We start from the raw sequence: 225681 nt of genomic DNA, 5'->3' as shown, positions 1-225681 counted from the left end.
TTCGTCCGCACCCGCTCCAGCTTCGGCAACAAGAGCGACCTCGACCGCATGAAGATCCAGCAGCAGTTCCTGAGCTCGATGATCCGGCAGATGAAGTCGGACGACACGCTGACGTCGCCGAGCAAGCTCTACGACCTCGCCGAGGCCGCGACGAACGCCCTCACCGTCGACACCGGGATAGGGAGCATCTCGAAGCTCAAGTCCCTGGCCATGGAACTGACCGAGATCGACCCCAAGAACATCACGTTCCTGACCATGCCGGTCATCGACAACCCGAACGAGCCCACCCCGGTCACGGTCGTCCCCGACCCGGCCGAGGCGCCGCGGCTCTTCGCGATGATGAAGTCCGACACCTCGCTCACCGAGGTGAAGAAGAAGGAGCAGGACGCCAAGAACGCCCAGGCGCAGGCCGAGGCGGCGCTCCTGAAGGGCGCGCGGTCCACCGCCCGCGAGGTCCGTGTCGACGTCTTCAACGGCAGCGGCATCACGGGCGCGGCGCAGAAGACCATCGACTGGCTCCAGAACGAGCACGGCGTGACGCGGTCCAGCAACAAGAGCAACGCCCCCGAGGCGACGGCGAAGACCACGCTCACCTACGCACCGAACCAGGCCGACCAGGCCCGCAAGCTCGCGGACCTGATGGGCCTGCCCGCCTCGGCTCTCAAGCCGGGCACGCAGAACGCCGGGGAGCGCGAGCCCATGACGCTCGTCCTCGGCGCGGACTTCAAGGGCGCGGGGGTGCCCCTCACCGGTCCGGCGAAGGCGCCGGAGGGTGCGCAGACGGCAGACAAGCAGGTGTGCGCCAAGTGACCCGGCATCGCCGGGCCTTGGGCCGCACCTGAGTGACGAGGAGACCAGGGGTGGGACAGAACGGCGTGGGTAGGGAGGGGACGCGGCAACGCGTCACACAACCCCGCGACTTGGGCTGGGACGAGAGTCTCTACGAGGACGGGGCCGGCGACACCGGTCCGGGCGGACGCCCGGGCCGCGCCGTGCCCCGCTCGCGCCGCGCCCGCGGCGGCTCCGTCGACGACGGGAACGCCGTCGCCGACGGCGAGGGCGCCGGTCACGGCTCCGGTCAGGGGGCCGACGGAGACGGCCGCGGCGGGAGCGAGGCCGGAGGCCGCGCGGGTCACCGCCGGGGCGGTCCGCGGCGGCGGGCGAAGAAGGGCAAGCGCAAGGTGCTGCGCTGGGTGGCCGCGACGCTGTCGCTGCTGATACTCGGCACGGCCGGCGCCGGATACCTCTACTACAAGCAGCTCAACGACAACCTCCGCGGCGGCAGCCGCGCGGGCGGCGACAGCGGCGTGAAGAAGGCCCAGCCGAACGCGCTGGGCGACACCCCGCTCAACATCCTCCTCATCGGCTCCGACAGCCGCGAGGACGAAAAGAACGTCGCCCTCGGCGGCGGCAAGAACGAGCGGGACCGCAAGCCGCTCGCCGACGTGCAGATGCTGCTGCACGTCTCGGCGGACCGGAAGAACGCCTCGATCATCTCGATCCCGCGTGACACCGTCGTCCCGATCCCCAAGTGCACCGAGGGCGGCCAGACCTACCCGGCGACGAACACCAGGCCCATCAACGAGACGCTGAGCCGCGGCGGCCCGGGCTGCACGCTGACCACCTGGGAGACGCTCACGGGGGTCTACATCGACCACTGGATGATGATCGACTTCGCGGGCGTGGTGTCGATGGCCGACGAGATCGGCGGCGTCCCGGTCTGTGTCACCACCGGGGTGCACGACAAGTCGACCCGCACCCAGAAGGGCGGCTCCGGCCTGAAGCTGCCCCGGGGCACCACCGAGGTCAAGGGCGAGCAGGCCCTCCAGTGGCTGCGCACCCGGCACGCGTTCGGCAGCGACCAGAACCGCGCCAAGGCGCAGCACATGTACATGAACGGCATGATGAAGAAGCTCCAGGAGCAGAACGCCTGGACCGACACCGGCCGGCTCATGGGCCTGGCGGAGGTGGCCACCAAGGCGCTGATCGTCTCCGACGAGATCAAGTCGGTGAAGCGGCTCTTCGACCTGTCGATGCAGCTCAAGAACGTCAGGCTGGACCGGCTCACGACGGCCACCGTGCCGACGCAGCCCTACCCCGGGAACCCGAAGGCGTGGCTCCAGCTGAACCCGTCCTCGGCCGACAAGATGTGGTCGATGCTCCGCGACGACGTCGCCTTCGACAAGAACGGCGACCCGGCCGACGCCAAGCCGAAGCCGAGCGCCTCCGCGAAGCCGTCGGCGACCGCCGAGGCGCCCGGCTCCTTCCCGGTCACGGTCGTCAACGGCACCGCCGGCGACGGCCAGGCACCCGCCGAGGGCCGGGCCGGCTCGCTCGCCGAGAAGCTGCAGGGCAAGGGCTTCACCCGGGCCGACGCCTCCCGGGACGCCCAGCCGCGCAAGGACAGCGTGGTCTTCTATCCGAAGGACGCGGGCGACCAGGGCAAGGCGAACGCCCTGTCCGTGGCCACCTCGCTCGGCCTGCCGGCCACGGCGGTCCGCCCCGACGCCAAGGTGTCGGAGATCACCCTCGTGATCGGCTCCGACTGGCGCGAGGGCGGCACGTACAAGAGGCCGACGGTCGAGGCGGGCGACCTGCCCGAGGGCGCGTCCAGCAAGACCGACTGCATGGACGTCTACTCGGTCTACCGCTGGGACGGCAAGAGCTGACCCGCTGATCGACCGACCTGGACACGACGGTGGCCGGGCCCCCGGCGAGGGGGCCCGGCCACCGTCGTACGAAGAACGAGCGCTTCCGGCCGCTACGCCGTGACCGCCTCGCGCCTGCTCGCGATGACCTTCCTGGCCAGCGAACGCGGACTGGTGAGGAAGCCGAAGCCCCACGACATGTGCATGGTCGCCAGGGCCACCGGGATCTGCAGCCGGGCCTTCAGGGACAGGCCCTTGCCCGCCGGGACGGAGCCCGCGGTGATGGCGGCCACATAGCCGGCCGGGACCAGGAAACCGAGCGGGGTGAGCAGCGCGCCCACCACGGCACCCGCGGCGATCGCGCAGAGCGCGACCGGCGGGGCCAGATAGCGCAGGTTGATGGAACCCTCGTGGTAGCGGGCCACCACGTGCCGCCAGCGGCCGTAGTCCTTGTACTGCTTCGCCAGCGCGCGCACCGAGGGCCGCGGGCGGTACCGGACGCGCAGCTCGGGCGAGAACCAGATCAGGCCGCCGGCCTCGCGGATGCGGAAGTTCAGCTCCCAGTCCTGGGCGCGGATGAACTCCTCGTTGTAGCCGCCCTGCTGTTCCAGGGCCTCCCGGCGGAACACGCCCAGGTACACGGTCTCGGCGGGGCCGGCCGCGCCGCCCGTGTGGAAGGAGGCGTTGCCCACACCGATCCGGGAGGTCATCGCGGCCGCGACCGCGTCCTCCCAGGCGTTCTCGCCCTCGGCGTGCATGATGCCGCCGACGTTCTGTGCGCCCGTCTCCTCCAGGAGGCGGACGGCGGTCGCGATGTAGTTCGGCGACAGCATGCCGTGACCGTCGACGCGGACCACGATCGGATGGCGGGACGCCTTGATCGCCGCGTTGAGGGCGGCCGGGGTACGGCCCGTGGGGTTGGGCACGGTGTGGACCCGGGGGTCCTCACGGACGAGCTCGGCGGCGATCTCGTCGGTGCGGTCCGTGGACGGGCCGAGCGCGATCACCACCTCCATCTCGCCGTCGTACTCCTGCTCGAGGATGTGGCGGACCGAGTTGCGCAGATGCCGCTCCTCGTCGAGGACCGGCATGATCACGGAGACAGGGGGGTGCATGAAACTTCCTCGGGGGCCTGGGGGTCGCCCCCCAGAAGAATCAGGCTCGGGGGTCCGGGGGTCGTCCCCCGGGGGATGGCAGTATCGGCCGACACGTTACCGCGAACGGGGGACACGGTCGCGCGCCTCGGGTCGCGATGCGGGGTGGCGCTGATCGTATGGGCCTACGGTGCTCACGGTCCCCCCTGTCCCACCGCGGAGGTGTCCCCCGGTGCCCACACCGCCCCGCACGCCCCGTCCGCCTCGGCCCTCGGCCCGCCCCGCACCGGTCCGCCGGCGGCGCCGCCCCAGACGGCCCCGGTGGGGAATGCGGATGGCGACCACGCTCTCGGTGGTGGTGCTCGCCGCCGGAGGCATCGGGCACGCGGTGGTCACGAGCCTCGACACCGGCATCACCCGGGTCGACCCCTTCAAGGACATGAAGAACCGCCCCCAGGCCGGCCACGGGATGAACGTGCTGGTCGTCGGCACCGACGGCCGCGACCGGATCACCGAGGAGGAGCGCCGGAAGTACCGGCTCGGCGGGGCCCCCTGCCACTGCACGGACACGGTGATGCTCGTCCACATCTCCGAGGACCGGGAGCGGGCCAGTGTGGTGTCGCTGCCGCGCGACTCGTACGCCGAGATGCCCGCGCACACCGACCTCACCACCGGCCGGCACCACAACGCGCACCCGGTGAAGCTGAACGCCGCCTACGCGGAGGGCGGCCCGGGGCTCACCGTACGGACCGTCGAGTCGATGACCGGCGTGAAGATCGACCACTACCTGGAGGTCGACTTCACCAGCTTCATGAAGACGGTCGACGCCGTCGGCGGGGTGCGGATCTGCACCACCAAGCCGCTGAAGGACTCCTACACCGGGCTCGACCTGCCGGCCGGACCGCACGAGCTCGACGGCGGGCAGGCACTGCAGTACGTGCGGGCCCGCCATGTGGACGGGGCGGCCGACATCGGGCGCATGCAGCGCCAGCAGCGGTTCCTCGCCGCGCTCGTCGACCGGCTCACCAGCAGTGGGGTGCTGCTCAACCCGGTGCGGTTCCGCCAGGTCGCGGCGACCACGCTGAGCTCGGTGCGGGCCGACGAGGGCTTCGGTACGGACCAGATGCTGGCCCTGGCGAAGGCGATGCGGGGCTTCACGCCGGCGTCGTCGGAGTTCGTGTCGGTGCCCCTCGGCGACATGAGCTTCCCCGTGAAGGGGATCGGCTCGACCGTGAAGTGGGACGCGGCGAAGGCGCAGAAGCTGTTCCAGTCGCTGCGCGAGGACCGGCCCCTCGCCCCCGCCCGGCCGCCCGCCCCCGCGGGGCCCCGGCCCGCCGACGTGGACGTCGCGCCGAGGACGATCCGGGTCCAGGTCTACAACGGCACCCGCACGGTCGGGCTCGGTGGCCGGGTCGACGCGGCGCTGCGGGGCACCGGCTTCGACACGACCCGCGCCCCGAGGACCGCGGCGGGGGCGAACCGGGGACGCGCCCGCACCCTCATCGAGTACGACCCGGGCTGGGACCGCTCGGCGAAGTCCCTGGCCACCGCCCTGCCGGGCGCGGAGCTGCGCCCGGTGAAGGGCCAGGGCGGCACCCTGCGGGTGACGGTGGGCGCGGACTACAAGGGCGTGGCGCCGGTACGGGCGCGGGAGACGCAGACGGGAGAGTTCGACGCGGTCACCGGCGACCAGGTGACCTGCCCGTAATTCCGCGGCCCGGTTCTCCTCCGGGGCGCGCCGGGTGGTCGGGCCGGGCCCGGGGCCGGGGCCGGTCAGTCCGGGTAGCCCTCGGCCGCCCGCTGCTCGCGGAGGTCCATGATCGCGCGGCGGCGGGCCAGGCGGTGGGTGCGACGGATCTGGGCCTCCTGGTAGCGGCGCCTGTCCCGCTCGGTCTCCGGGATGACCGGCGGGACCGGGCGGGGCTTGCCGTCGGCGTCGACGGCCGCGAAGACGAGGTAGGCGGAGCCGACCTGGGTGGCGGGCGTGGACTCGTTCCAGCGCTCGGCCATGACCCGGACGCCGACCTCCATGGAGGACCGGCCGGTCCAGTTGACCTGGGCCTTCACATGCAGCAGGTCGCCGACCCTGACCGGCTCCAGGAAGGCCATCTCGTCCATGGAGGCGGTGACGGCGGGGCCGCCCGAGTGCCGGCCCGCGACCGCGCCCGCCGCGTCGTCCACCAGCTTCATGATCACGCCGCCGTGCACCGTACCGAGGAGGTTGGTGTCATGGCTGGTCATGATGTGACTGAGGGTGGTGCGGGACGCCGAGGTGGGCTTGCCCGGGATGTCGGCCTGATCTGTCATGCCCTCTACCTTATGCCCGGCCCCTGGACCGGTCGCGACGCCGTCCGCTTTGCATCAGCTTGGCAACAGCGCCGCCCCGATTCCCCACCCGCCCTGTCGGGCCGGCCGGGCCGAACGGCACACTGGTCCGCATGAATGAGTGGCCCGACGCCCAGCCCGAGGGGCCTCGCCGGATGCGCCAGGTGCGGCGTCCGCAGGTCCCCCCGCAGCAGCAGCCGTACCCGCCGGCGCAGCAGCCGCAGTACGACCAGGGCTACAACCCGAACTTCACGCAGGCCCAGGCTTCCGGTTACGACTCCGGCTACAGCAGCGGCCAGGTCTACGGCAGCCCGCAGGCCCCGGGCGTGGGCCAGGGCGGCCGGGGCGGCGGCCACGGGACCGTACCGCCGCAGTACGCGCCCCGTCCCGGGGGCGCGCCGGGCGCGGCCGCGCCCGACTGGCGCCGCCGGATCAAGGTCGGCTCGGCCGTCCTGGTCGTCGCGGCGCTGGCCTGGGGCATCGGCACGTACGCCTGGGCGAGCTCGCAGATGCGGAACGAGGTCGATCTCGCCAAGGTGATCGAGCGGCCCGCGGAGGGCGACTGCACCACGTATCTGATCGTCGGCTCCGACAGCCGTGAGGGCATGTCGGCCGAGGAGAAGAAGAAGCTGCACACCGGCTCCGCCGAGGGCAAGCGGACCGACTCGATGATGCTCCTCGCGGCCTGCTCCAGCGGGAACACGATGATCTCGCTGCCCCGCGACTCCTGGGTGACGATCCCGTCCTTCGTGGGCTCGGAGTCCGGCAAGCAGTTCGGCACGCGCGGCGGCTCCAAGCTGAACGCGGCGTACGCGATGGACGGCCCCGAGCTGCTCGTCCGCACGGTCGAGTACAACACCGGGCTGCGCATCGACCACTACGCGGAGATCGGCTTCGCCGGCTTCGCGAACATCGTCGACGCCCTCGGCGGGGTCGAGATGAACATCGAGAAGGGCTTCAAGGACAAGAAGTCCGGCGCCGACTTCCAGGCCGGACAGCAGACCCTGAACGGCGAGCAGGCCCTGGCCTTCGTCCGGACCCGCTACGCCTTCGCCGAGTCGGACCTGGCGCGGACGAAGAACCAGCAGAAGTTCCTGTCCGCCCTGGCCAACCAGGCCGCCACGCCGGGCACGATCCTCAACCCGTTCACGCTGTACCCGACGCTGGGCGCGGGCCTGGACACGCTGATCGTGGACAAGGACATGTCGCTGTACGACCTGGCCAAGATGTTCTTCGCGATGAAGGGCATCAGCGGCGGCGACGGCAAGTCCATGAACATCCCGATCAGCGGCAGCGCGCCGCAGGGCTCCCTGAAGTGGGACATGCCGAAGGTGAAGCAGCTCGTCAAGGAGATCCAGAACGACGAGCCGGTCACGGTGACGTCGAACCGCTGAGCGCCCTACGGGGTGGCGCGGGGCCCGTCGGCCTGCGACCCGGCGGTGGCGACCACCCCGTCGACCACCTCGTAGAGGACCCGGCCGTCCGGGCCCCTGCCCGCCTCGCGCAGGGCGGGGTCCCCGGCCGGGAGCCCGCCGCGTGAGGGCCGCTGGAGCACCCACGTCACGTCGTAGCGGCGCAGTATGGCCAGGCGCTCCTCGCGCGGGGTGCCGGCGGCGAAGTAGCGCTCGGTGTCTGCGTCGCGCCGGTCCTCGTCCGGCAGGAAGAAGTCCGGGTAGCCGGTCGCGACGGTGTACGCGCCGTACGCGGGCAGGGTGACGGCCGCCCGGCGGTCGCCGGTCAGGACGACGTCCCCGTACGCGGTGTACCGGGTCGTCCACGACGGCGGCTCCCAGACCTTCCAGGCGTCCTCGGCCACGGCCGCGGGCAGGGCGTCCGCGCGTATGACGAACGTCAGGGCGTCGCGCTGCGCCCACAGGCCCACCGCGAGGGCGGCGGCCAGCACCACGCCGAACGCCGCGCGGAGGCGGCGGGCGGTGCCGTCCAGGACGCACAGGGCCGCGGCGATCTGCGCCGGCATGGCCACCGCGGGCTCGGTGCGGCCCAGGGACCACTTGTCGAGGACCGCGCCGGCGGCGACCGTCACCAGACCGAGCAGGAACCAGACGACCAGCGGGTCACGGCGGTCCCGGCGCAGCCGCAGCGCCAGGGCGAGCACACCGAGCGGGAGGAGGCCGAACCGGACCAGGGTGTGCCGGTAGAGCGGCTGGTGTATCTCCTCCAGGCCGCCCGCGCCCAGCAGCGCGAAGAAGGAGTAGTACGGCCAGACGGCGAGCACCGCGAGTCCCACGGCGAGGGCGGCGGCGAGCCGCAGGAGCAGGGCCCGGGCGGGCCGGACGCGGGCCGCGACGAGCACGCCGAGCGCGCCGAAGGTGAAGACGACTCCGGTGAACTGGTGGCTGAGCGTCAGGACCGCCCACAGCGCGCCGAGGCCGGTGTAGGCGGCGAGGCCCGTGCCGGGGCGGCGCAGGGCGTGGGTGAGCAGGGCGAGGAAGAGGAAGCCGAGGCCGGTGGCGAAGGTGCTCGGGTACGAGGCGTTCGCCGAGAGCGAGGTGAGGCCGAGGAAGCCGCTCCATATGAACGGCTTGACGCCCCACAGCAGCAGCAGACACAGCACGGCGAGCGGCGGCGCGGCCGGATGCCGGCTGAGGGTGCGGACGAACTGCCGTACGCCGAAGGCCAGCAGGAGCAGTCCGACGACGGCGGCGCAGCGCAGCACGTCGAAGGTATCGAGGCCGGTCACCTTGGCGAACAGGGCCAGGCAGACCGTCCACGGCGAGTAGTACGGGCTGTCGGTGGGCGAGTCGACCATCGGGTTGCCCGGGTGGAGCAGGTCGTGCCGCAGCCGCTCGACGGTGGCGGCGTGCACGCCCATGTCGCCGATCCACGGCAGCCGCACGACCATCAGGACCGCCCCGGCGGCGAGCAGCAGGGTCGCGCCCCGCAGCGCGGTGAGCAGTCGGCCCGGGTCGAGCGGTCGGAAGCGGGGCGTGGCGGACTCGCCGGTCATCGGTGGTGGCCTCACTGGGGTCGGGCGGACGCGGGCACGACCGCCCGGAAACCCCAGGACCTGCGGCCCGTCACACACGGTACCGCCGACGGGAACGTGGTTTCGACGCACTCCTGTCCGGTTCCCGCGCCAAAGCGTTCGGGGAGTGTCCGATTCTGCCTCCTCGCGACCGGAGAACCGGACAGTATGGCGGCGGGCCCCGGGAGGCTCCCGGGACCGGGAGACAGGACACGGAAAAACGGGGAGGTTTCACGTATGGCGTGGGACGAGTGGGAACAGCTCAAGGCCGAGGCGGCACAGGGCCGTTCCGATGAGGGTTCCTTATCGATGCGGCTGAACCAGCTGCCGGCCGACCCGGGAGGCGGCTCTCCGGCCGGCGGGGCTTCCGAGGACCTGAAGACGGACAAACGGGCCTGGGTGAAGGCCGGCGAGGGCGTCTCCGGCCTGAAGGGCGACGTCGCCAAGGCGTTGTCGACGCTCGACGCCGGACAGGCGGGGCTGGGCGACACCGGCGGCTGCCAGAGCGCGGCGGCGCAGAAGGAGCTGTACGACTCCTGGAAGAAGTACGTCGGTGAGGTGAGCGGCCGCTGCGAGGCGCTGGGCGGACTGCTCCAGAGGTCGGGGCACGACCTGTCGAAGCCCGACCAGACCCTCCTCGGAGAGCTGGGCGGCCTCACGGCGAAGTACGCGGACACCGCGGCCGTCGGCGGCCAGGCGCAGGGGCGGTGACGCGGCCGTGGACCTGCAGACCTTGAAGGCCTTCAAGCCGTCGGAGTACGAGGAGGCCGCGGACGGCTACCGGGCCGTCGGCGACACGGCCGGTGCGGCCAAGGACACGATCGACAACCAGGTCTCCGCGGGCATCCGCGCCCGGTTGAAGGGGGAGGCGGCCGAGGCCGCCCTCACCGAACTCAAGGAACTGTCGAAGAACTTCCATTACGCGCAGACCGAATGCGGCCTGGCGAGCACCGCGCTGAACGGCTTCGCCTTCGACATGGCGGTGGCGAAGAAGAAGCTGGAGACGGCGATCGAGGACGCGCGGGCCGCCGGATGCACGGTGAACCCGGACGGCTCGGTCAGCTTTCCGGCCGGTGCGAAGCCGGGCGCGGAGAAGGCCGCCGACGGCGGGACGGTGACCGGGAGCGCCGGTGGCGGCAGCCCGACGGCGGACGCCCTGGAACGCCAGGCGGTCAACATCCACCCGAACCCGCACTACGGCAAGGCGCTCGCCTACGCGGACCGGATCGCCGAGGCTCTGAAGGAGGCGACGGACGCGGACGCCCGGTGGGCGCCGAAGCTGCGGGCGCTGAAGGCCGACGACGACCTGAAGGTCTCGGACGGGGACTGGGCCGACGCCCAGTCGGACATGGGCGGGGTCCGCGAGGCGGGCAACGGCTACCTCGCCTCCCTGCCGCAGCCGCCCAAGGACGGCAGCCCGAAGGACAACGCCTCGTGGTGGAAGGGGCTCACCGCGGAGCAGCAGGCGGCGTGGCTGTCCCTGCGGCCCGACGCCGTGGGAGCGCTCGACGGCCTGCCGTCGCCGGTCCGCGACGAGGCCAATCGCGTCGTCCTCGCGGAGCGGCACGGCCAGTACCAGACGGAGCTGAACTCCATCCCGAAGCCGCCGGCCAACGAGTGGACGTGGATCACGGCGGGGAGGTACCCGGTCAAGGTGCACACGGACGAATGGATGGAGTGGCACCGGCAGTACGGGGACCGCTACGAGCAGCTCAACAAGTCCCTGAACGGCATGAACGCCATCCAGGCGCGCTTCGACAGGACGGGTGAGCGGGGACTGCCCGAGGCCTATCTGCTCGGCTTCAACCCGGACGGCAACGGCCGGGCGATCGTCGCCAACGGCAACCCCGACACGGCCGACCACCAGGCGGTCTACGTGCCGGGCACGACCTCGAACATCGGCAGCATCGGTGGGGACATCGGGCGCATGGAGAACGTCTGGCGGGTGGCGGACGCCCAGAACAACGGCTCGGTCTCCACCATCACCTGGCTCGGTTACGACGCCCCTCAGGACATCGTGAAGGACGCCCCTTTCAGCCACTACGCCAATGACGGCGCCCCTGCCTACAACCGCTTCATGGACGGTCTCGACGCGTCGCGTGCGGTCGACTCGGACCCCCACCGGACGGCGATCGGCCACTCGTACGGCACGACCCTCATCGGCTCCGCGGCCCGGCAGGGCGATCTGAACGCGGACGACGTGATCCTGGCCGGCAGCCCGGGCGTGCAGGTGCCCAAGGCCGAGCAGCTGGACGTGCCCAAGGGGCACGTCTGGAACCAGGAGGCCAAGGGGGACCCCGTCCCGGACATCGGCCGGTTCGGACACGGCGGGACCGACTGGGACGGCCCGTGGACGATCCCCAGTGACCAGCGCTTCGGTGCCAACCAGCTGGCCACGGACACCGAAGGCCATAGTGACTACTGGAAGGAAGGCACCGAGAGCCTCCGGAACCAGGGCCTCGTGGTCGCCGGCAAGGGCGACAACGCAGACCTGAAGCCGCCGCCGAACCCCACTCCTGGAGTGCGCTAGATGAAGATCAACCCGGGTGCGTCCGCGCTCCTGGCGTCCCTCGTCCTCTCGACCCTCACCGGATGCAGCATGACTGACACCAACGAGTCCGACAGCCTCCCGTCCGCGGGCACCAGCACCACGAGTCAAGCGGCCGACCAGGCGGAGAAGGTCTCCAGCGACCTCTTCGACCTGATCGGTCTGAAGGGGACGACGACCAAGACGAGGGCCGGCGTCTCGGAGTGCTCGGGCAAGGACCCGGAGAAGTACTTCACGGTCTTCCACCCGTGGACCTTCACCCCGGCCTCTCCCGAGCAGCTCGACGGCGTCATGGAGCGGCTCAAGGAGGAGATGCCGAAGCACGGCTGGAAGATCGTCGGCTACGGCCCCGACAACAGCAAGAACCGGAACCTCACGATCACCGCCGACAACGACGCGAAGAAGTACGGCGTCAAGATCGCCCACTTCGCGAAGGACGCCCGGCCGAACCTCAACGTGTTCCTCACGTCCGGCTGCTACCAGGTGCCGGACGGCGAGAAGGTCGAGCGTTTCTGAACGACCCCCGCTCGCACCACGGCCCCCGGCTTCGCGCCGGGGGCCGTGGGAGGTGCGTCAACCGCCCTACGGGAGGTTGCGGGCCATGACGATGCGCTGGACCTGGTTGGTGCCTTCGTAGATCTGGGTGATCTTGGCGTCGCGCATCATGCGCTCGACGGGGTAGTCGCGGGTGTAGCCGTAGCCGCCGAGGAGCTGGACGGCGTCGGTGGTGACCTCCATGGCGACGTCGGAGGCGAAGCACTTGGCGGCGGCGCCGAAGAAGGTCAGGTCGCCGTCGACGCGCTCGGACTTGGCGGCGGCGGCGTAGGTGAGCTGGCGGGCGGCCTCGAGCTTCATGGCCATGTCGGCGAGCATGAACTGCACGCCCTGGAAGTCGGCGATCGGCTTGCCGAACTGCTTGCGCTCCTTCACGTAGCCCTTGGCGTAGTCGAGGGCGCCCTGGGCGATGCCGAGGGCCTGGGCGGCGATGGTGATGCGGGTGTGGTCGAGGGTCTTCATCGCGGTGGCGAAGCCGGTGCCCTCCGCGCCGATCATGCGGTCGGCGGGGATGCGGACGTTGTCGAGGTAGACCTCGCGGGTCGGGGAGCCCTTGATGCCGAGCTTCTTCTCCGGCGCGCCGAAGGACACGCCCTCGTCGCCCTTCTCCACGACGAAGGCGCTGATGCCCTTGGACCGCTTCTCGGGGTCGGTGACGGCCATCACCGTGTAGTACTCCGACACGCCGGCGTTGGTGATCCACCGCTTGACGCCGTTGAGGATCCAGTGGTCGCCGTCGCGGACCGCGCGGGTCTTCATCCCGGCCGCGTCGGAGCCCGCGTCGGGCTCGGACAGGCAGTAGGAGAACATCGCGTCGCCCTTGGCCAGCGGGCCGAGGTACTTCTTCTTCAGCTCCTCCGAGCCGGACAGGATCACCGGCAGCGAGCCCAGCTTGTTCACCGCCGGGATCAGCGAGGACGAACCGCAGGCGCGGGCGACCTCCTCGATCACGATGACCGTGGCCAGCGCGTCCGCGCCCGCACCGCCGTAGGTCTCCGGGACGTGCACGGCGTGCAGATCGGCCGCGACCAGCGCGTCCAGCGCCTCCTGGGGGAACCGGCCCTCCTCGTCCACCGCGGCGGCGAACGGCGCGATCTTCGCCTCCGCCAGCGCGCGGACCGTCTCCCGGAGCATCTCGTGCTCCTCCGACGGGCGATACAGATCGAAATCGGTGGATCCGGCCACGCTCATTCACTCCCAGGCTTGCTAACTACCGTTAAGTAACCCAAATGGTAGGGCGTGACAGGGTCCCGATCCAGGCCCCGACTATGCTCGGGCAGGCATTCCGCCCGACCCTCAACGGAGCCACTGGAGTCCGCATGGCCCTCAAGATCACCGTGATCGGCACCGGCTACCTCGGCGCCACCCACGCCGCGGCCATGGCAGAGCTCGGCTTCGAGGTCCTCGGCCTCGACGTCGTACCCGAGAAGATCGAGATGCTGGCGGCCGGCCGGGTCCCCATGTACGAGCCGGGCCTGGAGGAGCTGCTCGCGCGGCACGTCGCCGGCATCGAGGGCTCCAGCGGGCGGCTGCGGTTCACGACCTCCTGGGAGGAGGTCGGCGCGTTCGGCGACGTCCACTTCGTCTGCGTGAACACTCCGCAGAAGCACGGTGAGTACGCCTGTGACATGAGCTACGTCGACGCCGCCTTCGCCTCGCTGGCCGGTGTGGTGCGCGAGGGCGCGCTCGTCGTGGGCAAGTCCACCGTGCCGGTCGGCTCGGCCGACCGGCTCGCCGCGGTGCTGCCGGAGGGCGTGGAGCTGGCCTGGAACCCGGAGTTCCTGCGCGAGGGCTTCGCCGTGCGGGACACCCTGCACCCGGACCGGATCGTGGTCGGCGTGCCCGCCGGCGCGGGCGGCGAGCGGGCCGAGAAGACGCTGCGCGAGGTGTACGCGGTGCCGATGGGCGAGGGCTCGCCCTTCGTCGTCACCGACTACCCGACGGCCGAGCTGGTGAAGACCTCCGCCAACTCCTTCCTCGCCACCAAGATCTCCTTCATCAACGCGATGGCGGAGGTCTGCGAGGCGGCCGGCGGCGACGTCGCCAAGCTGGCCGAGGCGATCGGGCACGACGAGCGGATCGGGAACAAGTTCCTGCGGGCCGGCATCGGCTTCGGCGGCGGCTGCCTGCCGAAGGACATCCGGGCCTTCATGGCCCGGGCGGGCGAGCTGGGCGCCGACCAGGCGCTCACCTTCCTGCGCGAGATCGACTCCATCAACATGCGGCGCCGGGCGTCCATGGTGGAGATGGCCCGCGAGGCGCTGGGCGGCGGCTTCCTCGGCAAGCGGGTGGCCGTGCTCGGCGCCACCTTCAAGCCGGACTCGGACGACGTCCGCGACTCGCCCGCGCTGAACGTGGCCGGTCAGATCCACCTGCAGGGCGGCCAGGTCACCGTCTACGACCCCAAGGGCATGGACAACGCGCGCCGCCTCTTCCCGACGCTCGGTTACGCGGACTCGGCGCTGGACGCGGTGCGGGGGGCGGACGTGGTGCTGCACCTGACCGAGTGGCGCGAGTTCCGCGAGGCGCTGGATCCGGCGGAGCTGGCGGGGGCGGCGGCGTCGCCGGTGATCCTGGACGGACGCAACGCGCTCGACCCGGTGCGGTGGCGCGAGGCCGGCTGGACCTACCGCGCCATGGGCCGCCCCCGCGCCTGACCCCGGCGGCGGAGCCGCACCAGGACTTGTCGGCCCGGCGGGGCGGGCGTAGGTGCTAGGTCGGTCGTGGGCGGGAGGCTCGGGCTCGGAATTCCGCTTCGCGGAGGACGCGTGTCGCGTTGCCGTGGGCCAGAGCCACCAGGTGGTCCGAGGGCCAGTCGCGGTGGAGGAGTTCGGTGAAGAGGGGGACGTAGCCGGCGGGTGGGGACTCGGGGTGGGAGAGGCCGAGGGATCCCGGGCCCGCGAGGGCGCGGACGCGGTCCAGGCGGTCGGCCGTGGCGGCCTCGTCCGTCGTGACCGGCACCATGCAGACGCCGCCCTTCTCGCCGAGCAGCCGCAGCACGTCGTCCGGCATGCCGTCCGCATCCGCGCTGGTGAGCAGGACCGGGGCCCGGCTCACCGCGAGGGTCTCGCGGACGGTGTCGGCGTCGGCGCCCGCGAGGTCCACGAGGAGGCCCAGGCGGTTCATCTCCCGTACCGCGTCGCGGGCGAAACGGTCGAAGCGGGTGAGGCTGACCGCGCGCACCCCCAGCGCCTGGTACGCCCGGAGGGTGGCCGGTGTACCGCCCACCGCCGACCAGCTCACCGGCCCGAGCAGCACGGCGACCCGCCCGCAGTTGCGGGCGTGCGCCATCTCGGAGCTGGTGTGCGCGAGGCGCAGTTCCTCCGGGCAGGCCGCCACGAGGGACCGGACCGCGTCGATCCGGCGCAGGGTGTCGAGCACGACGTCGTCGGTGTCCACGCGCAGCGACCAGAACTGCGCTCCCGCTTCCGGCGCCCGTACCGGCGGAAGGTCCTCCGGGTCCGGGTCGGGGTCGATCGCGTGGAGCGGCTCCGTGTGCCCCTCGACGACCGGCTCCGCGGCGAGCAGGGCCCGCGCACGGCTCGGCACGTCATCGGCCGACGAAGGTCCGAGGGGATCGAGGTCGCCCGCGGACGCGGCGTCGTCGGGGGTGAAGGCCGTGGTCGTGGGATCGTCCAGCAGATCGGCCATGGGTGACTCACTCCGTACTCCTGAGGCAGTACGGTCCACCGTGCCACCGGCCGGGAGCGGGGTCGCGGTGGGCTGAGCCGTTCGGAGGACGGGCCGAGGACGGCCGCAAGGGCCCCGCCGAGGCGAGGCCCTTGCCGGCGGACCGTCAGTTCCCTTGTTCCGCTGACGAGTCGAGAGAGCCGATCGTCGCCACGGACGGGCCCCACAGCGCCTGCTGCTCGCGCGCCACCGCCTCCGCGTCCCGCAGCACCCGCACCGCGTTGGACCAGGTCAGCCTGGCCAGGTCGGCGCGGGACCAGCCGCGGGTGAGGAGCTCCGCGATCAGGTTCGGGTAGCCGGCGACGTCGTCCAGGCCGGCCGGGGTGAACGCGGTGCCGTCGTAGTCGCCGCCGATGCCGATGTGGTCGATGCCGGCGACCTCGCGCATGTGGTCGAGGTGGTCGGCGACCGTGGCCGCCGTCGCGATCGGGCGCGGGTGCTCCGCCTCGAAGGCGCGGTGCAGCCGCATGGCCTCGGGCGTCGTGTCGAGGTGGTCGAAGCCGTGCGAGCGGAGGTTGTCGTCCGCCCGCGCGGTCCACTCGACGGCGGCGGGGAGGATGAACTTCGGCACGAAGGTCGCCATCGCGACGCCGCCGTTGGCCGGCAGCCGCTCCAGGACGTCGTCCGGGATGTTGCGCGGGTGGTCGCAGACCGCGCGGGCCGAGGAGTGCGAGAAGATCACCGGCGCGACCGTGGCGTCCAGCGCGTCCCGCATCGTCGAGGCGGCGACGTGCGACAGGTCGACGAGCATGCCGCAGCGGTTCATCTCCCGGACGACCTCGCGGCCGAAGGCCGTCAGACCGCCGGCCCGGGGCGCGTCGGTCGCCGAGTCCGCCCAGTCGTTGTTGTCGTTGTGGGTGAGCGTCATGTAGCGCACGCCCAGGGTGTGCAGCGCGCGCAGGGTGGCGAGGGAGTTGTTGATCGAGTGGCCGCCCTCGGCTCCCTTGAGGGAGGCGATCCGGCCCTCCCGGCGGGCCTGCTCCATGTCGTCGGCGGTCAGCGCGGGCGCGAGGTCGGCCGCGTACCGCACGAGGAGCTGGTCGACGGCGTCGATCTGCTCCAGGGTGGCGCTGACGGCGTTGTCGCCGGTGAGCCGGCAGGGGACGTACACCGACCAGAACTGGGCGCCGACGCCGCCGGCGCGCAGCCGGGCGAGGTCGGTGTGGAGCGCGCCGCGCTGGTCGCCGGCGATGTCGAGCCGGTCGAGGTCGTAGCCGCAGTGCTCCCGCAGCGCCCAGGGCAGGTCGTTGTGGCCGTCGACCACGGGGGCCGAGGCCAGGAGCTCCCTGGCCTCGGCGAGGCGGTCGGCCGCCGGGCGCGGCGAGCGCGGAGAGTCCGCCGGACCGGGAGAGCCCGCCGAGCCCGCCGGACCCGAAGCTTCCGCCCCGGCCCCGCCCGAGCTCACCGCGTTCCCGCCCGAGCTCACCGCGCGAACCCGAAGGAGGACGAGCCCTCGACCTTCTGCCGCAGCCGCTTGCCCTTCTCGGTCGCCTGGTCGTTCAGCTCCTGCTGGAAGTCCCGCATCCGGCCGCGCAGTTCGGGGTCGTGCGCGGCGAGGATGCGGGCGGCGAGCAGACCCGCGTTGCGGGCGCCGGCGACGGAGACGGTGGCGACCGGCACACCCGCCGGCATCTGCACGATGGAGAGCAGCGAGTCCATGCCGTCGAGGTACTTCAGCGGCACGGGGACGCCGATGACGGGCAGCGGGGTCACGGAGGCGAGCATGCCCGGCAGATGGGCGGCGCCGCCCGCGCCCGCGATGATCGCCTTCAGGCCGCGGCCGTCGGCCCGCTCGCCGTACTCGATCATCTCGCGCGGCATGCGGTGCGCGGAGAGGACGTTGACCTCGTACCCGATCTCGAACTCGTCCAGGGCCTGCGCCGCGGCCTCCATCACGGACCAGTCCGAGTCGGATCCCATCGCGATGCCAATGAGCGGGTTACTCAACGATCGTCCCTCGCAGGTAGTCGGCGGCGTGACGGGCGCGCTCCAGCACGTCGTCGAGGTCGTCGCCGTAGGTGTTGACGTGGCCGACCTTGCGTCCGGGCTTCACGTCCTTGCCGTACATGTGGATCTTGAGCTGCGGGTCCCTGGCCATGCAGTGCAGATACGCCGTGTACATGTCCGGGTAGTCGCCACCGAGAACATTGCACATGACGGTCCACTTCGCGCGCGGGCGCGGGTCGCCCAGCGGAAGGTCGAGCACGGCCCGGACGTGGTTGGCGAACTGCGAGGTGACCGCGCCGTCCTGGGTCCAGTGGCCGGAGTTGTGCGGGCGCATGGCGAGCTCGTTGACGAGGATGCGGCCGTCGCGGGTCTGGAAGAGCTCGACCGCCAGGTGACCGACGACGTCCAGCTCCTTGGCGATGCGCAGCGCCAGCTCCTGCGCCTGGCCGGCGAGCTCGTCGTCGAGGTCGGGGGCGGGCGCGATCACGGTGTCGCAGACGCCGTCGACCTGGCGGGACTCGACCACCGGGTAGGCCACGGCCTGGCCGTGCGGGGAGCGGACGATGTTCGCGGCGAGCTCCCGCGCGAAGTCGACCTTCTCCTCGGCGAGGACCGGCACGCCCGCGCGGAACGGGTCGTGCGCGTCCGCCTCGGAGCGGACGAACCAGACGCCCTTGCCGTCGTAGCCGCCGCGGACGGTCTTGAGGATGATCGGGAAGCCGCCCACCTCGGCGGCGAAGGCCGCCGCGTCGGCCGGGTCGGCCACGATGCGGTGGCGCGGGCTGGGGGCGCCGATCTCGTCGAGCCTCGCCCGCATCACCCCCTTGTCCTGGGCGTGCGCGAGGGCCGCGCGGCCGGGCCGGACGACGATGCCGTCCGCCTCCAGGGCCGCCAGGTGCTCCGCGGGCACGTGCTCGTGATCGAAGGTGATCACGTCGCAGCCGCGCGCGAAGTCACGCAGCGTGTCCAGGTCGCGATAGTCGCCGATGACGACATCGCTGACCACCTGGGCCGCCGAGTCCTGCGGGGTATCACTGAGCAGCTTGAACTTGATGCCGAGGGGGATGCCCGCCTCGTGGGTCATACGGGCGAGCTGACCGCCACCGACCATGCCGACTACCGGGAACGTCACCCTCTTAGGGTATCCGCACAAGTTCCGAACCCTCGTCCGGCTGTGCGTTGTGACAGTGGGAGTGGGCTCGCACACGGATCGCACACGGAACGGGAGCATCTCGGGCGGTCGACGGGAGCGCTGGTTAGCATGGCTGGGTTGACGCCATCCGGGCGTCGGCCGAACACATCCGGAACGGACGGGGCAGAGCCATCACGATGAGTGAACCCGGCGCGTTGCGCATGCGAGTGGACCGGCTCGTCCGCGAGGTCGCCAAGTTCGGCGTGGTCGGCGGACTGGGCGTCCTGGTGAACCTGGCCGTCTTCAACCTGGTCCGCCAGGTCACCGAGCTCCCCGTGGTGCGGGCGAGTCTCATCGCCACGGTCGTGGCGATCCTCTTCAATTACGTGGGGTTCCGTTACTTCACGTACCGCGACCGCGACAAGTCCGGTCGCACCAAGGAAATGGCGCTGTTCCTGCTGTTCAGCGTCATCGGCATGGTCATCGAGAACGGTGTGCTCTACACGGCGACGTACGGCTTCGGCTGGGACGGTCCGCTGCAGAGCAACTTCTTCAAGTTCTTCGGCATCGGCGTCGCGACCCTGTTCCGGTTCTGGTCGTACCGCACCTGGGTCTTCAAGGCGCTCCCGGCGAAGGAGGCGGTCCAGACTGCCGAATCGTTCCTGGAGCAGGCACCCCGCCAGGCCACCCGCAAGCAGCCCGACCGGGTCTGAGCAGGGCTCCGGGGTTCCTTTTCCCCCGATCAGCGGACGGGGCGCTGCGCGTCCCGTTCGGTACGGCTCCTGACCTCGCGGCTCAGGAAGAGCGCGAAGACCGGCGGCTGCTGCTGGAGCAGCTCCAGACGGCCGCCGTCGGCCTCCGCGAGGTCCCGGGCGACGGCGAGGCCGATGCCGGTGGAGCTGCGGCCGCTGACCGCCCGCTCGAAGATCCGCGCGCCGAGGTCGGCGGGCACGCCCGGGCCCTCGTCGGTCACCTCGATCACGGACTGGTTGCCGGTCACACGGGTGCGCAGCGCCACCGTGCCGCCGCCGTGCATGAGCGAGTTCTCGATCAGGGCGGCCAGGACCTGGGCGACCGCGCCCGGGGTGCCGACGGCCCGCATGCCCTGCTTGCCGGAGTGGACGATGGCCCGGCCCGCGCTGCGGTAGGCCGGCCGCCACTCCTCGATCTGCTGCTTGATCACCTCGTCCAGGTCGAAGGCGACGGCGGAGCCGGTGCGCGGGTCGCGGGCGTTGGTCAGCAGCCGCTGGACCACGTCGGTGAGCCGCTCGACCTGGGTGAGCGCGATCGTCGCCTCCTCCCTGACCGTGCCGAGGTCGTCGGCGACGGCGACCTCCTCCAGGCGCATGGAGAGCGCGGTCAGGGGCGTACGGAGCTGGTGGGAGGCGTCGGCGGCGAGCCGGCGCTCGGCGGTGAGCATCCGGGCGATCCGCTCGGCGGAGGCGTCGAGCACGTCCGCGACCCGGTCCAGCTCCGGCACCCCGTACCTCCTGTGCCGGGGGCGCGGGTCGCCGGAGCCGAGCCGCTCGGCGGTCTCGGCGAGGTCGGTGAGCGGGGAGGCGAGCTTGTTCGCCTGCCGCACGGCGAGGAGGACGGCGGCCACGACGGCGAGCAGGGCCACGGCGCCGATGATCAGGAGGGTGCGGCCGACCTCGGCGGTGACGACCGAGCGGGACTCCTCGACGATCACCGTCTCGCCGCGCTCGCCCTCGGCCGTGCCCCGGATGACGTCGCCGGTGGGGCGGGTGCCGATCTCGATGGGACGGCGGCCGGGGATATGGATCTCGGCGTACCGCTTGGCGCCGCTCTGGTCGGCCAGGATGTCCGGGTTGACCGGCTCGCCGCCGATCAGCCGGCTGTCCACGATGGAGACGATCCGCAGCGCCTCGGACTCGACGCTCTCCTGCGCGCTGCTGGAGATGGTGCGGGTCTCGACGATCACGAGCGAGACCCCGAAGACGGCGATGACGACGAGCACCACGGCGAGCGTGGAGTTGATCAGACGGCGGCGCATGGTGGGAGGGGCTCAGCTCTTCTCGAAGCGGAAGCCCACGCCCCGGACGGTGGCGATGTAGCGGGGGTTCGCCGCGTCGTCGCCCAGCTTCTTGCGCAGCCAGGAGATGTGCATGTCCAGGGTCTTGGTGGAGGACCACCAGGTGGTGTCCCAGACCTCCCGCATCAGCTGGTCGCGGGTGACGACCCGGCCCGCGTCGCGGACCAGCACCCGGAGCAGGTCGAACTCCTTGGCCGTGAGCTGGAGCTCCTCCTCGCCCATCCAGGCGCGGTGCGACTCGACGTCGATCCGCACGCCGTGGGTGGTGGGAGGGACGGCGGGCTCGGTGGCACCGCGCCGCAGGAGGGCCCGGACCCGGGCGAGGAGCTCGGCGAGACGGAAGGGCTTGGTGACGTAGTCGTCGGCGCCGGCGTCCAGGCCCACGACGGTGTCGACCTCGTCGGCACGGGCGGTGAGCACCAGGATCGGCACGGTGTGGCCGTCGGCGCGCAGCCGCCGGGCGACCTCCAGGCCGTCCATGCCGGGCAGTCCCAGGTCGAGCACGACCAGGTCGATCCCGCCCTGCAGTCCGGCGTCGAGGGCGGTGGGGCCGTCCTCCCGCACCTCGACCTCGTATCCCTCCCGCCGCAGGGCGCGGGCCAGCGGTTCCGAGATGGAGGCGTCGTCCTCGGCGAGCAGTACACGGGTCATGAGGCGATGGTAGTCCGCACGGCGGCGGCGCCGGGGCGTGATCCACAGGGCGGTCCCCGGGCGGGGCCACCGCGGTCGCGCGGCGGTCGCGCGGCGGCCGACGGGCGGCTGCCGAACGGTCCGCCGACGGTCGCCGGTCGCGCCCCCGACGGCCGCCGGATGATCACAGCTTGATCACCGGGCGCCCGCAGGACCTCCGGATGATGGCGCGTAACCTGCTCATGACCTTGGAATGAAGGCAGTTGGTTGCAGCGACACCTGTGATCCATCTCTCAAGTCCTTCCATATCCGGCACTGTCGTGCCGTATGGTGTCGAGAGTTCTGTTGCGGTAATCGGGGACCTTTGGCCGAGTTCGACGCGCCAAGGGTCTCTTTTCTGCACGAGACCGCCCTCGGCAGTCTTGAGGGCGGTGAATGACCTGTGGGCCGGGTCCTGCGGCGCGAGGCGCGTCAGGGCGTGGATCCCGGAAGGGTGCGACCGCACCCCGCCGGTGCCGGCCTCCCCCACCGGGCGCACTCCGCTCACGAAGCGCGCGTCCCGACAGAGCAAGGATCGACATGGCGTCCAGCCTGACGACGGCTTCGTCCGGAACCCCTGGTTCCGAGAAGACGTTCTTCGGCCACCCCCGCGGCCTGGCCACCCTCTTCATGACCGAGATGTGGGAGCGCTTCTCCTGGTACGGGATGCGCGCCATCCTGGTCCTCTACCTGGTCGCCGCCGTTCTCGACGGCCCCCTCGAGGAGCGCAAGGCGCTGGCCGCCTCCATCTACGGCGTGTACAACGCGGTCGTCTACATGGCCGCGATGCCGGGCGGTTGGGTCGCCGACCGCCTGTGGGGTGCGCGCAAGGCCGTTCTCGTCGGTGGCATCGTCATCGCCCTGGGCCACTTCACCCTGGCCATCCCCTCGGACACGGCGTTCTTCGCGGGCCTCGCGCTCATCGCCGCCGGTACGGGTCTGCTGAAGCCGAACATCTCGGCCATGGTCGGCGGCCTCTACGAGGGGCAGCCGAGCGCCCGCCGGGACGCCGGCTTCACGCTCTTCTACATGTCGATCAACATCGGCGGCATGGTCGCGCCGCTGGTCGTCGGCTACCTGGGCGAGAACGTCAACTGGCACCTCGGCTTCGCGGTCGCCGGCGTCGGCATGACCCTGGCCGTCCTCCAGTACGTCCTGGGCTCCCGCCACCTCGGTGACGTCGGCAAGGAGCCGGGCACCCCGGCGACGCCCGCGGAGAAGCGGAACGCGCTGCGCAAGGTCCTGCTGTGGAGCGGCCTGGCCGTGGCCGCGCTCGCCGCCGACATCGTGCTCGGCACGTACGACATCGAGCACATCGTGAACGTGCTCGCGATCCTCGGCATCGTCGTGCCGGTCGTCTACTTCGTCGCGATGTACCGCAACCCTTCGCTGACCGCCGACGACAAGCCCAAGATCAAGGCGTTCGCGTGGTTCTTCGCCACCGCCGTCCTGTTCTGGATGATCTACGACCAGTCCGGCTCGCTGCTCACGCTCTTCGCGGACGGCAAGACCGACCGCATGATCGGCGGCTGGGAGTTCCCGGCCTCCTGGTACCAGTCGGTGAACCCGATGATGGTCATCGTGCTGGCGCCGGTCTTCGCGGCCCTGTGGGTCAAGCTGGCCAAGCGCAACCGCGAGCCCAGCACCCCCATGAAGTTCGCCCTCGCGATGCTGCTCATCGGCGGCTCGTTCGCCATCATGGGTCTCGCCGGTGCCGCCGCGGCCAACAGCGAGACCGGCAAGGTCACCGTCTTCTGGCTGCTGAGCGTCTACCTCGTCCAGACCATCGGTGAGATGTGCCTGTCCCCGGTCGGCCTGTCCCTGTCGACGAAGCTGGCCCCGAAGCAGTTCGTCGGCCAGATCATGGGCCTGTGGTTCCTCGCCACCGCGACGGGCAACGCCCTGAACGGCTGGACCACCAAGCTCAACGAGCCGCTCGGCGACGCGCTGTACTACTCGCTGTGGGCCGTCGTGGCGGTCGCCGCGGGCCTGACCTTCATGATGGCCGGAAAGAAGATCCGCGCGCTCATGGGCGACGTGCGCTGAGGTCCTGCCGGACCGTCGCCGTCGACGACACCCTGTGAAGGGCCTGGCCCGGCATCCCGAAAAGGGGTGCCGGGCCAGGCCCTTCGGCATGCCCGCGCCTCAGCGCGTACCGCGACGCAGTCGGGCCCACGGGGTGAAGGTGAACACGGCGCCGCCGAGCAGGATCACCGTGCCGGCCACCAGAGCGAGGGCGCGCAGGGCGCCGTCGTCCCCGGCACCGGTGTCGGCGAGTCCGCCGCCGGAGCCGCCGCTCCCGCCGTTCCCGCCGTTCCCGCCGCCGGAGGTGGTCGTGGAGCCGCCCCCTCCGGACGCGCCGCCCTCCTGCTTGCTGGTGTCCAGGGTCAGCGAGGCCTGCACGGAACCCTTGACCTCGCAGGGGATCACGATGGGCGAACCGCCGAGCGACACGGTGATGGTCAGCTTCCCGGGGCTGAGCGTGGACTTGCCCGTGGCACCCGGCTTGTACGTGCCCTTCATGTCGGGCAGGTCGACGGGCTTGCCCGCCTCCAGCGGGGCCGGGTTGCCGGGCCCCGTGACCTTCACGCTGCCGGAGTCGGCACCGCCGAGCCTCACGTCCATGGAGGGCTTCAGGGCCCCGGCGGGGAGCGCGGCCGGGCTGTTCATGACGCCCTTGGCGGTCTTGACGGTGAGGTCGTAGGCACCGCCGTTCTTCTTGGCGTCGATGGTCACCTTGGAGTTGATGGAGGCCGGCCCGGGCGCCTGACAGGCGAAGGTCACGGACACCTGGGTCCCGGGGAAGTCGGTCTTCCCGCCGCCTCCGCCGGACGTGGAGCCGCCGGAGGACGTGGAGCCGCCGGAGGACGTGGTGCCACCTGACGTACTCGTACCGCCGGAGGTCGTCGTACCGCCCGACGTGCTCGTACCGCCGCCGGTGGTGCCACCCCCGCCGTCCGTGACCTTGATCGTGGCGGCGACCGGGACCGTCTCCTTCGGGGAGCACTTCGTGTCCGTCGACATCGGCTTGGACACGTTGATCGTGTACTTGTCCGGCGTCAGCGTGATCTCGCCCGCCTTCTCCAGCTTCAGCTTGCCCTTCATGTCCGGCAGGACCATCGGGCTGTTCTTCGGGATCGGCGGGTTCTGCCTCGGGCCCTCCATCGCCAGCGTCCCGCTCGCCGCGCCGCCGAGCCTGATGACACCGGTGGGCTTCACCGTGTCCTTCTCCAGGTCGAGGACGTCGGGGTTCTTGGACGCGGCCTCGACCGTCTTCCAGACCACCTCGACCTCGTCGCCGACCTTGGCCTGCGCGGGCGCGGTGATCAGCACCTTGGTGGTGCCCTGCACCGGCGGCATGCCGGAGATGGCGGGCGGGATGCACTCGGTCTTGTACGCGACCTCTGCGGCCAGGGCGGGACTCGCGGACAGCAGGATCCCCGCGCCGCCGAGCATCAGCGCGATCCCGGCCGCGCTCATCCTCCGTTGCGTGCTCACGACATTCCCTTCGTCGTCGGGCTGTTCTCTGACGGTGCGGAGTCGGATGTGAACCACGGCAGGACCGCGGCCCGTTCGTCGGGGGCGCGGTCGGACGCGCGCACGGGCGCGGCGGGCGCGGCAGGCACGGCGGGCGTGGCGGCCCGGCGCACACGCGGGCGGCGGCGGCGCGTGGTGGCGGCCGCGGGCCTGACCCGGTCGACGACCGCCATGCCGATACGGAACAGGCCGGCCGGGACGACGACCGCGAGCAGCACCCAGAAGAGCGTCACGCCCCACGGCCTGCCGACCCCCCAGGGCTGCTCCACCAGGACCTTCCCGCCGTACCGCACGGACACCTGGTGGTCGCCGTGGGCGCCCGCCGCCAGTTCGACCGGGAGTCTCACCAGGGCCTTGCGACCCGGCTCGATCGTGCCGCGCCACTGCCGTTCCTCGTACCGCGGCGCGAACACCCCGTGGCTGGTGCCGACCTCGAAGACGGGGTCCTTCACCGGGGTCTGGCCGAGGTTGCCGACGGTGACGACGACCTCGCGGCGGGCGGGCGCCCCGAACCAGACCAGGACGCCGCTGGAGCCTTCGAGCCGGGCCGAGGCGAGCACGGCGAGCCGGCCGCCGCCCGAGGTCTCGGGCAGCGGGGCGGTCGGATGCCCGGCGACGGTGAACGCGACGTCGACGGCGTCCTGTTGGCCGGTGACCCCGGCGACGTGGACCACGCAGGGGCAGGGCTTCGGCGGTTCGGCGACCGGCAGTTTCTGGCTGAACGCGCCCTTGGCGTCGACGGTGGCGGCGCGGCCGTCGGTGTTGGCGCAGGAGTTGGTGCCGCCGATGACGCCCTTGCCGGGGGCCGCCTGGCCGCAGACCAGCAGCATGAGCAGCGCGCCGGGCTTCCAGCCCGAGCCGCTGACGGTGATCTCGCCGCCCTTGCCGCCCTCGCTCCGCGAGAGCGCCACGGTGGGGCCCGCCTCGGCCGCGGCCGGGGCGGCGGGCAGCAGCACGAGGAGCGGTACGGCGAGGAGCAGTACGGCGAGCAGGGCGCCCGCCGCCGTACGCAGGTGCGTCATCGCTTCCTCCGGATCGCGTACGTGACCGCGCCCGCCGCCGCGAGGAGGGCGGCCGCCGCGGCGCCGACGCCCGCCGGCGAGGCGAAGGAGGCATCGGCCCGGGCGGTCGAGGGGGCGGCGCCGGAGGCGGCGGCCGTGAGGTGGACGGTGACCGCGTCGAGGGCGGGCGGGTCGGGCCAGGGTTCGGTGCGGGCGGCGCGCTCGCCGGGGCGCAGCACGAGGGGCAGGGCGCGTTCGGGGCGGTCGAGGACGGTGCCGAGGACTCCCTCGGCGCGCACGGCCAGGCGGGGGGCGAGGAGGGTGTTGCCCCGGTTGACGAGGGTGTAGCGCAGGGTGCCGGAGCGGTCGACGCGGACGTCCTCGACGGTGAGCGCGGCCAGCCGCGGCCCGCTGACCCGCAGGTGGAGCGCCACCGCCGTCCCGCGTCCGGCGGCGTCGGCCCGTACGGAGCCGCGGTGGTCGCCCGGCGGGGTGTCGGCACCGACGGTGACGGCGAAGGGGACGTCCGCGCGGGTCCTGGCGGGCACGGTCACCGTCCGGGCGGCGAAGGCGACGGGCGCGCCGCCCCGGGCGCTGAGCCGTACGGTGAGCGGCTTCGCGCCGGGGTTGGTGACGGACAGGGTGTCCTGGAGGACGCTGCCCGCGGCGCCCTCCAGATAGACGTACGGGCGTCCGGCGGCGGCCGGGAAGGACGTCGGGACGGACGGAGGCGTGGGCGCGTGCGCTCGGGCGGCGGCGGGGGTGCGTGCCGAGGCCGTGAGGGCGTGTCCCGCGGCCTCGGGGGCGTGCGCCGGGGGCGTGGCAGCAGCCGTGCCCGCTGCTCCCGCCACGACGGCCATGACGGCCGTGAGGGCGGCCAGGGCCGTGCGGGGCGCCGAGACCGTCCCCGGGAGCCCGGGGCGGGCGGCGGCCGCGGGCCCGGACCGTGCCCCCCGCATCAGCGTGCCGTGGGCCGGGCCGTGCGACGGGTGAGCCACAGCACCCCGGCCGCGCCGGTCAGCAGCACGGTGCCGCCGAGGGTGGCGAGCGCGGTGGCCGAGTCGAGCGGGCCGGTCCTGGGCAGTTCGCCGCCGCCCGACCCCGTATCGCCCGAGGAGTCGTCGGATCCACCGCCGGAGTCACCGGAGGCCGCGGTCACGTCCAGCTCGAGCGAGGGCCTGGGGTTGTTGGTGGGCTTGCAGACGGCCGCGTCCATGCCGAGCGCGTGGACGGTGAGCGTGCCGGCCGTGAAGGTCACCTTGCCGCTCTTCTCCGGGGTGTACGTGCCGGTCAGCTGCCCGATCTTGATGGGCGTGTTCGCCGGGATGAGCGCCGCGTTCGGCACGCCCTTGACCTGCACCTTGCCGCTCGCCGCGCCGCCGAGGACGAGGTCGGCGCGCGGGGTCATGACCCCTTTGGGCAGGTCGACGGGGCTGTCGGAGACGCCCTTCTCGAAGGACATCGTGATCGTGTACGAGTCGCCGTTCCTGACGGCCTTGATGTCGACGGGCGAGACGGCGCTCTTGGGGCCGATCTTGGTCTCGCAGGCGTAGTTCACGTCGATGACGGCGGCCTGGGCGACCGGGGCGGCGAACAGCAGGACGGCCGAGCCCGTCACCGCCACCGCCACTGCCGCCCTCAGCGCGTGAGCTGTTCTCCTCCGGTACGGCACCTCGAGCACCCCTCACCGCAAAGTTACTGACGGTCTTTCAGATTGGCCGTCAAGGTACGCCGGGGGCGCGATGGAGGGAAGAGAGAAGGTTGTGAAAGTCCTAGGCGGGTGCGGCGAGTTCGGCCCAGACCGTCTTTCCGGGAGCGCCCGGCGTGCGGTCGATGCCCCAGTCGCGGCAGAGCCGCTGCACGATGAACATGCCGTGCCCGCCCGGCCGGCCGGCCCGGTGCGGGGTGCGCGGGGCGGGCTGGCCGGCGCCGCGGTCGGCGACCTCCAGGCGCAGGCCCCCGTCGAGGCGCAGCACGCGCAGGCTCTCCGGGCCCTCGGCGTGCAGACAGGCGTTGGTCACGAGTTCGGAGACGACCAGGAGGACGTCCTCGGCGGCGGCCCTGCGGTCGGCGGTGGCGGCGGGCAGCCAGCCCCAGTCGTAGAGCGCCTGCCGGGTGAAGTCGCGGGCGAGCGGGACGGTGCCGCTGGTCGCTCCGAGGGCGAGGGTGCGGACGTCGGCATCGCCGGAGGCAGTCTCCATCAGCGCTTCTTCACCTCACCGGTTCAACCGATTGACGGGTAACGGACGACAGGGGCGGACGAGAGGGGGCGGGCCACGGGGCGGGCGGGGACGCGGGTCACTCGACTCACTCGGCTCGGCTCACTCGGCCCGGCCGGCGAGCGCGGAGTCGAGGGAGTCGTGGACGGTGAAGACGGCGTCCGCGCCGGTGATCTCGAAGACTCTCGCCACCGGGGGCCGCATCGCCGCCAGATGGACGCCGCCGCCCGCGGCCTCGGCTCGCAGCCGGGCGCCGAGCAGCACGTTGAGTCCGGTCGAGTCGCAGAACTCGAGCTGTGAGCAGTCGAGTACGAGGCGTGCGCGACCCTCGTCCAGCGCGCGGTCGAGTGGCGCACGCAACAGTTCGGCGGTGTGGTGATCGAGCTCACCCACCGGGGTGAGCACCTCGCTCGCCCCCACGGTACGGACGTCGACCCGGAACCGCTCGGGTGCGCTGCCGATGTGCTGGCGGTACATGCCTCGAACCATACAAGTGCGCACCCGTCCGCCGCACACAAGGTCCATCCCATACTGCACAAAGCAGACAATTGCCACTTGCAACCATCGGGGAAGAACCGGTAGGGCTAGAAGGACACATTCCACATGCCGGCTTTGGAGGCGCCGCAAACCGCAGCGAGACATTCACGATGGAGGAGACCATGTCACCCCGGCTCGACGTACCGGATCTCGTGGAACTGCCGACGATCCCACCCGTCGACGAGATCGCGCCGCACGACGCGCGCGCCCTCTCGAAGACCCTCTTCGCCCGCCTCGGCGACCTCGAGGAGGGCACCCACGAGTACGCGTACGTCCGCAACACCCTGATCGAACTCAACCTCGCCCTGGTCAAGTTCGCCGCCTCCCGCTTCCGCACCCGCAGCGAGCCCATGGAGGACATCGTCCAGGTCGGCACCATCGGCCTCATCAAGGCGATCGACCGCTTCGAACTGGCCCGCGGCGTCGAGTTCCCCACCTTCGCGATGCCGACCATCATCGGCGAGATCAAGCGCTTCTTCCGCGACACCTCGTGGTCGGTGCACGTCCCGCGCAGGCTCCAGGAACTCCGCCTCGACCTCGCCAAGGCCGGTGACGAGCTCGCCCAGAAGCTCGACCGCGCCCCCACCGTCGAGGAGCTCGCCCGCGAACTGGGCATCCGCACCGACGAGGTCGTCGAGGGCATGGCCGCCGCCAACGCGTACACCGCCAGCTCGCTCGACGCACCGCCCGAGGAGTCCGAGGCCGACGGCGTCACCCTCGCCGACCGGCTCGGTTACGAGGACCACGGCCTGGAGGGCATCGAGTACATCGAGTCCCTCAAGCCGATGATCGCCTCGCTGCCGGCGCGCGAGCGCCGCATCCTGTCGCTGCGCTTCACCGCGGGGCTCACCCAGTCGGAGATCGGCGAAGAGCTCGGCATCTCGCAGATGCACGTGTCCCGTCTGCTGTCACGGACGCTGGCGCGGCTGCGCAGGGGCCTCACGGTCGAGGAGTGAAGTCCCGGCGCGGGCGGGTGGAGTTCGCGCCCGTAGCCCCCGAGCCGACCGCCCCGCGCGCCGCCGACCCGAACCTCTCGGCGGCGGAACGGGCGGGGGTGGCGGCGGCCGGTGCGCTGGTGGCGGAGCTCGTCGCGTAGGGGCGGCGCCTACCAGCCGATCCGTGCCTCGCCGAGCGGCTCGTACCCGGCGGGGGCGAGGAACTCGCGGACCTGTCCGGCGGGGCAGCGCTTGTCGACGTGCAGGAAGACGGTGTGGGTGCCGGCGGCCCGATCCAGCTCGACGTCGTCGCTGTGGAACGTCACCTGCACCCCGTCGTACTGCGGGTGCGCCCACGGGACCGGCCACGTCCCCCTCCAGCAGAGGGACGCCCGCTCGTCGCCGACCGCGCGCAGGAACGGCAGCTCCGCCTCCCGGGGCGCCTCCTCCTGGCACACCCACACCGGGAACCGCACCGCCCCCGCCGGCTCCGCCCACGGGTCGTACGTCTCCCCCTCGGCGTCCTCGAACCACGCCCCCGGGACGACCTCCGCCACCCGCCGCACCCGCTCCGGCGTCCCGATCAGCGCCTCGACCATGATGGGCTCCTCGACCTCCGCCAGCAGCCCGCACAACTCCCTGGCCCGCGCGTAGGCGGCGTCGCCGTCGGTCGTACGGAAGACGGGATAGGCCCGTGAATGCCCCATGCGCGCCACCCTCGCACGCCCCTCGCCGGCCCTCCGGCTCTTTTCGCCCACCGGTCGCTTCTCTCCCCGGTCTCTCCTGCCTCCGAGGCAGAATCGACGGCATGAGTCACCGACGCGCGCGGGCGGCCGGCCCCCTCGGCTTCCGGTAGCCCGCCAGGAGAGTCCTGGCGGTCGCCACCGACGGAGCCTTCATGTCGCGCACCGCCCATCACGTCCCCCCGTCCCACGCCCACACCCGCGCCACGGACGACGAGCGCCGTCCCGGCGCCCCTTGGCATGCCCTGCTGCTCCACGACCTGCGCTACGACGCGGCCTGCCTCGACGCCGCCCTCCGCGAGGGCCGCAGGCCCGTACCGCGAGCGGTGCGGCGGCGGGTCGAGGTGTACGCCTTCCCCCGGCACAACCGCGACCGCTCCCTCCCCGCGTGGGCGACGCGGGAGGAGCGCCGTGCCCGCCGTCGCCTGCGCGGCCGGGTCGGCGTCCTCCTCCGCCTGCTCCACTCCCCCACCGGCCCTCTCCGCCCCTACGCGGCCGGCACGGTGGACATCCCGCCCGCCCGCCACCGGCGCGGGGCGTTGTGGCTCGCTTAGGGAGCGGCTCAGACCACGCGCATGCCCTTGCGCCAGACCTCGGCGACCAGCGGGACGCCCGGGCGGTAGGCCAGGTGGACGTGGGAGGGGGCGTCGAGGAGGGTGAGGTCGGCGTGGGAGCCGGGGGTGAGGCGTCCGATGTCGGTGCGGCGGAGGGCGGCCGCGCCGCCGGCGGTGGCCGACCAGAGGGCCTCGTCGGGGGTCATCCGCATGTCGCGCACGGCGAGGGCGATGCAGAAGGGGACGGAGGAGGTGAAGGAGGAGCCGGGGTTGCAGTCGGTGGAGAGGGCGACCGTCACGCCGGCGTCCAGGAGCCTGCGCGCGTCCGGCCACTGGGCGCGCGTGGAGAACTCCGCGCCGGGGAGCAGCGTCGCGACCGTGTTCCCGGAGGCCAGCGCGTCGACGTCGGCGTCCGTCAGGTGGGTGCAGTGGTCCGCGCTGGCCGCGTCCAGTTCGACCGCGAGCTGGACGCCGGGGCCGTACGAGAGCTGGTTGGCGTGGACGCGCGGGTGGAGGCCCCTGGCCTTGCCGGCGGTGAGGATCGCGCGGGCCTGGTCGCCGTCGAAGGCGCCCTTCTCGCAGAAGACGTCGACCCAGCGGGCGTACGGGGCGCAGGCGTCCAGCATCTCGCCGGTGACCAGGGCGACGTACGCGGCCGGGTCGTCGGCGTAGTCCGGGGAGACGATGTGCGCGCCGAGGTAGGTGACCTCGTCGGTGTGCTCGGCGGCGATGCGCAGCGCGCGGGCCTCGTCCTCGACGGTCAGGCCGTAGCCGGACTTGGTCTCGAAGGTGGTGGTGCCCTGGCGCAGGGCCTCGCGCAGATAGCGGACGACGTTCGCCGACAGTTCGGCGTCGGTCGCGGCGCGGGTCGCCGCGACCGTCGTGCGGATGCCGCCCGCCGCGTAGGCCTGGCCGGACATGCGGGCGTTGAACTCGGCGGTGCGGTCGCCCGCGAAGACGAGGTGCGAGTGGGAGTCGACGAAGCCGGGGATCACCGCGCGGCCCGCCGCGTCGACCCGGTTGTCAGTGGCGGGTGCTTTGCTGGTCTCACCGACCCAGACGACCCGGTCGCCCTCGATGACGACGGCCGCGTCCTGGATCAGGCCCAGGGGGGTTCCATCACCGAGGGAGGGATCGTTGGTGACGAGGCTGGCGATGTTGACGATGGCCGTGGCGGGCTTCGCCACCGCGCTGTTCGCGCTCGTGGGGGCGGAGGTCGCCGCCGGGTTGTTCGTCGCCGCGGGGCTGGTGTCCATGGTGAGGGGTGTCTCCTTCAGCCGCGCAGGGCGGCGATCGAGTCCGCGAGGGTCCGGGCCACGTCGGGTACGGACCGGTGGACCCCGTCCCGTACGACATGGCGACCGCCCACGATCGTGTGCCGCACGTCCGCGGCCGACGCTGCGAATACCGCCGTCTCGGCTGCCAGACGCGGCACCGGTCCCGCTGTCCTGACCGAGTCCAGGGCGAGGGTGGTGAAGTCGGCGAGGGCGCCGGGCTCCAGGACTCCCGCGTCGGTCCAGCCGAGGGCCGCCTGACCGTCGGCCGTCGCCGCCCGCAGCAGGGCCGCGGCCGTCCAGTGGCCGCGGGTGCGGGTGCGCAGGCGCTCGTTCAGCTCCATGGCCCGCGCCTCCTCCAGGAGGTCGATGACGGCGTGGCTGTCGGTGCCGAGCGACAGCGGGGAGCCGGCCCGCTGGAGGGCGACGGCCGGGCCGATGCCGTCGGCGAGGTCGCGCTCGGTGGTGGGGCACATGCAGGTGCCGGTGGCGGTGGAGCCGATCAGCGCGATGTCCGCGTCCGTCATGTGCGTGTTGTGGACGCCCGTGGTGCGCGCGCCCAGCACGCCGTGGTCGGCGAGCAGTTGCGTCGGGGTGCGGCCGTGGGCCGCGAGGCAGGCGTCGTTCTCGGCCGTCTGCTCGGAGAGGTGGACGTGCAGGGGGGCCTGCCGGTCCTGCGCCCACCGGGCCACGGTGGACAGCTGGTCGGCGGGCACGGCCCGCACGGAGTGGATCGCGGCCCCGATCCGCAAGCCCTCGCGCTCCTTCAGGGCGCTCGCCCGCTCGGCCCAGGCGTCGGCCGTGCCGTCGGTGAAGCGGAGCTGGTGGGGTTCGGGGGCGGCGCCGAAGCCGGAGGAGAGATAGGCGGTGTCGAGCAGGGTGATCCGGATGCCGGCCTCGCCTGCAGCGGCGATCAGGGCCTCTCCCATGGCGTTGGGGTCGGCGTACGGGGTGCCGCCGGGCGCGTGGTGGAGGTAGTGGAACTCTCCGACGGAGGTGATGCCGGCCAGCGCCATCTCGGCGTACACGGCGCGCGCGAGGGCGAAGTAGCTGTCGGGGGTGAGGCGCTGGGCGACGCCGTACATGACCTCGCGCCAGGTCCAGAAGGTGCCGGAGCCGACCTGGACCGTGCCGCGCAGGGCCCGGTGGAAGGCGTGCGAGTGGGCGTTGGCGAGGCCGGGGATCGTGAGGCCGCGCAGGACCTCCGCGCCGGGCTGCGGGGCCTCCACGCCCGTCCGTACGGCCGTGATCCGGCCCTCGGACGAGACGTCCAGGGCGACGCCCGGCTCGGCGTGCGTGCCGAGCCAGGCGTGCTCCAGCCAGTAGGTGGTCTGCGGCGTCAGCGGCACGCCAGGCCCTCCAGTACGTCGGCGAGTGCGCGGACCCCGGCGAGGCAGTCGTCCTCGGCGGCGAACTCGGCCGGGGAGTGCGAGACGCCGGTGGGGTTGCGGACGAACAGCATGGCGGTCGGGATCGACGCGGACAAAATACCCGCGTCGTGTCCCGCGCCGGTACCGAGGACGGGGATCTTGTCGCCGGTGGTCTCGCCGAGGATCCGGCTCATCTCGTCCCGCAGCGCGTGCCCGAACTCGACCACGGGTGTGAAGGACTCCCGTACGACGGCGAGGTCGACGCCCTGCCGCAGGGCGTGGTCGCGGGCCGCCGCCTCGATGCCGGCGACGACCGTGTCCAGGGACTCCTGGTCGGCGGCGCGCGCGTCGAGCCAGCCGCGGACGAGCGACGGGATGGCGTTGACGCCGTTCGGCTCGACGGCGACCTTGCCGAAGGTGGCGACGGCGCCCGCGAGTTCGGCCTCGCGGCGGGCGGCGAGGACGGTCTCGGCGTACGGCAGCATCGGGTCGCGCCGGTCGACGAGCCGCGTGGTGCCGGCGTGGTTGGCCTCGCCGTGGAAGTCGTACCGCCAGCGGCCGTGCGGCCAGATGGCGGAGGCGATGCCGACGGCGTCCCCGGACAGGTCCAGGGCGCGGCCCTGCTCGACGTGGAGTTCGACGAAGGCGCCGATGCGGGCCAGCCGCTCCGGGTCCGGGCCGATGGCCTCGGGGTCGTATCCGGCGGCCTCCATGGCCCGCGGGAGGGAGATCCCGTCGGCGTCGCGGAGTTCGTACGCCTTCTCCTTGGTCAGCTGACCGGAGGCGAGGCGGGAGCCGACGCAGGCGAGGCCGAAGCGGGCGCCCTCCTCGTCGCCGAAGTTGACGATGGCGAGGGGCCGCTTGAACGAGACGCCGCGGGCGCGGAGTTCGTCGAGGGCGGCGAAGGCGGAGACGACGCCGAGGGGGCCGTCGAAGGCGCCGCCGTCGGGCACGGAGTCCAGGTGGGAGCCGGTGACGACGGCGTCGCCGGCGGTCGGGTCGCCGAGCCAGGCCCACTGGTTGCCGTTGCGGTCGGTCTCGACGTCGAGGCGGCGGGCTTCGGCCTGCATCCGGAACCAGAGCCGGCAGTCGCCGTCGGCGGCGGTCCAGGCGTAGCGGCGGTAGCCGCCGGAGGCGTCGCTGCGGCCGATGGGCCGCAGCGACGTCCACATGGCGTGGAAGCTCTGGCTCACGCGGAGCCTTCCGTGGAGCCGGACTCGGCACCGGACTCGGCGCCCTCGCGCATCGGGACGCGGACGCCGCGCTCGTCGGCGACCCGCTCCGCGATGTCGTAGCCCGCGTCGACGTGGCGGATGACGCCCATGCCGGGGTCGTTGGTGAGCACGCGGCGGATCTTCTCGCCGGCCAGCGCGGTGCCGTCGGCGACCGAGACCTGCCCGGCGTGGATGGAGCGGCCCATGCCGACGCCGCCGCCGTGGTGGATCGACACCCAGGAGGCGCCGGAGGCCACGTTGACCATGGCGTTGAGCAGCGGCCAGTCGGCGATGGCGTCGGAGCCGTCGAGCATGGCCTCGGTCTCGCGGTACGGGGAGGCGACGGAGCCGCAGTCGAGGTGGTCGCGGCCGATCGCGAGGGGGGCGGCGAGGGTGCCGTCGGCGACCATGTCGTTGAACATGGCGCCGGCCTTGTCGCGCTCGCCCTGGCCGAGCCAGCAGATGCGGGCCGGCAGGCCCTGGAAGTGGACGCGCTCGCCGGCCATCTTGATCCAGCGGTGGAGGGACTCGTTCTCCGGGAAGAGGTCGAGGATCGCCTTGTCGGTCTTGTGGATGTCCGAGGCCTCGCCGGAGAGGGCGGCCCAGCGGAAGGGGCCCTTGCCCTCGCAGAACAGCGGGCGGATGTAGGCCGGGACGAAGCCGGGGAAGGCGAAGGCGCGGTCGTAGCCGGCCAGCTGGGCCTCGCCGCGGATGGAGTTGCCGTAGTCGAAGACCTCGGCGCCGGCGTCCATGAAGCCGACCATGGCCTCGACGTGCCTGGCCATGGACTCGCGGGCGCGGGTGGTGAATCCGGCCGGGTCCTTGGCGGCGGCGTCGGCCATGTCCTCGAAGGCCACGCCGACCGGGAGGTACGACAGCGGGTCGTGGGCGGAGGTCTGGTCGGTGACGATGTCGATCGGGGCGCCCTCGGCGAGCATCCGCGGGAGCAGCTCGGCGGCGTTGCCGAGGAGGCCGATGGACAGCGGGCGGCGGGCGTCGCGGGCTTCGGTGGCCAGCTGGAGGGCGTGGGCGAGGTTGTCGGCCTTGACGTCCAGGTAGCGGTGCTCGATGCGGCGCTCGATGGCGCGCGGGTCGCAGTCGACGCAGATCGCGACGCCGTCGTTCATGGTGACGGCGAGCGGCTGGGCGCCGCCCATGCCGCCGAGGCCGGCGGTGAGGGTGATGGTGCCGGCCAGGGTGCCGCCGAACTTCTTGGCGGCGACGGCGGCGAAGGTCTCGTAGGTGCCCTGGAGGATGCCCTGGGTGCCGATGTAGATCCAGGAGCCGGCCGTCATCTGGCCGTACATGGTGAGGCCGAGCTGCTCCAGGCGGCGGAACTCCTCCCAGTTGGCCCAGTCTCCGACCAGGTTGGAGTTGGCGATGAGGACGCGCGGGGCCCACTCGTGGGTCTGCATGACGCCGACCGGGCGGCCGGACTGGACCAGCATGGTCTCGTCCTGCTTGAGGGTCTTGAGGGTGCGGACCATGGCGTCGAAGGAGCGCCAGTCACGGGCGGCCTTGCCGGTGCCGCCGTAGACGACGAGCTTGTCGGGGTGCTCGGCGACCTCGGGGTCGAGGTTGTTCTGGAGCATCCGGAGGGCGGCCTCCTGCTGCCATCCCAGGGCGCTCAGTTCCGTACCGCGCGGGGCCCGTACGGGGCGGGGTCCTGACATGGCGATGCCTCCTGGATCCTTCGGCTATTCATTCAGATATTCACATCCTGGCCTTCTGAATAGTCTTAGTCAACAGCTGCGGCACCCTCCCACCCGGTGGTGGGATGGCCCCATGGATGGACCCATGGCTTCCTCCCGTCGCGACCAGGCCGTCCGCGCCGCGGTCCGGCATGGACTCCTCTCCCCGGACGAACCCGTCGTCGCGCTCCTCGACACCGACGGCATCCGCGCCTCCGCCGCCGCTCTGACCAGCGCCTTCGCCTCCGTCACCGACGCCCCCGTGCTGCACGCCTTCGCCGTCAAGGCCGCGCCGCTCGTCCCCGTCCTGCGCCTGCTGTACGAGGCGGGGCTCGGCGTCGAGGTCGCGAGCCCCGGCGAGCTGGCGCTGGCCCGCGCGGCCGGGGTGCCCCCGACCCGTACGGTCCTCGACTCGCCCGCCAAGACGCCCGCCGAGCTGCGCCAGGCGCTCGCGCTCGGCATCGCGGTCAACGCCGACAACCTCCAGGAGCTGGCCCGCCTCGACGCCCTCGTCGCCTCCGCGCCCACCGCCTCGCCCCTGGGACTCCGGGTGAACCCGCAGGTCGGAGCCGGTTCCATCGGCGCGCTCTCGACGGCGACCGCCACCTCCAAGTTCGGCGTGGCGCTGCGCGACGAGGGGGCGCGGGAGGCCGTCGTCCAGGCGTACCTGGAGCGCCCCTGGCTCACCCGGCTGCACACCCACACCGGCTCCCAGGGCGTCCCGCTCGCCCTGATGGCCGAGGGCGTGGGCGCCGCCTACGCGCTCGCCGAGGAGATCAACACCAAGGCCGGCCGGCAGCAGATCGACACCCTCGACATCGGCGGCGGTCTGCCGGTGAACTTCGCCTCCGACGAGGAGACCCCGACCTACGCGGAGTACGCGGCGCTGCTCGCCTCGACCGTCCCCGGCCTGTTCGACGGGCGGTACGCGCTGGTCACCGAGTTCGGCCGCTCGCTGCTCGCCAAGCACGGCACGGTGCTGGCCCGCGTGGAGTACACCAAGACCTCCGGCGGCCGGGCGATCGCCGTCACCCACGCGGGCGTCCAGCTCGCCACCCGGACGGTCTACGCGCCCGAGTCCTGGCCGCTGCGCATCCTCGCGTACGACGCCGAGGGCAGGCCCCGTGGGCGAGCGGAGGCGGCCGGTGGCCCCGAGCAGGACGCGGCCCTGGAGGTCGTCGTGGACGTGGTGCAGGACGTGGCGGGGCCCGCCTGCTTCGCCGGGGACCTGCTCGCCGTCGGCCGCTCCCTGCCGCTGCTGCGGCCCGGCGACCTGGTCGCGGTGCCGGACACCGGCGCGTACTACTTCGCCCACCACTACGCGTACAACAGCCTGCCCCGGCCGGCCGTCCACGGCTTCACCCCGACGGAGGACGGCGGCATCGCGTTCGCGACCGTGCGCAGGGCCCAGACCCTCGACGAGATCGTGGCGGAAGCGGGCGGCGACCGGCCGGACGTGCTGCTGCGCGCCGCGCCGCCCGGTGGTCCCATGGGGGCATGACAGCACGCACCTCCGTCGTGGTCGAGCGCCGGATCGCCGCCTCCCCCGGCCGGGTCTGGGAGTCGATCACCGACCTGCGGGACATGCCGCGGGTGCTCTCGGGCGTCGAGAAGGTCGAGGTGCTCACCGAGGGCGGCTTCGCGGTGGGCACCCGCTGGCGGGAGACCCGGCGGATGCTGGGCCGGACGGCCACGGAGGAGATGACCGTGACCGTGTGCGAGCCGACCGAGCGCTATGTGACCGTGGCCGACTCCCACGGCATGCACTACGTCTCCGAGATCGCCCTCGTGCCGCAGGGACCGGCGGTCTCCGCCGAGGAGACCGTGCTGCGCATGACCTTCACCGCCCGCCCCGCCCACGACCGCGCCCCGGGCCCGCTCATGCGGCTGTTCAGCCGTCTCGGCGGGCGGGCGGTGGCGCGGGCGCTCGCCAAGGACCTGGACGAGATCGCCAGGGCGGTCGAGAGCCGGGGTTGAACCCCGGGGCCGGATCGAGAACCCGCTTCTGACAAATTCCGTTGGAAAATGCCAGAACCCCCTCCGGCGGTCACGACGTTCAGTAGCGTCACCGTTACTGCCGTTCGTCCGCACGCCGCATCGGGAGGGGATCTCGCGTGCCCGGAATCGACGAGTGCCTGCTGGAGGCGATGAGCCTGCCCGGGGCGCGCGGGGCCTGGCTGGTCGACTGGACCAGCGGTCTGGCCCTCGGGGCAGCGGGCGAGTCCCCGGTCGGCGACCACGAGACCACCGCCGCCGAGAGCGCCGAACTCGCCCGCGCGGCGGCCGAGTTCGAGTCGGCCGACGACCCCGGCTCACCGGGCACCACCCCCGGCGCCGCCCCGGCCCTCGCGGCTCCCCCCGGCGCCGCCCCTGCCTCCCCCGTCCCGGTCTCCCCCGGCGCCCCGCCCGTCGAGGACCTGATCGTCACCACCCGCACCGGCTACCACGTGATCCGCTTCGTCGAGACCGCCTTCGACAGCAGCGTCTTCCTCCACCTCTGGCTCGACCGCACCACCGGCAACCTCGCCCTCGCCCGGATCCGGCTCGGCGACCTCGCGCAGAGGCTGGTCCTCGGATGACCGCCGGCGTGTCCCCGATGCTCACCCGCCTCGCCGCCGAGAAGGCCACCGGCGCCCTGCTGCGCGACCACGGCACCCTCTACCTCGTCGACGGCCGCGTCGTGCACGCCGAGAGCCCGAGCTCTCCCGGCGTCGACGTGCTGCTCACCGCCGCCGGACGGCTGCCCCGCGAGGGCTGGGACGAGGCGGTGGACCGGGCCGGGGCGCTCGGCGCCGTCGGCCGGTTCCTCGTCGACAGCGGCCGGCTGCACGACGGCGAACTGGAGATCTGTCACCTCGGCGCCGTCTTCGACGCCGCCTTCTTCGCCCTCGCGCCCACCACCGGCCCGACCCGCTTCCGCTACGGGGTGGGGCACTGGTTCGGCTCGGTGCGGCCGGTCGACACCGAGGCCGTCGAGCGCGAGACCCTGCGCCGCCGCGAGCTCCTGGACAGCGTCTGGCCCTACCCGGCCGTCGACACCGCGCCCGTGGTGCCCCGGCCCGCCGCGCCCGGGCAGCCGGTGGGCGCCCGGCACCGGGCGCTGCTCGCGGCGGCCGACGGGGTGCGCACCCCGGCCGAGCTCGCCCGGCTCCTGGGCAGGCCCGCCTTCCACACGCTGCTCGACGTACGGCGGCTCGCCTCGGCCGGTCTGGTCGAGACCCCGCACGAGGCACCACCGCCCGCGCCCGCCGTACCCGCCTGGGTCGGCGAGGTCGCCACCCCCGACCCCGACATCGCCCTGCTCCGCCGGCTCCGTGACGCCCTGGAGGCAGCTCTGTGATGAGGCGTGCCCTGCGCCTGCGCGCCGAGAGGAGACAACTGATGACCGCAGAAGCCGAGGTCCTCGTCGAGCTGAGACGGCTGCGGGCCCGGCTGCCGCAGCTCACCGGGGCCCTCGCGGCCAGCGCCGACGGCCTGGTGCTCGCGCAGGACGCCGTGGACGGCGAGGCGGAGAGCGTGGCCGCGCTGACCGCCGCCGCGCTCGGCGTCGGGCAGCGCCTCGCCGACACCACCGGACAGGGCGGCTTCCGGGAGCTCCTGGTCCGTGGTGAGCACGGCTATGTGGCGACGTACGCGGCGGGCGGCTCGGCCGTACTGACGCTGCTCGCCGAACCCCGGATCAACGTCGGCCGGCTCCATCTGGAGGCCCGCCGGTCCAGCGCCCGGATAGGCGAGCTGGTGGACGGCGCGCTGGACCGCAGAGACCTGAACTGACCGATCGCCCACCCTGACCGAGACGAAGGAATACCCATGGCGAACACCGAGACCTCCCTCAAGGAAGCGACCCAGATCGAAGGCGCGATCGGGGCCGCCCTCGTCGACTGGACGAGCGGCATGGCCCTCGGCACCATCGGCGGCGGCAACGAGCTCGACCTCAACGTGGCGGCGGCGGCCAACACGGACGTGGTCCGCGCCAAGGTCCGCGCCATGGAGGCACTCGGCCTCCAGGACGAGATCGAGGACATCCTGATCACCCTCGGCACCCAGTACCACCTGATCCGCCTGCTCAGGACCCGTGGCGGGACCGGTCTCTTCCTCTACCTGGCCCTGGACAAGAACCGGGCCAACCTGGCGATGGCCCGCCACCAGCTGAAGAAGATCGAGGGGGACCTGGAGATCTGAGGGCCCCCGGGGCTCACTCGACGAACAGGCCGCGCGCCGCCGCCTTCACGTCGAACTCCTCCAGGCGCGCCTGCGCGTCCGGCAGCTCGTCCGCCATCGCCTCGAGCAGCACCCGCCCGAGCAGCATCGGCGCGCAGGCGGTGTCGAAGGCGAGCCCGGTGCCGACGGCGGCCGGGATGAGCAGGTCGCTGTGCGCGGCGACCGGCGCGAAGGCCGATTCGGCGACCGTCACCACGGTGAGGCCGGCGGCGCGGGCGTACGCCAGGGCGTCGACGACCTCGCGCGGGTGCCGGGGCAGCGCGAAGCAGAGCAGCGCCGTGGCCCCGGCCCGTACGGCCGCGTCGATGCGGTCGTCGAGCATCGAGCCGCCCTCGTCGAGCAGCCGCACGTCCGGGTGGACCTTGCCCGCGAAGTAGGCGAAGCCGCGCGCCTGTGAGGAGGCGGCCCGCAGACCCAGGACGGGCAGCGGCCGGGAGGCGGCGAGCAGCCGGCCGGCGCGCTCGACGGGCGCGGGGTCGGCGAGCAGCTCGGCGAGGTGCCGGAGGTTCTCGATCTCGCCCAGGACGGCCTGCTGGTACTCGTTGTGCTCGGCGAGCTCCTCGGCGACCGCCGGCACGCTCTCGCGCAGGTGCTTGCGGAGCGCCGGGTAGCCGTCGAAGCCGAGGGCGACGGCGAAGCGGGTGACGGAGGGCTGGCTCACTCCGGCCAGGTCGGCCAGCTCCACGCTGGACAGGAACGGCACGTCGGCGGCGCGCCGCACCATGCAGTGCGCGATGCGCCGCTGGGTCGGTGTCAGCCGGTGCCCCTCGAAGAGCGTCTGCAGCCGTCCGGCCGGGCTGTCGCTCATGCCGTCCCCCTTCCACTTATTCATTCACCTGAACTCTGCATGAGAATATGCAGCCAGGCAAGGGAAGAGGATCCGGGGAGAGGCCCGGGAAGGGGATCGAGGGAAGAGGATTGCGCGGGGACCGCCGCACCCCCGTGACCGGGGGGCGGGACGACGGCGGTCCCCGCGAGGGACACGGGCCCGGGTCAGGGCCGGTCCGCGTCCGTGGCGTCGGCGGAGTTCCGGGAGCCGCTCCGGAGATCCGTGGCGCCGATGAGGAACACTCTGCCGGACCGTTGTTAAGCGGGTGCTGCGGGTACGTGTCGCGCTCGTACCGATTGCGCGAACGCACCCACCCGCGTCCGACGGCCCGTCACCTCACCGGCGCCCCAAGGACGTCAGTGCTGCTTCGTACCGCCGTTGGCGGCCAGGAAGGCCAGCAGGTCCTGGCGGCTGACGACATCGGTCGGCTTGCCCTCGACCAGCACGATCGCCGCGTCCGCCTCGCCGAGGACGGACATCAGGTCGGCGACCGGCTCGCCCGAACCGACCTGCGGCAGCGGCGCGGACATGTGGTCCTCCAGCGGGTCCTCCAGGGACGCCTTCTGCGTGAACAGGGCGCTCAGGAGCTCGCGCTCGACGACCGAGCCGACGACCTCGGCGGCCATGACGTCGGGGTGGCCGGCGCCCGGCTTCACGATCGGCATCTGGGAGACGCCGTACTCGCGCAGCACCTCGATGGCCTGGCCCACGGTCTCGTCCGGGTGCATGTGGACGAGCGAGGGCATGCCGCCCGACTTGCGGCGGAGGACGTCGGCGACGGTCGCGGAGGAGGTGTCCTCCAGGAAGCCGTAGTCGGCCATCCACTCGTCGTTGAAGATCTTGGAGAGGTAACCGCGGCCGGAGTCCGGCAGCAGCACGACCACGACGTCGTCGGGGCCGAGCTCCTTGGCGACCTCGAGCGCGGCGACGACCGCCATGCCGCAGGAGCCGCCCACGAGCAGGCCCTCCTCCTTGGCGAGGCGGCGGGTCATCTGGAAGGAGTCCTTGTCGGAGACCGCGACGATCCGGTCGGCGACGTTCCGGTCGTAGGCGGTGGGCCAGAAGTCCTCACCGACGCCCTCGACCAGGTACGGGCGGCCGGAGCCGCCGGAGTAGACGGAGCCCTCCGGGTCGGCGCCGATGACCTGGACCTTGCCGCCGGACGCCTCCTTCAGGTAGTTGCCGGTGCCGGAGATGGTGCCGCCGGTGCCGACGCCCGCGACGAAGTGGGTGATCTTCCCGTCCGTCTGGTCCCACAGCTCGGGACCGGTGGTCTCGTAGTGCGAACGGGGGTTGTTCGGGTTCGAGTACTGGTCCGGCTTCCAGGCGCCCGGCGTCTCGCGCACGAGGCGGTCCGAGACGTTGTAGTACGAGTCCGGGTGCTCGGGGTCGACGGCCGTGGGGCAGACCACGACCTCGGCGCCGTACGCCCGCAGCACGTTGATCTTGTCCGTGGACACCTTGTCCGGGCAGACGAAGATGCACTTGTAGCCCTTCTGCTGGGCCACGATCGCCAGGCCGACGCCGGTGTTGCCGGACGTGGGCTCGACGATGGTGCCGCCGGGCTTGAGCTCGCCGCTCGCCTCGGCGGACTCGATCATGCGCAGGGCGATGCGGTCCTTGACCGAGCCGCCCGGGTTGAAGTACTCGACCTTGGCCAGGACGGTCGCCTGAATGCCCGCAGTGACGTTGTTGAGCTTCACCAGCGGGGTGTTGCCGACGAGGCTGATCATCGAGTCGTGGAATTGCACCGTAATCTCCGGGGTCTCCGTAATGGTGCAGCCAGCGTATTCCGTGGAATGCGTACGCGGTGCCGGTTACGGGGCAGTGAGTAACCACAAGGCGGCGAAAAGGCGCGCGAGGACGCTCGAAGGAGGTGCGTGACACCGATGTCCAGTGCGAGGGTGGCACGGCGGATCGCGGCGGGCGCGGCGTACGGCGGCGGGAGCATCGGTCTGCTGGGCGTGGCGGCCGTGGGGGTGCTCCTGGCCGAGGTGCAGCTGGCCAAGAGGACCGTCGGGGGCGGGGTGGCGCCGCTGCCACCGGGGGCGGACGGCCGCTACGGCGGCTCGTACGGCGGGGAGGAGCCGCTGCGGCTGGCCCTTCTGGGTGATTCCACGGCGGCCGGCCAGGGCGTACGGCGGGTGGGCCAGACTCCGGGCGCGCTGCTGGCCTCGGGGCTCGCCGCGGTGGCCGAGCGGCCCGTCGACCTGCGGAACGTGGCCCTGCCGGGGGCGCGCTCGGACGATCTGGATCGGCAGGTGTCGCTGCTGCTCGCCGCACCGGCCGGGGCGCCGGACGTGTGCGTGATCATGATCGGGGCGAACGACGTCACCCATCGGACGCCGCCGACCCAGTCGGTGCGCTGTCTGGCGGCGGCGGTGCGTCGGCTGCGCACCGCGGGCGCGGAGGTGGTGGTCGGCACCTGCCCGGATCTCGGCACCATCGAGCCGGTCTACCAGCCGCTGCGCTGGCTGGCCCGGCGGGCCTCGCGGCAGCTCGCGGCGGCGCAGACGATCGTGGTCGTCGAGCAGGGCGGCCGGACGGTGTCGCTGGGCGATCTGCTCGGGCCGGAGTTCGCTGCCAACCCGCGCGAGATGTTCGGGGTGGACAACTTCCACCCGTCGGCGGAGGGGTACGCGACGGCGGCGATGGCGGTGCTCCCGACGGTCTGCGCGGCGCTCGGGGTGTGGCCGGAGGCGGACCGGATCGACGCGGCCCGGCACGAGGACATGCTGCCGGTGGCGAAGGCGGCGGCCGAGGCGGCGAAGCAGGCGGGCACGGAGGTCACCGGCGCCCGTGCGCCGTGGGCGCTGCTCAAGCACCGCAGGCGCCGGCGGCTGCCGCTGCCGGGCACCCTGCAGGGAGGGGGCGACGACACGGACGCCCCCGACCCGCGGACGGCCGCCGACCCGGCCTGAGCGGGGCCCGCCAGCGGGGCCTTGAGCAGGGCGCGTACGGGGTCCACGAGCGGGGCCTTGAGCCGGGCGCGTACGGGGTCCACGAGCGGGGCCTTGAGCAGGGCGCGTACGGGGTCCGCGAGCGGGGCCTTGAGCAGGGCGCGTACGGGTCCGGCGAATCGACTGAGCGAGCGCTTAGAAAAGAGGTCCGCATCACATGCCGCGCCCGGTGACCCCGTGCGGTACGTGCAGGTAACTTCCCTTTGAGTCCGTCCACCCAGCACCCTCCTGGAGCCGTGATGCCCGAAGCCGTCATCGTCTCGACCGCCCGTTCTCCGATCGGCCGGGCCTTCAAGGGCTCCCTGAAGGACCTGCGTCCCGACGACCTGACCGCCACGATCATCCAGGCCGCCCTCGCCAAGGTTCCCGAGCTCGACCCGCGCGACATCGACGACCTGATGCTCGGCTGCGGTCTGCCCGGCGGCGAGCAGGGCAACAACCTGGGCCGGATCGTGGCCGTGCAGATGGGGATGGACCACCTCCCCGGCTGCACCGTCACCCGCTACTGCTCCTCGTCGCTGCAGACCTCCCGCATGGCGCTGCACGCCATCAAGGCGGGCGAGGGCGACGTCTTCGTCTCGGCCGGTGTCGAGATGGTCTCCCGCTTCGTGAAGGGCAACTCCGACTCGCTGCCGGACACGCACAACCCGCTCTTCGCCGACGCCGAGGCCCGCACCGCGGCCGTCGCCGAGTCCGAGGGCTCCACCTGGCACGACCCGCGCGAGGACGGCCTGATCCCCGACGCGTACATCGCCATGGGCCAGACCGCCGAGAACCTGGCCCGCTGGAAGGGCATCAGCCGCCAGGAGATGGACGAGTTCGGCGTGCGCTCGCAGAACCTCGCCGAAGAGGCCATCAAGAACGGCTTCTGGGAGCGCGAGATCACCCCGGTGACGCTGCCCGACGGCACGGTCGTCTCCAAGGACGACGGCCCGCGCGCCGGCGTCACCCTGGAGGGCGTCTCCGGCCTGAAGCCGGTCTTCCGCCCCGACGGCCTGGTCACCGCCGCCAACTGCTGCCCGCTCAACGACGGCGCCGCCGCGCTGGTGATCATGTCCGACACCAAGGCGCGCGAGCTGGGCCTGACCCCGCTGGCCCGGATCATCTCCACCGGCGTCTCCGGCCTCTCCCCCGAGATCATGGGCCTCGGCCCGGTCGAGGCGTCGAAGCAGGCCCTGAAGCGGGCCGGTCTGACCACGGGCGACATCGACCTGGTCGAGATCAACGAGGCCTTCGCCGCGCAGGTCATCCCGTCCTACCAGGACCTGGGCTTCGACCTGGACAAGGTCAACGTCAACGGCGGCGCCATCGCCGTCGGCCACCCCTTCGGCATGACGGGTGCCCGCATCACCGGCACGCTCATCAACAGCCTCCAGTTCCACGACAAGCAGTTCGGCCTGGAGACCATGTGCGTCGGCGGCGGCCAGGGCATGGCCATGGTCATCGAGCGCCTCTCCTAACCGTCCCGCGTCCAAGCCGTGACCGAATCTCCCCCAGGATGTGACATACATCCCGGGGGAGAGTCGTTTTCCCAGGTCACGGCCGTTTCGGGACCAAACACCAGGCATAAATACCTGTCCATTTCGTGACGTAATGCACTGACAGGCGACGCCACCCCACGACAAGCTGATGTAGGAAGTCGGGGGATCGACTCGGAATCGGGAGTACGTCAGTGAGCGCACTGTCTCTTGCCCTGCTGGTGACCACGGCCGCTGCCACGGCCGTGGGCGCCGCCGCCCTGCACGCCGCCCACGGTCTCCGTCAGCAGGTCACCGCGCTGCGTGGCGAGCTCGCCGCGGCGCACGGCGTGACGGTCCCGCACGCCCGCCAGACGCCCGTCGACGAGATACGGGCCGCGGTGGCCGACGCCCTGGCCGAGGAGCGCGAGCGCGAGCTCGCCGAGGCGCGCGCCTTCTGGGCCGCGCAGGAGGCCCGGGACGCCGCCGACGCCCCGTCGCTGCTCGGCGGCCTGGCCGGGCCGACCGAGGAGGGCCCGTTCTTCGTGCCGCGCCAGGCCGATTTCGTGGGCCTGGAGGCGATGGCCCTGGAGGCCATGGAGGCGGAGGCCGCCGCGCTCGACGGCCGGGAGACCTTCGACGGGCGCGAGACCTTCGACGGCCGTGACCCGCTGGACGCCTTCGACACCTTCGAGCCCCTGGAGGAGTTCCCCGAGCTCACCGGGCCGACCGAGTACCCCGAGGACTCCCCCGAGCTGGCCGCGGCCCGCCGCCGCCACCCCTCGCACCCGGACTTCGTGCCGGTCCAGACCCCGGTGGTCACCGACCACGAGCGCACGGTGGCCCGCCTGGAGGAGCTCGCCGACACCCGCACGGCGCTGACCGACGTCCGCCCCGGCCCGCTGGGCACCCTGGACGTGTACGTCTTCGCCGACGGCACCACGCTCTGCATGACCCCCGGCCACCGGGAGACCGCCGAGCGCCTCGCCGAGGCCGTGCGGGCCGGCCGGGCCCCGGTGCTGCTGGGCGGCTCGGGCGTCTCCGGCGCCTACGCCCTGACCTTCTCGTGTGGCGAGGCGGCCGAGGACAACGTGTACATCCTCGCGGACCGCGTGATCGCCAGCCTGTAGCCGCCGGGGCCACGGCCCCGGGGCACGGCCCGAGCCCGGCAGGATCCGAAGGGCACGGCCTAGAGCCCCGAGCGATAGGGCACGGCCTAGAGCCCCGAGCGGGCCTCCGCCTCCCGTACCAGCCTCACGGCCTCGCCCACGTCCCCCTCGGGGGAACCGGCCGGGGCCGTACGCAAAGTTTCGGCCAGATCCGTGGCGGCGACCACCAGTTGGTCGGCGACCGCGAAGACACCCGCGTCCGGCATGATCACCGGCTCCCGGCCGGGGAACTCCAGGCGCTGCGCCCGCAGCGCCAACTCCCGTGCCAGCGCGAGCCCTTCGGTGGCGGCACCGCGCTGGAGACGGCTCTGCGGGGCGGCCCGCAGCCGGTCGGCGAACCGCTCTGCGGCGGCGGTCAGTTCACTCGTATCGCGCACCGTGCGACCCTACGCGCCGTCCGGGGCCCATTGCCAACGGGCGAACGCTCGGGCACGGTGACGTGAAGGAGCACACGGCACAACGCGTCCGGAGGCGCCGATGTCCCACGCATTCTCCGAAGAGACCCACCGCAACCTGCTCGCCCGCATCCCCCATTGCACCGGTCGTGAGATCGCCGACTGGCTGAGGGCCGTCGAGGACGGCCCCTCCCTGATCCGCTTCGAGGAGAAGGTCAGCTGGCTGCGGGGTGAGCACGGCCTCGCCTACGGCCACGCCAAGGCGATCATCCACGAGTACGACCTCCGTCGGGCGGCCCGCCGCATGCTCTGACGGCGGGCGGCCCGCCCCGGCCCGGCCCCGCGCCGGGCTCAGCCCTTCACGTGACGGCCGAGGAAGTCGCGGACCAGCTCCGCGATCTCCTCGCCGTGCGTCTCCAGGGCGAAGTGACCGGCGTCGAGGAGATGGATCTCGGCGTCCGGCAGGTCCCGGGCGAAGGCCTCGGCACCGGCCGGGCCGAAGATCTCGTCGCCGCGGCCCCAGGCGGCGAGCAGCGGCGGCCGGTGGGTGCGGAAGTACTCCTGGAAGGCCGGGTAGCCGTCCAGGTTGAACTGGTAGTCCCAGAAGAGCTGGAGCTGGATCTCCTTGTTGCCGGGCCGGTCGAGGCCCGCCTGGTCGAGGGTCCAGGTCTCCGGGCCGATCCGGTCGAGCCGGTCGGCCGGGACGCCGTGGGTGTACTGCCAGCGGGTGGCCTCGGCGGTCAGCAGCTCGCGCACGGCGGGCTCGTGCGCCTGCCGGTCCTTCGCGTGGGCGAAGAGCACGTCCCAGAAGGGCGTGAAGCCCTCCAGGTAGGCGTTGCCGCTCTGGGTGACGATCGCGGTGATCCGCTCGGGGTGGCGGGAGGCGATGCGCAGGCCGATGGGCGCTCCGTAGTCCTGGATGTAGAGGGCGAAGCGGTCGAGCCCGAGCCGGTCGAGGAGCGTCAGGGTGATCTCGGTGAGCCGCTCGAAGCCGTAGTCGAAGGCGTCCACGGCGGGCGCGGCGGAGGCGCCGAAGCCGATGTGGTCGGGCGCGATCAGGTGGTACGCGTCGGAGAGCTCGGCCATCAGTCCGCGGTACATGTGCGAGCTGGCCGGGAAGCCGTGGAGCAGCACCAGGGTGGGCCGTGACGGGTCGCCGGCCTCCCGGTAGAAGACCTCCAGGCCGTCGATGGTCATGGTGCGGGCGCGCAGGGCGAAGCCGGACATGGGTACCCCCTCGAAGAGCGGAGAGAACGATCGTTCTCCCGATGCCCTGTAGAGTAGGAGAACGATGGTTCTCTACGCAACGGGCTTTCCGGGGAGTGAGCGGTGATGGACGCGGAGACCGCGGAGCTGAAGCTCCTGGAGACGGCCGAGGCCCTGTTCGACGAGAAGGGCGTCCAGGCCGTCGGCATGGACGCCATCCGCGGCGCGTCCGGCGTCTCCCTCAAGCGCCTCTACCAGCTCTTCCCGTCCAAGGACCATCTGGTCTGGGCGGTGCTCAAGCGGCGCGACGCGGCCGTGCGCGAGGCCATCGCCGCCCATGGCACCACCCACGCCACCAGCCCCTACCAGCGGGCGCTCGCGGTCTTCGACTACCTCGGCGACTGGTTCGCGGCCCCCGACTTCCGGGGCTGCGCCTTCATCAACACCTTCGGGGAGATGGGCGGCATCTCGCCGGACATCGCCGAGATCGCCCGCGGACACAAGCAGGCCCTGCGGGACTACTTCGCCGAGCAGACGGACGCCCTGAACGCCCCGCCCGCCCTCGCCGACCAGCTGGCCCTGCTCGCCAACGGCGCCATGGCCGTCGCCGGCATCCACGGCACCTCCGAGCCCGCCGCCCACGCCAAGGACGCGGCCCGGGTGCTGCTCGACGCGCACGTCGACTGAGACGGCCCCGGGAAACGCGGAAGGGCCCGCCCGGCGGATGCCGGACGGGCCCTTCCCCTGTCACGCGGTGCGTCAGTCGTCGCCCTGAAGGATCGAGAGCAGACGCAGGAACTCCAGGTAGATCCACACCAGGGTCATGGTGAGGCCGAAGGCCGCCAGCCAGGACTCCTCGCGCGGAGCGCCGTAGGTGATGCCGTCCTCGACCTGCTTGAAGTCCAGGGCCAGGAAGCAGGCGCCGAGGATGATGCCGATGACACCGAACAGGATGCCGAGGCCGCCGCTGCGGAAGCCGAGGCCGTCACCGCCGCCGAAGACGGCGAACAGCAGGTTGACCGCCATCAGCAGCACGAAGCCCATCGCGGCCGCCATCACGAAGCCGTAGAAACGGCGGGTGACGCGGATCCAGCGCATCTTGTAGGCGATCAGCACACCGGCGAAGACCGCCATCGTGCCGAGCACGGCCTGCGGGACCACGCCGTCGGCGATGTACGTCGAGACGGCCGCGGAGATCACGCCGAGGAAGACGCCCTCGAAGGCCGCGTAGGCCAGGATCAGCGCCGGAGACGGCTTGCGCTTGAACGACTGGACGAGCGACAGGACCAGGGCGACCAGGGCGGCGCCGATGGCGATGCCGTACGACTTGTTGATGTTCGCCGGGTCGACCGGCAGCAGCAGCCAGGCGAGGACCGCGGTCACCACGACCGTGCCGAGCGTGATCGCCGTACGGCTGACCACGTCGTCGATCGTCATGACGTTGGTGCGGGCCTGCTGCGGCGCGCCGAGCGCCGTGTCCTGCTGCGCGTACGGGTTGGTCGCGTACGGGTTCGTCGTGCCCTCGGCGGTGCCGGTGGCGTACGGGTTGGTTCCGACGGCGGGGCCCCCGGCCTGCGGCTGCTGCGCGTTGAAGCCGGCGTAGCCGTTGTCGCGGCTGAACCCCCGTCGCGAGAAGACCGGGTTGCTGCTCCTCATCTCACTCCTCCATGGCCGCACTGCGCGGCCTTGCGTCAAGAGTAATGCGAAGGCAAAAGAAACTCCCTCGTGCTGGGGGAGGATCTTTATACGATCGTGCCCGAGAAGGGCGAGGACAGGCATGAGGAGTGTGCCCGGAACCGGATTCGAACCGGTACGGCCCGAAGGCCAGCGAGGTTTAAGCTCGCCGTGTCTGCATTCCACCATCCGGGCGTCACGCGAAGCTCCGCGTTGGCAACAGGAGCCTATCGGGGCGCGTCGCCCGTTCAGCGGAACGGCAGCCCGATGTTGTCTTATTTTATTGACACCTGAGGGTGTGTCAGTGCAGGTGGGACCCCTTGTGGCGAAGTGTGACGGGGATCGCGGCAGCAAAGACCGGGGTGCCGGATTGACGAAAACTCGCCGCCGGATCCCACCCGACTTCGTCACCTCTGTGCCCCCTCCGCCGGGGCTCCCGGCCGGGCCGGTCACGGCCCCTCCCCCGCGCCCCTTCTCGGGGTCGCCGTCATACCTCAGGATGACGGGACGCCCCGGCGGTCCGACTCCAGTCGCCCCCGGGAACGGGCACGTGGACGGACGCCGGGCGCCATAACGCTCGACACGATGGAGTGGTTCCCGAACATCCGCAGTGACAGGAGTCGCCGTCGTGACCACCAGCTTCACCGTGCCCCGCACCACCGCGGTGGCCGCCCGCGCCACCGACCTCTCGAAGGTCTACGGACAGGGCGAGACCCAGGTGGTCGCTCTGGACCGGGTCAGCGTGGACTTCCGGCAGGGCGAGTTCACCGCGATCATGGGCCCCTCCGGCTCCGGCAAGTCGACCCTCATGCACTGCGTCGCCGGCCTGGACTCCTTCAGCTCCGGCTCGGTCCGGATCGGTGAGACCGAGCTCGGCAGCCTGAAGGACAAGCAGCTGACCCAGCTGCGCCGGGACAAGATCGGCTTCATCTTCCAGGCGTTCAACCTGCTGCCGACGCTGACCGCCCTGGAGAACATCACGCTTCCGATGGACATCGCGGGCCGCAAGCCCGACAAGGAGTGGGTGCAGCAGGTCATCGACATGATCGGCCTGTCCGGCCGGCTCAGCCACCGCCCCGCGCAGCTCTCCGGCGGCCAGCAGCAGCGCGTGGCCGTGGCCCGCGCGCTCGCCTCCAAGCCCGAGATCATCTTCGGTGACGAGCCGACCGGAAACCTCGACTCGCGCTCCGGCGCGGAGGTGCTGGGCTTCCTGCGCAACTCGGTGCGCGAGCTCGGCCAGACCGTGGTGATGGTGACCCACGACCCGGTCGCCGCCTCCTACGCGGACCGGGTCGTCTTCCTCGCGGACGGCCGGATCGTCGACGAGATGCTCCACCCCACGGCGGACGGCGTGCTCGACCGCATGAAGGCCTTCGACGCCAAGGGCCGCACGAGCTGACCCCGGGGCCCCGCCCCCGGCCCCGGGCCGACGCCGCCCTCACCAGGCGCGCCGTCCCGCGGGCCCCCGTGCCCCGATCCAGACCTCCTCCTCCAGGACTCACACCCATGTTCCGTACCGCCCTGCGCAATGTGCTCGCGCACAAGGCCAGGCTGCTGATGACCGTGCTCGCCGTCATGCTCGGCGTGGCCTTCGTCTCCGGCACCCTGGTCTTCACCGACACCCTCTCGAACGCCTTCCGCGCCCAGTCCTCCAAGAGCTACGACGACATCGCCGTCGCCGTCAGCGCCGCCCCGAACCAGCGGGACCCCAACGCGACGCCGGGGCTGTCGGAGAAGACCCGGCAGAAGATCGCCTCGCTCGACGGCGTCGCCGACGCCACCGGCCGCGTCAACGGCTTCGCGGGCGTGCCGGACAAGGACGGCAAGCTCATCGGCGTCGGCTGGTCCAACAAGGGCACCAACTTCGCCCCCGGCCGGGACGGCAAGGACACCGCGTACGACTTCACCTCCGGCACCGGCCCGGTGAAGGACGACCAGATCGCGCTCGACAAGGACACCGCCGACAAGGGCGGCTACAAGGTCGGCGACCGCGTCCGCGTCGCCACCAACGGCCCGGTCGAGACCTACACCCTCTCCGGTGTGTTCACCACCGAGGACGGCGCCGTGAGCGCCGGCGGCAGCCTGGTCCTGTTCGACACCGATGTCGCCCAGAAGCTGTTCCTGCGGCCCGGCTACTTCATGGACATCAGCGTGCGCGCCGAGCCGGGCGCGGACGCCGGGAAGATCCTCTCCGCCGTGCAACCGGTCGTCGGCGACACCGCCGACGCCCAGACCGGTCAGGCCCTCGCCGACCAGCAGGCCAAGGACATCGAGGCGGGCCTGAGCAACCTCAACCAGATGCTGCTCGGCTTCGCCGGCATCGCCCTCTTCGTCGGCGTCTTCCTGATCTCCAACACCTTCACGATGCTGGTCGCCCAGCGCACGAAGGAGCTGGCGCTGATGCGCGCCGTCGGCGCCTCGCGCAAGCAGATCACCCGCTCCGTGCTGGCGGAGGCCGGTCTCGTGGGCCTGGTCGCCTCGCTGGTCGGCTTCGGGCTCGGCATCGGTCTCGCGGCGGCCCTGCGGGCCGGCATGAACGCCTTCGGCCTGAAGATCCCGGCCGGTGACCTGGTCATCGGCACGACCCCGCTGCTCTCCGCGCTCGGCGTCGGCATCCTCGTCACCATGCTGGCCGCGTGGCTGCCCGGCCGCCGGGCCGCCAAGATCCCGCCGGTCGCCGCCATGAGCAGCGTCCACGCGGTGGCCACCACCAAGTCGCTGGTCGTGCGCAACACCATCGGCGCGCTCATCACCGCCGCCGGTCTGCTGGGCATCGTGCTCGGCGCCGGCAAGGGCGGTGACGACGGCCGGATGCTGATCGCCGGCGGCGCGTTCCTCGCCCTCATCGGGGTGATCGTGCTGATCCCGCTGCTGTCCCGCCCGGTGATCGCGCTGGCCAGGCCCTTCCTGAAGCCCTTCGGCGTGGCCGGCTCCCTGGCCGGGCAGAACGCGGTCCGCAACCCGCGCCGCACCGGGGCCACCGCCTCCGCGCTCGCCATCGGCCTCACCCTGGTCACCGGTCTCTCGGTGCTCGGCGCCACCGTCGGCTCGGCCGTCGACCGGATGACGACCGACCAGATCAAGGCCGACTACATGATCACCATGGCGAGCGGCGAGGGCCTCAACCAGGCCGCGCTGGACGCCGTGCGCAAGACGCCGGGCGCCACGGCGGTCTCGCCGCAGCAGGCCGGCTACCTCCAGGTGAAGGGCGACTTCAAGTCCGTGTCCGGCGTCACCCCCGGCGACGTCGAGAAGGTGCTCAACCTCCAGGTGATCGACGGGTCGCTCGGCTCGCTCGCCGAGGGCCGGGTCGCCGTCGCCGAGAAGACGGCGAAGAAGCAGGGCTGGAAGGTCGGCTCGACGCTGCCGGTCGAGTTCTCCGACAAGAAGAAGGGCGAGCTGAAGGTCGGCGCGGTCTACGAGGACAGCGAGTTCGTCTCGCCGCTGCTCCTGGACGCCAGGATCCTCAACGTCCACGACCCCAAGCCGTACATCCCGCAGATCTTCGTGAAGATGGACGCCGGCGCGTCGGCCGCGGCCGAGAAGGCCGTGACGAAGTCGCTCGGTGACAACCCGGCCGTCACGGTGATGGACCAGAAGGACATCCGCGACGAGTTCGGCGGCGTCATCAACATGATGCTGAACATCATGTACGGCCTGCTGGCGATGGCCCTGATCATCGCGGTGCTCGGGGTGGTCAACACCCTGGCGATGTCGGTCTTCGAGCGGCAGCAGGAGATCGGCATGCTGCGGGCGATCGGTCTGGACCGGCGCCGGGTGAAGCGGATGGTCCGTCTGGAGGCCGTGGTGATCTCGCTGTTCGGCGCGGTGGTCGGCATCGCCCTCGGCTCCTTCCTGGGCTGGGCGATCGGCGAGACGCTGCGGAGCAGCCTGCCGGGCTACGCGCTGGTCCTCCCGTGGGGCCGGATCGGGGTCTTCCTGCTCCTGGCCGGACTGGTCGGCGTCCTGGCCGCCATGTGGCCGGCCCGCAGCGCGGCGAAGCTGAACATGCTGGCCGCGATCAAGGCCGAGTAGCCCACCGGGACACACGAAGGGCCGGGCTCCGCACGGGAGTCCGGCCCTTCGGCGTGTTCCCAGGGGTGTCCCCTACGGATCAGCTGCCCGCGCAGTACGTCATCAGGTGCTCGTGGTTCTCCTTGTACTGCTGGAAGAGCGTCGGGTTGTCGATCTTCAGCAGCGTCTCGTCGTTGGCCCGCAGTGCCGGGTAGGTGTAGTTGTGGCTGCCGGTCCACACCAGCTTCCGGCCGGCCACGCCGTCGTAGGTGCCCTCCACGAGCAGGTACTTGGAGTGCAGGCCGGCCTTGGCGACGCCGGTGCCGCGGTCCTCGTAGCACTGGACGCGCTGGGTGAGCTTGCCGGAGATCACCGACTCGACGGCGGTGCCCAGGGAGCCGGGGTAGCCGTCGTGGGCGAGGATCACCGAGCAGCCGGCGTTCTTCAGGGCGACGAGCTTGCTCGCGACCTCGTCGCGGGTGAAGAGGTTGGCGGCCATGCGCACCTGCGTGCCGCCGGTGCAGCTGACGTTGTCGAGGATCAGCTTGACGGTGTCGGTGGAGGCGTCGGCGTCGTACGAGCTGCCGGCGGCCTCCTGACGCGGGAAGAAGTACGTCTTGTACGGGCCGGTCGTGCTGCTCGGGGTCTTGTAGTAGTGGCTCAGCCCGTCGGTGGACGTGCCGTGGTGCAGCAGGTCGGCGAAGTAGGACTGGTAGATGCCGTAGAGCCCGCTGTCGACGATGGTGACGGCGTTGTTGAACAGGTCGGTGCGCTGGAGGCCGGTCATGTTGGCCGAGGTCTGCACGACGACGTCGCTCGCGCCGCCGGTGTTCGAGAACAGCCAGAACTTGTTGTGGTTGATGGCGCCGTCGGCGTCGCCGGGCAGCTTCCGGGAGCCGATGCAGCCGCGTCCCGCGGGGCAGGCGAAGACCCAGGAGGCCTGGGTGCGGTCGGTGCCGAGGCGCGCGGCCAGGCGCTCGTACTCGCCTCCGGTCATGGTGGCGGAGGTGTGGTCGACGATCACCCGGACCTTCACGCCGCGGGTCTTGGCGGCGCCGAGCGCGTCGGTGACGGGGTCGTCGGTGAAGGTGTAGAGGCCGGCGGTGATGGTGGAGCCGGCCGGGGCCTGGCCGATGAGGTCGATGATGTGGTCACGGACCCGGTTCTGGGCGGCGGTGTCGCCCGCGGGGTCGTTGAAGGTGGCGGTGGTGGTCACGGCGGCGGCCGTGTCCGCGGCGCCGGCCGGGGTCGGGGACGCGGCCAGGAGACCGGCGGCGGTCAGGGCGAGCAGGAGTCGGGTGGGACGGCGCAAAGGTTCCCCCTCGGTCGACAAGAGCGACAGATACATGACAAACAGGACATGGAAACGGGGCGGGGTGCCGGCTCGTCACCGGCACCCCGCCCCGGGCAACGTATCAACGCGCCTCGGACTCGCTCCACACCCTCGACCGCAACGGCAGCCCCGACAGGCCCGATTCCGGTGTCTTCACCGCGAGGAACTGGTTCACGCCGATCCGGTTGCGCTCGAAGGACACCGCGGACGCCGCCATGTAGAGCCGCCAGATCCTCGCCCGGCCGGGCGAGGTCAGCCGGACCGCCCGGTCCCAGTCCCGCTCCAGGTTCGCCACCCAGCGGCGCAGCGTCAGCGCGTAGTGCTCGCGGATCGCCTCCACGTCCCGCACCTCGAAGCCCGCGTCCTCGAGGGTCGTCAGGGTCCGGCCCATCGGGGCGAGTTCGCCGTCGGGGAACACGTACGCGTCGATGAAGGGATCCACCTCGTAGGCCGCCTCGTCGGGCTCGGGGCGGCGCGAGATCTGGTGGTTGAGCAGCCGCCCGCCCGGCTTCAGGAGCCGGTGGAGGGTGTCGGCGTACTCCCGGTAGCGCACCTCGCCGACGTGCTCGGCCATGCCGATGGACGAGATCGCGTCGTACGGCCCGTCCGCCACGTCACGGTAGTCCTGCACCCGGATCTCGATCCGGTCGGTGAGGCCCTCCTCCGCGATCCGCTTGCGGGCGTAGGCGGCCTGCTCGCGCGAGAGGGTGATGCCGACGACCCGGGCCCCGTACTCCCGGGCGGCGTGGATGGCCATGGAGCCCCAGCCGCAGCCGACGTCGAGCAGCCGGTCGTCCTCCTTGAGGTTCAGCTTGCGGGCGATCAGGTCCAGCTTGTCCCGCTGGGCGTCCTCCAGCGTCCCGCCGTCCGTCCAGTACGCGCACGAGTAGACCATCGAGGGGCCGAGGACCAGCTCGTAGAACGCGTTGCCCACGTCGTAGTGGTGGCTGATCGCCTGCTTGTCGCGCCGCCTGCTGTGCCGGATGCCGCTGCGGCCGCGCATCTCCTCCACGGGCGGCTTCGGCGGCGGGAGCGGCCCGGCCAGCTTCAGCAGGGCCTTGGCCGCCGCGCGGACCTGGGGGTCGCGGACGGTCTCCAGCCTGCCGCGCGGCTCCTCGCTCCGCTCCCACAGGAACCCGGCGAGCCGGTCCAGGACCTCGTACAGATCCCCCTCGACGTCGATCTCACCGGCGACCCAGGCCCGGGCAAGGCCCAGTTCCCCCGGCTTCCACAGCACCCGGCGCAGGGCGCGGCGATCGCGGACGATCAGTACGGGGCCGTCGGCGGGGCCGGCTTCGCTGCCGTCCCAGGCACGCAGCCGCACCGGGAGTCTGACTCCCAGGACGTCCTCGGCCAGGGCGGTCAACCGCGACGCGGCGTCGGCCATGGTGCAACACCTCCGTGATCTCGTGCCCCAGAAATGCTCGTCACCAGGAGAACACCGTCCGTAGGCGAACCCATCCCATGCGTGCGTAAACACCGGGAAAAACACGCGAAGGGCCGTCCGCACCACGGATGGCGGACGGCCCTTTTACGGCCTTGCGTGTACTGCTGGTCCTGCGGGTCCTGCTGGGTACTGCCGGTACTTCCGGGTACGACGGGTGGTACGGGTGTTACGAGGCCTTGGCCTTCTCCTGCGCCGGGGCGGCCGGCTGCGGAGCGGGCTTGGCCGCCTCGTAGAACTCCTCGCGCGGCGACTCGATGGCACCGAGGGAGACGACCTCGCGCTTGAGGAACATCGCCAGGGTCCAGTCGGCGAAGACGCGGATCTTGCGGTTCCAGGTCGGCATCGCCATGCCGTGGTAGCCACGGTGCATGTACCAGGCGAGACGGCCCTTGAGCTTGATCTTCATCTTGCCCATGACGATCATCGCGACGCCCTTGTGGAGGCCGAGACCGGCGACCGCGCCCTTGTTGGAGTGCGCGTACTCCTTCTGCGGGAAGCCGCGCATGCCGGCCACGACGTTGTCGCCGAGGACCTTGGCCTGACGCAGGGCGTGCTGGGCGTTCGGCGGGCACCAGGCGCGCTCGGCCGGGACGCCGGCCTTGATCGCGGCCAGGTCCGGGACCTGGGCGTTGTCGCCCGCGGCCCACACGTAGTCGAGGCCGTTGACCTGGAGCTTCTCGTTGCAGTCCACGTGGCCGCGGGGGCCGAGCGGCAGACCGAAGCGGGAGAGCGCCGGGTTCGGCTTCACACCGGCGGTCCACACGATCGTGTTGGAGTCGACCTCGAGGCCGTTCTTCAGCACGACGTGGCCGTCCACGCAGGAGTCCATCGAGGTCTGGAGGTAGATCTCGATGCCGCGGCTCTCGAGGTGCTCCTTGCCGTACTGGCCGAGCTTCGGGCCGACCTCGGGAAGGATCTTGTCGGCGGCGTCGACCAGGATGAAGCGCATGTCCTCGCGCTTCACGTTCTGGTAGTACTTCGCCGCGTCACGGGCCATGTCCTCGACCTCGCCGATGGTCTCCGCGCCGGCGAAGCCGCCGCCCACGAAGACGAAGGTCAGTGCCTTGCGGCGGACCTCCTCGTCGGTCGTCGAGTCGGCCTTGTCGAGCTGCTCGAGGACGTGGTTGCGCAGGCCGATGGCCTCCTCGATGCCCTTCATGCCGATGCCCTGCTCGGCGAGGCCGGGGATCGGGAAGGTGCGGGAGACGGCACCCATCGCGATGACCAGGTAGTCGAACGGCAGCTCGTACGCCTCGCCGACGAGCGGCGCGATCGTGGCGACCTTGCGGTCCTGGTCGATGGTGGTGACCCGGCCGGTGAGCACCTCCGCTCCGCGCACGACGCGTCGCAGCGGGACGACGACGTGGCGCGGCGAGATGCTGCCGGCGGCGGCTTCGGGGAGGAAGGGCTGGTAGGTCATGTACGACCGCGGGTCGACGACCGTGACGGTCGCCTCCGCGTAGCGCATCTTCTTGAGGATGCGCCGAGCTGCGTACAGGCCTACGTACCCGCCGCCTACTACGAGGATCCTGGGACGCTCCGTGGTGCTCATGCCATCGAGTATCCACCCCTCCAAGGGGGGGTGCTCGTGCGCCCCTTCACAAGCTTCGGGGAGACCTCTGCTACACTCCGCCGCCCACGTGACCCATGTCATGGTCCAGCAAAGGAACCAGGGTGTATGGGCGAACGTTGTTCACCCCTTGTGAACTGGCCTGGAGAGCCTTCCTTAACGCTGAACCGAGGGACGCGTTCACACGATGGAAACATCGAGCGAAGAGGCCTCCTCGCCTGCGAAAGGGCCCTGAGGAGCCCGCTGGAGGGCCAAATGACCTTCCCGGGGCACCATCAGGGCCCATTTCCTTGTGAAGAACTTCACGAACGTTTTCCGACGGGGTGTCGCCGGGGGGTTCGGGAGGCCCTCATAGCCGTCCGCTATGCGACGGATAGGGCGATCCCATCGAGGATGTCGTGCTCGCTGACGACCACCTCGGCGGCCCCGGTCCGCTCCATGATCTCCTCAAGGACCAGCGCGCCGGCGATGATCACGTCGACCCGGCCGGGGTGCATCACCGGGATCGCGGCCCGCTCGTCGTGGGTGGAGGCGCGCAGGCGCGCCACCACCTCGTCGACCTGGGCGCGGGAGATCCGCGCGTGGTGGATCTCCTCGGAGTCGTAGGCGGGCAGTCCGAGCGCGATGGCGGCGACGGTGGTGACCGAGCCGGCCAGGCCGACCAGGGTGTCGGCCTCGCCGATCGGCACGGTCTCGGCGGCCAGGTCCAGGGCGGCCCGCACGTCGGCGCGGATCGCGGCGATCTCCTCGGCGGTCGGCGGGTCGTGCCGCACATGCCGCTCGGTCAGCCGCACGCAGCCGATGTCGACCGAACGCGCGGCCTCCACGTGCCGGTTGCCGACCACGAACTCGGTGGAGCCGCCGCCGATGTCGACGACCAGGCGCCGGTCGTCGCCGTGCAGCTCGCCGGTGGCGCCGGTGAAGGAGAACTCCGCCTCCTGGTCGCCGGTGATGACCTCGGGCTCGACGCCCAGGATCTCCACGACCCCGTTCACGAAGTCGGCCCGGTTCTCGGCGTCGCGGGAGGCGGAGGTGGCGACGAAGCGCACCTTCTCGGCGCCGAGCTCCTCGATGACCTCCGCGTAGGCGCGGCAGGCGGCGAAGGTCCGCTCCAGCGCCTCGGGCGCCAGCCGTCCGGTCCGGTCGACGCCCTGGCCGAGCCGGACGATCGTCATCCGGCGGTCCAGCTCGATCAGTTCGCCCGTCTCCGGGTGGACGTCGGCGACGAGCAGGCGGATGGAGTTCGTACCGCAGTCGATTCCGGCGACCCGGGTCATTCCGAGGACTTCCCTTCGGCGGTCTCGTCGGCGCACGGCGTGACGCAGGGGCCCTTCGCCCACCACTCCGGCAGCATGGCGATCGCCTCGTCGCCCAGCGGGTTCACGCCCGGGCCGGCCGCCAGCGAGTGGCCGACGAGCACGTGCAGGCACTTGACCCGGTCCGGCATGCCGCCGGCGCTCGGGAAGCCCTCCAGGACCTCGATGGCGTCCCGGCGGGCGATGTAGTCCTCGTGCGCGGCCCGGTAGGCGGCGGCGAGCTCCGGGTCGGTGCCGAGCCGGGCCTGCATCTCCTTCATGACCCCGTTGGCCTCCAGGGTGCCGATGGCGGAGGCGGCGCGGGGGCAGGTGAGGTAGTACGTGGTCGGGAACGGCGTGCCGTCGGGCAGCCGGGGCGCGGTCTCGACGACGTCCGGGTTGCCGCACGGGCAGCGGTGCGCGATGGCGCGCAGGCCGCGCGGCGGCCGGCCGAGCTGCTCCTGGAACGCGGCGACGTCCGCGTCGGTGGGCTCGGTGCGTTCGGTCTGCGGAGGGGGCGTTTCCATGTCTGCCTTGCTCGTCGGTCGGTGCGGGCGTCCGGCGGGTGCCGTCACGGTTTCTCGTCAGGGGCGGTCGGCGCGGTCCACGCCGTCCCACAGGTTGTCGTACCACGGACGGTCCGTCGCGCCCTGCTCGGTGCGGGGCCGGGGCTCCGCGTCGGGGTCGTTCACGGTGAAGCCGGTCTCGCCGGGCATCACGTAGTGCAGGTGCTCGCGGGCCAGCCGGCGCACATAGGCCGGGTCCTGGAGGCGGGCCTTCTCGTCCCGCAGCTCCTCGACCCGCTCCGCCGCCTCGGCGGCCTTGCGCTCCTGCTCGGCGATCTCGCCCTGCTGCGAGACGTACTGCCGCATCGGGTAGGCGAGCGCCACCACGAGGGAGCAGACCACCAGCGCCAGGAAGGCGGCGCGGCCGGTGAGCCGGGAGCGGCGGGCCTGGCGGCGGGTCTGGGAGCGGTAGACACGGGCGGCGGTCTGCTCGCCGAGCAGCCTGATCCGGGTCGCGGTCGAGAACCGGTCCCGGTCCTTCACGGCCATGTCCTGCGCCTCCCCGTGTCACGCGTCTCGCCTTGTTCACACGTACGTCCCCGCACACGGTACGGGACCGAGTGCGGGGACGTACGGATGCTGCCTCACGGGCCGGTGTCAGCCCCCGGGCCTCAGCCCTTGAAGCGCGGGAAGGCGCTGCGGCCGGCGTAGACCGCGGCGTCGTCGAGGATCTCCTCGATGCGCAGGAGCTGGTTGTACTTGGCGACGCGCTCGGAGCGGGCCGGGGCGCCGGTCTTGATCTGGCCGCAGTTGGTGGCGACGGCCAGGTCGGCGATGGTGACGTCCTCGGTCTCGCCGGAGCGGTGGGACATCATGCACTTGAAGCCGTTGCGCTGGGCGAGCTCGACGGCGTCCAGGGTCTCGGTCAGCGAGCCGATCTGGTTGACCTTGACCAGGAGGGCGTTCGCGGAGCCCTCCTCGATGCCGCGGGCGAGGCGCTCCGGGTTGGTGACGAACAGGTCGTCGCCGACGAGCTGCACCTTGGTGCCGAGCTTGTCGGTGATGGCCTTCCAGCCGGCCCAGTCGTCCTCGAACAGCGGGTCCTCGATGGAGACCAGCGGGTACGCGGCGACGAGCTCCTCGTAGTACTCGGTCATCTCGGCGGCCGAGCGGGACTTGCCCTCGAACTCGTACGAGCCGTCCTTGTAGAACTCGGAGGCGGCGACGTCGAGCGCGAGCGCGATGTCCTTGCCGGGCACGTAGCCGGCCTGCTTGATGGCCTCGAGGATGAGGTCGAGGGCCTCGCGGTTGGAGCCGAGGTTCGGGGCGAAGCCGCCCTCGTCGCCGAGGCCGGTGGACAGGCCCTTGGTCTTCAGGACGGACTTGAGGGTGTGGTAGACCTCGGTGCCCCAGCGCAGGGCCTCGGAGAAGGACTCCGCGCCGATCGGCGCGATCATGAACTCCTGGATGTCCACGTTGGAGTCGGCGTGCGAGCCGCCGTTCAGGATGTTCATCATCGGAACGGGCAGCAGGTGCGCGTTCGGGCCGCCGAGGTAGCGGAAGAGCGGCAGGTCGGACGCCTCGGAGGCGGCGTGCGCGACGGCGAGGGAGACGCCGAGGATGGCGTTGGCGCCGAGCGAGGACTTGTCCGGGGTGGCGTCCAGGTCGAACATCGCCTGGTCGATCAGGCGCTGCTCGGTGGCGTCGTAACCGACCAGCTCGGGGCCGATCTGCTCGATGACGGCGAGAACGGCCTTCTCCACGCCCTTGCCCTGGTAACGGTTGGGGTCACCGTCGCGGAGCTCGAGGGCCTCGAACGCACCGGTGGAGGCACCGGACGGAACGGCAGCACGGCCGGTGCTGCCGTCGTCGAGGCCGACCTCGACCTCGACCGTGGGGTTGCCTCGGGAGTCCAGGATTTCCCGGGCTACGACGACGTCGATGGACGGCACGAGCATCTCCTTCTGGGATGTGACGCTGGGTGTGACGCATGCGGCAAGGTCTCGTTCGCCTTGCGACAAGAGCCTAACCGCCCGGGGGCCTCCGACCGGCCGGGCGCCCGCCCCCTGGGACGAAAAAGGACCCAAGGGCATGCATCAAGGGACGAAAGACCCTTACCTACTCACCAGTAGGAGGCGGAACGGGGAAACCCCGGCCCGGAGCGCACGGGGGAAGGGCGCTCCGGGCCGGGGTGGTCACCGCGGGGAGGGGAGGCGTGCCGGGCTCACTTCAGGTGAAGCTGCTGGCCCGGGTAGATCAGGTCGGCGTCCTGGACGATGTCCTTGTTGAGCTCGAAGAGCTTCTCCCAGCCGCCCTTGACGCCGTGCGCCTGGGCGATCTTGCTCAGCGTGTCACCGGCGACGACCTTGTACTCGCCGTCACCCTTCTTGACCTTCTTGCCGGTCGGGGTGGTGACGGTCTGCTTCGACTCGCTCTTCTTGGCCGTGCCCTTGGGCGCGGTCTTCGGAGCGGTGCGCTGCTCGCTGCGGGTGGTCGGCTGCTCGGCCTTCCGCTCCGGCTGCGCCTGCTCGGCGGAGCCGCCGTTGTAGGCGGCGCCGGAGAGGCCCACGCCGCAGCTCGGCCACGCGCCCTTGCCCTGGCCCGCGAGGACCTTCTCGGCGATGGCGATCTGCTGGGACTTGGAGGCCTGGTCGGCGGTTGAGGCGTAGGCGGTGCCGCCGTACGCGGCCCAGGTGGAGGCCGAGAACTGCAGGCCGCCGTAGTAGCCGTTGCCGGTGTTGATGGACCAGTTGCCGCCGGACTCGCACTGGGCGACGGCGTCCCACTCGGAGGCGGTGGCGGCCGAGGCGGAGGTGGCACCCATCAGCGGGGCCGCGACGGCGACACCGGCGGCACCGGCGAGCGCGATGGCGCGGGTGGCCTTGGAGGAACGACGGTGTTTGCCCTTGCCGGAAAGCAGCATGGAATTCTCCCTCACCGACGCCTGCGAGGTGAGCTGTCGGGTTCGGGCTGTGAGCTGCCCGGCCGCGTGACCAGCACGCGGCTTCACCCCAAGCCGGCTGTCGGCAGCCCTTTTCGGGCGGCCGGGGCCGGCACTTACCTTGGGTCCCCCGCTCCTGCCTTCGGCGCTTGCGCGACGACTGTTCCCGTCGACCGGCGGCAGGATTCGGCGTTCCGGTCGGAGGGGCCCGCGGTGGCGAGCGGTCACGACCGTAGACACACACCCGGGGGAAGTTCAAAACCCATCAACCCGGAAAAATCGCCCCTACTTGCACTCCGTCAGACGGTGTTTGTGCAGGTGAGGGGCGACGCGAGCAAAGTTTGCGGACGTGACACGCCCGTTCGACAAGAGAGACCCATGTCTCACTCGCACAGAACGGACATTAGCCCCTGAACTACCCCCCGATCGGGGGCGATTCGGGCAGCAACTCCAGGCTCTGACCAGGGAGGATGAGATCCGGGTCGGACCCGACCGTCGCCTTGTTGGCGTCGTAGAGGGCGCTCCAGCCGCCAAGGAGGCCGTTCTCTCGCGCAATGCCCGACAGACTGTCACCCGGCTTGACGGTGTATTCATCCGCCTTGTCCGACTCGTCACGGGTCGCGCCGTCCTTCGCACCGTCAGCCGGGGCGGCGTGACGCCCGGATTCGGCGCCGGTGTCCGTCATGCCCGGTTCTTCTGGCGCGGCGTCACCCCGGTGCTTGCCGGTGCCGGGGGCGGTCGCGTCCGGCGTGCCGGGCGTACCGGGCGTAACGGAGGTGTCCGGCGTTACGGGCGTACCGGGCGTCACGGAGGTGCCGGGGGCCGGGGAGGAGCCGGGGGTCGCGGGCGCGGTCGGGGATCCGGTCGAGGGACCCGTCGAGGGCGCGGCGGGGGAGGTCGGGGCGGTGGGGGTGGTGGCCGTCGCCGAGGGGTCGACGGCCCCGGCGCCGGTCTCGGTCCCGGTGCCGGCGGTGCCGCCGGGCAGACCGTCGGTGCGGTTGGACTCCGGGACGGGCCCCGTGGGCTTCTTGGGCACGACGCCCGGGCCGGGGACGACGCCCGGCGCCTTGCCGTCGTTCGTCAGGCCGGCGATCGGGGCGCAGGTGGCCCACTGGGTGTCGCCGGCGGCGAGCGCCTTCTCGGCGATCGCGATCTGCTGCGCACGGCTCGCGAGGTCGGCGCTCGACGCGTAGGCCAGGCCGCCGTGCCGCTCCCAGCTCTCCTGGGTGAACTGCAGCCCGCCGTAGAGCCCGTTGCCGAAGTTGGCGCTCCAGGCCCCGCCCGACTCGCATTCGGCGACCCGGTCCCAGGTCGCCGCGTCGGCGGCGGAGGCGGAACCGGCGGCCAGCAATGGCAGAGCCATGGCCGATCCGGTCACACCCGCGGCGACGACAAGGGCGGGGGCCTGGCGGGGTCTGCGGTGACGTCCGTTCCCGGAGCGCATACGGAGTGCCTTTCGCGTGACTGCTGAGACTGCGGGTGAACGTAGCGGCATTCGAACGGAAGTCACAAGCCGATGCAGCGCGGATCACGCGAAGATCACAGTTCTGACGCGTCGTCAGTTACGGGGCGCTCGTGGCCTCCGGGGAGAATTCCACCGGAAGGGTACGAAGGCCCCGCATGATGAGGCCGCCGCGCCAGCGCAGTTCCTCCGGCGCGACGCCAAGTCGCAGGTCCGGCAGGCGGGTCAGCAGCGTCGCGAGCGCCGTCTGTCCCTCCAGGCGGGCCAGCGGCGCCCCCAGGCAGTAGTGGATGCCGTGCCCGTACCCGAGGTGCTGGTTGTCGCGCCGCGCGAGGTCGAGCGTGTCCGGCCCGTCGAACCGCGCCGGGTCCCGGTCCGCCGCCGCAAGCACCACGAGCACCGGGTCGCCGGCCGGGATCTCCTGCCCGCCGATGCGCAGCGGCTCGGTGGCGAACCGCCAGGTCGCCAGCTCCACCGGCCCGTCGTACCGCAGCAGCTCCTCCACCCCGGTCTCCAGCAGCCCGGTCTCGCCTGCCGCGAGCGAGGCCTGGAGGCGCTCGCGCTGTTCGGGATGGCGCAGCAGGGTGTGGACGCCGTTGCCGATGAGGTTGACGGTGGTCTCGAACCCGGCGAAGAGGAGGATGAAGGCCATCGCCGCGGCCTCGTTCTCGGTGAGGTGCTCACCGTGGTCGGAGGCCTTGATGAGCCCGGAGATGAGGTCGTCGCCCGGGTCGAGGCGCTTGCGGTGGATGAGCTCGGCGAGATAGCCCCGCATCTTCTTGACCGACCGTGCCACCCCGCCGCGCGGGCCCCCGCCGTGCCGGATCATCATCCCGGCCCAGTCCCGGAAGTCGTCCTGGTCCTCGCGCGGCACCCCGAGCAGGTCGCAGATCGCGTAGATCGGCAGGGGGAACGCGAACTCGTGGATGAGGTCCGCGCTCCCCCGCGCGGCGAAGCCGTCGATGAGCCGGTCCGTCAGCTCCTGCACCCGCGGCGCGAACTCCGCCACCCGCCGCGGCGTGAACGCCTTCGACACCAGCCGCCGCAGCCGGGTGTGGTCCGGCGGGTCGATGTTGAGCAGATGCGTCATCAGCTCGGCCTTGCGCTCCCCCGGGATCCCCGTCTTCCCCTTGGCGTGCGCCGGCTCGTCGTGATGCGCCGGATTCTTCGAAAGACGCTGGTCCGCCAGCGCCTGCCGCGCGTCCCCGTACCGCGTCACCAGCCAGGCCTCCACCCCGCTGGGCAGGGTGGCCCGGTGCACGGGCGCGTGCTCGCGCAGCCAGGCGTACGCGGGGTAGGGATCGGTGGCGAACTCCCAGGTGAAGAGCTCGGGGGCGGGGGACGTGCTCATGCACCGACCGTACAAGGACCGGCCGCCGCGCGGCTCGGCGGCCGGTGCTGTCAGTGGCGGCCGCTAGCGTCGGTTCCCGAGATCGCGAAACCCGGGGGAAGGGATCCTCATATGCCCATGGACGAGGTCGACACCAAGGCCGTCTCCAAGGTCGTCTCCGCCGACGGCACCGCCCTCGCCTACGAGCGGCGGGGCTCCGGCCCCGCCGTCCTGCTCGTCGGCGGCGCCTTCATGACCCGCGGCGACTCCGCCGGGCTCGCCGCGCTGCTCGCCGAGCGCTTCACCGTCATCACCTACGACCGCCGGGGCCGCGGCGACAGCGGTGACACCGCGCCCTACGACGTCCGGCGCGAGGTCGAGGACATCGACGCGCTCCTCCAGGGCCCGGCGGGCGGTTCGGCCATGGTCTTCGGGATGTCGTCCGGCGCCGTCCTCGCCCTGGAGGCCACCGCCCGCGGCAGCGCCGTGACGCGCCTCGCGCTGTACGAGCCGCCGTTCGTCACCGACGACTCCCGCCCGCCGCTGCCCGCCGACTACGTCGCCCGGCTGGACGAGCTCGTCGGCCGCGAGGCGTACGGGGACGCCGTCGCCCACTTCCTGACGGCCGCCGTCGGCCTGCCCGAGGAGGTCGTCGCCGGCATGCGGCAGGCCCCGTTCTGGGCCGGCATGGAGGCCGTCGCCCCCACCCTCCCCTACGACGGCCGCGTCATGGGCGACACCATGTCCGGCCGCCCCCTGCCCGTCGAGCGCTGGGCCTCCGTCACCGTGCCCGTCCTCGTCGGCAGCGGCGACGCCGGCGCGCCCCACATGCTGACCGGCGCCCGGGAGCTGGCCGCCTCGGCCGACACCTTCACCCTGCGGGTCTTCCCGGGCGAGGAGCACGCGATCGCCCCCGAGGTCCTCGCCCCGGCCCTGATCGACTTCTTCGGCGGTGCGGTGTCCTGACGAAGTACCGCTGTCCGGGCGTCACGTGACGCTCCGTGGCTTAGATTCACGGCGTGGATCCCCAGTTGCTCAGAAGCACCTTCGCGGTCGTCGAGAGACGGGCGGAGCACGCCGTCACGTTCTTCTACTCCCATCTCTTCTGGCACAACCCGGGTGTCCGCGAGCTCTTCCCCGAGGACATGGCGCCCCAGCGCGACCGGCTGTTCGCCGCGCTCACCCAGGTGGTGACCCGCCTGGAGGACCCGGCGCTCGCCGGCTACCTGGGGCAGCTGGGTCGGGACCACCGCAGGTTCCTGGCCACGCCCGCGCTCTACAGCGCGGTCGGGGCCAGCCTGCTCGCCGCGTTCGCGCACACGGCGGGGGCCGCCTGGACGATCGAGGCGGAGAAGGCGTGGACCGAGGCGTACGGGCTGGTCGCCGACCTGATGCAGGCGGGCGCCGAGGAGTCGGCGGCGGCCGGACAGCCCGCCTGGTGGGACGCCGACGTCGTACGGCACGAACGGTACGGCGACGACCTGACCCTGCTGACCCTGCGGCCCCGGCAGCCCTACCCGTACCTGCCCGGCCAGTACGCGAGCGTCAGCACGCTCCACCTCCCCCGGGTCTGGCGCACCTACTCGCTGGCCAACGCGCCCCGCCCCGACGGCACCCTCGACCTGCACGTCAGCCGGGTCGAGGGCGGGCTGATGAGCACCGCGCTGACCTCGGCGCTGCGCGTGGGCGAGACCCTGCGGCTCAGCTCCCCCGGCGGCGCGCTGACCGCCCGTACCCCGCCCGGCAAACCCCGCACCTACATCGCGGCCGGCACCGGCTGGGCACCGGTCCGCGCCCTCCTCGAAGAGGCGGCGGCGGACGAGCCGCGACTGGAGGGACGGCTCTTCGTCGTCGCCCGCGCCAAGGAGTATCTGTACGGGCGGGCCGACGCCGAGCGGCTGCGCGCCCTCATACCCGGGCTGCACGTCACCTACATCACCGCCGCGCCCTGCCGCCCCCGCGACCAGGCCACCGAGCGGCTGGTCCAGGCGCTGCGGGCCACCCTCAACTGGCCGGCCCACGACGTCTACCTCGCGGGCCCGCCCGCCTTCCTCACCGAGGTCGCCGAGGAACTGGAGGAGCTCGGCACCGACCCGACCCGCGTCTTCCACGACCGCCTCCCGGCCGTCGGCCGCTTCAGCCGGCGCCCCGCCAGCCGCGCCGAGTGGCTGATCGAGCCGCCCCCACTCCACTGGCACGACCCGGCGGCCCGCGCCCCGCGCGAGCCGTACGCCTGACGGCCGGAGGCCGGAGGCCGGGAGGCCGGGGGCCGGAGGCCAGGGGGCCCGGCAGGGGGAGACGGCCGGGGCGGGTGAGGCCCGGCGGCCGACGGCCCGGCAGGGGGAGACGGCCAGGGGCCGGTGAGGACCGGGGCCGTCAGTTCCGATCGGCCGGGGCCACGCCCTCCGCCGCGCGGATCGCGTCGCGGTAGAGCCGGCCCGCCGCCCGCAGTGCCGCCTCCGGGTCGACCCCGGCGGCCTCCGCCCGTACGGCGAGGGCGAGGAGCTCGTAACCGATGCCGTCCCCGGCGGGCGGCGGCACGTCGAGGCCGGCGGTCCGCACCCGGTTCGCGAGCTTGGCCGCGAGCGCGAGGCCCGGCTGGCCGAGCGGGACTCCGTCGGTCACCGACTCCCGCTGCTTCTCGACGGCCTTGGTCCGCCGCCAGTGCTCCTTGACCTCCTCCGGCGTCTCGGCGGTCGCGTCGCCGAAGACGTGCGGGTGCCGGTGGATCAGCTTCTCCACGATCGTCCCGGCCACGTCGTCGACCGAGAACGGCTCCTCGGCGTCCTCCTCCGCGATCCGCGCGTGGAAGACGACCTGGAGCAGGACGTCCCCCAGCTCCTCGCGCAGCGCCTCCCGGTCGCCGTCCTCGATGGCCTCGACGAGCTCGTACGCCTCCTCGATGCCGTACTTGGCGAGCCCCTCGTGGGTCTGCCGGGAGGACCAGGGGCACACGCGCCGGATCCGGTCCATGACCTGGACGAGATCGAGCAGACGGGCTCCGGGCAGGTCGTACGAGCCGGGCAGCAGCTCCAGGTCGGGCATGGCGACCCGGCCGGAACCGGCCATCCGCGCGAGCCCGTCGGTCAGCGCCGCATCGCCCTCGCCCGACGGCAGCACGACGACCGTCCGGCCGCCGGCGCACGCCTCGACGAGCTCCTCGGCGGAGGGCCGGAGCAGCTCCACGGCGACGCCCGCCTCCCGCAGATACGGCAGCTGCGGGTGGCCGGCGTCCGGGCACAGCACCCGGTCGGCGCCGTGCAGCGCCTGCCAGGCGGGCCAGGACAACAGCCCGGGCGCCACCCGGTGGCTGGCGGTGAGCAGGACGATGCGGCCGGTCTCGACGGGGGCTTCAGCGTTCACCCCTCGACCTTACGTCGGGCTCAGGCGACGACCTCGGGGGCCTTGCTGATCTGCCGTACCCACGGCGCCGTGTACGCGGCGAGCTGGATCTTGTCGTCGTCCCAGGTGCCGTAGCGCGGGTTCACATCGATCCGCAGCGCCTTGGAGGCCCGGCTGAACGCGTCCGTCAGCTTCTTCTGGCCCTCGGGGCTGTCGGTGACGCCCAGCTTCGCCGCGATCTTGTTCATGAGCACCGCCCGGCGGGCGACGTCGTCGATCTCGTCCGGCGCCACGCCCTGCTGCTGCAGCAGCACGGCCCTCATCTGCTCCTCGCCGCCGCTCTGGCGGGCGAAGTCGCCGCGGGTCCGCTGGATCTCACCGCGGCTCGCGGTGACCCCGTTGTCCTTCGCGACCTTCTCGACCACCCGGTCGAAGATCATGCCGTGCAGCTTCTGCCGGCTGAGGTCCCCGGTCTCCTTGAGCAGCTGCGCCCCCTGCGGCGAGGCCTTCTGGGCCGCCCGGACGTCCTTGACCTGGTCCTGGAGGCTGGAGACCTCGATCCGCTGCCCGCCGACGACGGCCGCCGCGCCCGGGTGGGCGTCACTGCCGCAGGCGGTGAGCAGCGGGGCCGCGGCGAGGAGCGCGGCGGCGGAGACGGAGAGCGCAGTGCGGCGGTGCAAAGGAGCCTCCCGGCGTGGGTCGTGCGTCAGTGGAACGACCGTGCGGTGATCGATGTTAGGCAGTCGCCGTGGCGCGGGCCACTACTTGGAAGCGACTGTCTCAGTTGATTCGGTCAACGACTCACGCGTTCGGGTGGTGTCGGCTCCCAGCATGATCGTCCTGGAGACGAGGAAGGTGACCGGGATCGCGGCCGCGGCGGCGATCAGCGGGGCGTAGCGGCGGTCGAAGGCGAGGAGGTCGACCAGGACGTAGACGCCGACCGTCGTGATCACGAAGTTCGCCGCGTTGGTGAGGGGGAAGAGGAGGAACTTCCTCCAGGTGGGGCGGGTGCGGTAGGTGAAGTACGAGGTGAGGAAGAAGGAGCCGACCATGGAGAGCGCGAAGGCGGCGACGTGCGCGGCGAGGTAGGGCAGCCAGTGGCCGAGGAGCAGGTAGAGCCCGTAGTACGTACCGGTGTTGACGGCGCCGACCAGGCCGAAGCGGATCACCTGCCAGGTCGTCGTCATCGACGCAGGAGCTCCTCTTCGCGGGTCGTTCCGGTGGTTCCGGTGGTGCCGGTGGTGCCGCGGGTGGCGGTGACGCGGGTGTTGGACGCCTTGACCAGGTAGTGCGGGCGCCGCTTCACCTCGTAGTAGATGCGGCCGACGTACTCGCCGACAAGGCCCAGCATCACCATCTGGACGCCGGCGAGCGCCGTGACCGTGACGAGCAGGGTGACATAGCCGGGCGTCTCCACGCCGTTCACCAGGGCGACACCGACGATCCAGGCGGCGTACGCGAAAGCGACCGCGACCAGGATCATTCCGAGATATACGGCGGCCCGCAACGGCTTGTTGTTGAAGGAGAGAAGGCCGTCGAGGCCGTAGTTGAGGAGCTTTCCGAAGGTCCATTTCGAACGGCCCTCCTCGCGCACCGCATTCTCGTACTCGAACGTCGTCGAGCGGAATCCGACCCAGGCGAACAGGCCCTTCGAGAAACGGTTGTACTCGGTCAGTTCGAGAATCGAGTCGACCGTGCGGCGGGAAAGCAGCCGGAAGTCGCCGACGCCGTCGACGAGCTCGACGTCCACGAGCCGGTTGATCGCCCAGTAGTAGGCGCGGGCGGTCAGGGTGCGGGTGACCCGGTCGCCGGTGCGGGTGCGGCGGGCGATGACCTGGTCGTATCCCTCGGCGTGCAGGGCCAGCATGCGGTGCACGAGCTCCGGCGGGTGCTGGAGGTCGGCGTCCATGATGACGACGGCGTCACCGGCCGCGTGCTGGAGGCCGGCCAGCATGGCGGCCTCCTTGCCGAAGTTGCGACTGAAGGAGACATAGCGCGCCCGGGGGTCGTCGGCGGCGATCCCCTCCAGGAGCGGCAGCGTACGGTCATGGCTTCCGTCGTCCACGTAGACGATCTCGAATTCTCCGTCGAAAGGGGAGAGTTCCTTCGTCACATGGTCGTGGAAGCGACCGATGATCTCTTCTTCGTTGAAGCACGGGACCACGATCGAGAGCAGCACGCACGACACCACAGCGGGTGCGGATGTCGCCGTCGGATTCCATCGGTGACGGCCAGACGACCATTGAATGAACGCCCCGGCGCATGGGCGGATTTCGGCATTGTCGCTGCCATATTCGTCCCATCATGAAGATCTGTACGAAGGCCGGCGCGGCCGCCCCCGGGGCGTGGCGGGCACCGGTGACGGCCGCGCTGCTCACCGCCCTCGCCGTGTGCGCGGGCGACGCCGTCGCCCGCGCCTTCCCGTTCGGCCCGCACCGGCGCAGCGTCAACGACCTGGGCAACCAGTTCCTGCCGTTCCACGCCCGGCTGTGGGACCTGCTGCACGGGCGGGCCGACGGCGGGCTGCTGCTGAACTGGCAGTCCGGCTGGGGCACCAGCTTCCTGCCCGACCTCGGCACGTATCTGACCAGCCCGTTCGCCCCGCTCGTCGCACTCTTCCCGCGCGCGGACCTGGCCCACGCCCTCTACGGGATCACCGTCCTCAAGATGGCGGCCGCGGCGGCCGCGATGGCCTTCCTGCTGCCGCGCCTGCGGCCGGGCGTGTGGTGGGGCGCGGGGCTGCTCGGCGCGGCGTACGGACTCTGCGGCTGGGCACTGCTGGAGGCCGTCTACAACCCGATGTGGATGGACGGTCTGATCGCCTTCCCGCTGCTGTGCCTGGTGGGCGTGTGGGTACGGGAGGGGCGGCGGCCGCTGCTCGGGCCGCTGGTCGTCGCCGTGTGCTGGCTCGCCAACTTCTACACCGCCTACATGGCGACGCTGGGCGCCGCGCTCGTCCTCCTGGTGACGCTGCCGCCCTGGCGGGTCCTGGTCAGGGGCGCGGTGACGGTGCTGCTCGGGATCGGGCTCGCCGCGCCCGTGCTGCTGCCGGTCTTCCTCGGGACGCGGCACGCCTACCCGGGCGTGGTGCGGGACTTCACGGCGGCGAGCGGGCCGGACCTCGCGGCGCGCCTGATGCCCGTCACGTACGGCTTCTCCACCCCGGCGCTGTTCGTCTTCACGGCGGTGCCGGTGCTGGCCGCCTCGCTGCTCTTCCGCCGCGAGCGGCGGGACCGACGGGACTGGCGGGACTGGCGGGACCTCCGCCGGGGGGAGTGGCGGTGGCCGGCCCTGGTGGCGGGTGTCGCGCTGTCCCTCCAGTGGGGGCCGACGCACCTGGTGTGGCACGTCTTCGCCACGCCCAACGGCAGCCCGTACCGCCAGACCTTCGTCCTCGCGGGCGTGCTCGTCCTCGCCGCGTGGGCGGCGGTCGCCGACGGCCTGCCGGACCGGCGGACGCTGCTGGGCGGGGCGGGCGTGGTCGGCCTCCTCGGCCTCGGGGCGCTGGGGAGCGGGCAGGCGACGGTGTGGGGCGGTGCGCTGTTCGCGGCGGGTCTCGCGGTCGTCCTCGTACGGCGGGGGCGGCTCGCCGTGCTGCTCCTGGCCGGGGTCCTGGTGGCGCAGGCCGCGGCGACGACGGCGTACGGCGACCGGGAACGGCTCCGCCGGCTCGACGACTATCCCGCGTGGAGCGCCGCCGACAGCCGCCTCGCCGAGGCCCTCGCCGGGGCCGACGGCTGGCCCGTCCACCGCACCGACTCCGGCCGTCCGCACACGACGGCCAACGAGCCGATGATGCTCGGCGGCCAGGGCGGCGCCTACTACAGCAGCCTCACGCCCGACGTCCTGACCCGCACCATGGCCGCGCTCGGCGCCGGCTGGACCTCCCGGGGCCGCAACCTCCAGAGCCTGGACAACCCGGTGACCGACGCCCTCTTCGCGGTGGGCGCGCGCCGGCGGGACGGCGACGTGGTCCCGACGGGCCCGGCGCTTCCGCTGGTGAGCGTCCGCCCGACCGGCCCCGCCCCCGTCTACGGCCCCTCTCCGTTCCGCAACCAGGAACTCCTCCTGGGCGCGCGCGTCTACGAGCCTCCGGCGGCGTCCGGCGCCTGCCGCGTCGGCACCGAGGTGTTCCTCTGGGCGCCCGACGTCACGGGCCCGGCCCGCCTCGGCCCCCGGGAGGTCCGCCTCCGCGGCGGACTCCCCAGGTGGCGGGCCGCGCTGGTGTCCCTGGGCGTCCAGCGGGTGTCGGGGCTGCGCCCCGAGCTACCGACGAAGGGCGGTGGGGGCGGTGAAAGCGTTGCGGGCGGCGTGCGTGACCAGGGCGGCGGGGGCAGCGTGCGTGGCGCGGGCGGCGTGAGCAGCGCCGCCGGCGCGGGCGTCTGGCTCGCCTGTCTGGACCACGCGCGCCTGCGCGCCGCCGTGGCGACGCTGCGGGCGAAGGCCCCGGCCCCGGACGCGATCCGTGTGACGTCCACGGGCGTGCGCGCCACCCTGCGCCCGGGCACCACCGGCACGCTCGTCCTCTCCTCCCCCCGCATCGCCGGCTGGACCTGCGACGGCCGTCCGGCCGCCTCGTACGGCGGCCTGGTGGCGGCCCCGGTGCGCCCGGGAACGCGCGAGGTGACCTGCGCCTTCCGCCCGCCCGGCCTCCGGGCCGGCCTGGGAGCGGGCGGAGCGGCCCTGGCGCTGCTCGCGGGGTGGACGGTCCTCGCGGCCCGACGCCGGAGCGGGGGCGGGACCGGGACCGGGACCGGGACCGGGACCGGGACCGGGACCGGGACCGGAAGTGCGGTCGGCGAGGAGGAGAAGCGTGTCCCCTACGCGACCCCCAGCGGAATGGCGTAGGTCACATGTCCTCCTGTCACACTCCCGCGATCCGCTCCGTCATAGCGGTGTAGCCACCACCGAGCACGACAGAGGAGCCCCTCATGGAAGCCCGCATCAACCTCTTCGGCAGCCCCACCGGCACCAAGGTCATCAAGCACTTCGGCGCCGCGGGCAAGGCCATCTCGGACACCGGCCTGCCGTTCGCCGTCCAGGAGCTCGTGAAGATCCGTGCGAGCCAGATCAACGGCTGCGGATTCTGCCTCGACATGCACACCAAGGACGCCGAGGCGGCCGGCGAGACCTCCCAGCGGCTGCACATGGTCGCGGCCTGGCGCGAGGCCAAGGTCTTCACGGAGGCCGAGCGCGCCGCCCTCGCGCTGGCCGAGCAGGGCACCCGTATCGCCGACGGGTCCGGAGTCCCGGACGAGGTCTGGCGGGAGGCCGCCAAGCACTACGACGAGGAGCAGCTCACCGGCCTCGTCGCGCTGATCGCCCTCATCAACGCGTACAACCGCGTGAACGTCCTCCTCCAGCAGCCCGCGGGCGACTACCGGGTCGGCATGTTCGGCTGACCGCCGCCCTAGTCTGTCCGGGTGGACGAAGAAGCGCGGGAGGACGCGCGGCGCTGGCTCGCCGAGGAGGGCGTCACGCGGGTCGGCGAGGACGAGTGGACCGACGGCGAGCACCCCGGACAGCGGATCACGACCGCGGACGTCGCGGTCCGCTGGGCCGACCAGGTGTTCGTCGACGAGCGGCTCGACCCGGCCGGTCAACTGCGGCTGGCCTTCGGGCTCCTGGACCTGCTGGACGTGTACTGGGTGACCGCCGAGATCGGCTTCCCCCTCGCGGACCCGGAGGTCGGGCTGTCGGCCGAGGCGCACTGGGACGGCTACCGGCAGCGGCTGGAGGCCCCGGAGGCGGGCGAGGCGCTGACGTACTCGCTGTGGGTCGACTGGTTCGAGGACGCGCGCACCTCGGCGAGTGCCTTCGCCGAGGTGCTCGGCCGTGACGTCGACCGGCTGCGGGCGGACGCGCCCGAGCCGCTGCTGCGCCGGGCCGGCCGGGTCCTGGAGGTCTCCGGTCCGGTGCCGTGGCCGGTGAAGGAACCGGCGCTCCGGGCCGCGGCCGGCGTCCCGGCGCTGCACCGCGAGGTCTTCCGCGGCCTGCTGAACGGCTACCACTCGGTCTACGGCGACCTGGAGCCGTCCGCCGCGCTCGCCCTCCTCGCGGCACTCGACCTGCCGCCGGACACCGAGCACCTCACCCCCTTGCGCAGGGTCCTGACGGCCGGCCACGCCAACCACTACCGCAGCCGCGACGCCTGGGCCGCCGCGACCTCGCATGGTTCGGATCGGCACGGCATCCCCTAGACAGCGAATTTCCGGCGTCACCTCGCCCTCGATCCCTGGTGCTAGGTACGCGTACGGCCGTGCTCCTCCGCCAGATGACGACGGAGGAGCACGTTCGCGTCCGCCTCCGCGCTTCCGTCGTAGCGCAGCCACGCCCTCCGCCGCCGGGCGGCCAGCTCGTCACACTCCGCACACTCCGGTACGGGCACGGGCGGCGGCGGAAGCTCCACGTCCAGAAACGCCACTGCCGCGGCCCGGGCCCGCTCATTGACCGCGCGGACGCCCGCGCTGAGCCGTTCGTCCTGCGTCGCGGGCCTGAGGTGGACCGGGTCGGCCTGCCATTCGCGCCCGCCGCCGAGCGGCCGCAGCATCGCGTACGGCCCGGCGCAGCCCCGGAACTCCCCTACCACACAAGCCACTTCGTCGTACACAAAATCGCCGCACTCCATGACAACCGCTCCCGGTGTTGGACTACCCTCCGTGATGGGGCATGTCGAGGATGTACCCGGGGCAGGTTGGGGTGGCCGGTTTTGAGGCTGTACTTCCCGGCCGCTGTTCCGGTACTTCCACACCTTCCGGAGAGGGGTGCGTGTTGCGATGCCGCCGAGACGGGTGATTACGGGGCGCAGCCAGGAGCCGCGGAAGCGCTTCGCGGAGGAGCTGAAGAAGCTCCGGCTGGAACGCAAGCTGAGTTATCGGGCGTTGGGGTCGGCGCTGGGCTGGGACGCGACGTTGTTCTCCAAGATGGAGAAGGGCGAGACGATCGGCGGCCCGGAGGTCGCCCAAGCGCTGGACACGTATTACGGCACGCCGGGGCTGTTACTGACGCTGTGGGAGCTGGCGGCGGGGGACACATCGCAGTTCCGAGCGAAGTACCGCGAGTACATGGCGTTGGAGGCCGAGGCTGCCAGCCTCTGGCAGTACGCGGCCTGCGTGCTGCCAGGACTACTCCAGACGAAGGCCTACGCGCGCACGCTGATGGAGACGGGTCTCCATGAAGGCGACGAACTGGACCGCCAGGTCGAGGCACGCATCGGTCGACAAGAGCTGCTGACAGGGCCCAACGCCCTTGGCTTCCGCACGATCCTGTCGGAGACGGTGCTGCGCACACCGCTACCGAATCGGGACCAGTGGCAGGAGCAGTTGGAGCACCTCCTCGCGGTCAGCGACCGGCGAAACGTCACCATTCACGTCGTGCCGCACTCCGCTGGGCTGTACGCGCTGCATAGCGCCCAGGTGACGTTCCTGAGGCTTGCGGACGCCCGCGTGGTGGCATGGGTCGAAACCAGTTGTTCGGGGAGTCTGGTCGAACAAACAGCCGACGTAGACCTCTTGCAGCTCCGCTACGATCGAGTTCGCGATCTGGCCCTTTCCCCGGCGGATTCACGGAAGTTCATCATGCGTACGTTGGAGGAAGCACAGTGCGAGCCGTCGATCTGAGCACCGTGACGTGGCGCAAGAGCTCGTACAGCAACGCGGAAGGCGGCGAGTGCTTGGAGATCGCCGACCACCTCCCCCTCGTCCCCGTCCGCGACTCCAAGAACCCCACCGGCCCCGCCCTCCTCTTCGCGCCCGACGCCTGGTCCGCGTTCGTCGACGGAGTCAGGGACGAGGCCTGACACCGTCATGCGGCGCGCACCGTCGTCAAGCAGCGCCACTGCCGCACAGGCCGGGTCTTGCCGCCCTGTACTCCCCTTCACAGACGTCGCAGATCTGGTACGGGTGCACTGGCGGGGCGGGCAACGGCGGTGACGATCGCCCTCGCGTTGCCGACGGGGAGGCTGAGGGGGTGGGGTTGGGTGGGTTGGTTTCTTAACCCGGGTTCTTTGGGGGTTGATCGCCCGACACACCGGATCGCCCCGCGCCACAGTCCGGCCGGGCGCCCATGTGGTGGCCGAATCACCGCTCCGTCGGCGCCACGGACCCCACGCAGCAGCGGACGAAGTCCCGCACGACCGGGTTGGCGTCGTCGGCCGGTGCCCAGGCGATCGCGACCCGGCTGGGGGCCACGCCGGTGACGGGGCGGTAGACGACGCCGGGACGGGCGTAGAAGCGGGCGGCGGAGGCAGGGGCCAGGGCGATTCCGTAGCCGTTGGCGATGGCGCTGAGCCAGTCGTCGGGATGTTCGGTGACGGCCCCGATCCGTACCGGCCGGCCGTCGCGCTCGTCGGCGGCCAGCCAGTGGTCCCGCCAGGCGCCGGTCTCGGCCGGGGCCGCGACGAACGGCTCGTCCCACAGCTCGTGGAAGGCGATCCGCTCGCGCCCGGCCAGCGGGTGCGCGGCGGCGAGGGCCACCCAGCGCGGTTCGGTGAACAGGACGTGGGTGCGCAGCTCGTCCTGGCCGGGGAAGGGGAGTCGTACGAAGGCGGCTTCGACGTCGCCGGTGGCGAGGCCGGCGGTCGGGTGGGCCCAGGAGGTCTGGCGCATGTCGACCCGCCAGCCGGGCCGGAGCCGGCCGAAGGCGGTGATGATGGCGGGCGTGGCCTCGTTGGCGGCGCTCGCGACGAATCCGACCCGCAGGACGCGCTCGGCGCGGTCCGCCGTACGCCGGGTGGCGCGCAGCAGCCGCTCCCAGTCGTCGAGGAGTTCCGCGGCGCCGTCGACGAGCGCCCGGCCCGCCTCAGTGGGGGTCATGCCCGCGCGGGAGCGGGTGAACAGCCGTACGCCGAGTTCCTTCTCCAGGCGCCGGATCTGCTTCGTCAGCGCCGGCTGGGAGACGAAGAGGCGTTCGGCGGCGCGGGTGAGACTGCCCTCGCGCGCGACGGCGACGGCGTAGCGCAGAAGCCGGGTGTCGACGTCCATGCCCCCAGGTTATGGAAGCGGGTATTGGACGCCGTGGAGCAGGGCCGACGAGCCTGGAGGCATGCCCCTCGCCGCCACCCTCCCGAGCCTCGCCGCCACCCTCTCCGTCCTCGTCACCCTGATCGCCGTCGTCGCGAACGCGGGGATCGCCCTCGCCGACGTCCTGCGGGCCGATTTCGTCCTCGCCAACTCCGCCGAGGTGCACGTGAAGCCGTCCTGGCTGCCCGCGCTCGCCGCCCTCAAGGGGGCGGGAGCGGTCGGTCTGCTGCTCGGACTGTTCGGGCTGCGGACGCTGGGGATCGCCGCCGCGACCGGTCTGGTGCTGTTCTACGTCGGAGCCGTGGCGGTCCACGTCCGGGCGCGGGTCTTCCGCAGCATCGGCTTCCCCGGGGCCTTCCTGCTCCTGGCCGTCGGCTCCCTCGTCGTCGCGGTCGCCCGGGCATGACGAAGGGGCCGGCCCGACGGGCCGGCCCCTCCTGCGCGCGCGGCGGCGGGGGTCCGCCTTACTTCGCCGCGGCCTCTTCGAGGCAGAGCACGAACTTGTCGGAGCCCAGCTGCTGGGCCAGCGCCGAGTACTTGTTCTGGTCGCACTTGTTGAGGTCGAAGGTGCCCTCGTGGACCTGGGCGACCTTGAACAGGTCGGCCTTGCCGGAGGAGCAGTCCTGGGTGTCGACCTTCGGGGCGTCGTCGGGACCGGTCACGGTGACGCACTCGCCGACCTTGGCGTGGACCGGGGCGTCACCGGTGAGGTGCGGCAGGCCGAGCTTCACCGCGACGGCGACGATCACCAGCACGACGAAGCCGCCGATCTTCTTCAGCAGGCCGCCCTTCTTCTTCTCCGGGGCGGGAGCCTGCTCGGGGGCGCCCGGGGTGGCGGCGAACGGGTCGGACGGCTGAGGCGTGGTCATGAAGGGATCCTTGGAAGGCGTGGACATGATCGAACGCGCACGTTACACAGCGCGAAACGACCAAATCGGACCTATACCTTCCGTTTCCGAATCAGATGCGGAGTCGTGACTCTGCCGCCCCGTCAGAAGCGCCCGTGAGGCCACCCCCGGCGCCGGACGGGCTCAGCCGTAGGGTCCGCCCATCTGCCGCTGCCGGTCGAGCGCCCGGCGCAGGTCGGCGGCCATCGGGTGGTACGGCCCGTGGAAGCGCTCCACGTCGTACAGCAAGGCGCCGAGGCCGGAGACGGCCGCGCCGTGGTCACCGATCGCGAGCTGCAGCAGACCGATCCGGTGCCGGATGTCGAAGGCCCGGGACCGCTGCGCGGGGTCCGTCTCCGTGCCGTGCTCGTGATACGGCAGGAGCGCGCGGTACTCGGCGAGGGCACCGGCCGGGTCGCCGAGCTGCTCCAGGCACAGGGCCGCGTCATAGCGGAACTGCAGGGTCTGCGGGTCGGCCGGGCCGGCCTCCGCCGCGCGGTCCTCGGCGAGGCGGCGCAACTCCGGGAGGGCGCGGCGGTACTGGCCGTCGTCCATGAGCGTCGTCGCGTACTGCTTGCGCAGGATCCGGACGACGGGCGAGTGCTCGCCGTGCTCGGCGGCGGCCGCGGGCAGGATGCCGCCGAGGATGTCCACGGCCTGGGTGATGGAACCCTCGCCGAGCAGGCGCTTCACCTCGTCCACGGCCGCCGCCACGTCCGGCTTCGCCGGAGCCGCCGTCACGGCCGGGGCGGGGGCCGGGGGCGCCGCGGCCTGCACCGCGTGGTCGGGCCAGGGCGCGTGCGGGCGGCGGAAGGGGCGCGTGGGATCGAGCGGGCCCGACGGCCCCGGCGCGCCGCGCGGCGGCAGGAGCGGCAGCAGGTGCTCGTACACCTCCTGCGCGCTCGCCGGCCGGGCCTGCGGGTCCTTCGCGAGGAGACGCAGGACGAGCGCTTCGAGGGCCTCGGGCACCTCGGGGCGCAGCCGGCGCACCGGGACGGGCGGCTCGTGCAGGTGGCGGTGCAGCACACCGAGGGCGGTCGAGCCGGCGAAGGGGACGTTGCCGCTGAGGAGTTCGTGGAGCAGCACGCCGAGCGCGTACAGGTCCGTGTACGGGCCGACGGCACCGCCCATGGCCTGTTCGGGCGCCATGTAGGCGGGGCTGCCGATGGGCGAGCCGGTGTGGGTGAGGCGGGTGGTGTCGGTGTCGAGGACGGAGGCGACGCCGAGGTCGAGCACGATCACCGTGCCGTCGGGGCGGACCATCACGTTCCGCGGCTTGAGGTCCCGGTGCACGATCGGCACCGCGTGCACGGCGGCGAGCACCGCGCACAGCTGGGCGGCGACGGAGGCCGCCCACGGCCAGGGGTAGGGGTCGTGCTCGGCGAGGTGGTCGGCGAGGTCCGCGCCCTCCACGTACTGCATGACCAGGTACAGGTCGTCGCCGTCGCTGCCCGCGTCGTGGACGGTGACGAGCCCGGGGTGGCCGACCTGTGCGGTGACCCGGCACTCGCGCACGAAGCGGCGGCGCAGCTCGTCGGCGGCCGTGGCCGGGCCGCTGATGGCGGCGGGGTTGAGCAGCTTGACCGCGACCCGCCGGTCGAGCCGGCCGTCGTACGCCGTCCAGACCTGGCCCATGCCGCCCTGGCCGATCATGGTGGACAGCTCGTAACGCCCGCCGACGACCCGGCCGTTCACTTCCCCTCGTCCTTACGGAGCAGGTGACTCAGCTCGTCGAGCTCCGCGCGCACCTGGTCGATGCGGGGACCGGTCACGGGAGGCGCCGGCGGCGGCACCACGGCCTGCGGCTGGGGGTGGTGCCGGGGCTGGGCCTGCGGCTGCAATGGAGGCTGGGGCTGGGGCGCGACGGCGGGGCGTGCCTGCGGGTAGCCGTACCCCTCCTGGTGCCGCGGGACCGTCGCCGCGTACGGGGTGTACGGGGACGGGACCTGGCCCGGCGCGGACGCGCCGGCCCGGCGGACACGGTCGTGGCGGATGTCCGCCGCGAGGAAATACGCGGTGAACACCACCGCGTTGAGCAGCACCATCCCCACGACCAGATCGCCCTGGAGGGAGGTGTCGTTCTCGTCCGCCGGCATGAGCACGAAGCCCGTGATGACGACCGCCACCGACACCGCGAGCAGGATCCAGTCCAGGACCCGGCGGGTCACCAGGGCGAGCCGCAGCACCGTCGCCCAGGTGAGCATCCCGACGCTGAGGAGCGGCAGCACCGCGAAGAGCACCCGCAGCACGATGACGGACGCCGGAACACCGCGCTGCGGTGGCGCGGGCTGCGGGTAGCCGTGGCCGTACATGGCTGCTCCTGGTCGCGTGGAGGGATGGTTCTGCTGTCGGGGACGAGCGTATACACCGGCTCCGACAGGCGCCCACGGGTTGTGCACAACCCGTGGTGGCGCGGCACCCCGGTCGGACGGTCAGGCACCCCGGCCGGACGGTCAGGGCGCGACCGAGCCGTCGGCCAGGCCGTCGTACATGCCCCGCACCAGCTGTTCGCCGAGCCGTCCCGCGAGCCGCAACGCCTCCTCGAACTCCGCGAGGGCCCGGAACCGGTCCCCGTAGCGCCGCTGTTCGCGGAGCGGCAGGCGCGGCAGCTGGAGGCGCCGGACGTCGAGCCGGGTGGCGGTGGACGCGTAGGAGCTGGCCTGGCGGTTGTTGGCGGTGGCGCGCAGGAAGCCGGCCAGGAACCAGGAGTCGAGGGCCGCCGGGTCGGGGCGCAGGAGGTGGACGTTCCGGCCGAGGGCGGCCCCGGCGGTGGCCTCGTCGACGACCCGGGCGACCGAGCCGCCGCCGAGGACCGGGACGACGACGTCGCCGGCGGCGAGCAGCACCGGTTCCTCGGCGGGTCCCGCGGCCGGGGCCTCGGGGAGCGTCCCGGAGGGCGCCTGGCCGGCGAGGACATCGGTGTCGGTGAGGACGCGGGGGGCGACGGCGGCGCCGGCCGGGGCCGTGCCCGTACCGCCGGCGCGGAGCGTCAGGGCGCCGGAGCGGGCGAGTTCGCCGACCGTCGTGGCGGGCCAGCGGAGGGCGTCGGTACCGGTGTCGGCGGCGGGCGGCGGGGTCAGCTCGCGGGTGCGGCGCAGGGTCTCGGTGAGCCGCTCGCGCACCCCGCCCAGCTGCGCCGCGCCCTCGGCGGCGGCGGGCGGCGGCAGATGACGGGCGGGGGCCAGGTCGACGTCGTCGTCGAGGAGTTCGACGACCGGGACGGCGCGGCTCTCGCCGGGGGTCTCGGTGAGGGTGCCGTCCCGGTCGAAGGACCGCCAGGCGTCCAGGACGGCGCTCTCGACGGCCGCCCAGTCGATCCGGTCGCGCCCGCCGGTCGGCGCGCCCGTCGCCGCGCCGCCGGCCGCGGTCTCGTGCGCGGTGTCGACGAGGAGCAGTTCGGCGGGGGGACGCTCGCCGTTGGTGGGCTTGCGCAGCACCCAGAGGTGGAGCGGGATGCCGTACGGCGGCGCGGCGCCGGCCGGGAGGCCGACGACGGCCCGCAGGGCGCCGCGGCGCAGCAGGTCGGCGCGGACGCGGCGGCCTGAGCGGCGGGAGGCGGCGGCGGGCGGCATGAGGAGGACGGCGGTGCCGCCGGGCCGCAGCCGGGCCAGGGCGTGCTGCACCCAGGCCAGTTCGGATTCCGTACGGGCCGGGAAGCCGTACTCCCAGCGGGCGTCGTAGGCCAGTTCGTCGTGGCCCCAGTTGCGCTCGTTGAACGGCGGGTGGCACAGCACGGCGTCGGCGGCGAGGGCCGGGAACGCGTCGGCGCGCAGGGTGTCGCCGGACAGGACGCGGACGTCGACGGCGGTGTCCGTGGCGAGTGCGAGGCGCAGGGCGGTCAGCGCGGCCAGGTCGGGGTCGGCGTCCTGGCCGTACAGGGCGGCGGGGGCGGCCGGGGCACCGGGGGTGCCGGGAGTGGCGGGGGTGCTGCCCGGGCTGGTCGCGCCGGTCGCGGTGAGCAGGGCGCCGGTGCCGCAGGCGGGGTCGAGGACGGTGGCCGCCGGGCCGGCGAGCGCCGCCATGAGGGCGGCGGGGCCGGGAGGGGTCAGCGTGTACTGGCGTGGGTTGGCGTCCAGATGACGGCCGAGCAGGAAGTCGAAGACCTCGCGGGAGGTCGTCTCGGCTGCCATGGCCGCCGCCCCGCGCAGGAGCGGTACGGAGGGGGCGAGCGCGCGGGCCGTGGGGGTGTGAACGCTCCGCTCGGCGCCGAAGCGCTCGGTCAGCGTCTCCTCCAGGGGCACCGGGAGGAGCTCGGCGAGCCGCTCGTCGGGCGCGGCGGCGAGCGCGGGCCAGGCCGCCGCCCGGTCCCGTACGAGCAGGAGGACGCAGCCCGCGTGGACGAGGGCGGTCACGGCTCCGGCGGGGTGGCCGGCGATCTGCTGCCAGACGCGCTCGCCGAGCGGGACCTCGGCCAGCTTGCCCTGGGCGCGCAGCCAGGCCTCGACGTCGGCGAGGGCGAAGGACGGGCTGGTCTCCGTGCCGCCGACGGGTTTGGGGAAGTCGGCGTGGCGGCGGCGCCAGTTGCTCACGGCGGCCCTGCCGACTCCCGCGAGGCGGGCGATGCCCGCGGCGGTCACCTCCGCTGCGCTCTCCGGCACGTGCCGCTCCTCTCGTCCCGCCTTACGTGTGGCGCCGATCTTACTGACGAACGCCCGCCACTACATTTCACAGTGTGAGCCGACCCGTTTCCTGTGAACCGTGTTGACTCGGTTCACACTCTCTGCTGTTATGGATTCCCCCGCACCACCCCATCCCCCTCGGAGAACCACCATGTCTGCCACCGTCCGCCCCCGCCGCGCCGCCCTCGCCGCCGCCCTGTTCGCCGCCGTCGCGCTCGGCGCGACCGCCTGCGGTCCCTCCTCCGGCCCCGCCTCCGGCGACGACGCGAAGCCCACCGGGCCGTTCGGCGACCTGACCGGGCCCCAGATCGTCGACAAGGCGGTGGACGGGACGAAGGCCGCCACGTCGCTCACCCTGGACCTCTCCCTCAAGACCGCCGACGGCCCTCTGAAGGCGTATGTGTCGACCGACCTCCAGGGGAAGTGCGCCGGGACCATGACCTTCGGCACGACGGGCACGGCCGAGCTGCTGCGGCCGGCCGACAAGGCCGTCTACCTCCGCTTCGACGAGGCGTTCCTGAAGGAGCAGGCCAAGGGCGAGCCGGAGGAGGTCCAGAAGGCACTGCTCAAGGAGCTCAAGGGCCGCTGGGTGAAGACCGACGCCAAGGACCCGGACGCCAAGGAGATGCTGGAGCTCTGTGACCTGAAGGCGCTGCTCGCCGACTTCGACCAGACCACCACCGGCACGGTCCGGGGAGTGGAGACCACGGTCGGCGGGCACAAGGCACTGACGCTCACGCAGAAGCTCGACGGCGAGACGACCACGTTCTCCGTGGCCACGGAGGGCAAGCCGCATCTGCTGAGGGTCGTGACGACCGGCGGAGAGGAGCCCGGCACCATCACGTTCTCCGACTACGACAAGCCGGTCGTGGCGCAGACGCCGCCGAAGAAGGACGTCGTGGACGAGAAGAGCCTCGGCTGACGGTCCGTGAGGACCCCGGCGAGACGCGAAAGGCGTGAAGGCCTCCGGAGGGGGGTGGCCTTCACGCCTTTCGTACGTGCGGGGGCAGCGGGGTCACAGACGGTGGCGGACCCAGACGTTCGGCTCGACGTACACCGCGTAACCCCTGGTCGCCTCGCAGTGGACGGGCACGAGGGCGCCCTCGACGTCGACCTGACCGTCGGCGTCGAAGGGCAGGCCCGTCCACCGGCGCCACTGCTCCACGGAGCCGCCGATCGTCATCGACGCCGGGGCGACCTTCTCCACGGTGCCGCCCGCCCGGACGTGGACGCGCAGCCAGGGGTCGTGCGGCAGACCGTCCGACTCACGGGTGCGGAAGGCGTATTCATGGATGGAGGACGCGGCCTCCAGGTGCTTGCCGTTGGGCCGCACCGGGGCGACGACATCGGAGAAGCCGAGCCGGCGGGCGTTGTCCCGCATCGCCGCCAGCATGCGGTGCGAGACGCCCTGGCCGAGCGCGCCCGTGTCCACGGTGACCTCGATCGCGCTGACGGTGTCGGGCGTGCGGCCGTGCCGCAGGTCGGAGAACGCCCAGAGCAGGACCTGGTCCCAGCCGGTGTCGGGCAGCTCGCCGCGCCCCTCCGCCCCGAGCTGGAAGGGCACGCTGAACGCCCGCGCGACGAACGGGCCGTCGACGCCTTCGGTGGCCACGAGGACGTACTCGGGGAAGTCGGTCACGATCTTCCCCATGTGCGACCAGCCGACCGGGTCGTACATCATGAACTCCGGCCAGAGGTGCTTCATGTCCCACATGGGCCCCTGGAGTTCCGGGCGCTCGGCGAGAGTCGTGATGTGCAGGTCCATGCGCCGGAGGCTAACCGCGCCCCCACGATCAAGAGAAACGATTTTCCGTCGCCGGGTCGCCAGGTCGCGGCACCTTAGGGCAGTCGCTGGTCCGGACAGCTTCCGAGCACCCGCTTCATGGCGTCCCGCTCGGCCCCGGTCACCCACACCCCGTACTTCTTCTTCACGGCGATCTGCCGAGCCACGTAGGTGCAGCGGTACGCCCGATTCGGCGGCAGCCAGGTCGCCGCGTCGCCGTCGGACTTGCGGCGGTTGGCCGTGGCGTCCACGGCGAGCAGGTTGAGCGGATCGTTGGCGAACCGCAGCCGGGTGCCGGCGTCCCACTTCTGCGCACCCTTCTGCCAGGCGTCGGACAGCGCGACGACATGGTCGATGTCCACCTTGCTGCGGCCGCGCACGAAGTCGACGGACCGCCCCGTGTACGGGTCGTCGGTCAGGGTGCCGGAGGCCACCTTGCAGTGGTCGCCGTCCTTGAAGCGGACGCCGGAGAGATCGCGCCGGAGTATGTCGTCACGGGTGCCGCAGCCGTTGCGGTCGACGTCCGTCCACGCCCCCCCGAACTTCTCGCGGTCGTAACCGGTCTTGGGTGCCCGCCCCTTCACGGTCAGGGTGTCCACGGCCGCGAGCGCGGTTCCTCTGTCGCCCTTGGCGGACGGGGCGTCGGCACCGGGCGAGCAGGCGGCGCCGGCGAGCAGGGCGAGGACGGCGAGGGCCGGGGCGGCGAGGGACTTCTGATGCGTCGGCACCCGACGATCCTAGGCCGGGGGCATCCCGATCCTTGATGCTGGATATCGGATACGGGATATCGGATCCAGTATCCGATCGCCCCCCGCCCCCGGGTCCCGGATCCCGGATCCCGGATCCCGGATCCCGGCTACCGGCTACCGGCTCCTGGCTCCTGGCTCCTGGCTACCGGATCCTGGATCCTGGATCCTGGATCCGATATCAGATCTTCCCGATCCCCAGCGTGTTCTCGGCCGGCAGCAGTCCGGATCCGATGGCCGCCAGCCACGGCCCGCCCAGCAGGTCCGCCAGCCGCTCGGTGGCCTCTGCCCCCAGCGCGGCCCAGGGCGCGGCGGCGAGTTCGTCCGTGCGGCGTTCGACCTCGGCGCGCAGGGCGCGTCCGGCGTCGGTGGCGGTGCCGTCGGAGCGGACCAGGCCGCGGGCGGCGAGCCGGTCGCGGGCGGCGCTCCACTGCTCCTCGCTCCAGCCGCGGCCGGCGAAGGTCTCCTCGGCGGCGGCGCCGACCGCGGCGAAGGAGACGAGGGACTCGACGGGGTCGAGTCCGGCCGCCATCAGGGCGACGAGGTGGCCGTCGCCGCGGTGCTCGCGCAGGAGCGTGGCGGCCTGCCAGAGGGCGAGGTGGGGGACGTCGGACCAGGGGAGTTCGGCGTGGGCGGCGGCCAGGGGGCGCCCGGCGGTGTCGGCCGCCTCGGCGGCGCGGCGGGCCAGGGCGGCGGCCTCGGCGAGGGCGGGGCTCGCGACGACGTCGGCGCCGAGGTGCGCCCGGTAGGTCCGGTCGACGGCGCGGAGCCGGGCGGCGAGGACGTCGGCGGGTGCGGCGACCTCCCAGGCGGCGGGGACGTACCGGGCGACCTTGTCCGGGCTGAAGGAGTAGAAGGCGGAGGCGACCCGCTCGGCGCCGACGGGACCGAGGGCGGAGGCGCGCCAGGCGAAGTAGGAAGGCCAGCGCTCCTCGACGTCGTAGCCGAGCGCGGAGGCCTCCTCGAAGGCCTCGGGGGCGTAGTAATGCAGGGCGTGCAGGGGTTCGAGCAGGTGCCACAACTGCCGCACCCGGCCGGATTCGACGGTGCCGGCACCGGAGCCGGTGGTGGTCTCCACGGTCATGACGTCCACGTCCTCCCTCGGATCCTCATCTTGTCACTGCCTAGATTCCTCCCCTCCCCCCAACTTGTCAATGACTAGATCGGCGGTACGCTGCTGCCATGACCAGTCGGCGCACCTACCACCACGGCGACCTGCGGCAGTCCGTCCTCAGCGCGGCCCTGGACGTCATCGCCGCGGAGGGCCCGGGCGCGCTCAGCCTGCGCGACCTCGCGCGCCGGGCGGGCGTCTCGCACGCCGCGCCCGCCCATCACTTCAAGGACCGCACCGGTCTGCTCACCGCGATCGCCGCGCAGGGCTACGACCTGCTCGCCGACGCCCTCGCCGAGGCCCCCGACCTGCGGGAACGCGGGGTGCGATACGTACGGTTCGCCACCGCCCATCCCGCGCACTTCCAGGTGATGTTCCAGCCCGACCTGTACCGGGCCGACGACCCGGAGCTGATCGCCGCCAGGGAGCGGGCCTCCGCCGAACTCCGCGCCGGCATCACGGCCCTGCCCGGCCAGACCGCCCCGGCCACCGGCACCGGCACCGGCACCGGCACCGACCCTCGTACCGCGGGCATCGCCGCCTGGTCCCTCGCCCACGGCTTCGCGACCCTGCTGCTCACGCACAACGTGGGCGGCGCGGTCGGCGACCGCGACGCCGGCGACTACTTCCGCTCGCTCGCCGACCTGATGTTCCGGGCGGGCCCCGCGTGACCGCCCCCGCCCCCGCCGCCCGCCGCGCCCCCCGACGGACGGCCGCCGCCCTCCTCACCGCCGCCCTGGTCGCCGCCTCGACCTCCTGCACCGGCCCGGCCCCTGCCCGTACCGGCCCCGCCCCCACCCGTACCGCCACCGCCCCCACCCGTACCGACGACGGGGCCTGGCGCGGCGCCTGGGCCGCGTCGCCCCAGCCGCCGTCCGCCGGCAACTGGTCCGAGCGGGGCTTCGCCGACCACACCCTGCGCCAGGTCGTCCGCCTCACCGCGGGCGGCACCGAGGTGCGGATCGAGCTGTCCAACCGTTACGGCACCACACCGCTGCGGATCGCCGGGGCGACGGTCGCCCGGCCCGCGGAGGGCGCCGCGGTGCGGCCCGGATCGGTCCGCACCCTCACCTTCGGGAAGCGGCCGTCGGCCACGATCCCGGTCGGCGGCACCCTGCTCAGCGACGGCCTGCCCCTGACCGTGCGGCCCTTCGAGTCGCTGACCGTGACGCTCCGCCCGGCCGGGCCGACCGGCCCGGCCACCGTCCACCGGATGGCCTCCGCCACCGGCTACCGGGCGGCGGGCGACCACCGCGGCGACGTGTCGGGCGGCGCGTTCACCGAGACCGGCACGTCCTGGTACTACCTGACCGGCGTGGAGGTCACCGGCGGCCCCGACGCGCACCGCCGCGACGGCGTGGTCGCCTTCGGCGACTCCCTCACCGACGGCCACGGCTCCACCCTCGACGCCGATCGCCGCTACCCCGACCGGCTCGCCGAACGTCTCGCCGCCCTCGGCCGCCCACGCCCCGTCCTCAACCACGGCATCAGCGGCAACAAGGTCGTCCGCCACGGCGGCGGGGCGGGCGAGAAGGCCCTGGACCGCTTCGCGCCGGACGCCCTCGACGAACGCGGCGTCGGCACCGTCCTCGTCCTCGAAGGCATCAACGACATCGGTGGCCGGCTCCGCCCCGACGTCACCGTCGACGAGCTGATCGCCGGCCATCGCGAACTCGTCCGCCAGGCCCATGCCCGCGGCCTGAAAGCGGTTGGCGCGACACTCGTCCCGTTCAAGGGGTCCGTCCACCACACCCCGGAGAACGAGGCCCAACGGGACGCCTTCAACACCTGGATGCGCACCTCGGGCACGTACGACGCCGTGATCGACCTCGACCGGGCCCTCGCGGACCCGGCCGACCCCGACCGACTGCTGCCCGCCTACGACTCCGGCGACCATCTCCATCCGAGCGACGCGGGCTACCGCGCGATGGCCGAGGCCGTCGACCCCGACGCCCTCTGAACCACCCCCGGCCCGCCCGGTGCGCCGGGCGGGCCGGCCGTCACCTCACGACCCCAGGATCTCCGCCAGGAACTCGCCCGTCCACGCCAGCAGTTCGCGCCCCACCACCGGCTTCCCGCCGATCTTGCCGGTCGTCGGGCGCGGCACCAGGATCTGGTGGACGGCCGGCTTGATGACCGTACGCGGGTGGAGCCGCTTCAGGCGCAGCTCCTGCGACTCGCGCAACTCCACCGGCGCGAAGCGGATGTTGGGACCCTGCAGGACGATCTCGCCGACGCCGCAGGCGCGCGCCAGCATCCGCAGGCCGGCCACCAGGAGCAGGTTCTCCACCGGCTCCGGCAGCTTGCCGTAGCGGTCGGTGAGCTCCTCCCGTACGGCCTTGATGTCCTCCTCGGTGTTGGCGGAGGCGATGGCCCGGTAGGCCTGGAGGCGCAGCCGCTCGCCCGGCGCGTAGTCGTGCGGGACGTGCGCGTCGACCGGGAGCTCGATCTTGACCTCCAGCGGCGGCTCCTCCTCCACGCCGCCCTCCAGGGAGGCCCGGTAGTCCGCGACGGCCTCGCCGACCATCCGCACGTACAGGTCGAAGCCGACGCCCGCGATGTGACCGGACTGCTCGCCGCCGAGCAGGTTGCCCGCGCCGCGGATCTCCAGGTCCTTCATCGCCACGTACATGCCCGCGCCCATCTCGGTGTGCTGGGCGATGGTCGCGAGCCGCTCGTGGGCGGTCTCCGTCAGCGGCTTCTCCGGCGGGTAGAGGAAGTAGGCGTAGCCGCGCTCGCGGCCCCGGCCGACGCGGCCGCGCAGCTGGTGGAGCTGCGACAGACCGAAGTTGTCGCCGCGTTCGACGATGAGCGTGTTGGCGTTGGAGATGTCGATGCCGGACTCGACGATCGTCGTCGACACCAGCACGTCGAACTTCTTCTCCCAGAAGTCGACGACGACCTGCTCCAGGGCCTGCTCGGACATCTGGCCGTGGGCGGTGGCGATCCGCGCCTCCGGCACGATCTCGCGCAGCCGGGCCGCGGCCCGGTCGATGGACTCGACCCGGTTGTGGATGTAGAAGACCTGGCCCTCGCGCAGCAGCTCCCTGCGGATCGCCGCGCCGATCTGCTTCTCCTCGTACGGGCCGACGAAGGTCAGCACCGGATGCCGCTCCTCCGGCGGGGTGGTGATCGTCGACATCTCGCGGATGCCGGTGACCGCCATCTCCAGGGTGCGCGGGATCGGCGTCGCGGACATCGTCAGGACGTCCACGTTGGCCCGCAGCTTCTTCAGCTGCTCCTTGTGCTCGACGCCGAAGCGCTGCTCCTCGTCGACGATGACCAGGCCCAGGTCCTTGAACTTGGTCTCGGAGGAGAACAGGCGGTGGGTGCCGATGACGACGTCCACCGAGCCGTCCTTGAGGCCCTCCATCGTCGCCTTCGCCTCGGTGTCCGTCTGGAAGCGGGACAGCGCGCGCACGTTCACCGGGAACTGGCCGTACCGCTCGGAGAAGGTGCCGAAGTGCTGCTGCACGAGCAGCGTGGTGGGGACGAGGACGGCGACCTGCTTGCCGTCCTGGACCGCCTTGAAGGCCGCCCGTACGGCGATCTCCGTCTTGCCGTATCCGACGTCGCCGCAGATCAGGCGGTCCATGGGGACCGTCTTCTCCATGTCCTCCTTCACCTCGGCGATGGTGGACAGCTGGTCGGGCGTCTCCGCGTACGGGAAGGCGTCCTCCAGCTCCCGCTGCCAGGGGGTGTCGGGGCCGAAGGCGTGGCCGGGCGCGGCCATCCGGGCGCTGTACAGCTTGATCAGGTCGGCGGCGATCTCCTTGACCGCCTTCTTCGCGCGGGCCTTCGTCTTCGTCCAGTCGGCGCCGCCGAGCCGGTGCAGGGTGGGGGCCTCGCCGCCCACGTACTTGGTGACCTGCTCCAGCTGGTCGGTCGGGATGTACAGGCGGTCGCCGGGCTGGCCGCGCTTGGCGGGGGCGTACTCGACGAGCAGGTACTCACGGGTGGCGCCCTGGACGGTGCGCTGGACCATCTCGATGTAGCGGCCGACGCCGTGCTGCTCGTGGACGATGTAGTCGCCGGCCTCCAGGGTCAGCGGGTCGATCGTCTTGCGCCGCTTGGCGGGCATCCGCTGCCCGTCCTTGCCGGCGGCCTTCTGCCCGGACAGGTCGGTCTCGGTGAGGACGGCGAGCTTGAGGGCGGGGTCGACGAAGCCGTAGTCGATGGAGCCGCAGGCGACGTGGACGACGGACGGGGAGATGTCGCTCAGGTCGGCGTCGAGCCGGGCGGCGATGCCCTCGCCGCCGAGGACCTCCACGGTGCGGGAGGCCGGGCCGTGGGCCTCCGTGACGTACACCGTGCGCCAGCCGTCGGCGAGCCAGCCCTTGGTGTCGGCGAGCGCGCGGGCGGTGTCGCCGCGGTACGTCTCCGGGGCGTGCATGCCGAGCTTGAGCGTGTCGCCGTCCGTGTCGAGGCCGGACTCGTCGGCGGCGAACGGCGACACCGACCACCACATCATGCCGAGCTCGCGCGCCCGGTCCCGTACGTCGGCGATCCCCCACAGGGAGGCGGCGCCGACGTCGATGGGGGCCTCGCCGCCGCCGGCGGTGGCCGCCCAGGAGGCCTGGAGGAACTCCTGCGAGGTCGCCACCAGGTCCGCGGCCCGGGTGCGGACCCGCTCGGGGTCGCAGACCACGGCCATGGAGCCCTCGGGGAGCACGTCGAGCAGCAGCTCCATGTCGTCGACGAGGACCGGAGCGAGGGACTCCATGCCCTCGACGGCGATGCCCTCGGCGATCTTGTCGAGGAGTTCGCCGAGCTCCGGGTGCCGCTCGGCGAGGGCCCGGGCGCGGGCCCGTACGTCGTCGGTGAGCAGCAGTTCGCGGCAGGGCGGGGCCCACAGGCCGTGCTCGGCGACTTCGAGGGAGCGCTGGTCGGCGACCTTGAAGTAGCGGATCTCCTCGACGTCGTCGCCCCAGAACTCGATCCGGAGCGGGTGCTCCTCGGTGGGCGGGAAGACGTCCAGGATGCCGCCGCGGACGGCGAACTCGCCGCGCTTCTCGACGAGCTCCACCCGGGAGTACGCGGCGGCCGCCAGGCCCGCGACGACCTCCTCCAGGTCCGCCGTCTGCCCGCTCCTCAGCGCGACCGGCTCCAGGTCGCCGAGGCCCTTGACCTGCGGCTGGAGCACGGAACGGATGGGTGCGACGACCACGGACACCGGGCCGGCGGCGGGGTCGTCGTCGCGCGGGTGGGCGAGGCGGCGCAGGACGGCGAGGCGGCGGCCGACGGTGTCGGAGCGGGGGGAGAGCCGCTCGTGCGGCAGGGTCTCCCAGGAGGGGTACTCGGCGACCGTGTCCGGGTCGAGGAGGGACCGCAGGGCCGCGGCCAGGTCCTCGGCCTCGCGGCCGGTGGCGGTGACCGCGAGCACCGGCCGGCCGGCCTCGCGGGCCAGCGCGGCCACGGCGAAGGGGCGGGCGGCGGGCGGGCCGACCAGGTCGACATGCGTGCGGTTGCCGTCGCGGGCGGCGGTCACCGCTTCGGCGAGGGCCGCGTCTTCGACGACGACGTCAAGCAGACCGTGCAGGCTCATGGGTCTTCCATCCCGACAGTGGGCAACGCGAACCGCCCGACACGTCTCACGGGCCGGGGTCTCCACCCTACGACGACCCGCCGACACCCGCCGCCGAACGCGACCGGGGCGCCCCGCACGAGCGGGGCGCCCCGGTCGGCAACCGGCCGGTGCCCTACTCCGTCGCGATGGCGTTCAGGACGTTCATCCGGCCCGCCCGGAAGGCCGGGATCAGGGCGGCGAACAGGCCCACGAAGGCCGACCCCACGAAGACCCCGATGATCGTCGGCCAGGGGATGTCCAGGACGCCCAGGCCCTCCAGGGCGAGGAGCCGCTGGGCGGCCGTGCCCCAGCCCATGCCCAGGGCGAGGCCGAGGAGGGCGCCGAAGAGGGCGATGACCACGGACTCCAGGCGGATCATGCGGCGCAGCTGGCGGCGCGAGAGGCCGATGGCGCGCATGAGGCCGATCTCGCGGGTCCGCTCGACGACCGACAGGGCCAGGGTGTTCACGACGCCGAGGACGGCGACGACGATCGCGAGGGCGAGCAGTCCGTACACGATGTTGAGCAGCTGCCCGACCTGGTCCTGCAGGGTCTTCTTGTAGTCGGCCTGGTCGGCGACCTGGTACTGCGGGTAGGGCTTCAGGGCGTCCTTGAGGGCCTGGTAGGCGGCCGTCTCCTGGCCGTCCTTCGCCGTACCGAAGACGATCATGCTGCGGGGCATCCGGTCGTCCGGCAGGTGGCGGGCGGCCGTCGTGATGTCGGTGTACATCACGCCCTTGTCGATGTTGTTGTCGTCGGAGGTGATGGCCGCGACCCGCAGCACGGCCCGCTGTCCGCCGTGGAAGGCGACGGTGAGCCGGTCGCCGACCTTGACGCCGTGCTCGGCGGCGTAGGCGCTGCCGACGGACATGGCGCCCGGGCCGTAGGCGTCCGCGAGCCTGCCCGCGGTGGTGTCGCGGCGCACGTCCTCGGCGTAGGTGGGGTCGGCGGCGACCAGGCCGGTCTTCTTCGCCTTGCCGCGCGGGTCGGTGACGGTGACCTCGACCCACTTGTACTCGGTGACGTGGGCCAGGCCGGGGGCCTTCTCGATGGCGGCCTGGGCCTGCGGCACGATCGGCTGGCCGTTGGTGGACTGGATGATGAAGTCGGCGCCGACGGACCGGTCGAGTTCCTCGGTGGCCGAGGCGACCATGGAGGATCCGACGACCGACAGGCAGGCGACGAGCGCGAGGCCGATCATCAGGGCGGCGCCGGTGGCTCCGGTACGGCGGGGGTTGCGCAGCGCGTTGCGTTCGGCCATGCGGCCGACGGGGCCGAAGACCCGCAGCACGACGGCGCCGAGGACGCGGACGACGCCGCCCGCGAGGAGCGGGCCGACGACGACGAAGCCGAGGAGGGACAGGACGACGCCGAGGCCGAGCCAGAGGGAGCCGGCGCCGGCCTCATCGGCCCGGGTGGCGGTCCACAGCGCGGCGGCGCCGGCGGCGGTGAGGAGCAGGCCGACGACGGCGCGCACGGTGCCGGCCCGGCCGTCGGCGGGCGTTCCGGCGTCGCGCAGGGCGGCCATCGGGGAGACCTTCGCGGCCCGGCGGGCGGGGACGAAGGCGGCGAGGACGGTGACGACGACACCGAGGACGAGGCCGACGACGGGGGTGGTCCAGCGGACGGTGAGGTCCTGGGTGGACAGCTCCATGCCCATCGACGTCATGATCTCCATCAGGCCGACGGCGAGGCCGACGCCCGCCGCGACGCCGGCGAGGGAGCCGACGACGCCGAGCAGCAGGGCCTCGACGAGCACGGACCGGTTGATCTGCCGGCGGCTCGATCCGATGGCCCGCAGGAGGCCGATCTCGCGGGTGCGCTGGGCGACCAGCATGGAGAAGGTGTTGACGATGAGGAAGATGCCGACGAGGAAGGCGATGCCGGCGAAGCCGAGCATGGCGTACTTCATGACGTCGAGGAAGCCGGCGACGTCCTCGCGTCCGGCGTCGGTGGCCTCGGCGGCGGTCTGCAGCTTGTAGCCGGAGCCGACCTTCGCGGCGATGTCCGCCTTCAGCGTCTCGTCGCTGACGCCGGGCGCCGCGTCGACGCTGACCTGGGTGAACAGCCCCTCCTTGCCGAGCAGTTCGCGCTGGGCGGTGGCGGTGTCGTACCAGACGACGGTGGCACCGGGGTTGGTCACCTTGAAGGCGGCGATGCCGGAGATGCGGGCGGTGAAGTCGCCGGTGACGGCGATGGTGCGCAGTTCGTCGCCGATCTTCAGGTGGTGCTTGTCGGCGGTGGCCTGGTCGACGAGGACGTCGGTGGGGCCGCGCGGCTCGTGGCCGGAGGCGATCTCGACCGAACGCAGCTCGTTGGGCGTCCAGTTCCCGGCGATGGTCGGGGCACCGGAGGTCGGGCCGATGTTCTCGTCGCGGGAGTCGACGACGGTGACGGACATCGACACGACGCCGCCCTGGACGGCGCGGACGCCCTCGACGCCCCTGACCTGGTCGACGACGGAGGCGGGCAGGGCCGCGGGGCGGCCGTTCTGCGGTATCTCGTCGTTCTCGGCGGCGTCCTTCGGACTGACGGTGACGGCCGACGCGGTGGTGGCGAAGAGCTTGTCGAAGGTGGTGTTCATGGTGTCGCTGAACACCAGGGTGCCGCAGACGAAGGCGACGGAGAGGAGGACGGCGACGGCGGAGAGTGCCATGCGGCCCTTGTGCGCGAGGAAGTTGCGCAGCGAGGTCTTGAGGACGGTCATGAGGTACGTCCCCGGGCGTCGAAGTCCTTCATGCGGTCGAGGACCTGGTCGGCGGTCGGCGCGTACATCTCGTCGACGATGCGGCCGTCGGCGAGGTAGAGGACGCGGTCGGCGTAGGAGGCGGCGACGGGGTCGTGGGTGACCATGACGATGGTCTGGCCGAGCTCGTCGACGGACTGCCGCAGGAAGCCGAGGACTTCGGCGCCGGCGCGCGAGTCGAGGTTTCCGGTCGGCTCGTCGCCGAAGATGATCTCGGGGCGGGCGGCGAGCGCGCGGGCCACGGCGACGCGCTGCTGCTGGCCGCCGGACAGCTGGGTGGGCCGGTGCTTCAGGCGCTCGCCGAGACCGACGGTGTCGACGACCCGGCGCAGCCATTCCTGGTCGGGCTTGCGGCCGGCGATGTCCATCGGCAGCGTGATGTTCTCCAGGGCGTTGAGCGTGGGCAGCAGGTTGAAGGCCTGGAAGATGAACCCGATGCGGTCGCGCCGGAGCCGGGTGAGCTTCTTGTCCTTCAGGCCGGTGATCTCGGTCTCGTCGAGGAAGATCTGGCCGCCGCTGACGGTGTCGAGCCCGGCGAGGCAGTGCATCAGCGTGGACTTGCCGGAGCCGGAGGGCCCCATGATGGCGGTGAACTGCCCGCGGGCGATGTCCACGTCGACGTGGTCGAGCGCGACGACCCGGGTCTCCCCGGAGCCGTACGCCTTGACGACCTGCCGCGCCCGCGCGGCGACGGCCGTCCTCCCGCCCGTTTCCCCGTGCCGGGGGATGGTCACAGCCGAAGTCACGGTATGTCTCCTATGCATGGATGGGCGCGGTCGATGTCCGTTGCGCGCGTTCGAGTCTGGCCGGGGGGCGGGGGCCGTGGCACTGGTGCCCGGCGCAGTCTTCGCCCTGGGGTTATCCGTAAGAACAAGCTAAGGACAGCGGGTGCCCCGGCTCGTCCTCCGCCGGTACGAACGGCCCCTGGGCTGAATGGGGGAGGCCCCCCTAGGGGTTCCTCCTCCCCCGGTCCGAGTGAGAGGCTGATCCGGGCGCACTTAGATGTACGAAGCATCCGATGGGGTCGGGGAGAGGGGCGGGGCCGGATGGCCGGGGCGACCACGAGGAGGGCGGCGGCGCCGAAGGCGGACGCCACGCGGCGCGGGCCGGTCGTCGCCGCACTGATGCTGGGGATGGCGCTCGCCGCGCTCGACGGCACGATCGTCGCCACGGCCGTCCCGCAGATCGTCGGCGACCTGGGCGGCCTGTCGGTCTTCTCCTGGCTGTTCTCCGGCTATCTGCTCGCGGTGACCGTGACCCTGCCGGTGTACGGGAAGCTCAGCGACACCTTCGGCCGCAAGCCCGTCCTGATCGCGGGCATCGTGCTCTTCCTCGTCGGCTCGCTGCTGTGCGCGTCCGCCTGGAACATGGGCTCGCTGATCGCCTTCCGGGTGGTCCAGGGCCTGGGCGGCGGCGCCCTCCAGGGCACGGTCCAGACGCTCGCCGCCGACCTCTACCCGCTGAAGGAACGTCCCCGCATCCAGGCCCGGCTCTCCTCCGTGTGGGCCACCTCCGCCGTGGCGGGCCCGGCGGCGGGCGGCCTGCTCGCCGGGTACGCGGACTGGCGCTGGATCTTCCTGGTCAACCTGCCGGTCGGGGCGGCGGCGCTCTGGCTGATCGCCCGCCACCTGGTGGAACCGGGCAGGCCCCGGGGGGAGGAGGCGGGAGCCGGGGCGGAGGCGCAGGCCGGGGCGAAGGTCGGGGCCAAAGCGGAGGCGCAGGCCGGGGCCAAGGCAGGAGCGCGGCCACGGGTCTCGGTCGACTGGGCCGGGGCCCTCGCCATCTTCGCGACCGGCACCCTCCTGCTGACGGCGCTCGTCCAGGGCGGCGTCGCCTGGCCCTGGCTGTCGGCGCCCTCGCTCGGGCTGTTCGGCGGGGCGGCGGCGCTCGCCGCCCTGACCGTCCTCATCGAACGCCGGGCCGCCGAACCGATCATCCCCGGCTGGGTCTGGCGCCGCCGGACCATCGCCGCCGTCAACCTCGCCCTGGGCGCGCTCGGCCTGCTCATGGTCGCGCCGACCGTCTTCCTGCCCACGTACGCGCAGGCCGTGCTCGGCCTCGGCCCGATCGCCGCCGGGTTCGTGCTCTCCGCGATGACCCTGAGCTGGCCGGTCACGGCCGCGCTCTCCAACCGCGTCTACACCCGCATCGGCTTCCGCCAGACCGCCCTCCTCGGCATGGGCCTCGCGCTCCTGGTCCTGCTCGCGTTCCCGCTGCTGCCCTTCCCCGGCGAGCCGTGGCAGCCCGCGCTGCTGATGCTGCTGCTCGGCGGGGCGCTCGGCTTCTTCCAGCTGCCGCTGATCGTCGGCGTCCAGTCGACCGTCCCGTACGAGGAGAGGGGCACGACCACCGCCTCGGTCCTCTTCGTCCGCCAGGTCGGCCAGAGCGTCGGGGCGGCGCTGTTCGGCGCCGTCGCCAACGGCGTCCTGGCCGCGCGGCTCGGCGACGGAAGCGGAGGGAACGGAGGAAACGGACGTGGCGGAAGCGGAGGTGGTACGGACCTGGACGGCCTGGTCCGCGCCCTGGAGACCCCCGGCGCGCTCACCGGCGAGGCCGCCGACCATCTGCGCCGGGCGGTCGACGCGGCCGTCGACTACGTCCACCTGGGCGCCGCGGCCGCCGCCGCCCTCGCCGTCCTCGTCCTGCTCACCCTCGCCCCGCGCCGCTTCCCGGTCCTGGAGGACGGCGAGCGCCGGGACGAGGACGCGGCCACGGACGCCGGCGCGGACGCCCCCTAGGAGTTGTCCCCGCCGGACTCCGGCTCCCGCTCCGGCTCCCGCTCCGGCTCCGGCTCCGGCTCCGGCTCCGACCCTTCCGGGTCCTTCCGTTCCCGGTCCTCGCGCTCGGGGCCGGCCACGCGGCCCGTCAGGGCGGCGAGGGAGGAGCGGATGTGCTCCATGTGGGAGTGGATCTCGTCGCGGGCCTCCTCGTGCTCGCGCAGCACCCGCTCGGTCTCGCGCTCGATCCGCTCCCGCTTCAGACGCGCCTCGGCGAGCAGTTCGGCCGCCTTCGCCTCGGCGTCCTCCTGACCGTGCCGGGCGGCCTCCTCGGTCCGGGCCAGGGCGCGCCGGACCTCCGCGAGCCGGGCCTCCGCCTCGGCGATCAGTTCGGCGTGCCGGGCGTCCAGCTCCGCGGCGGCCGACGCCGCCGCACGCTCCGCCTCGTCCCGTACGGTGCGCTGCTCCTCGCGCTGCCCGGCGAGCAGCTCCTCGGCGCGCCGGGCGGTCTCCTCCGCGTACTCCTGCGCCGCGGCCCTGGCCCCCTCCGCGTCCCGGCCGGCCACCGTGCGCAGTTCACCGGCGCGCTCCTCGGCCCGCTCCAGGGTCGCGCGGGCCGCCGCCTCGGCCGCCGTGCGCAGCCCGTCGGCATAGGCACGGGCCGCCTCCTCGGCCTCGCGGGCGGCCGCGTCGGCCGCCTCGGCCAGGGCCTGCGCCTCTGCCTCCGCGTCCCGTACGAGCCGCTCGTCCTCCTGCTCCGCGAGCTCCAGGATCTTCCGCGCCGCCTCGCCGAGGGACTCGTAGCGCTGCGGCTTCAGCCCCGCGACCACCTCGCGCAGCCGGGCCAGCTCCTCCTCCCGCTCCTCGACGAGGAGGGTGAGCAGCTCGGCCCGCTCCCGGGCTCCGTCGCGCTCCTCGGACAGCGCGGCGAGGTAGGTGTCGACCTGCTGCGGGCGGTACCCCCGGCCCCGTCCGACCGCGAAACTCATCCGTGACGCCCCTTCCCTACGAGCTCGCTCGCTGACTTGTACAGGATGCGTCATAAGAACGGACAAAAGACGCCCGACGTGAGCACACGCCGAGCGCCTTTGGTCACATTCCGTCTATGGGCGGTCTACAGCAGCCCGTCCCACATCTGCTCCAGCAGCACCGACCACCAGTTCTCCGGCGACGACAGCGCCGCCGGGTCCAGCATCGCCAACTGCGCCTGGAAGTCGACCGTCCAGCGACCCGCCTGCTCCGGGTTGAGCCCGAACCGCAGGCGCCACATCCGGCCGAGCAGCGCCAGGCAGCGCACGAACTCCGGCAGCCCGGTGTTTACGAACTGCGGCGGCACCGACTGCCCGCCCGGACCGGCCTCCACCGGTACGGCGACGATGTGCGCCGTCCCGTACTGGACACAGATCGCCCGGCCGAAGTCCGAACCGAGCACGAGGTACGAACCCGCGTCCGGCGCCGGCTGCACCTGGCGCTGCGCCGCCAGCTCGGCCAGCGTGGGCACCACCGGCATCGCCGGCTGCGCCCAGAAGAACGGCCCGAAGTCGGCCGGCAGACCCGCCCACACGAGCGTGACCGCCACCAGCTCCGGCACGCCCTGCCGGGACACCGCGCGCTGGTCGAAGCGCAGGATGCCAGGACCGAACGCCCCGGCCAGCTCCTGCGCCACCCCGTCCGGCGGCAGCGGCGGCGCCGGCTGCACCTGCGGCAGCGGCGCCCGCACCGGCGCGGGCCGCGCCGGACCGTCCGCGACCTGGTGCAACTCGCCCTGATGGGTCAGCAGTTGGCGCATGCCCTGCTGACGGCCCGCGTGATCCCGGCCGTACGGCGCGATGTTGGTGATCCGCGCCTGCGGCCAGGTCTCCCGGATCATCCGCGCGCAGTAACCGCCCGGCAGCTCACAGGACTCCAGCTCCGTGTGCAGCTCGAGCACCTGCTGCGGCGGCACGTTCATGGCGCGCAGCTCGTGCAGGATCTGCCACTCGGGGTGCGGCGTGCCCGGCGCGGAGCGGCGGATGATCTGCTGCTCCGAACCGTCGGGCGCGCGGTAGCGCAGCACGGCCTGGTAGCCCGGGCCCACCGTCGGCATCCCGGTCGGCTGCGGCTGCGGATACCCGTACGCGGGCCCGGGGCCGGGCGCGGGGGCCGGCGCGGACACGGGCGCGGGCGCGGGTCCCGGCGGCGGGGGCGGCCCGGGGGGACCGCCCGGGCCCGGGTGGGCCAGCATCGTCGCCGCGTGCGCCACACCGCCCGGCGGCGTACCCGCACCGGCACCCGGCACACCCGGAGGCGGAGGCGGAGGCGGCGGAGCCCCCGGACCGCTCTGACCCGGCAGACCGGCCTGGCCCGGGTGGGCCAGCATCGTCGCCGCGTGCGCCACACCGCCCGGCGGCGTACCCGCACCGGCACCCGGCACACCCGGCGGCGGAGGCGGAGGCGGCGGAGCCCCCGGACCGCTCTGACCCGGCAGACCGGGCATACCGGGCTGGCCGGCCTGGCTCGGGTGCGCCAGCATCGTCGCGGCCTGGTGCACGGCGGGCGGCGGCGTCGCGCCGGGAGGGGCCGGCGGCGCCGGCGGGCCGGGAGGCTGCGGGCCGTCGGGCCCGAGCTGCGACACCAGCTGCGTCCGCACATAGCCGCCGGGCGGCGGCGTCTGCGCCTTGCTGGTCGCCGCGTCGGCGATGTCGGCCGCCCCGGATGCGGACGGCACGGAAGGAGCAGGCGGCGTGGGAGGCGCGGGCGGGGTCGCCGGAGCGGCCGGCGGAGGGGTCATGGGAGCGGCGGGAGCGGACGGCGGCGCGGGCGGAACCTGCGGGCCGCCCTGCCCGAACGTGCCGTCCGTGTTCAGCCGGGGCGCGATCGCGGTCGGCGGCAGCGCGCTGCCGCCCTTCATCAGCGCCGTGGGCGCGTCCGGACCCACCGCCGGCGGCGGAGTGTCCTCGTCGTCCGCCCCCGACAGCGGCGGCGCGAACACCGTCGCCGGCAACGGCACGGCCCCATCGGCCCCGCCCGCGCTGGCGTTCGCGTCCGCCCAGGGGCTCCGCGCGGGCACACCGTCCGAAGCGGTCGGCTCATGACCGCCCTCGGCGACACCGGCCGCCGCCCAAGGCGCAGCCGACACCTCCGGCGCGGCCTCGGCGGCACCGTCTCCCACGGGGGCCGCCCCCGAAGACACCGCACCACCGACGGACGCGCCGGAAGCGTCCTCCGCCTCGGCGACCGGCGCCGGCGCGTCGGCGGAGGCACCGGCCCCGGCCCCGGCCCCGGCCCCGGCGGAACCGTCCACGGACGAACCACCGCCCGAAGCGGCCTCCCACGGCGCGGCCGACACCTCGGACACGGAGTCCCCGGCGGTACCGGCGGAACCCGTGCCGGCGGACGACCCGGCGGCGGCCGACGACCCGTCCGAAGACGCGTTCCCGGCGGACGGGCCGCCAAGCGACGGCGCGCCGGAAGCAAGGTCCGCAGCCACCGCCCCGGCACCGGGCGCCCCCGCCTGCGACGGCGCCGACGACTCAGCCTCCGACGGCACAGCCCCCGGCAGCGCACCCGCGGGAGCCGCACCCTCACCGCCCCCGCCCGGCATCGGCAGCGGCGGCGTGTGCGACGCCGACTCCGGCGACGCGTCCGCGGCCGCCTGGGACGCGTTCGAGGCGACCGGCGGAAGGCCGATCTTGTCCGCCGCCTCCTGGAGCCACTCCGGAGGGCTCAACAGGAACGACGTCTGGTTCAGATCCACCCGTGCCGCCTGCGCCGGAACCGGCGCCGCCGCCTCCGCGGCCGCCGCGCCGTACTCCTCCTCGTACCGGCGGATCACCTCACCCACCGGCAGCCCCGGCCACAGCGTCGCCTCACCACTGTCCCGCGCGATGACCAGACGCTGCCGGCCACCGTCCGGCGTCGGCGCCTCCTCACGGTCCTCCGCCCACACCACGAAACCGAGAGCGAACTCCCGCACCCGCACCTCACGCTGCAGATACGCCGGCACATCGCCGTTGATCCACTCCTCGGCACGCTCCTGCGCCTGCGCGAACGTCACCACAGCCAGCTCACTCCCCCACCGGGACCACGGGCACGGCACGCGCGAAGCCACCGTCCACCATCAGATTCGCCACCGTCTCCAGCTCCGGCGGACTGCCCGCCAACCGCTGCAAGAACGCGTCGAAATCCACACCACAGGGCAGCAGCAGCCGCTCCACCCGTTCGTTCACCGACCAGCCGGCCGCCGCCTCGCCGCCGTCCCGCGCGTCGTCGTACGCGCAGAACCACACCGAACCGACCGCCTCGCCCTTCACCTTCACCGCGAGCAGACCGCCCTGCACGAAGGCCACACCCAGGAAATCCTTCGTCAGATGGTCACGAAGGCACTTGTTGACATAGACCAGGTCATTGACCCCCGCCTCCTCCCGCACCGTGAAGAACGGCTGGTCCACCAGAAGACCCAGCTCCGCGTCCAGCGCCGTACCCACCGGCGCACAACCGCCCGCCGCCTTCAGAAACGACCGGTACGCACCCGGCAGCCGGTAACCCAGGTCCTCCTCCACACCCTGCACCTGCTGCTCCGACACCGAAGCCCCGCGCTTCGGCAGCCCGAAATGCACCGGCCGGGTCTCCTGCAGCGGCCGCGTACCCCGCTTCGACTGGTCCACCGACGTCGCCGTCGCCACCCCGCCGTGATGCCGCAACAACGCCTTCACCTCGACCGGGACCAGCTCCAGACGCCGCGAATGCGCCACGTGGTGCCACGTCCAGCCGTGCGGCGTCGCCACCGCCGGAATCGTGTCCCACAGCTCATGACCCGTCGCGGCCAGCGCCGCATTCGCCGACACGTAATCCGTCAGGCGCAGTTCGTCGACCCCGAAACCCTCCGGAGGATCGGCGATCTCCGCCGCCGCCCGCGCGTACGGAGAGAAATCCGGATAGCCGCGCTCGTCCACCCGCACCCCTCGGGGATGACGGGAGGCCCGGACCGGATCCGGGAAGTGCACGACCTGCCCGGCGTACGCCGCGTTCGGCGGCACGGTGTCCTGGCCGAGCCGACCTGTCGTCATGGCGGTTGCCCCCTGAGTGGCTTTCTACTGGCTGGTCCGCACAGCCTAAGCGGTGCCACAAGGCCCCGACCCTGCACGATGCACGCATCCCGCCCACGGTGACCAAGTGTCACGACGGCATGACAGCACCGCCATGGTTCCGACACACCGAACGCACGATTACGCGCCCCAGCTTCCCCATCCGGCACCGCGTTTGGCAGGCTGTTCACGCAACTCGGGGGATTGCAGGAGGGGAAGACAAGCACCATGCACGCAAGCACGACACCGGCACCACCACCCACACAGGGTGACCCACGCCTCAGCTGGGGCAGCGACACCGACACCCACCGCGCCCCCTTACTGCGACACCGCCGGGACGGAATCCTTCCCACCGTCGGCGCGGCCCTCTCCGTCCGCGGCGAGACGCTCACCTGCACCGCCGCCCGCGGCGACCTGCCGCCCGCCCTTCACCCGCTCGTCCAGGACTTCCTCGACACCCTCACGAGCGGCCAGCGCGAACGCTTCACCGGACGATGTCCCGAAGCGATCCTGCTCTCCCGGCACCTCACCGCCGCCGAGAACGCGCGCTCCAGGCGGGCCCAGCGCAAACCACTCACCCACAGCGAGGCCCGCCGCTCCCTCAAGCACGCCAAACTCACCGCCCGCCGCATCCGCGAGGACGGCGACCCGCTGCACGGCAGCTACGCCGCACCCTGCCGCTCCTGTACGGCGATGCTCGCGCACTTCGGAGTCCGCACCGTCGACCCGACCACCGCCCAGAACGGCTGAACCCCACGCCCATGCCCGACCTGAACAGCACCCGCTTCCCCGTCAACGTCGACGCCGCCCTCCGCGAGGCCGGCTGGCAACCCGGCCGATGGGACATCAAGCTCGCCGAACAATGGGCCGACACCCTCCGCGGCCACGTCACCCCCGCCGGACACCGCCACACCGTCTTCCCCGCCGTCGTCGAGGCCTGGGCCGAATTCGGCGGCCTGCGCGTCACCGCCCCCGGCCACGGCCGGCAGATCGCCCCCGCGACCGTACGCTTCGACCCCCTCGCCGGACTCCACCTCGCCCGCACCCTCGGCGACCTCGGCCGCGCCCTCGACACCGAGCTCGCCCCCCTCGGCGAGGAGACCGACGACGACGAACAGCGAGCCGTCCTCGCCATGGACATGGAAGGACGCGTCTACAGCGTCGACCACACCGGCGACTGGTACCTCGGCCGCGACATCGACACGGCCCTGTCCACCCTGATCACCGGCACCCAGCCCACCCGCCTCATCCAGGCCCCCCAGGGGCCTCACACCTGAGGCGTCAGGCCCCCGCCGCCACCGCCGTATCCCCCGCAGCCACCGGCAGCACCGCGCTCACCCGGAAACCACCCGCATCCGTCGGCCCCGACACGAACACACCCCCCAGCCGGGACACCCGCTCCCGCATCCCCACCAGACCATTCCCCCCACTCGGCAGATCCGCACCGGCCGCCCCCGCCGCCGACGGACCGTTCTCCACCTGCATCGCGACCTCCGCCTCCCGATGCGCCAGCCGCACCACGACCTCCGCACCCGCCGCATGCTTGTGGACGTTCGTCAACGCCTCCTGCACCACCCGGTACGCCGTCTGCTCCACCTCTGCCCCATACCGCCGGCGCTCCCCCATCACCACCAGCTCCACCACCACACCCGCCTGCCGCGACTGCTCCACCAGCGCCTCCAGCGAATCCAGACACGGACCGCCGTCCTCCGCGGCCGCCTCCGCCGCCGCGGCCGCCGCCCGGCCCACCGCCGCCAGCGGCAAGGACTCCGACCCGGCCGACGCCACCGGAGCCCCCTCCCGCAGCACCCCCAACATCTCCCGCAACTCCGTCAACGCCTGCCGACCCATATCCCCCACCAGCGCCGCGTTCCGCACCGCCTTCTGCGGATCCTTCAACGCCACCGCCTGCAACGCCGCCGCATGCACCACCATCAACGACACCCGGTGCGCCACCACGTCATGCATCTCCCGCGCGATCCGCGTCCGCTCCTCCTGACGCGCCCACTGCGCCCGCTCCTCCGCCCGGTCCGCCAGCAGCGACAACTCCAGCTCCAGACTGTCCGCGCGCTCCCGCAACGACTCCATCAGCCGACGCCGCGCACCTATGTACAGACCGAACAACACCGGCGGAGCATTCAGCCCCAACGTCATGAAGATCGACACCACCGGCACGTACCAGCCACTCGGATCGAAATCCGGCTGCCCCGCGTCCGCCTGCGCCACGTCCTGCCGCAACCGCACCACCGTCACGACGTACACGGCGACCGTCGACATCCCCGCCAACGCCGCCGTATAACGCCGGGGAACCTCCGACGCCGCCAGCGAATAGAGACCGACGATCCCCATCAGATAGCCCATCTCGGCCGGCGTCACCGCGATCGAGACGAGCACCACCGTGATCGGCCACCGCCGCCGCACCAGCAGCACCGCCCCGACCACAAGCCCGAACAGCACCCCCACCGGCACCGGCAACGACGCCCGCTGCGCGAACCCGACCCCCTCAAGCCCACACTCCAGCGCGGACACGACGCCCAGCGCCCCGTCCAGCACCACACTGCGCCGTCTCTCCCACCACCACCAGCTCTGACGGGCCCCCTGCGTGCCCGCCGCGTCCTGGTCTGCCCCCGTTGCGGTCATGCCTTCCACCCTACGGGCGAGGGCCACCGATTTTCCCGGCACGTCAACGCATCCACACACCAGTCCCTCGAACTGGTGAATCGACCGCACATTCGGCCCGGACGTCCGCATTCCGGACGAACCTCGCCCCATGACACCCGAAACGAACCGCTACGCGGACTTCGAAACCCTGCGCGAACAAGCCATCGCCTTACGCCGCGAAGGCCTCAGCCTCCGCCAGATCCGCGACCGCCTGCAGATCTACAACAACGACCTCCTCAACCGCCTGGTCAAAGGCGAACCCCCACCAGACTGGACCCGCCGCCCCAACGCCAAGGACGACCTCCGCGCGCGGGCGCGCGAGCTGCGCCTCCAGGGCATGACCTACGACCAGATCCAGCTCGAGCTCGGCTGCTCGAAGAGCTCGATCTCGCTGTGGGTGAGAGACCTGCCGAAGCCGGAGCGCAAGCGCACCCGCGAGGAGGCGTCGGCGATCGCCCGCAAGGGCTGGGAGGCGACGCTCCGAATCCGGGACGAGGAACGGCGCCGCGCCAAGGCCGCAGCCGCGCAGGAGGTGGGGGCGCTCTCCGAGCGCGAGCTCTTCCTCGTAGGGGTGGCCCTCTATTGGGCGGAGGGCACCAAGGACAAGTCGTACGCCCGCCGGGAACGCGTCACGTTCGTCAACAGCGACCCCGGCATGATCCGGACCTTCATCGCCTGGCTCGACCTGCTGGGCGTGGAGCGGGATCAGTACGCCTACCACGTCATGATCCACGAAACTGCCGACGCTTCCGCTGCCGAGCGGTACTGGGCGGACGTCACGGGTGCCGCACCCGAGCAGCTCGGCAAGCCAGTCATCAAACGCCACAACCCCAAGACCGTGCGCAAGAACGTCGGCGATGACTACCAGGGCTGCCTCGCCGTCCGCATTCGCAGAAGCGCCGACCTCTACCGTCGCATCGAGGGCGCCTGGTGCGGCATAGTAGGGGCTGCCTCCGCGAGGGTCCAGCAAAATCGGACATAGCGGGCACATTATCCCGGATCGTCTAAAGGTAGGACAAACGGTTTTGGTCCGTTGAATGAGGGTTCGAGTCCTTCTCCGGGAGCCCTAGGTTCGGGTCCCGACCTCCCAGGTCGGGACCCTTACTCGTTCCCCGCCCGGTACCCCCCGGTATCCTTCGGAAGTCCACCACCCGAAAGCCGAAGGGCATTCCCGTGAGCGCCAACCGCCCGGCCGCCGTCGTCGTCCTCGCAGCGGGTGAGGGCACCCGCATGAAGTCGAAGACTCCCAAGGTTCTGCACGAGATCGCCGGGCGGTCGCTCGTCGGGCATGTCGTGTCCGCCGCTCGGGAGCTGGAGCCCGAGGACCTGGTCGTGGTCGTGGGGCACGCGCGGGAGCAGGTGAAGGGGCATCTCGACGCGTTCTACGCGGGGACCCGGACGGCCGTGCAGGAGCAGCAGAACGGGACCGGGCACGCGGTGCGGACGGCGCTGGGTGAGCTGGGGCGGGTTCCCGAGGGGACCGTCGTGGTGGTGTGCGGGGACACGCCGCTGCTGTCGGGTGAGACGCTGCGGGCGCTGGCGGCGACGCATGCCGCCGATGGGAACGCGGTGACCGTGTTGACGGCCGAGGTGCCGGATTCGACCGGTTACGGGCGGATCGTGCGGGATGCCGTGAGCGGTGCGGTGACGGAGATCGTGGAGCACAAGGACGCCACGGACGAGCAGCGGGCGATCAAGGAGATCAACTCCGGGGTGTTCGCGTTCGACGGTGTGCTGCTGGCGGATGCGCTGGGGAAGGTGCGGACGGACAACAGTCAGGGTGAGGAGTACCTGACGGATGTGCTGTCGATCCTGCGGGAGGCCGGCCATCGGGTGGGTGCGTCGGTGGCGGTGGATCACCGGGAGATCCTGGGGATCAACAACCGGGTGCAGCTGGCGGAGGCTCGTGCGTTGCTGAACGCGCGGTTGCTGGAGCGGGCGATGCTGGCGGGTGTGACGGTGGTGGATCCGGCGTCGACGTTCGTGGATGTGTCGGTGACGTTCGAGCCGGATGCGACGGTGTTGCCGAACACGCTGCTGCTGGGTTCGACGCATGTCGCGGAGGATGCCGTGGTGGGTCCGAATTCGCGTCTGAAGGACACGCGGGTCGGCCGGGGTGCGCGGGTGGACAACACGGTGGCGGACGGGGCCGTGGTGGGCGAGGGCGCTTCGGTGGGGCCGTTTGCGTATCTGCGTCCGGGGACGGATCTGGGCGCGCGGTCCAAGGCGGGTACGTACGTGGAGATGAAGAACGCCGTGATCGGTGAGGGGACGAAGGTCCCTCATCTGTCGTATGTCGGTGATGCGACGATCGGCGAGTTCACGAACATCGGTGCGGCGAGTGTCTTCGTGAACTACGACGGTGAGGCGAAGCATCACACGACGATCGGTTCGCACTGTCGTACCGGTTCGGACAACATGTTTGTGGCACCCATCACGATCGGGGACGGCGCTTACACCGCTGCCGGGTCCGTCATCACGAAGGATGTGCCTCCGGGTTCGCTGGCTGTCGCCCGTGGCCAGCAGCGGAATATCGAGGGTTGGGTGGCTCGGAAGAGGCCGGGGAGCGCTGCGGCGCAGGCCGCTCAGGCTGCCAGTGAGAAGTCCGCCGGCGAAAGCTGACCGGAAACGAGTGCGCCGAACTCGGCGTACCGTGATACGTGCACACAAATTCGGCTGGCTCGCACGCGCGCACGGGAGCGCGGGATTCGCGGCCAGAGAACCCGTCGAGGAGACAGTGCTGTGACCGGGATCAAGACGACCGGCGAGAAGAAGCTGATGCTCTTCTCCGGCCGCGCCCACCCCGAGCTGGCCGAGGAGGTCGCACACCAGCTGGGTGTCGGCATCGTGCCGACCAAGGCTTTCGACTTCGCCAACGGTGAGATCTATGTCCGCTTCCAGGAGTCCGCTCGTGGTGCGGACTGCTTCTTGATCCAGAGCCACACGGCTCCGATCAATAAGTGGATCATGGAGCAGTTGATCATGCTGGATGCTCTGAAGCGGGCTTCGGCCCGGAGCATCACGGTGATCATTCCGTCGTACGGCTATGCCCGTCAGGACAAGAAGCACCGTGGCCGTGAGCCGATCTCGGCGCGTCTGGTGGCGGATCTGCTGAAGACGGCGGGTGCGGACCGGATTCTGACCGTGGACCTGCACACGGACCAGATCCAGGGCTTCTTCGACGGTCCGGTGGACCATCTGTCGGCGCTGCCGGTGCTCGCGGATTACGTGGGTGCGAAGGTGGACCGGACGAAGCTGACGATCGTGTCTCCGGACGCGGGTCGTGTGCGGGTGGCGGACCGGTGGTGTGACCGTCTGGACGCGCCGCTGGCGATCGTGCACAAGCGTCGTGACAAGGACGTCGCCAATCAGGTGACGGTGCACGAGGTCGTCGGTGACGTGAAGGGCCGTGTGTGTGTCCTGGTGGACGACATGGTCGACACGGCGGGCACGATCTGCGCGGCGGCGGACGCTCTGTTCGCGCATGGTGCGGAGGACGTCATCGTGACGGCGACGCACGGCATCCTGTCGGGTCCGGCGGCTGATCGTCTGAAGAACTCGAAGGTGAGCGAGTTCGTGTTCACGGACACGCTGCCGGATCCGAGCGCGCTGGAGCTGGACAAGATCAAGGTGCTGTCGATCGCGCCGACGATCGCGCGTGCGGTGCGTGAGGTGTTCGAGGACGGTTCGGTGACGAGCCTGTTCGAGGAGCACTGAGCTTCGCTGAGCTGACGGTAAGGGCCGCTCCTTCTGGGGGGCGGTCCTTACGTGTTCCCGGGCCTTACGCGTTTGTGGGTGTGGTCGCTTGCGGGGTGATCCATTTGGGCGGTTCGGGTGTGGCGGCTAGACTGTCGTGGTTGCTCGGCGAGGGAGGCCGGCCCGTGATGGGTCCGGCGGTCCGTTATCGACGCGCTCTTCGTAGCAGGCCATCGCCAGTCGTGGCCGGGTGACAGTCGCATCCGTCACCACCCATACGAGGAGTGCACATGTCCGAGGTCAAGCTCGCCGCTTCCGTCCGCACGGAGTTCGGCAAGGGCGCCGCCCGCAAGATCCGCCGTTCCGCCCAGGTTCCCGGTGTCCTTTACGGTCACGGTTCGGACCCGATCCACCTGACCCTCCCGGGCCACGAGCTGACGCTGGCGCTGCGTACGCCGAACGTCCTGCTGTCGCTGGACATCGAGGGCCGTGGCACCGAGCTGGCCATCCCGAAGGCCGCGCAGCGTGACCCGCTGAAGGGCTTCCTGGAGCACGTCGACCTGCTCCTGGTGAAGCGTGGCGAGAAGGTCACCGTCGAGATCGTCGTCGAGACCGAGGGTGACCTGGCCCCGGGCGCCTTCCTGGTCGAGAACGTGCTGAACACGCTCTCGGTCGAGGCCGAGGCCACCCACCTGCCCGAGTCCGTCACGGTCTCGATCGCGGGCCTGCAGGCCGGTGACTCGATCCTCGCCAAGGACGTCGCGCTGCCGAAGGGCGCCACCCTGGTGACGGACCCCGAGGCCGTCGTGATCCAGATCCTGGCCGCGCAGGCCGAGGAGCCGGCCGCCGAGGCCGAGGGCGAGGCCGCCGAGGGCGCCGAGGCCTGAGCCGTAGGCTCTGCCTGACGTGACGGGGTGACGGGCCGGGAACGGCCCGCCACCCCGTTCTTCTGTACTGAGGACGAGGAGACGAGACGCAGATGACGGACGACGCGAACGCCCCCTGGCTGATCGTCGGCCTCGGCAACCCGGGCCCGGACTACGCGGGCAACCGGCACAACGTGGGCTTCATGGTGGTGGATCTGCTGGCCGAGCGGATCGGTGGGAAGTTCAAGCGGGCGCAGAAGGCGCAGGCGCAGGTGGTCGAGGGGCGGATGGGTCCGCCGGGGCCGGCGAACCGGCGCGTGGTGCTCGCGAAGCCGATGTCGTACATGAATCTGTCGGGCGGTCCGGTGACGGCGCTGCGTGACTTCTACAAGGTGCCGACGGCGCATGTCGTGGCGATCCATGACGAGCTGGACATCGACTACGGGGTGCTGCGGCTGAAGATCGGTGGTGGCGACAACGGTCACAACGGTCTGAAGTCGATGACGAAGGCGATGGGTGCGGAGTATCACCGGCTGCGGTTCGGCATCGGTCGGCCGCCGGGCCGGATGCAGGTCGCGGACTTCGTCCTGAAGGACTTCTCGTCGGCCGAGCGCAAGGAGCTCGACTACTTCGTGGACCGGGCGGCGGACGCGGTGGAGTGCCTGGTGGCGGAGGGTCTGGAGCGGGCGCAGTCGGCGTACAACTCGTAGGGGGCTCCTCCGTTCGGATGGGATCGCGGGTACGACTGTACGATCGCGGGTCATGACGCATGCCCGTAACGCCGCCATGGCCCTCGTCGTCCTGCTTCTCGTGGTCGCGGGCGCCTGGTCGTCCTGGAACACGGCCCAGCATGTGCTGCTGTCCAAGGGGCGCGAGCACGGCACGTTGACGGTGACCGGCTGCAACGAGGAGACGTGCAGCGGCCGTTACACCTCGGAGGATCCGGCCTCGCCGCACCACACGCTGCGGATCGCGCATTCGGTGGCGGCGCAGAAGGGCGAGACGCTGCCGGTGGTGGTGAAGCCGGGCACGGACGAGGCGGTCCGTACGGGCTGGGGCGGCGGGTTGCACGCGTGGCTTCCGCTGGGCGGGGCGTTGCTGTTGGCGGCGCCGCTGATCGGTGGCGGGATGCGGATGGTGCGGACGGCGTGGTCGGTGGCGGGGGTGGGGGCGGCGGTGCTGCTGGGGGCGTTCTTCGCGCTGTGACGCTTTTCGGACACGGTGGCGCGATCCCAGAGAATCGTTATCGTCTCTTGGGTTAAGGGTGACTTAAAGCGACGGATAGGCTGCCCCCGCCACCTCCCACGGCATCCCTCTCATCTCTCAGATGGACAGCAGCCCTATGCGACGTACCCTCATTTCCGCCGCCACGGTGGTCAGCACCGTCACCGCGGCTTCCCTGCTGCTCGCCCCGGTCGCCTCCGCCACCGGAAAGCCCAAGGGCGACAACGGCACCGTGAAGATCCACGACTCCAAGACCGGCGAAGAGCTCAAGAAGAACGAGCCCAAGGTCTGCTCCTTCTACCTCGACGCTTTCGGCTTCGACGCCGAGCAGAAGGTCCAGTGGCACATCGAGGCCTGGGCCAACAACGAGCAGGAGAAGGGCACCACGGTCAAGGAGGGCACCATCGTCCTCGACGGTGACGGCCACGAGCGCACCGAGGACATGACGCTCCCGAACGGCCAGTACAAGCTGTTCTGGAACTTCGAGGGCGAGAACGGCCGCGCGAAGCACAAGGTCTTCAAGACCGACTGCCCGACGGACAAGCCGACGGACAAGCCGTCCGACAAGCCGTCGGACAAGCCGAGCGACAAGCCGTCCGACAAGCCGTCGGACAAGCCCGGCACCGAGACGCCCGGCACCTCCGAGTCGCCGTCCGCCTCCCCGTCCACGCCCGGTGCCACCAACGCCCCCGGCAGCAACGGCGGCAACGGCGGTGACTCGGACGGCAACCTCGCCGAGACCGGCTCCAGCGCCCCCGTCGGCATCCTCGCCGCCGTGGCCGTCGCCCTCGCGGGTGCCGGTGCGTTCCTGGTGAGCCGCCGTCGCAAGGCGCAGCAGCACTGACGTACCCCGTCATGACGGTGCCCCCGCGGGAGATCCCGCGGGGGCACCGCTCGTTTCAGGAGACCGTCAGCCGGTGTTGCGCAGGCCGGCCGCCACGCCGTTCACCGTGAGCAGCAGGGCGCGGGCGAGCAGCGGGTCGGGGTCCTCGCCGCGTTCGGCGGCGGAGCGCTGGCGGGCGAGCAGGGCGACCTGGAGGTAGGAGATGGGGTCCAGGTAGGCGTCGCGGATGGAGAAGGTCTGCTGGAGCACCGGGTTGGAGTCGAGCAGCTTCTCGCCGCCGGTGACCTTCAGGACCTCGGCCACGGTGAGCGCGTGCTCGGCCTCGATGGTGGCGAAGACGTGCTTGAGCTCGTCGGGGACGAGGGTGTCGACGTAGTGGCGGGCGATCCGCAGGTCCGTCTTGGCGAGCGTCATCTCGACGTTGGAGAGGAAGTTGCGGAAGAAGTGCCACTTCTCGTACATCTCGCCGAGGACGGCGTCGAGGCCGGCCTCGCGCAGGGCCTTGAGGCCGGAGCCGACGCCGTACCAGCCGGGGACGATCTGCCGGGACTGGGTCCAGCCGAACACCCAGGGGATGGCCCGCAGTCCGTCGAGGCCGGCGCCGGAGTCGGGCCGCCTGGACGGGCGGGAGCCGAGGTGGAGGTCGGCGAGCTGGTCGACGGGGGTGGCGGCGAAGAAGTACGCGGGCAGGTCGGGGTCCTCGACGAGCCTGCGGTACGCGGAGTGGGCGGCTTCGGAGACGGTGTCCATGGCCGCGTCCCAGCGGGCCAGGGCCTCGTCGGACTGGCGCGGCGCGGTGTGCAGGGCGGAGGCCTGCAGGGTGGCGGCGACGGTCAGTTCGAGGTTCTCCCGGGCGAGGGAGGGGATCAGGTACTTGTCGGAGATGACCTCGCCCTGTTCGGTCACCTTGATCTCGCCCTCCAGGGTTCCCCAGGGCTGGGCGAGGATGGCGTCGTGCGAGGGGCCGCCGCCGCGGCCGACGGTGCCGCCGCGGCCGTGGAAGAGGCGGAGGCGGACGCCGTAGCGGTGGGCGACGTCGCGCAGGCGCCGCTGGGCGCGGTGGATCTCCCACTGGCTGGTGGTGATGCCGCCGAACTTCGAGGAGTCGGAGTAGCCGAGCATGACCTCCTGGACGTCGCCGCGCAGGGAGACCAGGCGCCGGTAGGAGGGGTCGGCGAGCATGTCGTTGAGGATGACGTCGGCGGCGCGGAGCTCGTCGGTGGTCTCCAGGAGCGGGACGATGCCGATCTTGGCCCAGCCGGCGTGGAGGTCGATGAGGCCGGCCTCGCGGGCGAGGACGGTGGCGGCGAAGACGTCGTCGGCGCCCTGGCACATCGAGATGATGTACGACTCGATGACCTCGGGTCCGAAGCGCTCGAAGGCCTCCTTGACGGTGCCGAAGACGCCGAGGGTCTTCTGCCCGGCCGCGTCCAGGGGGGCGGGGGTGGGGGCCAGCGGGCGCCGGGAGCGGAGTTCCTTGGCGAGCAGCTTCTGCCGGTAGTCGCGCGGCATGTCGGCGTAGCGCCAGGACTCCTCGCCGAGCCGGTCGAAGAGCTGGCCGAGGGCGTGGTGGTGGGCGTCGGCGTGTTCGCGGACGTCCATGGTGGCGAGCTGGAGGCCGAACGCGGACAGGGTGCGGATGGTGCGGTCCATCCGGCCGTCGGCGAACAGGCCGCCGCGGTGTTCGCGCAGCGAGGTCTGGATGAGGGTGAGGTCGCGCAGCAGCTCGGCGGTGCCGAGGTAGTCGCGGCCTTCCTGGTGGGGGGTGCCCTTGGCGAGCCGCTCGCGGGTGTTGAGCAGCTTCTGGCGGACGCAGGTGACCTTGAGCCGGTAGGGCTCCTCGGCGTTGAGGCGCTTGTAGCGGGGGCTGATCTCGGGCAGGCGCTCCAGGTCGGTCTGGAGGGAGTCCAGGAGCTCCTGTGTGGCGCCGGCGTAGCGGATGGAGTTGGACAGCAGTCCGCGCAGGAAGTCGACGAGTTCGAGGGCGTCGGTGATGCCGTGCTCGTGCTGGAGGATCAGCACGTCCCAGGTGACCTGCGGGGTGACGTTGGGGTTGCCGTCGCGGTCGCCGCCGATCCAGGTGCCGAAGGTGAGCGGGCGGGTGCCGGCGGGCAGCTCGAAGCCGACGCGCTCCAGTTCGGCGGCGAGGTCCTCGAGGACGTCGCCGACGGCGTTCGCGTGCAGCTCGTCGAGGTAGTAGATGGCGTTGCGGGCCTCGTCGGCGGGTTCGGGCCGGACGACGCGCAGTTCGTCGGTCTGCCAGATGAGGTCGATGTTCTCGGCGAGCCGCAGGTCGGTGCGGCGCCGGTCGGCCACGCTGACGGGGGTTTCGAGGAGGGCGGCGATCCGGCGCAGCTTGTTGAGGACGGAACGCCGGGCGGCCTCGGTCGGGTGGGCGGTGAAGACCGGGCGGACGTTGAGGTTCTTGATCGTCGCGCGTACGTGGGCGGGGTCGCCGTCCTTGAGCATGTCGGCCGTACGGGCGAGCAGGCCGCCCTCGGCGGCGCGCTTCTCGCGCATCTCGCGGCCGCGGTGGACCTGCTCGGTGACGTTGGCGAGGTGGAAGTAGGTGGAGAACGCCCGGACGAGCTTGGCGGCGGTCTCCAGCTCGACGCCGCGGAGCAGTTCGGCGGCGGCGTCGCCGTCCTCGCGGGTGAGGCGGCGGACCTTCTCGACGAGTTCCAGGAGCTCGTGGCCCTCCTGGCGGACGAGCGTCTCGCCGAGGAGATCGCCCAGTCGGCGGATGTCGGAGCGCAGCTCGGCGCTGGCGGTGGAGGTCTGGTCGGCACTGCTCACAGGTGCGGCTCCTTGCAGTGTTTGAGCACGTCTGGAGGGGTACTGGAGGCTTGCGGACCGCGCTGTCCGACGCACCCAGGATAGGTGTCCGTGTCGGCGGCACGGAGCACGCCCCGGCTTTGGCGCTCTTGCCGCGCGCCGAGGCGCTGCCATACTTACGTCGCCGTAGGTTACGGAAGCGTAGCCAAAGCGTCCTTTCCCTACCCTCACCCCCCAGGGGACACGTATGACCACAAGCCCCGAGGTGACCTCGGAGTCCGCGCAGTCCGAGGCGCTCGACACCGCTCAGACCCTGCCCTCCGCCACGCTGGGCGGGGACAGCAAGCGTTCGATCGAGCAGATCACGCTGCTGCTGTTCATCACGGTGCCCTTCCTGGCCCTGGTCGCGGCGGTGCCGCTGGCCTGGGGGTGGGGGGTGAGCTGGCTCGATCTGGGTCTCCTGACGGCGATGTACTACATCGGCTGCCACGGGATCACGATCGGCTTCCACCGCTACTTCACGCACGGCTCCTTCAAGGCGAAGCGTCCGCTGCGGATCGCGCTGGCGATCATGGGCTCGCTGGCCGTCGAGGGGCCGCTGGTCCGCTGGGTGGCGGATCACCGCAAGCACCACAAGTTCTCCGACGCCGAGGGTGACCCGCACTCGCCGTGGCGGTTCGGGGAAACCGTCCCGGCCCTGATGAAGGGGCTGTGGTGGGCGCACATCGGCTGGATGTTCGACGAGGAGCAGACGCCGCAGCAGAAGTACGCGCCCGATCTGATCAAGGACCCGGCGATCCGGCGTGTCTCGCGCCAGTTCGTCCTGTGGACGCTGGTCTCGCTGCTCATCCCGCCGCTGGTCGGCGGTCTGGTGACGTGGTCGTGGCGGGGCGCGTTCACCGCGTTCTTCTGGGGCTCGCTGGTCCGGGTGGCGCTGCTGCACCACGTGACCTGGTCGATCAACTCGATCTGTCACGCGGTGGGCAAGCGCCCCTTCAAGTCCCGTGACCGCTCCGGCAACGTGTGGTGGCTGGCGGTGCTGTCGTGCGGCGAGTCGTGGCACAACCTGCACCACGCGGACCCGACCTCGGCCCGGCACGGGGTGCTGCGCGGCCAGGTCGACTCCAGCGCCCGGATCATCCGCTGGTTCGAGCGGCTGGGCTGGGCGTACGACGTGCGCTGGCCGGCCAGGGAGCGGATCGACGCCCGGCGCCAGAGCACGTCCGCCGACGCGGCATGATGGAAGACGTGGCGATCGACGGCAGTACCAGCGAGCAGAAGCCCCGGCGTGGCCGCCGGGTGAGGATGACCGGCGCCGAGCGCCGGGAGCAGCTCCTCGACATCGGTCGCACGCTCTTCGCGGAGAAGGGTTTCGAGGGCACGTCGGTGGAGGAGATCGCCGCGAAGGCGGGTGTCTCCAAGCCGGTGGTGTACGAGCACTTCGGCGGCAAGGAGGGCCTGTACGCGGTCGTGGTGGACCGGGAGATGCGGCAGCTGCTGGACATGGTCACCGGCGCCCTGACCGCCGGCCACCCGCGTGAGCTGCTCGAACAGGCGGCGTTCGCGCTGCTCGACTACATCGAGCGGTACACGGACGGTTTCCGGATCCTGGTGCGGGACTCGCCGGTCGCCCAGTCGACGGGCACCTTCGCCTCGCTGATCAGTGACATCGCCACGCAGGTGGAGGACATCCTGGGTCTCGAGTTCAAGGCCCGCGGTTTTGATCCCAAGCTCGCTCCCCTCTACGCGCAGGCGCTGGTGGGCAGCGTGGCGCTGACCGGGCAGTGGTGGCTGGACGTGCGCAAGCCGAAGAAGGCGGAGGTCGCGGCGCATCTGGTCAACCTGGCCTGGCACGGTCTGGACGGTCTGGAGCAGAAGCCGCGTCTGATAGGTCACCGCAAGAGCTGACCGCCGCGACGGGGGCGCCGCACCACGGGTGGGGCGCCCCCGTCCGTAACATCAGGCGGCCTTCCGTGCGACGGCGAAGATCCGCCGGAACGGGAACGGGGTGCCGTGCGGTCCCCGCGGGTAGGCCTCGCGCAGCCGGTCACGGTACTGGGCGAGGAAGGCCTCCGTGGCGGCCCGGTCGTCCCTGAGGGCGGTGAGCACGGGCCTCAGGGCGGTGCCCTTGACCCAGTCGAGGACGGGATCCTCCCCGGGGAGCATCTGGTGGTACGTGGTCTCCCACACGTCCGCCTCGCAGCCGAGGTCGGTGAGGCGTTGCAGATAGTCCGCGGCCTCCAGGATGTGGACGAACCGCCGGCCCAGGTCCCCCACCCGGTCGCGCCACTCCGGGGTCTCGCACAGCTCGCCGAGCAGGGCATGGCTCGGGGAGGTGAAGTTGCCGGGCACCTGGAAGGCGAGGGTGCCGCCGGGCCTCAGTCCGTCGATCCAGCAGGCGAAGGACTCGGGGTGGTTGGGCACCCACTGCAGGGCGGCGTTGGAGACGATCAGGTCATAGGGCTCGTCGGGCGTCCAGTGGGCCGCGTCGGCCGGCCGGAAGTCGAGCCAGCCGCCCCCCGCCGTGGTGCCCGCCCAGTCCTTCTCGGCTCGCTCCAGCATCTCGGGCGAGAGGTCGAATCCGGTGATGTGCGCGTCGGGCCAGCGGTCGGCGAGCAGCACGGTGACGTTGCCGGGGCCGCAGCCGAGGTCCGCGATGCGGGCGGGGCGGTCACGATGGGGCAGCTGCGGTATTCGGGTGAGCAGGTCGAGGAACGGTCGGGTGCGGTGTCCGGAGTGACGCAAATACTGCTGTGGGTCCCATGTTGGTGCCACAGCGTCCACGGAATGCATGTTCGAAGCCCCCTTGCTGGAACGAGTTGCCGAAGCGGAACGGAGTTCCGGCCCGGTCTCTTCCCCATAGTCAAGAAGACTATATCTGGACGTCAAGATTCTTGACATCGAGAATAATGACACCAAGAGACTTTATGTCAACAGACCCTCTACACTGATCGTCATGGAGGACGAGGTCGACCGACTGGTCGCTGCATGGCGCCGCGAGCGCCCCGACCTCGACGTGGAACCGCTCGAGGTGCTCAGCCGTGTCTCCCGGCTGGCCCGCCACCTCGACCGCGCCCGTCGGCTCGCCTTCTCCGAGCACCAGCTGGAGCCCTGGGAGTTCGACGTCCTGACGTCCCTGCGCCGGGCCGGCGCGCCCTACCAGCTCTCCCCCGGCCAGCTGCTCACCCAGACCCTGGTCACCTCGGGCACCATGACCAACCGCATCGACCGGCTCGCCAAGAAGGGCCTGGTCGAACGGCTCCCCGACCCCAGCGACCGGCGCGGCGTCCTCGTCCGCCTCACCCCCGAGGGCCGTGACCGCGCCGACCAGGCGCTCGCCGGACTGCTCGCCCAGGAGCGCGCCATCCTGGCCCGCCTCTCGCGCACCCAGCGCGGCGAACTGGCCGATCTGCTACGCCAGCTGACCGCCCCGTTCGACAACATCCCCGGCTAGCGCGTCCTCCGCCGGCCCGACGCCCGCCCGCCGCGCCAGCGCCACCGCCGCGAGCGTCGAGTGCACCCCGAGCTTCCCCAGCACGTTCTGCATGTGGGTCCGCACGGTGTGCGGCGACAGGAAGAGCCGCTCGGCCACCGCCTTCCTCCCCAGCCCGGCCACCATGCAGCGCAGCACCTCGCGCTCCCTCGGCGTCAGCGACTCCACGAGCCGCTCGCCCTCCGTACGGTGCCGGCGGGCCTCCGTCAGCTCCTTCAGCACCCCGGTCAGCAGGGCCGGCGGCAGATGCGTCTCGTCCCGCAGCACCCCGCGCACGACGGTGAGCAGCCGCTGCAGCGAGGAGTCCTTGGCGACCCATCCGCAGGCGCCGGCCTGCAGGGCGAGCGCCGCCCGCCGGGCCTCGTCCTTCTCGGCGAGCACCACCACCCGCACCCCGGGCCGCGCGTCCCGCACCTCCCCCACCCAGGCCACGCCGTCGGCGTCGCCCAGGTCGGCGTCCACGAGCATCACGTCGAACCGCCGGCCCTCCGCCGCGCCCCGGTCCAGACAGCGCAGGGCGGCGGGTCCGCTTCCCGCGGCGGCCACGTCGATGTCGGGCTCCGCCGCCAGGGCGGCGGCCAGCGATTCGGCGAAGACACGGTGGTCGTCCACCACCAGGACCCGGATACGGGCCACGGACACCCCCAAGTGTGCGAGGAACGGCCCGGCGCGGGCACGGCGCCGGGAGCGGGTCCGTCGTCGCACGGCCGCCGCCGTGCCTGACAGTTACCCCCGCCCCGGGCGCCGTACCCGGCGGGTCTCGGTACCCCTGATCAGCACCGGCCCCCACCGGTGCTGCGCACAGACTACGGGCGCACCGCATCCCCCGAGGGGAAAACAGCGATGTCCGTACCCGAACGGGCAAGGCCCCAGGGAGCGTCGGCGCTCGGGGGTCCGCGTCAGCCCACCCGCCGCGCCCCCGCGGACGGCACGGCCGTGAAGATCCGGGGCGCGTCGAGCCCGGCCTCGCCGAAGGCCTTGTCGACGGCGGCCGCCACCGCGTCGGCGGCGCCCTCCTCGACCAGGACGACGGCGGACCCGCCGAACCCGCCGCCCGTCATCCGGGCCCCGAGCGCCCCGGCGGCGGTCGCGGCCGCGACCGCGAGGTCGAGCTCCTCGCACGACACCCGGAGGTCGTCCCGCAGGGACGCGTGCCCCTCGGTCAGGACCGCGCCGACCCCGCGTACGTCCCCGGAGTCGAGCAGCCCGATCACCCGCTCCACCCGTCCGTTGTCGGACACGACGTGCCGGACGTACCGGCGAACCGTTTCGTCGCTCAAACGCCCGAGCAGATCGGGCAGTTGCGCGGCACTCACGTCGCGCAGCGCGCGTACGCCGAGCGCCCGCGCACCGGCCTCGCACCCGGCGCGCCGCTCCGCGTACGCGCCGTCCCCGAGCGCGTGCTTCACGCGGGTGTCGACGACGAGGAGCCGCAGCCCCACCGCCGCGAGGTCGAAGGGCACCTGCCGGTACGCGAGGTCGCGGGTGTCCAGGTACAGCGCGTGCCCCTCGGTGCCGCACGCGGAGGCCATCTGGTCCATCACCCCGCACGGCACCCCGACGAAGCCGTTCTCGGCCCGCTGCGCGAGCACCGCGATCTCGGGCCGGGAAAGACCGAGCCCGAACAGCTCGTCGAGGGCGACGGCGGTCACCACCTCCAGGGCGGCGGACGAGGAAAGCCCGGCCCCGGTCGGCACCGTGGAGACGAGGTGGACGTCGACGCCGCCGACGGCGTGCCCGCTCTCCCGCAGCGCCCACACGACACCGGCCGGATAGGCGGCCCAGCCCTCGACGGAGCCGGGGGCGAGCGTGTCGACGTCGACCCGGACCACGCCGCCCTCGACGTCGGCGGAGTGCAGCCGCAGCACGCCGTCGTCCCGGCGGGAGACCGCGGCGACGGCGGTGTGCGGCAGGGCGAGCGGCAGCACGAAGCCCTCGTTGAAATCGGTGTACTCGCCGATCAGGTTGACCCGTCCCGGCGCCGCCCAGACCCCTTCGGGAGCCGCCCCGTACAACGCGGCGAACCCGGCCGCGACCTCCGCGGCGACGCCCGCCCCGGCCTTGACGGCGGCACCCGCGCCGACGCCCGCCCCGACACCGCTCATCCCCGGCCCTGCTCCTTCTTCCTTGCGAACGCCCAGGCGTCCTCGACGATGGCCGCCAGATCCGGGCGGGACGGAGTCCAGCCGAGGCGCTCGCGCGCGGTCTCGGCGGAGGCGACGAGCACGGCCGGGTCTCCGGCGCGGCGCTCGGCCATGACCTCGGGCACGGGGTGGCCGGTGACCTTGCGGACGGTCTCGACGACCTCCCGCACGGAGAAGCCGTTGCCGTTGCCGAGGTTGCAGACGAGGTGCTCGCCGGGCGTCATCGCGTCGAGGGCCAGCAGGTGGGCCTCGGCGAGGTCGGCGACGTGGATGTAGTCGCGGACGCAGGTGCCGTCGGGCGTCGGGTAGTCGTCGCCGTAGACGTTGATGGCCTCGCGCTGCCCGAGCGCCACCTGGAGCACGAGCGGGATGAGGTGCGACTCGGGGTCGTGCCGCTCGCCGCACTCCCCGTAGGCGCCGGCGACGTTGAAGTAGCGCAGCGAGACGGCGGCGAGGCCGTGCGCGGCGCACTCGCCGCTGATCATGTGGTCGACGGCGAGCTTGGTGGCGCCGTACGGGTTGGTCGGCGCGGTCGGCGCGGCCTCGGTGATCGGCACGGTCTCGGGCTCGCCGTAGGTGGCGGCGGTGGACGAGAAGACGAGGCGGCGCACGCCCGCGTCCCGCATGGCGGCGATGAGCGCCATGGTGCCGCCGACGTTGTTGTCCCAGTACTTCTCGGGCTTCGCGACGGACTCGCCGACCTGGGAGAAGGCGGCGAAGTGCAGGACGCCGTCGTAGGAGGCGTCCAGGTGGCGGGCGGCGTCCTGGATGCGGCCCTCGATGAAGGCGGCCCCGGCGGGGACGCCCTCGCGGAAGCCGGTGGAGAGGTCGTCGAGGACGGTGACCTCGTGTCCCGCCTCCAGAAGGTGGGCGGCGACCGTGCTGCCCACGTAGCCGGCTCCACCGGTCACCAGGTACTTGCTCAACTGCTTGCCACCTCTCGGAGTCTGTCGGCCGCGGACTCGGGCGACACGTCGTTCATGAACGCGCCCATGCCGGATTCGGTGCCCGCGAGGTACTTCAGCTTGCCAGAGGCCCGCCGGACGGTGAAAAGCTCCAGGTGCAGCGCGAAGGCCTCGCGCTCGGGGTGGGCGGTCGGCGCCTGGTGCCAGGCGGCGATGTAGGGCGTCGGCGGCTCGCCGGGACCGAAGAGCCGGTCGAAGCGGCGCAGGAGCTCCAGGTAGATCCGGGGGAACTCGTCCCGCGCGGCCTCGTCGAGCCCGCGCAGGTCCGGGACGCGCCGGGTGGGGTAGAGGTGCACCTCGTACGGCCAGCGGGCGGCGTACGGGACGAAGGCGACCCAGTGCTCGCCCCGGAGCACGACCCGCTCGCCGGCCCGTTCCCGCTCCAGGACGTCGTCGAAGAGGTTGCGTCCGGTGCGGGCGCGGTGTTCGGCGGCGTTGCGCAGCATGGTGGCGGTGCGCGGGGTGACGAAGGGGAAGGCGTAGATCTGCCCGTGGGGGTGGGCGAGGGTGACACCGATCTCGGCGCCGCGGTTCTCGAAGCAGTAGACCTGGGCGACGCCGTCACGGGCGGAGAGCTCGGCGGTGCGGTCGGTCCAGGCGGCGAGGACGAGTGCGGCCCGCTCCTCGCTCAGGTCGGCGAAGGAGGCCTTGTGGTCGGAGGTGAAGCAGACGACCTCGCAGCGCCCGTTGGCGCCGGACAGCGACGGGAAGCGGTTCTCGAAGACGACGACCTCGTAGGCGTCGGCGGGGATCTCGCTCTGCCAGCCGTCCGTGGAGGGGCACAGGGGGCAGGTGTCGGCGGGCGGGTGGTAGATGCGGCCCTGCCGGTGGGAGGCGATGGCGACGTCCTCGCCCAGGAGCGGGTCGTGGCGGATCTCGGAGGCGGAGGCGACGGGGTCGAGCGGGCGGCGGTCGACGGTGTCACGGACGGGGGCGCCACCGGGGGCCCCGGCGGTGTCGCCGTGCGCGTCGAAGTAGATGAGCTCACGCCCGTCGGCGAGGCGGGTGACGGTCTTCTTCACGGCGGGTGGCCTCCATCAGCCTCCATCAAACAGAACCACCCATAAAAAAGCACAATCAAACATCACCGGTCAACACTCACCCTGGAACGACCACCGGTCGACATCACACGGAAGGATTACGAGCGCTGCACCGGCACCCGGTCGAGCAGCCCCGTCCGGGCCGCCAGCGCCGCCGCCTCCAGCCGGGAGCCCACCCCCAGCTTCATCAGGACCCGCTGCACATGCGTGCGCGCCGTGCTCGGCGCGATGGCCATGCCCGCCGCGATCAGCCGGGTGTCCTCGCCCTCCGCCACCCGGACCAGCACCTCCGCCTCGCGCGGGGTGAGCAACCGCAGCAGCCGCTGCCCCTCGTCGTCCGGCTGCACCGCCGGGTTGAGCAGCTCCGCGAAGGCGCCCTGGACGAGCTGCGGCGCCACCGCCGCCTCCCCCGCCCGCGCCTTCATCAGGGCCCGCTCGACGCCCTCGATCCGCTCGTCGTGCCGGACGTACCCCGAGGCCCCGGCGGCGAAGGCCGCGGCGATCCCGCGCGGCGAGGGCACCGGGCCGAGCACCACCACCGCCACCTGCGGCCGCTCCCTCTTGATCCGTACGACGGGGTCGAAGGTGCCCGGCTCGGCCGGCGTCGACGTCCCGAGGAGACAGACCTCCGGCGCGCGGGCGACCACCAGCTCCGCGGCGCCCGCCACCGGCGCCGCCGCGGCGAGCACCCGGTGCCCCCGCAGCTTCAGCGCCGAGGCCAGTGCCTCCGCGTGCAGTCGGTGATCGTCGACCACCACGAGCCGAACGCCCATCGGTCCTCCCCCGTCTCCGGGCCGGCCTGCCCCCGGCCACCCTGCCCGGCAAGCTACACACTCCCCCGCCCCGCTTTGCCCCAATCGCACGGGGGACCAATCGCACGTGGGGCCCCTCCGTGACGGAGGGGCCCCACAGGGAGGTGGTGCGACGGGCGGGTCAGCCGGCGGTCGAGAAGGCGACGACCAGGTACCTCTTGAACGTCGAGGAGGTCTCGGTCCTGCTCTTGCTCAGCAGCATCTCGGAGATGAACAGCCGTCCGTTGGCGTACCGGTACTCGGCACCGGACAGGCTGAAGCTGGTCTCCGCGTCCCGGTTCGGCTTGTCCGACGGGTTCTCCAGCAGCAGCGTCGACTTCATCGTGCCGCCGTCGATGGAGACGACCTGCCCGCCCTTGTCGTAGGGCGGCGCCTTGTAGGCGATGATGTTGCCGCCGTCCATGCGCAGCGGGACCAGGTTCCAGCCGTCGCCGGCGTCCGTCTTCTCGGGCACCGGGTTGCCGTTGGCCAGGTCGAAGGCGACGATCTCGTTGGTCTCGTCGCCGTACTCGCCGGTGGTCCCGTCGTGCTCCTCGGTCGGCAGGTACAGCCGGCCGTTGCCGACGAGGGCGCCCGTGCAGGCCTCGACCTTGGTGGTGCGGCAGCGGGCCGCGTAACGGGTCGAGTCCGCCGTGATCTTCGCCTTGAGCTTGCCGGTCTTCTCGTCGATCGAGAAGAAGTCCGAGACGGCGCTGCCGTCTCCGGCGGCGTCGGCGACATCGGCCGCGACGACCAGCGGCTTGGTGGAGACGACCGACGCGTAGTCGACGCCCGGGGGCATCTTGTACTGCGAGATCGGCGCACCGGTCATCGGGTTGAGGTTCTGGATGGTGATCGTCGGGTCGTCGTACGAGCCGCACTTGCGGACCGCGACGAGGCCGCCGTCGCCACCGCCGTAGCCCAGGTCCTCGCAGTCGCCCGCGTCGACCTGCGGCTTCCAGCGCGGGTTTCCGTTGGCCAGGTCGAAGGCGGCGCCGCCGTCCATGCCGCCGGCCGCCACGGTCTGCCCGTGCAGCGTGACCTCGCCGAAGGCGATCTTCTTGTCGCCGGCCGTGGCGCCGGTGAGGGAGGTCGACCACACCAGCTTGCCGGTGGTGAGGTCGAGCAGCCCGACCTCGGTGCACGGCTGGTAGTAGCGCGGCGGGACCCGCTTGGTCGCCTCGAAGAGGATCGGCACCTTGTGGTCGGCGGTCATGTGGCGCGAGGCGCCGCAGACCTGGCCGGTCAGCGGCAGGGTCCACAGGACCGTGCCCTTGTCCAGGTCGTAGCCGACGACGGAGTTGAGGCCGGCCTTCACGAAGGCCTTGTCGGTGACCCAGGAGCCGGAGACGTCGGTGACGTCCGGGACGACCGGCGTCGGCAACTGGAAGGCCATCCTGGACTTCGTGTTCGCCGGGACCTTCTCCTTGCCGCCCCCGCCGAGGCCGTTGGCCCCGCCGTCCTTGCCGCCGGTGGCGGCGCCGGAGCTGCCCTTGGCCTCGGTGCCCTCGTCACCGCCGCCGGAGTTCGCGTACCAGAGGCCGCCGCCGATGAGCAGCGCGACGGCCACGACCGCCGCGATGACGATCTGCAGCTGCGCCGACAGCTTCTTGCCGCCGCCGGGGGCCGGCGGAGGCGCCTGCTGGTACTGCGGCGCGTACGGCCCGGGCGGGGCCGGCGGCTGCGTCGGGTAGCCGTACGGCGGCTGCTGCATGGGCTGCATCGGCTGTGTGGGCTGCTGCGGGTAGCCGTACGGCTGGGCCGGCGGCTGCGCGGGCGGCTGGCCCGGCTGCGGGTAGCCGTACGGCTGCGCCGGCGGCTGCGGCGGGGGCGTCGGCGCGCCGAACCCTCCCGGCGTGGGGTCCTGCGGTGCGCCGAACCCGCCGGGGGGAGGCCCCGGGGGCTGGTTCGGCGGTGGCGGCGGCTGGGTCATGGCGTGGGTACCTCGGAGAAGTCGGGGAGCGGACGGGACGGGCGGGGCGTCACTTGCCGTACGCCATCATCGTCTTGGTCTCCATCTCCGCCTTGTCGTTGGAGGCGGAGACCCGGCCGGCCGCGATCACGAACGTGCCGTCGGAGTAGGCGTAGCCGGCACTGTAGAAGGAGCTCTCGAGCGAGGAGAGTGCCGCCTGGTGCTGGAGCAGCACCTTGGGCGCGCCGCCCGTCGGGGCGAGGGTCGCGACCTGGCCGCCCGCGTCGTAGCGCGGCTCGACGTACAGCAGCACCTCGGAGCCCTCCATGCGCAGCGGCGTCATCTGCTGCTCACCGGGCGCCTTGGAGCGCCACTTGGCCTTGCCCGTGTTGAGGTCGAAGGCGACGACCTCGTTGGGGGTGCCGTAGGAGGTCTCGGTCGCCATGTAGAAGGTGTTGGCGTCGGCGGCGACTCCGGTGCAGCCCTGGAGGTTCTTGCCGAAGATGACGAAGCTGCCGCCGCACTTCGGGGCGAACTTGTCGTTGCCGCCCTGGATCTGCGAGCGCTCCTTGCCGTCGGGCGTGAGCGAGAAGATCGCCCACTTCTTCTCCTCGCGCTGCGTGGCGGAGACGACCAGCGGGTCGACGGAGTAGACCTTGTCGACCTCCCAGCCGATCTGCAGCTTGAAGGACCACTTCGGCTTGCCGGTGTTGGGGTCGACCTCGCTGACCGCGTGCGACTCCTTGTTCACGTCGCCGGAGGGGCACTTGGAGGCGGCGATCAGCTTGCTGCCGCCGGCGTAGGCGTACGGCTTGCAGCCGGTGGTCGGGCCGGTGAACAGCTGCCTGCCGTCGGCGAGGGAGAAGCCGTAGGCGGAGCTGGAGCCGGACGCGGTGACCGTGTTGCCGCTGATGGTGAGGGTGTTGTCGGAGAAGGCGAAGAGGCCGGTCGGCTTGGGGATCGCCTTCGTCCAGCCCTTCTTGCCGGTCTTCAGGTCGACCTGCTGCATCTGGAGGCACTTGGCGCGGTCGCCGGCGCTGTCCTTGTAGCCGAAGACCATGACGCCGGTGGCGGACGGCTCCGGCGGGGCGGCGCACAGCTCGAAGGGCACGTCGATGTGCCACTTGGGGGAGCCGTCGGCGAGGCTGTAGCCGTCGATGCCCTTGTACATGGCCTTGACGACGGTGTCGCCGACGATCCACGGGCCGTAGACGTCGGCGCCGTTCTTGGGCAGGTCGACGCTGTTCTTGAGCAGCCAGTCGACCTTGGCCTCGCCGTCCTTGCGGCCGTCGTTCAGGCCGCCCTGCCCCTTGTCGCCGTCACCGCTGCCGTCTCCCTTGTCGACGGACTCGGTCGGCTTCGGCAGGGTGGACGAGGAGGTGGTCGGACTGGCGACCGGCTCCTTCTCGTCTCCGCTGCCGAACGCCAGCCAGGAGACACCGCCGATGACGAGCAGCGCGGCCGCGGCCGCGGCGACGATGAGGCCGGGCTTGCCCTGGAAGGGGTTCTTGCCGCCACCGGCGGGCGCGGCCTGCATCGGGGCGGTGGGGTAGCCGCCGTACGGGTTCGGCTGCTGGCCGTACGGGCCGGGCTGCTGCCCGTAGGGGCCCGGCTGCTGGTACGGGCCCGGCTGCTGCGGGGCCTGCTGCGGGTAGCCGTACGGGCCCGGCTGCTGCGGCGCCTGCTGCGGATAGCCGTACGGGCCGGGCTGGGCGGGCGGCGGCGTCTGCGGGGCGCCCTGTGGCGGTACGGGCGGCGCCGGCGGTGCCTGCGGAGGCACCGGCGGGACCGGCGGAACGTTCTGGCCCGGGTTCTGGTTCGGGTCCGGAGCGCCGAAGCCCCCCGGCACCGGCGGCTGGTTGCTGGGCGGCTGGGTCATCAGCGCTTCCCCCTTGATGTGAGCGGGTTTTCTTTCTACCACTCGGGGGATGGCGCAAAAGCGACCGGTCCGTCCCTTGTTCCCAAGGGAGGACCGGCCCGTGATGCCGTCGTTACTCGGCCTCTACGACTTCTCTACGCGTCCTCGGCCAGTTCGAGCCAGCGCATCTCCAACTCCTCGCGTTCACCTGCGAGTTCCCGGAGCTCCGCGTCCAGTTTGGCCACCTTCTCGAAGTCCGTGGCGTTTTCGGCGATCTGGGCGTGCAGCTTCGACTCCTTGTCGGAGATCTTGTCCAGCTGCCGCTCGACCTTCTGCAGTTCCTTCTTCGCCGCGCGCGCGTCGGCGGCGGACAGGCCCGGCTTGTCCTTGGCCGGGGCGGCGGCCGGCGCGGGCACGGCGGCCTCGATCATCTTCTGGCGCCGCTCCAGGTACTCGTCGATACCGCGCGGCAGCATCCGCAGCGTCCGGTCGCCGAGCAGCGCGAAGGTGCGGTCGGTGGTGCGCTCCAGGAAGAAGCGGTCGTGGGAGATGACGACCATCGAGCCGGGCCAGCCGTCGAGCAGGTCCTCCAGCTGGGTCAGGGTCTCGATGTCGAGGTCGTTGGTCGGCTCGTCGAGGAAGAGCACGTTCGGCTCGTCCATGAGCAGGCGCAGCAGCTGCAGCCGGCGCCGCTCGCCGCCGGACAGGTCACCGACCGGCGTCCACTGCTTCTCCTTGCCGAAGCCGAACTGCTCGCACAGCTGACCGGCGGTCATCTCCCGGCCCTTGCCGAGGTCGACCCGGTCGCGGATCTGCTGCACGGCCTCCAGGACGCGCAGTTCGGCGGGGAGCTCGGTGACGTCCTGGGAGAGGTAGGCGAGCCGCACGGTCTTGCCGACGGTGATCCGGCCCGCGGCCGGCTGCGCCTCGCCGTCGGTGCGGGCGGCGTCGGCGAGGGCCCGCAGCAGCGAGGTCTTGCCGGCGCCGTTGACGCCGACCAGGCCGACGCGGTCGCCGGGGCCGAGCTGCCAGGTGAGGTGCTGGAGCAGCGTCTTCGGACCGGCGGTGACGGTGACGTCCTCCAGGTCGAACACCGTCTTGCCGAGCCGGGCGTTGGCGAACTTCATCAGCTCGCTGGCGTCGCGGGGCGCGGGCACGTCCGCGATGAGCGCGTTGGCGGCCTCGATGCGGAAGCGGGGCTTGGAGGTACGGGCGGGGGCGCCGCGGCGCAGCCAGGCGAGCTCCTTGCGCACCAGGTTCTGCCGCTTGACCTCCTCGGTGGCGGCGATGCGCTCGCGCTCGGCGCGGGCGAAGACGTAGTCGGAGTAGCCGCCCTCGTACTCGTAGACGTCACCGCGCTGCACGTCCCACATGCGGGTGCAGACCTGGTCGAGGAACCAGCGGTCGTGGGTGACGCAGACGAGCGCGGAGCGCCGGTTCTGCAGGTGCCGGGCGAGCCAGGCGATGCCCTCGACGTCGAGGTGGTTGGTGGGCTCGTCGAGGACGATCAGGTCCTGCTCCTCGATGAGCAGCTTGGCGAGCGCGATGCGCCGCCGCTCGCCGCCGGACAGCGGCCCGATGACCGTGTCGAGGCCCTTGTCGAAGCCGGGCAGGTCGAGCCCGCCGAAGAGCCCGGTGAGCACGTCCCGGATCTTGGCGCTGCCCGCCCACTCGTGGTCGGCCATGACGCCGATGACCTCGTGCCGGATGGTCGCCTCGGGGTCGAGCGAGTCGTGCTGCGTGAGCACCCCGAGCCGCAGCCCGCCACTGTGCGTGACCCGCCCGGTGTCGGCCTCCTCCAGCTTGGCCAGCATCCGGATGAGGGTGGTCTTGCCGTCACCGTTGCGGCCGACCACACCGATCCGGTCCCCCTCGGAGACGCCGAGGGACACCCCGTCGAGCAGCGCACGGGTGCCGTACACCTTGCTGACGGACTCGACATTGACCAGATTGACGGCCATTTCACTCCTGTGACGGGGCATGCGATCGACGTCCAAGGGTACGTCGACGGCCCCGACCGGCGTTTCATCACTCTTTGTGATGAGCCCCCTCCACGAGCAGCCACCCCGCCACCGTCATCGCCACCGCGACCGGGGCCGTCACCCGGACGGCGATCAGGGTGGCGGTGTGGCCCTCCAGGAGGCCGCCGAAGCCGGTCATCGACAGGCCGAGGACGCCCAGCAGGGCCAGGGTGATGCCCAGGGCGGCCGGTGCGCCCGGGCCGTCGGACGGGCGGGTGGCCACCGGGGCCTCGAAGCGGCGGAAGGCGGCGACGAGCAGGGCGGTGAGGACGGCCGCGGCGGCGAGCCGCGGCGGGAGCTGGGCCCACCACGCGGCCGTCGCCGGCTCGGGCAGCCGGACGCCGAGGGCGAGCAGCGCCCCGTACACGCCGAGCATCGCCGTCAGGTGCCAGAGGAACGCGGTCATGGCGATCCCGTTGGCGGCGACGACCCCGCGCCAGACCCGGGCGCGGGCGGTGAGGCGGGCGCCGGGGCCCTTGAGGAGTTCGACCGCGCCGACCAGCCACAGGCCGTGGCAGAGCAGGGCGAGCGTCGGCGGGGCCATGTTGGAGACCTTCTCGCCCGGCATGCCGACCATGGACAGGGGATACGGTCCGAGGGCGACCAGCAGGCCCGCGCCCGCGAGGCCCGCCGCGGCGAGGACGGCCGGGCGGCGGATCATGCCGTCGGCGCGCAGGAAGCCGAGCTGGTGGACGGCCAGCCAGACGAAGGCGAAGTTCAGGAACTCGACGTACGGCACCCCGGCCGCGAACCGCAGCAGGTCCACCAGGCCCGCGCCCGCGACCAGCGCCGCGAAGGCGCCCCAGCCGTAGCGCCCGTGGAGCCTCAGGAGCGGCGGGGTGAAAGCGACCATGGCGAGATAGATGCCGATGAACCACAGCGGCTGGGTGACGAGCCGCAGCGCGACCCCGGTCAGGCCGCCGTCCGCGCCGAGCAGCTGGACGGCGAGCGCCAGCGCGCCCCACACCCCGATGAAGACCATCGTGGGGCGCAGCAGCCGCCGCAGTCGGGCCCGCAGGAAGTCCGCGTAGCCGGGCCGTGAGCGGTGGGCGAGGGCGTGCGAGAAGCCGCCGACGAAGAAGAAGACCGGCATGACCTGGAGGGCCCAGGTCAGGATGTGCAGGCCGGGGACGACGGCGAGCAAGTTGCCGACCCGCCCGTCGGCGGTGACCGCGGCCATCAGCCAGTGGCCGAGGACGACGACCGCGAGCGAGGCGACCCGGAGCAGGTCGACATAGCGGTCGCGGGTGGCGGGGGTGGCCTCGGCGAGTTCCCGTGCGCCGACACGGCTGCTGGTTCCCATGCCCGTACGGTCGCGCGGGGCCCCGGCCGGGCGTCAGGGCGCGGCTACTCAACCGGCGCATGAGTACGTGCCAACCGGGCCCAAGTCCTCGGCCACGCGGGCGAACCCCCGGCCCCGGCTGCCGCCCCCGCCGACCGGCGTCCCGTCATGTTCCTCTCATGTCCCCCACCCCCGAGGAGAGACCCATGACCGGAACGCCGACCGCCGGACCCCTGCCCCGCCTCCCGCGCCTGGCCACCGCCGTCGCGGCCGCCACCGCCCTCACGCTGCTCGCCGCCGGTCCCGCCGCCGCCGGCGACCTGACCGTCACCGACCCGCGGATCGTGGCCCACTTCGACCTGTCGCTGGGCCAGACCCCGGAGAACATCGCCCTCGAACCGGACGGCTCCGCGAACATCACCTGGTCCTTCGCCCGGCAGGTCGTCCGCGTCGACAAGAACGGCGAGGTGACGCCCCTGGCGGAGCTGCCCGAGGTGGAGAACCCGCAGACACCGAGCGTCGGCGCCGCCGTGGTCCTCGGCATCGCCCGAGCCCTCGACGGCAACCTGTACGTCACCTACGCCACCGGCAGGGAGGAGACGGGCATCTGGCGGATCCCGCCCGGCGGCGGCACACCGCAGCAGATCGGGTTCTTCCCCGTGGGCGCCATGCCCAACGGCCTGGCCTTCGACGAGGAGTGCGGCACCCTCTACACCGCCGACTCGGCCCTCGGCACGGTGTGGAGCCTCCCGGTGACCGGCGGCACCCCCACCGCCTGGGCGACCGGCCCCGCGCTCGAAGCGACCGAGGCGCTCCCCTTCGGGGCCAACGGCCTCAAGGTCCACGACGGTGCCGTCTGGGTGTCCAACACCGCACAGGGCACCCTGCTGCGCATCCCGGTGAAGCCGGACGAGTCGGCCGGACCGATCGAGACCCGGGCGACCGGTCTCGACTTCATCGACGACTTCGCCTTCACCGGGCACGACGACACGGTCCTCGCCGCGCTGATCGAGAGCAACAGGCTGGAGCTCGTACGACCGGACGGCACCCACAAGACCGTGCTCACCGCGGCCGACGGGCTCGACAACCCGACCGCCGTGGCGGTGGGCGGCAAGGCCGTCTACGTGACCAGCGGGGCCTTCCTCGACCCGGAGAACCCCACCCCCGACCCCAACCTGCTCGTGGCCAAGCTGAAGAAGAAGTAGCCCGCGGCTAGCCCAGCACGGTGGCCCCGGCCGCCGGGGAGGTCGCCACGCGGGCCGTCCGGCAGGTGCCGGAGGCGATCAGGGCCGCGGCGACCGTCTCGGCGGCCTCCGCGTCCTTCACCAGGAACGCGGTCGTCGGCCCCGAGCCGGAGACCAGCGAGGCCAGCGCGCCCGCGTCCGTACCGGCCGACAGGGTCGCGGCCAGGGACGGTCGCAGGGACACGGCGGCGGGCTGGAGGTCGTTGGCGAGGGCGCCCGCGAGGGCGGTGACGTCGCCGGTGCGCAGGGCGTCGAGCAGGGCCGGGGAGGCGACCGGATCGGGCACCTCGGCGCCGGCGGTCAGCCGGTCGAACTCGCCGTACACCGCGGGCGTGGACAGACCGCCGTCGGCGACCGCGAACACCCAGTGGAAGGCGCCGCCGACCGGCAGGCCGGTCAGCCGCTCGCCGCGCCCGACACCGAGGGCGGCGCCGCCGACCAGGCTGAACGGCACGTCGCTGCCGAGTTCGGCGCAGATCTCCAGGAGTTCGGCGCGCGACGAGTTCAGGCCCCACAGCGCGTCGCAGGCGAGCAGGGCGCCCGCGCCGTCGGCGCTGCCGCCGGCCATGCCGCCGGCGACCGGGATGTCCTTGGCGATGTGCAGGTGGACGTCGGGGGCGATGCCGTGGCGGGCGGCGAGCAGTTCGGCGGCCCGCGCGGCCAGGTTGGTCCGGTCGAGCGGCACCTTGTCCGCGTCGGGCCCCTCGCAGGTGACCGTCAGCGTCTCGGCGGGGGTGGCGGTGACCTCGTCGTACAGCGACACGGCGAGGAAGACGTTGGCCAGGTCGTGGAAGCCGTCGGGGCGGGCGGCGCCCACGGCGAGCTGCACGTTGACCTTGGCGGGGACGCGGACGGTCACGCTCACGGCTGCTTCTCCTCCGGCTTGTCCCGGGACTCCGTCCCCGGCTTGTTCTCCGCGATCCGGGCGAACTCCTCGACGGTGAGCGCCTCTCCGCGCGCCTGCGGTGAGATCCCGGCCGCGACCAGGGCCGTCTCGGCGGCGGCGGGCGAGCCCGCCCAGCCCGCGAGGGCTGCGCGCAGGGTCTTGCGGCGCTGCGCGAAGGCCGCGTCGACGACGGCGAAGACCTCGGTCCTGGAGGCGGTCGTGGCGATCGGCTCGGTGCGGCGCACCAGGGAGACGAGACCGGAGTCGACGTTGGGCGCGGGCCAGAACACGTTCCGGCCGATGGCGCCGGCCCGCTTGACCTCCGCGTACCAGTTGGCCTTCACCGACGGCACGCCGTACACCTTGTTGCCCGGCCGGGCGGCGAGCCGGTCGGCCACCTCGGCCTGGACCATGACGAGGGTCCGCTCGATGCTCGGGAAGCGCTCCAGCATGTGCAGCAGGACCGGCACGGCGACGTTGTACGGCAGGTTGGCCACCAGGGCCGTCGGCGCCGGACCCGGGAGCTCCTGGACGTGCATGGCGTCGGAGTGGATCAGCGCGAAGCGGTCCTTCTTCCGCGGCATGCGCGCGGCGATCGTCGCCGGCAGGGCGGCCGCGAGGACGTCGTCGATCTCGACGGCCGTGACCCGGTCCGCGGCCTCCAGGAGCGCGAGGGTCAGGGAGCCGAGCCCGGGGCCCACCTCCACGACCACGTCGTCGGGGCGCACCTCGGCCGTGCGGACGATCCGCCGCACGGTGTTGGCGTCGATGACGAAGTTCTGGCCCTTCTGCTTCGTGGGACGGACGCCGAGGGCGGCGGCCAGCTCACGGATGTCGGCGGGGCCGAGGAGGGCGTCGGGGCTGTCGGGGCCGGTGGTGGTGCTCACCGGTACAGCCTACGGGTCACCGGTGGGGCCGACCTACGCGTCGCCGGACGGTCCCGCGTGCCCGGCCCGACGGGTCCGGCCGGCAGGCGACGCCTCCCCGGTCCGGCCGTCGGTCCGGGCCGCACCGGTTTCCGGGCCGCGTCCGCCGCCTCCCCCTGCTCACGGGCCCGGGCCGCTCCGCCCGCCTCACTCGCCTCGCCCGCGTCACCGGTACAGCCGGCGGCCGCAGTGGGGCCACGGGCTCGCGCCCCGCTGCACGTAGAGCTTCTTGGCGCGGTAGGTCTGTTCCGCGGCCGGCGCGTCCTGGGCGACGCCGCTGCCGCCGAGGGAGCGCCAGGTGCCGGGGTCGAACTGGTAGAGGCCGCCGTAGGTGCCGGAGGGGTCGACGGCGTTCGGGCGGCCGCCGGACTCGCAGGCGGCGAGCGCGCCCCAGTTCAGGCCGTCGGCCCCGGCGACGGAGCTGGGCAGCGGGCGGGTGCCGACCCGGACCTTCTGGGCGACGGGTTCGCGGACGGTCTCCTCGCCGGTCCGGCGCGGCTTCTGCCGGACGCCGTTGACGGTCCGCAGGGTGTACGTGACCCGGCGGATGCCCGGCACGCCCTGCTGGTCGACGACCTCGGTGCCGGCGAACAGCTCCGGGTCGCGGGTCCGCTCGACGGGGAAGGGGACGGGCTCGTCGCGGACCTCTCGGGTGCCGGTGATCCGCAGGACCGTGATGGTCTGGCCGTCGCGCGGGAACGAGCCGAGCGGCACGGAGGTGGTGTCCTGGTGCGCGAGGGTGATCCCGGCCGCCTCGACGGCTTCGCGGACGGTGGCCGCGTTGGTGCGGACGGTCCGCTCGCGGCCGTCGGCCAGGAAGGTGACGGCCCGCTCGGTGCGGACGTCGAGGACCAGGCCGCGGCGGGAGATGGGCGCGGAGCGGGAGACGGACAGGTAGGCGCCCTCTGCCCGCACTCCGAGCTGGCGCAGGGCGCCGTCGACGGTGCGGGCGGTGGTCCACACCTGGCGGCGCCGGCCGTCGAGGGTGAGGGCGACGGGACGGCCGTAGCGGACGACGACCTCGTCGCCGCTGGCGAGGGCGGCGCCGGAGCCGGGGGCGACGATGTCGTGCTCGCCGACCGCGAGGCCCTCGTCGGCGAGGAGCTCGTCGACGTCGTCGGCGAAGGTGTGCAGGGTGCGCGGGACGCCGTCGACCGACAGCCGGACGGCCTTGTCGTCGGCGACGAAGGCGGTGGTGCCGCCGGCGAGGAAGGCGACGACGAGGGCCTGCGGGAGGATCCGCCGCAGACCCTCCCCGGCGGGCGGGTTCGCCTTGCGCCGCCGGGCGGCCCGTCGGGCGCCGGCGCGATGACCGGCCTGGGGGGTGCTCACGAGGCCGGGACCCTAGCGGCATCTCCGGTCACTCTGCACGACGACCCGACTACGACACGTAACCGTTATGGATCGGTGATCCGTGCCGTGCCGGCGCGCCGGGCTCAGCAGTCGCTCAGTAGTCGAAGGCGCGGGCGGTGTTCGTGCCGATGGCCTCGGCGAGCTCCTCCTCCGTGATCCCGCGGACCTCGGCCATGGCCCGGACGGTGACCGGGATGAGGTACGGGGCGCCCGGGCGGCCCCGGTAGGGGGCGGGGGTGAGGAAGGGGGCGTCGGTCTCGACGAGGACGAGCTCCAGCGGGGCGACGGCGAGGGCGTCGCGCAGCGGCTGGGCGTTCTTGAAGGTGACGTTGCCGGCGAAGGACATGTAGTAGCCCTTCGCGGCGCAGATCTCGGCCATCTCGGCGTCGCCGGAGTAGCAGTGGAAGATCGTCCGCTCGGGCGCGCCCTCCTCGTCGAGGACGCGCAGCACGTCGGCGTGGGCCTCCCGGTCATGGATGACCAGGGCCTTGCCGTGGCGCTTGGCGATCTCGATGTGGGCGCGGAAGGAACGCTCCTGCGCGGCCATGCCCTCGGGGCCCGTACGGAAGTAGTCGAGTCCGGTCTCGCCGACGCCCCGCACGTGCGGCAGGGCGGCGAGACGGTCGATCTCGGCGAGGGCGTCGTCGAGCGCCGCGTCGCCGCCCGCCTCGCGGGCGCCCTGGCGCGACCAGCCGTCCGGGTCGCCGAGCACGATCCGGGGAGCCTCGTTGGGGTGCAGGGCGACCGCCGCGTGCACGTGTTCGTACTGCGCGGCGGTCTCCGCCGCCCACTGCGAGCCCTTGATGTCGCAGCCCACCTGGACGACCGTCGTCACACCGACGGCGGCGGCCTTGGTGAGGGCCTCCTCGACGGTGCCGGACTGCATGTCGAGATGGGTGTGCGAGTCCGCGACGGGGACCAGCAGGGGCTCGGGCAGCGGCGGCGGGGCGTCCTTGGCACTCATGGCCCCGATCGTACGAGGGCCATGAGCTCGGCCGCGAAGCGTCACCGCGCCGCGGGCGTCACCGCCGGGAGCGGAACGGGTGCAGCAGGTCGGAGAGGTGCCAGTGGTGGGGTACGGGCGGCCGGTCCTCGTCGGCGAGGGTGGCGCCCGTGGCAGCCGCGCGGCCCGACGTGCCTGCGGAACCCGCGGTGTCGGCCGTCCCGGCGGTGCCGGCGGTCTCGGCGGTGTCGGCGGAACCCGCGGGAGCGTCCTGCGTCAGCTCCTGGCCGATGGGGCCGGCGATCGACACGGGCCTCGTCGGCCTGGCCCCGTGGCTGTGGCGCTCGGCCGCGGCCATCAGGTCGAGCACCGAGGACACCTGGCCCGCCCGCATGATCCGTACGACATGGCTGCCGCAGTTCATGCAGGTCGGCCGGGACAGCGGGGACGGGACCCGCGCTCCGTCGGCCTTGTAGACGACGTACTCGTGCCCGCGCGCGTCCACGTGGTGCTCGATGCCGTACGCCTGCTCCCAGCCGTAGCCGCACCGCATGCAGGCGAAGGCGTACGCCTCGTGCGCGACGGGCGTTCCGGTGCCGGTGATCTCACTCATTCCAGCTCCTCTCCACTGAACCAGTGGACGCCTTTTCGGGCCGGAGCGCATCAGCGCCGGAACAAGCATGGACGGTCTTTGGCACTTCCTTGCCCAAAAGGCCTTCGAGCGGGCCCGCCGCCGGGTTCCGCTTTGCCTTTCAGATTAATCCTTTACCGTTTCCGGGGCCTTTCCAGAGCCGGCCGCGGCCGCGTTCTTCGCCGCGACCACCGCGTCGAACACCTCCCGCTTGGGAAGCCCGGCCTCGGCGGCGACCGCCGCGATGGCCTCCTTGCGCCGCTCCCCCGCCTCCTCTCGCACCCGCACCCTGCGCACCAGCTCCTCGGCGTCGAGCTCGGCGGGCCCGGTCTCCGGGGCGCCCTCGACGACCACGGTGATCTCGCCGCGTACGCCCTCCTTCGCCCACTCCACGAGCTCGCCGAGCGGGCCGCGCCTGACCTCCTCGTACGTCTTGGTCAGCTCACGGCAGACGGCCGCCCGGCGCCCCTCGCCGAACACCTCGGCCATCGCGGCGAGCGTGTCGTCGAGGCGGTGCGGCGCCTCGAAGTAGACGAGGGTGCGCCGCTCCTCGGCGACCTCGCGGAGCCGGCCGAGCCGCTCGCCCGCCTTCCTCGGCAGGAAGCCCTCGAAGCAGAAGCGGTCCACCGGAAGCCCGGACAGGGCGAGCGCGGTGAGCACGGCCGACGGGCCGGGCACCACGGTGACCTTGATGTCCTGCTCGACGGCGGCGGCGACCAGCCGATAGCCCGGGTCGGAGACGGACGGCATGCCGGCGTCGGTGACGAGCAGCACCCGCGCCCCGCCCGCGAGCGCCTCGACCAGCTCGGGCGTACGGGCGGACTCGTTGCCCTCGAAGTAGGACACCACCCGTCCCTTGGTGTGCACCCCGAGCGCGCGGGTCAGTCCGCGCAGCCTGCGGGTGTCCTCCGCGGCCACGATGTCCGCGTTCTCCAGTTCGGTGGCGAGCCGTGGCGGTGCGTCCGCGATGTCACCGATGGGGGTCCCTGCGAGTACCAGCGTTCCTGTCACACGGACCATCCTCCCAGCCCGGACAGGCGACGCGCACAGGCGCGTTCCCTACGATGGCGCGGTGACCAGTACCGCACCCGAGGCCCTGGAGGGTCAGCACCCCATGGACCCCGTGGCACCGACCGTGGCAGAGCCCACCGCCTGGCAGCGGCGGCTGCGGCGCCACGGCTACCGGCCGGCCGGCTCGGGCTCCCTGTCCATCGGCCTCCGGGAGCGGCTCGTGCCGCCGTACACCCGGCCCTCGCCGCGGCTGTGGTCCCTGCTCGGGATCCCGCCGAAGGCCGCCGAGCGGGTGTGGCGGTACGCCGCCTGGGGCGGGCCGCTGCTCGTCGCCCTGGTGGCGGGCGTGCTGCGGTTCTGGAAGCTGGACCGGCCGCACGCGGTGATATTCGACGAGACGTATTACGCGAAGGACGCCTGGGCCCTGATCAACCAGGGCTACGAGGGCGCGTGGCCGAAGGACGTCGACAAAACGATCCTGGTGGACCCGGGCGCGGTGGTGGTGCCGACCGACCCGGGCTATGTGGTCCATCCGCCGGTCGGCAAGTGGGTCATCGGCATCGGCGAGAAGCTCATCGGCTTCGAGCCGCTCGGCTGGCGCTTCATGGTGGCGCTGCTCGGCACCCTTTCGGTGCTGATGCTGTGCCGGATCGGGCGGCGGCTGTTCCGCTCCACGTTCCTGGGCTGCCTGGCGGGCGTGCTGCTCGCCGTCGACGGGCTGCACTTCGTGATGAGCCGCACCGCGCTGCTCGACCAGGTGCTGATGTTCTTCGTGCTGGCCGCCTTCGGCTGTCTGGTCGTCGACCGGGACCGGGCGCGGCAGCGGCTCGCGGCGGCGCTGCCGGTGGACGCCGAGGGGGTGCTGCGCCCCGACGCGTCGGTCGCGGAGCGCCTCGGGCTCGGCTGGCGGCCGTGGCGGATCGCCGCGGGCGTGATGCTGGGCCTGGCCGCCGGCACCAAGTGGAACGGGCTCTACATCATGGCCGCGTTCGGTGTGATGGCGGTGCTGTGGGACCTCGGCGCCCGCCGCACGGCCGGCGCGATCCGCCCGGTCCAGGCCGTCGCCCGGCGCGACCTGGTCCCGGCCTTCGTGTCGGTGGTGCCGGTCGCGATCGTGACGTACGTGGTGTCCTGGACCGGCTGGATCGTCACCGACAAGGGCTACTTCCGCAACTGGGCCGCCGAGCAGGACAAGCTGCACGGCGCCGGGGCGTGGAGCTGGCTGCCGGACTGGCTGCGCAGCCTGTGGCACTACGAGACCGAGGTCTACAAGTTCCACGTCGGCCTGAACTCGCCGCACACCTACGAGTCCAACCCGTGGAGCTGGATCGTCCTCGGCCGTCCGGTCTCCTACTTCTACGAGTCGCCCTCCCCGGGCGAGCGCGGCTGCCCCGCCGACGCCCCGGAGAAGTGCGCCCAGGAGGTGCTGGCCCTCGGCACGCCGCTGCTGTGGTGGGCGGCCTGCTTCGCGATCCTGTACGTGCTGTGGCGCTGGGTCTTCCGCCGCGACTGGCGCGCGGGCGCGATCGCCTGCGGCATCGCGGCCGGCTGGGTGCCGTGGTTCTTCTACCAGGAACGCACCATCTTCCTTTTCTACGCGGTGGTGTTCGTGCCGTTCCTGTGTCTCGCGGTGGCGATGATGATCGGGGCGATGGTGGGGCCGCCGGGGGCATCGGAGCGGCGCCGGACTTTCGGTGCGGTGGGCGCCGGTGTTCTCGTCCTGCTCATCGTCTGGAATTTCATCTATTTCTGGCCCATCTATACCGGACAGGCGATTCCGATGGACGCGTGGCGCAGCCGGATGTGGCTGGACACCTGGGTTTAGCGGCGCCCGGCGCCGACGGGTCGAAGGCGCCGACGGTCGAACAAAACAGACGGGTTGGTCGCTTTCCGGTAACGACCGTGGTAACGACCGTCCCGGCTGTCACTCCTGCCCTTTAGGCTGCCGAAAGGCCACACCGGGGGAGGGAGGCGCAGCCATGCGCAGTGGTGTCAAGGTCGCGGTCGTCGGAGGAGTCTTCGTCGTCGTGGCGAGCGGGGTGGGTTACGGGGGCTACAACCTCTGGAACGGGATCACGGGAGGGACGGGCGGCACCGGCACCAAGGCCGGGTCCGAGTCGAGGAAGACGGGACCGGTCAGCTCGGAGGAGGTGACCGGGACGGCCGAGGAGTTCCTGGCCGCCTGGGCCACCGGGGAGGCCGACCGGGCCGCCCAGCTCACCAACAATCCCGTGGACGCCGGGCCGGCCCTGGCGGGCTTCCGGGAGGAGGCGAAGGTCTCGGCCACGACGATCACCGCGGGGACGGCGACCGGGGCGACCGTCCCGTTCACGGTGAAGGCGACCGTCACCTACCAGGGCGTCTCCAAGCCGTGGACGTACTCCTCGCAGCTCACCGTGGTGCGCGGGCTCACCACCGGCCGGCCGCTGGTCGACTGGAAGCCGGCCGTGCTGCACCCCAGGCTCACCAAGGGCGCCACCATCCGCACCGGCGGGGCGAAGACGGGCGCGATCGAGGCCGTCGACCGCAAGGGCCGGGTCCTCACGGCGGAGAAGTACCCGTCGCTCGGGCCGGTCCTGGACCAGCTGCGCGAGCGGTACGGGGCGACCGCGGGCGGCAAGCCGGGCGTCGAGGTCTTCGTCGACCCGGGTGTCGAGGGCACCCCGGCCACCACGCTCCTCACCCTCGCCAAGGGCGAGACGGGGAAGCTCGAGACGACGATCGACGCGGACGTGCAGGCGGCGGCCGAGAAGGCGGTGGCCCGGTACGGGACGGCGTCCGTGGTGGCGATCCAGCCGTCGACGGGCGCGGTGCGGGCGGTGGCGAACAGCCCGGCGAACGGCTTCAACGCGGCTTTCCAGGGCCGGAAGATGCCGGGCTCGACGCTGAAGATCGTGACGGCGGCGCTGCTCCTGGAGAAGGGCCTGGTGAAGGCGGACCAGGTCGCGGAGTGTCCGGCCGAGGCCATGTACAACGGCCGGACCATCACCAACCTGAAGGGCTTCTCGCTGAACGGGAAGACCTTCGCGGAGAGCTTCTCCCGGTCCTGCAACACAGCCTTCATCAAGAAGATCGACGACGTGAAGGAGACCGAGGGCGACGACTCCGGCCTGGCCCGCGAGGCCAGGGAGGTCTTCGGCATCGGCCTCGACTGGAAGACCGGGATCGTGTCGGAGGACGGCTCCGTCCCGGAGGCGACGGGCGGCGCGGCGGCGGAGCAGTACATCGGCCAGGGCACGGTCACCATGAACCCGCTGAACATCGCGTCGATCACCGCGACGGCGAAGTCCGGCGTCTTCCGGCAGCCCTATCTGGTCTCCAGGGACGTGGACGACCGCGAGTTCGCGCAGGCCGAGCGCCGGCTGCCGGCCTCGGTGGCCCGGCAGCTGCGCGAGATGATGCGGCGCACGGCGACCAGCGGGACGGGCGCGGACGCGATGGCCTCGGTCCGCGGCGACAAGGGCGCCAAGACCGGTTCGGCGGAGGTGGACGGGCAGCGGGTGTCCGACTCGTGGTTCACCGGCTTCGCGGAGGACCTCGCGGCGGCGGCGTTCGTGGAGGGCGGCGGTCACGGTGGGGACGCGGCGGGGCCGGTGGTGGCGCAGGTGCTGAAGGCGGGGTAGGGCGGAGGCGCGGTGGGGGCAGGCGCGGTGGGAGGAGGACCGGCATGCGGAAGCCCTGCAGGTCCGGGACCCGTCCGGGAATCCGCTCGCGTGCCCCGTACACGTACCGCTAGCGTGCGGGGGCATGACGACGTCTGACTCCCCCGCTCTGTCGCTCGCCCACCCCCGGTTCGCCGCCGCCCTGAAGGAGCTGGAGCTCGATGTCGAGCTCCGCCGCTTCCCGGACGAGACCCGCACCGCCCAGCAGGCCGCCGAGGCCATCGGCTGCGAGGTGTCGGAGATCGTGAAGTCGCTGGTGTTCGCGGCGGACGGGGTGCCGGTGCTCGTCCTGATGGACGGCGCCTCACGGGTGGACGTGGAGCGGGTGCGGGAGGAGCTGGGCGCGGCGAAGGTCACCCGTGCCGATGTCAGGGCCGTACGGGAGACCACCGGCTACGCGATCGGCGGCGTCCCGCCCTTCGGGCACCTCACGCGGACGCGGGTGCTCGCCGACCGGGGGCTGCTCGACCACGAGGTGGTGTGGGCGGCGGCCGGGAACCCGCACACCGTGTTCGCGCTGGACCCCGCGTCGCTGATCGCCCACGCGGGCGGCACCCTGGTGGACGTCCGCGAGCGTACGGCGTGACGCCGCTGGTCACGGCGGCGGTGCTGTTGGCCGCCGTGACACATGCGAGCTGGAACGCGATCGCCGCGCACATCAGGGACCAGCTGCTGTCCTTCACCCTGATAACCGGCGGCGGCGCGCTGATCGGCGCCGTCACCGCCTGTTTCGTGCCGCTGCCGGCGGCGGGCGCCTGGCCGTGTCTGGTCGCCTCGGCGATCCTCCACGTCGGGTACTTCGCCCTGCTGATGCGGTCCTTCTCGCTCGGCGACTTCGGCCAGGTGTATCCGATCGCCCGCGGCACGGCGCCGCTGGTGGTGACGCTGCTGGCGGCGGTGTTCGTGGCCGAGGTCCCGGACGCCGGTCAGCTCGCCGGCGTCGCGGTGGCCAGCGCGGGCCTGACCGGCCTCGCCCTGTGGGGCATCCGCGGCAAGGGCGCCCGGCCGCACCGGCCCGCCCTGCTGGCGGCGGGTGCGACGGGCCTGTCGATCGCCGCGTACACGGTCGTCGACGGCGTCGGGGTGCGCGCCTCGGGCACCCCCATCGGCTATGTCGCCTGGCTGATGGTCCTGCAGGGGCTGGTCGTGCCGCTCTACACGCTCGCCCGCCGGGGCCCGGCCCTGGCCGCGGAACTCCGCCCCTACGTCGGACGCGGGCTGCTCGCCGCCGCCCTCTCCTTCGCCGCCTACGCCCTCGTGCTGTGGGCCCAGACCAGGGCCCCGCTCGCCCCGATCGCCGCCCTCCGCGAGTCCTCCATCATCGTGGGCGCCGCCATCGGGGCGGTCTTCTTCAAGGAACGCTTCGGCGGCCCGCGGGTGGCGGCGGCGGGCCTGATGGTGGTGGGCATCGGACTGATGCTGTACGCGAGCTGATCCCCCGGCCACCGGTCACCGGGCGCCCGCCCCGCGTACGATCACGGCCGGGACGGGGCGCGTAGCGCAGAGGTCGTCGCGCCTGCACCGCATGGAGGAGGACGCCGGTTCGCATCCGGCCCGCCCCGTCCCACCCACGCGCGTGACCGCGTGACCGCTTGACCTCAACCTCGGTCGAGGATCCAGAGTCGGACCATGACCACTCACGACGGCGGCGACGACGCGATCCTCCTCTTCCGCAACACCATGCGCATCCTCGACGGCCACCTGGACGGCTTCCGGGCCGCCATCGAGGGCGCCGTGGCCTTCGCCCGACAGCACGGCCCCCAGCTGATGGTGCAGACCTTCGTGGACGAGGAACGGATGCGGGCCCACAGCTTCCAGCTCTACCGCGACTCCGACGCGGTCCGCACGCACTGGCGGCTGGCGGACCCGTACATCCGCGAGGTGATGGAGCACTGCCGCGTCGAACGCTTCGAGGTGTTCGGCACCCCGGACGCCGACGTGACGGCGGGCATCCGCTCGGCCCTCGCCGAGAGCTGCGAGCTGACGTTCTCCTCCCGGATCGCGGGCTTCGCACGGCTGGGTCAGGGGGCTCCGTAGAGCCGGACGCGGGTGGAGTCGCCCGCCGGGGCGGTCACAGCGAGGCCCGGACCGCCTTGAGCAAGGACTGGGCGCGGGGGTCGGCGGTGACGGTTTTGCGCATGCCGTTGGTGACGTAGGCGAAGGCGATGCCGGAGTCGGGGTCGGCGAGGGCGAGGGAGCCGCCGCGGCCGGGATGGCCGAAGGAGGTGGGGCCGAGGAGGGGGGAGGCGGGGCCGTGGAGCATGTGGCCGAGGGCGAAGCGGGTGCCCACGACGAGGACACGGTCGGGGCCCGCGGACTCCTCGGTTCGGGCGAGGGTGAGGGTCGCCGGGGCGAAGAGGCGGGGGCCGTCGTCGACGGGGCCCAGGGTGGCCGCGTAGAAGCGGGCCAGGGCGCGGGCGGTGGCGACGCCGGCGGAGCCGGGGAGTTCGGCGGCGCGGTAGGCCGGGCCGTTCTCGTCGGGGCGGGGCTCGATCACCTCGAAGGCCCGGCGGGTCAGCGAGTCCGGGTTCCGGTAGGCCTCGGTGACGGCCGGCTTGGGGCGGAGCTTCAGCGCCGGGCTGTCGGCCGGCTCCCGTTCCTCGACCGGGCCGAGGCGGCCGACCCGGTGGGCCTCGTCCGCGGGCAGGCCGATCCAGAGGTCGAGGCCGAGCGGGCGGGCGATCTCCTCGGCGACCCAGCGGCCGATGGTGCGGCCGGTGACCCGGTGGACGAGGCCGGAGAGCAGCCAGCTGAAGGTGTGGGCGTGGTAGCCGTGGGCGGTGCCGGGCTCCCAGGCCGGGGCCTGCGCGGCGATGGCGGCGGTGGCGGTCTCCAGGTCGACCGCCTCGGAGAGGGTCAGCGGACGGTCGAGGACCGGCACGCCCGCGCGGTGGGCGAGCAGCTGCCGCACCGTCACCCGGTCCTTGCCTGCCGCCTTGAACTCGGGCCAGTACGTGGCGACCGGGGCGTCCAGGTCCAGCTGGCCGCGCTGGTGCAGGAGCAGCGGCACGGCCGCGGTCACGCCCTTGGTGGCCGAGCGGACGACCTGGGCGGTGTCCACGGCCCACGGCGCCTCTCCATCGACGTCCCTCGTCCCGGCCCACAGGTCGACGACCTTCGTGCCGTCGCGGTACACCGCGACCGCCGCGCCCCGCTCGCCGCGCTGCTCGAAGTTGCGCAGGAACGCGTCCCTGACCGGCTCGAATCCCGCCGCCACCGTGCCCCGGACGTCCACCTGGTCCACTCTTTCTCTCGTACGACCGACTCCCCATGGTGCAACGGGGAGCGAACCGCGCCGATTCCGGGGCCCCGACCGATCGACCGGCGGGCCGCCGCCTCAGGCCACCGAGCTCGGCACGAAGCCGTACGGCAGTTCCAGGCGGTGCCGGGCCATGAGCTCATCGTCGGCCAGGACGTCGGCGGTCCGCCCGTCGGCGGCGATCACGCCCTCGCTGAGGATCACCGAGCGCGGGCACAGCTCCAGGGCGTACGGCAGGTCGTGGGTGACCATGAGGACGGTGACGTCCAGGGAGCGCAGGATGTCGGCGAGCTCGCGGCGCGAGGCCGGGTCCAGGTTGGAGGAGGGCTCGTCGAGGACGAGGATCTCCGGCTCCATCGCGAGGACGGTCGCCACCGCCACCCGGCGGCGCTGTCCGAAGGAGAGGTGGTGCGGGGGCCGGTCGGCGAACTCCGCCATGCCGACCCGGTTCAGGGCGCGCATGACCACCGCCTCCAGCTCCTGCCCCCGCAGCCCCGCCGCCGCCGGGCCGAAGGCCACGTCCTCGCGGACCGTCGGCATGAACAGCTGGTCGTCGGGGTCCTGGAAGACGATGCCGACCCGGCGCCGGATCTCGGCCATGTGCCGCTTGCCGACGGGCAGCCCGGCGACGGTGACGGAGCCCGCACCGCCGGTGAGGATGCCGTTGAGGTGCAGGACGAGGGTGGTCTTGCCGGCGCCGTTGGGGCCGAGCAGGGCGACCCGCTCGCCGCGGCCGACGGTCAGGTTCACTCCGAACAGCGCCTGATGGCCGTCGGGGTAGGCGTACGCGAGGCCGCGGACGTCGAGCGAGGGAGCGGCGGCGGTGGCGGCGTCCACGGTCACAGGGTCCATCCCAGGAGGCAGATGAGGAGGGCGGCACCGGGCAGGGCTGCGGCCCGGGTCCACTCGGCGCGGCTGGCGGCGACCTCGTCGATGACCGGCATCGACCCGGTGTAGCCCCGGCTGACCATGGCGAGGTGCACCCGTTCGCCGCGTTCGTACGAGCGGATGAAGAGGGCGCCGGCGGTCTTGGCGAGGACGCCCCAGTGCCGTACGCCCCGGGCCTCGAACCCGCGCGAGCGGCGGGCGATCGACATGCGCCGCATCTCGTCGGTGATCACGTCGCCGTAACGGATCATGAAGGAGGCGATCTGGACGAGCAGCGACGGCAGCCCGAGCCGCTGCAGGCCGAGGAGCAGGGCGCGCAATTCGGTGGTGGCGGCGAGCAGGACGGAGGCGGCGACGCCGAGGGTGCCCTTGGCGAGGACGTTCCAGGCGCCCCACAGGCCGGGCACGCTCAGCTGGACGCCGAGGACGGTCGTCTGCTCGCCGGGCACCACGAAGGGCATGAGCACCGCGAAGGCGACGAACGGGATCTCGATGAGCAGCCGCTTCAGCAGGAAGCCGGCCGGGACGCGGGCCCACGCGGCGACGACGCCGAGCAGGACCGCGTAGAGGCCGAAGGCCCACATCGCCTCGCGGGGCGTGGCGACGACCACTACGACGAAGGCGAAGACGGCGGCGAGCTTGGCGTGCGGGGGCAGCGCGTGGACCGGCGAGTGGGCCCGCCGGTAGAGCTTGTGCGCGTGTCCCGCCCCCACGTCAGGCCTGGGCCCGTGCCTGCGACTGGGCCTGCGACTGCGCCTGGCCGCTGGTGTGCTGCCGGCGCCGGCGGACGGCCCAGAAGGCGCCCGTGCCCACGGCCAGGGTCGCGCCGACGCCGATGACACCGGCGAGGCCGCCGGACAGCCGGGCGTTGTCGACGTCCTTCACTCCGTAGTCGGCGAGCGGCGAGTCGGCGGCGGCGTGGGGCTCGACCTTGGCGTCGATGCCCTTGTCGGCGGCGACCTTCTCCAGGCCGTCGGGGCTCGCGGAGGCGTAGAAGGAGACGAAGCCGGCGAGGACGAGGGCGGTGACGACACCGCCGATCCACAGCTTCTTCGGGGAGCGGGCCGGGGCCGCGTCGGAGGTGGCGGGTGCCGCGTCGACGAGCTCGCCGTCCACGCGCAGCTTCAGCGGGGCGCTCAGGCCGCGGGCGCCGTACACGAGGTCGGGGCGGACGGCGATCACCGCGCCGACGGTGAGCATGGTGATGACGGCCTCGCCGACGCCGATGAGGACGTGGACGCCGACCATCGCGGTGAGGACCTTGGGCAGCGGTACGTCGGTGGTGCCGCCGATCGCGTAGATCAGGGTGAAGGCGGCCGCCGCGGCCGGTACGGACACCAGCGCGGCGACGAAGGAGGCCACGGTCACCGAGCGGCGGGTCCGGGGCAGCAGCAGGACCAGGCCGCGGAAGAGGGCGTAGGCGACGAGGACGGTGACGCCGCCCATGACGGTGATGTTGACGCCGAGCGCGGTGAGGCCGCCGTCGGCGAAGAGGACGCCCTGCATGAGCAGGACGACGGCGATGCACAGCACGCCGGTGTAGGGCCCGACGAGGATCGCCGCGAGCGCACCGCCGAGGAGGTGCCCGCTTGTTCCGGCCGCGACGGGGAAGTTGAGCATCTGTACGGCGAAGACGAAGGCGGCGACGAGGCCGGCGAGCGGCGCGGTCCTCTCGTCGAGCTCGCGTCGGGCTCCGCGCAGGCTGACGGCGACGGCGCCGACGGCGACGACACCGGCAGCGGCCGATATGGGAGCGTTGATGAATCCGTCAGGTACGTGCACGCCCCGAATGATGAGCCCTCCTGCGAATAGTTTGCAAGAGCGCTCAGAGGTCAGGTGTAGGGCACGCCCCCCGAGCGTACGCCCGGAAAGAATGGGACATTAGGGACTAATGGCTAAGTCTGTGAGTGACCCGAGCCTGTGAGTGCCGCTGAGTGTGAGGAGCCGACCGATGCCCCGCGCCGCCGATGACCAAGGAGTCGAGGACCACGCCAAGGGCCGGATCATCAGCGACGCCCCGCTCTACCGGCCGGTGCCGGTGGCCCTCCGCTACGACCCCGGCTTCCAGCCCGCGACCGTACGGTTCGTCTTCCCCGGCGACATCGAGTGGTCCTTCCCCCGCACCCTCCTGGAGACCGGGCTGCGCGCCCCCGCCCGACGCGGGGACATAGGCGTGTGGCCGTGCGGACGGGTCCAGACGGTGGTGGAGTTCCACACGGACGACGGCGTCGCGGTCGTCCAGTTCGACACCACCGCGCTGCTGCGCTTCCTCAAGCACACGTACGCCGTCGGCGCGCCGATGTCGGCACGCTGACGGCGTACGCGCCGCGTCGGTTCCCGTCCCCACAGGTCCGGCGCGGTCCGGGCCCGCCGCCCGCTCAAGCGGCGGCCCGGAGTCTCACGGCCTCGGGCTCTTACGGCCTCGGCCCAGGGCGTACCTGGGCGCGCACGGCCCCGGGCCAGGGCGTACCTGGGCGCGCACGGCCCCGGGCCGGTGCGCGGCCCTCGGCCCGTACGGCACCCAAGGCACCCTTCAGGCCTTGACCAGCTCCTTCTCGGCCGGGGCCGCGGGGGTGGCGGTCGTCAGGGCCTCGCCCTCGACGTCCACGTTGGGCAGCACGCGGCCGAGCCACTTCGGCAGCCACCAGGCCTTGTGGCCGAGGAGCGCCAGCACCGCCGGGACGATCGCCATGCGGACCACGAAGGCGTCGAAGAGGACGGCGACGGCCAGACCGAAGCCGATCATCTTGACCATCTGCTCGCTGGAGCCGATGAAGCCCGCGAAGACCGCGATCATGATCACCGCGGCGGCGGTGACCACCCGTGCGCCGTGCTTGAAGCCGGTGACGATCGCCTCGCCGGGCCGGGCCCCGTGGACGTACGCCTCGCGCATCCGCGTGACGAGGAACACCTCGTAGTCCATCGCCAGGCCGAAGACCACGCCCACCATGAAGATCGGCATCATCGACATGATCGGGCCGGTCTGCTCGACACCGAACAGGCTGCCCAGCCAGCCCCACTGGAAGACCGCGACGACCGCGCCGAGCGCGGCGACCACGGAGAGCAGGAAGCCGAGGGCCGCCTTCAGCGGGACCAGGACCGAGCGGAAGACCACCATCAGGAGCAGGAAGGCGAGTCCGACGACCAGCGCCAGGTAGGGCAGCAGCGCGTCGTTCATCTTCTGCGAGAAGTCGATGTTCATCGCGGTGGCACCGGTGACCAGGACGTCGTCGCCGGTGGCCCCGCGGATGTCGTGGACGAGCTCCTCGGTCTCCACGGACGACGGGCGGTCCTTGGGGACGACCGTGATCATCGCGGTGTCGCCGGCCTCGTTCGGGGTCGGCGGGGTGACGTGCGCCCAGCCCTCCAGACCCTTGATCGTCGACACGGTCCGGTCGGCGGCGGCCTTGTCGCCGTCGACGACCACGAGGAGTGGGCCGTTGAAGCCCGGGCCGAAGCCGTCCGAGAGCAGGTCGTAGGCGCGCCGCTCGCTGGTGGAGACGGGCTTCACGCCGTCGTCGGGCAGGCCCATCTCCAGGGAGGCGGCGGGCACGGCGATCGCGCCGAGGCCGAGGACGCCGACGAGCAGCACCATCAGCGGGCGGCGAAGGACGAAGCGGGCCCAGCGGGTGCCGGCGTTGGGCTTCTCCTCGTCGGCACCGGGCCGGCCCTGCCGGTCCGGGCTCTGGCCCTGGCCCTGGCTCTGACCCCGGCCCGCGTCCGCCTTGCGCTGCTTACGGGCGACGACCTTGTCCCCGGCGAAGCCGAGCAGCGCGGGGATGAGGGAGAGCGCGATGAGGACGGCGATCACGACCGTGCCGGCCGCGGCGAAGCCCATCTTGGTGAGCATCGGGATGTTGACGACGGCCAGGCCGACGAGCGCGATGACCACGGTGAGGCCGGCGAAGACGACGGCGGAGCCGGCGGTGCCGACGGCGCGGCCGGCGGCCTCCTCCTTCTCGCGGCCCTCGGCGAGCTCCGCGCGGTAGCGGGAGACGATGAACAGGGCGTAGTCGATGCCGACCGCGAGGCCGATCATCATCGCGAGGGTGGAGGTGGTGGTGCCGAGGTCGAGGACGCTGGCGAGCGCGGTGATCGTCGAGATGCCGATGCCGACGCCGATGATCGCGGTGAGCAGCGGCAGTCCGGCGGCCACGAGCGAACCGAAGGTGATCACGAGCACGATGCCCGCGACGACCACGCCGATGATCTCGCCCGCGCCTTGCTCCGGCATGCTCTGCAGCGCGTCGCCGCCGATCTCGACCGTCAGGCCCTGGCCCTGGGCGTGGTGCCCGGCCTCCTTGAGCGCGTCACGGGTCGCGTCGGTCAGCTCCATCGCGTTGACCTTGTAGGCCACGGAGACATAGGCGGTCGAACCGTCACGGGAGATGGTCTGCGCCGTGTACGGGTCGGTGACCTGGGCGATCTGGTCCGAGCCGTCCTTCAGCTCGGCGACGGTCTTGTCGACCTTGGCCTTGTTGGCGGGGTCCTTCATGCTCTGGCCGGCCGGGGCCTTGAAGACCACGCGGGCGGTGGCCCCGTCGGCGCTGCCGCCGGGGAAGCGCTGTTCGAGCAGGTCGAAGGCCCGCTGGGCCTCGGTGCCGGGTATGGAGAAGGAGCTGGAGGTCGCGGTGGGCGCGGTGGCGGCGCCGACGCCGGCGAGCGCGAGGAGCGCCACCCAGAGGAGGGCGACGAGCCGTCGGCGCCGGAAGGCGGAGCGGCCGAGCTTGTAGAGGAACGTGGCCACGGGGGCGTACTCCCGGTGTTGAGTGGGACAGGGCATGGGGAGCCGGCCCGACGGCGTGAGCGGTGCGCAGCGTCAGGTGGTGCGGTGGTGCGGGTACGGATGTGGCGGGCGTACCGGCCGGGGAAGCCGGTGCCCGTCGCGGGTCAGGCGCCGAGTGAGGGGAGCACGACGGCGTCGACGTAGGCGTGGAGGAACGCGGTGTCCACCGGCTGGTCCTCGATCAGCGGGCGGGCGATGAACGCTCCGATCAGCATGTGGGGCACGAGCTTCAGCGCCGGGTTGTCGGCGTCGACCTCGCCCCGACGGACGGCTCGGTTCAGCACTTCGTCGAGGCCGGTCATCTCGGGTTCGATGAGCAGTTCGCGGAGCGCCTGGAGCAGTTCGGGGTTGTCGTGGACGGCATGGGTCAGGCCCCGCATCAGCGCGGAGTCCTTCTCCATCTGGCAGTCGTCGGTCCGCTCCAGCATCGCGCGGAAGTCGCCCCGCAGGCTGCCGGTGTCGATCTCGGCGAGCGAGACCGGCTTGTTGTGGCGCAGCGCCTTGGCGACGAGTTCGGGCTTGCTCCCCCACTGGCGGTAGAGGGTGGCCTTGCTGGACCGGGTGCGGGCGGCGACGGCGTCCATGGTGAGGGCGTCGTAGCCGACCTCGCGGAGCAGGTCGAGCACGGCTTCGTACAGCTCGGCCTCCCGTTCGGGGGTGAGCCTGCTGCGGGCCATGCCCTGCCTCCTTCGACGACCGTCGACCTCAACGTACGAAACGGTTTCGTTTCGTACACCATGACGATACCCCCGCACTTAGCGAAACGAAACCGTTTCGTACGTGTCCTGGGACACACGCGGAACCGGCGCCGTCGCCCCCCCGGACGTACGTACGAGTTGCCGCGGCCCCTCAGCGCGGAAAGCATGAGGAGGTGAGTGACGACCTCGCGTATCTGCGCTTCCCGCACCTCCACGACGAGCTGCTGTGCTTCGCGGCCGAGGACGACCTCTGGGTCTCCCCTCTCGCCCCGGAGGGCGAGCGGCCCGGCCGGGCCTGGCGGATCACCGCCGACCGGACCCGGGTCGGTCATCCGCGCTTCTCGCCCGACGGGCGCCACATCGCCTACACGAGCTGGCGCAGCCTCGATCCGGAGATCCACCTCGCCCCCGTCGACGGCGGCCCGTCCCGGCGCCTCACCTACTGGGGGTCCACCGACACCCGGGTCTGCGGCTGGTCGCCGCCCTGCGAGGACGGGCGGTCCGACATCCTCGCCGTCTCCTCCCACGGCCAGCCCTTCTCGTACTTCTCCTGGGCCTACACCGTGCCCACCGACGGCTCCCCCGGCGGCCGGATGCCCTGGGGCCCGGTCCACGACATCGCCGTCGCCGACCTCGACGCACAGCGCCGCACCCTGCTGCTCACCGGCACGCCGCCGCACGAACCGGCCTCCTGGAAGCGCTACCGGGGCGGCGCCATGGGCCGGCTGTGGCTGCACGGCGAACGGCTGCTCCCCGACATCGAGGGCCACCTCGACAGCCCCATGTTCGTCGCCGCGCCCGCCGGCGAGGGCGGGCTCCGGATCGCCTTCCTCTCCGACCACGAGGGCATCGGCAACCTCTACTCCTGCCTGCCCGACGGCACCGACCTGCGCCGCCACACCGACCACGACGAGTTCTACGCCCGCAACGCCTCCAGCGACGGCCGGCGCGTGGTCTACCAGTGCGCGGGCGAGCTGTGGATCGTCGACGAGCTCACCGCCGGCTCCCGGCCCCGCCGCCTGGACGTCCGGCTCGGCGGTCCGCGCACCGGCCGCCGCCCCTACCAGGTGCCCGCGGCCCACCACGTGGACGCCCTCTCCGTCGACGAGACCGGGCGGGCCAGCGCCGTCTCCGTGCGCGGCAGCCTCTACTGGCTCACCCACCGCGACGGCCCCGCCCGCACCATCGCCGACACGCCCGGCGTACGTGTCCGGCTGCCCGAGATGCTGGGCAGCGGTGACCAGGTCGCCTACGTCACCGACGCCGAGGGCGAGGACGCCATCGAGATCGCCCACCTGCCCCGGGCCACCGGCGACCGCGCCCCGCGCCGGCTCGCCTCCGGCCGACTGGGCCGGGTCGAGGAGATGGTCTCCGACCCCGAGGGCGAACGCCTCGCCATCGCCTCCAGCGACGGCCGCCTGCTCCTCATCGACACCGCGGAGGACCTCGCGCAGGAGCTCGCCGAGGAACTCGCGGGGGATGGGGAGACGGGAGAGCCGGGAGAGCTGGGAGAGCTGGGGGCGGCGGATGAGACGCCGGGGTCTGCGGAGGCTCCCGGGACTCTGGGGGCTCCGGAGACGCAAGGGCAGCCTGGGGAAGCCAGGGTGCCAGGGGCGGCTGGGACGCCGGAGGTGCCCGGGCAGACCGGGGCCGAGGTGCCCGGGCAGACCGGGGCCGAGGCTTCCGGTCAGCCCGAGGCGCCGGGGCAGGCCGGGGCCGAGGGTTCCGGTCAGCCCGAGGCGCCGGGGCAGGCCGGGCCTAAGGCCTCCGGTCAGCCCGAGGCGCCCGAGGTGCCAGGACAGGCCGGGCCTGAGGCCTCCCGTCAGCCCGAGGCGCCCGAGGTGCCACGGCAGGCCGGGGGCGCCGCGCCGGTCGTGGAGGCCGGGGCGGGCGGGGTGACGGAGCTGATCCGTTCGCTCAACGGGCCCGTCCGCGACCTCGCCTTCTCCCCCGACGGGGCCTGGCTGACCTGGTCCCACCCGGGCATCGGCCGCTCCCTGCGCTCCATCAAGATGGCCCGCATCTCCGGCCCCGGCGCCCCCACCATCATCGACGTCACCAACGGCCGCTTCGAGGACGAGAGTCCGGTCTTCACCCGCGACGGCCGCTATCTCGCCTTCCTCTCCTGGCGCGGCTTCGACCCGGTGTACGACGTGCACACCGGCGACCTGTCCTTCCCGCTGGGCTGTCGCCCCTACCTCGTCCCGCTGTCCTCCGCGACCCCCTCCCCCTTCGCTCTCCTTCCCGACGGACGGCCCGCCGCCGGCGGCATGGATCCCGTCGACGACGAGGCGGGCGCCGGCGACGGCACCGTGACCGTCGAGATCGAGGGCCTTCCCGAGCGGGTCACCCCCTTCCCCGTGACCGCCTCCAAGTACTCCTCCCTGCACCCGGTCGCCGGCGGCGGCCTCGTCTGGCTGCGCTGGCCGATCTCGGGCGCGCTGGGCGAGACCTTCGCCAACCCCTCCGACCCCTCGCCCCGGCCCACGCTGGAGCACTACAACATCACCAAGGCCCGCAAGACCGAACTCGTCGACCACCTCGACTGGTTCGCCGTCAGCGGCGACGGCTCCCGGCTCGTCGTCGTCGACGAGGGCGAGCTGCGGGCCGTCCCCGCCAACGAGTCCGGCGACGGCGACTCGACCGTCTACCTGGACCTGCGGCGCATCGTGCACGAGGTCGACCCGGCCGCCGAGTGGCGGCAGGCCTTCGACGAGGCGGGCCGGATCGTCCACGCGTACTTCTGGGAACCGGACATGGGCGGGGTCGACTGGGCGGCCGTCCTCGACCAGTACCGTCCCCTGGTGGAACGGGTCGCCTCGCCCGACGAGTTCGCCGACCTGCTGCGGGAGGTCATGGGCGAACTGGGCACCTCCCACGCGTACGTCACCCCCGCCCGCCGCAACGAGGGGCCGCCGCACTACCAGCGCCCCCAGGGCCTGCTCGGCGCCAACCTCGTGCCCCGCGAGGGCCGCTGGGTGGTCAAGCGGATCCTGCCCGGCGACTCCTCCGACTCCAAGGCACGCTCGCCGCTCGCCGGCACCGGCATCCGCGAGGGCGCCGTCCTCACCCATGTCGACGGCAGGCCCGTCGATCCCGTCGCCGGCCCCTATCCCCTCCTCGCCGGCACCGGCGGCACCACGGTCGAACTCACCTTCACCCCCGCCGAGGGCGAGGGCCGCGCCCGCCGCGTCGCCGTCGTGCCCCTCGTCGACGAACGGCCGCTGCGCTACCAGGACTGGGTGACCAAGCGCCGCGCCGTCGTGCGCGAGGTCAGCCAGGGCCGCTGCGGCTACCTCCACATCCCCGACATGGGCGGCTCCGGCTGGGCCCAGTTCAACCGCGACCTGCGCATGGAGGTCTCCCGGCCGGCCCTCATCGTGGACGTCCGGGGCAACGCCGGCGGCCACATCAGCGAGCTGGTCATAGAGAAGCTCACCCGCAAGATCCTCGGCTGGGACCTCACCCGCAACGCCCAGCCCGTCAGCTACACCTCCAACGCTCCGCGCGGCCCCGTCGTCGCCCTCGCCGACGAGGCCACCTCCTCCGACGGCGACATGATCACCGCCGCCTTCAAACTGCTCCGTCTCGGGCCCGTCGTCGGCCAGCGCACCTGGGGCGGGGTCGTCGGCATGACGGGCCGCCACCGGCTGGGCGACGGCACCCAGATCACGGTCCCGATGAACGCGGCCTGGTTCCCCGAATACGGCTGGTCCATCGAGAACCACGGCGTGGCACCGGACCTCGCGATCCTGCGCACCCCGCTGGACTGGGCCGAGGGACGGCACGCCCAGCTCGACGACGCCGTCCACGTGGCCCTCGCCCTCCTGGAGGAGAACCCGCCCGCGAGCCCTCCCGGCTACGAGGCGGTGCCGGACCGCTCCCGGCCGAAACTGCCGCCGAGGTCCAACTCGTAGGCCGTGCCCGGCTGGTCGCCGTCCAGCGTCACGCTCCCGACCGCGCCGAAGCCGATCCGGGCCAGCACGGCCCGGGACGGGGCGTTGTCGAGCGCCGCGAAGGCGGTCAGCCGGCGCAGCCCGTACTCCTCGACGGCTCGCCGGCACACCTCCCGTACGCCCTCGGTCGCGAGCCCGCGCCCGGTGGCCTTCTGGGCGAGCCGGTAGCCGAGCTCTGCGGTTCCGGCGCCGGTGTCGACGTCGAGCAGGTTGACCCGGCCGAGTATCTCCCCGTCCTCCCCGACCAAGACGTGGAAATGGATCTCCCCCGCCTCCTGTGCCGCTATCAGGTCGCGGTGGCGCACGTCGAAATCGGAGAAGTAGTCGTCTCCGCGGTCGGGTACGAAGGCGGCGAAGTAGGCCCGGTTCTCCCGCTCGAAGGCGAGCAGGGCGGGCGCGTGATCGGATCGCAGTCGCTCGATGACGAGCTCGGTTACGGCCATGGGGATCACGGTACGTAACTTCCCGGTTCCGTGCGGCCGGTTATCCACAGGTCGCCGGCCCGACCCTTGCCCTCGGCACCCCCGGGCATGCGAAAGGCGCACCCGGCGTCCCGGGTGCGCCTTCCTCACAGAACAGGCGTCAGCCGTCAGGCCTGGAAGTCCTGGTCCCGGCGGTCCTGGTCCTCTCGCTGGGCCCGGTCGCGCCTCTCCTGGAGACGGTCCTTGGCCTGCGAGGCGCGCTCCGAGGCTTCGTCCTTGGCGCTCCGCGCCTTGTTCTTGGCCTGCTGCGCCTTGTCCTGCATCTCGTCCTTGATGCCCATGAAGATTCACTCCTAGAAGGCTGTGAGGGGAACGGGGCGTTGCTCGCCCCTGGGCCTCCCTCAGACTGACATGTCAGGACACTCTGCGCATTTCGATCACATACGGACAGTCACCGGGAGGCTGAGCGCTCCTGCTCGTCGGCCGCGCCGCCCGCGCCCACCAGCCCCTTGGAGACGGACGCGAGGCGCGGCTCGAAGCGCCTCATCTCGCGCCGGCCGACGGTGGCGATGATCCCGGGCAGATAGCCGCGGCTCGTCTGCATCCCGCGCAGCCACCACTGGGCGTACACATGGGCCGAACGCCGCTCGATCCCCGCGACGATCCGGTCGACGGCCGGCCCGAGCGGGTACGTGCGGTTCGACGGCCACGGAAGCCGGGAGCGCAGCTCGCGCATCACGTCGTCCTGGTCGGCGCCCCGCACCATGTCGGTGTCGGTCCAGGAGAGATAGCCGACGCCCACCCTCACGCCCTTGTGGGCGACCTCGGCGCGCAGGCTGTGCGCGAAGGCCTCCACACCGGACTTGGAGGCGCAGTACGCCGTCATCATCGGCGCCGGGGTCATCGCGGCCAGCGAGGCGATCTGCAGGAAGTAGCCGCGGGACTCCATGAGGACGGGCAGGAACGCCCGGGCCGTCACGGCGCCGCCGATCAGGTTGACCTCGATGACCCGCCGCCAGGCGACCGGGTCGGAGTCCACGAACGGGCCGCCGGCCGCGACGCCGGCGTTGGCGACCACGATGTCGACCTTGCCGAACCGCTCCTTCACCTCGGCCGCGACCCTGGCCATCGCCTCGTGGTCGGTGACATCGGCGTGCCACCAGTCGGCCTCGGTGTGCAGCCGGCCGGCGACCTCCTTGAGGAGGTCCGGCTCCAGGCCGACGAGCGCGATCCGCGCGCCGCGCGCGGAGAGTTTGCGGGCGAGGAGTTCTCCGACACCACGGGCTCCTCCGGTGACGACCGCCACCTGCCCTTCCAGGCTGACCCTGCTCATGCCCCTGCCTCCTCCTTCTCCTCGGAGTGCTTCTTCTCGGCGTTCGCCCTGGCCTTGGCGGTCTCCTTGGCCTTGGCGGTCTCCTTGGCGCCCAGGTAGGTGAGCGTCAGTTCGCGGATCTGCGCCGTGACGGCCTCCGGGGCCTCCACCGGCGTCATGTGGCCCATTCCGGCCAGCTCGACCAGGCCCGTGCAGTGCGGCAGCGCGGCCGCCATCGCCCGGGAGTGCCGGGGCGGCGTCAGCCGGTCGCCGGTGCCCACGAGCACCGCCACGGGCATCCGCAACTCCCGTACGTCGGCCTCCACGTCGAGCCCGGCGAGGACCCGCGACCAGCCGTGGCGGGCCGCGCGGGGGCAGGCGTGCACGATCCGGGCACAGGCGTCGACCCGGTCGGGCGCCGAAGCCGGCCCCATCGTCGCGTACTTGAGGATCCTCTTCGAGATCGGCGTGACCGGCCCCAGCGGCGCCTTCGACCCCAGGATCGAGCGGGTCAGCCGGCTCCGCACCCGGCCGGGCCGCAGCGGTACGACGAGAGCCTCGGCCGTCAGCCGCGAGGGCCCGGTCGAGCAGAGCAGCGCCGCGGCGGCGTGCTGCCGGACGACCGGCCGCCGGGCGGCGGCCATGATCGTCATGCCGCCCATGGAGTGGCCGGCGAGCACGGCTCGCTCGCCCGGACCGAGGGTGGCCGCGAGAACGGCCTCCAGGTCGTCGGCGAGCGCCTCCGTGGAGTATCCGGTCAGCCGGTCCGCCGGCTCGGGCGAACCGCCGTGGCCGCGCTGGTCGTAGGCGATGACCCGGTGGTCGACGGCGAGGGCCCGTGTCTGCGCGTCCCAGAAGCGCGTGGAGCAGGTCCAGCCGTGGACCAGGACGACGGCGGGCGCGCCCTCGGGGCCGTACACCTCGACGTGGAGCGACGAACCGTCGGCGGAGGTGACCGTCAACTCGCGTGCGATCACTGGACCGCCTCCTTCTTGCGGGAGGTACGGCGGGCCGGCTCGGCCTCGTGCGCACCCGGCTCCGCGGGGGCGCGCAGCACCTCGTACTCGGAGAGGTCGACGGTCCGCGTCTCGCGCCGGAACTCGGACGTGGTGCCCGGCCACAACGTGGTGTTGCGGCCGTTGGCGTCGAGGTACCAGCTCTCGCAGCCGCCCGCCTTCCACACGGTCCGCTCCATCCGGGACTGCACCCGGCGGTTCCAGGTGCCGACGGCGGAGGGCCGGGCGGCGAGGGCCGCGCGACCACCGAGGACGTCGAGCTGGCGCAGGTAGTCGGCCATGTAGTTCAGCTGGGACTCGATCATCAGGATCATCGAGGAGTTCCCGAGACCGGTGTTGGGTCCGATGATCGTCATCCAGTTGGGGAAGCCGGCGGCGGTCGCGCCGCGCAGCGCCTCCATGCCGCCCTTCCAGTGCTCGGCGAGGGAGCGGCCGTCGGCACCGATGACGCGCGGGGCGATCGGCATGTCCGTGACGTGGAAACCGGTGCCGAAGACGATCGCGTCGACCTCGGTCTCGGTCCCGTCGGCGGCGACCACGACGTTCCCGCGGACCTCCTTCAGACCGGAGGCGATCACATCGACGTTGGGCTGGGCGAGCGCCGGATAGTACGTGTTGGAGAGCAGGATCCGCTTGCAGCCGAGGCGGTACGAGGGGGTCAGCCTGGCCCGCAGCCCCGGGTCCTTGATCGACCGGGCGATGTTGGCCTTGGCGAGCCGCTCGACCAGGCCGAGCTCGTTCGGCCGCTTGGTGAAGGCGCTCACCTGGAGCTCCCGGATGCCCCACAGGATGCCGCGGCGGGCGGTCGCCGTGAACGGCAGCTGCCGGTGCAGCCAGCGCTCGGGGCCGCTGATGGCGCGGTCGACACGGGGCATGACCCACGGCGGCGTGCGCTGGAGGAGGGTGAGCTTTCCGACCTTCGGCTGGATCGCCGGGACGATCTGGATGGCGGACGCGCCGGTGCCGACCATGGCGACGCGCTTGCCGGTGAGGTCGTAGTCGTGGTCCCAGCGGGCGGAGTGGAAGACCTTGCCGGGGAAGTCGGCGAGCCCCGGGATGTCGGGGATCTTCGGGTCGGAGAGCGGCCCGGTGGCGGAGACGACGACGTCGGCGGAGAAGGAGCCGCCGCTCGTCTCGATCTCCCAGCGGAGCTCGCCCTCGTTCCAGGCCATCTTCGTGACCTCGTGGTTCAGCCGCAGGTGCGGCCGGATCCCGAAGGTGTCGGTGACGTGCTCCAGATAGGCGCGGATGTGCCGCTGGCCGGAGAAGGTGCGCGGCCAGTCCGGGTTGGGCGCGAAGGAGAAGGAGTAGAGGTGGGAGGGGACGTCACAGGCGCAGCCGGGGTAGCTGTTGTCCCGCCAGGTGCCGCCCACGGAGTCGGCCCGCTCCAGGACGACGAAGTCGGTGATCCCTTCGCGGCGCAGCCGGACGGCGGCTCCGAGTCCGCCGAATCCCGATCCGATCACCGCCACCCGTACGTGCTCGTGCTTCGCCATGCCGCCTCCCGTGCGCCCGGCCAAGATTACGCCAGCAATCACTGGCACAATCGGGACTGTAGAGCAGCGGCATACCGAGCGGTAGGGGTAAGCCAGGGAAAGTTACCGGCGGTACAACATAGGCTGGCGAGCGTGGCTGAACGATCAGGGGAACAGGCGGAGGCAGCGGGAACGGCCGGCACGGACGCCGGTGCGGCAGGGCGGGAGGCCGGCGACGTGCCGGCGGGCACCGGGGCGGAGGCCGGGGGCGCCCCGCGCGAGTACCGCATGGCCGACCTGGCCGCCGCGGCCGGCATCACCGTCCGCACGCTGCGCTTCTACCGCGAGCGCGGCCTGATCCCACCGCCCCGCCGCGAGGGCCGCATCGCCTGGTACGACGACCGCCACCTGGCCCGCCTGCGCACCATCGCCGCCCTGCTCGAACGCGGCCACACCCTCAACGGCATCGTCGACCTCACCACCGCCTTCGAGTCCGGCCGGAACGTCGGCGAGGTCCTCGAACTCGGCACCCCCACCGAGGAGGAACCGGTCCGCCTCGCCCCCGAGGAGCTCGCCGACCACTTCGCCGGCGAGGTCACCCCCGAGAACCTCGCCGCCGCCCTCGACCTCGGCTACCTCGCCACCGACGGCGAGGACATCGTCCACGTCAGCCGCCGCCTCCTCGACGTCTCCTCCGCCCTCGTCCGCGAGGGCGTCCCGCTCGCCGCCGTCCTGGAGGCGGGCGGCCGGGTCCGCGAACACGCGGAGGCGCTCGCGGAGCTGTTCACCGAACTCCTCGGCAAGTACGCCGACGCGAAGGACGTCCAGCGGCTGCGCCCGCTGGCCAAGAGCGTGGTGGAGGCGGAGCTGTCCCTCGCCCTGGACCGGCGGCTCCGCGAGATCTCCTGACCGTCGGGCCCACGGAGTCGCGGACCTCCCGGCCTCTCCGGCGCTACAGCCCGGGCGCGAGCTGGTAGACGGCGGTGACGGGCGCATGGTCGCTCCAGCGCTCGGCGTGGGTGGCCGCCCGCTCGACGTACGCCTTGAGGGCCCTGGCGGCGAGGCCGGGCGTGGCGATCTGGTAGTCGATGCGCCAGCCGCTGTCGTTGTCGAAGGCGCGGCCGCGGTAGGACCACCAGGAGTAGGGGCCGTCCTGGTCGGGGTGGAGGGCGCGGACGACGTCCACGTATCCGCCGTCGCCCTCGGCGAGGACGCGGCCCAGCCACGCCCGCTCCTCGGGGAGGAAGCCGGCGTTCTTCTGGTTGGCCTTCCAGTTCTTGAGGTCGGCCTCGCGGTGGGCGATGTTCCAGTCGCCGCAGACGACGACCTCGCGGCCGTCGGCGGCGGCGCGCTCCTTGAGCTCCTTCAGGTACGGCAGGAAGGCGTCCATGAAGCGGATCTTCTCGTCCTGCCGCTCGGTGCCGACCTCGCCCGAGGGCAGGTAGAGGCTGGCGACGGTGACGCCGGGCAGGTCCGCCTCGATGTACCGGCCGGTGCCGTCGAACTCCGTCGAGCCGAAGCCGATCCGTACGGCGTCGGGCTCGCGCCGCGTGTAGAGCGAGACGCCGGCGCGGCCCTTGGCGGCGGCGGGCGCGTGGGCGGTGAACCAGCCCTCGGGGGCACGGACGGCGTCCGGCAGCTGCGCCTCCTCGGCACGTACCTCCTGGAGGCAGACCACATCGGCGGAGGTCTCTGCCAGCCACTCGACGAAGCCCTTCTTGGCGGCGGCTCGGAGACCATTGACATTCACGGACGTCACAGTGAGCATCCCGGGAGAATACCGACACGGGCAATCGCACAGTTGTACGATGCTTGGTATGGATATTCGCCCCATGCCCTTCGATCACCCCGACGCGGTCAAGCTCAACGACGCCGTCCAGCTCGAATACGCCGAGCGCTACGGGGACGAGGACGGCGACGGTGAGGGCGATCTCACACCCCTGGACGCCTCGATGTTCGTCCCGCCGCGGGGCCTCTACCTCATGGCGTACGACCCCCTGGGCCGCCCGGTGGCCACGGGCGGCTGGCGCACCCAGGACGCCAACCCCGAGGGCTACTCGGACGGCGACGCCGAGCTGAAGCGCATGTACGTGGTCCCCGAGGCCCGCGGCCTGGGCCTGGCCCGCCGCATCCTGGCCGTCCTGGAGGCCGACGCCCGGGCCGCGGGCCGGGTCCGCATGGTCCTGGAGACGGGCACGGCGCAGCCGGAGGCGATCGCGCTGTACACCTCCTGCGGCTACGAGCTCTGCACGAAGTTCGGCTACTACCGCGAGTACAAGAACAGCCGCTGCTTCGCGAAGGCCCTCTGAGCGACATCGCGGGGGCCTCGGCGGGGCGCATCCGGGCGTCCCCGGGCGCCTCTCCGCCGAATGCCCCATGACACTCTCCCCGTGACGCGCTCCTGACAAATCCGTCCCGCTCTGGCACGCTGCCTCACGCACGTCGATCCGCACCGTTCTCGTTCCCCCACCTGCCCCAGGCAGAAGGAGACCTGCGTGAGACGCCATCGCATCGCCACAGCCGTCCTGTTGTCCGTCGGCGCCCTGTTCGCCGGCGCACTGACGACCACGGGGACGGCCCAGGCGGCCGGCCCGGCCGGCCACTCGTTCACCGCCGCCGACCAGCGCCGGGCCGCGACCTTCTGGACCCCCGACCGGATGCGGTCGGCCACCCCGCTCGACCTGACGGCCGACCCCCGCGCCCTGCGTCAGGTCGCCCGCTCGGCCACCCCGACGACGATCGCCCCGACGACCACGTCGTCGACGGCCGCCGCGTCCCCCTCGGCCGTGTCCCCCACCGCGTTCCCGCAGGCGGGCGGCGCGTGGACGGGCGGCGGCGCGGTGGTGAAGACCTCCGGCCGCGTCTTCTTCACCTTCCAGGGCCGCACCGCCTCCTGCTCCGGCAACGCGGTCACCAGCCAGAACGCCAGCACGGTCATCACCGCCGGCCACTGCGTGAAGTACCAGGGCTCCTGGCACACCAACTGGGTCTTCGTCCCCGCGTACGCCAACGGCAGCGCCCCGTACGGCCAGTGGACGGCGACGAAGACGCTCACCACGCCGCAGTGGGAGGCGAGCGAGGACATCAACTACGACGTCGCCGCGGCCGTCGTCGCCCCGCTCGACGGCCGGACCCTCACCTCGGTCACCGGCGCCCAGGGGATCCAGTTCAACGGCGGCTACAACAAGGCGATGTACGCCTTCGGCTTCCCGGCGGCCTCCCCCTACGACGGCTCGAAGCTCGTCTACTGCTCGGGGAACTCCTCCAAGGACTTCCTCTTCTCCCAGGACCACGGCCTCGCCTGCAACATGACCGGCGGCTCCAGCGGCGGCCCCTGGTTCACCTCCTTCAGCGAGGCGACGGGCACGGGCCTCCAGGTCTCGGTGAACAGCTTCGGCTACACCTTCCTCCCGAACCGCATGTTCGGCCCGTACTTCGGCAACGACGCCCAGAACCTCTACAACAAGGCCCAGGCGTCCTGACGACCTGACCACTGACGGCCTGGCGTCCTGACCGGTCGTCGCCTTCGCAATGCAGCCGCGCTCCGGAGCACTCGCCGCCGGGGCGCGGCTTTCGTCAGTCGACGCCGCTGAGATAGACCCTGCTGGTACGTTCATCGACCCGAGCGACCGCGACCTTCATCCAGTTGAGGTCACCGTCGCACGGCGCGCACACCTGGCCCTCGCGGACCTTCGCCAACAGATCGGGCTCCGGCACCCCCAGGTGGGAGAACGGCGTCGACGGGTTCGTGTTGCGGGCCAGTGGCCGTTCCCTCAGGGTGAGCGGCGCCTCCGGCTTCAGCTGCGCGATGAACGGGTCCACTTCGCCTGTGGGGAGGACGAACGCCAAGATGAGGCCGTCGTCCTGGAGGCCCTCCCAGTGTGCCGCCTTCACCTCGACCGCCGTCGAGGGGACCCGCACCCGCAACGTCTCGGCGACCGACTCCACGGTTGCCCCGTCCGCCCAGTGCGCCACCTGCTCCACCGAGCGGCCCGCCCCAGGAGCCCCGTTCCCCGCCGCCCCCGAGCACCCGGCCACCAGCCCGATGAGCGCGGCCACTCCACCGACCAGCGCCGGACGCCAGCCGTTCTGTTTCTTCCCCTTCACCGGGCGTCCCCATTACGCCCGATGTCGGTTCGCGTTCCGTCCCGCCCAGGCTCCTTCGGACCGGGCCAGGCACCGCCCGAACTCATATCGTGCTGCTGCACCGAGCTACTTCCCCTCATGTCGAATTCCCGGGCCAGTCCCGTGGTGTGCATTCGGGCCATGTCGGCGTCGGTCACCGTGGTCGGACCGATGGGCGTGACCTTCCCCGGGTCCCAGTTGTACCGGTCCCAGACATTGACCTGATAGTCGATGCTGACCTGCGGCTTGCCGTCCGTGCCCGGCACCACCGTCACGACACCCGTCGTATTCGTCATGGCGCTGCCCACGGCCAAATACCAGTTGGCGGTTCCGTCCGGGCCCTTGTCGTGCGTGTACCCCTCGCCCGCAGTCTCCACGGGAATCGCGACGGGTTGGCCACCTGACCGGGCGAACGCGTCCAGTGCCTGGCGCGTCCATTCCTCCTCATGTCTGGCGAGCGTCACCGATGAGGCGTCACGCAGGACCGCATCGTCCTCGTCGCTCAGCATCCTGTCGACATCCAGGTCAATGCTCTTTCCTGTTCCGTTCAGGTAGTGATCCATATGCCAGGCGGCATCCGTCTTGCCGATGAAGTCACCGCTGTTGGAGATGCCGTTGGCCTGGAACTCCTTCCAGTAGTCCCCGAACCCGGGTGAAGCGACGTCGTACGGTCCTGCTCCGTCATCAGCGGCCACGCGCTTGACCGAGGGGGTCAACAGACCGGCCGCCAACAAGTCGTCCTTGTGCTTCGTCCAGAGCTCCGCCCTCGCCTCGGGGCTCAGGGAATGCCACAGCCGTCGCAGCTCTGCGCGCTGCTTGTCGTCGGCGCCTTCTCCCAGACCGGCCAGGTTCTGAGCGCGAGGCAGCATGTCCTCGTCGAGCGAGGTGTACGACGCGTGGCCGGCATTGGTCGGATCACCGCCATGGCTCGCGCGCAGTGCCCGTACCGCGGCTGCGTCCACTTCAGCGGCGTGGCTCACGATCCCGGTCAGCGTGTCGGCGTACCACTGCATCATGTCGCGTTCCCTCTGCCCGGGCCCGTCCACCTCGCAGATGAGAGCATCCGCGATCAGCACGGTCCCGTCCTTGCGTCCGGTGATGCTGAAGCCCTTCTCCTTCGCCTCAGCGCTCACCTTCCTGGCCTGCTGTTGGATGCTCTTCAGCTCGGCGTGCGCGTCGGCGAGAACGCTGAAGATGCTGAGCGCCTCTTTGTGGAGGTCCTCGAACTCCTTCACCGTCTTACCGACGAAGTCCCGGGTCACGCCCGCGTTCACACCCTCCCAACGCGCCTTGTCCGCCTTTCCCTTCATGGCGTCGCGGGCCTCGCTGCCGAGCCGCTGCATCTTTTCGGCCACACTCTTCCAGTCAGCTACCGCCGACTCGAGTTTGCCGAGGTCGACCTCCATGAGCTCCGTGTAGTTCACACCCCCTCCTCCCTACTTGAAGTACTCGTTGAGACGGGAAACGGACACGGCCGAGCCGTCCCGGTTCCTCAGGGACGCGGCGATCGCGGCGTCATTCTCCGCGTGTGCCTTCTTCGAGTAATCCAAGTGGTTGGAAATGTGCGCGCAGGCCTGAAGGACGCTCTTGACCTGTGCGGTCCACACAGACACCGTCGTCGCCAGCTCACCGCCAAGGGTGAAGCCGCTCCCCTTCAAAGCCGTTGCCGCCTGCATGGTGGAGCCGACACCTTCCTTGTCGGCGCCGGCGCCGACGATGTCGGACTCCTTCTGTAACTGGCTGTGCAGGAGGAAAGCCTCATGGCCGACAGCGCCGAGGTCGTCCTGGTTCACGACGAGGTTGGCCCCCTCCTCACCTCCTGGCGGCCCCGACAGCTGGTTGAGTCGCATCAAGGATTGCCGTCGGGCGGCCACGTTCTCTTTCGCCTTCTGCCATTCGTCCCATGCCATCCCGCCATTGCACCACTTCTCCATGTCAGACTTAGCGGCCCGGCTGACAAGTGACTTGGACGATCCGGTTTGTAGGCGGAAAGTCCCCTCCACGCACCTGTCCTCAGCGCGGGTCCACCTAGGGGGTGTCCGGAAAGTCGCTGAGCCAGAGCCCTAGGCAGGCGAGGGTGGCCATGGCTTGGTAGTGGACGGCTCGTTTGTCGTAGCGGGTGGCCAGGGCCCGGTTCTGTTTGAGCCGGCTGAAGCACCGCTCGATGACGTTGCGCCGCCGGTAGGCGGTGCGGTCGAGGCGGCAGAGCGTTTCACCTCGGCGGATGCGTCCGTTGATCTGGTCGATCCGCTCCGGGATCGCCGCGGCGATACCGCGCCTGCGGAGGTAGGCGCGGATCTTGCGGGCCGAGTAGCCCTTGTCCGCGACGACGCGGTCGGGCCGGGTCCGGGGCCTGCCCGGGCCCGGCCGTGCGATGCGGATCTTGGCCATGACGGGTTCGAACTGGGTGCAGTCGTTGACGTTCCCGCCGGTCAGGGTGAAGGCGAGGGGGCGGCCCTGTCCGTCGCAGGCGAGGTGGATCTTGCTGGTCAGCCCGCCGCGGGACCGGCCGAGGGCTTCGCCTTCCCAGGGCCCCCTTTTCGGGCCCCGGCAGCGTGCTGATGCGCCCGGACAGTGGTCGAGTCCACGCAGACGATCGTCCAGTCGACCTGCCCGACGGCGTCGGAGTGCTGCTGGACATGGGCCAGGAGGCGGTCCCAGGTGCCGTCGGCGGACCAGTGCCGGAAACGTTCGTAGACCGTCTTCCACGGCCCGTAACGCTCCGGCAGGTCACGCCACGCGGCACCCGTCGACAGCTTCCACGAGATCCCGTTGACCACCTGCCGCCGGTCCCGCACCGGCCGGCCCATCCGACCCGGCGCAAGCAACGGAGCGAGCAACGCCCATGACTCATCCGTCAGTTCATGTCGACGCACCACGAACGGAGCAACGAGCGACTCACTTTACGGACACGGCCTAGGTGTGCATCTGCCGGAGCTTGCTTACACCTGGGCCTGGGTCTTCTGCTTGAGGCGTTCGTAGGGCGTCTGGCCGCCGAGGGCGCCGTGGGGGCGATGGTAGTTGTAGTAGTCCTCCCACTCGCGGAGCTGTCGTTGAAGACGCCGGTGTCATCGATGACGACGCCGTCGAGCATGCGGTAGAACTCATCGGCGTCAATCCGGTGGGAGCGTTCGACCTTGCCGTTGAGGTGCGGTGATGCGGGTTTGATGTAGGTGTGGGCGATGCCTTTGCCGAGGACGTTCCAGTGGAAGGCCGACTGGAATTCTGCTCCGTTGTCGGTCTGGATCACCTCGACGCGGAACGGCAGGCGCTCCAGGACATAGTCGAGGAACTGGACGGCAGTCTTCTGGTCGCAGCGCGGGTAGATCCGGAGTACTCGCAGCCGGGTGCAGTCGTCGATGGCGGTGAACTGGTAGTACTTCGCCCGGCGTCGTTGTTTCGGCAGGGTTCCGGTCACCGGCGCTGCGGCCGGGGCCTGCACCGGCAGGCCGATCGGTTCGATGAACTTGACGTCAATCTGGACTCGGTTGCCGGGCAGCTGCTTCTCGTAGCGGGTGTAGCGCTTGTCGTGCCGCTTGTAGCGCTGGGAGGCCGGCAGGCGGTTCATGCCGAGCTTCTTGAGGATGCGGTAGACGGCGGAGCAGGCGATGTCGATGTCGTGGTACCGCTTGAGGTACATCTGGATCTTCATCGGGCCGAAGTGGTAGTGCCGCCGCAGGTAGACGATCTTGTTGGCGACGTCGGCCTGGGTGGCGTGGGGGCAGTGATGGGGCTTGCTGGAGCGGTCCCGCAGGCCCTCAAGGCCTTCGTCCTGGTACCGACGCAGCCACTTGTAGAAACAGGTCCGGCTGATGCCGTAGTAGCGGCAGGTCAGCGCGACGTTGCCGGTGACTTCCTCGGCGTGGCGCAGGACCGCCAGGCGGTGCTGTGCCTGGCGGGGTCCTGCTGCTGTTGCAGCGAAGGGGGCACGGCAGATCTCCGTAGTGGCCGGAGACCCGGAGTGTCAACAACGTCCGGCAGTTTTATACCTAGGGCTTCGCCTTCCCGGGGCCCCTTCGGGCGCCGGCCCAGGCCCTGGACGGCGGCGAGCGCGGGCTCGATCGTCGGGGCGCGAGATCCGACGCGGTGGCATGCCACACATCAGACGGTTGAATGCCCGTCTCAAACGACGAAATCCCGCCCAATACATGATTGGGCGGGAAAGTCGGCGCTCTCGGGCTGACCCCAGAGCGCTTGTCTGTGGACCTGTGGGGATTTGAACCCCAGACCCCCTCGATGCGAACGAGGTGCGCTACCAGACTGCGCCACAGGCCCTTGCGACGTGTGAAACATTAGCATCCCCACCGGCGAAGTTGGAAATCCGCTCCCCCGCAGGTCAGCCGGGGCCGTCGCGGGCCAATGCAGTTGCCTTTGAGTCGCGGGGATCGTTGCCCCGCGTGTGACGGGGTGGGGCGCGGGCCGGCGGGTGCGGATCGGGATCCTGACGAAGGTGTTCACCGCCGAACTGGTGGACGCGGCGATAGCCAAGCACGACCGGGCCGAGCGGCGCCGCCGTCTTCTGCCGGCCCCGGCGACCTGGTCATCGCCGACCGCGGCTTCTGGTCGGTCGAGTTCGCTCACGTCTTCACCGCGGCCGGCGCGGATCTACTGGTCAGGCTCCAGTCCAACCACCTCGGCACTGTCCAGGGAGAGCTTTCGGACGGCTCGTATCTGTCGATGGCTCGACCGGGAAAGAAGGTCCGGCTCCGAGCCGCGCGGGAAGGCCGAACGCTGCCCCGGCACGTGATCTACCGCGTCATCACCTTCGCGAAGGGCGACAAGGTCGTCCACCTGGGCACAACGCTGCTGGATCCCGAGCCGTACCCGGCCGCCGAGCTGGTCGCGCTCTACCGGGAACGCTGGGAGATCGAGCTCGCCTTCGACGAGATCAAGAACCACCTCGGTCCCGGCGGGCCGATCAGGTCGCGGACCCCAGAGGGTGTCCGGCAGGAACTATGGGCCTACCTCGCGGTCCATCACGCGATCCGCCAGTTCGCCCACACAGCCGCGCTCGCCCGCCCGACCGTGGACGCCGACCGTGTCTCCTACCTGAAGTGCGTCCGCATCATCCGCCGCAGCATCCCGTCCCAACTCGGATCGACCGCCACCAAGCTCACCCGCTCCTTCACCGAGGCCGGGCGAGAGGCACGTGCACGCCTCCTCCCGGACCGGCGCAACCGGGACTGTCCACGCGCGATCAAGAAACCGAACCGTTGGCCTGTGCTGAGGACCCGTGCCAGACGCGGCACGGTCCAGCCCGGCCGCTGGGCCCACAACCCGACCGCGAAGCCGAAGAGCACCCGCAGGGCCGGAAGGCCAGCACATCAGCGGATAGCGTTTCTCGTGAAATTCGGGTTGGGAGCGCTATGAGCTGGGACATTCTTCTGCTGCCGCTGCCTGCGGACGTCACGTCGATCGACGACCTTCCAGCCGATCACGAGCCGCCTCCCATCGGAAGCCGGTCCAGCGTCCACAAGGCCCTCAGGTCAGCTGTGGGCGCGGTGGACCTGACCGATCCCACGTGGGGCGAGTTGCTCGGTCCGACCTGGGTGATCGAACTCGGCATCGGCGAGCACGACCCCGTCGAGTCGGTCATGCTCCATGTCCGGGGCGGGGAGGACGACGTGCTGCCCGTGATCTTCCACATCTCCAGAGCCCTTGGCTGCCGCCCCTTCGACTGCTCGACTGGTGAGCTGCTCGCGGACGATGCCCAGGCCAGCTGGAACGCCTTCCAGTCCTTCCGGGACAGCACGATCGCGTCTGACTCGTTGGGCGAGCCCTAAGGCAACTGCATCGGCCGTCGCGGGCCCCCGGCGGCCGTCACTCGTTGGCCGCGCGGGGGCGGTCGTCGTCCGCGTACTGGTCGAAGAGGGGGGTGCGGCCGTGGTCGCGGCGGGGGCGGGGCGGGGTGGTGCGCTGGCGGGGGGCCGGGGCGGGGGGTGGGGTCGGGTCGGCCGCCGTGGAAGAGCGGGCCGAGCTCCAGGTCTCCGGGTCCGTGATGTCGACGCCGCCCGAGGCGCGCGGGGCGACCGGCGCCGTGACGTAGGTGGGGAGGGGGACCGGGACCGGGTCCCAGCTGTCGCCGCGGGCGGGGCCGCGGTCGCGCTGCTGGTCCACCCACTCGGCGTGGTCGGTCTGCTCCACCAGGGCGCGGCGGTCCGCCTCCTGGGGGGAGACCGTCGGGGTGGGCGCGGGGGCCGGGGCTGCGGGCTCCGGTTCGGCCGTCGGGGCGGGGCGGCGGCTCTCGCGCAGCCGGGCCGCGGCGGCCTCGGCGTTGCGGCGGTCCATCACGTAGACGAAGCGCCGCCGCTCCTGGACGCGGAGGTAGACGATGTACGCGCTCAGGAGCACGGCCGGGACGGCCGGGGCCCACAGGAAGGCGAGACCGCCGACGGCGGCGACGACCGCGCCGAGGGTGAAGGCGAGGAAGAGGATCACGGTGGTGCGCCGGCGCCGGGCGAGGACCTTTCCTCTGCGGGCGCGTTCGGCCGCCGCGCTGGACCCGCGCCGCGCGGGCGCGGGAGCCGGGGCGGGCGCCGGGGGCGCCGGGGCCGGATCGGGGAGCTCCAGTCGGGCTTCCGTCCTGGCCGCGGGCGCGCAGAAGTCCCGGACGTCGACCGAGCTCAGTTGCTCCGTCTCCGCGTCCGGGTCCACGTCGGGCGCCGCGTCGTCCGCCGCACGGTCCCGGTCCCTGAGCTCCTTGGCGTAACGGCGCTCCATGCCCGCCCGTCCGGACAGCAGCCGGATGGCGGTGCTGAAGCGTTCCGTCGGACGGGCCTCGTTCAGCTCGTCCTGCCTGCGGAGCCACATCGGCACCAAGTAGGCGGCCCAGGCCCCGACGATGACTGCGTAGATGAGGCCGCTGCTGCTCACGCCTCACACGGTAGAGGGGTTCGGGTGAGGGCATCGGCCAATTGGCCCGGTGTGTCGCACGATCTGGCTGATATCACTGAACTTTTTTGTGATTGTTCAGATCGATTGGGGCCGACTGCCGATTTAATTCGAACACTTATGGGAATAAGCGTTCAGGTGGCGGGGTGCTGGCGACGCGCCTGGTGCCAGCGGCGCACCAGCCCCTCCGGCACCTCCTCCGCCGTCAGCGCGAAGACCAGATGGTCACGCCAGGCACCGTCGATGTGGAGGTACCGGGGTCGCAGCCCCTCCTCCCGGAATCCCAATTTCTCCACGACCCGTCGCGAGGGACCGTTCTCCGGGCGAATGCAGACTTCCATCCGGTGCAGTCCGACGTTGCGGAAGCAGTGGTCGACGGCGAGGGCGACCGCCGTCGGCATCACACCCCGCCCGGCCACCTCGCTGTCCACCCAATAGCCCACATGGCCCGAGCACATCGAGCCCCAGGTGATCCCCGCCACCGTCAACTGCCCGACCAGACGCCCCTGGTACTCGATCACGAACGGCAGCATCCGGCCCGCGTTCGCCTCCGCCCGCAGATGGCGCACCATCTGACGGTACGTGGGGCGCTGCGCCACCGGACCGCCGGGCGCGGGCGGCGGGACCGTCGCCTCCCACGGGCGCAGCCACTCGCGGTTGCGCCGGTTCACCTCGCGCCAGGCCCGCTGGTCGCGCATCTTTATCGGGCGGAGCAGCACGTCTCCGTCCGCCAGGACCACGGGCCAGGACGGGATCATGACGCCGGGCCCGCTTCCGGCGCGGGTCTCGGGTGATCACCGCCACGGATCTGGTCGACGGCGTGCCGCAGCAGCGGTTCGAGGACCGCGAGCCCGTCGCGGACCCCGCCCGTCGAACCGGGCAGGTTCACGATCAGGGTGCCCCGCGCGACCCCGGCGAGACCGCGCGAGAGCGCCGCCGTGGGCACCTTCTCCCGGCCGTACGCGCGGATCGCCTCCGGGATGCCGGGGATCTCCCGGTCGAGGACGCGCCGGGTGACCTCGGGGGTCTCGTCGGTGGGCGAGATGCCCGTACCGCCGGTGGTGACGATCACGTCGTACCCGGCCGCGACCCCGGCGCGCAGCGCCGCCTCGACCGGCGCCCCGTCCGGGACGACCTGAGGGCCGTCCACGGTGAAGCCCGTGCCGCGCAGCGCCTCGGCGATCAACGGGCCGCCCTTGTCCTCGTAGACACCGGCGGCCGCCCGGTTGGAGGCGGTGACGACGAGGGCGGAGTACGGGGCGCCCGCCGGGCGCTCGGGGGCGTGACCGGGCGCTGCGGGAGCCCGCACCTCGTGGTCGTGCGCCCCGGCGACCTTCCCCGCCCGCGTCACGACGCGCTCCGCGTCCAGTCGCCGGACTTGCCGCCGGTCTTCTCCTCCACCCGTACGTCGGAGATGACCGCGCCCTTGTCGACCGCCTTCACCATGTCGACGACGGTCAGCGCCGCCACCGTCACGGCCGTCAGGGCCTCCATCTCCACGCCCGTGCGGTCCGTGGTCTTCACCGTCGCGAGGATCTCCACCGCGTCGTCCGCGACCGTCAGGTCCAGCGTGACGCCGGAGACCGCGAGCGGGTGGCAGAGCGGGATCAGGTCCGGGGTCTTCTTTGCGCCCATGATCCCGGCGATACGCGCGGTGGCGAGCGCGTCGCCCTTCGGCACGCCCTCGCCGCGCAGCAGCTCGATCACGCGCGGCGAGACCAGGACGCGGCCGCTGGCGCGGGCGGTACGGGCCGTGACGTCCTTCCCGGAGACGTCGACCATGCGGGCCGCCCCCGCCTCGTCGATGTGGGTGAGTCCTTGCTGCGTGCTCATGGCGGTGACACTCCCGGTCGCTGTGTGGGACGACACCGTACCCCCACCATGGCCCCCTCAGCCGAGGAGGACCACTTCCAGCTCCGTGCCGGGCTCCACCCCGGTCGCCTCCTCCGGTACGACGAGCAGCGCGTCCGCGTGGGCGAGCGCCGCGATCAGGTGGGATCCGGAGCCGCCCACAGGGGTGACGGTGCCCGATTCGGCGTCGTACGTCCCGCGCAGGAACTGGCGCCGGCCGGCCGGCGAGGACAGCGCCCGGTCGGCCTTGAGCACCGCGCGGACCCGGGGCCGCTGGGTGTCGGGCCGGTCGGCGAGGCCCATCAGGGCACGGATCGCGGGGCGCACGAAGAGCTCGAAGGACACGTAGGAGGAGACCGGATTGCCCGGCAGGGCGAGCAACGGGGTGTGGTCGGGGCCGATCATGCCGAAGCCCTGCGGCTTGCCCGGCTGCATCGCCAGCTTGCGGAAGTCGACCTCGCCGTCCGCCGTCAGTGCCTCCTTCACCACGTCGTACGCCCCGACGCTGACGCCGCCCGTGGTGACGAGCAGGTCGGCGCGGATCAGCTGGTCCTCGATGGCGGCGCGCAGCGACTCGGCGTCGTCGGCGACCGCGCCCACCCGGTAGGCGATGGCTCCGGCGTCGCGGGCGGCGGCGGCCAGCGCGAAGCTGTTGGAGTCGTAGATCCGGCCCTCGGTCAGAGGCTCGCCGGGCTGGGTCAGTTCGCTGCCGGTGGAGATCACGACCACCCGCGGGCGGGGGCGCACCCGCACGGTGCCGCGGCCGATCGCGGCGAGCAGGCCGATCTGCGGCGGTCCGAGGACCGTGCCGGCCGCGAGGGCGAGCTCGCCCGCCCTGACGTCGCTGCCGCGCGCGCGGACGTGGGCGCGGGCTTCGGCGGGGCGGTGGACGCGGACCTCGCCGGCCGCGCCCTCGGGTGCGGCACTGGCCGGCCGCATGGTGCCGGCCGCGCCCTCCCCCGTACCGCCGTCGGTCCATTCGACGGGGACGACGGCCTCGGCGCCGGGCGGCAGCGGGGCGCCGGTCATGATGCGGGCGGCCTGGCCGGGGCCGACCTCGGGCAGCCCGCCGGCGCCCGCGGCCACGTCGCCGATCACGGTCAGGACGGCCGGGAACTCCTCGCTCGCCCCGGCCACGTCGGCAACCCGCACCGCGTACCCGTCCATGGAGCTGTTGTCGAAGGGCGGCAGCGCGACCGGCACCGTGACGTCCTCGACGAGGACGCAGCCCTGGGCGTCGGGCAGCTGGAGCTCGATGGGTTCGAGCGGGGCGACCGCGGCCAGGATGTCGTCGAGGTGCTCGTCGACGGACCACAGGCCGCGGGCCGGGCCCGCGCAGGGGTCGCCGGGCCCCTCGCCGCCGTGGCTGTGGGCCGACGGTCCCGTGTGGTCCGACGGTCCGGTGTGGCCGTGGTCCGACGGTGCCGTACCGCTGCTGCTCAAGGTGCTACATCCCCTCGCTGACATAACTGCGGAGCCAGGTCCGGAAGTCCGGCCCCAGGTCTTCACGTTCGCACGCCAGTCTGACAATGGCACGCAGATAGTCGGCACGGTCGCCGGTGTCGTAGCGGCGCCCCTTGAAGACGACACCGTGGACGGGGCCGCCGGCCCGCTCGTCCTGGACAAGCTTCTGCAAGGCGTCGGTCAGCTGGATCTCGCCGCCGCGGCCCGGCTCGGTCTCCCGCAGTATGGCGAAGACGGCCGGGTCGAGGACGTAGCGGCCGATGATGGCGAGGTTGCTGGGCGCCTCGGCCGCCTCGGGCTTCTCCACCAGGCCCGTCACCTTCACCACGTCCGACTCGGCGGTCGGGCCGACGGCGGCGCAGCCGTAGAGGTGGATCTGGGAGGGCTCGACCTCCATGAGCGCGATCACGCTGCCGCCGAACCGTTCACGCACCTCGACCATGCGGGCGAGCAGCGGGTCGCGCGGGTCGATCAGGTCGTCGCCGAGGAGCACCGCGAAGGGCTCGTCGCCGACGTGCGGGGCGGCGCAGAGGACGGCGTGGCCGAGGCCGCGCGGGGCGCCCTGGCGGACGTAGTGCATGGTGGCCAGGTCGTTGGACTCCCGGACCTTGGCGAGGCGTTCGTCGTCGCCCTTGCGGACCAGCGCCTCCTCCAGCTCGTAGTTCCGGTCGAAGTGGTCCTCGAGCGGACGCTTGTTGCGGCCGGTGATCATCAGGACGTCGGAGAGCCCGGCGGCGACGGCCTCCTCGACGACGTACTGGATCGCCGGCTTGTCGACGACCGGCAGCATCTCCTTGGGCGTCGCCTTGGTGGCCGGCAGGAACCGGGTGCCGAGGCCGGCCGCGGGGATGACAGCCTTGGTGAGGGACGGCGTCTGAGTCATGCGGAGCACCCTAGCCGTTCGGTATGGGAAGGAATACGGGGAAAGCTGTGGGGTGGCCATGAATCCCGCGGCTTCTCCGGTCCCGTACCGCTCCCGCCCGATACCGGAGGAATCCGAACCGCTGTGACTGCCGCCGAAGAACGTGGGGACTCGTCCGAGACGGCCCTCGAATCCCCCGCGTCGTCCGCCTCGCTCGCATCGCCCGCATCGCCCGCATCGCCCGGCTCGCTCGCCTCGCTCGAGAAGGCAGTCGGATCGTCGATGGAGGCCGCCGAGTCGTCCGAGAAGGCTCTCCTGCGCCGCGCTCTGCTGACCGCCCGTGCGGGGCTGACGGGCGAGGAGACCGAGCGGGCCGCCGGGCTGCTGGCGGAGCACGCCCTGGAGCTGGCCGAGCTGGCGGACGCCGGGACGGTGGCGGCGTACGTCTCGGTGGGGCGCGAGCCGGGCACGCGCGCCCTGCTCGACGCGCTGCGCGCGCGGGGCGTACGGGTCCTGCTGCCGGTGCTCCTGCCTGACAACGACCTCGACTGGGCGGCGTACGAGGGGGCCGGGGCCCTCGCGAAGGCGGGCCGCGGGCTGCTCGAACCGGTCGGGACGCGGCTCGGTCCGGAGGCGGTCGTCGGGGCGGACGCGGTGCTGCTGCCGGGTCTCGCGGTCGACGGGCGCGGGATGCGGCTCGGGCGGGGCGGCGGCTCGTACGACCGGGTCCTGGCCCGGCTCTCCCGGGCGGGCGCCGATCCGGCGCTGGTGGTGCTGCTGTACGCGAACGAGGTGGTCGCGCGGGTCCCGGAGGAACCGCACGACCACCCCGTGCACGCGGTGGTGACCCCGGAGGGGGTCCGGCGCTTCGAGCGCTGAGGCCGGCCCGGGCCGGGCCGGTCCCGGCGGCGCCGGCCCTGGCGGGGGCCGGTACCGAGGGGCCCTTACGGCTGGAGCGTGAGGGTGTCGCGGGTGGTGGCCTCGACGGCCGCCTTCCCGTAGGCCCAGTCGAGCAGCTCGCCCTTCGCCCACAGGTCGGTCTGGTCGGTGTAGTGGCTGTGGAAGGCGTGGCCGGAGGCGCCGCTGAGGTTGATCCAGCGGGACCGGTCCCAGTCGCCGACGTTGACGACCATCCGCATCGACGGCACCCAGATCACCTCGTATCCGCCGGCCGCGTTCCAGCCGGTCGCGTCGACCGCCGCCTCGCCGCCGCCCAGGTTCCACGGGCCACGGTTGAGCAGCGACTGGACGAGGCCGGGGCCGGCGGTGCCGAGGGTCTGGTTCTTGAGGGTCAGCTGGTGCAGACGGCCCCAGCTCCAGGTGGAGACGTCCTTGCCGAGCTTGGCGGTCAGCTCCCAGCGGGCGTCCTTCATGGCCTGCGCGAGCAGCTGGTCACGGGTCTCGGTGGGGGCGTTCAGCCGGTCGCCCGGCGTCTTCCACCACGCGTTCTTCTCCTGCTTGAGGAGCGGGCGGACCACCTCGTACCAGCGGTCGCCGCCGTCCGGCTGCGCCGAGTCGGGGTCGCGCTCGCCGCACTCGCGGACCGGCTTGTTCTGCTCGTCGACGGGGGCGGTGGTGTCGACGACACGGACGGTGATGCACTCGCCGTCGACGCGCAGTTCCTTGGGCAGCTTGTCGCCGAAGGCGAGCTTGAGGACGTTGCGCCAGACGGCGTTGAAGTACGCGGCGGCGGCCGAGTCGGGCTCCTGGGTGTAGTCCCAGCCCTCCAGGAGCTTCTGTGCCTCGCGGACCTGCGGGTCGGCGATGTCGATCTTCAGCAGGAGGGGGTTGAGGAGGGTCGCGATCTCGCTGCGGTTGTCCATCTGCATGGTCCGCATGTCGTCCGGCGAGATCTTGCCGCCGTCCTTGGTCTTCGACTCGATGAGGTCGTTGATCCGCTGGCTGCGCGAACCGTAGCCCCAGTCACGGGTGAGCAGGTAGGGGTACTTCTTCTCGTCGATGACGGCCTGGTTGGCGGTGACGATGTAGCCGCGCTCGGGGTCGTACTCGTAGGGCAGCTCGTCGAAGGGGATGTAGCCCTTCCAGTCGTACGAGGAGTCCCAGCCCGGCGCGGGCAGGGTGCCGTCGTAGCCCTTGGCCTTGCTGCGGACCGGGATCTTGCCGGGTGCCTGGTAGCCGATGTGGCCCTCGGTGTCGGCGTAGATCAGGTTCTGCGAGGGGACCTCGAAGTCCTTGGCCGCGGCCCGGAAGCTCTTGAAGTCCTTGGCGCGGTTGAGGGCGAAGACGGCGTCCATGGACTTGCCGGGCTGCAGGGCGGTCCAGCGCAGGGAGACGCCGTAGCCGTTGCCGCGGTCGGGGGCGGCGTTGCCGACGGGGGCCTTCTGGCCGACCTTCTCCAGTTCGGTGGAGCGGTCGGAGAGCAGCGGTCCGTGCTCGGTGGAGCGGATGGTGATGGGGCGGTTGGGGCCGCCGGCGACCTTGATGGTCTCGTCGCGGGTCGTGAACGGCTTGACCTTGCCGTCGACGACGTAGCCCTGGGTGCCGATCTTCTCCAGGTAGAGGTCGGTGACGTCGGCGCCGAGGTTGGTGAGGCCCCAGGCGATGGAGTCGTTGTGGCCGATGATCACGCCGGGCGTGCCGGCGAAGGTGTAGCCGGCGACGTCGTAGCGGCAGGTGGCCGAGACGGAGCGGCAGTGCAGGCCCATCTGGTACCAGAGGGACGGCAGCATCGGGGCGAGGTGGGGGTCGTTGGCGAGCAGCGGCTTGCCGGAGGTCGTGTACTTCCCGGAGACGACCCAGGAGTTCGAGCCGATGCCGTTGCCGTTGGGGCCGAGGAGGGCCGGGATCTCGTCGAGGGTGTCGGAGAGGGCGGCGAGCTGGGACTGGATGCCCTGGGCGGCGTCGCCGCCTCCGGTGGCGGAGTCGCCGCTGTCCTTCGCGTCGGCCTTGGGGTCGAACGTGCCGGTGGCCTTGTCGACGGCGCCCTTGTCGACGATCGGCTGGTGCAGTTCGTACGGGTAGCCGGGGTAGAGGTCCTTGATCTGGGCGGGGCTGAGCCGGCTGGTCATGAGCGAGCGGTCGATCTCGTCCTGCATGTTGCCGCGCAGGTCCCAGGCCATGGCCTTGAGCCAGGCCACCGAGTCGACGGGGGTCCACGGCTCGATGGTGTAGTCGTTGCTGAAGGCCAGGGCCGCGTACTCGACGGAGATGTCGGACGGGTCCCGGTCCTTGAGATAGGCGTTGACGCCCTCGGCGTAGGCCTGGAGATTCTTCTTGGTCTCCGCCGACAGGACCTTGTCGTACTCCTGCTGCGCGACGTGGCGCCAGCCCAGCGTGCGCAGGAAGGCGTCGGTGTCGACCTGGCTCTTGCCGAACATCTCGGAGAGGCGGCCGGCCGTCATGTGGCGGCGGACGTCCATCTCGTAGAAGCGGTCCTGCGCCTGGACGTAGCCCTGTGCGCGGAAGAGGTCGGCCTCGGTGTCGGCGTAGATCTGCGGGACGCCCTGGGCGTCGCGCTTGACCTCGACCGGGGCGGAGAGCGCGTCGAGCCGGATGGTCCCCGTGGTCTGCGGGAACGAACCCCGGACGGTGCTGACGCCCCAGTACGCCCCGCATCCGACGCCCGCGACCAGAGCGAGGACCAGGACGAGGACGATCAGGCGGGCACGCCGCCCCTTCTTCTTGGCGGGGGGCGCGGTCGTGTTGGAGGGCATCGCTGTCCTTCGAGGGGCAGGGTGGTCCTGGAGTACGGGAGCAACCTTAGGCGCAGCGTCCCGAAGGCCCGGACGCGGTGTCAGGAAGAGGACCGTACTTATACGCACTGGTGTGCGATGTGACACCAAGGAGGCGTCAAGAAAGCGTTAAAGATTAGGTAAGGTAACGAAGTGTCGGGACTGGAGGAACGATCCGGCCACCGATTCACGTCATATGCCGACACCATGTGCCGACGCATGTGCCGTCACCGTGCGAGGGGAAGGAACGGCCACTGACTGTCCACCAGCTCAACGAACTCCTGCTCATCTGCTCCCTCGTGCTGCTCATCGCTGTCGCGGCGGTGCGGATCTCGTCCCGGAGCGGGCTTCCCAGCCTGCTGCTCTACCTGGGTATCGGGGTCGCCATAGGGCAGGACGGCATCGGCAACGTCGCCTTCGACAACGCCGAACTGACCCAGGTGATCGGCTATGCCGCACTTGTGGTGATCCTGGCCGAGGGTGGCCTGGGCACCAAGTGGAAGGAGATCAAACCCGCGTTGCCCGCGGCGGCCGTGTTGTCGACCGTCGGCGTCGCGGTGAGCGTGGGCGTCACGGCGGCGGCAGCGCACTATCTCGTCGGCCTGGAGTGGCAGCAGGCACTCATCATCGGCGCCGTCGTCTCCTCGACCGACGCCGCCGCCGTCTTCTCCGTGCTGCGCAAGGTGCCGCTGCCCTCCCGCGTCACCGGCGTGCTGGAGGCCGAGTCCGGCTTCAACGACGCGCCCGTCGTCATCCTCGTCGTCGCCTTCTCCACCGTCGGCCATGTCGACGCCTGGTACGTGCTGGTCGGCGAGATCGCCCTGGAACTCGCCATCGGCGCCGCCGTCGGCCTCGCCGTCGGCTTCGCCGGCGCCTACGGGCTGCGCCACGTCGCCCTGCCCGCCTCCGGCCTCTACCCCATCGCCGTCATGGCCATCGCCGTCGTCGCCTACGCCGCCGGGGCCATGGCCCACGGCTCGGGCTTCCTCGCCGTCTACCTGGCCTCGATGGTGCTCGGCAACGCCAAGCTGCCGCACTCCCCCGCCAACCGCGGCTTCGCCGAGGGACTCGGCTGGATCGCGCAGATCGGCATGTTCGTCCTGCTCGGCCTGCTCGTCACCCCCCACAAGCTCGTCGAGGACTTCTGGCCGGCCATCGTCATCGGCCTCGTCCTCACCATGGTCGCCCGCCCCATGGAGGTGTTCGTCAGCCTCCTTCCCTTCCGCATCCCCTGGCAGGAACAGGCCCTGATGTCCTGGGCCGGCCTGCGCGGAGCGGTCCCCATCATCCTCGCCACCATCCCGATGGTGTCCGGGATCGAGGGCAGCGAGCGGATCTTCAACATCGTCTTCGTGCTTGTCGTCGTCTACACCCTGATCCAGGGCCCGACGCTGCCCTGGCTCGCCAAGGCCCTCCGGCTCGGCGACCAGGCCGAGGCCGCCGACCTGGGCGTCGAGTCCGCGCCCCTGGAGCGGCTGCGCGGCCACCTGCTCTCCGTGGCGATCCCGGAGGGCTCCAAGATGCACGGCGTCGAGGTCGCCGAGCTCCGGCTGCCCGCCGGCGCCGCCGTCACCCTGGTCGTCCGGGACGAGAAGAGCTTCGTCCCGGGCCCCGCCACCGTGCTGCGGCGCGGCGACGAACTGCTCGTCGTCGCCACCGACCCGGTCAGGGACGCCGCCGAACGCCGGCTGCGGGCCGTCGGCCAGGGCGGCAAGCTGGCCGGCTGGCTCGGCACCGGCGGCGCCACCGCCGCGGGCGCCCCGGACCGCTCCCAGAGCCTCCTCCGGCACCCGTTCCGGGGCCGGTCCCGGCGAACATCCGGTTAATCCGAGGCATTAATTCGGGTGCGAGGGCGTTTTCCCAGGCGGGAAGACGCCCTTCCCTGTACCATGAAGGCACACCTGATCGAACCAACTCTGCCTGACGCAGAGCTGGCGCGACCGTATGGCGGCCGAGGCGCCCTCCGCAGTGGAGCCCGGTATCTACCGCAGTTCCGCGCAAGAGGACAGCTCTCGGCGACGCCGGCACCACCGTGCCCGGGTCCGCTACCAGGCGGCAGAAAGGCATGGACCGTGGCGTCCACGGTCGTCTCCGAGAAGCGGCCCGGATACGGACAACTGCTCCGTACCCCCGGTGCACTCTCGTTCCTCCTCCCGGGCTTCGCCGCCCGGCAGCCGTTCGCGATGCTGACCATCGGCATCGTCCTGCTCGTCCAGCACACCACCGGCTCCTACGGCAGCGCCGGCGCCGTCGCCGCCGTGACCGGCGTCTCCATGGCGCTGTTCGCCCCGCAGAGCGGCAAGCTCGCCGACCGCTTCGGCCAGCGGGCCGTTCTCGTGCCCGGCGTGCTCATCCACACCGCGTCCGTCTCCCTTCTCGTCGCGCTGGCCCTGGCCGGCGCCCCGCTGTGGGCCCTGTTCCTCGCGGCCGTCCCCTCCGGCGCCTCCGTGCCGCAGGTCGGCCCCATGGTCCGGGCCCGCTGGGCCGCGAAGCTGGACGGCACGCCCCTGATGCCGACCGCCGCCGCCTTCGAGTCGGTGACGGACGAGTTCACCTTCGTCGTCGGCCCGGTCCTCGCGACCGCCCTGTGTACCGGCGTGCACCCGGCGGCCGGTCTGATCGCCGAGGCCGCGCTGACCCTGGTCGGCGGCCTGTTCTTCGCCGCCCAGCGCAGCACCCAGCCCGCCCACGGCCTGAGCGCCGAGGCCGGCCGTCCCGGCGCCGAACCGCACCGCTCCGCCCTGTCCATTCCGGGCGTCCGGGTCCTCGCGATCGCCTTCCTCGGCATCGGCTCGGTCTTCGGCGGCATGCAGGTCTCGCTGACCGCCTTCTCCGAGGAGATCGGCAACCCGAGCGCCAACGGCCTGCTCTACGGCGTCTTCGCGGCCGGCAACATGCTCGCCGGCATCGCCATGGGCGCCATCGCCTGGAAGATCGGCCCGCGCCGCCGCCTGATCCTCGGCTACGCCGGTCTGACCGTCGCCGCCTCCCTCCTGTGGTCCGTGCACTCGGCCCTGCTGCTCGGCGCACTCGGTCTGGTCGTGGGTCTGTGCATCGCCCCGGCCCTGATCACCGGCTACACGATCGTCGAGACCCTGGTCCCGGCCTCCGCCCGCACCGAGGCCTTCACCTGGCTGACCGGTGCCGTGGCCCTCGGCCAGGCCGGAGCCGTCACGGTCGCCGGCCGGCTGGCCGACGCCCACGGCGCCAGCACCGGATTCCTGGTGCCGATGGCGGGCACCGTGCTCGCCCTCGTCACCCTGCTCGCCCTCCGTTCTCGCCTGCGGCCCCACACCGCGAGCCGGGTCGCGGCACGTGGTATCGGTCACCGAGTTCCCGTGGCGGTGGACTGAACCCGCGGAATACGTCACTATGGATCGTCGTTAGCACTCGATGAGTGTGAGTGCCAGGAGGAAGACAAGTGCCGACCTACCAGTACCAGTGCACCGAGTGCGGCGAGGGCCTCGAGGCGGTGCAGAAGTTCACGGATGACGCTCTGACCGAGTGCCCGAGCTGCGAGGGACGCCTCAAGAAGGTGTTCTCCGCGGTCGGCATCGTGTTCAAGGGCTCCGGCTTCTACCGGAACGACAGCCGCGGCTCCTCGTCGAGCAGCTCGCCTGCCACGTCGAAGCCCGCCTCGACGTCTTCGTCGTCGACCTCTTCGTCGTCGACCTCCTCTTCGGCGTCCTCCACGTCGTCGAGCTCCACCTCGGCCGCCTGATCCATATCTCTTCTCGCATGCCCCGCCGATCCGTCGGCGGGGCATGTGGCGTTGCACCCAGCGGCAAGACACCCCCTAGGGTGACGGTCATGGCGACCCACACGACTGACCGGACGACGGACTCCTACGCGGACATAGGCGTGATCGGCGGTTCGGGCTTCTACTCCTTCCTGGACGATGTGACCGAGGTGTCGGTCGACACCCCGTACGGCCGCCCCAGTGACTCCCTCTTCCTCGGCGAGGTCGCCGGCCGGCGGGTGGCCTTCCTTCCCCGGCACGGCCGCGGCCACCATGTGCCGCCGCACCGGATCAACTACCGCGCCAATCTCTGGGCCCTGCGCTCGGTCGGCGTGCGCCAGGTCCTCGGGCCGTGCGCGGTGGGCGGTCTGCGCGAGGAGTACGGTCCCGGCACCCTCGTCGTGCCCGACCAGCTGGTCGACCGGACGAAGGCCCGCGCGCAGACCTACTTCGACGGAGAACCGCTTCCGGAGGCGTGGGGCGGCGCCGTCCCGAACGTGGTCCATGTGACCTTCGCCGACCCCTACTGCCCGGAGGGGCGCCGGGTGGCCCTGAAGGCCGCCCGGGGGCGGGGCTGGGAGCCGGTCGACGGCGGCACGCTGGTCGTCGTCGAGGGCCCCCGCTTCTCCACGCGCGCCGAGTCGCGCATGCACGCGGCCATGGGATGGTCGGTGGTCGGCATGACCGGCCACCCCGAGGCCGTCCTCGCCCGGGAACTGGAACTCTGCTACACCTCCCTCGCACTGGTGACGGATCTGGACGCGGGCGCGGAGACCGGGGACGGTGTCTCGCACACGGAGGTCCTGCGGGTGTTCGGCGAGAACGTCGGCCGACTGCGCGACGTGCTCTTCGACGCGGTGAACGCGCTCCCCGCGACGATCGACCGGGACTGCCTGTGCACACGGGCCCACGACGGGTGGGACCTGGGGATCGAACTGCCCTGAGCGGCCGGGGTCGGCGACCGCTCGGAGCGCCCGGTCCCCGGCGGCCGGGGGTCGGGCCGCCGGCGAGGACCGGACCGGCTCAAGCGTCGCCGACCCCGCCCCGCGGCGGCAATCGCTCGCCCGGGTGAGGAAGTTGTCCACAACCGGCTGGTAATCCACAGGTCCGAGCGGGATCCCGGCGGGTGCGGCACGGTGAGTGCGGTTCGTCGGACGGTCCGGCGGACGACCCGTGCTCACGACAGGCGGTTGCGCTGATGACCACCCACTCCTGCCTTCCCCACACCCGCACGTCCGTGCCCGCGCCGTGCGGGGTGCCGCACTTCGACCCGCTGCGCGTGCGCGGCGGAAGGCTACGGCTGCGCCGGGCGCTGCGCCGCCGCCGGCGGGCGCCCGCCGCGGTGCTGGCGATGACGGCCGCCGCGCTCGCGGCGACCGGCGTCGCCGGCGCCGACGACCCGGTCCCGCAGCCGCCTCCGCCGCCGGCGCGCGAGCCGCACCGGGCGGCCGCCGCCCCGCCGCTGGTGTCCGCGCCGGTGCGGATCGCCGACGCGGCGACCGTCCGGCTCCTGAGGCCCGGCGACCGCGTGGACGTGATCGCCGCGCCCCTGACCTCGGCCGGCGCGGGCGACGAGGCCCGCGTGGTGGCCTCGGGCGCCCGAGTGGCCGAAGTTCCGCGGGCGGGCGAGACTCGACCGGACGGTGGAGCCCTGCTCGTCCTGTCCGTTCCGCGATCGACGGCGACGGCCCTCGCCGGTGCGGGCCTGACGTCCCAACTGGCGGTGACGCTGTGCTGATTCGCACTGACGGGCTGTCAAGTAACCGTCCCGTGTGTACGGATTGGACGCCCCTGCGCCGCGCGCGGCGTAATGGCTCCGCACACTGCACACGCGACGAAAGGCACCTTGGTGGCCGAGAAGAAGGAAAGTCTGCTGGAGGGCTTCAAAGCCTTCCTGATGCGCGGGAACGTGATCGACCTGGCGGTGGCGGTCGTCATCGGTGCGGCGTTCACCAACATCGTGAACTCGGTGGTCAAGGGGATCATCAACCCCGTCGTGGGCGCCTTCGGCACGAAGGCGCTGGAGGGCTACGCGTCCTGCCTGAAGGCCCCCTGCCGAGTCGTGAACGGCGAGATGCAGGGAATCCAGATCCAGTGGGGCCTGGTGCTCAGCGCCGTCCTCAGCTTCCTGATCACGGCGGCCGTCGTCTACTTCCTGATGGTCCTGCCGATGGCCAGGATCCTCGCCAAGCGCGCCGCGCAGGAGAAGGCGAAGGAAGGCGCCCAGGAGACCGTCGAGGTCAGCGAGCTGGAGGTCCTCAAGGAGATCCGCGACCACCTGGTCGCCCAGCGCGGTCCGTCGGTCAACAACACGGGCGTGCACAGCCCGGCCGGCGGGGGCACGGGGACGCACTCCACCTCCTGACCGGCGGCTCGCGTCGGCGTCAGAGGTGGTGCGGCGGCTTCTCGTCGAGGAAGCGCGCGAGGTCGGCGGCGCTGTCACCGCCGGAGGGAGGCCGCTCGCCCCACCCGCGGTCCGTGTCGTCCGCGGACTGCTGGTCCAGTGGATCGTCGAAGATCAGTGCCGGCCTGGGTTGCGACTGGGGTACAGAGTCGGACTGCTTCGCTGTTCGCGGACCGTGGGCGGGGGCGGTGCTCATGTCTTCAGGGTACGCCCGGATCACCGCCCCGTACCCCCCTGATCAGCGGTCCTTCGGGTCGAGCAGCCACAGGCCGAGGACCACGAGGAACGACAGGACGAGGAAGCCCGCGCACCACCAGGCGGTGCCGGTGTCGCCGGCCATCCATGCGTCGACCACGATCGTCAGTCCCCACAGCTGGCCGACGACCACGCTGAGGGCGAGGGCCAGGCGGGCGGTCAGTTTCGAGGAGCGTTCGGGCTCCTGCTCGGTGCCGGCGCCCGGTCCGGGGCCGGTGTGCCGGATCCGCGGGTCACCGTAGCCGCTGGTGGGACGGATCTGCGGGTAGCGCTCCTGGACCGGGCGGTTGAGGCGCGGCCGGTCGCTGCCGGGGGTGTAGGCGGGCCGGGGCGGGAGGCCCTCCGGGGGGTCGGCCCGGTGGCCGGGGGCGGCCGGGTCCTTGGGGAACGGGGTGTCGGTCATGTGCTGCGGCTCCTCTCCGCGGCTCCGGGGGCGGCGGCACCCGGGCAGCCGAGGCGGTCGGCGAGACCGGGGCGCTCCTCGGCGAGCTGCCGGCACAGTCCCTCCTGGACGCTCTCGCCGGAGCGGGTGGTGCCCACGGCCCAGACGCTGCCGTCGGCGTCCTCGACCAGGAGCACCTTGGGCAGGGCGCGGGGCGGCGGGCCCGCGGTGACCTCGCCGGTGCGGGCGTCGAAGACGCCCTCGTGGCAGGGGCAGTAGAGCTCGCCCTCGCTGCCGCGGTCCTTGCGCCAGAGCACGGCGCAGGCGAGGTGGGTGCAGACGGCGGAGTAGCCGGCGAGGGTGCCGTCCTCCAGGCGGACGGCGACGGCGCGGTCCTCCTCGTCGGGGTAGCGGAAAGCGACCGAGTCGCCCGGGAGGATCTGGTCGGCGATCCTCTTGGGTTCGGGGGCCCCGTCGCTGTCGCCGTGGCGGTGCAGGATGCCGGAGGCGACGGCGACGCCGCCGACGGCCAGGCCGCCGGAGACGGTGGCGACGATCCGCAGGTAGTCGCGGCGGGTGGTCAGGGAGTCGGCGGAGATCCGGTCGCGGAGGGCCGCCTGGGCGGCGTCGGGGGTTCCGTTCGGGTCGGTGCCGTGCTCCGGGGGCTGTTCGGTGAGGCTCATCGGACGTCCACTCCGTTGACTTCGACGATGGGCAGACCGCCGGGGACCGGCCATCGGACCTTGTCGGCGGGGACGACCATCGCCACTCCGGTGGAGACGGTGGTGGAGCCGAAGGTGAAGGAGTCGGCGACCTGGACGCCGGGGCGTTCGGCGCGGAGTTCGTCGAGGGTTCCGTAGAAGAGGGCGCCGGTCGGGCAGACCGTGGCGCACATGGGGGCGAGGCCGTAGGCGGTGCGGTCGTAACAGAGGTTGCACTTCATCTGCAGCTTCGCCTGGAGGTCGATCTTCGGGACGCCGAAGGGGCAGGCGTTGACGCAGTTGGCGCAGCCGATGCAGCGGGTGGTGTCGGCCTGCTGCACCACGCCGTCGGCGGTGACCAGGATCGCGTCGGCGGGGCAGACCTCGGCGCAGGGGGCGACGGGGTCCTCGCAGTGCATGCAGACGGTGGGAAGGGAGGCGACAGAGTTGCCCTCGTCGGGGTAGTCGAGGTGGATCATCGACTTCCCGCGGTGCGAGTCGCATTCGCGGCAGGCGGAGACGCAGGCCTGGCAGCCGATGCAGCGGCCCGGGTCGATGAAGATCGTGCGGCCCATCATGTGCGGCGTCAGCTCCTCTCGGAGGTGCCACGGCCCTGGGGGGACGTGGGGGGCAGCGGGTCGTCGCGCGAGATCTGTGTCTCCGGGTAGGCGGGCCGGCCCGGGGCGGTGGGCGGGGCGGGGACCTCGTCGATCCGTGCGGCGGCCTCGATGCGGGCGGCGCAGACCTTGTATTCGGGGATCTTGGAGCGGGGGTCGAGGGCGTCGATGGTCAGGGCGTTGGCGGCGGTGGGGACGGGCCAGTGGTAGGGGACGAAGACGGTGTCGGGGCGGATCGCCTCGGTGACCAGGGCGGGGAAGACCTCGCTGCCGCGGCGGGTGACGACGCGGACGGGGTCGCCGTTGCGGAAGCCGTGGGAGGGATGGACCTCGACCCAGGGTCGCGGGGTCTGTTCGACGAGGGCGCCCAGGCGGCGGGTCTGGTTGCCGGAGAGGAAGTGGGCGACGGTGCGTCCGGTGGTGAGCGAGAGGGGGTATTCCTCGGTGTACGGGTCCATGGGCGGGTGCCACTCGACGACCTGGAGGTGGATCCTGCCGTCGGGGTGGTAGGTCCGGCCGTCCTCGAAGAGGCGGGGGGTGCCGGGGTGGTCGGTGGTGGGGCAGGGCCAGGCGATGCCGCCGGTCTCCTCGAGCCGTTCGTAGGTGATGCCGTAGTAGTCGTTGACCGTTCCGGCGGACGCGACGCGCAGTTCCTCGAAGACGGCGCGGGAGTCGGGGAAGGCGAACTTGTCGCCGGCGCCGAGCCGTCCGGCGAGTTCGCACATGACCCAGGTGTCGGTGCGGACGCCGGCGGGCGGTTCCTGGGCCTTGTTGTGCTTGACGACGCGGGCCTCGGCGTTGGCCATGACGCCCTCGTCCTCGGCCCAGACGGTGACGGGGAAGACGACATGGGCGTTGGCGGCGGTCTCGGAGAGGAAGAAGTCGAACTGGGCGTGGAACTCGGTGGCGTCGTATCCCTCCTTGACCGTGGCGTAGTTCGGGAGGGAGACGAAGGGGTTGTTGCAGATGCCGATGAGTCCGCGGATCTCGCCGCGTCGCATCTGCCAGACCATCTCCATCATGGAGGTGCCGGCGGGTGGGAGTTCGGACTCCTCGATGCCCCAGATCGCGCAGATCTGGCGTCGGTGTTCGGGGTCGGAGATGGAACGGCCGCCGGGCAGCAGGTCGGACTTCTGGCCGTGTTCGCGGCCGCCCTGACCGTTGCCCTGGCCGGTGATGGTGCCGTAGCCGGCGCCGGGGCGGCCGATGTTGCCGGTGGCGACGCAGAGGTTGATGATCGTCAGGCAGTTCTCGACGCCCTGGGAGTGGTGTTCGACGCCGCGGGCGTGCCAGGCCATGGCCTTGTCGGCGCCGGCGAACACGCGGGCGACCTGGACGATCTGTTCCTCGGGGACGCCGCAGATCCCGGCGGCGCGGGCGGGCGGGTAGTCGCCGACGGCCTTCCTCACCTCCTCCCAGCCGGTGGTGTGGGCGGCGAGGTAGGCCTCGTCGGTGAGGCCTTCGGCGATGACGACGTGGAGGACGGCGTTGAAGAAGGCCGCGTCGGTGCCGGGCTTGAGGGCGACGTGGATGTCGGCGGTGCGGGCGATGGCGGTCTCGCGTGGGTCGACGACGATCAGGGTGGCGCCGCGGTCCCGGGCTCCCCACAGGTACTGGGTCATCACGGGGAAGCATTCGCCGACGTTGGAGCCGGCGATGAGGAGGCAGTCGGTGAGGAGGATGTCGGAGAAGGGGTTGCCGGCCCGGTCGATGCCGAAGGCGAGCTTGTTCGCTCCGGCGGCGGAGACCATACACAGCCGCCCGTTGTAGTCGACGTGCCGGGTCTTCAGGGCGACCCGGGCGAACTTGCCGACCAGATAGGTCTTCTCGGAGAAGAGGCTGGCGCCGCCGAGCAGGCCGAAGGCGTCGTTGCCGTACTCGGTCTGGATGCGGCGGATCTCGGAGACGGTGAAGTCGAGCGCCTCCTCCCAGCTCGCCTCGCGGAAGGGCTCGTCCCGGTTGCGGCGCATCAGGGGGGCGGTGAGCCGGTCGGGGTGGTTGACCTGCTGGTAGGCGTTGATGCCCTTGGGGCACAGCCGCATCCGGTTGATGTCGTGGTTGCGGGGTTCGACGCCGAAGACCTTGCCGCCGTGATCGACCCGCAGGTACATGCCGCACTGCACTCCGCAGAAGCAGCAGTGGGTGGGAACGAGGGTCTCGCCGTGCTGGTCGGCGTGCCAGCGGTCGGCGGGGATGCCGCCGGCGTCGCGGAAGTCGCGGGTGCCGGGCGGGGCGACGGAGGGGTCGAGAGGCAGCGGCTGCCCGGCGTGCGCGTGCGTCACTTGAAGCCCTTCTTGACGTGGGTGAGGTAGGCGTTGCCTCGCAGGACGCGTTTGCAGCGGGGGCAGTATTCGGCCCATTCGTCGAAGGCGAGCCGCAGATCGCGCATGGTGCCCCGGAGGTTCTCGACGTAGGGGACGGTGTCGATGGGCCGGCCGCAGCGGCGGCAGGCGAGGAGGCCGGAGCCGTCCGTGTCCGCGTCCGCGTCCGCTCCGGCCGTCTCGTCGTCCCTGCGGCGCGCGGTGTATTTGAACAGCTGCATGCCGACGGCTGCGGGCCGCTGGACGATGTGGAAGAACTTCCCGAAGGGGATGTAGATGAGGGTGAAGACCACCGACACCATGTGCAGGATCGCCAGGAACTCGTAGCCGCCGCCGTGCAGGAAGATCGAGGAGAAGGTGAGCAGCAGTCCCGTGACGGAGATGACGATGAGGGCGAGGAGCGGGACCAGGTCGTAGGCGAAGCGCTGGCCGGTGATGGCTCCGCGGTCCTTCATCCGGCGCCACAGGAAGTAGGAGGCGCCGGGGATGACGAGGACGGCGGCGATGTCCAGGCCGTGGAACATGAGCCAGCCGACGGCGTCGAGCGAGTCGAAGCCGAGGACCTTGAAGCCCCAGATCCGCATCTCGTAGCCGGGCCCCGAGCCGGTGGACGAGGTGAAGGTGAACCAGCCCCAGGTCAGCGGGAAGGTGATCAGCGCGGCCAGGACGCAGCCCCAGAAGATCAGCTGGTGGGCGGCCCAGCGGGCGTGGGAGCGGGCGCCGAGGAACTTCTGGAAGCCGAGGTAGGTGGCGATCATCCGGGGCAGGGCGGTGGGCGCCCGGCGGAAGTTCTCGGCGGAGAAGAGGGCGCGCCGGCCCTGCTTGAAGAGGCGTCGGGCGCCGGGGGCGGAGACCCACACGGTGTAGCGGTAGGCGACGCCGAAGGCGAGGAAGACGGTCGCGACCGCGTACGGGAGGAGGGCCGAGTCGAAGTCGCGCAGCAGCCGACTGCCGAGGACGATGGCGACGATCAGCAGCGCGGAGACGGCGACCCCGGCGAGGGTGGCGCGGCGGCGCACCTGGGCCGGGGTCTGCGGAGGCCTGTCGGCGAGGACGGGCGCGGGCTCGGCGGGGGCCGTCGGGGGCTCGGCGGGCGCCTGCGGTGGATCGATCACGCGGCCACCCTAGGATGATCTACACCCTTTTGCCCTTTTTGGCGGGCGGGTGGGTGAGGGTGGCCCTGTCACACGGTATGCGGGCCGTGGCCCTGGAGGATCTCGCGGGCGGCGGCGACCCGTTCCGGGGTCGGGCGTAGGTACCGGCGCCCCGGGACGCACGGGCCCCGCTCCGTACGGGCTCCGGCCCGCGCCCGGGACGCGCCCGGTCCGTGGTGTCGCGCGGCGTTCGCGGGGGCGGGTCTGCTGTCCTGTGGGGCATGACGCAACCCTTCCTCCCCCTCACCGCTCGGTCCCGTGACGAGACGCACCGGGCCGCCACGCCGCTCGAGCTGTTCTTCGACCTCTGCTTCGTCGTCGCCGTGGCGCAGGCCGGGGCGGAGCTGGTGCACGCCGTCGCCGAGGGGCACGCCGGGTCGGGGGTCCTGAACTACGCGATGGTTTTCTGGGCCATCTGGTGGGCGTGGATGAACTTCACCTGGTTCGCCTCCGCGTACGACAACGACGACGTGCTCTACCGGGTCGTCACCCTCGTCCAGATCGCCGGTGTCCTGATCCTTGCCGCCGGGGTGTCGCGGGCCTTCGAGGACCACGACTTCCTGGTGGTGTACATCGGCTACCTCGTCATGCGGCTCGCGCTGTCCTCGCAGTGGCTGCGGGCCGCGCACCACGCCGCCGACGCGGGCGAGCGGGCGATGTGCCGGCGGTACGCGGGCGGGGTGCTGGCCTGCCAGGTGGGCTGGACGGCGCTGCTGTTCGTGCCGGAGGACGTGCGGCCGTGGGTGTTCCTGGTGATGGCGCTGGCCGAGATGGCCGTACCCGTCCACGCGGAGAAGGACGTCGCGACGCAGTGGCATCCGCATCACATCGCCGAGCGCTACGGCCTGTTCACGATCATCGTGCTGGGCGAGACGATCGCCGCGGCGACGGTGGCCGTGAAGTCGGGGGTGACGGAGAACGACGCGCTCGGGGAGGTGCTGCCGATCGCCGCCGGAGGGCTGCTGATCGTCTTCGCCGCCTGGTGGATCTACTTCGTGGTGCCCGCGCACGACCGGCTCGTGTCCAACCGGCAGGGCTTTCTGTGGGGCTACGGCCACTATCTGATCTTCGCGTCGGCCGCGGCGATCGGCGCCGGCATCGAGATCGCGGTCGAGCAGGCGGTCGGCAAGGCGCACATCTCCACGCTCGCCGCGTCGTCGGCGGTCACCATCCCGACGGCCGTGTTCCTGCTGTGCGTGTGGCTGCTGCACGCCCGCTACTTCAAGGTCGGCATCGCCCAGCAGGCGGTGCTGCCGGTGGCGTCCCTGGCGATCCTGATGTGCACGTTCGCCGGGCACTGGGCGGTCCTGGCGGCCGGTCTCGTGGCCGCCGCGACCGTGGCGGTGGGAGTGACCCTGACGGCCACCAACCCGGCCACGCGCGCCGGACGCGCGGGCTGACCTTCGCGGCGACCTCCACATCGACCTCCGCGTCGCGATGCGGAGTGACACACACGCCGACACACACGCGCCGACACGCACGCCGGCATCCGTGCTAGGCACAGAGCATGACGACCACACAGCACAACGACGCCCTCACGGACGTGGCCGGCCTCATGGTCGGCCACGCGCGCGTGCCGGGGGAACGGGCGCTTTCCGGTACGACCGTGGTCCTCGCCCCCGAGGGCGGGGCGGTGGCCGCGGTGGACGTACGGGGCGGGGGGCCCGGCACCCGGGAGACGGACGCGCTGGACCCCCGTAACGTCGTGCAGCGGATCGACGCCGTGGTCCTGACCGGCGGCAGCGCGTACGGGCTCGACGCCGCCGGCGGGGTGATGGCCTGGCTGGAGGAGCGGGGACGCGGGGTGCGGGTGGGGCCGGATCCGACGCACGTGGTGCCGGTGGTGCCGGCCGCCTGCGTCTTCGACCTGGGCAGGGGCGGCGACTTCGCCGCCCGGCCGGACGCCTCGACGGGCCGGGCGGCCGTGGCGGCGGCCGCCGCGAGCGGGCCGCACGCGCGCGTGGAGACCGGCGCGGTGGGCGCGGGCACCGGGGCCGTCGTCGGCGGGCTCAAGGGCGGGGTGGGGACGGCGAGCACGGTCCTGGGGTCCGGGATCACGGTCGGCGCGCTGGTCGTCGTCAACGCGGTCGGTTCGGCGGTCGATCCGGAGACGGGCGTGCCGTACGGCGGCCACTTCGCGGGCGGTCGGCCCGCGTATCCCGATCCGGCCGTGCACGAGGCGGCGCTGCGGCGGCTCGCCGAGGCGCGGGCGAAACTCGGCCCGCCGCCCCTGAACACGACGCTCGCGGTGGTCGCCACGGACGCGGCGCTGAGCCGTGCGCAGGCGCAGAAGCTCGCGGGGACGGCGCACGACGGCATCGCGCGCGCCATTCGTCCGGTGCATCTCCTGAACGACGGCGACACCGTCTTCGCCCTCGCCACGGGGGCGCGCGAACTGCCCTCCGCGCCGGGGTCGCCGCCGGGGCCGCTGGCCCTCAACGAGCTCCTGGCGGCGGGTGCGGACACCGTCACCCGGGCCATCGTCCAGGCCGTCCTCGCACCGTCCGTCGGGGTCTCGGGGCCAGGTGGGGACTTCCCCGCGTACCGGGAGCTGTACGAGGTCGGGTCGAGCTCCTAGCCCTGACCGTGGAGTCCCGGTATACCAAAGGGAGTTGAGGGATGAACGAAGGGGGCGCGGGAACTCCGTGTACGCCCCCGGTCGTTTTCCCGAACGCCGGACACGATGTCAGACCCAGGGACTACGTTAAGCAAGCACCAAGTGACATGTGGCGACGGCCTGGAGACCCTCTTGAACGATCCGCGGGATCATTCTCACGATCCTTTCGAGACGACCGAGACCCACCTTGAGCGCCTCCTCGGCCGGGCGCTCAACTCCTTCGACCTGCCCGACTCCCTGATCGAGCGCCTGGAGTCGGCGCTCGCCCACTCCAGTGCGCTGCACTCCTCGCACCACAGCGCCTCGCTGCACCGCAGCACCTACCGCCACACCTATCTGCTGCCCGACGGCACCGCGCTCAGCCTCTGGGAGCTGGTGCACAACTCCGGCCGGGACGGTGCGGAGCAGCACGAGCTGTACGCGGAGGAGGCCGAGGCCCGGCTCGCCGCCTCCCGGCTGCCGACCGGCCCCTCGCCCGGCTGGACCGTGGAGCGCGCCGACGGCGCGCCGACCGACGAGGACGACGACCTGGAGCTGCTGAGCGCGCTCCTCGCGCGCCCGATACCGGCCCAGCCCCGGATGTACGTGCCGGACAACTCCGCCGACCACGCCCGCCGGGTGCTGCGCCGCGCGGAGAACGCGGACCGGCCGGGCGAGGCGACCGCCCGGCGGCTGCGGCTCGCGTTCGCGCACCACATCACCCAGGCCTTCGGGCGCCAGTGCCCCGTGGAGGGCGGCCGGGACGCCGGCTTCACCCTCTACGAGCACCAGTTCCTGCTGCTCGACGGCAGCGAGGTCAGCCTCTGGGAGGTCGAGCACACGGCGACGCCGGACGGCCGCCACATGTGCGAGGTGTACGAGGACGAGCGCGCGGCGCGGGAGGCGATGGAGTCCCGCGGCCGGGTCCGCTGACACGGGCGCGACCGGGCGTGCGGGACGGCCCCCGGTCACGCGGGCCTGCGGACCAGCAGCGCGACCGTCACACCGGTCAGCCGCTCCGCGCCGGTCGCCGTGTAGCGGGCGCGCAGGGCGCCGGCCTGCGCGGGCGGGAGGGCGTCCAGCGGGTCCGCGTCACCGGCCGGTACGACCAGCCAGATGCGGGGCTCGTCGCGCAGACAGCGCCCCGGCTCTGTGCATTCCGACGCCCACAGGTCCGCCCGGTCGGCCGCCGAGCGGGCCAGGAAGACGTCCCGGGGGTTCAGTTCGCGGGGCAGGTAGTGGCGGACGCCCGCGTCGAGCAGGCGCCAGTGGTCGTCGCCCCGGTCGTAGACCACCGCGTCTCCGGGCTGGTGGTACTTCTGGATGACGGCGGCGGCGCCCCGGAAGTCCACACCGTGCCAGAAGTGGGCGTACGGCTCGCGCAGCGCCCGCTGCTCCGGCAGCGTCAGCAGCGCAAGGCCGGCGAGCAGCGCGGCGACGACGGCCCGGGGCCGCACGTGCCGCAGTCCGGTGCCCGCCAGGACCGCCCAGGCGGGCAGGGTGAACAGCAGATAGCGGAAGTAGAAGTACGACACGTCGCCGTGCGACACCGTCCACAGCACCAGCGGCGGCGCCACGGCGGAGACCGTCATCGTGAGCAGCAGGGCCCGGTCAGGACCGCCGCTGCCCATGCCCGCGCCCGCGTCCCTCTCCCTGTCCGCGTCCCTCTCCCTGTCCGCGTCCGTCTCCTCGTCCGTGGCCGTGTTCGTGGCCGCGGCGTCGCCCTGGTCCGGCCACCGGGCCCACGCCAGCGCGGCCAGGGCGAGGGCCGCTCCCGCGGTGAGGGCCGAACCGAAGAGCTGGGGCCAGAGGCCGGCCATGCCCCATAGGTCGGGGCGGGGAATCCACGAGATCTGGCGCCCTGCGTGGGACCGGCCGAGGAGCAGCACCGGGGCGGTCGCGGCCACGCCGGCGAGAACGGCGAGCCCGAAGCGTACGGCGACGGCACGGCCCTTCGCGGCGGCCGCCACGGCGTGGCCGGCCAGGGCGGTCAGCGCCACCAGGTGCAGCAGCCCGACGGCCGACAGGGCCAGGGCGTATCCGCACCAGCGCCGCCGGCGGTCGGGCCGGTCCAGGGCCCGCAGCAGGAGCAGCGTGGCGAGAGCCACCGCGAGGACGACGAGGGCGTACGGCCGGGCCTCGTGGGCATAGCGCGACACGACCGGGGTGAGGGCGAGAATCAGCCCCGCGACACGGCCGGCCCGCGGCCCTGCCAGCCGCGCCCCGATCAGCGCGGTGCAGACCGCAGCCCCGGCGACGGCGAGCACGGAGGGCAGCCGCAGCGCGAGGTCGGAGTCGCCGAAGAGGCCGGTCCAGCCGTGCAGCAGGAGGTAGTACGCGGCGAGGACCGCGTCGACGTGCTGGAGCGTCTCGAGCAGCCGGCCGGTCGGGCGGGTCACCATCTCCCAGGTGACGAGCTCGTCCTCCCACAGCTGGGGGCCTCCTGCCCCGTACAGCCCGAGGCCCGCCGCGAGGAGGCCGGGCCACGGCCACGCGCTGCCCACCAGCCGGCGGCGGGCCTGCCCGCCCCCGGGCGCCGCGGACCCGCCCGGCTCGGTGGTGTCGGTGCGGCCGACGGGGTCGGTGGGGTCGGTGGCGCGGTCCCTTACGGAGACGGACGTTCCCATGGACGCGGCTCCTCAGCCGTGGTGGCCGGCGGACACGGGGGCGGGGACGGACCCGGGGGACCCGGGCGACGCGGGGGAGGCGGGGGCCGGGGCCAGCTTCGCCACGGCGAACTCCCGGTTGGCGCGGGTCTGCTCGCGGTAAAGGGCGGGCAGGTCGGGCAGGCCGAGGAGCCGGTCGCAGGCGGCGAGCGAGGCCTCGTGGTCACCGACCCAGTAGGCGGTGATCGAATACTCGAAGAGCAGCCCCCAGCGGTACACCCAGGGCTGCAGGAACAGCAGGTCCTCGGCGGGCGGGTCGCGGTCGAGGACGGCGGAGACGATCGCGTGGGCCGCGTGGTGGCGGTTCATGCGCCGTAGCCGCGACACCAGTTCGTAGCACGCCTCCAGGCGCTGCGGGCGCGCCTCCCAGGCCCGTACGAGGGAGTCCTGACCGGTGGCCCAGTCGCCCGCCTCGGCGGCGAGGACACCCGCCTGGAGCAGGGAGTAGTAGACCTCCTCGCCCCACCCGCCCATCGCCGCGCGCCGCTCGTAGAGGGCGGCGGCCTCACCCGCGCGGCCCAGGTCGCGGAGGGTCTGGGCGAGGTAGAAGACCGTGCGGGGGTTGTCCGGGTCGCGGTCGAGGTCGGCGGTCAGCAGGCGGGCGTCGCGTTCGAACTTGTCGTGGCGCGAGCCGCCGTCGGCGCGGTCGTCGATGACGAGGGCGTCCAGGTTCTCCTGGGTGTGGTCCCGGTCCACGGTGAGGTACTCGTGCGTGACGCCCTCGTACCGCCACGGCAGGTCGCCTCTGACCAGGCGCTTGATGCGGTATTCCAGCGTGCCCGCGTGGCGCAGCAGGTAGGCGTCGGCCGTGAGCGCGGGCAGCGGCCCGTCCTGGCGCAGCACGTGGTCGGCGTCGAGGAGCAGCAGGTAGTCGGCCCGGCCGCGAGCCCGGGCGAGGTTCAGGCTCCGGTTGTGGCCGAAGTCCACCCACCTGTCCTCGGTCAGCTCGCCGGGAACGCCGGCGAGCGCGCCGCGGATCAGCTCCTGGGTGCCGTCGGTGGACCCGGTGTCGGAGATGACCCAGGTGTCGATCAGCGGGTGCACGGAGGCGAGGCAGCGCTCGATGACGCGCGCCTCGTTCTTGACGATCATGCAGAGGCAGAGGGACGGCTTCACGGCAACACGACTCCCGCGTATCGGTCCGGGTGACCTCAGGACCGGGCGACCGTACGGACCCGAGCCCGCCGGCCGGAAACGGCACGCCGGAGGCCGCTACAAGGTTCGCTCCCGCGTACGCACCCATTCGATGCGACGCGTAGGCCGTGGAGTTGATTGATCGCCGCGACCCTCAAGGCGGCGCGCGCAGGACCCGATGACCCGCAGTGAAGCCGAACACGCTTCCGCTCACCCCCCCGATCCAGCTATCGAAGGAGCAGATGAATGCGTCCTGATCTCAGGACCGGATCCTTTCTGGGTCCGATCGCCCGGCGCCGCACCTGGGTGTCCGGTGGAGCCGTCGCCTCGCTCGCGCTCGTTCTGACGGGCATCGCGGGTCCCTCCGTCATGGCGAAGACGCCGGGCGCGCCCGGTGCTCTCAGCGCAGCCGCCCCGACCGGTGGCGGCGAGTGCCCGGACGGCCCGCCGCCGGGCCACCCGGACGGTCCGCCCCCGCACCACCAGGACGGCCCGCCGCCGCACCACCAGGACGGTCCGCCGCCGTGGGAGACGGACCGGATCCAGCAGTACGTCGACGGCAAGGTCAACCACGCGGTGCACAACGGGCCGGGCGGGCGGGTCCTCCAGGGCGGCGGTGGCGACGACTGCGAGCCGCACGGCGGGAAGCCCGGCCCGACGGGCCCGGCGGGGCCGGCAGGACCGACGGGGCCCAAGGGCGACACGGGCCCGAAGGGCGACACGGGTCCGCAGGGCCCGACCGGCCCGGGTGGCGGAACCCCCGGCCCGACGGGACCGCAGGGCATCCAGGGCCCGGTCGGCCCGGCCGGCCCGGCTGGACCGGTGGGTCCGCAGGGACCGACCGGACCGGGTGGCGGAGCCACCGGCCCGCAGGGCCCGACGGGACCGCAGGGCATCCAGGGCCCGGCCGGCCCGACTGGAGCGACGGGACCGGCTGGACCGGCCACGTGCGTTGACATCGACGCCCACCGGCTCGAAGCCAGCCGCGAGGTCAAGGGTGTCGTCGACAACGGTGACGTGTACGCCGGCATCCGCGACCTGCAGTCCGACGTCACGGACTTCATCTGGTATCCGCTCCCCGGTGCCCCGGAGGGTGCCTGCGCCGTGTCCATCGCCGAGCAGGCCAACCAGATCTCGGTCGAGGTGATCACCACCACAGGCGAGGTGTGGGAGTTCCGGTGCGTCACCGTGCCGGGCTCGGGCAACACCCTGGACTGCAGCACCGTCACCGACGTCCCCACGGACCCCGACTACCCGCGCGGCCGGTGGATCCAGCTGAACGGACCGACCGCCGCCAAGGCGAAGGCCGCGAAGACCAACAGCGTCAACAGGTTCCTGGCCGGTCAGAAGAGCCACGGCAAGGTGAACCAGGTCCTGAAGGCGATGAAGTGAGCTGATCGCTGATCCGGTCCCGGGTCCGGGTCCCGTTCCGGGGCCGCCCCGGTCGGAACACGCCCGAGGGGCGGTGCGCGTGTCCCGCGTACCGCCCCTCGGGGCCGTCCTGTCTACGGGCCGGTCAGGCTGCGACGGCGACCTTCGCCCCAGCCCCGGTCCGCTCGCCACCGCCCTCCTCAAAGGCCGGTCCGCGCGCGCTCTTGAGCAGGACGACCAGCGCCGCGCTCACCACCGTGCCGGCGACGATCGCCAGCAGGTACAGCAGCGGGTTGCCGATCAGCGGGATCACGAAGACGCCGCCGTGCGGGGCGCGCAGCGTGCACCCGAAGGCCATCGACAGGGCGCCGGTGACCGCGCCGCCCGCCATCGCCGCCGGGATGACCCGCAGCGGGTCGGCCGCGGCGAAGGGGATCGCGCCCTCGGAGATGAAGGAGGCGCCCAGCACCCAGGCCGCCTTGCCGTTCTCCCGCTCGGTACGGGTGAAGAGCCGGCCCCGCACCGCCGTGGCGAGCGCCATCGCGAGCGGCGGCACCATGCCGGCGGCCATCACGGCGGCCATGACCTTGAGCGAGCCCTCGTTGGGGTTGGCGAGGCCGCCGACCGCGAAGGCGTACGCGACCTTGTTGACCGGGCCGCCGAGGTCGAAGCACATCATCAGGCCGAGGATGACGCCGAGGACCACCGCGTTGGCGCCGGAGAGGCCGGAGAGCCAGTCGGTCAGCGCCTTCTGGAGGCTCGCGATCGGCTTGCCGATCACCAGGAACATCAGGAAGCCGACGACGATCGAGGAGAGCAGGGGGATCACGACCACCGGCATGATGCCCCTCAGGACCGCCGGGATCCGCACCCTCTGGATGGCGAGGACGGTGCCGCCGGCGACCAGGCCGGCGACGAGACCGCCGAGGAAGCCGGCGTCGATGGTGAGCGCGACGGCGCCGCCGACGAAGCCGGGGACGAGACCGGGACGGTCGGCCATGCCGTACGCGATGTAGCCGGCGAGCACCGGTACGAGGAAGCCGAAGGCCAGTCCGCCGATCTGGAACATCAGGGCGGCCCAGCTGTCGACCTGGCCCCAGGCGAAGTGCTCGGCGACGGACGGGGCCTTGTCGATGTCCCAGCCGCCCAGGGCGAAGCCGAGGGCGATGAGGAGTCCGCCGGCGGCGACGAACGGGACCATGTAACTGACACCGGACATCAGCCACTTCCGGAGCCGGGTGGCATAGCCCTCGTGCGGTTCGCCGGCGTTGTCGACGGGGGTGGGGCCCGTGGGGCGGGAGACCTCACCGCGGGTGACCTCACCGCGGGCGGCCTTGGCGCGGACCTCGGCGATGAGGGCGGCGGGGCGGTTGATGCCGGCCTTCACGCCCACGTCGATGGTGGGCTTACCGGCGAACCGTTCCTTCTCCCGTACCGGCACGTCGTGCGCGAAGATCACGCCGTCCGCGGCGGCCACGACCGCCGGGTCGATCCGGGTGAAACCGGCGGACCCCTGCGTCTCCACGACGAGTTCGGCGCCCGCGTCGCGGGCGGCCTGCTCCAGGGCTTCGGCGGCCATGTAGGTGTGCGCGATGCCGGTGGGGCAGGACGTGACGGCGACGATCCGGAACGGAGCCTCTCCCCCGCCCTCGTCCGGGTCGGCGTCCGCGTCGGCGGGCTGCTGCGGGGCAGGGGGCTCCTCGCCCGCGATCAGTGCGGCTGCCTCGGCTGCCGTGGTCGCGGTGCGGAGGGCCTGGGTGAAGGCCTCGTCCATCAGGTGGCGGGCCAGCGAGGAGAGGATGGTGAGGTGCGCGTCGTCCGCGCCGGCCGGGGCGGCGATGAGGAAGATCAGGTCGGCGGGGCCGTCGGGGGCGCCGAAGTCGATGCCCGACGGGGAGCGGCCGAAGGCCAGGGTCGGTTCGGTGACGTGGGCGCTGCGGCAGTGCGGGATGCCGATGCCGCCGTCGAGGCCGGTCGGCATCTGGGCCTCGCGGGCCGCGACGTCCGCCAGGAAGCCGTCGAGATCGGTCACCCGGCCGAGAGCGACCATGCGCTCGGCGAGCGAGCGGGCCGCGGCTTCCTTGGTGTCGGCGGACAGGTCGAGGTCGACCAGGTCCGCGGTGATCATGGGGCTCATCGCGGGCTCCCTTGCTCGCTGGGGTCGTTCACATCGCGCGGTGCGCGGTCCAGGGGGATGCGCCCGGTGATCTCCGTGCTCATCGCCGGCCCCCCTGCTCGCCGGCGTCGTTCACATCGCGCGGTACGCGGTCCAGAGGGACATCCACGGTCATCTCCGTGCTCATCGCGGGACGCCCCCCGTGATCTCCGTGCTCATCGTCGGCCCCCCTGCTCTCCGGCGTCGTTCACGTCCCGCAGTACGCGGTCCAGGGGGACGTCCGCGGTCACCGTGACCGCCGCCGGGTCGAGGTCCGCCGGGGTCGGCATCTCGCTGCCGGGGAGTTGGACGGCCGCCGCGCCGTGCGCGACCGCGGCGGCAAGGGCCTCGGGGCCCTCGCCGCCGGCCGCCAGGAAGCCGGCCAGGGACGCGTCGCCCGCGCCGACGTCGGAGCGGACGACGGGGACGGCTGCGTGGCCGTACCAGACACCGGTGGCGGAGACGAGCAGCTGACCGTCCGCGCCCAGGCTCGCGAGCACCGCGCCCGCGCCCGAGGCCCGCAGGTCCTCCGCCGCCTTCACCGCGTCGGCGACGGTCGCCAGCGGCCGGCCGACCGCCTCGGCGAGCTCCTCGGCGTTCGGCTTGACCACGTCGGGGCGGGCGGCGAGGGCCGCGAGGAGCGACGGGCCCGAGGTGTCCAGGGCGATCCGGGCGCCCGCGCCGTGCGCGCGGGTGACCAGCTCGGCGTACCACTCGGGGGCGAGGCCGCGCGGCAGGCTGCCGCAGCAGGCGATCCACTCCGGTGCGGGGTGGTAGGAGCCGACCGAGGCGAGCAGGGTCTCGGACTCCTCGGCGTTCAGCTCCGGTCCCGGCGCGTTGACCTTCGTCAGCGTGCCGTCCGGTTCGGCGATCGCGATGTTGGAGCGGGTGTGGCCGGCGAGCGGGACCGGCGCGACCCTGATGCCCTGCGCCGCGAGGAGCTGGGCGACGAGCGCACCGGGCGCACCGCCGAGCGGGACGACGGCGACCGTGCGGTGCCCGGCGGCGGCGAGGGCCCGGGAGACGTTGACGCCCTTGCCGCCGGGGTCCATGCGCTCGCCGGTGGCGCGCAGCACCTCGCCGCGTTCCAGGGCCGGGACCTCGTAGGTCCGGTCCAGGGAGGGGTTCGGTGTGACGGTGAGGATCATGTGCGTACGACTTCCGTTCCCGCGGCCTCGATCGCCGCGGCGTCCTCGGGGCTGAGCCCGCTGTCGGTGATGAGCAGGTCGACGTCGGCGAGGGAACCGAAGCGGGCGAAGTGCTCCTGGCCGTGCTTGGCCGAGTCGGCGAGCAGCACGACCCGGCGGGCGGAGGTGAGCAGGGCCCGCTTGACGGCCGCCTCGGCGAGGTCGGGGGTGGTGAGTCCGTGCTCGGGCGAGAAGCCGTTGGTGGCGAGGAAGGCCACGTCGGCGCGGATCTCCCCGTACGCCCGCAGCGCCCAGGCGTCGACGGCGGCGCGGGTGCGGTGGCGCACCCGTCCGCCGACGAGGTGGAGGTCGATGCCGGGGTGGTCGGCGAGGCGTGCGGCGACGGGCAGCGCGTGGGTGACGACGGTCAGCGCGTGGTCGAGCGGGAACTCCGCGGCGAGCCGCGCCACCGTCGTACCGGCGTCGAGGACGACGCTGCCTTCCTGGGGGAGTTCGGCGAGGGCGGCGCGGACGATCCGGTCCTTCTCGTCCGCGGCGGTGGACTCGCGCTCGGCGAGGTCCGGCTCGAAGTCGAGCCGGCCGGCCGGGATGGCGCCGCCGTGGACGCGGCGGACGAGCCCGGCGCGGTCGAGGGCCTTCAGGTCGCGCCGCACGGTCTCGGCGGTGACCTGGAACTCCTCGGCGAGGGAGAGCACGTCGACCCGGCCGCCCTCGCGGGCGAGGCGGAGGATCGCTTGCTGGCGCTCGGGTGCGTACATGTGGGTTTACGTCCGTTCCATGCCCGAACCTGTGGTTTCACGGGTCACGCTACGCCCGATGGTCGGGAAAGTAAACGGGAACGGGCATAGAAGCGGGCCCGAACGGGCATCGGAGGGGGGTTTGCGTAATGGCGCCGGGTACGGCGAAGGGCCCCGGCATGACCGGGGCCCTTCGCCGTGCCCGAGCCGGGAGGCGGTCAGACCGCCAGCGCCGGTTCCTTCACCGGCTCCATCGGCTCCCCCGCGCCCTCGACCGAGTCCTCCACCGCACCTTCGACGTGCTGCTTCGGCTTCGCCGGCAGCGCGAACATCACCAGGAAGATCGCCGCCAGCACCGCCGCCGCCCAGCCCAGCGAGTTCTGGAACGCGTTCGTGAACGCCGCGCCCGTCTCCGCCGGTGCCGCCGCCAGCCGCTTCTCGTCGATCGTCCCGAAGAACACCACCGACACCAGGCCGAGGCCGAGCGCGTTGCCCATCTGTCCGGTCGTGTTGATGAGACCCGAGGCCGAACCGGCGTGCTCCCGCGGCACCTCCGACAGCACCGCGTCCGTCAGCGGAGCCACGATCAGGCCCATGCCCAGACCCATCACCACCAGCGGCGGAATCATCTGCCAGGTCTGGATCTCCGCCCCGTAGCGGCCCGCCACGAAGAAGTACAGGAGGATGCCCGCCATCATGGTCAGGGCGCCCGCCTGGAGCACCTTGCGGCCGAAGCGCGGCACCAGCTTCTGGACCGACAGACCCGCCGCCGTCGAGACCGCGATCGAGAACGGCACACCGGTCAGGCCCGCCCGGAGCGGGCTCCAGCCCAGGCCGATCTGCATGTAGAGCGTCCACACCAGGAAGAAGATGCCCATCACGACGCCGAAGGTCAGCTGCACCGCGATGCCCGCCGCGAAGCTCTTCACCTTGAACAGCGACAGCTCCAGGAGCGGCGAGCCGTCCTTCCGCGTCTTGTACTTCTCGTACGCGATGAGGGCGGCGAAGACGAGCAGGCTGCCGGCCATCATCAGGTGGCCCCACAGCGGCCAGCCCAGCTCACGGCCACGGGTCAGCGGGTAGATCAGCATCAGCAGCGCGCCCGTCACCATGACCACGCCGACCAGGTCGAGACGGAGCGCCTTCGGCGCCTTCGACTCGATGATGAAGCGGCGGCCGAGGAACAGGGCCGCGACGCCGACCGGCAGGTTGATCAGGAAGATCGGACGCCACTCGAGGCCCGCGATGTTCCACTGCGTGAGCAGCGCGCCGAGCAGCGGTCCGGAGACCGCGCCGAGACCGATGATCGCGCCGAACAGACCGAAGACCTTGCCGCGCTCGTGCGCCGGGAAGGTGACGTGCACGATCGACAGCACCTGCGGCACCATCATCGCCGCGGCCGCGCCCTGGAGGAGGCGGGAGCCCACCAGCATCTCCTGGTTGGCGGCGAACCCGCACAGTGCCGAGGCGACGGTGAAGCCCGCGGTGCCCAGGAGGAACAGGCGCCTGCGGCCGTAGATGTCGCCCAGTCGGCCGCCCGTGATCAGACCCGCGGCGAACGCCAGCGCGTAACCGGCGGTGATCCACTGGATCGCGCCGAACGAGGCACCGAGGTCCCGCTCGATGCTGGGGATCGCGATGTTGACGATCGTGGCGTCGACCAGGTCCATGAAGGCGGCGGTCATGACGATGGCGAGGGCGATCCAGCGCCTCTTGTCCGTGGGGGCCGCATCCATGACGGCGTCGTGTGAACTCATGGGATGAACGTAGATGTCATATAGGACAGTCCATGTCCTAGATGGCGCGCATCCTGAAAACATGACGGACACACCGGCACGACTCCTGAATCTGCTGTCGCTCCTCCAGACCCCGCGCGAGTGGCCCGGCAGCGAGCTCGCCGAACGGCTCTCGGTCTCGCCGCGCACCATCCGGCGGGACATCGACCGGCTGCGGGACCTCGGCTACCCCGTCGAGGCGACCATGGGCGCGGTGGGCGGCTACCGCCTGGTCGCCGGAACGGCCATGCCGCCGCTGCTCCTCGACGACGAGGAGGCGGTCGCGATCGCGGTCGGCCTCCGGGCGGGCGCCGGGCACGCCATCGAAGGCGTGGAGGAGGCGTCGGTCCGGGCGCTGGCCAAGCTGGAGCAGGTGCTGCCGTCCCGGCTGCGGCACCGGGTCTCCACCCTCCAGAACGCGACGATCCCGCTGACCCGGGGAGACGGGGCGACCGTCGCCCCGCAGACGCTGACCGCGCTCGCGGGCGCGGTGACGGGTCAGGAACGGCTGCGGTTCGGCTACCGGGCCGGCGACGGGACCGAGACCAAGCGGCTCGTCGAGCCCTACCGGCTGGTGTCGACCGGGCGGCGGTGGTACCTCGTCGCCTACGACCTGGGGCGGGAGGACTGGCGGACCTTCCGGGTCGACCGGGTCAGCGAGCCGTTCCCCACGGGGGCGCGCTTCACGCCGCGGGAGCTGCCGGCGGGGGACGCGGCGGCGTTCATGGAGCAGTCGATGGCGCGGGCGCAGCCGGAGCTCGACCTGGACGTGAGCTTCGAGGCACCGGCGGAGTTCGTGGCGGCGCGGCTGCCGGCGCACCTGGCACCGGTGCCGGAGGGCGAGGGCGCCTGCCGGCTGCGGGTGCGGACCGCCGACTCCGTCGAGTGGCTGGCGTTGCGGCTCGCACTGGTGGACGCGGCTTTCACCGTGCACGGGCCGGCGGCGCTGGTGGGGTACGTGGAGGAGCTGGCGGCGCGGTTGGGAGCGGCGGTGAGGTGAGCCGCGGGGGGTGGGTGGCGGGTGGCGGGCCCGCTCACCCACCACCCACCCGCCCGCCGGGTCGCCGGCCGCCCTAGGCCACCGCGTCGAAGCCCGTGTCGCGGGCCAGCTTCTTCAGTTCGAGCAGGGCGTGCTTCTCGATCTGGCGGATGCGCTCGCGGGTCAGGCCGTGTTCCTTGCCGACCTCCGTGAGGGTGCGCTCCCGGCCGTCCTCGATGCCGTAGCGCATGCGGATGATCGAGGCGGTGCGGTGGTCGAGCCGGTCGATGAGGTCGTCCAGCTCCTCGCTGCGCAGGAGGGTCAGGACGGACTGCTCCGGGGAGATCGCCGAGGTGTCCTCGAGGAGGTCGCCGAACTGCGTCTCGCCCTCGTCGTCCACCGACATGTTCAGCGAGACCGGGTCGCGCGACCAGTCGAGGACGTCGATGACCCGCTCGGGGGTCGAGCCCAGCTCCGCGGCGATCTCCGCGGGCTCCGGCTCGCGGCCGTGCTCGCGGTTGAACTCCCGCTGCACCCGGCGGATGCGGCCCAGCTCCTCCACCAGGTGGACGGGGAGCCGGATCGTGCGGGACTGGTCGGCGATGGAGCGGGTGATGGCCTGGCGGATCCACCACGTGGCGTACGTCGAGAACTTGAAGCCCTTCGCGTAGTCGAACTTCTCGACCGCGCGGACCAGGCCCGCGTTCCCCTCCTGGATCAGGTCGAGCAGCGGCAGCCCGCTGCGCGGATAGCGCCGGGCGACGGCGACGACCAGCCGCAGGTTGGACTTGATGAAGAGGTCCTTGGCACGCTCGCCCTCGGCGGCCAGCGCTTCCAGCTCCTCGCGGGTCGCCGCGGTCGCGGTCTCGCTCTCCCCGTCGAGGATCTGCTGGGCGTAGACGCCCGCCTCGATCGTCTGGGAGAGCTCGACCTCCTTGGCGGCGTCGAGCAGGGGCGTGCGCGCGATCTCGTCGAGGTACATGCCGACCAGGTCGCGGTCGGCGATCTCCCCGCCCACGGCGCGAACGCTGCTTGCCCTGCCGCTGTTCCCGCCGGGGGCGGACGACTGACGACGGGCGACGGCACGGGTTGCCATGCGTGCTCCCTTGCTGAGTAGGTCGCGACACCCTTGCGGGTGCCCTGCATCCGACGGAAACAACGACTGGAATCAGGACAGAATTCCCACCGGGCACCTGGATTTTCGCGATCATGCAGTATCCTGCGCCGTCCGCGACGGGGAGGGGCATGCCGATGGGACCCACGGACGTGCAGGTCAGGGCGGGCACGGAGGGTGACCTGGGGGCCCTCACGGCGCTCTACAACCACTACGTGCGTGAGACCGCGATCACATTCGACACGGAGCCCTTCACCCCGGAGCAGCGGCTTCCCTGGCTCCGCTCCCACCCTGAAGACGGCCCCCACCGCCTTCTGGTTGCGCAGGCGGCGGACGGGATCCTCGGCTACGCGACGAGCAGCGCCTTCCGGCCGAAGGCCGCGTACGCGACCTCCGTGGAGGTGAGCGTCTACCTCTCGCCCGAGGCGGGGGGACGGGGCGTCGGGACGCTGCTGTACGAGGAGCTGTTCCGGGTCCTGCGCGGCGAGGACGTCCACCGGGCGTACGCGGGGATCGCCCTGCCGAACGAGGCGTCGACCCGTCTGCACGCCCGCTTCGGCTTCCGCCACATCGGCACCTACGGCGAGGTGGGGCGGAAGTTCGGGCGCTATTGGGACGTGGCCTGGTTCGAGAAGCGGCTCGATCAGCCGAATTAGCCGAACTGGACCGAGCGCTTCGCCAGGCCCATCCAGAAGCCGTCGATGACGCTCCGCTGGCGGTCCAGGTCGCCGGCCGCGTCCGCCGCGCCCATGGTGACGAAGAGTGGCGCGAAGTGTTCGGTGCGGGGGTGGGCGAGCCGGCCGGCGGGTGACGTGGCCAGGAAGTCGAGCAGGGCGTCGACGTCGTGCGCGGCGAGCGCCTCCCGTCCCCAGGCGTCGAACTCGGCGGACCAGCCGGGCACTCCGGTGTGGCGGAGTGCGGCGAGGTTGTGGGTGAAGAAGCCGCTGCCGACGATGAGGACGCCCTCGTCGCGGAGCGGGGCGAGCCGGCGGCCGATGTCCATGAGGCGGCGCGGGTCGAGGGTGGGCATCGAGATCTGGAGGACCGGGATGTCGGCCTCGGGGAACATCTCGACGAGCGGCACGTAGGCGCCGTGGTCCAGGCCCCGGTCGGGGATGTCCTGCACCGGGGTGCCGGGGGCGCGGAGCAGTTTGCGGACGGCCTCGGCGAGCGCGGGGGCTCCGGGGGCCGCGTACCGGACGCGGTAGTAGTGCTCGGGGAAGCCCCAGAAGTCGTACACGAGCGGCACGGTCTCGGTGGCGCCGAGGGCGAGCGGGGCCTCCTCCCAGTGGGCGGAGACCACGAGGATCGCCGTGGGGCGGGGCAGCCGCGCGGACCAGGCGGCGAGCTCGCCGGGCCAGACCGGGTCGTCGGCGAGCGGCGGCGCACCGTGGGAGAGGTAGAGGGCCGGCATCCGTTCCGGTGAGTGCTGGGTGTCCACCGCGACCTCCGAGTACTTGAAGATTCAAGCTAGAGGGTAACCCGATGTAGTTCAAGTTTCAAGGATTGGTCGTACCATGGATCCATGACCGAACCCCGCTGGCTCAGCGACGAGGAACAGCGCGTCTGGCGCGCCTACCTCCACGCCACCACCCTCCTGGAGGACCATCTCGACCGCCAGCTGCAGCGCGACGCCGGGATGCCCCACGTCTATTACGGACTGCTCGTCCAGCTCTCCCAGGCCCCGCGGCGCCGGATGCGCATGACGGAGCTGGCCAAGGCCGTGAAGATCACCCGCTCCCGGCTCTCGCACGCCGTCGCCCGGCTGGAGAAGAACGGCTGGGTGACGCGCGAGGAGTGCCCCTCCGACAAGCGCGGCCAGTTCGCCACCCTGACGGACGAGGGGTACGAGGTGCTGCGCCGCACCGCGCCCGGCCATGTCGAGGCCGTACGGCAGGCGCTCTTCGACCGGCTCACGCCCGAGCAGGTCGAACAGCTCGGCGCGATCATGCGGACCGTCGCCGAGGGCCTCCAGCCCACGGGCCCGGACGCGGACCTGCCCTGGCTCCGCTGAGCCAGGGCAGGTGACGCGCCAGAGGGGGAACGGGGCCGAGCCCGAGGGTCAGTGGGCGAGCACCGGCACCTTCACCTCGTCCTGTCCGCCGGTGCCGGAGGCCGCCACGGTGCCCGTTCCCGGCTTGCCGGTGTTGATCAGGGTCACCGCCAGCGTCGCGGAGACCACCAGGATGCCGACCGCCCACCAGATGGCGGCCGAGTAGCCCTCGACCATGCCCTGGAGCTGGAGCAGCTTCTGCGCCGCCGGGGTGGTCGCGCCCGCCGCGTGGTCGGTGAGGTACGCGGTGGTCGCCGAGGCGGCGATCGTGTTGAGCAGCGCCGTACCGATGGCACCGCCGACCTGCTGCGAGGTGTTGACCATCGCGGAGGCCACACCGGCGTCGCGCGGGTCGACCCCGTGCGTCGCGAGGGACATGGCCGGCATGAACGCCGTGCCCATGCCGAGGCCGAGCAGCAGCTGCGCCGGCAGGATCAGACCGGCGTACGAGGAGTCGACCTCCAGCTGCGTCAGGAGCAGCATGCCGACGGCGGCGGTGAGGAAGCCCGGCCCCATCAGGAGCCGCGGCGGGACCCGGGTCATCAGGCGGGTGCCGATCTGGGTGGAGCCGACGATCATGCCCGCGATCATCGGGAGGAACGCGAAGCCCGTCCTGACCGGCGAGTACCCCTTCACGACCTGGAGGTAGTAGGTCAGGAACAGGAACAGCCCGAACATCGCGATGACGGCGAGACCGAGGGAGAGGTACACCCCGCCGCGGTTGCGGTCGGTGACCACGCGCAGCGGCAGCAGCGGGGACTTCACCACCGCCTCGACGGCGGCGAAGCCGGCGAGCAGCACGGCCGAGGCGATGAACAGGCCGATCGTCAGCGGGTCCGACCAGCCGTCGGACTCGGCGCGGGTGAAGCCGTAGACCAGGGAGACCAGGCCGAGGGTGGACAGGACCACGCCGGGGACGTCGAGCGGCGCGCGGTTGCGGCCGCCGGACGGCTCGCGGATCACGAAGTAGGCCCCGGCCGCGGCGACGACCGCGAACGGGATGTTGACGAAGAAGGTCCAGCGCCAGTCCAGGTACTCGGTGAGGACGCCGCCGAGGATCAGGCCCACGGCGCCACCGCCGCCGGCGATCGCACCGTAGATGCCGAAGGCCTTGGCGCGCTCCTTGCCGTCGGTGAACATCACCGCGAGCAGGGAGAGGGCGGCCGGGGCGAGCAGCGCGCCGAACGCGCCCTGCAGCGCGCGGGCGCCGAGCATCATGGCCTCGCCGCTCGCGGCGCCGCCGAGGGCGGAGGCCGCGGCGAAGCCGATCAGGCCGACCACGAAGGTGCGCTTGCGGCCCCACAGGTCGGCGACGCGGCCGCCGAACAGCAGCAGACCGCCGAAGGCCAGCGCGTAGGCGGTGATGACCCACTGGCGGTTGCCGTCCGATATCCCCAGGTCGTGCTGGGCGGAGGGCAGCGCGATGTTCACGATCGTCGCGTCGAGCACGACCATCAGCTGGGCGAGGGCGATGAAGAGCAGGGCTTTCCAGCGGCTGGGGTCGGCCTGGGCCGGCGGGGCGGTATCGGTTTTTGACATGGGGGTAGCCACCTCTTGGCGCGGAACGGTGAGAAAAGGACGTACGGGGGCGGATTTACGGGGGTGTTCGGGGTACGGGCGAGCTCACGCCTCGCAGGCGTCGCGCCTCAGGTCCTCCAGAGTCGCGGGCGTGCCGGGCAGCAGGGAGCGGGCCGGGGCCTCCAGGCCGTCGAGGAACAGCTGGAGATGACGGTGGACGAAGCGGTCCATGTTCACGCAGGCCGTGCCGGGCAGCGGCCGGGTCAGCTGGGAGAGCGCGACCATCAGGTCGCCGACACCGACGTCGGCGCGCATCCGGCCGGCCGCCTGTGCCCGGTCGACGAGGCCCTGCACGGCCTCCTCGACGCGCTCGCGCTCGGCCCGCAGATCCGGGTGGTCCTTGTCGAAGTCGCCGTCGAGCATCGGGCACAGGGCGCCGACCCGCTCGTCGGCGGCGGCGTGGGTGAAGCGGCGGAGCGCGGCGAAGGGGTCGCTCTCCTGCTCGGCGGCCTCCAGGGCCCGCTCGGTGACCCGGGCCATGAGGGAGAGCACGACCTCGCGGACGAGCTCGGCGCGCTCGGGGAAGTTGCGGTAGAGCGTGGCGTTGCCGACCCCGGCGCGGCGGGCGATCTCGTCCAGCGGCACCTGGGCGCCGAACTCGACGAACATCTCCCGGGCCGCCGTGACGATCCGCTCGCGGTTGCGCAGGGCGTCGGCCCGCGGGCGGGGTACACGGCGGACGGGCCCCGTGGGGGCCGGGCCGGCGGTGCTGGTGCTCACGTCGCTTCTCCCTGCCTGTGAAGTGATCCGGCGACCGTGGACGTGATCCGGGGAAGGATTCCCCGTTTTGCCGGACACAGGGCTAAACGGGGACTCGCTCCCCGGTTATTTCCCGGTTCGAAGGTGACCTGGGTCACATCGCCCGGTCGGGCCACTCGGCGCGCGCTCCCCGGACCGCCCGCTCAGGCTGATCGCACGGCGCCGATCGCACCGGCGCTCGGACAGAGAGGGCGACCGCATGCAGGAGACCCGCCGACGGATACGCAGACCCATCGCCCTGGCTTCGGCGAGCGCCCTCGCGCTCGCCACCCTGGCCACGGCCAGCACGACCCTGCCCGGCCCCGCCCCCGCCTCCGCGGGCCCGGTGGCCGCCGCACCCGGGGACTCGCCGCTGGGACCGTGCCGGATCGCCACGACGATGGGTGTGCAGATGTCGGAGGGAATGCCCACCGCCCCCGGCTACGCCCGCTCCACCGGCCGGATCAAGGCCCTCAACCTGATGGTCGACTTCCCCGACGCCCCCGGCCAGGGCACGGCCATGAGCCGCTACCGCGAGTTCTTCCCGCAGACCTCCGACTGGTTCCGCGTCAGCTCCTACGGGCGCCTGCAGTACCACCCCGAGACCCCGATACCCGACTGGCTGCGGATGCCCCGCCCCTTCACCTCGTACGGGGTCGAGCGCGGCTCACCCTACGAGCCGGGCTACCGCGGCCTGGTCGAGGACATCGTGAAGGCCGCCGACGCGAAGGTGGACTTCAGCGCGTACGACCTGGTGAACGTCCTCGTCACCCCGAACGCCGGGCCCTCGGCCCTCGACACCGTGCTGTCCGTGACCTTCTCCGGCAACGACGACGCCCCCTTCGCCGACGGCGTCCCGCTCGCCAACACGTCCTTCGTCTACAGCCGGCAGGACGACGGATCGGGGTCGTACGCGGAGACCGGCTACCGGGTCCTGCCGCACGAGAACGGCCATGTCTTCGGACTGCCCGACCTCTACACCGTCGACGGCGGCGGCACCGTCGGGCACTGGGACATCATGTCCGAGGACTGGGGGGCCAACAACGACCTGCTCGGCTGGCACAAGTGGAAGCTCGGCTGGCTCGACGACGAGCAGGTCGGCTGCGCCTCGCGCACCGGTGACTTCGAGTACACCCTCACCCCGCTCGCCAGGACCGGCGGCCGCAAGCTCGCCTTCGTCCCGCTCTCCGGCACCTCCGGCTACGCGGCCGAGGTCCGCACCCGCGAGGGCAACGACGAGGCGGTCTGCAAGCCGGGCGTGCTGGTCTACCGGGTCGACACGGACGTGGACACCGGCCACGGGCCGGTCACCGTCGCCGACAGCGACCGGGGCACCGGCGGCTGCACCCGGCGGCCCAACGTCCACGCCGAGCTGTCCGACGCACCGTTCCGGACCGGCGAGACCTTCACCGACCGGGCCAACGGCGTCCGCATCACCGTCCTCGGCGAGGACACGGCGACCGGCGGCTTCCGGATCCGCGTCTCGCGCTCCTGAGCCGAGGCCCTCCCGGGCACCGTCGTCCTGTCAGTCCGAGGCCGTCAGCTCGGCGCGCAGCGCGCGCTTGAGGACCTTCCCGGCCGCGTTGCGGGGCAGCTCCGCCTCCCGTACGACGAGGTGCGCGGGCACCTTGAACGCGGCGAGCCGCGCCGCCACATGCGCCCGCAGCTCCTCGGGGCCCGCCGTCGCGCCCGGCCGGAGCCGGACCGCGGCCGCGACCTCCTCGCCGAGCAGCGGGTGCGGGACGCCGAGGACCGCGGCCTCGGCGACGTCCGGATGATCCTGGAGGACGCCCTCGACCTCGACGCAGTACACGTTCTCGCCGCCCCGGATCACCATGTCCTTGATCCGGTCGACGACGGTGACCCGCCCCTGACGGAGGTGCGCGAGGTCGCCGGTGCGGAACCAGCCGTCCGGGGTGAAGGCGGCGCGAGTGGCCGCCTCGTCGTTCCAGTAGCCGCGGACCAGGGACTGGCCGCGCAGCCACAGTTCGCCGACGCCGTCGGCGTCCGGCCGCTCGATCCGCACCTCGGTGGCCGGGGAGGGCCGGCCCACGCTGCCGGGATGGGCGCGGTACTCGGCGCCGAAGTTGGCGAGCACACCGCCGCAGGTCTCGGTCAGGCCGTAGCCGTTGCGGGGCTCGATCCGTTCCCCGTACGCGGCGGTGAGCCGCGCGGTGATCGCGGGCGGGGCCGGCGCTCCCCCGGTGCTGAGCAGGGTGAGCGTCTCCAGCGGGTCGCCGGTGCGCTCGGCGAGGTCGAGCAGCTGGAGGGCGGTGGTCGGGACGCCGGCGTAGTGGGTGACGCGGTGGACGCGGATCAGCTCCAGGGCCTTGGCGGGGTCCCACTTGCGCATGAGGACGAGGGTGCCGCCGGCCGCCATGACCGAGTAGAAGGAGGTGAAGGCGGCCACGTGGAAGAGGGGGAACGTGGTGAGCGAGACGGGCGCCGGTGCCGCGCCGGGCCGCTCGCCGCGGCGAAGCGCGGAGGCGGCCGCGAAGTAGCGGGGGTGCATCGCCGCCCCCGCCTGGGCGAGGTGGGTGGCGACGGCACCCTTGGGGCGGCCGGTGGTGCCGGAGGTGTACATGATCGTGGCGTCGTGCTCGGGCAGCACGTCCACGGCCGGCGGCCCGAGGAGCGGGTCGGTGTCGGGGACGTACGGCTCGAAGCCCTCGGGCAGCGGCCGGCCCGGCTCCTCGTGGAAGACGATCCCGGGTACGGAGCGGGCGGCGGCCCAGGCGGCGACGCGCGGGACCCGCTCGCCGTCCACGAGCAGGGCGCGGGGCGCGCAGTCGTCGAGGGCGTGGGCGAACTCGTCCTCGGTCCACCAGGCGTTCAGCGGAACGGCGACGAGGCCGGCGAGCTGGGCGGCCCAGAAGGCGACCTGCCACTCCGGGTGGTTGCGCATCGCGACGACGGCGCGGTCGCCGGGGCGCAGGCCGTGCACGTCGACGAGCCGGCGGGCGAGGCCGCAGGCGGCGTCGAAGAACTCGCGGTAGCCCGTCACGCCGTCCTCGGAGACGAGGAAGGGCCGGTCGCCGAAGCCCCAGACGGCCTCCACGAACTCCCGCAGGGTCCGCGGGCCGCCGGTGTACACGCCGTCGTCGACGGCGAAGGGCGCGCCCGGAGCGGCGAGCGGGTCGGGGGCGGGGTCGACGCGGGCGACGGGAGGGGCGGAAGCGGCGGTGGGGAGGTCCGTGTGGGGCTCGACCACGGTGAGGGCCTTCTTTCCGTCTTCCCGACTGCCGGCGTCCGAGCGCGCGCCCGGACCCGGAAAGCGACGCTAGGCGGGGGTGTCCCGGCCGGTCAAGAGCGGACGTCGGCCGGGGCTTCGGACGCCGTCCTCCCCTGGGCCTCGGGCTCCGCCTCGGCGGGAGCGGCGGCCCCGGACTCGGCGCTTCCGGACTCGGCGGCCCCCGACGCAGCGCTTCCGGGCTCGGTGTCGGCCCCGGCGGCGGGCTCCGCCTCCGGGTCACCCGAGGCCACGAACAGGCCGACCCGGGCGGCGCCGACCACCCGGGGCAGCAGGAAGGCCCAGAACCGGGTCAGCGGCGCGTTCTCCAGCCAGCGCGGATCCTGGTGGCCGAGGGCCTCGTGCCCGGCGGCCACCGCCACCACCGCCGCCGCCACGTCACGGGCCGCCACGTCCGGGGCGAGCAGCCCCGTCTGCTCGGCCCGGACGACCAGGGACTCGACCCACTCGCGCCACTGCCGGCGCAGGTCCCGCGCGGTCCTCGTGCGCTCCGGGTCGGCGCTCAGGTCGAAGCCGGCGCGCAGCACGGCGTCGGACCGCAGGCCCTGGACCAGCTCGTGACTGGCGTCGATCAGGGCCTGCAGCGGCAGCGCGTCGCGCTCCCGGGTGATCCGCACCAGACGCTCACCGGCCGCCGCGACGACCGCTTCGGCCAGCGCCGCCTTGCTGGGGAAGTGGAAGTGCAGGGCCCCGCTGCTGACCCCGGCACGGGCGCTGATGGTCGCCAGCGAGGCGACCTCGAAGCCGTCCCGGTCGAAGAGCGCGGCAGCGGACTCGACGAGGGCGTTGCGGGTCCGAATCGCCCGCTCCTGCTTGGCCAAGGGGGACTCCGTCACTACGCCGCGGGGGTGCCAACACGTGTCACTTTCAGCCGCCACTGTAACAAACCGGATAAGCGGTTTTCCGGTCGACGGAAAAGTTCAACGGAAGGACCGGGCGCCGGACTTGCGGCCGCACCGCCGGGGGCGGGCCCCCGGACCGTGCGGCCGCGGGCCTCAGCCGCGCCCGGCGTTCCGTACCGGAAGGGCCCCGTACCCGTTGAGCAGGAACGTCGGCAGCGGCGCCAACTCCTTCGGGTCGCAGGCGAGTTCCAGGTCGGGGAAGCGCTCGAAGAGCGCGGCGAGGGCGACCGTGGCCTCCAGGGTCGCGAGCGGGGCGCCGAGGCAGCGGTGCACGCCGTGGCCGAAGCCGAGGACGTCGCGGTCGGTGCGCAGCAGGTCGAAGCGGGCGGCGTCGGCTCCGTAGCGCCGCGGATCCAGGCCGGCGGCGGCGAAGTTGACCAGGATCGGGTCGCCCTGGGCGATCGTCACCCCGTCGAGCTCGATGTCCTCGACGGCGAAGCGCAGCGGCGAGTAGGCGGCGGGGCTGTGGATGCGCATGGTCTCGTCGACCACGTCGTCCCAGGTCGCGCGGCCGGCGCGGACGTGGGCGAGCTGCTCGGGATGGGTGAGCAGCGCGGCGGTGGCGTTGACGACGAGGGTGGCGGTGGTGTCCTGACCGGCGGCGATCAACAGGAAGAGCGAGCCGAGGAGTTCGTTCTCGGTGAGGGCGTCGGCGCCGTCGCGCGCGGCGATCAGGGAGGAGGTCAGGTCGTCGCCGGGCTGCCGGCGACGGGCGGCCACGAGTTCGCCCAGCAGCCGGAAGGCGGTGCCGCGCGCGGCCTCCATGGTCTCGGCGCTGACGCTGGAGCTGAAGACGGTGCGCAGGGCGGCGGTGAGCTCGTCGCGGGTGGTGCCTTCGGCGACGCCGAAGAGCTCGCAGATGACCTGGAGGGGCAGCGACTCGGCGTATCCGGTGCGCAGTTCGACCGGCTCGCCGGAGGCGAGGCGGGGCGCGAGGCCGTCGAGGAGCGTGCTCGCGATCTCCTCGACCCGGGGCCGGAGGGCGGCGGTGCGGCGGGCGGTGAACGCGGCGGCGACCAGGCGGCGCAGCCGGGCGTGCTCGGCCCCGTAGGAGAAGAGCATGTTCTCGTTGGCGACCCACGGGTAGAGCGGCCACTCCGGCGTGATCCGGCCCTCGACGAAGGCGGGCCAGTGGCGGCGGGCGTCCTTGGAGACGCGGGGGTCGACGAGGAGCCGCTCGACGTGTTCCTGGCCGACGACGGCCCAGGCGCGGACGCCGCCGGGCAGTTCGATCTCGGCGGCGGGACCGCGTTCTCGGAGTACGGCGGCCTCGCCGGCCAGGTCTCGACCGGTCACGTCCAGCGCGTACGGGCAGGAAGCCGTGTCCATGTGTGCACTCTCCATTCGGGTGTCCTTGCGTTCCGTGCGTGCCCCCACCGCACACGCAACCGAGGAGAACCGGACTTCCCCTCCCCTGTGGTGAGCCCGCGTCAGGCGGACGCCGGGCTCGCGTCCGGGAGTGCCGCCGCCGAGGTGCGCAGCCGCACGGCCTCCCCGTACGCCTGCTCCGCGCGCCCGGAGGTGAAGTCCAGGCGGAGCAGCACCCCGGGGACCGCGATGGCGCTGAGGAGCGTCCGCATGAGGTCGGCCACCCGCTCCACCAGGTCCGCATGGTTCGTCATGATCTTGGACAGGACCTGAACCCCGGTGAAACTCCCGGCGAACAGGGTGGCGGCGGACGGGATGTCGACGTGCGGCAGCAGCTCACCGGCGTCCTTGGCCCGCGTGAGGACGTCCACATTGTGGTCGATCCAGCCCTGCATGGGAACGCGGCGGTCGAGGCCGTCGTGCGGCGATCCCTGGTCCACGGTGAGGCGCACGCTGCCGCGCACCATCGGGTCGCCGAGGTGCAGCAGATGGGCGAGGACCAGCGCCTCGTCGGTGAACTGCTGGAGGTGGAGCTCGCGCCGCGGGACCGGCGGCAGCGCCGCGACCTGGCCCGCGAGGACCTCCTGGGCGAGCTCCTCCTTGGAGGAGAAGTGGAAGTACAGGGCGCCCTTGGTGACGCCGCACTTCTTGAGGACCTCGGAGATCGTCGCGGCCTCGTAGCCGACCTCGTCGAAGAGCTCGGCGGCGGCCATCACGATCTTCTGGCGTGTGCGGATGGCCCGCTCCTGTTGTGCCACTGCATCCTCCGTACCTCACGGACGAAGAAGACCGGGAGGTTGGTATTCCGACGGCTCACATGGGGTGCTGGGACGGTACCGCGCCCACTCGAACTCCCGTCGCAGTAGGGTGAGCCCGGGCAATCCTCAATCCTTCACACGTCCACATTTCGAGAATAAAACCATCCAACCGGTTTGACAAGAATGTTGAAAGAAAACCGGATGGTCCATATCTTCGTCATCGGCCACCCAGACCCCTGTCGGGCCCACTCACATCGGGGGAGATTCGATGCTCCAGCACGCGGAAGCGCCGCTCAGACAAGGCGCCGACGAGAGCGGCGGCGCGGAGGAGCTCACCTGTCTGCTTTTCGACGGGGACGACCGCGAGCGGGTCCACGGCGAGTGGCGCCGGCTGATCTCCGGCGAGGCCTTCGCCCCCCGCACCGGACTCACCCCCGCCGAGCGCACCGACCTCTCCTACGAGCGGCTGCGCCTGGTCAACGACACCGTTGCCGGCGCCGGGGCCGAGGCGCTCAGCTACGACGCCCGCCGCCTCGCCGCCCTGCACGAGTGGACCGGCTTCGTCGACGGCGGCCTGTGCACCCTGGCGAGCATCCACTACAACCTCTTCCTCGGCAGCCTCCTCGACCACGACGGATACCGGCGGGACCTCTCCCCGTACACCGCGATGGAGCGCACCGGCACCTTCCTGTGCACCGAACTCGCCCACGGCAACGACGTCACCTCCCTGGAGACCGTCGCCGTCCTCGACCGCGCGACCGGTGGATTCGTCCTGCACACCCCCAACCCCGGGGCGCGCAAATTCATGCCCAACACCAGCCTGGCCGGCGGCCCCAAGACCGCCGTGGTCGCCGCCCGGCTGCTGATCGACGGCCAGGACCAGGGGATCTTCCTCTTCCTCACCCCGCTCAGCGACGCCGAGGGCCATCTGCCCGGCATACGGGTCAGCCGGCTGCCCGACCGCACCGGCACCCCCGTCGACCACTGCCTCACCGCCTTCGACCACGTACGGCTCCCCCGCGAGGCCATGCTGGAGGCCGCCCACGGCCGCCTCGACAAGGACGGCCGCCTCACCAGCAGCCTCGGCAACCGCCGCAAGCGGTTCCTGCGCTCCGTCGGCCGGGTCACCATGGGCAAGCTCTGCATGAGCGGCGGCACCCTCGGCATGGCCCGCGCCGCGCTCGCCATCGCCGTCCGCTATGCCCACCACCGGCGGATCGGCGCCCCCCGGGCCGGCGAGCGGATGCCCCTCGCCGCCCACCGCAGCCACCACGGCCGGCTGCTGCACTCCCTCGCCACCGCCTACGCGATGACCTTCCTGCACCGCTCCGTCCTCGACCGCTGGGCCGCACACGACCCCACCGACGCCGAGGAGCGCGAGGAGGTCGAGCGGCTGATCGCCGTCGCCAAGGGCTGGATCACCTGGCAGGCCCGTGACATCACCGTCGAGGCCCGCGAGCGGTGCGGGGCGCAGGGCCTCTTCCCGGGGAACGGCATCGCCGACCTGCCCCTGAACGTCGAGGGCGGCATCACCGCCGAGGGCGACAACCTGGTGATCTGGGTCAAGGCCGCCTCCGAGATGCTCTTCGCCCACGAGGCCGGTGCCGCGCCCGCGCCCCGGGGCGAGCTCACCGACCTCGCCTTCCTGCGGGACCTGCACGCCTGCGTCGAGCGGGTCTGGCAGACCCGGGCCCGCGCCGCCCTGCGCGGCGGCCCCTCCGGCGATCCCGTCGGCCGCTGGAACGAGACCTCCGGCGCCGCCCTGGAGATGGTCGCCGCCCACGCCCGCGTGCGCGCCGCCGACGCCCTGCTCGCCGCGACCGCCCGCGCGAGCGCGCCCCGCACCCGCTTCCTGCTGGAGAACGTCGCCCGGCTCTTCCTCCTCCAGGAGCTCCGCCCGCACACCGGCGACCTCCTCGTCGCGGGCCACCTCACCGCCGCCCACGTGGAGGCTCTCCACAGCACGACGGACCACGTGATCGCGGATCTGGCCCCGCATCTGATGACGCTCGTGGACGCCTTCGACCTCCCGGAGGAGTTCCTGGCGGCGACCCCGCTGGCGAACGCGGACTATCTGGACCGCTTCGGGGCCTGATCCGGGGTCGGACGCGCCTCAAAAAACAAACAGACCTGTATGTCGGTTGGGTGAACCAGATCCGGCCCGCTTGACGCGTACACGGCGCTCAACAGCAGGAACCGGCCGTCTTCTGTGGAAATTGGGATGCAAACCCTTCGGTGGGTGTCCATTGAAACAGGCATGGCTGTATGGTTCTTGCTGCGGGAGACGCTTTCGGCGTCTCCTCACACAGGGGGATGTCGTACTGAGAGCTGTCGTACCGGGCAAGGGGCATGCGCGATGCAAAAACGGTCGCAAACGACCCGTCAGGCACTCGTGCGTGCCGCCGTGGAACTCATCGCGAACGGCCGACTCGCCGACGCAGGACTGGTCAACATCTGCAACACCGCCGGCGTGAGCCGTGGCGCGCTCTACCATCACTTCCCGTCCATCGCGGAGTTGGTGGCGGAGGTGCACGCTCAGGCGCAGGACCGCGTCCTCGCGCTGGCCGACGACAGCTTCGGCGAGCGCGGCGCGGACGCGCCGGCGCGCTTCAGCGTCGCGCTGGGCAGAGCGTTGACGGACGATCAGCTGGTTCGGGCCGGGCTGCGGCTGGCGGCCGACGGCACCGACACCCCGCCCCGGCTGCGGGACGAGGTGCTGGCGCGGGTGCGGACCGAGGTGCTGACGGAGTCCCCCGAGCGCCCCGATCAGGACGTCCTCGCGGACCTGGCGGTCGTGGTCACCGCGGGTCTGGAGTCCCTCGGGTACACCGACACGGCCTGGTGGAGCAGGGAGAACACCGAGCGGATATGGGACGTGCTGCTCCCGCTCTTCTCGGACGACTGGCGGCCCGGCGCCGTGGACGGCGCCCTCACCGGCTCGGAGGCCGAACTCCCGCGCGGCGCCGCGCTGGGCGTGCCGAGCCAGTCGCACTGAGATGGCCCCGTACGGCCGGCGGGAGCGCACGCGCGCACCGGGCCCCCGCCCCACACGCCCCGCACAGACGGCCGCCGCCCTCGCCGGGAAGGCGAGGGCGGCGGGCGGGTGCGGAGCGGTTCGTCGGACCGGCGGGCGGGGCGCTACGGAGCGGAACGGAGCGCTACGGAGCGGGCGTCGGGGACTCCGCGGCGGACGCCGCGACCGCCTCGGCGCGGGCCTCGTCGGCGGCGACCTCGGCGGCGGAGGGCGGGGAGACCCGCAGATTGCCGATCATGCCGGGGGTGACCAGGCCCGGCAGCAGGAGCCGCCACATCGCGGTGACGCGCTCGGGCAGGTCCTCGCGCTGGGTGTACACCTGCGACATCAGCTGCATGCCGGTGAACGCCCCGACGATGACGTCGGTGACCTCGCCCAGATTCAGGCCCGGCAGGACCTCGCCCCGCTCCTGGGCCTCCTCGAGGAGCTCACGGGTGGCCGCGCTCGACTGCTCGTACGGCGTCTTTCCCGGAAACGGGAACGCGGCCTCCAGGGCCAGCCGCACGCTGGCCCGCAGCACGGGATCGCACTGGAGCCGGCCGGCGAACGCGAAGCTCAGGTCGATGATCGACTGCAGCTTGGTCGACCGCTCGGGGGCGAGGAGGGCCCCGCTGTGCGCGTCGAGCAGCGCCACCGCGATCGACTCTTTGGAGGGGAAGTGGTGGTAGAGGGCTCCGCGCGTCAGACCGCTGAGCGCGAGGATCTCGTTGGTGCTCGCGGCCTCGAACCCACGAAGGTCGAACACCTCAGCGGCAGCCTCCAGGATCGCTTGCCGCGATCGCGTTCCGCGTTCCTGCTTCGCCATACATGGATCCTTGCCACTAGCCAATGAACGATACAGACAAGTCTGCATTGTACTTGCCCTTGCCCGGCTGACCAGGGGGCCCGTGAAGCGAGACCTGACAGACTACGCAGTTCCGCCGCATGTTCCGGTACCGGCGACCACGACCTCTGCGCCGGCCCGGTGCGGCCCGCTCACGGGTTGCCCAGGCGAAAACCGACACCCCGTACGGTCACGATCCAGTGGCTGGATCCGAGCTTGCCCCGCACGCTGCTGACGTGGGTGTCGATGGTGCGGCCCTTGTGCGACCAGGCGTCGTCCCAGACCTGGGTCATCAGCTGCCGCCGGGAGACCACGGCACCCGGCTGGATCGCGAGCGCGTGCAGCAGGTCGAACTCCTTGCGCGTGAGGTCCACGGGCCGGCCGTGCAGTGTGACCTTGCGGGTGTCGGCGTCGATGCGCAGCGGGCCGTGCTCGATGATCCGGGCGGTCGGCGAGGGCCGCACCCGGCGCATCACCGCCCCGATGCGGGCGAGGAGTTCGTGGAATCCGTAGGGTTTGACCATGTAGTCGTCCGAGCCGGCCTGCAGCCCGAGGACACGGTCGAGCTCGCTGCCGCGCTCGGTGACCGCGATGATCGGGGTGTCGCTCATCGCCCGGATGCTCCGGCAGACCTCGAGGCCGTCCAGGTCGGTGAGGTCGAGGTCGAGGAGGATCAGATCGGCTTGCCGGTGCACCTGGAGCGCCTGGCTCCCGGTGGTCACGCTGTCGGCGCGATAGCCCCTCCGTATCAGGTCCTGGACCAGCGCCTTGGCCGAACGCTCCTCGTTCTCGACGACCAGGATGCGCAGGGCAGGGTGCTCGACCGGGACGTGCAGTCGCGGCACGGCCGGGTGGGTGTGCTGGGGCACGGGGTGATGCCGCACGGTGTGGGAATCGGGTAGGTCGGCTACCTGCTGGTTCATCCGGTCCTCCTGGAGCGGGGCGATCGCTGACTGCCACATGCTCGTCTCGAAGTTCAGGTGCTTTGTGAAGATACCAAACAGACTTGTCTGATTGTCAATGCGAGGACAGAGGGTCGTGTCGAAGCTCTGTAGCAGCCTCTGACCAGCGGAAACCGAGACGATGTCCGGATGTGCACCAGCTCGGCCGCAGCTCACCGGCCAGGTCGGCCCTCGTCACGCCTTGGCCAAGAACAGGCAAAACTGCCTGTTCGTCAATCCCGGTGTGTGGCGCCTTGATTGCCCAGAGCACGCAAGGATGGCGGAGTCTGCCCTTCCGCTCCCCGACACGCCCGACCCCAACTTTTTACTTGATTTACCCAACAGACCTGTCTGTATTTTGTGGGGTGTGTGGACCGGGGGCTGTTGCCGCACTCAGCAGCTCCGCCCTGCCCAAAACAGACAGGAGCGCCAGCCATGACTGCAATGCTCGACACCGCAATCACGGGTCTCACCACCACCGTTCCGCGCCAGTACGTGCACCGCGCCGCCGTGTCCGAGGTCCTGCTCACCGGCTGGCGGCCGACGGCCACCCCGCACGCCTTCGTGGTCGGGTCCCAGTGGCCCCGCGGCCACGCCCTCTTCGCCCAGTCGGGCGGCTACCAGGACCCGATGCTGCTGGTCGAATCGGTGCGCCAGAGCGGGCCCTTGCTCGCGCACGCCGAGTACGGAGTCCCGTTCGGCCACCAGTTCCTCATGCGGTCCATATCGTTCGCCGCCACGACGGACCTGTTCGTCGCCACGCCCACCCCCACCGAGGTCGAGCTGCACACGGTGTGCCGCGACATCGTGCGCAGAGGCAAGGACCTCCGCAGCATGCGCCTCGACGTGACCGCGAAGGTCGACGGCGTCGCCCTGGCCACCGCCGGAGGCGCCTTCACCCTGGCCGGGCCGAACGTCTACAAGCGCCTGAGAGGGGAGCGGCCCACCTGCGCCGACCGCCTCCCGGGGGTGCCGATCGACCCGGCGCTCGTGGGCCGCACCGACCCTCGGCACGTGGTCCTCTCCGAGGACCCGAGCGGCCCCGCCAACCGGTGGGAGCTGCGGGTCGACTGCAGCCACCCGATCTTCTTCGACCACCTCTGCGACCACGTGCCCGGCATGGTGCTCCTGGAGGCCGCCCGCCAGGCCGCCCACGCCGTCACCGGCATGCCCGACACCCTGGTCCTCGACCTGGAGAGCTCCTTCACGCGCTACGCCGAACTCGACGCGCCCTGCTTCGTCGAGGCCGAGCCGACCTCCGTCGACGCCGCCGGCGACGTCCACGTACGGGTCCGCGGGACCCAGCGCGACGAGACGGTCTTCGTCGCCGACCTCACGCTGCGGACCCGCGGCCGGTGATCCGTCACTCGTTACGCGACCGGAGCGCCCTTGTGCGGAACATCCTGATCACCGGGGCGGGCGGCTTCATCGGCGCCCGTGTCACCGTCGAAGCGGCCCGCGCCGGCGGCTCGCTCACCCTGATGTCCCACCACCGGCCGCCCCGGCCTCCCGCCGAAGGCCGGGCCCGGATCGTCCGGGCGGACCTGGCGGACCCGGACTCGTTGCACGGCCTGTGCGACGGCGCCGACGTCCTGCTCCACTGCGCCTCCCTGATCGGCGGGACGCCCGAGGCTAACGAGGCGGTCAACGCCCGGGGGACCGCCGCCCTCGTCGCCGACGCGCAGCGCGCCGGAGTGTCCCGCATCGTGTACCTCAGCACCGCCTCCGTCTACGGTCGGGGCATCTTCCGGTGCGCCCGCCCCGAGCAGCTTCCCCGCCGGCCCCAGTCACCCACCTCCCGTACCCGGGCCGAGGCGGAAGATGCCGTCCTGGCCGCCGGCGGGATCGTCGTACGACCGCACCTCGTCTACGGGCCCGGCGACGCCTGGGTCGTCCCCGGACTCACCCGACTCCTGCGGACCCTGCCCGGCACGCCGACCGGCTGGGACGCCCGGCTCTCCGTCATCAGCGTGACCGAACTGGCCGCGCTGCTGGTGGCGGTGGGCCTCGCCCCGCGCGAACGGCTGTCGTCCTCCGTCTACCACGCGGCCTACCCCGAGCCGGTCACGGCGTCCGCACTGCTGGCCGCGGTGGCCGACCGCACCGCGCCGCCGCCGGCCCGGCCGAGCATCAGCCTCGCGCACGCCCGGGCCCTGCCGACCGAGAACGGGGCCGCCACCCGCGCGCTCGACCTGCTCGCCACCGACCACTGGTTCGACAGCACCCCGCTCTGGACCGACCTGGACCGGACCCCGGGCGGGGGCTGGGAACAGGACCTCACCCGCATGAAGGAGTGGTACCCGGACCGGGCGGCAGCCGCCTGATCCCCCGCTCCCCCGCCGCGGGGCCCGGACCGGGCCCGTACGGCAGACCCCTCAGCCCCGGCCGCCGCCTCGTGGCACGCGGTCGGTGATCCAGCACTATCTGAAGGACTGGCACACGTGGAATACACCAACCTCGGGCGCAGCGGACTGTCCGTGTCCCGGCTCGTGCTCGGCACGATGAACTTCGGGTCGCAGACCTCCGAGGCCGACAGCCACACGATCATGGACCGGGCGCACGACCGCGGCATCAACTTCTTCGACACGGCCAACGTGTACGGCACGCGGCCGGGCGAGCAGCCCACCGAGCCGATCATCGGCCGCTGGTTCGCCGGCGGCAACGGGCGGCGCGAGAAGACGGTGCTCGCCACCAAGGTCTACCTGCCCACCGGCAACTGGCCCAACGAGTCGTATCTGTCGGCACTGAACATCCGGCGCGCCTGTGAGGCGTCGCTCCAGCGCCTGGGCACCGACTACATCGACGTGTACCAGATGCACCACGTCGACCGGAGCACGCCGTGGGAGGAGATCTGGGAGGCGTTCTCCGTCCTGCGCCAGCAGGGCAAGGTGCTCTACTTCGGCTCGTCCAACTTCGCCGGCTGGCACATCGCCCAGGCGCAGGAGGCCGCCCGCTCCCGGCACTTCCTCGGCCTGGTCAGCGAGCAGTCCCGCTACAACCTGATGACCCGCTGGGTCGAGCTCGAGGTGCTGCCCGCGGCGCGGCACTACGGCCTCGGGCTGATCCCGTGGGGGCCGCTGAACGGCGGCGTGCTCGGCGGTGTGCTGCGCAAGATGAAGGAGGGCGGCGCCGCCCGCGGCACCTCGGGTCACTCCGCCGGTCTGCTCGCCCAGCACCGCGACACGGTCGAGGCGTACGAGAAGCTGTGCGCCGACATCGGCGAGGACCCCGCGCACGTCGGGCTCGCCTGGCTGCTCGCGCAGGAGGGCGTGACCGGCCCCATCATCGGTCCGCGCACCGCCGAGCAGCTCGACGGCTCGCTGCGCGCCCTGACGATCAGGCTCGACGCCGACACGCTGGCGAAGCTGGACCGGCTGTTCCCGCCGCCCGGCCCGAACGGTGCCAAGCCGGCTCCGGAGGCCTACGCCTGGTGAGCACGTCCGCGTGCTGAACGCGCCGTGGAGGCACGTGCCCGTGTGGTGGTACGTGCCTTCCGCGGCGGAACCGACCCGCAGGACCGGCCGGGAGCCCCGCCACAAGGGCGGGGCCGGCCGGACGTATTCGTACTCTCAGCAGAAGTGAGGCATCGTGCGCAAGGTGCTCATCGCCAACCGTGGCGAAATCGCTGTCCGGGTGGCCCGTGCTTGCCGGGATGCCGGGATCGCGAGCGTGGCCGTCTACGCGGACCCGGACCGGGACGCCCTGCACGTCAGGGCCGCGGACGAGGCGTTCGCACTCGGTGGTGACACCCCGGCCACCAGCTATCTGGACTTCGACAAGGTGCTGTCCGCGGCGAAGGATTCGGGGGCGGACGCGGTCCACCCCGGATACGGATTCCTCTCCGAGAACGCCGAGTTCGCCCAGGCCGTCCTGGACGCCGGACTGATCTGGATCGGCCCCCCGCCGCAGGCCATCCGCGACCTCGGCGA

201 protein-coding genes, 3 tRNA genes, 4 pseudogenes and 1 riboswitch (1 of these 209 only partly in view) are annotated in these 225681 nt (G+C 72.2%); of the genes and pseudogenes, 86 read left to right on the top strand and 122 right to left on the bottom strand.

Annotated elements, in window-relative coordinates; translation table 11 throughout:
* Both ACFY7C_RS34405 and ACFY7C_RS34400 read left to right on the top strand, forming a co-directional pair.
* Window positions 1-810, top strand: partial view of an LCP family protein gene (locus ACFY7C_RS34405; protein WP_389658729.1) — the 3' portion only. The gene continues 942 nt to the left of window position 1, outside the view; only the last 810 of its 1752 coding nucleotides appear in the window; the start codon falls outside the window, past its left edge; it ends in the stop codon at window positions 808-810.
* 110 nt (window positions 811-920) lie between these two features.
* On the top strand, window positions 921-2669 hold the full coding sequence (locus ACFY7C_RS34400) for an LCP family protein (RefSeq protein ID WP_389658726.1): 1749 nt from the start codon (window positions 921-923) through the stop codon (window positions 2667-2669).
* 92 nt (window positions 2670-2761) lie between these two features.
* On the opposite strand, the gene ACFY7C_RS34395 is transcribed toward ACFY7C_RS34400, so the two are convergent.
* Window positions 2762-3763 (bottom strand): glycosyltransferase family 2 protein, encoded by a 1002-nt coding sequence (locus tag ACFY7C_RS34395; RefSeq protein ID WP_389658723.1) that lies wholly within the window; start codon window positions 3761-3763, stop codon window positions 2762-2764.
* Between the two features lie 307 nt (window positions 3764-4070).
* On the opposite strand from ACFY7C_RS34395, the gene ACFY7C_RS34390 reads away from it, so the two are divergent.
* Entirely contained in the window at window positions 4071-5450 is a 1380-nt protein-coding gene (locus ACFY7C_RS34390) for an LCP family protein (protein WP_389658720.1), read from the top strand.
* Between the two features lie 65 nt (window positions 5451-5515).
* Here ACFY7C_RS34390 and ACFY7C_RS34385 read toward each other — a convergent pair whose 3' ends face one another.
* Entirely contained in the window at window positions 5516-6049 is a 534-nt protein-coding gene (locus tag ACFY7C_RS34385; protein ID WP_389658717.1) for an acyl-CoA thioesterase, read from the bottom strand.
* Window positions 6050-6180: 131 nt separating this feature from the next.
* Between ACFY7C_RS34385 and ACFY7C_RS34380 the strand changes: the two genes are divergently transcribed.
* Window positions 6181-7461 (top strand): LCP family protein, encoded by a 1281-nt coding sequence (locus tag ACFY7C_RS34380; RefSeq protein ID WP_389658714.1) that lies wholly within the window; start codon window positions 6181-6183, stop codon window positions 7459-7461.
* A gap of 5 nt (window positions 7462-7466) precedes the next feature.
* Here ACFY7C_RS34380 and ACFY7C_RS34375 read toward each other — a convergent pair whose 3' ends face one another.
* Complete coding sequence (locus ACFY7C_RS34375; protein ID WP_389658711.1) at window positions 7467-9035, bottom strand: hypothetical protein; 1569 nt, start codon at window positions 9033-9035, stop codon at window positions 7467-7469.
* A 255-nt stretch (window positions 9036-9290) separates the two neighbouring features.
* On the opposite strand from ACFY7C_RS34375, the gene ACFY7C_RS34370 reads away from it, so the two are divergent.
* The 3 genes from ACFY7C_RS34370 to ACFY7C_RS34360 are packed head-to-tail and all read left to right on the top strand — an operon-like array spanning window position 9291 to window position 12117.
* A complete protein-coding gene (locus tag ACFY7C_RS34370) occupies window positions 9291-9764 on the top strand; it encodes a hypothetical protein (protein WP_389658708.1) in 474 nt (157 codons plus the stop codon).
* A 7-nt stretch (window positions 9765-9771) separates the two neighbouring features.
* On the top strand, window positions 9772-11583 hold the full coding sequence (locus ACFY7C_RS34365) for an alpha/beta hydrolase (protein WP_389658705.1): 1812 nt from the start codon (window positions 9772-9774) through the stop codon (window positions 11581-11583).
* A complete protein-coding gene (locus ACFY7C_RS34360; protein WP_389658702.1) occupies window positions 11584-12117 on the top strand; it encodes a hypothetical protein in 534 nt (177 codons plus the stop codon).
* 66 nt (window positions 12118-12183) lie between these two features.
* Here the strand turns inward: ACFY7C_RS34360 and ACFY7C_RS34355 are convergent, their stop codons facing one another.
* A complete protein-coding gene (locus ACFY7C_RS34355) occupies window positions 12184-13341 on the bottom strand; it encodes an acyl-CoA dehydrogenase family protein (protein ID WP_389658699.1) in 1158 nt (385 codons plus the stop codon).
* Window positions 13342-13475: 134 nt separating this feature from the next.
* On the opposite strand from ACFY7C_RS34355, the gene ACFY7C_RS34350 reads away from it, so the two are divergent.
* A complete protein-coding gene (locus tag ACFY7C_RS34350; RefSeq protein WP_389658696.1) occupies window positions 13476-14813 on the top strand; it encodes a UDP-glucose dehydrogenase family protein in 1338 nt (445 codons plus the stop codon).
* A 55-nt stretch (window positions 14814-14868) separates the two neighbouring features.
* Here the strand turns inward: ACFY7C_RS34350 and ACFY7C_RS34345 are convergent, their stop codons facing one another.
* The 4 genes from ACFY7C_RS34345 to ACFY7C_RS34330 form a co-directional block, all read right to left on the bottom strand.
* Window positions 14869-15807 carry a membrane dipeptidase gene (locus ACFY7C_RS34345; protein ID WP_389658693.1) on the bottom strand — a complete coding sequence of 313 codons (939 nt, stop codon included), beginning with the start codon at window positions 15805-15807 and terminating at the stop codon, window positions 14869-14871.
* Between the two features lie 145 nt (window positions 15808-15952).
* Window positions 15953-17125, bottom strand: a complete 1173-nt coding sequence (locus tag ACFY7C_RS34340) for a dipeptidase (RefSeq protein ID WP_389658810.1) — start codon at window positions 17123-17125, stop codon at window positions 15953-15955.
* A 143-nt stretch (window positions 17126-17268) separates the two neighbouring features.
* The gene (gene purE, locus ACFY7C_RS34335) at window positions 17269-17766 is read right to left on the bottom strand and encodes a 5-(carboxyamino)imidazole ribonucleotide mutase (RefSeq protein ID WP_389658690.1); all 498 of its coding nucleotides are present in this window, start codon (window positions 17764-17766) and stop codon (window positions 17269-17271) included.
* Window positions 17767-17785: 19 nt separating this feature from the next.
* Window positions 17786-18925 (bottom strand): 5-(carboxyamino)imidazole ribonucleotide synthase, encoded by a 1140-nt coding sequence (locus ACFY7C_RS34330; RefSeq protein WP_389658687.1) that lies wholly within the window; start codon window positions 18923-18925, stop codon window positions 17786-17788.
* A gap of 197 nt (window positions 18926-19122) precedes the next feature.
* On the opposite strand from ACFY7C_RS34330, the gene ACFY7C_RS34325 reads away from it, so the two are divergent.
* A complete protein-coding gene (locus tag ACFY7C_RS34325) occupies window positions 19123-19638 on the top strand; it encodes a GtrA family protein (RefSeq protein WP_389658684.1) in 516 nt (171 codons plus the stop codon).
* A gap of 29 nt (window positions 19639-19667) precedes the next feature.
* On the opposite strand, the gene ACFY7C_RS34320 is transcribed toward ACFY7C_RS34325, so the two are convergent.
* Together ACFY7C_RS34320 and ACFY7C_RS34315 are read right to left on the bottom strand one after the other, a co-directional pair.
* On the bottom strand, window positions 19668-20939 hold the full coding sequence (locus ACFY7C_RS34320; RefSeq protein WP_389658681.1) for an ATP-binding protein: 1272 nt from the start codon (window positions 20937-20939) through the stop codon (window positions 19668-19670).
* 12 nt (window positions 20940-20951) lie between these two features.
* Window positions 20952-21629, bottom strand: a complete 678-nt coding sequence (locus ACFY7C_RS34315) for a response regulator transcription factor (RefSeq protein ID WP_345487732.1) — start codon at window positions 21627-21629, stop codon at window positions 20952-20954.
* Between the two features lie 558 nt (window positions 21630-22187).
* Between ACFY7C_RS34315 and ACFY7C_RS34310 the strand changes: the two genes are divergently transcribed.
* Window positions 22188-23693 carry a peptide MFS transporter gene (locus tag ACFY7C_RS34310; protein WP_389658678.1) on the top strand — a complete coding sequence of 502 codons (1506 nt, stop codon included), beginning with the start codon at window positions 22188-22190 and terminating at the stop codon, window positions 23691-23693.
* Window positions 23694-23792: 99 nt separating this feature from the next.
* On the opposite strand, the gene ACFY7C_RS34305 is transcribed toward ACFY7C_RS34310, so the two are convergent.
* From ACFY7C_RS34305 to ACFY7C_RS34280, 6 genes are all read right to left on the bottom strand, one after another.
* Window positions 23793-25127, bottom strand: a complete 1335-nt coding sequence (locus ACFY7C_RS34305; protein ID WP_389658807.1) for a hypothetical protein — start codon at window positions 25125-25127, stop codon at window positions 23793-23795.
* A 14-nt stretch (window positions 25128-25141) separates the two neighbouring features.
* Window positions 25142-26206, bottom strand: coding sequence for a hypothetical protein (locus ACFY7C_RS34300; RefSeq protein ID WP_389658675.1), 1065 nt, complete (start codon window positions 26204-26206; stop codon window positions 25142-25144).
* Window positions 26203-27144 (bottom strand): hypothetical protein, encoded by a 942-nt coding sequence (locus tag ACFY7C_RS34295; protein WP_389658672.1) that lies wholly within the window; start codon window positions 27142-27144, stop codon window positions 26203-26205. The genes ACFY7C_RS34300 and ACFY7C_RS34295 overlap by 4 nt, the downstream gene beginning before the upstream one ends.
* Window positions 27144-27809, bottom strand: coding sequence for a peptidase (locus tag ACFY7C_RS34290; RefSeq protein WP_389658669.1), 666 nt, complete (start codon window positions 27807-27809; stop codon window positions 27144-27146). The genes ACFY7C_RS34295 and ACFY7C_RS34290 overlap by 1 nt, the downstream gene beginning before the upstream one ends.
* 148 nt (window positions 27810-27957) lie before the next feature.
* A complete protein-coding gene (locus tag ACFY7C_RS34285) occupies window positions 27958-28386 on the bottom strand; it encodes an ATP-binding protein (RefSeq protein WP_389658666.1) in 429 nt (142 codons plus the stop codon).
* A gap of 120 nt (window positions 28387-28506) precedes the next feature.
* A complete protein-coding gene (locus tag ACFY7C_RS34280; RefSeq protein WP_389658663.1) occupies window positions 28507-28881 on the bottom strand; it encodes an STAS domain-containing protein in 375 nt (124 codons plus the stop codon).
* A 182-nt stretch (window positions 28882-29063) separates the two neighbouring features.
* On the opposite strand from ACFY7C_RS34280, the gene ACFY7C_RS34275 reads away from it, so the two are divergent.
* Window positions 29064-29897: an RNA polymerase sigma factor SigF gene (locus tag ACFY7C_RS34275; RefSeq protein WP_389658661.1), complete on the top strand. Its 834-nt coding sequence runs from the start codon at window positions 29064-29066 to the stop codon at window positions 29895-29897.
* Window positions 29894-30037, top strand: coding sequence for a hypothetical protein (locus ACFY7C_RS34270; RefSeq protein WP_389658659.1), 144 nt, complete (start codon window positions 29894-29896; stop codon window positions 30035-30037). The genes ACFY7C_RS34275 and ACFY7C_RS34270 overlap by 4 nt, the downstream gene beginning before the upstream one ends.
* Window positions 30038-30046: 9 nt before the next feature.
* On the opposite strand, the gene ACFY7C_RS34265 is transcribed toward ACFY7C_RS34270, so the two are convergent.
* On the bottom strand, window positions 30047-30583 hold the full coding sequence (locus ACFY7C_RS34265; RefSeq protein ID WP_389658657.1) for a hypothetical protein: 537 nt from the start codon (window positions 30581-30583) through the stop codon (window positions 30047-30049).
* Between the two features lie 191 nt (window positions 30584-30774).
* Here ACFY7C_RS34265 and ACFY7C_RS34260 point away from each other — a divergent pair, with 191 nt between their 5' ends.
* Complete coding sequence (locus ACFY7C_RS34260) at window positions 30775-31173, top strand: hypothetical protein (protein WP_389658655.1); 399 nt, start codon at window positions 30775-30777, stop codon at window positions 31171-31173.
* 8 nt (window positions 31174-31181) lie between these two features.
* On the opposite strand, the gene hutI is transcribed toward ACFY7C_RS34260, so the two are convergent.
* From hutI to hutU, 4 genes are read right to left on the bottom strand one after another with little or no spacing between them, the layout of a single operon-like run.
* A complete protein-coding gene (gene hutI, locus ACFY7C_RS34255) occupies window positions 31182-32429 on the bottom strand; it encodes an imidazolonepropionase (protein WP_389658653.1) in 1248 nt (415 codons plus the stop codon).
* 17 nt (window positions 32430-32446) lie between these two features.
* On the bottom strand, window positions 32447-33796 hold the full coding sequence (locus ACFY7C_RS34250; protein ID WP_389658650.1) for a formimidoylglutamate deiminase: 1350 nt from the start codon (window positions 33794-33796) through the stop codon (window positions 32447-32449).
* Window positions 33787-34989, bottom strand: coding sequence for an allantoate amidohydrolase (locus tag ACFY7C_RS34245; RefSeq protein ID WP_389658804.1), 1203 nt, complete (start codon window positions 34987-34989; stop codon window positions 33787-33789). Before ACFY7C_RS34245 ends, ACFY7C_RS34250 begins: the two co-directional genes overlap by 10 nt.
* A gap of 17 nt (window positions 34990-35006) precedes the next feature.
* Window positions 35007-36704: a urocanate hydratase gene (gene hutU, locus ACFY7C_RS34240; protein ID WP_389658647.1), complete on the bottom strand. Its 1698-nt coding sequence runs from the start codon at window positions 36702-36704 to the stop codon at window positions 35007-35009.
* A 124-nt stretch (window positions 36705-36828) separates the two neighbouring features.
* Here hutU and ACFY7C_RS34235 point away from each other — a divergent pair, with 124 nt between their 5' ends.
* The 6 genes from ACFY7C_RS34235 to ACFY7C_RS34210 all read left to right on the top strand — a co-directional run bounded on the left by ACFY7C_RS34235 (window position 36829) and on the right by ACFY7C_RS34210 (window position 40904).
* Entirely contained in the window at window positions 36829-38223 is a 1395-nt protein-coding gene (locus ACFY7C_RS34235) for a diaminopimelate decarboxylase (protein WP_389658644.1), read from the top strand.
* Entirely contained in the window at window positions 38220-38699 is a 480-nt protein-coding gene (locus ACFY7C_RS34230; protein WP_389658641.1) for an SRPBCC family protein, read from the top strand. Before ACFY7C_RS34235 ends, ACFY7C_RS34230 begins: the two co-directional genes overlap by 4 nt.
* Window positions 38700-38836: 137 nt before the next feature.
* Complete coding sequence (locus tag ACFY7C_RS34225) at window positions 38837-39301, top strand: hypothetical protein (protein ID WP_389658638.1); 465 nt, start codon at window positions 38837-38839, stop codon at window positions 39299-39301.
* The gene (locus ACFY7C_RS34220; RefSeq protein ID WP_389658635.1) at window positions 39298-40062 is read left to right on the top strand and encodes a transcriptional regulator; all 765 of its coding nucleotides are present in this window, start codon (window positions 39298-39300) and stop codon (window positions 40060-40062) included. Before ACFY7C_RS34225 ends, ACFY7C_RS34220 begins: the two co-directional genes overlap by 4 nt.
* Before the next feature lie 41 nt (window positions 40063-40103).
* Complete coding sequence (locus ACFY7C_RS34215; protein WP_389658632.1) at window positions 40104-40496, top strand: roadblock/LC7 domain-containing protein; 393 nt, start codon at window positions 40104-40106, stop codon at window positions 40494-40496.
* Between the two features lie 36 nt (window positions 40497-40532).
* Window positions 40533-40904, top strand: a complete 372-nt coding sequence (locus ACFY7C_RS34210) for a hypothetical protein (RefSeq protein ID WP_389658629.1) — start codon at window positions 40533-40535, stop codon at window positions 40902-40904.
* 13 nt (window positions 40905-40917) lie between these two features.
* Here the strand turns inward: ACFY7C_RS34210 and ACFY7C_RS34205 are convergent, their stop codons facing one another.
* Together ACFY7C_RS34205 and ACFY7C_RS34200 are read right to left on the bottom strand one after the other, a co-directional pair.
* Window positions 40918-41751, bottom strand: coding sequence for a MurR/RpiR family transcriptional regulator (locus ACFY7C_RS34205; RefSeq protein WP_389658626.1), 834 nt, complete (start codon window positions 41749-41751; stop codon window positions 40918-40920).
* 377 nt (window positions 41752-42128) lie between these two features.
* Complete coding sequence (locus ACFY7C_RS34200) at window positions 42129-43523, bottom strand: cystathionine beta-synthase (RefSeq protein ID WP_389658623.1); 1395 nt, start codon at window positions 43521-43523, stop codon at window positions 42129-42131.
* A 138-nt stretch (window positions 43524-43661) separates the two neighbouring features.
* On the opposite strand from ACFY7C_RS34200, the gene ACFY7C_RS34195 reads away from it, so the two are divergent.
* The 3 genes from ACFY7C_RS34195 to ACFY7C_RS34185 all read left to right on the top strand — a co-directional run bounded on the left by ACFY7C_RS34195 (window position 43662) and on the right by ACFY7C_RS34185 (window position 47319).
* The gene (locus ACFY7C_RS34195) at window positions 43662-44693 is read left to right on the top strand and encodes an SGNH/GDSL hydrolase family protein (RefSeq protein WP_389658620.1); all 1032 of its coding nucleotides are present in this window, start codon (window positions 43662-43664) and stop codon (window positions 44691-44693) included.
* Window positions 44694-44971: 278 nt separating this feature from the next.
* Complete coding sequence (locus tag ACFY7C_RS34190; protein ID WP_389658617.1) at window positions 44972-46192, top strand: acetyl-CoA C-acetyltransferase; 1221 nt, start codon at window positions 44972-44974, stop codon at window positions 46190-46192.
* A gap of 212 nt (window positions 46193-46404) precedes the next feature.
* Window positions 46405-47319, top strand: a complete 915-nt coding sequence (locus ACFY7C_RS34185; protein WP_389658614.1) for a hypothetical protein — start codon at window positions 46405-46407, stop codon at window positions 47317-47319.
* Between the two features lie 86 nt (window positions 47320-47405).
* On the opposite strand, the gene ACFY7C_RS34180 is transcribed toward ACFY7C_RS34185, so the two are convergent.
* On the bottom strand, window positions 47406-47735 hold the full coding sequence (locus ACFY7C_RS34180) for a hypothetical protein (RefSeq protein WP_389658611.1): 330 nt from the start codon (window positions 47733-47735) through the stop codon (window positions 47406-47408).
* 100 nt (window positions 47736-47835) lie between these two features.
* On the opposite strand from ACFY7C_RS34180, the gene ACFY7C_RS34175 reads away from it, so the two are divergent.
* Window positions 47836-48066 carry a DUF4287 domain-containing protein gene (locus ACFY7C_RS34175; RefSeq protein ID WP_389658608.1) on the top strand — a complete coding sequence of 77 codons (231 nt, stop codon included), beginning with the start codon at window positions 47836-47838 and terminating at the stop codon, window positions 48064-48066.
* 38 nt (window positions 48067-48104) lie between these two features.
* Here the strand turns inward: ACFY7C_RS34175 and ACFY7C_RS34170 are convergent, their stop codons facing one another.
* Entirely contained in the window at window positions 48105-48980 is an 876-nt protein-coding gene (locus ACFY7C_RS34170) for an alpha/beta fold hydrolase (RefSeq protein WP_389658605.1), read from the bottom strand.
* Between the two features lie 105 nt (window positions 48981-49085).
* On the opposite strand from ACFY7C_RS34170, the gene ACFY7C_RS34165 reads away from it, so the two are divergent.
* Window positions 49086-49646 carry a TetR/AcrR family transcriptional regulator gene (locus ACFY7C_RS34165; protein ID WP_389658602.1) on the top strand — a complete coding sequence of 187 codons (561 nt, stop codon included), beginning with the start codon at window positions 49086-49088 and terminating at the stop codon, window positions 49644-49646.
* Between the two features lie 72 nt (window positions 49647-49718).
* On the opposite strand, the gene ACFY7C_RS34160 is transcribed toward ACFY7C_RS34165, so the two are convergent.
* Together ACFY7C_RS34160 and ACFY7C_RS34155 are read right to left on the bottom strand one after the other, a co-directional pair.
* Window positions 49719-50615, bottom strand: a complete 897-nt coding sequence (locus ACFY7C_RS34160) for a Bax inhibitor-1/YccA family protein (RefSeq protein WP_389658599.1) — start codon at window positions 50613-50615, stop codon at window positions 49719-49721.
* Window positions 50616-50746: 131 nt separating this feature from the next.
* Window positions 50747-50828 (bottom strand) — tRNA-Leu (locus ACFY7C_RS34155).
* Window positions 50829-51261: 433 nt separating this feature from the next.
* Here ACFY7C_RS34155 and ACFY7C_RS34150 point away from each other — a divergent pair.
* Both ACFY7C_RS34150 and ACFY7C_RS34145 read left to right on the top strand, forming a co-directional pair.
* Window positions 51262-52032, top strand: coding sequence for an ABC transporter ATP-binding protein (locus tag ACFY7C_RS34150; protein WP_389658596.1), 771 nt, complete (start codon window positions 51262-51264; stop codon window positions 52030-52032).
* A 107-nt stretch (window positions 52033-52139) separates the two neighbouring features.
* On the top strand, window positions 52140-54668 hold the full coding sequence (locus ACFY7C_RS34145) for an ABC transporter permease (protein WP_389658593.1): 2529 nt from the start codon (window positions 52140-52142) through the stop codon (window positions 54666-54668).
* 79 nt (window positions 54669-54747) lie between these two features.
* Here ACFY7C_RS34145 and ACFY7C_RS34140 read toward each other — a convergent pair whose 3' ends face one another.
* The 10 genes from ACFY7C_RS34140 to ACFY7C_RS34095 all read right to left on the bottom strand — a co-directional run bounded on the left by ACFY7C_RS34140 (window position 54748) and on the right by ACFY7C_RS34095 (window position 66552).
* Window positions 54748-55959 (bottom strand): phospholipase D-like domain-containing protein, encoded by a 1212-nt coding sequence (locus tag ACFY7C_RS34140; protein ID WP_389658590.1) that lies wholly within the window; start codon window positions 55957-55959, stop codon window positions 54748-54750.
* A gap of 103 nt (window positions 55960-56062) precedes the next feature.
* Window positions 56063-57367 (bottom strand): class I SAM-dependent methyltransferase, encoded by a 1305-nt coding sequence (locus ACFY7C_RS34135; RefSeq protein ID WP_389658587.1) that lies wholly within the window; start codon window positions 57365-57367, stop codon window positions 56063-56065.
* 226 nt (window positions 57368-57593) lie between these two features.
* Window positions 57594-58979, bottom strand: a complete 1386-nt coding sequence (locus ACFY7C_RS34130) for an NAD(P)/FAD-dependent oxidoreductase (protein WP_389658584.1) — start codon at window positions 58977-58979, stop codon at window positions 57594-57596.
* A gap of 380 nt (window positions 58980-59359) precedes the next feature.
* Window positions 59360-60274, bottom strand: a complete 915-nt coding sequence (locus tag ACFY7C_RS34125; protein WP_389658581.1) for an exopolyphosphatase — start codon at window positions 60272-60274, stop codon at window positions 59360-59362.
* Window positions 60271-60819, bottom strand: a complete 549-nt coding sequence (locus ACFY7C_RS34120) for a DUF501 domain-containing protein (protein ID WP_389658578.1) — start codon at window positions 60817-60819, stop codon at window positions 60271-60273. The genes ACFY7C_RS34125 and ACFY7C_RS34120 overlap by 4 nt, the downstream gene beginning before the upstream one ends.
* A gap of 57 nt (window positions 60820-60876) precedes the next feature.
* Window positions 60877-61347 (bottom strand): septum formation initiator family protein, encoded by a 471-nt coding sequence (locus ACFY7C_RS34115; RefSeq protein ID WP_356694344.1) that lies wholly within the window; start codon window positions 61345-61347, stop codon window positions 60877-60879.
* A 122-nt stretch (window positions 61348-61469) separates the two neighbouring features.
* Window positions 61470-62750, bottom strand: coding sequence for a phosphopyruvate hydratase (eno, locus tag ACFY7C_RS34110; RefSeq protein WP_389658575.1), 1281 nt, complete (start codon window positions 62748-62750; stop codon window positions 61470-61472).
* Window positions 62751-63022: 272 nt separating this feature from the next.
* Window positions 63023-63721 (bottom strand): transglycosylase family protein, encoded by a 699-nt coding sequence (locus tag ACFY7C_RS34105; RefSeq protein ID WP_389658572.1) that lies wholly within the window; start codon window positions 63719-63721, stop codon window positions 63023-63025.
* A 3-nt stretch (window positions 63722-63724) separates the two neighbouring features.
* A riboswitch (cyclic di-AMP (ydaO/yuaA leader) is annotated at window positions 63725-63897 on the bottom strand.
* Between the two features lie 257 nt (window positions 63898-64154).
* Window positions 64155-65102, bottom strand: a complete 948-nt coding sequence (locus tag ACFY7C_RS34100) for a transglycosylase family protein (RefSeq protein ID WP_389658569.1) — start codon at window positions 65100-65102, stop codon at window positions 64155-64157.
* Between the two features lie 199 nt (window positions 65103-65301).
* Window positions 65302-66552, bottom strand: coding sequence for a cytochrome P450 (locus ACFY7C_RS34095; RefSeq protein ID WP_389658566.1), 1251 nt, complete (start codon window positions 66550-66552; stop codon window positions 65302-65304).
* Window positions 66553-66663: 111 nt separating this feature from the next.
* Between ACFY7C_RS34095 and ACFY7C_RS34090 the strand changes: the two genes are divergently transcribed.
* Both ACFY7C_RS34090 and ACFY7C_RS34085 read left to right on the top strand, forming a co-directional pair.
* Window positions 66664-67497 carry an alpha/beta fold hydrolase gene (locus tag ACFY7C_RS34090; RefSeq protein ID WP_389658563.1) on the top strand — a complete coding sequence of 278 codons (834 nt, stop codon included), beginning with the start codon at window positions 66664-66666 and terminating at the stop codon, window positions 67495-67497.
* A 53-nt stretch (window positions 67498-67550) separates the two neighbouring features.
* Window positions 67551-68768 (top strand): globin domain-containing protein, encoded by a 1218-nt coding sequence (locus ACFY7C_RS34085; protein ID WP_389658560.1) that lies wholly within the window; start codon window positions 67551-67553, stop codon window positions 68766-68768.
* Window positions 68769-68907: 139 nt separating this feature from the next.
* Here ACFY7C_RS34085 and ACFY7C_RS34080 read toward each other — a convergent pair whose 3' ends face one another.
* From ACFY7C_RS34080 to ACFY7C_RS34065, 4 genes are all read right to left on the bottom strand, one after another.
* Window positions 68908-69894, bottom strand: coding sequence for a nucleoside triphosphate pyrophosphohydrolase (locus tag ACFY7C_RS34080; RefSeq protein ID WP_389658557.1), 987 nt, complete (start codon window positions 69892-69894; stop codon window positions 68908-68910).
* A gap of 20 nt (window positions 69895-69914) precedes the next feature.
* A complete protein-coding gene (locus tag ACFY7C_RS34075; protein ID WP_389658554.1) occupies window positions 69915-70553 on the bottom strand; it encodes a SurA N-terminal domain-containing protein in 639 nt (212 codons plus the stop codon).
* An 81-nt stretch (window positions 70554-70634) separates the two neighbouring features.
* A complete protein-coding gene (locus ACFY7C_RS34070) occupies window positions 70635-71060 on the bottom strand; it encodes a GtrA family protein (protein ID WP_389658551.1) in 426 nt (141 codons plus the stop codon).
* Complete coding sequence (locus tag ACFY7C_RS34065; protein ID WP_389658548.1) at window positions 71057-72052, bottom strand: glycosyltransferase family 2 protein; 996 nt, start codon at window positions 72050-72052, stop codon at window positions 71057-71059. Before ACFY7C_RS34065 ends, ACFY7C_RS34070 begins: the two co-directional genes overlap by 4 nt.
* Window positions 72053-72177: 125 nt before the next feature.
* Between ACFY7C_RS34065 and ACFY7C_RS34060 the strand changes: the two genes are divergently transcribed.
* From ACFY7C_RS34060 to ACFY7C_RS34050, 3 genes are all read left to right on the top strand, one after another.
* On the top strand, window positions 72178-74721 hold the full coding sequence (locus ACFY7C_RS34060) for a YfhO family protein (RefSeq protein WP_389658545.1): 2544 nt from the start codon (window positions 72178-72180) through the stop codon (window positions 74719-74721).
* Window positions 74722-74804: 83 nt separating this feature from the next.
* The gene (locus ACFY7C_RS34055) at window positions 74805-75275 is read left to right on the top strand and encodes a carboxymuconolactone decarboxylase family protein (protein ID WP_389658542.1); all 471 of its coding nucleotides are present in this window, start codon (window positions 74805-74807) and stop codon (window positions 75273-75275) included.
* A 21-nt stretch (window positions 75276-75296) separates the two neighbouring features.
* The gene (locus tag ACFY7C_RS34050) at window positions 75297-76073 is read left to right on the top strand and encodes a hypothetical protein (protein ID WP_389658539.1); all 777 of its coding nucleotides are present in this window, start codon (window positions 75297-75299) and stop codon (window positions 76071-76073) included.
* A 41-nt stretch (window positions 76074-76114) separates the two neighbouring features.
* On the opposite strand, the gene ACFY7C_RS34045 is transcribed toward ACFY7C_RS34050, so the two are convergent.
* On the bottom strand, window positions 76115-76462 hold the full coding sequence (locus tag ACFY7C_RS34045; protein WP_389658536.1) for a hypothetical protein: 348 nt from the start codon (window positions 76460-76462) through the stop codon (window positions 76115-76117).
* A 187-nt stretch (window positions 76463-76649) separates the two neighbouring features.
* Here ACFY7C_RS34045 and ACFY7C_RS34040 point away from each other — a divergent pair, with 187 nt between their 5' ends.
* The gene (locus ACFY7C_RS34040) at window positions 76650-77492 is read left to right on the top strand and encodes a helix-turn-helix transcriptional regulator (RefSeq protein ID WP_389658801.1); all 843 of its coding nucleotides are present in this window, start codon (window positions 76650-76652) and stop codon (window positions 77490-77492) included.
* Window positions 77474-77671 (top strand): DUF397 domain-containing protein, encoded by a 198-nt coding sequence (locus tag ACFY7C_RS34035; RefSeq protein WP_389658533.1) that lies wholly within the window; start codon window positions 77474-77476, stop codon window positions 77669-77671. The genes ACFY7C_RS34040 and ACFY7C_RS34035 overlap by 19 nt, the downstream gene beginning before the upstream one ends.
* 280 nt (window positions 77672-77951) lie before the next feature.
* Here ACFY7C_RS34035 and ACFY7C_RS34030 read toward each other — a convergent pair whose 3' ends face one another.
* Window positions 77952-78854 carry a LysR family transcriptional regulator gene (locus tag ACFY7C_RS34030; RefSeq protein ID WP_389658530.1) on the bottom strand — a complete coding sequence of 301 codons (903 nt, stop codon included), beginning with the start codon at window positions 78852-78854 and terminating at the stop codon, window positions 77952-77954.
* Between the two features lie 61 nt (window positions 78855-78915).
* On the opposite strand from ACFY7C_RS34030, the gene ACFY7C_RS34025 reads away from it, so the two are divergent.
* The gene (locus tag ACFY7C_RS34025) at window positions 78916-79299 is read left to right on the top strand and encodes a DoxX family protein (protein WP_389658527.1); all 384 of its coding nucleotides are present in this window, start codon (window positions 78916-78918) and stop codon (window positions 79297-79299) included.
* Between the two features lie 58 nt (window positions 79300-79357).
* On the opposite strand, the gene ACFY7C_RS34020 is transcribed toward ACFY7C_RS34025, so the two are convergent.
* From ACFY7C_RS34020 to ACFY7C_RS34005, 4 genes are all read right to left on the bottom strand, one after another.
* Window positions 79358-79762, bottom strand: a complete 405-nt coding sequence (locus ACFY7C_RS34020) for a hypothetical protein (RefSeq protein WP_389658524.1) — start codon at window positions 79760-79762, stop codon at window positions 79358-79360.
* A 162-nt stretch (window positions 79763-79924) separates the two neighbouring features.
* Window positions 79925-81475 carry a protein kinase gene (locus ACFY7C_RS34015; protein ID WP_389658521.1) on the bottom strand — a complete coding sequence of 517 codons (1551 nt, stop codon included), beginning with the start codon at window positions 81473-81475 and terminating at the stop codon, window positions 79925-79927.
* The gene (locus ACFY7C_RS34010) at window positions 81472-82092 is read right to left on the bottom strand and encodes a hypothetical protein (protein ID WP_389658518.1); all 621 of its coding nucleotides are present in this window, start codon (window positions 82090-82092) and stop codon (window positions 81472-81474) included. The genes ACFY7C_RS34015 and ACFY7C_RS34010 overlap by 4 nt, the downstream gene beginning before the upstream one ends.
* 141 nt (window positions 82093-82233) lie before the next feature.
* Window positions 82234-84378 carry an N-6 DNA methylase gene (locus ACFY7C_RS34005; RefSeq protein ID WP_389658515.1) on the bottom strand — a complete coding sequence of 715 codons (2145 nt, stop codon included), beginning with the start codon at window positions 84376-84378 and terminating at the stop codon, window positions 82234-82236.
* 172 nt (window positions 84379-84550) lie between these two features.
* Between ACFY7C_RS34005 and ACFY7C_RS34000 the strand changes: the two genes are divergently transcribed.
* Window positions 84551-85321: a hypothetical protein gene (locus tag ACFY7C_RS34000; RefSeq protein WP_389658512.1), complete on the top strand. Its 771-nt coding sequence runs from the start codon at window positions 84551-84553 to the stop codon at window positions 85319-85321.
* 93 nt (window positions 85322-85414) lie between these two features.
* On the opposite strand, the gene ACFY7C_RS33995 is transcribed toward ACFY7C_RS34000, so the two are convergent.
* The 3 genes from ACFY7C_RS33995 to ACFY7C_RS33985 all read right to left on the bottom strand — a co-directional run bounded on the left by ACFY7C_RS33995 (window position 85415) and on the right by ACFY7C_RS33985 (window position 88012).
* Entirely contained in the window at window positions 85415-86164 is a 750-nt protein-coding gene (locus tag ACFY7C_RS33995) for an N-acetyltransferase (protein ID WP_389658509.1), read from the bottom strand.
* A gap of 74 nt (window positions 86165-86238) precedes the next feature.
* The gene (locus ACFY7C_RS33990) at window positions 86239-86910 is read right to left on the bottom strand and encodes an HNH endonuclease family protein (protein ID WP_389658506.1); all 672 of its coding nucleotides are present in this window, start codon (window positions 86908-86910) and stop codon (window positions 86239-86241) included.
* A gap of 199 nt (window positions 86911-87109) precedes the next feature.
* A complete protein-coding gene (locus ACFY7C_RS33985) occupies window positions 87110-88012 on the bottom strand; it encodes a hypothetical protein (RefSeq protein ID WP_389658503.1) in 903 nt (300 codons plus the stop codon).
* Window positions 88013-88110: 98 nt separating this feature from the next.
* Between ACFY7C_RS33985 and ACFY7C_RS33980 the strand changes: the two genes are divergently transcribed.
* Window positions 88111-88710: a TetR/AcrR family transcriptional regulator gene (locus ACFY7C_RS33980; protein WP_389658500.1), complete on the top strand. Its 600-nt coding sequence runs from the start codon at window positions 88111-88113 to the stop codon at window positions 88708-88710.
* The gene (locus ACFY7C_RS33975; RefSeq protein ID WP_389658497.1) at window positions 88707-89999 is read left to right on the top strand and encodes an SGNH/GDSL hydrolase family protein; all 1293 of its coding nucleotides are present in this window, start codon (window positions 88707-88709) and stop codon (window positions 89997-89999) included. Before ACFY7C_RS33980 ends, ACFY7C_RS33975 begins: the two co-directional genes overlap by 4 nt.
* Before the next feature lie 45 nt (window positions 90000-90044).
* Here ACFY7C_RS33975 and mfd read toward each other — a convergent pair whose 3' ends face one another.
* From mfd to ACFY7C_RS33960, 3 genes are all read right to left on the bottom strand, one after another.
* Window positions 90045-93584, bottom strand: coding sequence for a transcription-repair coupling factor (gene mfd / locus ACFY7C_RS33970; protein ID WP_389658494.1), 3540 nt, complete (start codon window positions 93582-93584; stop codon window positions 90045-90047).
* Window positions 93585-93738: 154 nt separating this feature from the next.
* Window positions 93739-96312: an ABC transporter permease gene (locus ACFY7C_RS33965; RefSeq protein WP_389658491.1), complete on the bottom strand. Its 2574-nt coding sequence runs from the start codon at window positions 96310-96312 to the stop codon at window positions 93739-93741.
* On the bottom strand, window positions 96309-97097 hold the full coding sequence (locus ACFY7C_RS33960; RefSeq protein WP_389658488.1) for an ABC transporter ATP-binding protein: 789 nt from the start codon (window positions 97095-97097) through the stop codon (window positions 96309-96311). Before ACFY7C_RS33960 ends, ACFY7C_RS33965 begins: the two co-directional genes overlap by 4 nt.
* 300 nt (window positions 97098-97397) lie before the next feature.
* On the opposite strand from ACFY7C_RS33960, the gene ACFY7C_RS33955 reads away from it, so the two are divergent.
* Window positions 97398-99089, top strand: coding sequence for an MFS transporter (locus tag ACFY7C_RS33955; protein ID WP_389658485.1), 1692 nt, complete (start codon window positions 97398-97400; stop codon window positions 99087-99089).
* Here the strand turns inward: ACFY7C_RS33955 and ACFY7C_RS33950 are convergent.
* The 3 genes from ACFY7C_RS33950 to ACFY7C_RS33940 all read right to left on the bottom strand — a co-directional run bounded on the left by ACFY7C_RS33950 (window position 99086) and on the right by ACFY7C_RS33940 (window position 104116).
* Window positions 99086-100057, bottom strand: a complete 972-nt coding sequence (locus tag ACFY7C_RS33950) for a cellulose-binding protein (RefSeq protein ID WP_389658483.1) — start codon at window positions 100055-100057, stop codon at window positions 99086-99088. The genes ACFY7C_RS33955 and ACFY7C_RS33950 overlap by 4 nt on opposite strands.
* Window positions 100058-100182: 125 nt before the next feature.
* Window positions 100183-103107 carry an SUKH-4 family immunity protein gene (locus ACFY7C_RS33945; RefSeq protein ID WP_389658480.1) on the bottom strand — a complete coding sequence of 975 codons (2925 nt, stop codon included), beginning with the start codon at window positions 103105-103107 and terminating at the stop codon, window positions 100183-100185.
* A 7-nt stretch (window positions 103108-103114) separates the two neighbouring features.
* On the bottom strand, window positions 103115-104116 hold the full coding sequence (locus ACFY7C_RS33940; protein WP_389658477.1) for an SMI1/KNR4 family protein: 1002 nt from the start codon (window positions 104114-104116) through the stop codon (window positions 103115-103117).
* Window positions 104117-104362: 246 nt separating this feature from the next.
* On the opposite strand from ACFY7C_RS33940, the gene ACFY7C_RS33935 reads away from it, so the two are divergent.
* Together ACFY7C_RS33935 and ACFY7C_RS33930 are read left to right on the top strand one after the other, a co-directional pair.
* Complete coding sequence (locus ACFY7C_RS33935; RefSeq protein WP_389658474.1) at window positions 104363-104884, top strand: YwqJ-related putative deaminase; 522 nt, start codon at window positions 104363-104365, stop codon at window positions 104882-104884.
* An 11-nt stretch (window positions 104885-104895) separates the two neighbouring features.
* Window positions 104896-105411, top strand: coding sequence for an SUKH-3 domain-containing protein (locus ACFY7C_RS33930; protein WP_389658471.1), 516 nt, complete (start codon window positions 104896-104898; stop codon window positions 105409-105411).
* Window positions 105412-105415: 4 nt separating this feature from the next.
* On the opposite strand, the gene ACFY7C_RS33925 is transcribed toward ACFY7C_RS33930, so the two are convergent.
* Window positions 105416-106774: a sensor histidine kinase gene (locus tag ACFY7C_RS33925; protein WP_389658468.1), complete on the bottom strand. Its 1359-nt coding sequence runs from the start codon at window positions 106772-106774 to the stop codon at window positions 105416-105418.
* Window positions 106775-106904: 130 nt separating this feature from the next.
* Here ACFY7C_RS33925 and ACFY7C_RS33920 point away from each other — a divergent pair, with 130 nt between their 5' ends.
* The 8 genes from ACFY7C_RS33920 to ACFY7C_RS33885 all read left to right on the top strand — a co-directional run bounded on the left by ACFY7C_RS33920 (window position 106905) and on the right by ACFY7C_RS33885 (window position 113425).
* On the top strand, window positions 106905-107777 hold the full coding sequence (locus ACFY7C_RS33920) for a hypothetical protein (RefSeq protein ID WP_389658465.1): 873 nt from the start codon (window positions 106905-106907) through the stop codon (window positions 107775-107777).
* 11 nt (window positions 107778-107788) lie between these two features.
* A tRNA-Gln gene (locus ACFY7C_RS33915) sits at window positions 107789-107859 on the top strand.
* A gap of 109 nt (window positions 107860-107968) precedes the next feature.
* The gene (glmU, locus tag ACFY7C_RS33910) at window positions 107969-109417 is read left to right on the top strand and encodes a bifunctional UDP-N-acetylglucosamine diphosphorylase/glucosamine-1-phosphate N-acetyltransferase GlmU (protein ID WP_389658462.1); all 1449 of its coding nucleotides are present in this window, start codon (window positions 107969-107971) and stop codon (window positions 109415-109417) included.
* A gap of 120 nt (window positions 109418-109537) precedes the next feature.
* On the top strand, window positions 109538-110512 hold the full coding sequence (locus tag ACFY7C_RS33905; protein WP_389658459.1) for a ribose-phosphate diphosphokinase: 975 nt from the start codon (window positions 109538-109540) through the stop codon (window positions 110510-110512).
* A 269-nt stretch (window positions 110513-110781) separates the two neighbouring features.
* A complete protein-coding gene (locus tag ACFY7C_RS33900) occupies window positions 110782-111378 on the top strand; it encodes a 50S ribosomal protein L25/general stress protein Ctc (RefSeq protein ID WP_389658456.1) in 597 nt (198 codons plus the stop codon).
* Window positions 111379-111470: 92 nt separating this feature from the next.
* Window positions 111471-112067: an aminoacyl-tRNA hydrolase gene (pth, locus tag ACFY7C_RS33895; RefSeq protein ID WP_389658453.1), complete on the top strand. Its 597-nt coding sequence runs from the start codon at window positions 111471-111473 to the stop codon at window positions 112065-112067.
* Between the two features lie 52 nt (window positions 112068-112119).
* On the top strand, window positions 112120-112563 hold the full coding sequence (locus ACFY7C_RS33890; RefSeq protein ID WP_389658450.1) for a hypothetical protein: 444 nt from the start codon (window positions 112120-112122) through the stop codon (window positions 112561-112563).
* Between the two features lie 136 nt (window positions 112564-112699).
* Window positions 112700-113425: a PT domain-containing protein gene (locus tag ACFY7C_RS33885; RefSeq protein WP_389658447.1), complete on the top strand. Its 726-nt coding sequence runs from the start codon at window positions 112700-112702 to the stop codon at window positions 113423-113425.
* A gap of 66 nt (window positions 113426-113491) precedes the next feature.
* On the opposite strand, the gene ppc is transcribed toward ACFY7C_RS33885, so the two are convergent.
* Window positions 113492-116221: a phosphoenolpyruvate carboxylase gene (ppc, locus tag ACFY7C_RS33880; RefSeq protein WP_389658444.1), complete on the bottom strand. Its 2730-nt coding sequence runs from the start codon at window positions 116219-116221 to the stop codon at window positions 113492-113494.
* A 226-nt stretch (window positions 116222-116447) separates the two neighbouring features.
* On the opposite strand from ppc, the gene ACFY7C_RS33875 reads away from it, so the two are divergent.
* Both ACFY7C_RS33875 and ACFY7C_RS33870 read left to right on the top strand, forming a co-directional pair.
* Entirely contained in the window at window positions 116448-117440 is a 993-nt protein-coding gene (locus tag ACFY7C_RS33875) for an acyl-CoA desaturase (protein WP_389658441.1), read from the top strand.
* A complete protein-coding gene (locus ACFY7C_RS33870; RefSeq protein ID WP_389658438.1) occupies window positions 117437-118108 on the top strand; it encodes a TetR/AcrR family transcriptional regulator in 672 nt (223 codons plus the stop codon). Before ACFY7C_RS33875 ends, ACFY7C_RS33870 begins: the two co-directional genes overlap by 4 nt.
* 51 nt (window positions 118109-118159) lie before the next feature.
* On the opposite strand, the gene ACFY7C_RS33865 is transcribed toward ACFY7C_RS33870, so the two are convergent.
* Window positions 118160-118993, bottom strand: coding sequence for a trans-aconitate 2-methyltransferase (locus tag ACFY7C_RS33865; RefSeq protein WP_389658435.1), 834 nt, complete (start codon window positions 118991-118993; stop codon window positions 118160-118162).
* A gap of 163 nt (window positions 118994-119156) precedes the next feature.
* Between ACFY7C_RS33865 and ACFY7C_RS33860 the strand changes: the two genes are divergently transcribed.
* Window positions 119157-119654: a MarR family transcriptional regulator gene (locus ACFY7C_RS33860; RefSeq protein ID WP_356064338.1), complete on the top strand. Its 498-nt coding sequence runs from the start codon at window positions 119157-119159 to the stop codon at window positions 119652-119654.
* Here the strand turns inward: ACFY7C_RS33860 and ACFY7C_RS33855 are convergent.
* From ACFY7C_RS33855 to ACFY7C_RS33815, 9 genes are all read right to left on the bottom strand, one after another.
* Entirely contained in the window at window positions 119613-120329 is a 717-nt protein-coding gene (locus ACFY7C_RS33855) for a LuxR C-terminal-related transcriptional regulator (RefSeq protein WP_389658432.1), read from the bottom strand. The two genes, ACFY7C_RS33860 and ACFY7C_RS33855, sit on opposite strands and share 42 nt — an antisense overlap.
* Window positions 120330-120592: 263 nt before the next feature.
* On the bottom strand, window positions 120593-121798 hold the full coding sequence (galK, locus tag ACFY7C_RS33850; protein ID WP_389658429.1) for a galactokinase: 1206 nt from the start codon (window positions 121796-121798) through the stop codon (window positions 120593-120595).
* Window positions 121795-122763, bottom strand: a complete 969-nt coding sequence (galE, locus tag ACFY7C_RS33845) for a UDP-glucose 4-epimerase GalE (RefSeq protein WP_389658426.1) — start codon at window positions 122761-122763, stop codon at window positions 121795-121797. Before galE ends, galK begins: the two co-directional genes overlap by 4 nt.
* Window positions 122760-123824: a galactose-1-phosphate uridylyltransferase gene (gene galT / locus ACFY7C_RS33840; RefSeq protein WP_389658423.1), complete on the bottom strand. Its 1065-nt coding sequence runs from the start codon at window positions 123822-123824 to the stop codon at window positions 122760-122762. Before galT ends, galE begins: the two co-directional genes overlap by 4 nt.
* Window positions 123825-123940: 116 nt before the next feature.
* On the bottom strand, window positions 123941-124615 hold the full coding sequence (locus ACFY7C_RS33835; RefSeq protein ID WP_389658420.1) for a LuxR C-terminal-related transcriptional regulator: 675 nt from the start codon (window positions 124613-124615) through the stop codon (window positions 123941-123943).
* A 160-nt stretch (window positions 124616-124775) separates the two neighbouring features.
* On the bottom strand, window positions 124776-126566 hold the full coding sequence (locus ACFY7C_RS33830) for a PQQ-binding-like beta-propeller repeat protein (RefSeq protein WP_389658417.1): 1791 nt from the start codon (window positions 126564-126566) through the stop codon (window positions 124776-124778).
* 49 nt (window positions 126567-126615) lie between these two features.
* Window positions 126616-128424 (bottom strand): PQQ-binding-like beta-propeller repeat protein, encoded by a 1809-nt coding sequence (locus ACFY7C_RS33825; protein ID WP_389658414.1) that lies wholly within the window; start codon window positions 128422-128424, stop codon window positions 126616-126618.
* Between the two features lie 134 nt (window positions 128425-128558).
* Window positions 128559-130364, bottom strand: coding sequence for an ABC-F family ATP-binding cassette domain-containing protein (locus ACFY7C_RS33820; RefSeq protein ID WP_389658411.1), 1806 nt, complete (start codon window positions 130362-130364; stop codon window positions 128559-128561).
* A 67-nt stretch (window positions 130365-130431) separates the two neighbouring features.
* A complete protein-coding gene (locus ACFY7C_RS33815; protein WP_389658408.1) occupies window positions 130432-131727 on the bottom strand; it encodes an acyltransferase in 1296 nt (431 codons plus the stop codon).
* A gap of 185 nt (window positions 131728-131912) precedes the next feature.
* Between ACFY7C_RS33815 and ACFY7C_RS33810 the strand changes: the two genes are divergently transcribed.
* Window positions 131913-132911 (top strand): hypothetical protein, encoded by a 999-nt coding sequence (locus tag ACFY7C_RS33810; protein WP_389658406.1) that lies wholly within the window; start codon window positions 131913-131915, stop codon window positions 132909-132911.
* A 7-nt stretch (window positions 132912-132918) separates the two neighbouring features.
* On the opposite strand, the gene ACFY7C_RS33805 is transcribed toward ACFY7C_RS33810, so the two are convergent.
* The 6 genes from ACFY7C_RS33805 to rsmI all read right to left on the bottom strand — a co-directional run bounded on the left by ACFY7C_RS33805 (window position 132919) and on the right by rsmI (window position 138700).
* Entirely contained in the window at window positions 132919-133815 is an 897-nt protein-coding gene (locus tag ACFY7C_RS33805) for a 4-(cytidine 5'-diphospho)-2-C-methyl-D-erythritol kinase (RefSeq protein ID WP_389658403.1), read from the bottom strand.
* The gene (rsmA, locus tag ACFY7C_RS33800) at window positions 133812-134723 is read right to left on the bottom strand and encodes a 16S rRNA (adenine(1518)-N(6)/adenine(1519)-N(6))-dimethyltransferase RsmA (RefSeq protein ID WP_389658401.1); all 912 of its coding nucleotides are present in this window, start codon (window positions 134721-134723) and stop codon (window positions 133812-133814) included. Before rsmA ends, ACFY7C_RS33805 begins: the two co-directional genes overlap by 4 nt.
* A 204-nt stretch (window positions 134724-134927) precedes the next feature.
* Window positions 134928-136094, bottom strand: coding sequence for a ubiquitin-like domain-containing protein (locus ACFY7C_RS33795; RefSeq protein WP_389658398.1), 1167 nt, complete (start codon window positions 136092-136094; stop codon window positions 134928-134930).
* A 115-nt stretch (window positions 136095-136209) separates the two neighbouring features.
* Complete coding sequence (locus ACFY7C_RS33790; protein ID WP_389658395.1) at window positions 136210-137079, bottom strand: TatD family hydrolase; 870 nt, start codon at window positions 137077-137079, stop codon at window positions 136210-136212.
* 58 nt (window positions 137080-137137) lie between these two features.
* A complete protein-coding gene (locus tag ACFY7C_RS33785; RefSeq protein ID WP_389658392.1) occupies window positions 137138-137671 on the bottom strand; it encodes a hypothetical protein in 534 nt (177 codons plus the stop codon).
* Window positions 137672-137815: 144 nt separating this feature from the next.
* Window positions 137816-138700, bottom strand: coding sequence for a 16S rRNA (cytidine(1402)-2'-O)-methyltransferase (gene rsmI / locus ACFY7C_RS33780; RefSeq protein ID WP_389658389.1), 885 nt, complete (start codon window positions 138698-138700; stop codon window positions 137816-137818).
* Between the two features lie 61 nt (window positions 138701-138761).
* Here rsmI and ACFY7C_RS33775 point away from each other — a divergent pair, with 61 nt between their 5' ends.
* The 5 genes from ACFY7C_RS33775 (at window position 138762) to ACFY7C_RS33755 (ending at window position 144399) form a co-directional block, all read left to right on the top strand.
* Window positions 138762-140525: a dolichyl-phosphate-mannose--protein mannosyltransferase gene (locus tag ACFY7C_RS33775; protein WP_389658386.1), complete on the top strand. Its 1764-nt coding sequence runs from the start codon at window positions 138762-138764 to the stop codon at window positions 140523-140525.
* Window positions 140526-140679: 154 nt separating this feature from the next.
* On the top strand, window positions 140680-142323 hold the full coding sequence (locus ACFY7C_RS33770) for a penicillin-binding transpeptidase domain-containing protein (RefSeq protein ID WP_389658383.1): 1644 nt from the start codon (window positions 140680-140682) through the stop codon (window positions 142321-142323).
* Window positions 142324-142447: 124 nt separating this feature from the next.
* Complete coding sequence (locus ACFY7C_RS33765; protein ID WP_389658380.1) at window positions 142448-142948, top strand: YbaK/EbsC family protein; 501 nt, start codon at window positions 142448-142450, stop codon at window positions 142946-142948.
* Complete coding sequence (locus tag ACFY7C_RS33760) at window positions 142945-143796, top strand: EamA family transporter (RefSeq protein ID WP_389658377.1); 852 nt, start codon at window positions 142945-142947, stop codon at window positions 143794-143796. The genes ACFY7C_RS33765 and ACFY7C_RS33760 overlap by 4 nt, the downstream gene beginning before the upstream one ends.
* Window positions 143797-143991: 195 nt before the next feature.
* On the top strand, window positions 143992-144399 hold the full coding sequence (locus ACFY7C_RS33755) for a hypothetical protein (RefSeq protein WP_389658374.1): 408 nt from the start codon (window positions 143992-143994) through the stop codon (window positions 144397-144399).
* A 34-nt stretch (window positions 144400-144433) separates the two neighbouring features.
* Here the strand turns inward: ACFY7C_RS33755 and ACFY7C_RS33750 are convergent, their stop codons facing one another.
* From ACFY7C_RS33750 to ACFY7C_RS33735, 4 genes are all read right to left on the bottom strand, one after another.
* Window positions 144434-145597: a serine hydrolase domain-containing protein gene (locus tag ACFY7C_RS33750; RefSeq protein ID WP_389658798.1), complete on the bottom strand. Its 1164-nt coding sequence runs from the start codon at window positions 145595-145597 to the stop codon at window positions 144434-144436.
* A 102-nt stretch (window positions 145598-145699) separates the two neighbouring features.
* Window positions 145700-146473: an energy-coupling factor ABC transporter ATP-binding protein gene (locus ACFY7C_RS33745; RefSeq protein WP_389658372.1), complete on the bottom strand. Its 774-nt coding sequence runs from the start codon at window positions 146471-146473 to the stop codon at window positions 145700-145702.
* On the bottom strand, window positions 146461-147222 hold the full coding sequence (gene cbiQ, locus ACFY7C_RS33740) for a cobalt ECF transporter T component CbiQ (protein ID WP_389658369.1): 762 nt from the start codon (window positions 147220-147222) through the stop codon (window positions 146461-146463). The genes ACFY7C_RS33745 and cbiQ overlap by 13 nt, the downstream gene beginning before the upstream one ends.
* A 1-nt stretch (window position 147223) precedes the next feature.
* A complete protein-coding gene (locus ACFY7C_RS33735; protein WP_389658366.1) occupies window positions 147224-148291 on the bottom strand; it encodes an energy-coupling factor ABC transporter permease in 1068 nt (355 codons plus the stop codon).
* A 169-nt stretch (window positions 148292-148460) separates the two neighbouring features.
* On the opposite strand from ACFY7C_RS33735, the gene ACFY7C_RS33730 reads away from it, so the two are divergent.
* On the top strand, window positions 148461-148823 hold the full coding sequence (locus ACFY7C_RS33730; RefSeq protein ID WP_389658363.1) for an SsgA family sporulation/cell division regulator: 363 nt from the start codon (window positions 148461-148463) through the stop codon (window positions 148821-148823).
* Between the two features lie 219 nt (window positions 148824-149042).
* On the opposite strand, the gene ACFY7C_RS33725 is transcribed toward ACFY7C_RS33730, so the two are convergent.
* Both ACFY7C_RS33725 and ACFY7C_RS33720 read right to left on the bottom strand, forming a co-directional pair.
* Window positions 149043-151256, bottom strand: coding sequence for an MMPL family transporter (locus ACFY7C_RS33725; protein ID WP_389658360.1), 2214 nt, complete (start codon window positions 151254-151256; stop codon window positions 149043-149045).
* Window positions 151257-151399: 143 nt separating this feature from the next.
* Window positions 151400-151972: a TetR/AcrR family transcriptional regulator gene (locus ACFY7C_RS33720; protein ID WP_389658357.1), complete on the bottom strand. Its 573-nt coding sequence runs from the start codon at window positions 151970-151972 to the stop codon at window positions 151400-151402.
* A gap of 194 nt (window positions 151973-152166) precedes the next feature.
* Here ACFY7C_RS33720 and ACFY7C_RS33715 point away from each other — a divergent pair, with 194 nt between their 5' ends.
* Entirely contained in the window at window positions 152167-155910 is a 3744-nt protein-coding gene (locus ACFY7C_RS33715; protein ID WP_389658354.1) for a S41 family peptidase, read from the top strand.
* Here ACFY7C_RS33715 and ACFY7C_RS33710 read toward each other — a convergent pair.
* The 5 genes from ACFY7C_RS33710 to ACFY7C_RS33690 form a co-directional block, all read right to left on the bottom strand.
* Window positions 155853-156392 (bottom strand): GNAT family N-acetyltransferase, encoded by a 540-nt coding sequence (locus ACFY7C_RS33710; RefSeq protein ID WP_389658351.1) that lies wholly within the window; start codon window positions 156390-156392, stop codon window positions 155853-155855. The genes ACFY7C_RS33715 and ACFY7C_RS33710 overlap by 58 nt on opposite strands.
* Window positions 156393-156538: 146 nt before the next feature.
* Complete coding sequence (locus tag ACFY7C_RS33705) at window positions 156539-156712, bottom strand: hypothetical protein (protein ID WP_389658348.1); 174 nt, start codon at window positions 156710-156712, stop codon at window positions 156539-156541.
* Window positions 156713-156822: 110 nt separating this feature from the next.
* The gene (locus tag ACFY7C_RS33700) at window positions 156823-157704 is read right to left on the bottom strand and encodes an SDR family oxidoreductase (RefSeq protein WP_389658345.1); all 882 of its coding nucleotides are present in this window, start codon (window positions 157702-157704) and stop codon (window positions 156823-156825) included.
* Window positions 157701-158660: an alpha/beta fold hydrolase gene (locus tag ACFY7C_RS33695; RefSeq protein ID WP_389658342.1), complete on the bottom strand. Its 960-nt coding sequence runs from the start codon at window positions 158658-158660 to the stop codon at window positions 157701-157703. Before ACFY7C_RS33695 ends, ACFY7C_RS33700 begins: the two co-directional genes overlap by 4 nt.
* The gene (locus ACFY7C_RS33690; RefSeq protein ID WP_389658339.1) at window positions 158657-160195 is read right to left on the bottom strand and encodes a flavin-containing monooxygenase; all 1539 of its coding nucleotides are present in this window, start codon (window positions 160193-160195) and stop codon (window positions 158657-158659) included. The genes ACFY7C_RS33695 and ACFY7C_RS33690 overlap by 4 nt, the downstream gene beginning before the upstream one ends.
* A 267-nt stretch (window positions 160196-160462) precedes the next feature.
* On the opposite strand from ACFY7C_RS33690, the gene ACFY7C_RS33685 reads away from it, so the two are divergent.
* Window positions 160463-161083 (top strand): MerR family transcriptional regulator, encoded by a 621-nt coding sequence (locus tag ACFY7C_RS33685; protein ID WP_389658795.1) that lies wholly within the window; start codon window positions 160463-160465, stop codon window positions 161081-161083.
* 43 nt (window positions 161084-161126) lie between these two features.
* Here the strand turns inward: ACFY7C_RS33685 and ACFY7C_RS33680 are convergent, their stop codons facing one another.
* A complete protein-coding gene (locus ACFY7C_RS33680; protein WP_389658335.1) occupies window positions 161127-161942 on the bottom strand; it encodes an exodeoxyribonuclease III in 816 nt (271 codons plus the stop codon).
* A 49-nt stretch (window positions 161943-161991) separates the two neighbouring features.
* On the opposite strand from ACFY7C_RS33680, the gene ACFY7C_RS33675 reads away from it, so the two are divergent.
* Both ACFY7C_RS33675 and ACFY7C_RS33670 read left to right on the top strand, forming a co-directional pair.
* Complete coding sequence (locus ACFY7C_RS33675; protein WP_389658332.1) at window positions 161992-162483, top strand: GNAT family N-acetyltransferase; 492 nt, start codon at window positions 161992-161994, stop codon at window positions 162481-162483.
* A gap of 186 nt (window positions 162484-162669) precedes the next feature.
* Window positions 162670-163656 carry a trypsin-like serine peptidase gene (locus ACFY7C_RS33670; protein WP_389658329.1) on the top strand — a complete coding sequence of 329 codons (987 nt, stop codon included), beginning with the start codon at window positions 162670-162672 and terminating at the stop codon, window positions 163654-163656.
* Between the two features lie 94 nt (window positions 163657-163750).
* On the opposite strand, the gene ACFY7C_RS33665 is transcribed toward ACFY7C_RS33670, so the two are convergent.
* From ACFY7C_RS33665 to ACFY7C_RS33635, 7 genes and pseudogenes are all read right to left on the bottom strand, one after another.
* Entirely contained in the window at window positions 163751-164281 is a 531-nt protein-coding gene (locus ACFY7C_RS33665; protein WP_389658326.1) for a hypothetical protein, read from the bottom strand.
* Complete coding sequence (locus ACFY7C_RS33660; RefSeq protein WP_389658323.1) at window positions 164278-165723, bottom strand: hypothetical protein; 1446 nt, start codon at window positions 165721-165723, stop codon at window positions 164278-164280. Before ACFY7C_RS33660 ends, ACFY7C_RS33665 begins: the two co-directional genes overlap by 4 nt.
* Window positions 165724-165735: 12 nt before the next feature.
* Complete coding sequence (locus ACFY7C_RS33655; RefSeq protein WP_389658320.1) at window positions 165736-166209, bottom strand: hypothetical protein; 474 nt, start codon at window positions 166207-166209, stop codon at window positions 165736-165738.
* 118 nt (window positions 166210-166327) lie between these two features.
* Window positions 166328-167109, bottom strand: a pseudogene (locus ACFY7C_RS33650) (IS5 family transposase).
* A gap of 132 nt (window positions 167110-167241) precedes the next feature.
* Window positions 167242-167325: pseudogene (locus tag ACFY7C_RS33645) on the bottom strand (hypothetical protein); the annotation flags it as partial.
* A gap of 131 nt (window positions 167326-167456) precedes the next feature.
* Window positions 167457-168134: pseudogene (locus ACFY7C_RS33640) on the bottom strand (helix-turn-helix domain-containing protein); the annotation flags it as partial.
* A gap of 366 nt (window positions 168135-168500) precedes the next feature.
* Window positions 168501-168574: transfer RNA gene (locus ACFY7C_RS33635), tRNA-Ala, on the bottom strand.
* Window positions 168575-168698: 124 nt separating this feature from the next.
* On the opposite strand from ACFY7C_RS33635, the pseudogene ACFY7C_RS33630 reads away from it, so the two are divergent.
* The 3 genes and pseudogenes from ACFY7C_RS33630 to ACFY7C_RS33620 form a co-directional block, all read left to right on the top strand.
* A pseudogene (locus ACFY7C_RS33630) lies at window positions 168699-168818 on the top strand (hypothetical protein); the annotation flags it as partial.
* A 17-nt stretch (window positions 168819-168835) separates the two neighbouring features.
* A complete protein-coding gene (locus tag ACFY7C_RS33625) occupies window positions 168836-169669 on the top strand; it encodes a transposase (protein WP_389658792.1) in 834 nt (277 codons plus the stop codon).
* Entirely contained in the window at window positions 169666-170082 is a 417-nt protein-coding gene (locus ACFY7C_RS33620) for a hypothetical protein (RefSeq protein ID WP_389658317.1), read from the top strand. The genes ACFY7C_RS33625 and ACFY7C_RS33620 overlap by 4 nt, the downstream gene beginning before the upstream one ends.
* A 37-nt stretch (window positions 170083-170119) precedes the next feature.
* Here ACFY7C_RS33620 and glpR read toward each other — a convergent pair whose 3' ends face one another.
* From glpR to galU, 6 genes are all read right to left on the bottom strand, one after another.
* On the bottom strand, window positions 170120-171172 hold the full coding sequence (glpR, locus tag ACFY7C_RS33615; protein ID WP_389658314.1) for a gephyrin-like molybdotransferase receptor GlpR: 1053 nt from the start codon (window positions 171170-171172) through the stop codon (window positions 170120-170122).
* A 152-nt stretch (window positions 171173-171324) separates the two neighbouring features.
* Window positions 171325-171948 (bottom strand): GNAT family N-acetyltransferase, encoded by a 624-nt coding sequence (locus tag ACFY7C_RS33610; RefSeq protein WP_389658311.1) that lies wholly within the window; start codon window positions 171946-171948, stop codon window positions 171325-171327.
* Window positions 171945-172541, bottom strand: coding sequence for a molybdenum cofactor biosynthesis protein B (locus ACFY7C_RS33605; protein WP_389658308.1), 597 nt, complete (start codon window positions 172539-172541; stop codon window positions 171945-171947). Before ACFY7C_RS33605 ends, ACFY7C_RS33610 begins: the two co-directional genes overlap by 4 nt.
* The gene (moaC, locus tag ACFY7C_RS33600) at window positions 172538-173023 is read right to left on the bottom strand and encodes a cyclic pyranopterin monophosphate synthase MoaC (RefSeq protein ID WP_389658306.1); all 486 of its coding nucleotides are present in this window, start codon (window positions 173021-173023) and stop codon (window positions 172538-172540) included. The genes ACFY7C_RS33605 and moaC overlap by 4 nt, the downstream gene beginning before the upstream one ends.
* 57 nt (window positions 173024-173080) lie before the next feature.
* Window positions 173081-174484, bottom strand: a complete 1404-nt coding sequence (gene glp / locus ACFY7C_RS33595) for a gephyrin-like molybdotransferase Glp (RefSeq protein ID WP_389658304.1) — start codon at window positions 174482-174484, stop codon at window positions 173081-173083.
* A gap of 4 nt (window positions 174485-174488) precedes the next feature.
* On the bottom strand, window positions 174489-175388 hold the full coding sequence (gene galU, locus ACFY7C_RS33590; RefSeq protein WP_389658300.1) for a UTP--glucose-1-phosphate uridylyltransferase GalU: 900 nt from the start codon (window positions 175386-175388) through the stop codon (window positions 174489-174491).
* Between the two features lie 261 nt (window positions 175389-175649).
* Between galU and ACFY7C_RS33585 the strand changes: the two genes are divergently transcribed.
* Window positions 175650-176246, top strand: a complete 597-nt coding sequence (locus ACFY7C_RS33585) for a 5-formyltetrahydrofolate cyclo-ligase (RefSeq protein WP_389658789.1) — start codon at window positions 175650-175652, stop codon at window positions 176244-176246.
* 65 nt (window positions 176247-176311) lie between these two features.
* On the opposite strand, the gene ACFY7C_RS33580 is transcribed toward ACFY7C_RS33585, so the two are convergent.
* Complete coding sequence (locus ACFY7C_RS33580) at window positions 176312-179041, bottom strand: penicillin acylase family protein (RefSeq protein ID WP_389658297.1); 2730 nt, start codon at window positions 179039-179041, stop codon at window positions 176312-176314.
* Window positions 179042-179268: 227 nt separating this feature from the next.
* Between ACFY7C_RS33580 and ACFY7C_RS33575 the strand changes: the two genes are divergently transcribed.
* The 6 genes from ACFY7C_RS33575 (at window position 179269) to mscL (ending at window position 185163) form a co-directional block, all read left to right on the top strand.
* A complete protein-coding gene (locus ACFY7C_RS33575) occupies window positions 179269-180885 on the top strand; it encodes a potassium/proton antiporter (protein WP_389658294.1) in 1617 nt (538 codons plus the stop codon).
* A gap of 246 nt (window positions 180886-181131) precedes the next feature.
* Window positions 181132-182412: an MFS transporter gene (locus tag ACFY7C_RS33570; RefSeq protein WP_389658291.1), complete on the top strand. Its 1281-nt coding sequence runs from the start codon at window positions 181132-181134 to the stop codon at window positions 182410-182412.
* A 68-nt stretch (window positions 182413-182480) separates the two neighbouring features.
* Entirely contained in the window at window positions 182481-182780 is a 300-nt protein-coding gene (locus ACFY7C_RS33565; RefSeq protein ID WP_389658288.1) for an FmdB family zinc ribbon protein, read from the top strand.
* Window positions 182781-182869: 89 nt separating this feature from the next.
* Window positions 182870-183742 (top strand): S-methyl-5'-thioadenosine phosphorylase, encoded by an 873-nt coding sequence (locus ACFY7C_RS33560; protein ID WP_389658285.1) that lies wholly within the window; start codon window positions 182870-182872, stop codon window positions 183740-183742.
* A gap of 254 nt (window positions 183743-183996) precedes the next feature.
* A complete protein-coding gene (locus ACFY7C_RS33555; protein ID WP_389658282.1) occupies window positions 183997-184536 on the top strand; it encodes a hypothetical protein in 540 nt (179 codons plus the stop codon).
* A 111-nt stretch (window positions 184537-184647) separates the two neighbouring features.
* A complete protein-coding gene (gene mscL, locus ACFY7C_RS33550) occupies window positions 184648-185163 on the top strand; it encodes a large conductance mechanosensitive channel protein MscL (protein ID WP_389658279.1) in 516 nt (171 codons plus the stop codon).
* A 19-nt stretch (window positions 185164-185182) separates the two neighbouring features.
* Here the strand turns inward: mscL and ACFY7C_RS33545 are convergent, their stop codons facing one another.
* From ACFY7C_RS33545 to ACFY7C_RS33520, 6 genes are read right to left on the bottom strand one after another with little or no spacing between them, the layout of a single operon-like run.
* Window positions 185183-185398, bottom strand: coding sequence for a hypothetical protein (locus ACFY7C_RS33545; protein WP_389658276.1), 216 nt, complete (start codon window positions 185396-185398; stop codon window positions 185183-185185).
* A 42-nt stretch (window positions 185399-185440) separates the two neighbouring features.
* Window positions 185441-185860, bottom strand: coding sequence for a hypothetical protein (locus tag ACFY7C_RS33540; RefSeq protein WP_389658273.1), 420 nt, complete (start codon window positions 185858-185860; stop codon window positions 185441-185443).
* Complete coding sequence (locus ACFY7C_RS33535) at window positions 185857-186522, bottom strand: Rieske (2Fe-2S) protein (protein ID WP_389658270.1); 666 nt, start codon at window positions 186520-186522, stop codon at window positions 185857-185859. Before ACFY7C_RS33535 ends, ACFY7C_RS33540 begins: the two co-directional genes overlap by 4 nt.
* Window positions 186519-187118 carry a 4Fe-4S dicluster domain-containing protein gene (locus tag ACFY7C_RS33530; protein ID WP_389658267.1) on the bottom strand — a complete coding sequence of 200 codons (600 nt, stop codon included), beginning with the start codon at window positions 187116-187118 and terminating at the stop codon, window positions 186519-186521. The genes ACFY7C_RS33535 and ACFY7C_RS33530 overlap by 4 nt, the downstream gene beginning before the upstream one ends.
* Before the next feature lie 8 nt (window positions 187119-187126).
* Window positions 187127-189439 (bottom strand): molybdopterin oxidoreductase family protein, encoded by a 2313-nt coding sequence (locus tag ACFY7C_RS33525; protein WP_389658264.1) that lies wholly within the window; start codon window positions 189437-189439, stop codon window positions 187127-187129.
* Window positions 189436-190593, bottom strand: coding sequence for an MFS transporter (locus ACFY7C_RS33520; protein ID WP_389658262.1), 1158 nt, complete (start codon window positions 190591-190593; stop codon window positions 189436-189438). Before ACFY7C_RS33520 ends, ACFY7C_RS33525 begins: the two co-directional genes overlap by 4 nt.
* 260 nt (window positions 190594-190853) lie before the next feature.
* On the opposite strand from ACFY7C_RS33520, the gene ACFY7C_RS33515 reads away from it, so the two are divergent.
* The 3 genes from ACFY7C_RS33515 (at window position 190854) to ACFY7C_RS33505 (ending at window position 194161) form a co-directional block, all read left to right on the top strand.
* Window positions 190854-192032 (top strand): low temperature requirement protein A, encoded by a 1179-nt coding sequence (locus ACFY7C_RS33515; RefSeq protein WP_389658259.1) that lies wholly within the window; start codon window positions 190854-190856, stop codon window positions 192030-192032.
* A gap of 107 nt (window positions 192033-192139) precedes the next feature.
* Window positions 192140-193210: a P1 family peptidase gene (locus ACFY7C_RS33510; RefSeq protein WP_389658256.1), complete on the top strand. Its 1071-nt coding sequence runs from the start codon at window positions 192140-192142 to the stop codon at window positions 193208-193210.
* A 171-nt stretch (window positions 193211-193381) separates the two neighbouring features.
* The gene (locus ACFY7C_RS33505) at window positions 193382-194161 is read left to right on the top strand and encodes a DUF6227 family protein (RefSeq protein ID WP_389658253.1); all 780 of its coding nucleotides are present in this window, start codon (window positions 193382-193384) and stop codon (window positions 194159-194161) included.
* 35 nt (window positions 194162-194196) lie between these two features.
* Here the strand turns inward: ACFY7C_RS33505 and ACFY7C_RS33500 are convergent, their stop codons facing one another.
* Together ACFY7C_RS33500 and ACFY7C_RS33495 are read right to left on the bottom strand one after the other, a co-directional pair.
* Entirely contained in the window at window positions 194197-195855 is a 1659-nt protein-coding gene (locus tag ACFY7C_RS33500; RefSeq protein WP_389658251.1) for a glycosyltransferase family 39 protein, read from the bottom strand.
* A gap of 12 nt (window positions 195856-195867) precedes the next feature.
* Window positions 195868-197010 carry a glycosyltransferase gene (locus ACFY7C_RS33495; RefSeq protein WP_389658248.1) on the bottom strand — a complete coding sequence of 381 codons (1143 nt, stop codon included), beginning with the start codon at window positions 197008-197010 and terminating at the stop codon, window positions 195868-195870.
* A gap of 264 nt (window positions 197011-197274) precedes the next feature.
* Here ACFY7C_RS33495 and ACFY7C_RS33490 point away from each other — a divergent pair, with 264 nt between their 5' ends.
* Window positions 197275-198420, top strand: a complete 1146-nt coding sequence (locus ACFY7C_RS33490; RefSeq protein ID WP_389658245.1) for a hypothetical protein — start codon at window positions 197275-197277, stop codon at window positions 198418-198420.
* Between the two features lie 124 nt (window positions 198421-198544).
* Here ACFY7C_RS33490 and ACFY7C_RS33485 read toward each other — a convergent pair whose 3' ends face one another.
* From ACFY7C_RS33485 to ACFY7C_RS33470, 4 genes are all read right to left on the bottom strand, one after another.
* Window positions 198545-200536, bottom strand: coding sequence for a fructose-specific PTS transporter subunit EIIC (locus tag ACFY7C_RS33485; RefSeq protein WP_389658242.1), 1992 nt, complete (start codon window positions 200534-200536; stop codon window positions 198545-198547).
* A 194-nt stretch (window positions 200537-200730) separates the two neighbouring features.
* On the bottom strand, window positions 200731-201702 hold the full coding sequence (gene pfkB / locus ACFY7C_RS33480) for a 1-phosphofructokinase (protein ID WP_389658239.1): 972 nt from the start codon (window positions 201700-201702) through the stop codon (window positions 200731-200733).
* Window positions 201699-202460: a DeoR/GlpR family DNA-binding transcription regulator gene (locus ACFY7C_RS33475; RefSeq protein ID WP_389658236.1), complete on the bottom strand. Its 762-nt coding sequence runs from the start codon at window positions 202458-202460 to the stop codon at window positions 201699-201701. Before ACFY7C_RS33475 ends, pfkB begins: the two co-directional genes overlap by 4 nt.
* A 197-nt stretch (window positions 202461-202657) precedes the next feature.
* Window positions 202658-204196: an MFS transporter gene (locus tag ACFY7C_RS33470; RefSeq protein ID WP_389658233.1), complete on the bottom strand. Its 1539-nt coding sequence runs from the start codon at window positions 204194-204196 to the stop codon at window positions 202658-202660.
* A gap of 61 nt (window positions 204197-204257) precedes the next feature.
* Here ACFY7C_RS33470 and ACFY7C_RS33465 point away from each other — a divergent pair, with 61 nt between their 5' ends.
* A complete protein-coding gene (locus ACFY7C_RS33465; protein WP_389658230.1) occupies window positions 204258-205214 on the top strand; it encodes a helix-turn-helix transcriptional regulator in 957 nt (318 codons plus the stop codon).
* Window positions 205215-205287: 73 nt separating this feature from the next.
* Here the strand turns inward: ACFY7C_RS33465 and ACFY7C_RS33460 are convergent, their stop codons facing one another.
* Window positions 205288-206289, bottom strand: coding sequence for an RNA polymerase sigma factor RpoD/SigA (locus ACFY7C_RS33460; protein WP_389658227.1), 1002 nt, complete (start codon window positions 206287-206289; stop codon window positions 205288-205290).
* A 149-nt stretch (window positions 206290-206438) separates the two neighbouring features.
* Between ACFY7C_RS33460 and ACFY7C_RS33455 the strand changes: the two genes are divergently transcribed.
* Window positions 206439-206963 (top strand): GNAT family N-acetyltransferase, encoded by a 525-nt coding sequence (locus ACFY7C_RS33455; RefSeq protein WP_389658224.1) that lies wholly within the window; start codon window positions 206439-206441, stop codon window positions 206961-206963.
* On the opposite strand, the gene ACFY7C_RS33450 is transcribed toward ACFY7C_RS33455, so the two are convergent.
* Window positions 206960-207721, bottom strand: coding sequence for a dioxygenase (locus ACFY7C_RS33450; protein WP_389658786.1), 762 nt, complete (start codon window positions 207719-207721; stop codon window positions 206960-206962). The two genes, ACFY7C_RS33455 and ACFY7C_RS33450, sit on opposite strands and share 4 nt — an antisense overlap.
* 111 nt (window positions 207722-207832) lie before the next feature.
* On the opposite strand from ACFY7C_RS33450, the gene ACFY7C_RS33445 reads away from it, so the two are divergent.
* Complete coding sequence (locus ACFY7C_RS33445; protein WP_389658221.1) at window positions 207833-208321, top strand: MarR family winged helix-turn-helix transcriptional regulator; 489 nt, start codon at window positions 207833-207835, stop codon at window positions 208319-208321.
* Between the two features lie 48 nt (window positions 208322-208369).
* Here ACFY7C_RS33445 and ACFY7C_RS33440 read toward each other — a convergent pair whose 3' ends face one another.
* Both ACFY7C_RS33440 and ACFY7C_RS33435 read right to left on the bottom strand, forming a co-directional pair.
* Window positions 208370-209899 (bottom strand): MFS transporter, encoded by a 1530-nt coding sequence (locus tag ACFY7C_RS33440; RefSeq protein WP_389658218.1) that lies wholly within the window; start codon window positions 209897-209899, stop codon window positions 208370-208372.
* A gap of 84 nt (window positions 209900-209983) precedes the next feature.
* Complete coding sequence (locus ACFY7C_RS33435) at window positions 209984-210658, bottom strand: TetR/AcrR family transcriptional regulator (RefSeq protein ID WP_389658215.1); 675 nt, start codon at window positions 210656-210658, stop codon at window positions 209984-209986.
* Window positions 210659-210896: 238 nt separating this feature from the next.
* Here ACFY7C_RS33435 and ACFY7C_RS33430 point away from each other — a divergent pair, with 238 nt between their 5' ends.
* Window positions 210897-212171 carry a M6 family metalloprotease domain-containing protein gene (locus ACFY7C_RS33430; protein ID WP_389658212.1) on the top strand — a complete coding sequence of 425 codons (1275 nt, stop codon included), beginning with the start codon at window positions 210897-210899 and terminating at the stop codon, window positions 212169-212171.
* A 30-nt stretch (window positions 212172-212201) separates the two neighbouring features.
* Here the strand turns inward: ACFY7C_RS33430 and ACFY7C_RS33425 are convergent, their stop codons facing one another.
* The 4 genes from ACFY7C_RS33425 to ACFY7C_RS33410 form a co-directional block, all read right to left on the bottom strand.
* Entirely contained in the window at window positions 212202-213887 is a 1686-nt protein-coding gene (locus ACFY7C_RS33425) for a class I adenylate-forming enzyme family protein (protein ID WP_389658210.1), read from the bottom strand.
* Window positions 213888-213979: 92 nt separating this feature from the next.
* Window positions 213980-214747, bottom strand: a complete 768-nt coding sequence (locus ACFY7C_RS33420; RefSeq protein WP_389658207.1) for a ScbR family autoregulator-binding transcription factor — start codon at window positions 214745-214747, stop codon at window positions 213980-213982.
* Between the two features lie 174 nt (window positions 214748-214921).
* The gene (locus ACFY7C_RS33415) at window positions 214922-216157 is read right to left on the bottom strand and encodes a cytochrome P450 (RefSeq protein WP_389658204.1); all 1236 of its coding nucleotides are present in this window, start codon (window positions 216155-216157) and stop codon (window positions 214922-214924) included.
* 101 nt (window positions 216158-216258) lie between these two features.
* Window positions 216259-216954, bottom strand: a complete 696-nt coding sequence (locus tag ACFY7C_RS33410; protein WP_389658201.1) for a ScbR family autoregulator-binding transcription factor — start codon at window positions 216952-216954, stop codon at window positions 216259-216261.
* A gap of 268 nt (window positions 216955-217222) precedes the next feature.
* Here ACFY7C_RS33410 and ACFY7C_RS33405 point away from each other — a divergent pair, with 268 nt between their 5' ends.
* Together ACFY7C_RS33405 and ACFY7C_RS33400 are read left to right on the top strand one after the other, a co-directional pair.
* The gene (locus ACFY7C_RS33405) at window positions 217223-219049 is read left to right on the top strand and encodes an acyl-CoA dehydrogenase (RefSeq protein WP_389658198.1); all 1827 of its coding nucleotides are present in this window, start codon (window positions 217223-217225) and stop codon (window positions 219047-219049) included.
* A 309-nt stretch (window positions 219050-219358) separates the two neighbouring features.
* Window positions 219359-219949, top strand: coding sequence for a TetR family transcriptional regulator (locus ACFY7C_RS33400; RefSeq protein WP_389658195.1), 591 nt, complete (start codon window positions 219359-219361; stop codon window positions 219947-219949).
* A gap of 163 nt (window positions 219950-220112) precedes the next feature.
* Here ACFY7C_RS33400 and ACFY7C_RS33395 read toward each other — a convergent pair whose 3' ends face one another.
* Together ACFY7C_RS33395 and ACFY7C_RS33390 are read right to left on the bottom strand one after the other, a co-directional pair.
* The gene (locus ACFY7C_RS33395) at window positions 220113-220793 is read right to left on the bottom strand and encodes a ScbR family autoregulator-binding transcription factor (RefSeq protein ID WP_389658192.1); all 681 of its coding nucleotides are present in this window, start codon (window positions 220791-220793) and stop codon (window positions 220113-220115) included.
* 170 nt (window positions 220794-220963) lie between these two features.
* Window positions 220964-221734 carry a response regulator transcription factor gene (locus ACFY7C_RS33390; protein WP_389658189.1) on the bottom strand — a complete coding sequence of 257 codons (771 nt, stop codon included), beginning with the start codon at window positions 221732-221734 and terminating at the stop codon, window positions 220964-220966.
* Window positions 221735-222187: 453 nt separating this feature from the next.
* Here ACFY7C_RS33390 and ACFY7C_RS33385 point away from each other — a divergent pair, with 453 nt between their 5' ends.
* The 4 genes from ACFY7C_RS33385 to ACFY7C_RS33370 all read left to right on the top strand — a co-directional run.
* Window positions 222188-223111, top strand: a complete 924-nt coding sequence (locus ACFY7C_RS33385; protein WP_389658187.1) for a ScbA/BarX family gamma-butyrolactone biosynthesis protein — start codon at window positions 222188-222190, stop codon at window positions 223109-223111.
* A 32-nt stretch (window positions 223112-223143) separates the two neighbouring features.
* On the top strand, window positions 223144-224076 hold the full coding sequence (locus ACFY7C_RS33380) for an NAD-dependent epimerase/dehydratase family protein (protein ID WP_389658184.1): 933 nt from the start codon (window positions 223144-223146) through the stop codon (window positions 224074-224076).
* A gap of 117 nt (window positions 224077-224193) precedes the next feature.
* Window positions 224194-225186 (top strand): aldo/keto reductase, encoded by a 993-nt coding sequence (locus ACFY7C_RS33375; protein ID WP_389658181.1) that lies wholly within the window; start codon window positions 224194-224196, stop codon window positions 225184-225186.
* Between the two features lie 154 nt (window positions 225187-225340).
* The coding region (locus ACFY7C_RS33370; RefSeq protein ID WP_389658178.1) for a biotin carboxylase N-terminal domain-containing protein at window positions 225341-225681 on the top strand (341 nt) is incomplete at its 3' end.

The organism is Streptomyces sp. NPDC012769 (genome assembly GCF_042901205.1).
GTDB lineage: Bacteria > Actinomycetota > Actinomycetes > Streptomycetales > Streptomycetaceae > Streptomyces.
The sequence above is the reverse complement of the archived record's forward strand: the minus strand, read 5'-3'. Positions and strand labels throughout refer to the sequence as shown.

Bases quoted from the DNA above. Each gene is read 5' to 3' on its own strand.
- ACFY7C_RS34395 (WP_389658723.1), bottom strand. From the start codon at position 3,763: ATGCACCCCCCTGTCTCCGTGATCATGCCGGTCCTCGACGAGGAGCGG.
- ACFY7C_RS34390 (WP_389658720.1), top strand. From the start codon at position 4,071: ATGCGGATGGCGACCACGCTCTCGGTGGTGGTGCTCGCCGCCGGAGGC.
- ACFY7C_RS34385 (WP_389658717.1), bottom strand. From the start codon at position 6,049: ATGACAGATCAGGCCGACATCCCGGGCAAGCCCACCTCGGCGTCCCGC.
- ACFY7C_RS34380 (WP_389658714.1), top strand. From the start codon at position 6,181: ATGAATGAGTGGCCCGACGCCCAGCCCGAGGGGCCTCGCCGGATGCGC.
- ACFY7C_RS34375 (WP_389658711.1), bottom strand. From the start codon at position 9,035: ATGACCGGCGAGTCCGCCACGCCCCGCTTCCGACCGCTCGACCCGGGC.
- ACFY7C_RS34370 (WP_389658708.1), top strand. From the start codon at position 9,291: ATGGCGTGGGACGAGTGGGAACAGCTCAAGGCCGAGGCGGCACAGGGC.
- ACFY7C_RS34360 (WP_389658702.1), top strand. From the start codon at position 11,584: ATGAAGATCAACCCGGGTGCGTCCGCGCTCCTGGCGTCCCTCGTCCTC.
- ACFY7C_RS34350 (WP_389658696.1), top strand. From the start codon at position 13,476: ATGGCCCTCAAGATCACCGTGATCGGCACCGGCTACCTCGGCGCCACC.
- ACFY7C_RS34345 (WP_389658693.1), bottom strand. From the start codon at position 15,807: ATGGCCGATCTGCTGGACGATCCCACGACCACGGCCTTCACCCCCGAC.
- purE (WP_389658690.1), bottom strand. From the start codon at position 17,766: ATGGGATCCGACTCGGACTGGTCCGTGATGGAGGCCGCGGCGCAGGCC.
- ACFY7C_RS34325 (WP_389658684.1), top strand. From the start codon at position 19,123: ATGAGTGAACCCGGCGCGTTGCGCATGCGAGTGGACCGGCTCGTCCGC.
- ACFY7C_RS34320 (WP_389658681.1), bottom strand. From the start codon at position 20,939: ATGCGCCGCCGTCTGATCAACTCCACGCTCGCCGTGGTGCTCGTCGTC.
- ACFY7C_RS34315 (WP_345487732.1), bottom strand. From the start codon at position 21,629: ATGACCCGTGTACTGCTCGCCGAGGACGACGCCTCCATCTCGGAACCG.
- ACFY7C_RS34310 (WP_389658678.1), top strand. From the start codon at position 22,188: ATGGCGTCCAGCCTGACGACGGCTTCGTCCGGAACCCCTGGTTCCGAG.
- ACFY7C_RS34305 (WP_389658807.1), bottom strand. From the start codon at position 25,127: ATGAGCGCGGCCGGGATCGCGCTGATGCTCGGCGGCGCGGGGATCCTG.
- ACFY7C_RS34300 (WP_389658675.1), bottom strand. From the start codon at position 26,206: ATGACGCACCTGCGTACGGCGGCGGGCGCCCTGCTCGCCGTACTGCTC.
- ACFY7C_RS34295 (WP_389658672.1), bottom strand. From the start codon at position 27,144: ATGCGGGGGGCACGGTCCGGGCCCGCGGCCGCCGCCCGCCCCGGGCTC.
- ACFY7C_RS34285 (WP_389658666.1), bottom strand. From the start codon at position 28,386: ATGGAGACTGCCTCCGGCGATGCCGACGTCCGCACCCTCGCCCTCGGA.
- ACFY7C_RS34280 (WP_389658663.1), bottom strand. From the start codon at position 28,881: ATGTACCGCCAGCACATCGGCAGCGCACCCGAGCGGTTCCGGGTCGAC.
- ACFY7C_RS34275 (WP_389658661.1), top strand. From the start codon at position 29,064: ATGTCACCCCGGCTCGACGTACCGGATCTCGTGGAACTGCCGACGATC.
- ACFY7C_RS34265 (WP_389658657.1), bottom strand. From the start codon at position 30,583: ATGGGGCATTCACGGGCCTATCCCGTCTTCCGTACGACCGACGGCGAC.
- ACFY7C_RS34260 (WP_389658655.1), top strand. From the start codon at position 30,775: ATGTCGCGCACCGCCCATCACGTCCCCCCGTCCCACGCCCACACCCGC.
- hutI (WP_389658653.1), bottom strand. From the start codon at position 32,429: ATGGACACCAGCCCCGCGGCGACGAACAACCCGGCGGCGACCTCCGCC.
- ACFY7C_RS34245 (WP_389658804.1), bottom strand. From the start codon at position 34,989: ATGTGGACGTCGCTGCGGCCCATCGGCCGCAGCGACGCCTCCGGCGGC.
- hutU (WP_389658647.1), bottom strand. From the start codon at position 36,704: ATGTCAGGACCCCGCCCCGTACGGGCCCCGCGCGGTACGGAACTGAGC.
- ACFY7C_RS34235 (WP_389658644.1), top strand. From the start codon at position 36,829: ATGGCTTCCTCCCGTCGCGACCAGGCCGTCCGCGCCGCGGTCCGGCAT.
- ACFY7C_RS34230 (WP_389658641.1), top strand. From the start codon at position 38,220: ATGACAGCACGCACCTCCGTCGTGGTCGAGCGCCGGATCGCCGCCTCC.
- ACFY7C_RS34220 (WP_389658635.1), top strand. From the start codon at position 39,298: ATGACCGCCGGCGTGTCCCCGATGCTCACCCGCCTCGCCGCCGAGAAG.
- ACFY7C_RS34215 (WP_389658632.1), top strand. From the start codon at position 40,104: ATGACCGCAGAAGCCGAGGTCCTCGTCGAGCTGAGACGGCTGCGGGCC.
- ACFY7C_RS34210 (WP_389658629.1), top strand. From the start codon at position 40,533: ATGGCGAACACCGAGACCTCCCTCAAGGAAGCGACCCAGATCGAAGGC.
- ACFY7C_RS34205 (WP_389658626.1), bottom strand. From the start codon at position 41,751: ATGAGCGACAGCCCGGCCGGACGGCTGCAGACGCTCTTCGAGGGGCAC.
- ACFY7C_RS34195 (WP_389658620.1), top strand. From the start codon at position 43,662: ATGTCCAGTGCGAGGGTGGCACGGCGGATCGCGGCGGGCGCGGCGTAC.
- ACFY7C_RS34190 (WP_389658617.1), top strand. From the start codon at position 44,972: ATGCCCGAAGCCGTCATCGTCTCGACCGCCCGTTCTCCGATCGGCCGG.
- ACFY7C_RS34175 (WP_389658608.1), top strand. From the start codon at position 47,836: ATGTCCCACGCATTCTCCGAAGAGACCCACCGCAACCTGCTCGCCCGC.
- ACFY7C_RS34170 (WP_389658605.1), bottom strand. From the start codon at position 48,980: ATGTCCGGCTTCGCCCTGCGCGCCCGCACCATGACCATCGACGGCCTG.
- ACFY7C_RS34165 (WP_389658602.1), top strand. From the start codon at position 49,086: ATGGACGCGGAGACCGCGGAGCTGAAGCTCCTGGAGACGGCCGAGGCC.
- ACFY7C_RS34160 (WP_389658599.1), bottom strand. From the start codon at position 50,615: ATGAGGAGCAGCAACCCGGTCTTCTCGCGACGGGGGTTCAGCCGCGAC.
- ACFY7C_RS34145 (WP_389658593.1), top strand. From the start codon at position 52,140: ATGTTCCGTACCGCCCTGCGCAATGTGCTCGCGCACAAGGCCAGGCTG.
- ACFY7C_RS34135 (WP_389658587.1), bottom strand. From the start codon at position 57,367: ATGGCCGACGCCGCGTCGCGGTTGACCGCCCTGGCCGAGGACGTCCTG.
- ACFY7C_RS34130 (WP_389658584.1), bottom strand. From the start codon at position 58,979: ATGAGCACCACGGAGCGTCCCAGGATCCTCGTAGTAGGCGGCGGGTAC.
- ACFY7C_RS34125 (WP_389658581.1), bottom strand. From the start codon at position 60,274: ATGACCCGGGTCGCCGGAATCGACTGCGGTACGAACTCCATCCGCCTG.
- ACFY7C_RS34120 (WP_389658578.1), bottom strand. From the start codon at position 60,819: ATGGAAACGCCCCCTCCGCAGACCGAACGCACCGAGCCCACCGACGCG.
- ACFY7C_RS34115 (WP_356694344.1), bottom strand. From the start codon at position 61,347: ATGGCCGTGAAGGACCGGGACCGGTTCTCGACCGCGACCCGGATCAGG.
- ACFY7C_RS34105 (WP_389658572.1), bottom strand. From the start codon at position 63,721: ATGCTGCTTTCCGGCAAGGGCAAACACCGTCGTTCCTCCAAGGCCACC.
- ACFY7C_RS34100 (WP_389658569.1), bottom strand. From the start codon at position 65,102: ATGGCTCTGCCATTGCTGGCCGCCGGTTCCGCCTCCGCCGCCGACGCG.
- ACFY7C_RS34095 (WP_389658566.1), bottom strand. From the start codon at position 66,552: ATGAGCACGTCCCCCGCCCCCGAGCTCTTCACCTGGGAGTTCGCCACC.
- ACFY7C_RS34090 (WP_389658563.1), top strand. From the start codon at position 66,664: ATGCCCATGGACGAGGTCGACACCAAGGCCGTCTCCAAGGTCGTCTCC.
- ACFY7C_RS34070 (WP_389658551.1), bottom strand. From the start codon at position 71,060: ATGACGACGACCTGGCAGGTGATCCGCTTCGGCCTGGTCGGCGCCGTC.
- ACFY7C_RS34060 (WP_389658545.1), top strand. From the start codon at position 72,178: ATGAAGATCTGTACGAAGGCCGGCGCGGCCGCCCCCGGGGCGTGGCGG.
- ACFY7C_RS34055 (WP_389658542.1), top strand. From the start codon at position 74,805: ATGGAAGCCCGCATCAACCTCTTCGGCAGCCCCACCGGCACCAAGGTC.
- ACFY7C_RS34040 (WP_389658801.1), top strand. From the start codon at position 76,650: ATGCCGCCGAGACGGGTGATTACGGGGCGCAGCCAGGAGCCGCGGAAG.
- ACFY7C_RS34030 (WP_389658530.1), bottom strand. From the start codon at position 78,854: ATGGACGTCGACACCCGGCTTCTGCGCTACGCCGTCGCCGTCGCGCGC.
- ACFY7C_RS34025 (WP_389658527.1), top strand. From the start codon at position 78,916: ATGCCCCTCGCCGCCACCCTCCCGAGCCTCGCCGCCACCCTCTCCGTC.
- ACFY7C_RS34020 (WP_389658524.1), bottom strand. From the start codon at position 79,762: ATGACCACGCCTCAGCCGTCCGACCCGTTCGCCGCCACCCCGGGCGCC.
- ACFY7C_RS34010 (WP_389658518.1), bottom strand. From the start codon at position 82,092: ATGTACGGCCACGGCTACCCGCAGCCCGCGCCACCGCAGCGCGGTGTT.
- ACFY7C_RS34000 (WP_389658512.1), top strand. From the start codon at position 84,551: ATGTCTGCCACCGTCCGCCCCCGCCGCGCCGCCCTCGCCGCCGCCCTG.
- ACFY7C_RS33995 (WP_389658509.1), bottom strand. From the start codon at position 86,164: ATGGACCTGCACATCACGACTCTCGCCGAGCGCCCGGAACTCCAGGGG.
- ACFY7C_RS33985 (WP_389658503.1), bottom strand. From the start codon at position 88,012: ATGACCGTGGAGACCACCACCGGCTCCGGTGCCGGCACCGTCGAATCC.
- ACFY7C_RS33980 (WP_389658500.1), top strand. From the start codon at position 88,111: ATGACCAGTCGGCGCACCTACCACCACGGCGACCTGCGGCAGTCCGTC.
- mfd (WP_389658494.1), bottom strand. From the start codon at position 93,584: ATGAGCCTGCACGGTCTGCTTGACGTCGTCGTCGAAGACGCGGCCCTC.
- ACFY7C_RS33965 (WP_389658491.1), bottom strand. From the start codon at position 96,312: ATGACCGTCCTCAAGACCTCGCTGCGCAACTTCCTCGCGCACAAGGGC.
- ACFY7C_RS33955 (WP_389658485.1), top strand. From the start codon at position 97,398: ATGGCCGGGGCGACCACGAGGAGGGCGGCGGCGCCGAAGGCGGACGCC.
- ACFY7C_RS33950 (WP_389658483.1), bottom strand. From the start codon at position 100,057: ATGAGTTTCGCGGTCGGACGGGGCCGGGGGTACCGCCCGCAGCAGGTC.
- ACFY7C_RS33940 (WP_389658477.1), bottom strand. From the start codon at position 104,116: ATGACGACAGGTCGGCTCGGCCAGGACACCGTGCCGCCGAACGCGGCG.
- ACFY7C_RS33935 (WP_389658474.1), top strand. From the start codon at position 104,363: ATGCACGCAAGCACGACACCGGCACCACCACCCACACAGGGTGACCCA.
- ACFY7C_RS33930 (WP_389658471.1), top strand. From the start codon at position 104,896: ATGCCCGACCTGAACAGCACCCGCTTCCCCGTCAACGTCGACGCCGCC.
- ACFY7C_RS33925 (WP_389658468.1), bottom strand. From the start codon at position 106,774: ATGACCGCAACGGGGGCAGACCAGGACGCGGCGGGCACGCAGGGGGCC.
- ACFY7C_RS33920 (WP_389658465.1), top strand. From the start codon at position 106,905: ATGACACCCGAAACGAACCGCTACGCGGACTTCGAAACCCTGCGCGAA.
- ACFY7C_RS33900 (WP_389658456.1), top strand. From the start codon at position 110,782: ATGTCCGAGGTCAAGCTCGCCGCTTCCGTCCGCACGGAGTTCGGCAAG.
- pth (WP_389658453.1), top strand. From the start codon at position 111,471: ATGACGGACGACGCGAACGCCCCCTGGCTGATCGTCGGCCTCGGCAAC.
- ACFY7C_RS33890 (WP_389658450.1), top strand. From the start codon at position 112,120: ATGACGCATGCCCGTAACGCCGCCATGGCCCTCGTCGTCCTGCTTCTC.
- ACFY7C_RS33885 (WP_389658447.1), top strand. From the start codon at position 112,700: ATGCGACGTACCCTCATTTCCGCCGCCACGGTGGTCAGCACCGTCACC.
- ACFY7C_RS33875 (WP_389658441.1), top strand. From the start codon at position 116,448: ATGACCACAAGCCCCGAGGTGACCTCGGAGTCCGCGCAGTCCGAGGCG.
- ACFY7C_RS33870 (WP_389658438.1), top strand. From the start codon at position 117,437: ATGATGGAAGACGTGGCGATCGACGGCAGTACCAGCGAGCAGAAGCCC.
- ACFY7C_RS33865 (WP_389658435.1), bottom strand. From the start codon at position 118,993: ATGCATTCCGTGGACGCTGTGGCACCAACATGGGACCCACAGCAGTAT.
- ACFY7C_RS33860 (WP_356064338.1), top strand. From the start codon at position 119,157: ATGGAGGACGAGGTCGACCGACTGGTCGCTGCATGGCGCCGCGAGCGC.
- galK (WP_389658429.1), bottom strand. From the start codon at position 121,798: ATGAGCGGTGTCGGGGCGGGCGTCGGCGCGGGTGCCGCCGTCAAGGCC.
- ACFY7C_RS33835 (WP_389658420.1), bottom strand. From the start codon at position 124,615: ATGGGCGTTCGGCTCGTGGTGGTCGACGATCACCGACTGCACGCGGAG.
- ACFY7C_RS33830 (WP_389658417.1), bottom strand. From the start codon at position 126,566: ATGACCCAGCCGCCGCCACCGCCGAACCAGCCCCCGGGGCCTCCCCCC.
- ACFY7C_RS33825 (WP_389658414.1), bottom strand. From the start codon at position 128,424: ATGACCCAGCCGCCCAGCAACCAGCCGCCGGTGCCGGGGGGCTTCGGC.
- ACFY7C_RS33820 (WP_389658411.1), bottom strand. From the start codon at position 130,364: ATGGCCGTCAATCTGGTCAATGTCGAGTCCGTCAGCAAGGTGTACGGC.
- ACFY7C_RS33815 (WP_389658408.1), bottom strand. From the start codon at position 131,727: ATGGGAACCAGCAGCCGTGTCGGCGCACGGGAACTCGCCGAGGCCACC.
- ACFY7C_RS33810 (WP_389658406.1), top strand. From the start codon at position 131,913: ATGACCGGAACGCCGACCGCCGGACCCCTGCCCCGCCTCCCGCGCCTG.
- ACFY7C_RS33790 (WP_389658395.1), bottom strand. From the start codon at position 137,079: ATGAGTGCCAAGGACGCCCCGCCGCCGCTGCCCGAGCCCCTGCTGGTC.
- ACFY7C_RS33785 (WP_389658392.1), bottom strand. From the start codon at position 137,671: ATGAGTGAGATCACCGGCACCGGAACGCCCGTCGCGCACGAGGCGTAC.
- ACFY7C_RS33770 (WP_389658383.1), top strand. From the start codon at position 140,680: ATGCGCAGTGGTGTCAAGGTCGCGGTCGTCGGAGGAGTCTTCGTCGTC.
- ACFY7C_RS33765 (WP_389658380.1), top strand. From the start codon at position 142,448: ATGACGACGTCTGACTCCCCCGCTCTGTCGCTCGCCCACCCCCGGTTC.
- ACFY7C_RS33755 (WP_389658374.1), top strand. From the start codon at position 143,992: ATGACCACTCACGACGGCGGCGACGACGCGATCCTCCTCTTCCGCAAC.
- ACFY7C_RS33745 (WP_389658372.1), bottom strand. From the start codon at position 146,473: ATGGACCCTGTGACCGTGGACGCCGCCACCGCCGCCGCTCCCTCGCTC.
- ACFY7C_RS33730 (WP_389658363.1), top strand. From the start codon at position 148,461: ATGCCCCGCGCCGCCGATGACCAAGGAGTCGAGGACCACGCCAAGGGC.
- ACFY7C_RS33720 (WP_389658357.1), bottom strand. From the start codon at position 151,972: ATGGCCCGCAGCAGGCTCACCCCCGAACGGGAGGCCGAGCTGTACGAA.
- ACFY7C_RS33710 (WP_389658351.1), bottom strand. From the start codon at position 156,392: ATGGCCGTAACCGAGCTCGTCATCGAGCGACTGCGATCCGATCACGCG.
- ACFY7C_RS33705 (WP_389658348.1), bottom strand. From the start codon at position 156,712: ATGGGCATCAAGGACGAGATGCAGGACAAGGCGCAGCAGGCCAAGAAC.
- ACFY7C_RS33700 (WP_389658345.1), bottom strand. From the start codon at position 157,704: ATGAGCAGGGTCAGCCTGGAAGGGCAGGTGGCGGTCGTCACCGGAGGA.
- ACFY7C_RS33690 (WP_389658339.1), bottom strand. From the start codon at position 160,195: ATGGCGAAGCACGAGCACGTACGGGTGGCGGTGATCGGATCGGGATTC.
- ACFY7C_RS33685 (WP_389658795.1), top strand. From the start codon at position 160,463: ATGGCCGACCTGGCCGCCGCGGCCGGCATCACCGTCCGCACGCTGCGC.
- ACFY7C_RS33680 (WP_389658335.1), bottom strand. From the start codon at position 161,942: ATGCTCACTGTGACGTCCGTGAATGTCAATGGTCTCCGAGCCGCCGCC.
- ACFY7C_RS33675 (WP_389658332.1), top strand. From the start codon at position 161,992: ATGGATATTCGCCCCATGCCCTTCGATCACCCCGACGCGGTCAAGCTC.
- ACFY7C_RS33655 (WP_389658320.1), bottom strand. From the start codon at position 166,209: ATGGCATGGGACGAATGGCAGAAGGCGAAAGAGAACGTGGCCGCCCGA.
- ACFY7C_RS33620 (WP_389658317.1), top strand. From the start codon at position 169,666: ATGAGCTGGGACATTCTTCTGCTGCCGCTGCCTGCGGACGTCACGTCG.
- ACFY7C_RS33610 (WP_389658311.1), bottom strand. From the start codon at position 171,948: ATGATCCCGTCCTGGCCCGTGGTCCTGGCGGACGGAGACGTGCTGCTC.
- moaC (WP_389658306.1), bottom strand. From the start codon at position 173,023: ATGAGCACGCAGCAAGGACTCACCCACATCGACGAGGCGGGGGCGGCC.
- galU (WP_389658300.1), bottom strand. From the start codon at position 175,388: ATGACTCAGACGCCGTCCCTCACCAAGGCTGTCATCCCCGCGGCCGGC.
- ACFY7C_RS33585 (WP_389658789.1), top strand. From the start codon at position 175,650: ATGGAGGCCGCCGAGTCGTCCGAGAAGGCTCTCCTGCGCCGCGCTCTG.
- ACFY7C_RS33580 (WP_389658297.1), bottom strand. From the start codon at position 179,041: ATGCCCTCCAACACGACCGCGCCCCCCGCCAAGAAGAAGGGGCGGCGT.
- ACFY7C_RS33560 (WP_389658285.1), top strand. From the start codon at position 182,870: ATGGCGACCCACACGACTGACCGGACGACGGACTCCTACGCGGACATA.
- ACFY7C_RS33555 (WP_389658282.1), top strand. From the start codon at position 183,997: ATGACCACCCACTCCTGCCTTCCCCACACCCGCACGTCCGTGCCCGCG.
- ACFY7C_RS33545 (WP_389658276.1), bottom strand. From the start codon at position 185,398: ATGAGCACCGCCCCCGCCCACGGTCCGCGAACAGCGAAGCAGTCCGAC.
- ACFY7C_RS33540 (WP_389658273.1), bottom strand. From the start codon at position 185,860: ATGACCGACACCCCGTTCCCCAAGGACCCGGCCGCCCCCGGCCACCGG.
- ACFY7C_RS33535 (WP_389658270.1), bottom strand. From the start codon at position 186,522: ATGAGCCTCACCGAACAGCCCCCGGAGCACGGCACCGACCCGAACGGA.
- ACFY7C_RS33530 (WP_389658267.1), bottom strand. From the start codon at position 187,118: ATGATGGGCCGCACGATCTTCATCGACCCGGGCCGCTGCATCGGCTGC.
- ACFY7C_RS33515 (WP_389658259.1), top strand. From the start codon at position 190,854: ATGACGCAACCCTTCCTCCCCCTCACCGCTCGGTCCCGTGACGAGACG.
- ACFY7C_RS33510 (WP_389658256.1), top strand. From the start codon at position 192,140: ATGACGACCACACAGCACAACGACGCCCTCACGGACGTGGCCGGCCTC.
- ACFY7C_RS33500 (WP_389658251.1), bottom strand. From the start codon at position 195,855: ATGGGAACGTCCGTCTCCGTAAGGGACCGCGCCACCGACCCCACCGAC.
- ACFY7C_RS33490 (WP_389658245.1), top strand. From the start codon at position 197,275: ATGCGTCCTGATCTCAGGACCGGATCCTTTCTGGGTCCGATCGCCCGG.
- ACFY7C_RS33485 (WP_389658242.1), bottom strand. From the start codon at position 200,536: ATGAGCCCCATGATCACCGCGGACCTGGTCGACCTCGACCTGTCCGCC.
- pfkB (WP_389658239.1), bottom strand. From the start codon at position 201,702: ATGATCCTCACCGTCACACCGAACCCCTCCCTGGACCGGACCTACGAG.
- ACFY7C_RS33475 (WP_389658236.1), bottom strand. From the start codon at position 202,460: ATGTACGCACCCGAGCGCCAGCAAGCGATCCTCCGCCTCGCCCGCGAG.
- ACFY7C_RS33470 (WP_389658233.1), bottom strand. From the start codon at position 204,196: ATGAGTTCACACGACGCCGTCATGGATGCGGCCCCCACGGACAAGAGG.
- ACFY7C_RS33465 (WP_389658230.1), top strand. From the start codon at position 204,258: ATGACGGACACACCGGCACGACTCCTGAATCTGCTGTCGCTCCTCCAG.
- ACFY7C_RS33460 (WP_389658227.1), bottom strand. From the start codon at position 206,289: ATGGCAACCCGTGCCGTCGCCCGTCGTCAGTCGTCCGCCCCCGGCGGG.
- ACFY7C_RS33455 (WP_389658224.1), top strand. From the start codon at position 206,439: ATGCCGATGGGACCCACGGACGTGCAGGTCAGGGCGGGCACGGAGGGT.
- ACFY7C_RS33450 (WP_389658786.1), bottom strand. From the start codon at position 207,721: ATGCCGGCCCTCTACCTCTCCCACGGTGCGCCGCCGCTCGCCGACGAC.
- ACFY7C_RS33445 (WP_389658221.1), top strand. From the start codon at position 207,833: ATGACCGAACCCCGCTGGCTCAGCGACGAGGAACAGCGCGTCTGGCGC.
- ACFY7C_RS33440 (WP_389658218.1), bottom strand. From the start codon at position 209,899: ATGTCAAAAACCGATACCGCCCCGCCGGCCCAGGCCGACCCCAGCCGC.
- ACFY7C_RS33430 (WP_389658212.1), top strand. From the start codon at position 210,897: ATGCAGGAGACCCGCCGACGGATACGCAGACCCATCGCCCTGGCTTCG.
- ACFY7C_RS33415 (WP_389658204.1), bottom strand. From the start codon at position 216,157: ATGGACACGGCTTCCTGCCCGTACGCGCTGGACGTGACCGGTCGAGAC.
- ACFY7C_RS33405 (WP_389658198.1), top strand. From the start codon at position 217,223: ATGCTCCAGCACGCGGAAGCGCCGCTCAGACAAGGCGCCGACGAGAGC.
- ACFY7C_RS33395 (WP_389658192.1), bottom strand. From the start codon at position 220,793: ATGGCGAAGCAGGAACGCGGAACGCGATCGCGGCAAGCGATCCTGGAG.
- ACFY7C_RS33390 (WP_389658189.1), bottom strand. From the start codon at position 221,734: ATGAACCAGCAGGTAGCCGACCTACCCGATTCCCACACCGTGCGGCAT.
- ACFY7C_RS33385 (WP_389658187.1), top strand. From the start codon at position 222,188: ATGACTGCAATGCTCGACACCGCAATCACGGGTCTCACCACCACCGTT.